212 protein-coding genes and 8 pseudogenes (1 of these 220 only partly in view) are annotated in these 230686 nt (G+C 32.0%); 102 read left to right on the forward strand and 118 right to left on the reverse strand.

Translation table 11 applies throughout. The features are described from left to right. Positions 1 to 180 precede the first annotated feature (180 nt). From ACY3JO_RS00550 to ACY3JO_RS00580, 7 genes and pseudogenes are all read left to right on the forward strand, one after another. Positions 181 to 948, forward strand: a complete 768-nt coding sequence (locus ACY3JO_RS00550; protein ID WP_463084877.1) for an extracellular solute-binding protein — start codon at positions 181 to 183, stop codon at positions 946 to 948. Positions 949 to 1007: 59 nt separating this feature from the next. Beyond that, on the forward strand, positions 1008 to 1487 hold the full coding sequence (locus ACY3JO_RS00555; protein ID WP_463084878.1) for a carbohydrate ABC transporter permease: 480 nt from the start codon (positions 1008 to 1010) through the stop codon (positions 1485 to 1487). Between the two features lie 22 nt (positions 1488 to 1509). After that, positions 1510 to 1755, forward strand: coding sequence for a carbohydrate ABC transporter permease (locus ACY3JO_RS00560; RefSeq protein ID WP_463084879.1), 246 nt, complete (start codon positions 1510 to 1512; stop codon positions 1753 to 1755). Between the two features lie 132 nt (positions 1756 to 1887). Next, a complete protein-coding gene (locus tag ACY3JO_RS00565; RefSeq protein WP_463084880.1) occupies positions 1888 to 2583 on the forward strand; it encodes a carbohydrate ABC transporter permease in 696 nt (231 codons plus the stop codon). Positions 2584 to 2734: 151 nt separating this feature from the next. Next, a complete protein-coding gene (locus ACY3JO_RS00570; RefSeq protein ID WP_463084881.1) occupies positions 2735 to 3049 on the forward strand; it encodes a family 4 glycosyl hydrolase in 315 nt (104 codons plus the stop codon). After that, positions 3016 to 3864, forward strand: a pseudogene (locus ACY3JO_RS00575) (family 4 glycosyl hydrolase). Before ACY3JO_RS00570 ends, ACY3JO_RS00575 begins: the two are co-directional and overlap by 34 nt. A gap of 220 nt (positions 3865 to 4084) precedes the next feature. After that, positions 4085 to 5311: pseudogene (locus ACY3JO_RS00580) on the forward strand (class II D-tagatose-bisphosphate aldolase non-catalytic subunit). 11 nt (positions 5312 to 5322) lie between these two features. Here the strand turns inward: ACY3JO_RS00580 and ACY3JO_RS00585 are convergent. From ACY3JO_RS00585 to ACY3JO_RS00595, 3 genes and pseudogenes are all read right to left on the reverse strand, one after another. After that, a pseudogene (locus tag ACY3JO_RS00585) lies at positions 5323 to 5505 on the reverse strand (carbohydrate kinase family protein); the annotation flags it as partial. An 87-nt stretch (positions 5506 to 5592) separates the two neighbouring features. Next, positions 5593 to 5775 (reverse strand): hypothetical protein, encoded by a 183-nt coding sequence (locus ACY3JO_RS00590; RefSeq protein WP_463084882.1) that lies wholly within the window; start codon positions 5773 to 5775, stop codon positions 5593 to 5595. 102 nt (positions 5776 to 5877) lie between these two features. Continuing rightward, entirely contained in the window at positions 5878 to 6183 is a 306-nt protein-coding gene (locus ACY3JO_RS00595) for a PfkB family carbohydrate kinase (RefSeq protein ID WP_463084883.1), read from the reverse strand. A 153-nt stretch (positions 6184 to 6336) separates the two neighbouring features. On the opposite strand from ACY3JO_RS00595, the gene ACY3JO_RS00600 reads away from it, so the two are divergent. From ACY3JO_RS00600 to hypE, 3 genes are read left to right on the forward strand one after another with little or no spacing between them, the layout of a single operon-like run. Continuing rightward, entirely contained in the window at positions 6337 to 6552 is a 216-nt protein-coding gene (locus ACY3JO_RS00600; protein ID WP_463084884.1) for a HypC/HybG/HupF family hydrogenase formation chaperone, read from the forward strand. A 1-nt stretch (position 6553) separates the two neighbouring features. Continuing rightward, positions 6554 to 7609, forward strand: a complete 1056-nt coding sequence (gene hypD, locus ACY3JO_RS00605; protein ID WP_463084885.1) for a hydrogenase formation protein HypD — start codon at positions 6554 to 6556, stop codon at positions 7607 to 7609. Beyond that, positions 7610 to 8608, forward strand: coding sequence for a hydrogenase expression/formation protein HypE (gene hypE, locus ACY3JO_RS00610; RefSeq protein ID WP_463084886.1), 999 nt, complete (start codon positions 7610 to 7612; stop codon positions 8606 to 8608). A 23-nt stretch (positions 8609 to 8631) separates the two neighbouring features. Here hypE and ACY3JO_RS00615 read toward each other — a convergent pair. From ACY3JO_RS00615 to ACY3JO_RS00635, 5 genes and pseudogenes are all read right to left on the reverse strand, one after another. Further along, positions 8632 to 10072 (reverse strand): annotated as a pseudogene (locus ACY3JO_RS00615) (DUF5605 domain-containing protein). Positions 10073 to 10090: 18 nt separating this feature from the next. Further along, positions 10091 to 10639: pseudogene (locus tag ACY3JO_RS00620) on the reverse strand (hypothetical protein). A gap of 153 nt (positions 10640 to 10792) precedes the next feature. Beyond that, complete coding sequence (locus ACY3JO_RS00625; protein ID WP_463084887.1) at positions 10793 to 11194, reverse strand: hypothetical protein; 402 nt, start codon at positions 11192 to 11194, stop codon at positions 10793 to 10795. A 346-nt stretch (positions 11195 to 11540) separates the two neighbouring features. After that, a complete protein-coding gene (locus tag ACY3JO_RS00630; protein ID WP_463084888.1) occupies positions 11541 to 12572 on the reverse strand; it encodes a LacI family DNA-binding transcriptional regulator in 1032 nt (343 codons plus the stop codon). A 116-nt stretch (positions 12573 to 12688) separates the two neighbouring features. Beyond that, positions 12689 to 13471 (reverse strand): FGGY-family carbohydrate kinase, encoded by a 783-nt coding sequence (locus ACY3JO_RS00635; protein WP_463084889.1) that lies wholly within the window; start codon positions 13469 to 13471, stop codon positions 12689 to 12691. Positions 13472 to 13796: 325 nt separating this feature from the next. Here ACY3JO_RS00635 and ACY3JO_RS00640 point away from each other — a divergent pair, with 325 nt between their 5' ends. Continuing rightward, a complete protein-coding gene (locus tag ACY3JO_RS00640) occupies positions 13797 to 14933 on the forward strand; it encodes a DUF362 domain-containing protein (RefSeq protein ID WP_463084890.1) in 1137 nt (378 codons plus the stop codon). Positions 14934 to 14937: 4 nt separating this feature from the next. Here the strand turns inward: ACY3JO_RS00640 and ACY3JO_RS00645 are convergent, their stop codons facing one another. From ACY3JO_RS00645 to ACY3JO_RS00655, 3 genes are read right to left on the reverse strand one after another with little or no spacing between them, the layout of a single operon-like run. Next, on the reverse strand, positions 14938 to 16008 hold the full coding sequence (locus tag ACY3JO_RS00645; RefSeq protein WP_463084891.1) for an ABC transporter permease: 1071 nt from the start codon (positions 16006 to 16008) through the stop codon (positions 14938 to 14940). Continuing rightward, on the reverse strand, positions 16005 to 17168 hold the full coding sequence (locus tag ACY3JO_RS00650) for an ABC transporter permease (protein WP_463084892.1): 1164 nt from the start codon (positions 17166 to 17168) through the stop codon (positions 16005 to 16007). The genes ACY3JO_RS00645 and ACY3JO_RS00650 overlap by 4 nt, the downstream gene beginning before the upstream one ends. Beyond that, positions 17165 to 18100, reverse strand: coding sequence for an ABC transporter ATP-binding protein (locus ACY3JO_RS00655; protein WP_463084893.1), 936 nt, complete (start codon positions 18098 to 18100; stop codon positions 17165 to 17167). The genes ACY3JO_RS00650 and ACY3JO_RS00655 overlap by 4 nt, the downstream gene beginning before the upstream one ends. A 160-nt stretch (positions 18101 to 18260) precedes the next feature. On the opposite strand from ACY3JO_RS00655, the gene ACY3JO_RS00660 reads away from it, so the two are divergent. Genes ACY3JO_RS00660 through ACY3JO_RS00670 form a run of 3 tightly spaced genes read left to right on the forward strand, consistent with a single transcriptional unit; the run spans position 18261 to position 21488 of the window. Next, the gene (locus tag ACY3JO_RS00660; protein WP_463084894.1) at positions 18261 to 19781 is read left to right on the forward strand and encodes a glycoside hydrolase family 43 protein; all 1521 of its coding nucleotides are present in this window, start codon (positions 18261 to 18263) and stop codon (positions 19779 to 19781) included. Positions 19782 to 19815: 34 nt separating this feature from the next. Continuing rightward, the gene (locus ACY3JO_RS00665) at positions 19816 to 21321 is read left to right on the forward strand and encodes a GH39 family glycosyl hydrolase (RefSeq protein WP_463084895.1); all 1506 of its coding nucleotides are present in this window, start codon (positions 19816 to 19818) and stop codon (positions 21319 to 21321) included. Positions 21322 to 21365: 44 nt separating this feature from the next. Continuing rightward, on the forward strand, positions 21366 to 21488 hold the full coding sequence (locus ACY3JO_RS00670) for a hypothetical protein (RefSeq protein WP_463084896.1): 123 nt from the start codon (positions 21366 to 21368) through the stop codon (positions 21486 to 21488). Positions 21489 to 21774: 286 nt separating this feature from the next. Here ACY3JO_RS00670 and ACY3JO_RS00675 read toward each other — a convergent pair whose 3' ends face one another. The 9 genes from ACY3JO_RS00675 to ACY3JO_RS00715 all read right to left on the reverse strand — a co-directional run bounded on the left by ACY3JO_RS00675 (position 21775) and on the right by ACY3JO_RS00715 (position 33010). After that, positions 21775 to 22260: a pseudouridine synthase gene (locus ACY3JO_RS00675; RefSeq protein ID WP_463084897.1), complete on the reverse strand. Its 486-nt coding sequence runs from the start codon at positions 22258 to 22260 to the stop codon at positions 21775 to 21777. Between the two features lie 53 nt (positions 22261 to 22313). Next, on the reverse strand, positions 22314 to 23975 hold the full coding sequence (locus ACY3JO_RS00680) for a glycoside hydrolase family 44 protein (protein ID WP_463084898.1): 1662 nt from the start codon (positions 23973 to 23975) through the stop codon (positions 22314 to 22316). 18 nt (positions 23976 to 23993) lie between these two features. After that, entirely contained in the window at positions 23994 to 24434 is a 441-nt protein-coding gene (locus tag ACY3JO_RS00685) for a hypothetical protein (protein ID WP_463084899.1), read from the reverse strand. A gap of 78 nt (positions 24435 to 24512) precedes the next feature. Further along, positions 24513 to 26735, reverse strand: coding sequence for an ABC transporter permease (locus ACY3JO_RS00690; protein ID WP_463084900.1), 2223 nt, complete (start codon positions 26733 to 26735; stop codon positions 24513 to 24515). Further along, positions 26735 to 27433 carry an ABC transporter ATP-binding protein gene (locus ACY3JO_RS00695; protein WP_463084901.1) on the reverse strand — a complete coding sequence of 233 codons (699 nt, stop codon included), beginning with the start codon at positions 27431 to 27433 and terminating at the stop codon, positions 26735 to 26737. Before ACY3JO_RS00695 ends, ACY3JO_RS00690 begins: the two co-directional genes overlap by 1 nt. 78 nt (positions 27434 to 27511) lie before the next feature. Further along, on the reverse strand, positions 27512 to 28147 hold the full coding sequence (locus tag ACY3JO_RS00700; protein WP_463084902.1) for a TetR/AcrR family transcriptional regulator: 636 nt from the start codon (positions 28145 to 28147) through the stop codon (positions 27512 to 27514). A gap of 45 nt (positions 28148 to 28192) precedes the next feature. Then, on the reverse strand, positions 28193 to 28798 hold the full coding sequence (locus ACY3JO_RS00705; protein ID WP_463084903.1) for a hypothetical protein: 606 nt from the start codon (positions 28796 to 28798) through the stop codon (positions 28193 to 28195). A 15-nt stretch (positions 28799 to 28813) separates the two neighbouring features. Further along, positions 28814 to 31177 (reverse strand): phosphoketolase family protein, encoded by a 2364-nt coding sequence (locus tag ACY3JO_RS00710; RefSeq protein WP_463084904.1) that lies wholly within the window; start codon positions 31175 to 31177, stop codon positions 28814 to 28816. Between the two features lie 27 nt (positions 31178 to 31204). Next, positions 31205 to 33010: a DUF2207 family protein gene (locus ACY3JO_RS00715; protein WP_463084905.1), complete on the reverse strand. Its 1806-nt coding sequence runs from the start codon at positions 33008 to 33010 to the stop codon at positions 31205 to 31207. Between the two features lie 213 nt (positions 33011 to 33223). On the opposite strand from ACY3JO_RS00715, the gene ACY3JO_RS00720 reads away from it, so the two are divergent. Next, positions 33224 to 34336, forward strand: coding sequence for a C45 family autoproteolytic acyltransferase/hydolase (locus ACY3JO_RS00720; protein ID WP_463084906.1), 1113 nt, complete (start codon positions 33224 to 33226; stop codon positions 34334 to 34336). Beyond that, a complete protein-coding gene (locus ACY3JO_RS00725) occupies positions 34333 to 34818 on the forward strand; it encodes a COG2426 family protein (RefSeq protein ID WP_463084907.1) in 486 nt (161 codons plus the stop codon). The genes ACY3JO_RS00720 and ACY3JO_RS00725 overlap by 4 nt, the downstream gene beginning before the upstream one ends. Here the strand turns inward: ACY3JO_RS00725 and ACY3JO_RS00730 are convergent. The 13 genes from ACY3JO_RS00730 to ACY3JO_RS00790 form a co-directional block, all read right to left on the reverse strand. Further along, positions 34791 to 36137 carry a hypothetical protein gene (locus ACY3JO_RS00730; protein ID WP_463084908.1) on the reverse strand — a complete coding sequence of 449 codons (1347 nt, stop codon included), beginning with the start codon at positions 36135 to 36137 and terminating at the stop codon, positions 34791 to 34793. The genes ACY3JO_RS00725 and ACY3JO_RS00730 overlap by 28 nt on opposite strands. Further along, positions 36134 to 38188: an efflux RND transporter permease subunit gene (locus tag ACY3JO_RS00735; protein ID WP_463084909.1), complete on the reverse strand. Its 2055-nt coding sequence runs from the start codon at positions 38186 to 38188 to the stop codon at positions 36134 to 36136. Before ACY3JO_RS00735 ends, ACY3JO_RS00730 begins: the two co-directional genes overlap by 4 nt. Further along, complete coding sequence (locus tag ACY3JO_RS00740) at positions 38185 to 38775, reverse strand: TetR/AcrR family transcriptional regulator (RefSeq protein ID WP_463084910.1); 591 nt, start codon at positions 38773 to 38775, stop codon at positions 38185 to 38187. The genes ACY3JO_RS00735 and ACY3JO_RS00740 overlap by 4 nt, the downstream gene beginning before the upstream one ends. A gap of 89 nt (positions 38776 to 38864) precedes the next feature. Beyond that, positions 38865 to 39746, reverse strand: coding sequence for an undecaprenyl-diphosphate phosphatase (locus ACY3JO_RS00745; protein ID WP_463084911.1), 882 nt, complete (start codon positions 39744 to 39746; stop codon positions 38865 to 38867). Between the two features lie 9 nt (positions 39747 to 39755). Further along, positions 39756 to 41117: a tRNA uridine-5-carboxymethylaminomethyl(34) synthesis GTPase MnmE gene (gene mnmE / locus ACY3JO_RS00750; protein ID WP_463084912.1), complete on the reverse strand. Its 1362-nt coding sequence runs from the start codon at positions 41115 to 41117 to the stop codon at positions 39756 to 39758. After that, on the reverse strand, positions 41114 to 41731 hold the full coding sequence (jag, locus tag ACY3JO_RS00755; RefSeq protein WP_463084913.1) for an RNA-binding cell elongation regulator Jag/EloR: 618 nt from the start codon (positions 41729 to 41731) through the stop codon (positions 41114 to 41116). The genes mnmE and jag overlap by 4 nt, the downstream gene beginning before the upstream one ends. A gap of 7 nt (positions 41732 to 41738) precedes the next feature. Beyond that, complete coding sequence (locus ACY3JO_RS00760; RefSeq protein ID WP_463084914.1) at positions 41739 to 42368, reverse strand: YidC/Oxa1 family membrane protein insertase; 630 nt, start codon at positions 42366 to 42368, stop codon at positions 41739 to 41741. Continuing rightward, positions 42369 to 42626 (reverse strand): membrane protein insertion efficiency factor YidD, encoded by a 258-nt coding sequence (gene yidD / locus ACY3JO_RS00765; RefSeq protein WP_463084915.1) that lies wholly within the window; start codon positions 42624 to 42626, stop codon positions 42369 to 42371. It lies immediately after the preceding gene. Beyond that, positions 42619 to 42978, reverse strand: a complete 360-nt coding sequence (gene rnpA, locus ACY3JO_RS00770; protein ID WP_463084916.1) for a ribonuclease P protein component — start codon at positions 42976 to 42978, stop codon at positions 42619 to 42621. The genes yidD and rnpA overlap by 8 nt, the downstream gene beginning before the upstream one ends. After that, positions 42979 to 43113, reverse strand: a complete 135-nt coding sequence (gene rpmH, locus ACY3JO_RS00775) for a 50S ribosomal protein L34 (RefSeq protein WP_012547104.1) — start codon at positions 43111 to 43113, stop codon at positions 42979 to 42981. 79 nt (positions 43114 to 43192) lie between these two features. Continuing rightward, positions 43193 to 44377, reverse strand: a complete 1185-nt coding sequence (locus ACY3JO_RS00780; RefSeq protein ID WP_463084917.1) for a nicotinate phosphoribosyltransferase — start codon at positions 44375 to 44377, stop codon at positions 43193 to 43195. Next, positions 44374 to 44922: a cysteine hydrolase family protein gene (locus tag ACY3JO_RS00785; RefSeq protein WP_463084918.1), complete on the reverse strand. Its 549-nt coding sequence runs from the start codon at positions 44920 to 44922 to the stop codon at positions 44374 to 44376. Before ACY3JO_RS00785 ends, ACY3JO_RS00780 begins: the two co-directional genes overlap by 4 nt. A 245-nt stretch (positions 44923 to 45167) precedes the next feature. Beyond that, positions 45168 to 45572, reverse strand: coding sequence for a secondary thiamine-phosphate synthase enzyme YjbQ (locus tag ACY3JO_RS00790; protein ID WP_463084919.1), 405 nt, complete (start codon positions 45570 to 45572; stop codon positions 45168 to 45170). Between the two features lie 102 nt (positions 45573 to 45674). Here ACY3JO_RS00790 and ACY3JO_RS00795 point away from each other — a divergent pair, with 102 nt between their 5' ends. Then, the gene (locus ACY3JO_RS00795; RefSeq protein WP_463084920.1) at positions 45675 to 47135 is read left to right on the forward strand and encodes an RtcB family protein; all 1461 of its coding nucleotides are present in this window, start codon (positions 45675 to 45677) and stop codon (positions 47133 to 47135) included. Between the two features lie 47 nt (positions 47136 to 47182). Here ACY3JO_RS00795 and ACY3JO_RS00800 read toward each other — a convergent pair whose 3' ends face one another. Then, positions 47183 to 48058: a PorV/PorQ family protein gene (locus ACY3JO_RS00800; protein ID WP_463084921.1), complete on the reverse strand. Its 876-nt coding sequence runs from the start codon at positions 48056 to 48058 to the stop codon at positions 47183 to 47185. A gap of 23 nt (positions 48059 to 48081) precedes the next feature. After that, positions 48082 to 51192 (reverse strand): Ig-like domain repeat protein, encoded by a 3111-nt coding sequence (locus ACY3JO_RS00805; protein WP_463084922.1) that lies wholly within the window; start codon positions 51190 to 51192, stop codon positions 48082 to 48084. 171 nt (positions 51193 to 51363) lie between these two features. Here ACY3JO_RS00805 and ACY3JO_RS00810 point away from each other — a divergent pair, with 171 nt between their 5' ends. Beyond that, positions 51364 to 51951 (forward strand): glycerol-3-phosphate responsive antiterminator, encoded by a 588-nt coding sequence (locus ACY3JO_RS00810; protein ID WP_463084923.1) that lies wholly within the window; start codon positions 51364 to 51366, stop codon positions 51949 to 51951. Here the strand turns inward: ACY3JO_RS00810 and ACY3JO_RS00815 are convergent. The 26 genes from ACY3JO_RS00815 to ACY3JO_RS00940 form a co-directional block, all read right to left on the reverse strand. After that, positions 51932 to 52156: a hypothetical protein gene (locus tag ACY3JO_RS00815; RefSeq protein ID WP_463084924.1), complete on the reverse strand. Its 225-nt coding sequence runs from the start codon at positions 52154 to 52156 to the stop codon at positions 51932 to 51934. The two genes, ACY3JO_RS00810 and ACY3JO_RS00815, sit on opposite strands and share 20 nt — an antisense overlap. 7 nt (positions 52157 to 52163) lie before the next feature. Then, complete coding sequence (locus tag ACY3JO_RS00820) at positions 52164 to 52376, reverse strand: FoF1 ATP synthase subunit delta/epsilon (protein ID WP_463084925.1); 213 nt, start codon at positions 52374 to 52376, stop codon at positions 52164 to 52166. A 2-nt stretch (positions 52377 to 52378) separates the two neighbouring features. After that, the gene (gene atpD / locus ACY3JO_RS00825) at positions 52379 to 53776 is read right to left on the reverse strand and encodes a F0F1 ATP synthase subunit beta (protein ID WP_463084926.1); all 1398 of its coding nucleotides are present in this window, start codon (positions 53774 to 53776) and stop codon (positions 52379 to 52381) included. Further along, entirely contained in the window at positions 53752 to 54651 is a 900-nt protein-coding gene (gene atpG, locus ACY3JO_RS00830; RefSeq protein WP_463084927.1) for an ATP synthase F1 subunit gamma, read from the reverse strand. Before atpG ends, atpD begins: the two co-directional genes overlap by 25 nt. Continuing rightward, on the reverse strand, positions 54623 to 56152 hold the full coding sequence (locus tag ACY3JO_RS00835; RefSeq protein ID WP_463084928.1) for a F0F1 ATP synthase subunit alpha: 1530 nt from the start codon (positions 56150 to 56152) through the stop codon (positions 54623 to 54625). Before ACY3JO_RS00835 ends, atpG begins: the two co-directional genes overlap by 29 nt. Then, positions 56149 to 56886, reverse strand: a complete 738-nt coding sequence (gene atpF / locus ACY3JO_RS00840; RefSeq protein WP_463084929.1) for a F0F1 ATP synthase subunit B — start codon at positions 56884 to 56886, stop codon at positions 56149 to 56151. The genes ACY3JO_RS00835 and atpF overlap by 4 nt, the downstream gene beginning before the upstream one ends. 17 nt (positions 56887 to 56903) lie before the next feature. Then, a complete protein-coding gene (locus ACY3JO_RS00845; protein ID WP_463084930.1) occupies positions 56904 to 57161 on the reverse strand; it encodes an ATP synthase subunit c family protein in 258 nt (85 codons plus the stop codon). Between the two features lie 14 nt (positions 57162 to 57175). Beyond that, the gene (gene atpB, locus ACY3JO_RS00850; RefSeq protein ID WP_463084931.1) at positions 57176 to 57838 is read right to left on the reverse strand and encodes a F0F1 ATP synthase subunit A; all 663 of its coding nucleotides are present in this window, start codon (positions 57836 to 57838) and stop codon (positions 57176 to 57178) included. Further along, positions 57822 to 58163, reverse strand: coding sequence for a hypothetical protein (locus ACY3JO_RS00855; protein ID WP_463084932.1), 342 nt, complete (start codon positions 58161 to 58163; stop codon positions 57822 to 57824). Before ACY3JO_RS00855 ends, atpB begins: the two co-directional genes overlap by 17 nt. Continuing rightward, entirely contained in the window at positions 58138 to 58344 is a 207-nt protein-coding gene (locus tag ACY3JO_RS00860; RefSeq protein WP_463082900.1) for an AtpZ/AtpI family protein, read from the reverse strand. Before ACY3JO_RS00860 ends, ACY3JO_RS00855 begins: the two co-directional genes overlap by 26 nt. Before the next feature lie 12 nt (positions 58345 to 58356). Next, positions 58357 to 58818, reverse strand: a complete 462-nt coding sequence (locus ACY3JO_RS00865; RefSeq protein WP_463084933.1) for a tRNA (cytidine(34)-2'-O)-methyltransferase — start codon at positions 58816 to 58818, stop codon at positions 58357 to 58359. Continuing rightward, the gene (locus tag ACY3JO_RS00870; RefSeq protein ID WP_463084934.1) at positions 58818 to 59270 is read right to left on the reverse strand and encodes a GatB/YqeY domain-containing protein; all 453 of its coding nucleotides are present in this window, start codon (positions 59268 to 59270) and stop codon (positions 58818 to 58820) included. The genes ACY3JO_RS00865 and ACY3JO_RS00870 overlap by 1 nt, the downstream gene beginning before the upstream one ends. A gap of 4 nt (positions 59271 to 59274) precedes the next feature. Next, positions 59275 to 60222, reverse strand: a complete 948-nt coding sequence (locus ACY3JO_RS00875; RefSeq protein WP_463084935.1) for an acetoin utilization protein AcuC — start codon at positions 60220 to 60222, stop codon at positions 59275 to 59277. Next, complete coding sequence (locus tag ACY3JO_RS00880; protein ID WP_463084936.1) at positions 60203 to 60799, reverse strand: IMPACT family protein; 597 nt, start codon at positions 60797 to 60799, stop codon at positions 60203 to 60205. Before ACY3JO_RS00880 ends, ACY3JO_RS00875 begins: the two co-directional genes overlap by 20 nt. After that, positions 60796 to 61752: a S1C family serine protease gene (locus ACY3JO_RS00885; protein WP_463084937.1), complete on the reverse strand. Its 957-nt coding sequence runs from the start codon at positions 61750 to 61752 to the stop codon at positions 60796 to 60798. The genes ACY3JO_RS00880 and ACY3JO_RS00885 overlap by 4 nt, the downstream gene beginning before the upstream one ends. After that, positions 61739 to 62659, reverse strand: a complete 921-nt coding sequence (locus tag ACY3JO_RS00890) for an alpha/beta hydrolase (protein ID WP_463084938.1) — start codon at positions 62657 to 62659, stop codon at positions 61739 to 61741. Before ACY3JO_RS00890 ends, ACY3JO_RS00885 begins: the two co-directional genes overlap by 14 nt. After that, positions 62649 to 63833 carry an NAD(P)/FAD-dependent oxidoreductase gene (locus ACY3JO_RS00895; protein WP_463084939.1) on the reverse strand — a complete coding sequence of 395 codons (1185 nt, stop codon included), beginning with the start codon at positions 63831 to 63833 and terminating at the stop codon, positions 62649 to 62651. The genes ACY3JO_RS00890 and ACY3JO_RS00895 overlap by 11 nt, the downstream gene beginning before the upstream one ends. 26 nt (positions 63834 to 63859) lie before the next feature. Next, the gene (rd, locus tag ACY3JO_RS00900; RefSeq protein ID WP_463084940.1) at positions 63860 to 64018 is read right to left on the reverse strand and encodes a rubredoxin; all 159 of its coding nucleotides are present in this window, start codon (positions 64016 to 64018) and stop codon (positions 63860 to 63862) included. Between the two features lie 68 nt (positions 64019 to 64086). Then, entirely contained in the window at positions 64087 to 66210 is a 2124-nt protein-coding gene (locus ACY3JO_RS00905) for an LPS-assembly protein LptD (RefSeq protein ID WP_463084941.1), read from the reverse strand. Beyond that, entirely contained in the window at positions 66189 to 67280 is a 1092-nt protein-coding gene (locus tag ACY3JO_RS00910) for an LptF/LptG family permease (protein WP_463084942.1), read from the reverse strand. Before ACY3JO_RS00910 ends, ACY3JO_RS00905 begins: the two co-directional genes overlap by 22 nt. Further along, the gene (lptC, locus tag ACY3JO_RS00915; protein WP_463084943.1) at positions 67277 to 67924 is read right to left on the reverse strand and encodes an LPS export ABC transporter periplasmic protein LptC; all 648 of its coding nucleotides are present in this window, start codon (positions 67922 to 67924) and stop codon (positions 67277 to 67279) included. Before lptC (ACY3JO_RS00915) ends, ACY3JO_RS00910 begins: the two co-directional genes overlap by 4 nt. A gap of 15 nt (positions 67925 to 67939) precedes the next feature. Further along, positions 67940 to 68485 carry an LPS export ABC transporter periplasmic protein LptC gene (lptC, locus tag ACY3JO_RS00920; RefSeq protein WP_463084944.1) on the reverse strand — a complete coding sequence of 182 codons (546 nt, stop codon included), beginning with the start codon at positions 68483 to 68485 and terminating at the stop codon, positions 67940 to 67942. Then, positions 68482 to 69924 (reverse strand): apolipoprotein N-acyltransferase, encoded by a 1443-nt coding sequence (gene lnt, locus ACY3JO_RS00925; protein ID WP_463084945.1) that lies wholly within the window; start codon positions 69922 to 69924, stop codon positions 68482 to 68484. The genes lptC (ACY3JO_RS00920) and lnt overlap by 4 nt, the downstream gene beginning before the upstream one ends. After that, a complete protein-coding gene (locus tag ACY3JO_RS00930) occupies positions 69912 to 70490 on the reverse strand; it encodes a hypothetical protein (protein ID WP_463084946.1) in 579 nt (192 codons plus the stop codon). The genes lnt and ACY3JO_RS00930 overlap by 13 nt, the downstream gene beginning before the upstream one ends. Positions 70491 to 70495: 5 nt before the next feature. Then, positions 70496 to 71731, reverse strand: coding sequence for a HAMP domain-containing sensor histidine kinase (locus tag ACY3JO_RS00935; RefSeq protein WP_463084947.1), 1236 nt, complete (start codon positions 71729 to 71731; stop codon positions 70496 to 70498). A 1-nt stretch (position 71732) separates the two neighbouring features. Then, positions 71733 to 72395 (reverse strand): response regulator transcription factor, encoded by a 663-nt coding sequence (locus tag ACY3JO_RS00940; RefSeq protein WP_463084948.1) that lies wholly within the window; start codon positions 72393 to 72395, stop codon positions 71733 to 71735. Between the two features lie 41 nt (positions 72396 to 72436). Between ACY3JO_RS00940 and ACY3JO_RS00945 the strand changes: the two genes are divergently transcribed. After that, the gene (locus tag ACY3JO_RS00945) at positions 72437 to 73333 is read left to right on the forward strand and encodes a glycosyltransferase family 2 protein (protein ID WP_463084949.1); all 897 of its coding nucleotides are present in this window, start codon (positions 72437 to 72439) and stop codon (positions 73331 to 73333) included. On the opposite strand, the gene ACY3JO_RS00950 is transcribed toward ACY3JO_RS00945, so the two are convergent. From ACY3JO_RS00950 to ACY3JO_RS01000, 11 genes are all read right to left on the reverse strand, one after another. After that, positions 73300 to 73473: a glycosyltransferase gene (locus ACY3JO_RS00950; protein WP_463084950.1), complete on the reverse strand. Its 174-nt coding sequence runs from the start codon at positions 73471 to 73473 to the stop codon at positions 73300 to 73302. The two genes, ACY3JO_RS00945 and ACY3JO_RS00950, sit on opposite strands and share 34 nt — an antisense overlap. After that, positions 73430 to 73594, reverse strand: a complete 165-nt coding sequence (locus ACY3JO_RS00955; protein ID WP_463084951.1) for a hypothetical protein — start codon at positions 73592 to 73594, stop codon at positions 73430 to 73432. The genes ACY3JO_RS00950 and ACY3JO_RS00955 overlap by 44 nt, the downstream gene beginning before the upstream one ends. Before the next feature lie 19 nt (positions 73595 to 73613). Then, a complete protein-coding gene (locus ACY3JO_RS00960; RefSeq protein WP_463084952.1) occupies positions 73614 to 73817 on the reverse strand; it encodes a hypothetical protein in 204 nt (67 codons plus the stop codon). 599 nt (positions 73818 to 74416) lie between these two features. Next, positions 74417 to 75775: an alpha-glucosidase/alpha-galactosidase gene (locus ACY3JO_RS00965; protein WP_463084953.1), complete on the reverse strand. Its 1359-nt coding sequence runs from the start codon at positions 75773 to 75775 to the stop codon at positions 74417 to 74419. A gap of 26 nt (positions 75776 to 75801) precedes the next feature. Next, on the reverse strand, positions 75802 to 76782 hold the full coding sequence (locus tag ACY3JO_RS00970; RefSeq protein WP_463084954.1) for an ABC transporter ATP-binding protein: 981 nt from the start codon (positions 76780 to 76782) through the stop codon (positions 75802 to 75804). Continuing rightward, positions 76779 to 77771 carry an ABC transporter ATP-binding protein gene (locus tag ACY3JO_RS00975; protein WP_463084955.1) on the reverse strand — a complete coding sequence of 331 codons (993 nt, stop codon included), beginning with the start codon at positions 77769 to 77771 and terminating at the stop codon, positions 76779 to 76781. Before ACY3JO_RS00975 ends, ACY3JO_RS00970 begins: the two co-directional genes overlap by 4 nt. After that, entirely contained in the window at positions 77771 to 78649 is an 879-nt protein-coding gene (locus tag ACY3JO_RS00980) for an ABC transporter permease (protein WP_463084956.1), read from the reverse strand. Before ACY3JO_RS00980 ends, ACY3JO_RS00975 begins: the two co-directional genes overlap by 1 nt. A gap of 17 nt (positions 78650 to 78666) precedes the next feature. Continuing rightward, positions 78667 to 79677, reverse strand: a complete 1011-nt coding sequence (locus tag ACY3JO_RS00985; protein WP_463084957.1) for an ABC transporter permease — start codon at positions 79675 to 79677, stop codon at positions 78667 to 78669. 75 nt (positions 79678 to 79752) lie between these two features. Further along, positions 79753 to 80454: an ABC transporter substrate-binding protein gene (locus tag ACY3JO_RS00990; protein ID WP_463084958.1), complete on the reverse strand. Its 702-nt coding sequence runs from the start codon at positions 80452 to 80454 to the stop codon at positions 79753 to 79755. Further along, complete coding sequence (locus ACY3JO_RS00995) at positions 80339 to 81616, reverse strand: ABC transporter substrate-binding protein (RefSeq protein WP_463084959.1); 1278 nt, start codon at positions 81614 to 81616, stop codon at positions 80339 to 80341. Before ACY3JO_RS00995 ends, ACY3JO_RS00990 begins: the two co-directional genes overlap by 116 nt. 206 nt (positions 81617 to 81822) lie before the next feature. Continuing rightward, the gene (locus ACY3JO_RS01000) at positions 81823 to 82815 is read right to left on the reverse strand and encodes a LacI family DNA-binding transcriptional regulator (RefSeq protein WP_463084960.1); all 993 of its coding nucleotides are present in this window, start codon (positions 82813 to 82815) and stop codon (positions 81823 to 81825) included. Positions 82816 to 82956: 141 nt separating this feature from the next. On the opposite strand from ACY3JO_RS01000, the gene ACY3JO_RS01005 reads away from it, so the two are divergent. Then, positions 82957 to 84177: a lipid-A-disaccharide synthase-related protein gene (locus ACY3JO_RS01005; protein WP_463084961.1), complete on the forward strand. Its 1221-nt coding sequence runs from the start codon at positions 82957 to 82959 to the stop codon at positions 84175 to 84177. A gap of 12 nt (positions 84178 to 84189) precedes the next feature. Next, on the forward strand, positions 84190 to 87219 hold the full coding sequence (locus ACY3JO_RS01010; RefSeq protein WP_463084962.1) for a glycosyl hydrolase: 3030 nt from the start codon (positions 84190 to 84192) through the stop codon (positions 87217 to 87219). Here the strand turns inward: ACY3JO_RS01010 and ACY3JO_RS01015 are convergent. After that, positions 87216 to 87965 (reverse strand): DUF4272 domain-containing protein, encoded by a 750-nt coding sequence (locus ACY3JO_RS01015; protein WP_463084963.1) that lies wholly within the window; start codon positions 87963 to 87965, stop codon positions 87216 to 87218. The genes ACY3JO_RS01010 and ACY3JO_RS01015 overlap by 4 nt on opposite strands. 189 nt (positions 87966 to 88154) lie before the next feature. Here ACY3JO_RS01015 and ACY3JO_RS01020 point away from each other — a divergent pair, with 189 nt between their 5' ends. The 3 genes from ACY3JO_RS01020 to hpt are packed head-to-tail and all read left to right on the forward strand — an operon-like array spanning position 88155 to position 90725. After that, positions 88155 to 89264, forward strand: a complete 1110-nt coding sequence (locus tag ACY3JO_RS01020; protein WP_463084964.1) for an iron-containing alcohol dehydrogenase family protein — start codon at positions 88155 to 88157, stop codon at positions 89262 to 89264. Between the two features lie 2 nt (positions 89265 to 89266). Further along, on the forward strand, positions 89267 to 90196 hold the full coding sequence (locus ACY3JO_RS01025; RefSeq protein ID WP_463084965.1) for a cytidylate kinase family protein: 930 nt from the start codon (positions 89267 to 89269) through the stop codon (positions 90194 to 90196). A gap of 4 nt (positions 90197 to 90200) precedes the next feature. Beyond that, positions 90201 to 90725, forward strand: coding sequence for a hypoxanthine phosphoribosyltransferase (hpt, locus tag ACY3JO_RS01030; protein WP_463084966.1), 525 nt, complete (start codon positions 90201 to 90203; stop codon positions 90723 to 90725). Here hpt and ACY3JO_RS01035 read toward each other — a convergent pair whose 3' ends face one another. The 8 genes from ACY3JO_RS01035 to ACY3JO_RS01070 form a co-directional block, all read right to left on the reverse strand. Then, positions 90726 to 91088 (reverse strand): PadR family transcriptional regulator, encoded by a 363-nt coding sequence (locus ACY3JO_RS01035; protein WP_463084967.1) that lies wholly within the window; start codon positions 91086 to 91088, stop codon positions 90726 to 90728. It lies immediately after the preceding gene. 108 nt (positions 91089 to 91196) lie between these two features. Continuing rightward, positions 91197 to 93533, reverse strand: coding sequence for a glycoside hydrolase family 31 protein (locus ACY3JO_RS01040; protein ID WP_463084968.1), 2337 nt, complete (start codon positions 93531 to 93533; stop codon positions 91197 to 91199). 25 nt (positions 93534 to 93558) lie between these two features. Continuing rightward, positions 93559 to 95616: a discoidin domain-containing protein gene (locus tag ACY3JO_RS01045; RefSeq protein ID WP_463084969.1), complete on the reverse strand. Its 2058-nt coding sequence runs from the start codon at positions 95614 to 95616 to the stop codon at positions 93559 to 93561. Positions 95617 to 95640: 24 nt separating this feature from the next. After that, on the reverse strand, positions 95641 to 96513 hold the full coding sequence (locus ACY3JO_RS01050; protein WP_463084970.1) for a carbohydrate ABC transporter permease: 873 nt from the start codon (positions 96511 to 96513) through the stop codon (positions 95641 to 95643). Positions 96514 to 96525: 12 nt separating this feature from the next. After that, positions 96526 to 97410, reverse strand: a complete 885-nt coding sequence (locus tag ACY3JO_RS01055) for a carbohydrate ABC transporter permease (protein ID WP_463084971.1) — start codon at positions 97408 to 97410, stop codon at positions 96526 to 96528. 56 nt (positions 97411 to 97466) lie between these two features. After that, positions 97467 to 98813, reverse strand: a complete 1347-nt coding sequence (locus tag ACY3JO_RS01060; protein WP_463085680.1) for an ABC transporter substrate-binding protein — start codon at positions 98811 to 98813, stop codon at positions 97467 to 97469. Positions 98814 to 98882: 69 nt separating this feature from the next. Then, complete coding sequence (locus ACY3JO_RS01065; RefSeq protein WP_463084972.1) at positions 98883 to 99401, reverse strand: hypothetical protein; 519 nt, start codon at positions 99399 to 99401, stop codon at positions 98883 to 98885. A gap of 232 nt (positions 99402 to 99633) precedes the next feature. Beyond that, entirely contained in the window at positions 99634 to 100668 is a 1035-nt protein-coding gene (locus ACY3JO_RS01070; protein ID WP_463084973.1) for a LacI family DNA-binding transcriptional regulator, read from the reverse strand. An 88-nt stretch (positions 100669 to 100756) separates the two neighbouring features. Between ACY3JO_RS01070 and ACY3JO_RS01075 the strand changes: the two genes are divergently transcribed. The 3 genes from ACY3JO_RS01075 to ACY3JO_RS01085 are packed head-to-tail and all read left to right on the forward strand — an operon-like array spanning position 100757 to position 105532. Further along, positions 100757 to 102016, forward strand: a complete 1260-nt coding sequence (locus tag ACY3JO_RS01075) for a M48 family metallopeptidase (RefSeq protein ID WP_463084974.1) — start codon at positions 100757 to 100759, stop codon at positions 102014 to 102016. Beyond that, on the forward strand, positions 101991 to 103568 hold the full coding sequence (locus ACY3JO_RS01080) for an NAD+ synthase (RefSeq protein ID WP_463084975.1): 1578 nt from the start codon (positions 101991 to 101993) through the stop codon (positions 103566 to 103568). The genes ACY3JO_RS01075 and ACY3JO_RS01080 overlap by 26 nt, the downstream gene beginning before the upstream one ends. A 44-nt stretch (positions 103569 to 103612) precedes the next feature. Continuing rightward, the gene (locus tag ACY3JO_RS01085) at positions 103613 to 105532 is read left to right on the forward strand and encodes a transketolase (protein WP_463084976.1); all 1920 of its coding nucleotides are present in this window, start codon (positions 103613 to 103615) and stop codon (positions 105530 to 105532) included. 45 nt (positions 105533 to 105577) lie between these two features. Here the strand turns inward: ACY3JO_RS01085 and ACY3JO_RS01090 are convergent, their stop codons facing one another. Continuing rightward, the gene (locus ACY3JO_RS01090; RefSeq protein ID WP_463084977.1) at positions 105578 to 106504 is read right to left on the reverse strand and encodes a hypothetical protein; all 927 of its coding nucleotides are present in this window, start codon (positions 106502 to 106504) and stop codon (positions 105578 to 105580) included. Between the two features lie 115 nt (positions 106505 to 106619). Between ACY3JO_RS01090 and ACY3JO_RS01095 the strand changes: the two genes are divergently transcribed. The 3 genes from ACY3JO_RS01095 to ACY3JO_RS01105 are packed head-to-tail and all read left to right on the forward strand — an operon-like array spanning position 106620 to position 110199. Then, positions 106620 to 107432, forward strand: coding sequence for a histidinol-phosphatase (locus ACY3JO_RS01095; RefSeq protein ID WP_463084978.1), 813 nt, complete (start codon positions 106620 to 106622; stop codon positions 107430 to 107432). 14 nt (positions 107433 to 107446) lie between these two features. Next, complete coding sequence (locus ACY3JO_RS01100) at positions 107447 to 108880, forward strand: TldD/PmbA family protein (protein WP_463084979.1); 1434 nt, start codon at positions 107447 to 107449, stop codon at positions 108878 to 108880. Continuing rightward, complete coding sequence (locus tag ACY3JO_RS01105) at positions 108880 to 110199, forward strand: TldD/PmbA family protein (RefSeq protein WP_463084980.1); 1320 nt, start codon at positions 108880 to 108882, stop codon at positions 110197 to 110199. Before ACY3JO_RS01100 ends, ACY3JO_RS01105 begins: the two co-directional genes overlap by 1 nt. A gap of 51 nt (positions 110200 to 110250) precedes the next feature. Here ACY3JO_RS01105 and ACY3JO_RS01110 read toward each other — a convergent pair whose 3' ends face one another. Together ACY3JO_RS01110 and ACY3JO_RS01115 are read right to left on the reverse strand one after the other, a co-directional pair. Next, positions 110251 to 110703, reverse strand: coding sequence for an Hsp20/alpha crystallin family protein (locus ACY3JO_RS01110; protein ID WP_463084981.1), 453 nt, complete (start codon positions 110701 to 110703; stop codon positions 110251 to 110253). Positions 110704 to 110848: 145 nt separating this feature from the next. After that, positions 110849 to 112039: an O-antigen ligase family protein gene (locus tag ACY3JO_RS01115; protein ID WP_463084982.1), complete on the reverse strand. Its 1191-nt coding sequence runs from the start codon at positions 112037 to 112039 to the stop codon at positions 110849 to 110851. Between the two features lie 223 nt (positions 112040 to 112262). Between ACY3JO_RS01115 and ACY3JO_RS01120 the strand changes: the two genes are divergently transcribed. Next, the gene (locus ACY3JO_RS01120) at positions 112263 to 113603 is read left to right on the forward strand and encodes a glutamine synthetase family protein (protein WP_463084983.1); all 1341 of its coding nucleotides are present in this window, start codon (positions 112263 to 112265) and stop codon (positions 113601 to 113603) included. Positions 113604 to 113642: 39 nt separating this feature from the next. Here ACY3JO_RS01120 and ACY3JO_RS01125 read toward each other — a convergent pair whose 3' ends face one another. Together ACY3JO_RS01125 and ACY3JO_RS01130 are read right to left on the reverse strand one after the other, a co-directional pair. Then, positions 113643 to 114404: a hypothetical protein gene (locus ACY3JO_RS01125; RefSeq protein WP_463084984.1), complete on the reverse strand. Its 762-nt coding sequence runs from the start codon at positions 114402 to 114404 to the stop codon at positions 113643 to 113645. A gap of 1 nt (position 114405) precedes the next feature. After that, positions 114406 to 115428 (reverse strand): hypothetical protein, encoded by a 1023-nt coding sequence (locus ACY3JO_RS01130; protein WP_463084985.1) that lies wholly within the window; start codon positions 115426 to 115428, stop codon positions 114406 to 114408. A 91-nt stretch (positions 115429 to 115519) separates the two neighbouring features. Here ACY3JO_RS01130 and ACY3JO_RS01135 point away from each other — a divergent pair, with 91 nt between their 5' ends. The 7 genes from ACY3JO_RS01135 (at position 115520) to ACY3JO_RS01165 (ending at position 122865) form a co-directional block, all read left to right on the forward strand. Continuing rightward, positions 115520 to 116050, forward strand: a complete 531-nt coding sequence (locus ACY3JO_RS01135) for a chromate transporter (RefSeq protein ID WP_463084986.1) — start codon at positions 115520 to 115522, stop codon at positions 116048 to 116050. Then, on the forward strand, positions 116029 to 116559 hold the full coding sequence (locus ACY3JO_RS01140) for a chromate transporter (protein ID WP_463084987.1): 531 nt from the start codon (positions 116029 to 116031) through the stop codon (positions 116557 to 116559). Before ACY3JO_RS01135 ends, ACY3JO_RS01140 begins: the two co-directional genes overlap by 22 nt. Before the next feature lie 91 nt (positions 116560 to 116650). Beyond that, on the forward strand, positions 116651 to 118126 hold the full coding sequence (locus tag ACY3JO_RS01145) for a tagaturonate epimerase family protein (protein ID WP_463084988.1): 1476 nt from the start codon (positions 116651 to 116653) through the stop codon (positions 118124 to 118126). Then, positions 118114 to 119121: a D-isomer specific 2-hydroxyacid dehydrogenase family protein gene (locus ACY3JO_RS01150; RefSeq protein ID WP_463084989.1), complete on the forward strand. Its 1008-nt coding sequence runs from the start codon at positions 118114 to 118116 to the stop codon at positions 119119 to 119121. The genes ACY3JO_RS01145 and ACY3JO_RS01150 overlap by 13 nt, the downstream gene beginning before the upstream one ends. After that, positions 119106 to 120608 carry a gluconokinase gene (locus tag ACY3JO_RS01155; RefSeq protein ID WP_463084990.1) on the forward strand — a complete coding sequence of 501 codons (1503 nt, stop codon included), beginning with the start codon at positions 119106 to 119108 and terminating at the stop codon, positions 120606 to 120608. Before ACY3JO_RS01150 ends, ACY3JO_RS01155 begins: the two co-directional genes overlap by 16 nt. A gap of 1 nt (position 120609) precedes the next feature. After that, the gene (gndA, locus tag ACY3JO_RS01160) at positions 120610 to 122022 is read left to right on the forward strand and encodes an NADP-dependent phosphogluconate dehydrogenase (protein WP_463084991.1); all 1413 of its coding nucleotides are present in this window, start codon (positions 120610 to 120612) and stop codon (positions 122020 to 122022) included. A 12-nt stretch (positions 122023 to 122034) separates the two neighbouring features. Next, the gene (locus ACY3JO_RS01165) at positions 122035 to 122865 is read left to right on the forward strand and encodes an SDR family oxidoreductase (protein WP_463084992.1); all 831 of its coding nucleotides are present in this window, start codon (positions 122035 to 122037) and stop codon (positions 122863 to 122865) included. 29 nt (positions 122866 to 122894) lie between these two features. Here ACY3JO_RS01165 and ACY3JO_RS01170 read toward each other — a convergent pair whose 3' ends face one another. Further along, the gene (locus ACY3JO_RS01170; RefSeq protein WP_463084993.1) at positions 122895 to 124331 is read right to left on the reverse strand and encodes a CehA/McbA family metallohydrolase; all 1437 of its coding nucleotides are present in this window, start codon (positions 124329 to 124331) and stop codon (positions 122895 to 122897) included. A gap of 87 nt (positions 124332 to 124418) precedes the next feature. On the opposite strand from ACY3JO_RS01170, the gene ACY3JO_RS01175 reads away from it, so the two are divergent. Together ACY3JO_RS01175 and ACY3JO_RS01180 are read left to right on the forward strand one after the other, a co-directional pair. Next, on the forward strand, positions 124419 to 125675 hold the full coding sequence (locus ACY3JO_RS01175) for an MFS transporter (RefSeq protein WP_463084994.1): 1257 nt from the start codon (positions 124419 to 124421) through the stop codon (positions 125673 to 125675). Beyond that, positions 125656 to 126624, forward strand: a complete 969-nt coding sequence (locus tag ACY3JO_RS01180; RefSeq protein ID WP_463084995.1) for a glycerophosphodiester phosphodiesterase — start codon at positions 125656 to 125658, stop codon at positions 126622 to 126624. Before ACY3JO_RS01175 ends, ACY3JO_RS01180 begins: the two co-directional genes overlap by 20 nt. A gap of 1 nt (position 126625) precedes the next feature. Here ACY3JO_RS01180 and ACY3JO_RS01185 read toward each other — a convergent pair whose 3' ends face one another. The 3 genes from ACY3JO_RS01185 to pstS all read right to left on the reverse strand — a co-directional run bounded on the left by ACY3JO_RS01185 (position 126626) and on the right by pstS (position 129007). Continuing rightward, positions 126626 to 127261, reverse strand: a complete 636-nt coding sequence (locus tag ACY3JO_RS01185; RefSeq protein ID WP_463084996.1) for an N-glycosylase/DNA lyase — start codon at positions 127259 to 127261, stop codon at positions 126626 to 126628. Continuing rightward, positions 127248 to 127904: a DNA/RNA nuclease SfsA gene (sfsA, locus tag ACY3JO_RS01190; protein WP_463084997.1), complete on the reverse strand. Its 657-nt coding sequence runs from the start codon at positions 127902 to 127904 to the stop codon at positions 127248 to 127250. Before sfsA ends, ACY3JO_RS01185 begins: the two co-directional genes overlap by 14 nt. A gap of 77 nt (positions 127905 to 127981) precedes the next feature. Beyond that, entirely contained in the window at positions 127982 to 129007 is a 1026-nt protein-coding gene (gene pstS / locus ACY3JO_RS01195) for a phosphate ABC transporter substrate-binding protein PstS (protein WP_463084998.1), read from the reverse strand. Between the two features lie 220 nt (positions 129008 to 129227). Here pstS and ACY3JO_RS01200 point away from each other — a divergent pair, with 220 nt between their 5' ends. Genes ACY3JO_RS01200 through ACY3JO_RS01220 form a run of 5 tightly spaced genes read left to right on the forward strand, consistent with a single transcriptional unit; the run spans position 129228 to position 133196 of the window. Beyond that, positions 129228 to 129533, forward strand: a complete 306-nt coding sequence (locus ACY3JO_RS01200; RefSeq protein ID WP_463084999.1) for a ferritin family protein — start codon at positions 129228 to 129230, stop codon at positions 129531 to 129533. Between the two features lie 35 nt (positions 129534 to 129568). Further along, on the forward strand, positions 129569 to 130345 hold the full coding sequence (locus ACY3JO_RS01205) for a ParA family protein (RefSeq protein ID WP_463085000.1): 777 nt from the start codon (positions 129569 to 129571) through the stop codon (positions 130343 to 130345). Then, positions 130335 to 131156 carry a ParB/RepB/Spo0J family partition protein gene (locus ACY3JO_RS01210; RefSeq protein WP_463085001.1) on the forward strand — a complete coding sequence of 274 codons (822 nt, stop codon included), beginning with the start codon at positions 130335 to 130337 and terminating at the stop codon, positions 131154 to 131156. The genes ACY3JO_RS01205 and ACY3JO_RS01210 overlap by 11 nt, the downstream gene beginning before the upstream one ends. A gap of 3 nt (positions 131157 to 131159) precedes the next feature. Next, a complete protein-coding gene (locus ACY3JO_RS01215) occupies positions 131160 to 132551 on the forward strand; it encodes an HD-GYP domain-containing protein (protein WP_463085002.1) in 1392 nt (463 codons plus the stop codon). Positions 132552 to 132554: 3 nt separating this feature from the next. After that, positions 132555 to 133196, forward strand: coding sequence for an HAD family hydrolase (locus tag ACY3JO_RS01220; RefSeq protein ID WP_463085003.1), 642 nt, complete (start codon positions 132555 to 132557; stop codon positions 133194 to 133196). On the opposite strand, the gene ACY3JO_RS01225 is transcribed toward ACY3JO_RS01220, so the two are convergent. After that, positions 133185 to 134339 (reverse strand): NADP-dependent isocitrate dehydrogenase, encoded by a 1155-nt coding sequence (locus tag ACY3JO_RS01225; protein WP_463085681.1) that lies wholly within the window; start codon positions 134337 to 134339, stop codon positions 133185 to 133187. The two genes, ACY3JO_RS01220 and ACY3JO_RS01225, sit on opposite strands and share 12 nt — an antisense overlap. Before the next feature lie 130 nt (positions 134340 to 134469). On the opposite strand from ACY3JO_RS01225, the gene ACY3JO_RS01230 reads away from it, so the two are divergent. The 9 genes from ACY3JO_RS01230 (at position 134470) to ACY3JO_RS01270 (ending at position 146343) form a co-directional block, all read left to right on the forward strand. Further along, on the forward strand, positions 134470 to 135930 hold the full coding sequence (locus ACY3JO_RS01230; protein WP_463085004.1) for a hypothetical protein: 1461 nt from the start codon (positions 134470 to 134472) through the stop codon (positions 135928 to 135930). 161 nt (positions 135931 to 136091) lie between these two features. Further along, the gene (locus ACY3JO_RS01235; protein ID WP_463085005.1) at positions 136092 to 137921 is read left to right on the forward strand and encodes an ABC transporter substrate-binding protein; all 1830 of its coding nucleotides are present in this window, start codon (positions 136092 to 136094) and stop codon (positions 137919 to 137921) included. Positions 137922 to 138069: 148 nt separating this feature from the next. After that, entirely contained in the window at positions 138070 to 139101 is a 1032-nt protein-coding gene (locus tag ACY3JO_RS01240) for an ABC transporter permease (RefSeq protein WP_463085006.1), read from the forward strand. A gap of 1 nt (position 139102) precedes the next feature. Continuing rightward, a complete protein-coding gene (locus ACY3JO_RS01245; protein ID WP_463085007.1) occupies positions 139103 to 139945 on the forward strand; it encodes an ABC transporter permease in 843 nt (280 codons plus the stop codon). Positions 139946 to 139950: 5 nt separating this feature from the next. Next, on the forward strand, positions 139951 to 140946 hold the full coding sequence (locus ACY3JO_RS01250) for an ABC transporter ATP-binding protein (protein ID WP_463085008.1): 996 nt from the start codon (positions 139951 to 139953) through the stop codon (positions 140944 to 140946). An 11-nt stretch (positions 140947 to 140957) separates the two neighbouring features. Next, positions 140958 to 141782, forward strand: a complete 825-nt coding sequence (locus ACY3JO_RS01255; RefSeq protein WP_463085009.1) for an ABC transporter ATP-binding protein — start codon at positions 140958 to 140960, stop codon at positions 141780 to 141782. A 155-nt stretch (positions 141783 to 141937) separates the two neighbouring features. Then, positions 141938 to 144187: a glycoside hydrolase family 3 C-terminal domain-containing protein gene (locus ACY3JO_RS01260; protein WP_463085010.1), complete on the forward strand. Its 2250-nt coding sequence runs from the start codon at positions 141938 to 141940 to the stop codon at positions 144185 to 144187. 31 nt (positions 144188 to 144218) lie between these two features. After that, positions 144219 to 144623 carry a hypothetical protein gene (locus ACY3JO_RS01265; protein WP_463085011.1) on the forward strand — a complete coding sequence of 135 codons (405 nt, stop codon included), beginning with the start codon at positions 144219 to 144221 and terminating at the stop codon, positions 144621 to 144623. Positions 144624 to 144636: 13 nt separating this feature from the next. Then, positions 144637 to 146343, forward strand: a complete 1707-nt coding sequence (locus ACY3JO_RS01270) for a beta-N-acetylhexosaminidase (protein ID WP_463085012.1) — start codon at positions 144637 to 144639, stop codon at positions 146341 to 146343. Here ACY3JO_RS01270 and nagA read toward each other — a convergent pair. The 3 genes from nagA to ACY3JO_RS01285 are packed head-to-tail and all read right to left on the reverse strand — an operon-like array spanning position 146340 to position 149805. After that, positions 146340 to 147491, reverse strand: coding sequence for an N-acetylglucosamine-6-phosphate deacetylase (gene nagA, locus ACY3JO_RS01275; protein ID WP_463085013.1), 1152 nt, complete (start codon positions 147489 to 147491; stop codon positions 146340 to 146342). The genes ACY3JO_RS01270 and nagA overlap by 4 nt on opposite strands. A gap of 1 nt (position 147492) precedes the next feature. Further along, a complete protein-coding gene (locus tag ACY3JO_RS01280) occupies positions 147493 to 148215 on the reverse strand; it encodes a sugar isomerase domain-containing protein (protein ID WP_463085014.1) in 723 nt (240 codons plus the stop codon). 33 nt (positions 148216 to 148248) lie between these two features. After that, positions 148249 to 149805, reverse strand: a complete 1557-nt coding sequence (locus ACY3JO_RS01285) for a helix-turn-helix domain-containing protein (protein WP_463085015.1) — start codon at positions 149803 to 149805, stop codon at positions 148249 to 148251. Positions 149806 to 150077: 272 nt separating this feature from the next. On the opposite strand from ACY3JO_RS01285, the gene ACY3JO_RS01290 reads away from it, so the two are divergent. Next, complete coding sequence (locus ACY3JO_RS01290; RefSeq protein ID WP_463085016.1) at positions 150078 to 150218, forward strand: hypothetical protein; 141 nt, start codon at positions 150078 to 150080, stop codon at positions 150216 to 150218. Positions 150219 to 150284: 66 nt separating this feature from the next. Then, positions 150285 to 152582, forward strand: a complete 2298-nt coding sequence (locus ACY3JO_RS01295; protein ID WP_463085017.1) for an HD domain-containing phosphohydrolase — start codon at positions 150285 to 150287, stop codon at positions 152580 to 152582. Here the strand turns inward: ACY3JO_RS01295 and ACY3JO_RS01300 are convergent. The 3 genes from ACY3JO_RS01300 to ACY3JO_RS01310 are packed head-to-tail and all read right to left on the reverse strand — an operon-like array spanning position 152525 to position 155774. Next, positions 152525 to 153832, reverse strand: coding sequence for a cyclic 2,3-diphosphoglycerate synthase (locus ACY3JO_RS01300; RefSeq protein ID WP_463085018.1), 1308 nt, complete (start codon positions 153830 to 153832; stop codon positions 152525 to 152527). The genes ACY3JO_RS01295 and ACY3JO_RS01300 overlap by 58 nt on opposite strands. A 16-nt stretch (positions 153833 to 153848) precedes the next feature. Continuing rightward, positions 153849 to 154919: an alanine/ornithine racemase family PLP-dependent enzyme gene (locus ACY3JO_RS01305; protein ID WP_463085019.1), complete on the reverse strand. Its 1071-nt coding sequence runs from the start codon at positions 154917 to 154919 to the stop codon at positions 153849 to 153851. Between the two features lie 3 nt (positions 154920 to 154922). Next, complete coding sequence (locus ACY3JO_RS01310) at positions 154923 to 155774, reverse strand: DMT family transporter (RefSeq protein ID WP_463085020.1); 852 nt, start codon at positions 155772 to 155774, stop codon at positions 154923 to 154925. A gap of 40 nt (positions 155775 to 155814) precedes the next feature. On the opposite strand from ACY3JO_RS01310, the gene ACY3JO_RS01315 reads away from it, so the two are divergent. The 7 genes from ACY3JO_RS01315 to ACY3JO_RS01345 all read left to right on the forward strand — a co-directional run bounded on the left by ACY3JO_RS01315 (position 155815) and on the right by ACY3JO_RS01345 (position 165511). Then, a complete protein-coding gene (locus ACY3JO_RS01315) occupies positions 155815 to 157323 on the forward strand; it encodes a hypothetical protein (protein ID WP_463085021.1) in 1509 nt (502 codons plus the stop codon). Between the two features lie 7 nt (positions 157324 to 157330). Beyond that, entirely contained in the window at positions 157331 to 158071 is a 741-nt protein-coding gene (locus ACY3JO_RS01320; protein WP_463085022.1) for a hypothetical protein, read from the forward strand. A 249-nt stretch (positions 158072 to 158320) separates the two neighbouring features. Continuing rightward, positions 158321 to 159316 (forward strand): hypothetical protein, encoded by a 996-nt coding sequence (locus ACY3JO_RS01325; protein ID WP_463085023.1) that lies wholly within the window; start codon positions 158321 to 158323, stop codon positions 159314 to 159316. 15 nt (positions 159317 to 159331) lie between these two features. After that, complete coding sequence (locus tag ACY3JO_RS01330; protein ID WP_463085024.1) at positions 159332 to 160306, forward strand: AAA family ATPase; 975 nt, start codon at positions 159332 to 159334, stop codon at positions 160304 to 160306. A 2-nt stretch (positions 160307 to 160308) separates the two neighbouring features. Next, positions 160309 to 161178 (forward strand): DUF58 domain-containing protein, encoded by an 870-nt coding sequence (locus tag ACY3JO_RS01335; protein WP_463085025.1) that lies wholly within the window; start codon positions 160309 to 160311, stop codon positions 161176 to 161178. After that, positions 161175 to 162848: a vWA domain-containing protein gene (locus ACY3JO_RS01340; RefSeq protein ID WP_463085026.1), complete on the forward strand. Its 1674-nt coding sequence runs from the start codon at positions 161175 to 161177 to the stop codon at positions 162846 to 162848. The genes ACY3JO_RS01335 and ACY3JO_RS01340 overlap by 4 nt, the downstream gene beginning before the upstream one ends. Next, entirely contained in the window at positions 162845 to 165511 is a 2667-nt protein-coding gene (locus ACY3JO_RS01345; RefSeq protein ID WP_463085027.1) for a VWA domain-containing protein, read from the forward strand. Before ACY3JO_RS01340 ends, ACY3JO_RS01345 begins: the two co-directional genes overlap by 4 nt. 2 nt (positions 165512 to 165513) lie before the next feature. On the opposite strand, the gene ACY3JO_RS01350 is transcribed toward ACY3JO_RS01345, so the two are convergent. The 4 genes from ACY3JO_RS01350 to ACY3JO_RS01365 all read right to left on the reverse strand — a co-directional run bounded on the left by ACY3JO_RS01350 (position 165514) and on the right by ACY3JO_RS01365 (position 168420). Then, positions 165514 to 166233 (reverse strand): SIMPL domain-containing protein, encoded by a 720-nt coding sequence (locus tag ACY3JO_RS01350; RefSeq protein ID WP_463085028.1) that lies wholly within the window; start codon positions 166231 to 166233, stop codon positions 165514 to 165516. Positions 166234 to 166339: 106 nt separating this feature from the next. Further along, complete coding sequence (locus ACY3JO_RS01355) at positions 166340 to 166483, reverse strand: hypothetical protein (RefSeq protein ID WP_463085029.1); 144 nt, start codon at positions 166481 to 166483, stop codon at positions 166340 to 166342. Next, the gene (locus ACY3JO_RS01360; protein WP_463085030.1) at positions 166480 to 167301 is read right to left on the reverse strand and encodes a hypothetical protein; all 822 of its coding nucleotides are present in this window, start codon (positions 167299 to 167301) and stop codon (positions 166480 to 166482) included. Before ACY3JO_RS01360 ends, ACY3JO_RS01355 begins: the two co-directional genes overlap by 4 nt. A gap of 15 nt (positions 167302 to 167316) precedes the next feature. Next, a complete protein-coding gene (locus tag ACY3JO_RS01365; RefSeq protein WP_463085031.1) occupies positions 167317 to 168420 on the reverse strand; it encodes a glycoside hydrolase family 172 protein in 1104 nt (367 codons plus the stop codon). A gap of 297 nt (positions 168421 to 168717) precedes the next feature. On the opposite strand from ACY3JO_RS01365, the gene ACY3JO_RS01370 reads away from it, so the two are divergent. Genes ACY3JO_RS01370 through hepT form a run of 3 tightly spaced genes read left to right on the forward strand, consistent with a single transcriptional unit; the run spans position 168718 to position 170657 of the window. Next, positions 168718 to 169782, forward strand: coding sequence for an alpha/beta hydrolase family protein (locus tag ACY3JO_RS01370; RefSeq protein WP_463085032.1), 1065 nt, complete (start codon positions 168718 to 168720; stop codon positions 169780 to 169782). Between the two features lie 34 nt (positions 169783 to 169816). After that, positions 169817 to 170245 carry a type VII toxin-antitoxin system MntA family adenylyltransferase antitoxin gene (mntA, locus tag ACY3JO_RS01375; protein WP_463085033.1) on the forward strand — a complete coding sequence of 143 codons (429 nt, stop codon included), beginning with the start codon at positions 169817 to 169819 and terminating at the stop codon, positions 170243 to 170245. Beyond that, positions 170235 to 170657, forward strand: a complete 423-nt coding sequence (gene hepT / locus ACY3JO_RS01380; RefSeq protein ID WP_463085034.1) for a type VII toxin-antitoxin system HepT family RNase toxin — start codon at positions 170235 to 170237, stop codon at positions 170655 to 170657. Before mntA ends, hepT begins: the two co-directional genes overlap by 11 nt. Positions 170658 to 170687: 30 nt before the next feature. Here the strand turns inward: hepT and ACY3JO_RS01385 are convergent, their stop codons facing one another. The 5 genes and pseudogenes from ACY3JO_RS01385 to ACY3JO_RS01405 all read right to left on the reverse strand — a co-directional run bounded on the left by ACY3JO_RS01385 (position 170688) and on the right by ACY3JO_RS01405 (position 174535). Next, positions 170688 to 171221, reverse strand: coding sequence for an FmdE family protein (locus ACY3JO_RS01385; protein WP_463085682.1), 534 nt, complete (start codon positions 171219 to 171221; stop codon positions 170688 to 170690). Positions 171222 to 171248: 27 nt separating this feature from the next. Continuing rightward, positions 171249 to 171632: pseudogene (gene tsaA / locus ACY3JO_RS01390) on the reverse strand (tRNA (N6-threonylcarbamoyladenosine(37)-N6)-methyltransferase TrmO); the annotation flags it as partial. Positions 171633 to 171644: 12 nt separating this feature from the next. Further along, positions 171645 to 172400, reverse strand: a complete 756-nt coding sequence (locus tag ACY3JO_RS01395; protein WP_463085035.1) for an ABC transporter ATP-binding protein — start codon at positions 172398 to 172400, stop codon at positions 171645 to 171647. Then, on the reverse strand, positions 172397 to 173419 hold the full coding sequence (locus ACY3JO_RS01400; protein WP_463085036.1) for a FecCD family ABC transporter permease: 1023 nt from the start codon (positions 173417 to 173419) through the stop codon (positions 172397 to 172399). The genes ACY3JO_RS01395 and ACY3JO_RS01400 overlap by 4 nt, the downstream gene beginning before the upstream one ends. A gap of 3 nt (positions 173420 to 173422) precedes the next feature. Continuing rightward, positions 173423 to 174535, reverse strand: coding sequence for an iron ABC transporter substrate-binding protein (locus ACY3JO_RS01405; RefSeq protein WP_463085037.1), 1113 nt, complete (start codon positions 174533 to 174535; stop codon positions 173423 to 173425). 142 nt (positions 174536 to 174677) lie between these two features. Here ACY3JO_RS01405 and ACY3JO_RS01410 point away from each other — a divergent pair, with 142 nt between their 5' ends. The 7 genes and pseudogenes from ACY3JO_RS01410 to ACY3JO_RS01440 all read left to right on the forward strand — a co-directional run bounded on the left by ACY3JO_RS01410 (position 174678) and on the right by ACY3JO_RS01440 (position 181162). Then, positions 174678 to 175013: a cupin domain-containing protein gene (locus ACY3JO_RS01410; RefSeq protein WP_463085038.1), complete on the forward strand. Its 336-nt coding sequence runs from the start codon at positions 174678 to 174680 to the stop codon at positions 175011 to 175013. Positions 175014 to 175025: 12 nt separating this feature from the next. Then, a pseudogene (locus ACY3JO_RS01415) lies at positions 175026 to 175476 on the forward strand (LexA family protein). Then, entirely contained in the window at positions 175473 to 176756 is a 1284-nt protein-coding gene (locus ACY3JO_RS01420) for a Y-family DNA polymerase (RefSeq protein ID WP_463085039.1), read from the forward strand. The pseudogene ACY3JO_RS01415 and the gene ACY3JO_RS01420 overlap by 4 nt, the downstream one beginning before the upstream one ends. A gap of 157 nt (positions 176757 to 176913) precedes the next feature. Further along, positions 176914 to 178458 carry a hypothetical protein gene (locus ACY3JO_RS01425; protein WP_463085040.1) on the forward strand — a complete coding sequence of 515 codons (1545 nt, stop codon included), beginning with the start codon at positions 176914 to 176916 and terminating at the stop codon, positions 178456 to 178458. Positions 178459 to 178528: 70 nt separating this feature from the next. Beyond that, a complete protein-coding gene (locus tag ACY3JO_RS01430; RefSeq protein ID WP_463085041.1) occupies positions 178529 to 179887 on the forward strand; it encodes a hypothetical protein in 1359 nt (452 codons plus the stop codon). Between the two features lie 16 nt (positions 179888 to 179903). After that, positions 179904 to 180566 (forward strand): hypothetical protein, encoded by a 663-nt coding sequence (locus ACY3JO_RS01435; protein WP_463085042.1) that lies wholly within the window; start codon positions 179904 to 179906, stop codon positions 180564 to 180566. Positions 180567 to 180613: 47 nt separating this feature from the next. Then, complete coding sequence (locus tag ACY3JO_RS01440) at positions 180614 to 181162, forward strand: DOMON domain-containing protein (RefSeq protein WP_463085043.1); 549 nt, start codon at positions 180614 to 180616, stop codon at positions 181160 to 181162. Between the two features lie 51 nt (positions 181163 to 181213). Here ACY3JO_RS01440 and ACY3JO_RS01445 read toward each other — a convergent pair whose 3' ends face one another. From ACY3JO_RS01445 to ACY3JO_RS01475, 7 genes are all read right to left on the reverse strand, one after another. After that, entirely contained in the window at positions 181214 to 182389 is a 1176-nt protein-coding gene (locus tag ACY3JO_RS01445) for a delta-60 repeat domain-containing protein (protein ID WP_463085044.1), read from the reverse strand. A gap of 149 nt (positions 182390 to 182538) precedes the next feature. Then, complete coding sequence (locus tag ACY3JO_RS01450) at positions 182539 to 185082, reverse strand: ATP-binding protein (protein WP_463085045.1); 2544 nt, start codon at positions 185080 to 185082, stop codon at positions 182539 to 182541. A 19-nt stretch (positions 185083 to 185101) separates the two neighbouring features. Then, complete coding sequence (locus ACY3JO_RS01455; RefSeq protein WP_463085046.1) at positions 185102 to 186340, reverse strand: hypothetical protein; 1239 nt, start codon at positions 186338 to 186340, stop codon at positions 185102 to 185104. Next, positions 186337 to 186597: a HepT-like ribonuclease domain-containing protein gene (locus ACY3JO_RS01460; protein ID WP_463085047.1), complete on the reverse strand. Its 261-nt coding sequence runs from the start codon at positions 186595 to 186597 to the stop codon at positions 186337 to 186339. Before ACY3JO_RS01460 ends, ACY3JO_RS01455 begins: the two co-directional genes overlap by 4 nt. 101 nt (positions 186598 to 186698) lie before the next feature. Further along, positions 186699 to 186884: a nucleotidyltransferase family protein gene (locus ACY3JO_RS01465; protein ID WP_463085048.1), complete on the reverse strand. Its 186-nt coding sequence runs from the start codon at positions 186882 to 186884 to the stop codon at positions 186699 to 186701. Then, positions 186881 to 188377: a DUF1156 domain-containing protein gene (locus ACY3JO_RS01470; RefSeq protein WP_463085049.1), complete on the reverse strand. Its 1497-nt coding sequence runs from the start codon at positions 188375 to 188377 to the stop codon at positions 186881 to 186883. Before ACY3JO_RS01470 ends, ACY3JO_RS01465 begins: the two co-directional genes overlap by 4 nt. A gap of 18 nt (positions 188378 to 188395) precedes the next feature. Beyond that, a complete protein-coding gene (locus ACY3JO_RS01475) occupies positions 188396 to 191716 on the reverse strand; it encodes a helicase-related protein (protein WP_463085050.1) in 3321 nt (1106 codons plus the stop codon). A 91-nt stretch (positions 191717 to 191807) separates the two neighbouring features. Here ACY3JO_RS01475 and ACY3JO_RS01480 point away from each other — a divergent pair, with 91 nt between their 5' ends. The 15 genes from ACY3JO_RS01480 (at position 191808) to ACY3JO_RS01550 (ending at position 211585) form a co-directional block, all read left to right on the forward strand. Beyond that, on the forward strand, positions 191808 to 192419 hold the full coding sequence (locus ACY3JO_RS01480) for a hypothetical protein (RefSeq protein ID WP_463085051.1): 612 nt from the start codon (positions 191808 to 191810) through the stop codon (positions 192417 to 192419). A 160-nt stretch (positions 192420 to 192579) separates the two neighbouring features. Continuing rightward, on the forward strand, positions 192580 to 194307 hold the full coding sequence (locus ACY3JO_RS01485) for a hypothetical protein (RefSeq protein ID WP_463085052.1): 1728 nt from the start codon (positions 192580 to 192582) through the stop codon (positions 194305 to 194307). A gap of 180 nt (positions 194308 to 194487) precedes the next feature. Continuing rightward, the gene (locus ACY3JO_RS01490) at positions 194488 to 195432 is read left to right on the forward strand and encodes a glycosyltransferase family 2 protein (protein ID WP_463085053.1); all 945 of its coding nucleotides are present in this window, start codon (positions 194488 to 194490) and stop codon (positions 195430 to 195432) included. Beyond that, positions 195425 to 197035, forward strand: a complete 1611-nt coding sequence (locus ACY3JO_RS01495; RefSeq protein ID WP_463085054.1) for a prenyltransferase/squalene oxidase repeat-containing protein — start codon at positions 195425 to 195427, stop codon at positions 197033 to 197035. The genes ACY3JO_RS01490 and ACY3JO_RS01495 overlap by 8 nt, the downstream gene beginning before the upstream one ends. Beyond that, the gene (locus tag ACY3JO_RS01500) at positions 197004 to 199286 is read left to right on the forward strand and encodes a lysylphosphatidylglycerol synthase domain-containing protein (protein ID WP_463085055.1); all 2283 of its coding nucleotides are present in this window, start codon (positions 197004 to 197006) and stop codon (positions 199284 to 199286) included. The genes ACY3JO_RS01495 and ACY3JO_RS01500 overlap by 32 nt, the downstream gene beginning before the upstream one ends. Positions 199287 to 199296: 10 nt before the next feature. Further along, positions 199297 to 200598 carry a UDP-glucose dehydrogenase family protein gene (locus ACY3JO_RS01505; RefSeq protein WP_463085056.1) on the forward strand — a complete coding sequence of 434 codons (1302 nt, stop codon included), beginning with the start codon at positions 199297 to 199299 and terminating at the stop codon, positions 200596 to 200598. Then, positions 200564 to 202135: an aminodeoxychorismate synthase component I gene (gene pabB / locus ACY3JO_RS01510; protein ID WP_463085057.1), complete on the forward strand. Its 1572-nt coding sequence runs from the start codon at positions 200564 to 200566 to the stop codon at positions 202133 to 202135. The genes ACY3JO_RS01505 and pabB overlap by 35 nt, the downstream gene beginning before the upstream one ends. Before the next feature lies 1 nt (position 202136). After that, positions 202137 to 202568, forward strand: a complete 432-nt coding sequence (locus ACY3JO_RS01515) for an aminotransferase class IV (RefSeq protein ID WP_463085058.1) — start codon at positions 202137 to 202139, stop codon at positions 202566 to 202568. 1029 nt (positions 202569 to 203597) lie between these two features. After that, complete coding sequence (locus ACY3JO_RS01520; RefSeq protein ID WP_463085059.1) at positions 203598 to 203993, forward strand: glycosyltransferase family 2 protein; 396 nt, start codon at positions 203598 to 203600, stop codon at positions 203991 to 203993. A 17-nt stretch (positions 203994 to 204010) separates the two neighbouring features. After that, entirely contained in the window at positions 204011 to 204868 is an 858-nt protein-coding gene (locus ACY3JO_RS01525; protein WP_463085683.1) for a glycosyltransferase family 2 protein, read from the forward strand. Beyond that, positions 204862 to 205752 carry a bactofilin family protein gene (locus ACY3JO_RS01530; protein WP_463085060.1) on the forward strand — a complete coding sequence of 297 codons (891 nt, stop codon included), beginning with the start codon at positions 204862 to 204864 and terminating at the stop codon, positions 205750 to 205752. Before ACY3JO_RS01525 ends, ACY3JO_RS01530 begins: the two co-directional genes overlap by 7 nt. Beyond that, positions 205749 to 207584, forward strand: coding sequence for a polysaccharide deacetylase family protein (locus ACY3JO_RS01535; protein ID WP_463085061.1), 1836 nt, complete (start codon positions 205749 to 205751; stop codon positions 207582 to 207584). The genes ACY3JO_RS01530 and ACY3JO_RS01535 overlap by 4 nt, the downstream gene beginning before the upstream one ends. Before the next feature lie 88 nt (positions 207585 to 207672). Continuing rightward, on the forward strand, positions 207673 to 209724 hold the full coding sequence (locus ACY3JO_RS01540) for a beta-galactosidase (protein ID WP_463085062.1): 2052 nt from the start codon (positions 207673 to 207675) through the stop codon (positions 209722 to 209724). Between the two features lie 54 nt (positions 209725 to 209778). After that, positions 209779 to 210609: a 5'-methylthioadenosine/S-adenosylhomocysteine nucleosidase family protein gene (locus tag ACY3JO_RS01545; RefSeq protein WP_463085063.1), complete on the forward strand. Its 831-nt coding sequence runs from the start codon at positions 209779 to 209781 to the stop codon at positions 210607 to 210609. Continuing rightward, positions 210578 to 211585, forward strand: coding sequence for a spore photoproduct lyase family protein (locus ACY3JO_RS01550; RefSeq protein WP_463085064.1), 1008 nt, complete (start codon positions 210578 to 210580; stop codon positions 211583 to 211585). The genes ACY3JO_RS01545 and ACY3JO_RS01550 overlap by 32 nt, the downstream gene beginning before the upstream one ends. Position 211586: 1 nt before the next feature. Here ACY3JO_RS01550 and ACY3JO_RS01555 read toward each other — a convergent pair whose 3' ends face one another. Beyond that, positions 211587 to 212723 carry a glycoside hydrolase family 18 protein gene (locus ACY3JO_RS01555; RefSeq protein ID WP_463085065.1) on the reverse strand — a complete coding sequence of 379 codons (1137 nt, stop codon included), beginning with the start codon at positions 212721 to 212723 and terminating at the stop codon, positions 211587 to 211589. A gap of 162 nt (positions 212724 to 212885) precedes the next feature. Between ACY3JO_RS01555 and ACY3JO_RS01560 the strand changes: the two genes are divergently transcribed. Next, entirely contained in the window at positions 212886 to 213794 is a 909-nt protein-coding gene (locus ACY3JO_RS01560) for a response regulator (RefSeq protein WP_463085066.1), read from the forward strand. Here the strand turns inward: ACY3JO_RS01560 and ACY3JO_RS01565 are convergent. After that, positions 213781 to 215091 carry an HD domain-containing phosphohydrolase gene (locus ACY3JO_RS01565; RefSeq protein WP_463085067.1) on the reverse strand — a complete coding sequence of 437 codons (1311 nt, stop codon included), beginning with the start codon at positions 215089 to 215091 and terminating at the stop codon, positions 213781 to 213783. The two genes, ACY3JO_RS01560 and ACY3JO_RS01565, sit on opposite strands and share 14 nt — an antisense overlap. 58 nt (positions 215092 to 215149) lie before the next feature. Between ACY3JO_RS01565 and ACY3JO_RS01570 the strand changes: the two genes are divergently transcribed. The 10 genes from ACY3JO_RS01570 (at position 215150) to ACY3JO_RS01615 (ending at position 225864) form a co-directional block, all read left to right on the forward strand. Next, on the forward strand, positions 215150 to 217540 hold the full coding sequence (locus tag ACY3JO_RS01570; protein WP_463085068.1) for a hypothetical protein: 2391 nt from the start codon (positions 215150 to 215152) through the stop codon (positions 217538 to 217540). Between the two features lie 70 nt (positions 217541 to 217610). Continuing rightward, positions 217611 to 219491 (forward strand): methionine--tRNA ligase, encoded by a 1881-nt coding sequence (metG, locus tag ACY3JO_RS01575; protein ID WP_463085069.1) that lies wholly within the window; start codon positions 217611 to 217613, stop codon positions 219489 to 219491. 1 nt (position 219492) lies between these two features. Next, entirely contained in the window at positions 219493 to 221040 is a 1548-nt protein-coding gene (gene dnaX / locus ACY3JO_RS01580; protein WP_463085070.1) for a DNA polymerase III subunit gamma/tau, read from the forward strand. 10 nt (positions 221041 to 221050) lie between these two features. Continuing rightward, the gene (locus ACY3JO_RS01585) at positions 221051 to 221368 is read left to right on the forward strand and encodes a YbaB/EbfC family nucleoid-associated protein (RefSeq protein ID WP_463085071.1); all 318 of its coding nucleotides are present in this window, start codon (positions 221051 to 221053) and stop codon (positions 221366 to 221368) included. A 2-nt stretch (positions 221369 to 221370) separates the two neighbouring features. Further along, positions 221371 to 221979 (forward strand): recombination mediator RecR, encoded by a 609-nt coding sequence (recR, locus tag ACY3JO_RS01590; protein WP_463085072.1) that lies wholly within the window; start codon positions 221371 to 221373, stop codon positions 221977 to 221979. Positions 221980 to 221995: 16 nt separating this feature from the next. Continuing rightward, positions 221996 to 222568: a 2-oxoacid:acceptor oxidoreductase family protein gene (locus ACY3JO_RS01595; protein ID WP_463085073.1), complete on the forward strand. Its 573-nt coding sequence runs from the start codon at positions 221996 to 221998 to the stop codon at positions 222566 to 222568. After that, positions 222565 to 222843 carry a 4Fe-4S binding protein gene (locus tag ACY3JO_RS01600; RefSeq protein WP_463085074.1) on the forward strand — a complete coding sequence of 93 codons (279 nt, stop codon included), beginning with the start codon at positions 222565 to 222567 and terminating at the stop codon, positions 222841 to 222843. The genes ACY3JO_RS01595 and ACY3JO_RS01600 overlap by 4 nt, the downstream gene beginning before the upstream one ends. Positions 222844 to 222856: 13 nt before the next feature. After that, a complete protein-coding gene (locus ACY3JO_RS01605) occupies positions 222857 to 224044 on the forward strand; it encodes a transketolase C-terminal domain-containing protein (RefSeq protein WP_463085075.1) in 1188 nt (395 codons plus the stop codon). A gap of 12 nt (positions 224045 to 224056) precedes the next feature. After that, the gene (locus tag ACY3JO_RS01610; RefSeq protein ID WP_463085076.1) at positions 224057 to 224992 is read left to right on the forward strand and encodes a thiamine pyrophosphate-dependent enzyme; all 936 of its coding nucleotides are present in this window, start codon (positions 224057 to 224059) and stop codon (positions 224990 to 224992) included. Between the two features lie 2 nt (positions 224993 to 224994). After that, positions 224995 to 225864, forward strand: coding sequence for a deoxyribonuclease IV (locus ACY3JO_RS01615; RefSeq protein ID WP_463085077.1), 870 nt, complete (start codon positions 224995 to 224997; stop codon positions 225862 to 225864). On the opposite strand, the gene ACY3JO_RS01620 is transcribed toward ACY3JO_RS01615, so the two are convergent. Further along, positions 225861 to 226847, reverse strand: a complete 987-nt coding sequence (locus ACY3JO_RS01620; protein ID WP_463085078.1) for an acetylxylan esterase — start codon at positions 226845 to 226847, stop codon at positions 225861 to 225863. The two genes, ACY3JO_RS01615 and ACY3JO_RS01620, sit on opposite strands and share 4 nt — an antisense overlap. Positions 226848 to 227115: 268 nt before the next feature. On the opposite strand from ACY3JO_RS01620, the pseudogene ACY3JO_RS01625 reads away from it, so the two are divergent. Continuing rightward, positions 227116 to 227726, forward strand: a pseudogene (locus tag ACY3JO_RS01625) (oxygen-binding di-iron domain-containing protein). A gap of 7 nt (positions 227727 to 227733) precedes the next feature. Then, positions 227734 to 227982, forward strand: coding sequence for a hypothetical protein (locus ACY3JO_RS01630; protein WP_463085079.1), 249 nt, complete (start codon positions 227734 to 227736; stop codon positions 227980 to 227982). A 180-nt stretch (positions 227983 to 228162) separates the two neighbouring features. Here ACY3JO_RS01630 and ACY3JO_RS01635 read toward each other — a convergent pair whose 3' ends face one another. Together ACY3JO_RS01635 and ACY3JO_RS01640 are read right to left on the reverse strand one after the other, a co-directional pair. Continuing rightward, positions 228163 to 228873: a potassium channel family protein gene (locus tag ACY3JO_RS01635; protein ID WP_463085080.1), complete on the reverse strand. Its 711-nt coding sequence runs from the start codon at positions 228871 to 228873 to the stop codon at positions 228163 to 228165. 3 nt (positions 228874 to 228876) lie between these two features. Next, complete coding sequence (locus tag ACY3JO_RS01640) at positions 228877 to 230235, reverse strand: TrkH family potassium uptake protein (protein WP_463085081.1); 1359 nt, start codon at positions 230233 to 230235, stop codon at positions 228877 to 228879. A 225-nt stretch (positions 230236 to 230460) separates the two neighbouring features. On the opposite strand from ACY3JO_RS01640, the gene purC reads away from it, so the two are divergent. Then, positions 230461 to 230686 carry the beginning of a phosphoribosylaminoimidazolesuccinocarboxamide synthase gene (gene purC, locus ACY3JO_RS01645; protein ID WP_463085082.1) on the forward strand. Its footprint extends 791 nt past the window's final position, so the window shows 226 of its 1017 coding nt (coding positions 1-226); its start codon is at positions 230461 to 230463; the stop codon falls past the right edge of the window.

Consider the following 230686-nt stretch of genomic DNA (forward strand, 5'->3'; position numbering starts at 1 on the left):
AGAGATAAAGTCATTCTCAATGCCTACCCATCTGGAATTCTTAAACTTCACGATGTAAATGGAAGATATTATTCCCTCTCAAGAGATTACGATACTATTGCTATATATTTTAACAAAAAAGCTTTTGATGAAGCTAAAATGAAATATCCAGATACTAACTAGACTTGGGGTGATGTGAAAATGGCTGCTGAAAAGTTAACTAAAAAGGATGCAAAGGGATCTGTATTAAGATATGGTGTTACTGCTCATGGCGGAGCATTAACTACATCTCAAGGATTTATATTTCCATTGATTTTCTCTCTTGATGGAACAATAATAGATAAAGATGGAAAAGCAGTTTTAGATTCCCCTCAAGCAGGAGAAGCAGTTTCTTTTGCAAAAGAATTAACTGAAAAGGGCTTTGCACCTGACCCCGGAGCTGTATCAGAAGATCTATTTATGTCTGGAAGAAGTGCTATGAATTTTGGTGGATCATGTATGCTTGGATATTATGCCCAAAATATCAAAGCCTTTAATTTTGGGATAGCCATGCTTCCAAAATCTAAATTGGGTAAGAGGGCTACTATATCAAATTCCTTAGGTAATGTGATTTGGAGCAAGACTAAAAATTTAGAAGCTGCTTGGACCTTTGTAAAGTGGTTGGCTGGAAAAGAAGCAGCTGAAATACTTGGAAAGACTGGAGCTGTAATCCCAGCCTATAAAGGTGCAGATAAGCTCTGGGTAGAAGGATTTAAGAAATTCGGAAAGGAAAAGGATGCTCAGGTATTTATTGATTCTGTAAAATTTACGAATCCATGGCCACAAGCAGAAGGAGGAAGCGAATGGTTTTCTAAGTGGGAAAGCTATTATCTCCAGGAAATTATAAGTGGAAGACTACCGGTAGAAGATGGTCTTAAACAAGCTGTACAAGAAATAAACGAGATCATAACTAAAGCAAGAGGTCAGTAAAATACAAAAAGTGGGGGAAGTTTTAACTTCCCCCCATATTTTATTTTAGGAGGTTTTTTATGAGGGAACTTGGAGGTATTAAGAGAAGTACGCAGGGATTATATTTTTTTCTTTTTGTCTCTCTTTCTTTAATATTTGCTCTATTAGCTTATTATATTCCCTTTGGTATATCCTTTAAACTTGCTCTTTCAAAATATGATGCTATATCCCCTCCAGAATTTGTTGGACTTGATAATTATAAAAAAATGCTCCAAGATAAAGTATTTTGGACCTCATTAAAAAATTCATTCTTATATACTTTATATGTGGTGCCTCCTGTTTTAATATTAAGTTTCCTTATCGCAGTTGGCCTTAATCAAAATACAAGATTTATAAGAATATTAAGACTATTTTATTTTATGCCTACAGTAACTTCCTCTGTAGCTATAAGCTTTGTATGGGTATGGTTTTACAACCCTGAGTATGGCCTCTTCAATACTTTACTTGGCTTTTTAGGATTTAAAAAATTTATTGGTTGTCAGATCCTAAGACAGCTTTAATTTCTTTAGCCTTAGCAGGTATATGGGGGGATTAAGCTACAACATAATTTTATTCTTAGCAGGACTTCAAAATATACCAAAAACATACTATGAGGCTGCAGAACTTGACGGAGCTTCTAAAAAAGATATCTTACTACATATCACCTTGCCTTTAATGACTCCTATCATATTTTTTGTACTTATTATGCAGATTATAGGTGCAGTACAGATGTTTGAAGGCGTATTTATTATGACCCGTGGTGGTCCGGTTATTCTACACACACCTTAGTATATTATATTTATAGAAATGGATTTAATTGGTTCCGAATGGGTTATGGCTCAGCTCTCTCTTGGGCTCTTTATTTCATTCTTCTTATCTTAACAATTATCCAATTCAAACTTCAAAAGAGGTGGGTTCATTATGAGTAAAAAAATCATATCATTAATTCTATTAATTGGAGCTATCATTATGTTTATTCCATACTGGTTTATGATAGCGGTATCCCTTATGACTATAGAGGAAGCATCCTCAGTTCCACCTCATTTTTTCCCACATAATCCTATTATTGATAACTATAAAGAAATATTTGTAGAATTAGATTTCGGTAGATATTTTTTAAACTCTCTCTTTGTAACCTTGTCCTTGGTATTTTTCCAAATATTTCTTTGTTCTATAGCAGATTATGCGTTTGCAAGACTTTATTTTCCATTTAAAAATGCTATTTTCCTAATATTTCTTTCAGTGATTATGCTACCTGGAATTGTACTCCTTATACCAAAATATATTATTTTAAGAAACTTAGGATTAGTAAACACCTTAACTGGAGTAATCCTTTTAGAAATATTTAGTGTATTTGGTATATTTCTTTATAGACAGCATTTTCTTTCTCTACCCATCGAAATGGAAGAGGCTGCAATTGTAGACGGTGCAAGTGTATGGAGAATACTATGGAATATTATGATGCCTTTGTCAAAACCTGTAACTTTGTCCTTTAGTCTTTTAGTATTTATAATATGGTTGGAATTTGTTCCTATGGCCTCTCATAGTTATTACTTCTCCAGAAAAGAGAACCATTCCAATAGCAATAGCCCTACTACAAGGTCAATATTTCAGTAATTGGGGAGTTATAATGGCAGGAGGCGTTATAGCATCGCTTCCACCAATCATTTTATTCTTATTTACTCAAAAGAGCTTCATAGAAGGAATAATCTTTAGTGGTCTTAAATAAATTTAAATTAGAGAGATGGTAAAAGGGGAGATGATAGAAATGAAAATATGTTTTATTGGAGCAGGTAGTGTAGTATTCACAAGAAATCTTCTGAAAGACTTAAGTTTATTTTCAGAATTTAAAGATTTAGAAGTCGCCTTAATGGATATAGATCCAGAAAGATTAGAAGTGGCAAAAAGAATAGCAGAAGAAACAAAAGCAACTAAAAGATTAAATTGGGATGTAAAAGGCTATTTGGAAATGAAGGATGCAATAAAAAGTTCAAGTTATATCATAAATACGGTACGAATAGGAGGAAAAGAGGCTACATATATATATATATGGATTTTGATATACCTGAAAAATATGGATTAAAACAAACTATTGGTGATACTCATGGTATTGGCGGAATAATGAGATTTCTAAGAACAGCACCATTCTTTAAAGAATTAATAAGAAATATTGAGGAATATGCCCCAAACTCATTACTTATCAATTTTACAAATCCTATGTCCATGAATCAGTGGTTCATAAATGAAATATCAAATATTAAAAATATAGGTTTGTGCCATTCAATACCATATACTATTGAACAATTAGCAAGTTACATTAATGTACCTGTAGAAGAAATAAACTATAAATTTGCTGGAATAAACCATATGGCATGGGTCTTAGTTTTTGAAAGAAAAGGTGAAAATTTATATCCCTACCTATTTAAAGTAATGGGGAAGAAAGAAATTTGAGAAAAAGATCCTGTAAGGTTTGAGATTCTAAAAAGATTTCATTATTTTGTAACTGAATCATCAGAGCATAATGCAGAATATTTCCCTTACTTTTTGAAAGATGAAGAATTAATTAAAAAACTAAATATTCCTATAAGAGAATACATAAGAAGAGTAGAAGAGAATGAAAAAGTATTTGAGACCTTTAAGAATTATTATTTAAGAAATGTAAAAGAAGAATGTGATTTAATAAAAAGATTTTATGGTGATGACAATACAGATACCTCTAAAGAATACGCTGTTCAGATTATTCATGCATATAAAACTAATGAGCCTAAACAAGTCTATGGTATAGTAAGAAATAGAGGAACTATAGAAAACTATCCATATGACTGTATGGTAGAAGTACCATGCTACGTAGATAGAAATGGCATATCTCCCCCCTATGTTGGTAAAATTCCAGCCTAACTTGCATCATTAAACCTATTACAAATAAACGTACAGAGATTAACAGTTAAGAGAGCATTAGAAAGAAATAAAGGCTATATTTACTATACTGCTCTCTTGGACCCAGTAGCCTCTTCTCTCTTACCTCCTGAAAAAATCCAAAAAATGGTAGATGAATTATTTGAAGCTCATAAAAAGTATTTAGGAGATATGTTTGACAATAAGTAGGGGGAATTAAAATATGTGGCTTAGCAAGGATTATCTAAGGAAAAAAGGAGTATATTCCATATGTACATCAAATTCTTTTTTCATAGAGACATCCTTAGAATATGCTGAAGAAAAAGATGATTATATACTAATTGAAGCTACCCCCCATCAAGTAAATCAACATGGGGGGTACTCAGGAATGACTCCTGAAGATTTTAAAAAATTTGTTCATAGACTGATAAAAGAAAAGAATATAAAGGAGGAAAGAGTTACCTTAGGAGGAGACCATTTAGGACCTCTACCTTGGCAAGGAGAAAAAGCCTCTTCAGCGATGAAAAAAGCAAAAGAACTTGTTAAACTATTTATTGAAAATGGATATAAAAAAATACATTTAGATTGTAGCATGCCTTTAGAAGATGATCCTCCCATATTAAATATGGAAACTATTGCAGAGAGAAAAAGAACTTTTAGAAGCAGCAGAAGAAGTTGCAGAAAGATTAAATTTTAAACCAGTATACGTGGTAGGAACAGATGTGCCAGTAGCCAGCGGAGGTGAAGAAGAAGGAATTACCTCAGTAGATGAATTTAAAAAATCAATTTCTTCCTTAAAAAATCCTTTCAGAATTTTCACCGTATATGGGATAGAATTATAGGGTTTGTAGTAATGTTAGGCATAGGTTTTGAGAATGATAAGGTTTTCGATTATGATAGAAAAAAAGTTCTAAATCTTTTAAATAAAGTTAGAGAAGAAAATTTATTTATTGAAGCCCATTCCACTGATTATCAAACTAAAACTCATCTAAGAGAGATGGTAGAAGATGGAATAAGAATTTTAAAAGTTGGCCCTGCTCTTACTGTGTCCTTCAGAAGAGCTATATTTCTTTTAAACTTAATTGAAAACGAATTGATACCAAAAGAAAAAAGATCAAATCTTAAAGAAACTGTTCTACGCGTAATGAAGGAGAATAATAAATATTGGTCTAAATATTACACAGAAGAAAATATTGATATGGATATTTTATATAGCCTATTGGACAGGATAAGATATTATTGGGAATTTCCTGAAATTAAAAAAGCCATTCAAATTTTATTAGAAAACCTTTCTGAAAATATAGATTTGCGAATTATTTATCAATATTTCTATGATGAGTATTACCTAATAAGAAAGAGAGTAATTAAAAATACAGCAATAGATATCATAAAATACGAAATTAAAAAGACCTTAGATGACTATCATTATGCAATTTATATAGTTCTTTAAAATTTCTCCATCTAACACTCCTCCATAGGTCCCTTCTTTGTTACGCTTAAAGCTCCAATCACATTTGCAAGTCTCAATGATTTATTTATATCATATCCTTGCAATATACTTGCTATAAATCCTGCATCAAAACAGTCACCAGCTCCCGCAGGATCAACCTCATCCACTGGATAAGGATCTACCTTATAATATTCCTCTCTATGATAAGTTTCTGCTCACTTTTTTCATTTCTTTATAATAATTGCCTCGACTCCAAATTTTCTTAATCCCCTCAAAGCATCTTATATATTCTGAGTATTGGTTATAGTCATAACTTCCTTCTCTCCAGACATTACTGTACTGGCTTTAGAAAGTATATTTTGAACTGTTTTTAAATATTCTGGGGATAAATCCAATTCAATCCTAATATTAGGATCGAAAAATATAATTTTTCTAAAAGAATAAGCTAAATCAACAGCTTTCATTATAGCATCCCTCATATTTTTACTTATCGCTAAAGAACATCCCATAATATGTAGATATTTTATATTTTTTATCAAATTCTCTGTAATATCTTCTGGAAAAATCTAACTTGCTGTTGAATGGGAAAGATGAAAAATAAATTTTCTTTCTCCATTTGAAAAATATGTAACAAAGGCTATACCAGTAATATATTCCTTAGTCCTTTTTATCAAAGGATCTTCTACACCATCATTTAATAATCTCCTATAAACCATTTCCCAAAAATCATCCTCTCCTATACACCCTATTATTCCTACCTTAAGGCCTAATCTTACTATCTGATCAATAAATATTGCAGGAGCACCACTTGGATAAGGTCCTAAAAATTCTCCAGGATATAAAAAATCCTGATCTATCCTGTTTGCCATCATCTCCACCAAAATCTCCCCTATTGTCAAACATCAAGTTCCATATTATCTATCCCCCTAATTTTAATATTTAATTATATCTCAATTTCCTCACAATACATGATATAAAATATGGTATAATCTTAAAGTGCAAAGAAATAATTTAGGAGGAAACATATGTGTCTCGGAGTACCATTAAAGGTAGTAGAAATTAGAGAAAATAATACCGCCCTTGTGGACATGGGAGGCCCTACTCTTGAGATCAGTACTATCTTTACTCCTGAGGTAAAAGTGGGAGATTACGTTTTAGTACATGCTGGTTTTTCTATTAGTATTCTCACAGAAGAAGAGGCTAAGGATATAGTCTCTGCCTTAGAAGAGATAGAGAAGTAAAGTGGATGTTAAGGAATTAGTTGAAAGAATAAAAAAGATATCCAAAAAAGAGATAAATATAATGGAATTTTGTGGCACCCATACTCATGAAATCTTTCGTTATGGAATTAGACAACTCTTACCTGAAAACATTCATCTTTTATCAGGACCTGGTTGTCCTGTATGTGTAACGTCAGAAGAAGATATTGATTACATAATAGATCTTGCCCAAAATTATGATTTGAGCATTATAACCTTTGGAGATTTAGTAAATGTACCAGGGAATAATGGCAGTCTAAACTATCTAAGAGCAAAAGGTAAAGAGGTAATCGTTGTGTATTCTCCTTTGGAATCTATAAATATAGCTAAACAAAATCCAAATAAAAAATATCTGCTTATAGGAATAGGTTTTGAAACTACAGCTCCAAACTTAGCTTTCACATTAATTAAAGCAAAAGAGGAAAATATTAAAAACCTATATTTTCTTTCATTACATAAATTAACCCCTCCTGCCATGAAAGCAATTTTAGATATGGGAGAAATAAAAATTGATGGGATTATTGGTCCTGGACATGTATCTACAATAATTGGTAGAAAGGGATGGGAAGGACTATTTAAGAATTATAAAATTCCTTTTGTAATAATGGGATTTAAACCTGAAGAGATACTATACGGACTTTATCATTTGGTAAAAATTATAGAAGAAGAAAAGCCAGCACTTATTAATGCCTATGAAAAAAGTGTAAAAGAGGATGGCAATAAAACTGCATTGGAATATATGTACAAGGTATTCAAAAAAGGAAGCTCCAGTTGGAGAGGCTTAGGAATCATAGAAGAAAGTGGACTTATTTTAAATGAGATATTTGAAGAGTTTGACATCCAAAAAATATATCCTCGAAGTTCAAAAACTATAAAATCAAATAGTTATTGTCGATGTGGGGAAGTTTTAAGAGGAGTAATAAAACCTATAGATTGTCCTCTCTTTGGGAAATCCTGTACACCTGAAAGCCCTAAAGGACCATGCATGGTATCCTCAGAGGGTACCTGCTCTGCTTATTACCTTTACGGAGGAGAATAAATGGAAGATATTATCCTTCTTAGCCATGGGAATGGTGGGGAAGCAACAAGGAAACTTATTGAAGAAGAGATATTGAAATATCTTGGAAATGAGATTTTAGAAGAACTCTTAGATTCTGCTCTTATAGATATAAAAGGAAAGGTTGCCTTTACTACAGATTCTTTTGTGGTATCACCTATCTTCTTTAAAGGGGGAGATATTGGAAAACTCTCTATATACGGTACCATAAATGATCTTTCAGTAATGGGCGCAAAACCTCTTTATATAAGTGTAGGATTTATCCTTGAAGAAGGACTAACTTTAAAGGATTTCAGAAAAATATTGGAATCTATGAGGTCTGCCATAGAAGAATGTAATGTTAAAGTAGTAACTGGTGATACGAAGGTGGTAGAAAAAGGTAAAGGAGATAAGATTTACATAAACACTACAGGAATTGGCATAATAGAAGATGGGATAAGCTGGCATGGTAGAAAAATAGAAGAAGGTGATATCGTAATCATAAATGGAGAGATTGGAGAACATGGATTATCCATAATGATGGAAAGATTGGGAATAAAAACTGAAGAAGTAAAATCTGACCTTGCTCCACTACATAACCTGACCCTTCCACTTTTAAAAATCAGTAGTGGAATAAAATTTATGAGAGATCCAACAAGAGGAGGAGTTGCTGGAGTATTAAATGAGATTGCCCAAAAATATAATGTGGAAATTGATATAGATGAGGAAAAAATACCTGTAAAACCATGGGTTAAAAATGCCAGTGAGATTCTCGGTATAGATCCCCTATATTCTGCTAATGAAGGAAAAGTAATTATCGTTGCAGATAAAAAAGAGGAGAAAAAAATCATGGAATTTCTGAGAAATCATCCTTTAGGACAAAAAGCACAGGTAATTGGAGAAATAAATGGTATGGGAAAAAGAGTGTACTTGAAAACTAAAATGGGGACAAAAAGGATAATAGATCCCCTTAAAAAGGACCTTTTACCAAGAATCTGCTAATATTGCTTAATACAATTAATTCACTATCTAAAATTTTCAATTCTTACTGCTATATAAGGTTTACCAGGAAGCTCTATCTTTACTTTACCTTCATATAGCTCCTTTAAAGAAGTTATTGTCATATTTCACGTATCAATTATGTCTATTTTATATTTTTGTCCTTGAGGCAAGTTAATTGTCCTTTCTGCTGGTCTTGCATTTCCAAAATACATTAAATAAAAATCTCCTTCTTTTCATCCACATATCACATCCCAGCTAGTCAAACTAGTTGGGTTTATTTCGTCCACCGGTGCTCCTTCAACTATCTTTTTTAAAAATTTTATTCTTTCAGGACTTTCGCCACGTAGTTCTCCTCCCTTTGCCCACCAAAGTATGTCTTCTGGGTGTAAATAAGTTTCACCATGAGTTACATACCCTCCTCTTACAACACCTTCCCAAAATCTGCGTACCAATTCTTCAGCAGTAAGATTGCCCCAGCCATACTCAATGTTGCCTTCGTATCCGCATTCATCTATTAATACGGGTTTTTTATACTGTTCTCGCCACTTACCTATGTCACCCAAGTAATGTGTCTGGACACTTAAGTGAGTAACCCAAGGTTTACTATGGTCATAAAAATTGACCATGTTATGAATAGATTTAAATGTTGATATGGATCAGACTCTTGTACAACCTTAAAATATCTATTCCAGTCAGTTATATTTTTTTATTCAAATGCATCATATTCATTAGCCAGTGACCACCACACATTTCTGAAAGCTGAAAGACGTGCTACAATATATCTTAAATATCTTTCATCATTTTCTCTTCCCATATTCGCAAATCCCCATCTATCATATGGATGAAAAAGAATTATGTCTGCTTCTATTCCAAGTTCCATGAGATCTTTAACTCTTTTCTCCAAATGTCTAAAAAATTGAGGATTAAACCTTGAAAAATCCCATCCTTTTTCTACACTGGCTTCAAAAGGATAATACAAAGGTTCATTATTGTTAAAAGGATAATGCTTTGGAAAAAACACACATGCGTATCTTATTGAAAGGAGATTTTTTAAGCGTTTCAAGAGTCTTTTCCTGTAAATACTCTGGTTGACGTATCCATGCATAACAAGTTGTTCCAAAAGGATGGTAAGGAGTACCATCTTCATAACAGAAATGATAATTATTCTTAATTCTTACAGGACCATGGGTTCCCAGTAGATGTTTTGACACATTCAAATTCACCTCTTTTATTATCAAGTTCGGGTCTGTTGCTTAGTGTTATATATTCCCATCTATCTTCGCTATCTGGCACAAATCTTATCTTATATATCCCTTCACCATCATAAAAACCATCAACTATTATCTCTCTGTAATTATGTTCAAAAATGGCTTGTAGTTTCACATCAACAAATGGATTACCGTTAACTGGACCTCGAAGATTTACTTCAAAAATTCCCCATTTCTCTACAATAAATTTATCCATATGTATTCCAATAACATCTTACTGATGGATATGTATATTCCACCCCAAATATTTACTAAGTGCTTCTTTTATTAATTTCGCAACTCTACCTCTTCCCATAGCAACATGATGTTCAAAACCATTTTCGCATATATATCTCATTAACTCTTACAAATTTGGCACATAAAATACTCCATGACCACCATACGTACTAAGAGGATCATCTGTAAATTCTCCTTATCCAACATACCCCTTTATTATACCTTGAGAATCATCTGTACTAATCCTTAAATAGGTCATATCACCCTTTGCTATCCTACCTTTAATACAACCAAAGCACCTTTCATACCCTAATGTAGCCCCAAGAAGTTCAAGAGTTCCTATAGTATGTTCTTTTCCTAAAAAACTTTTTGCAAAAGCAGAACAATGAAACGCTACACCTTTATTAATCGCATCCTCAGAATTATTATTCCAATCAACAAGCCCAGTAGGTATTCCAGTTGCATAGTACAAAATCAACATACTCAAAGCACCTGTGATATCAGTTTCGCAAGCAAAAGGAATTCCATTTTCGGTTAAAATACTCATAGGAAGACATAAGGCTACTCCATAATTATATTGTAAAGACTGCCAACATTGTATTGCTCCTGCTTTACAATTATGTAACTCTAAAAAGTATTCTATTGCTGTCAAAAGTTTAGCAGATTTTTCTAATTTTTCATTCTCTTCTTTTTTTATATTTCAGTAATTCTTTATTTTTTCAATATTATCTTTAACCTTAGAATTATCCAAATTCGATGAATTAGCATAAGCTATAACTTCGGATAAATCTACTGGAACAACATTTATCCCAAATCTTTGTAACAATTTTTCAGAATACCTTACAGTTCTAAAAGGAGCAGACCTTGTTCCTATCTGCAAAATATTTATATTTTTCAATCCATCTACTATATTGCAAATAGCATTAAATTGCCTCAAATCATCCTCAAACACACTATCTTCTACATCACAAGTATGCTTAGTAGTAGTAAACTTTATACCCAATTGATATAAATTATTACAAACAGAAATTTTTCCACAAAAAGCATCTCCTCTATTTTCTACTTGCATTTTATCTAAATGATCATTAAAAGCATGAATCAAAATAGGAACATTAAGCTCTGAAAGTTTATGGCTGTAGCAACAGCTGTTTCATCCCCAAAATTTGGTAAACTAACAATTATCCCTTTTATTTTATCTCTATTCTCTTTAAACAAATTTGAGCACTTGATCGCTCCATCTAAAGAATCTACTAATCCATTATTTGAATTTTCTAATGATAATATAATGTATTTAAACCTAATTCATCTAATTTTTTCAATAATCTTCTTCTGCCCTCAATTGATAATTCCGAATTAAAAAATGATCTTGAAGATACTATATACTCTAAAATATTTATTATCCATAATAGATAAACCTCCTCTTTTTAAACTTTTATTAATTGATCTTGTTAAGATTTAGAAATCTCTTTAACACTTTTCCTCTCTATAAGATCTGTCTTCACTTCTATTTTTACTCTTTCTTCGTACCTATGTATGATTCTATCTATTAATCTACTTACAGCAATTTTCCCCATTCTTTGCTTGTAAACTCTTAGAGTCGTTATAGGTGGTTCACATATCTCACAAAAAGGCATGTCATCGATACCAATAATAGAAACATCATCAGGTATTTTAATTCCATGCTCTTTTAATGCTTTTATCGCTCCAAAAGCAATAATATCATTCGCAGCAACAAAAGCTGTAGGAAGATTAGGTTTCCTTTTCATAATTTCATTCATATCACGATAAGATCCATCCAATGTTGGCTCCAAATTCAAAATATAATCTCTTTTTAATATAAAACCATATTGTTTGATTGCTTTTTCAAAACCTTCTCTTCTCTCCTCAAAGTTCTTAATCCATACTGAACTATCAAGATATCCAATTTCTCTATGACCCTTTTTAATCAAATAAACAGTTGCGTTATATATTGCTTCTGTATTAGAAATTATTACAAAATCCATTTTAGGATTTTCTAAATAACTGTCTAAGACAACAATTGGAAGATCTATATCCTCAAATACTGCTAAATCTTTAGAATACATTTCTGTTGCTAATAGAAGAATACCATCTACCGGAGTTTCTTTTATTAATTGTACCATTTTTGATACATCTACTGCTTGTTCGTTAATATAAGATATTAGCAAATTAAAACCTTCATCTCTCGCTTCTTGTTCTATTCCCTCTATTAAAGCAGAAAAGAAAGGCGTATCTCCAACTACCTTACCGTGTTTCTTATATACTATGAATCTTATATGTTTACTTAGCTCTCTAGTTTTCCTTAATGTATGCCTTTTATAATCATATCCGAGCTCTATCACCTTGTTAATTACCTTTTGCCTAGTTTCTTCGCTTACTCCTGGCTTATTATTAAGAACAAGAGAAACTGTAGCAGAAGAAACCCCTACTATCTTTGCGATATCCTTTATTCTTATTTTCATTTTAGTTACCCTCAATCTAATTTTAACGAAATTCATATATATTATCTCATTTTAGTTAATAATTACAAAATTACCTACTAAATAAAAGAACACTTTCAATAGCTTTTTTCCAACCTTCATACAATTTTTCTCTCTCTTTTTCTTCCATAACATTCATATATACTTTTTTCATGTTTTATTAAATTCAAAACTTCACTTTCACCATGCCAAATTTTTATACCTAAACCTGCTAACATCATCGAGCCAAGTGCGGAAACTTCTTCAAGCTTATTAACATACACAGGCACACCCAAAATATCAGCTTGAAATTGCATAAGAAATTCACTTTTAGTAGCTCCACCATCTGCTCTTAAACTTTTTATATCTATATTAAAAGCTTCCTTCATAGCCTCAATTACATCTCTTATTTGATATGTAATAGCTTCTTGAGCAGCTCGAACAATATGAGCCTTTTGAGTATTAACACTCATTCCTACTATTGCAGCTTTTGCTTTACTATTCCAATATGGAGAAGCCAAACCAGTAAAAGCAGGTACAAAATAAACACCTTCATTACTACTAAGTTGCTTAGCTAAATCAGAACAATCCTTTTCAGATTCAATAAGTTTTAAATTATCAACTAACCATTTCAATATAGCTCCTGAAAAATTTATGTTTCCTTCAATAACGTAATTTACCTTATCCTTTACACCCCATGCAATAGAAGTAGAAAGCTTATCTGAAATAACTATTTCATCTCCTGTATTCATCATTACAGAAGAACCCGTACCATATGTAGCTTTTATATCCCCACCTTTCCAACAGCCTTGACCAAATAAAGCTCCTTGTGAGTCTCCTATAACACCACATATAGGAACAGGTTTAGGAAATATTCCATTTTTAAGTTGTGAGATTTTCACAATTAAAAATTTTAATTTTATTTACTAAACAACTGAATTTATATTATGTAATATAAAATCTTTGATAAGACCATTGTACATTATTATAACTATTTTTCTAATATCCTACTCTTCCCTATTTTTAAAAATGTTTAGCTAAATTTTAATACAGTTTTAAGATAATGTTAAGTATCTTTTAAATAAATTTAATTTTTTTAATTAATATTTAGTCTTTTTTAAAAGTTTTAATTGAGTAATACTGACTTTACAGTAATCATCCTAAAAGATATAAAATTGATATAATATTTTAAGGCTAAATTATAAGAAAGGAGAAAGAGAGTAAATTATGGGCGTAAAAGTAGTAGTGTATGACGCAGATTATAATAAAGAAGAGTTAAAAGAAAAAATTTTAAAAGCTTTTGATTATTTTAATCTACCCGACTTTAAAGGAAAAAAGCTTCTTATTAAACCTAATCTTCTTATGGCCGTTCCTCCTGAAAAAGCCATTACAACCCATCCAAGTCTAATAGAATCTCTAATAGAAGTATTCAAAGAAAAAGGAGCAAAGGATATATTTGTTGGAGATACTCCTGGAAACACATCCACTAACATGGAGCATATATACAGTATAACAGGGATAAAAGAAGTAGCAGAAAGACAAGGAGTAAATCTCATCAATTTATATACCTATGGAATTATAAACATAAAAAGTGATATTGCAGGTGAAATACCAATAACTAAATTCATAAAAGAAGTAGATTATATAATAAATGTTCCTAAATTGAAAACCCATACTTTTATGTTAATGACATGTGCAATAAAAAACACATTTGGTCTTGTACCCGGCATGAATAAATCAAAAATGCATGCTATTGCAATAAATCCTGAGAAATTTGCCCATGTTTTGGTGGATATATTTAAAGAAGTAAATCCCTTAATAAATATTGTTGACGGAATTATAGGTATGGAAGGAGAAGGACCATCTGCAGGAAATCCAAGAAGGTTTAGAAAACTAATAATAGGTAATGACGCAGTTGCTGTGGACGTAGTTTCAAGTATTATTCTTGGTTATAATCCTCAAGAAATATTTACAAATGTGATTGCTAATAAGAAGGGACTTGGAGAGATAGATATTGATAAAATCGAGATTATTGGTGAAGAAAAAGACAAACTTTATAATCATGATGTGGCAAGAGTTAAAAACTTCTACTCCATAACAAAAAATTTACCATCTTTTATGGATAATATTGCTTCCTTTTTATTTAACAAACTAATAAGACAATATCCTGTTATTGATGATACCAAATGTATAAAATGCAGAATATGCGAGAATGGTTGTCCTAAGAAAGCTATATCATTAATAAATAATAAAATGGTTATAAATTACAGTAAATGTATATCTTGTTTTTGTTGTCATGAACTTTGCCCTCAAAAATCAATTAGACTTGAAAAAAGTTTATTAGCAAAACATATATTTAGATGATAAATTAATCTTCTTCCAAAGATAAAATTTTTCTTCCAAAAATGGAGATAAGAAGTACAAAAATCAAAACCATTATAGTAGATAAAGTATATATAAAACCTAAATTACCCTCTTCAACACCTACAGAGATTCTTAAAGCTTTACCTATATAATAAAGGGGCAAAAATTGAGCAAAAATTTTCAAATAATTAGGTAGAAAATCAAGAGGAAAATACACACCTGAAAAGAAAAGCATTATATTTACAAGTAAGTTCCCTACATTATTTGCAGTTTGTGGCTCTTTAAATAAAGCAGTTATTATAATACCTAATGCCATCATACCAAGAATTGAAGAGAATAAAGAAAATAAAAAGAGACCCCAAATGATTGAAAAGTTAAGATTAAAAATAATTTGGGCTACAAAAAGAACAAGTATACATGATAAAATACTTAAAATAACATTAGCAAATACCATACCTGATACAAATGATAAAGGGCTTATTGGAGTTACTGCAAATCTTTTTAATACCTTTCTTTTCCTATAATATCCAAAAAGAGCAATCATAGTAAATATAGATCCTGAAATAGAAAAGCTTAAAACTCCAGGAATGCTATATCCTAAGCCTGAAATACGAGTTTTACCAGGATCAATAAATTCTTCTTCAACTTTAACAATCCCTTCTCCCATACCTATCTCATGGAGTGCATAAACATTAGGAAAATTTTCTCCAATAGTTCTTAAGAATGGTTTCTGCTGAAAACTTGAAAAGTTGATTATTAAATTAAATTCATTTTTGTCAAATATCACACCCCCATCTATATACCCCTTTAATACCTGAGTCCTTAATTCTTCTTCATTATCTACTAATACAACTTTCATATCTCCTAACTCTTTTAATACTTGAATAAGACCCCTATTCTCTTTGATGACTCCTAAGGAGATATTATATTCTCCAGCACCTGTATTACTTCCACCAAAGACAAATCCAAATACAATTACAAAAATCAAAGGGAGAATAATCGTAAATAGAAAAGTAAAAGTATCTCTATAAAAACTTTTTATCCTATAAAATGCGATATTTATAAAAGCTCTCATGTCAATTCTAGGTCTTTATATTTTTTAATAGTTACTAAAAAAAAGACTAAAGTGTAAACTAAAGGAATCAAAATAGTCAAATAGATAGGGTATGGGGAGGGCATAATACCAAGTGTATCTCTTATACCTGATGCTAAATATGTAATAGGATTAATAATGACAATCCATTTTACAAACCACGGTACATCATTTACAGGAAAGTAAATCCCACCAAGAAATTGTAATGGAAAATTAAGAATCTGCCCTATCACATTAGCTGAATTGGTGTTTTTAGCTACCGCTGATATAAAAAATCCAAAGGTAGAAACGGTAAACATGGTAAGAGATACATAAAAGATAAAATAGAAAGAGAAAAGATTAACAGAACTTTTATAAATCACCTTTACCACAAAAGAGAGAACAAAAACTTGAAGAATAAAGAAATAAAAGCGCGATAGAAAATATGAGAGGAAAAAATTGAGAGGTGAAATTGGAGTCAACTGAAATCTTTTTAATATTTTACCTTCCTTATACCAGGAAAGTTCTTGCCCAATTCCAAACATTCCCGTAAAAAATATAGCAATTATAATCATTCCTGGAAATATGAAATCAACATATGAAAATCCCTTTTTGCTACCTAATATTTCGCTTTTCACCTTATACTCATGAACATTTGACATCCTTTTTACAAATTCTAAATTTATCCTATCTATAATACTTCTCACAACCATACTTGCAGATTGAGAAGAAAGACTATGCCTCAAGGTATAAACTTTAATTGGTGCTGGATTTACATCAGATCCAAACATTCTCATAGTGATATTAGAAAGCACAAGAGAATCAAATCCTTCGGGAATTTCTACTATAAGCTTTGTCTTACCCTTTTTCAAATCTTCAAGCAGTTTTTCTTCCACACTTATATTTTTAAATATCTTTAAATTGAATATTTTTTCTTCTCCTTTACTTAGCTTTTCAAATACGTTGTAAACAATATTTGAAAAATCTCCTGATTCATTTTTTACTAAATAAATATCAAAATTAACTCTCTTTACCTCATATAAAGATGAAAAAATAGTTATAAGAATCATCATTAAGATTGCTGGAAATGCGATACACCAAAAAATATAAGCTTTTTCCCTTATAGCAGATTTAAAAAAATAGATTGAATTTTTAATAATCATCGTTCTTCTCTAAGTTGTCTTCCCGTTAATGTTAAAAATACATCTTCTAAGTTTGGTTGTCTTATAATCTCATTTCTAACCTTTATATCCTTTTCTTTAGCTATTTTTAATAGGTTCTCAATAGCCTCTAAAACATTGTTTGTCTTAATCACAAGACGCTTATTCTTAGAATTAAATACATAATTCAATCCTATCTTATTTAAATCTTCTAAAAAGCTATGATTTTCTTCCACTTCCACCTCAATTACACTTTCCCCTCCTACACTTCTTATTAGATCTTCTGGAGTACCATCTGCTATTATTTTTCCATGATCCATAATACATACCCAATCAGCTAAAAATTCTGCTTCTTCCATATAATGTGTTGTAAGAACTATAGTTTTACCCTTTTTCTTTATATCCAAAAGAAGATCCCATACACTTCTTCTTGCTTGAGGATCAAGGCCAGTTGTTGGTTCATCTAAAAATAAAAGAAGAGGATCATTAATAATAGCAAGTCCTATAGCAAGTCTTTGTCTTTGACCACCCGAAAGTTTCTCCACATAACTTTTCTCTTTTTCTTTTAAACTAACAAAATCAAGTACATCATCTACCCTTAGTCCGCGCTTATAAAAACTTCTAAACATGGAAAGAGTTTCCCTTACAGTAAGATGAGAAATAAGATTAGTCTCCTGTAAAGAAACACCTATTAACTCTTTCTCTTCTCTACCAATTCTATCAACTTGTCTTCCAAATATAGTAATCTTGCCACTATCTGGCGTTCTTAAACCTTCAATTATTTCAAGTGTTGTCGTCTTTCCTGCCCCATTAGGCCCCAAAAGAGTAAAAATAGACCCCTGTTTTATCTTAAAGCTTACACCATCTACCGCTTTAACATTTCCATAACATTTTCTTAGATTTTCGACTTCTACAAGAAATTTATGGTTATTCATAAATATTATAGTAGAATAAACTTAAAAGAAAGTCAATTAAAATTATACATAAAAAGGGAAATTGATATGATTGTTAAAATATTAAAAAACAATATATTGACTTATGTCTCTCAATTATATTAAAATTTCTACTAAATATTTATAAAAGGGAATGGTTAAAATGTTTTTCACTGAGGGAAATATAAAAAGATTTTTTAGTACTATGCATACAATCGTTTTTATTATTATCTTCCTTTTATCATTAATTCCATTAAAGGCAGAAACAAACACTATTCCTGTTGGTAAAAAACCTAATAATGGAAACCCATTAATATCACACAAATTCGGGGCAGACCCAGCTGTTCTTGTACACAATGACAGAGTATACATTTACCTTACTAATGACATCTTGGAATATGATATTAATGGTAATGTAAAAGAAAATTCATATAGTAAAATTAAAAAGATCACTATTATATCATCAGATGATCTTATCAATTGGACTGATCATGGTGAAATTGAGGTGGCCGGATCTAATGGTATTGCTAAATGGGCAATGAATTCTTGGGCTCCTGCAGTAGTATGTAAAAAAATAAATGGTAAAGATAAATTTTTCCTTTATTTTTCAAATAATGCCAGTGGTATTGGTATCTTGACAGCAGAATCGCCAACTGGCCCTTGGATAGATCCTCTTGGAAGGGCTCTTATTTCTTGGTATATCCCCGGAGTAGTAGGAGTCATATGGTTATTTGATCCTGCTGTACTTTTAGATGATGATGGAAAAGCATATATGTATTTTGGTGGGGGAGTCCCAAAGGAAAAAGAAGAAATGCCTAACACAGCAAGAGTAATACAGCTTGGAAATGACATGATAAGTGTTATAGGAGAAGCAAAAGTAATACCAGCTCCCTTTATGTTTGAAGCCTCAGGAATTAATAAAATAAATGGTTTATATTATTACTCCTATTGTACAAATTTTTACACTGGACCAAAGCCTGCAGGAAGCCCTCCCACAGGAGCTATAGTATACATGACAAGTAAAAGCCCTATTGGACCCTGGGAATACCAAGGAGTAATATTGAAAAATCCAGGATATTTCTTTATTGTTGGTGGTAATAATCATCATCAGCTTTTTGAATTTAAAGGTAAATGGTATATCGCATATCATGCTCAGACCCTTGCGTTAGACATGGGAGTTGCAAAAGGCTATAGGTCACCTCATATAAATGAAGTAAAAATTGAAAATAGAAAGATTAAAGAAGTTTTAGCAGATTACAAGGGAGTGCCTCAAATAAAACCCTTTGATCCTTATAAAACTATTGAAGCAGAAACCTTCGCATGGTGTGCAGGAATTTCTACAAAGAAAGAAAATGCAAGCAACAATATGTGTTTAACAGATATAGATAATGGGGATTGGATCGCCATATCAAAAGTCGATTTTGGAAATATACCACCGAAGAAATTTGAAGCCATGGTTTCCAATATCAATGGGAGAAGTTATATAGAACTTAGATTAGACTCTATAGATAGTAAACCAATTTCTATTATAGAGATTACTCCAAAGAATAATAATTCATCAAAATGGATTAAAGTGGAAGCAGATATCAACAACATAACAGGTACTCACGATTTATATTTTGTCTTTAAAGGCGAAAAAGCAGTTAATTTGTTTGATATGGACACTTGGAGATTTGTAAGATAAAAGTAAATTTATAAACATTGGAGGTTAATAAATAATGACTCATATCAAAATTGAAAAAGACAAACAAATAGGAACCTTTCCTGACAATTGGAAATTTTGTGTTGGTAGTGGTCGGATAGGTCTTGCTCTTCAAAAAGAATATATTGATGCTCTATCTTATGTACAACAGCATATTGAATTTAAATATTTAAGAGCCCACGGACTTCTTCATGATGATGTGGGAATATATCGAGAAGACATAGTAGGAGATACTGTTCAACCCTTCTACAATTTTACATATATTGATAGAATTTATGACTCATTTTTGGAACTTGGTATACGTCCTTTTGTAGAAATAGGTTTCATGCCATCAAGACTTGCTTCTGGTACACAAACTATATTTTATTGGAAAGGGAATGTTACTCCTCCCAGTGATTATAATAAATGGGAAAAACTTATTAAAGCAGTAGTTAAACATTTTATAGATAGATATGGTGAAAAAGAGGTATCAAAGTGGCCCTTTGAAATATGGAACGAGCCCAATTTAAGTGGATTCTGGAAAGATGCTAATCAAGCTGAATATTTCAAATTATACGAGGTTACAGTAAAAGCTATTAAAGAGGTAGATGAAAATATAAAAGTTGGTGGACCAGCTATCTGTGGAGGTGGAGAACACTGGATAGATGACTTTCTAAATTTCTGCTATAAAAATAATGTACCAGTAGACTTTGTGACACGCCATTCATATACAGCAAAAACTCCAGAATATACACCACACTTTGCATATCATGATGTAAATCCTATTGAGTATATGATAAGGGAATTTAGAGAAGTAAGAAATCAAGTAAAAAATTCACCTTTTCCTAATTTACCCATTCATATAACGGAATACAATAGTTCTTATAATCCATTATGCCCTATACATGATACTCCCTTTAATGCTGCATACCTCGCGAGAGTTTTAAGTGAAGGTGGGGATTATGTGGATTCCTTCTCTTACTGGACATTTAGTGATGTCTTTGAAGAAGCAGATGTACCAAGATCAATTTTCCATGGTGGTTTTGGGCTTGTTGCATTTAATAATATTCCTAAACCTGTATTCCATATGTTTACATTTTTCAATGCAATGGGCAAAAAGATGTTATATAGAGATGAACATATTTTAGTAACTCAAAGAGAAAATGGCTCTATTGCTATCGTTACATGGAATGAAGTAATGAGTAGATATGCAGAACAAGAAAGAGAATATAGATTGGACATACCAGTAGACTTTGAAGACGTATTTGTAAAGCAAAAATTAATAGATGAGAATCATGGCAATCCATGGAAGACATGGATCGATATGGGTAGACCAAGATTTCCATCAAAGGAACAAATAAAAACCTTGAAAGAAGTAGCTCAACCTTACATTACTACATGGAGAATAAAGGCAAAAAATGGATACATAACACTTAATATAAAACTTGGGAAAAATGCAGTAGCCTTATATGAATTGTCAAAGATTAAAGATGAGACGCCTACATATATAGGACTTGATGATAGCAAGATACCAGGTTACTAATGGATATAGAGCCCTAAGAAAAAGTATTCCTAAAATATATATATATGGCATGTAGTAAAGAAGATTTTCTTCTTGAAGAAAATAGAAATCTTTATAACTTCTTAAAACAAGAAGGAATAGATGTAACCTATGTAGAAGATGAAGGTACTCACGATTGGCATTTCTAGAACAAATACATTTTTTAAAATAATTTTACATTTTTACAAACTTTTTTATTAAGTCTATCTCTTCTCTGGTTAGCTCTCTGTATTCGCCAAGGGCAAGATCTTCATCAAGCCTCAAAGGTCCTATTCTTACTCTTTTTAAATATATAACCTCATGTTTTAACTCAGATATTATATTTTTTAATTATGCGATATTTCCCCTCCGTTATAGTAATAAGTATTTCCGATTCTTCTGAAGAAGTTTTTAAAACTTCCACTTTGAAAGGTTTTGTTTTATACTTCTCCTTTTTTAAATATATTCCTTCTTTAAATATATTCCTTCCTTTTCATATCTTGAAAAATCCATATCTGATGCATCTCCCTCAACAATTACAAAGTATTCTTTTTCTATATTCCACTTAGGATGGGTAATTCTATGAGCCAGCTGTCCATCTGAAGTTATTATAAGAAGTCCTTCTGTATCAATATCAAGTCTTACTATAGGAAATAACTTATCAACTATCGGCTCAGAAGAAAATAGATCCATAACTGTTGGATTGTTTTCGTCATAGGTTGCAGTAATATATCCCTTGGGTTTATTAAGCATAAAGTAAAAATTTTCTTTATACTCTATCTCTTCATCTTCTATCTTTACAATATCCTTATTGGGATCAATGTGGTAAGAAGGATTTTCTATAATCTTTCCATTCACTTTAACAATTTCTGATTTTATGAGTTTCTGCACTTCTTTTCTACTTCCGAAACCTTGATTTACAAGAAATTTATCAAGTCTCATTCTTTCTTCTCCACAAAGGGGAAGAGAGAATGAACTTTCTTCCCCTAAAATTTTTAAAACACAAGATGATAAACAGTTAATTGAGGTATCTTTAATTCAAAATAGTTATTTTCAATATTTTCAATAGTACCTATTTTCTTAATTTCAGGAGATCTATAATCAAATCCATAAATAGTACAAGATGTATATGGATTATTTCCCTGAATCTTTATCTTAGCAATTCCTTCTTTATCCAAAGTTCTATTTATTAAAATAATATGCAATTTGTTTTTATTGTCTTTACAAATAGAAGCATATACTGGCATTTTTTCCACATCCGAAGTATCTGCTTTTACACATATATCCCCATATTTTGATCCCTTTCCATCATAGTTTAGATAGATGTTATAAGCAGAAGCAGCGTAGGTACCACTATCTGCCCATCTTGTAGCAAGATAAACACCATATTTACCAAAAATACCAAGTACATCCACAAGAGCAATTCCACCCGAAATATGATCTTTTCCACCATAATCAAATTCTGTAATAGCAAGCTTTGTTTCTGGATAATAAGTGTTTATATCCTCCTTTATCCTTGGAATGAGAGGAAGAAACTCAGGAAACCATTGATTAATCCAGCTATTCTCACCAGAAGTTATCTGCCCTTTCACAGAAGTTTTATAAGTGGGATCCCAGAGAGTTCTTGGAGCTTGCATCCTTGCTATAGATATATCTGCATCAGTTGCATTTTCACCATCAAAACATATTCTAACTCCCGAAGAAGATCTTGCCTCTGGATACCAATGAATAGACAAGACATCAAGAAGTCTCTTTCCGTATTGCTCAGAAGCCTCTCTCATTTTCTGCAGATAATAGCTTATAAACCATTTATGATTGCCTTTCACATCGTTCCAGTCTGGCGCATCTTGTAAACTATAAAATCCCATAAAGCCATAAGATTCATAACCAAAAACCAAAGCCTTTGGATCCATTTCTTTTACTACCTTTGCAAGCTCAATTGATTTTGTAATAAGCTCATTACATGTTACTTTTTGGGGATGAATCCTTGGATGAGTGGTATTCCAAAGATCTGGTTCATTGTCCAAAAGATATCCTTTTATACCTGTTTGGGAATCTGAATTTCCATATTTTGTTATAAGAAAATTTAGAAGCTCATCCATATAAACAGAATTATCATTAGTATCAGGATTTAAAGAAAGATTCGAGCCTTTTCTAAATATCACTTCAGCCCACCTTGAAGATGGTGCTGTCTCCTCTTCTGATACAGAACCATTAGCATCTTTTGCTACATATCCTGCCATCTGAAGAGTAATAAGACTTATTGCTCCCATATCTACGGACTTATCATGAAACTTAGTAAGTACTATGGCAGGCTTATTATAGTCACTTTGAGGAATCCCCATATGCCATGGTAAGTAATAATCACTACTATGATACCAGTCAGATCCAGCATTAGACATGTTAGTTTCCCAATTATATCCTGTGAGCCTATTTCCACCTATTCTTCTTGCAGTATGCTTAACCCCTTCTATATCCTGGTTTGCCCCATATATGTACGGACTTATTTCACCTATCTCCTGACTGGAATCTATAGTTATGTTACATTCAAAACTTCCCGTTGGCAAAATTATACCATCGTTAGAAGATGGTTTTTTTGCACAACCTGTAATAAAAAGAAGTAGAAGGATAATAAGGATTACTTTTAAATACTCCATATCCTATGTCCTCCTTTTTTAAAAGTAATACCTAAATCCTATTGCTCCATCCACATCTAAATTTGTTGCTGGTACAAGATTAAGGGTAGGTACTATCTCAAAAAAGAAATCTAAGGTTGTTCCTTTTGGTATAAAAACTATTCCTAAGGGAACTCTCACCCCTAAATTTGTATTATCCTTTGCAAGTATTCTTAATCCTATACCATAATAAAAAGGCATAGTACCTGATGTGGGTTTAAATATTCCATAATTATGGGTTACATAATCGGCTGAGATATGTAATATATTGGCATCTATACTCCAAGCAATACCAAAATCAAAAGCATTTACCTTATTTTGCCAAAGTCTCAAAGAGATTCCTGTTGGCTCACCAGCAATTATACCTACCCCAAAATTTCCTGCATAAGTCATTGAAAACAAGAAAATTAGTGTTAAAACAAATAAGATTAACCTTCTCACTATAACACCTCCCAAATTATATGAGATATATATTTAATGCCATTTATTATATCATACAGAAATGAGGTTCTTTAAATATTATTCTGTCTGTTCCTTTATTACAATTGCTGGTGAAATCTTTCCTATTCTTCTTCTACTTAAATATTTAGATAGTATAAAAGCGCCAAAAAGAATAATAAAAGTTAGCCCCATATCCTTAAATCCTGCATACATCTTCAATGAGAAGTCAAGGTCTCTCAAAGCCACATTAATTATATACTTAATGAACGAACTATATAAAGGAATGCCTATTAAAAATCCAATAAGAAAAGAAATATTATTAAATCCTAAAAACATGGTACTTAATTCTCCATCTCTAAAACCAAGTATCTTAAATATACTTAATGCCTTCCTATTTTCAGTAATAATAAGGGAAGAAAGTATAAAGATGATAATAAAGGCCATAAAGAAAGACACAATGTACATCATCTGCAATATCTGGTTCACACTTTCAGTAGAATCCTCAAAGGCTTTTATCAAATCTGATTTGCTCATGAATACAATTAATTCTTCCTTAGGGATATTTAATTTATCGATGGAATATAGCCCAATAAAAGCTCCATCTTCTAATCCAAAGATTTTATTAAATTCTTCAAGATTCATATAACCAGTATTTCCTACAAAAAGATCTACTATTTTTGAAATTTTAAGAGAATATCTTTTCCCATCAATTGTATTTATTACATTTATCACATCACCTTCTTTTAAATTTAGCTTATCAGCAAGGGCTTGTGAAATAACAAATCCTTCTAAATCTACCCTATTTCTCTTGTTATCTTTTAACACAATTAGTTGGGATTTCTTCTCTATTCCGTAAATTGTAATCCTTGTTTTTGTCCCTTCCTTATAAAAGGATAGCATATTGAATTTTTCAGAATTAGGATATCTATGATCTTTCTGATAGAAATTAAAAATATACATATAGTTATACTTGAAGGTATTTTGGAAAGTATCATAAACAAGATCCGAGAGAGATGATCCTGCAGTGATACCATACATTAATATAAGGGTCGAAAAGGCAACCCCAAAAATAACTACCATCTCCCTTGAGGGATGTAATAGAGTATGCTTTATCATTATTCTTAGTTTAAAAGATAATTTATCCAAAAAGCCAAAACTCATACGAAATCTTACTCTAAATGCTTTTTCTGTCTCTCCTTTTATTATCTCAACTACCCTTTTCTTTAAAAGATCTCTTATAGCTAAATACCCAGAAAGCCCCATAAAAATAACAGGAAGAAATATGCCCACAAAAAGATCTTTTAGAGGAAAGATCTTTTCTATAATTGGTACACTAATAAAGGATACATAAAATTTAACAAAATTATCTGAGTAAATATACCCTAATATTCCGCCTGGTAAAGCCCCAAAAAGCCATATAAAAAAAGGGAATAACATATATAACTTAGTAATTTCACCTTTACTATATCCAAGAGCATAAAGAGTACCTATCTCCTTATGCATAGAAGTAATTAATCTTCTCAAAACAATAAAAAGCAAAAAAGAAGATATTAAAAGAATAGTAAGAGCCATAACATAGGAAATAGGTTTTCCACTTTCTACCTTTTTCTCAGTAACAATAATTCTCCAATTTTCATCCTTTTCCTGAAAAGAGAGTAAATTATATTTTGAATTTATATCTGCCTTGAAAGAATCTATATCATTGATTTTACCTCTTACCATGTAATATCTATAAGCTACGCTGGAAATAAATTTTTTCATATCTTCCATATTCATTATTCCAACACCAAAATGAGACGGATCTGGTAAAATATCAGTTTCATTTTTCGTAATATAGATATAATCAGGGAGAGCCACATATCCAGAAATCTTAAAAGGTATTCCATTTATATTTACAGTATCCCCAATCTTCAAATTGTTATTTTGAGAAAAATTGGGATCAATAGCTACCTCTCCTAAACTTGGCATTTTACCTTCCAATATTAATGGATTATTTACCTTCTCAGTAATATTGAAGAATCTAATAGTTTTATCCTCATAATTGTAATCAAATGTAAACTTCTCTTCTATCTCCACATTATATTTTTTCTCAATACCTTCTATATCAATAGGGAATAAAGTAATAAAATGAAAATTTTCCTGTTTATATCTCTCAACAAAATTTTTGTAATTGATGTCTACATTTGTCATAGTTATGCTAAAAATGTTGTAGACAAAAGAGGCAAGAAAAACTAAAAGAATTATCCCTACAAAATGGGACTTATCTCTCCATATTATCCTTAATGGTATTTTATTAAGCATTACCAAACCACCTCCTTAGCAGATAGAGGAGATGGATTATCAATAAATTCAGTAAGCTCTCCGCTTCTTAATTTAATAATTTTGTGAGACATCTGAGCTATAGCGGTATTATGCGTGGCTATAATGATGGTAGTTCCATACTTTTTGTTAATATCTTCTAAAAGCTTCAAAACTTTCTTTGCATTTTCAAAATCAAGGGCTCCTGTAGGCTCATCACACAATATAATTTCCGGATTTTTTACTACAGCCCTTGCTATAGCAACCCTTTGTTGTTCTCCTCCTGATATTTCAAAAGGATATTTATCTCTATGTTCCCACATTTCCACTATCTCTAAAACTTCCTTAGGATCTAATCCATCTTCAGAAAGATACTTAGCAGAGAGTACATTTTCATAAACAGTAAGGGAATTTACAAGATTATAAAATTGAAAAACAAAGCCCAGTTTTCTTCTTCTATAATTTGTTAATGTCTTATCATCATATTTTGTTATATCTTCATCATCTACAATAATTTTCCCTTCATCAGGCTTATCTATCCCCCCAATTATGTTCAAAAAAGTAGTTTTTCCAGATCCTGAAGGACCAAGTATCACATAAAATTTACCTCTCTCTAATGACATACTAATGTCCTTAAGAGCATTTACTTTAAACCTTCCAACTTGGTAGACCTTAGAAACTTTTTCTACTTGAATAAACATTAAAAACCCTCCCCAAAAATCAAATTAAATTCTTTAAGTACAATTGTGACTCTTCAGTCATAAATTGTCAAGATACTTTTATCTTTTCTCTATCCCCTCTTTTAAAAGTTTAAGGTAATCATTTTCTATTTTTTTAACATAGTCCTTTGGAAGATCATATACATTTAATCCCCTCGATTTAGCCCTCTCAATAAAAAATCTTTTTAACCCCCATGATGAAGACTCAATAAAAATTAAAATTAATTCAGGAGAAATATCCCCTCTAATCAATCCTACCTTTTGATTTTTTACAATCAATTCGTAAAGAAAAGATTTAGTTTTAGTTTTTAAAAATTCTTGTATCTCTTCCTTGTACGGTGAGTCATCATAAAAAGCAGTTTTTTCAAGAAGCATGTATTCATAAGGATGTTCTTTAAGAAATTTCCAAGCATCATCAAAAGATCTTTCCACATATTCAAAAAGACTAATCTTTTCAAAATCATAGATGTTTACAACTTCTAACAACCTTCTTGTCGATTCTTCTATAACATAAAAATACATATCTTTTTTATTCTCAAAATATTGATACATACTTCCCTTTGCCACTTTACATTCTCTTGCCACATCTTCAATGTCTACCTTACTATAAGGCCTTGTGGCAAAATATTTTATAAGTGTGTCTGTTATTTTCTTTCTTTTTTCTTCAGGCAAATTAAAAAAAATCTTCCTTGGCACTACCTTTTCTCCCTATTTTTTAAAACTGCCTAAAATATCAAATTTTTACTTTACAGGAAGATAATTTATCTGTGATCCTACTACAATTTTTCCCTTTTCAATCATTAATACCGGTATAGTCTCTATCTTAATCATTTTAATACTGCCATCAGGCATACTCACTAAAACCATTGATTCAAAAGGTTTTGGGCCTGGGAAAGAGAAGGCAATTTGATAGATCTTAGATATATCAACCTCTCCTACTCTAACCTCCTTCCCAAGAATACTAAAAGCTACCACAAAAGCTACTCTTTCTACTTTAATATGAATCTTATTTTCATTTGCTAAATACTTTACCGAAACAACACCATAGGCAGGCGTAGTATAACTCACAGAAGGAAACTTTATAGATACGGAAACATCAGCCTCAAATCTTGCCTTGTTGTCATCTAAAATTATTCTTGGATTTTTAACAATCCAGGTATACTCCCTTTTAATCCCAGAAACATTAAAGCTCTCAGTTCTTTTTATCTCTCCAATTGCAGACAAAAATTTATTTAGAGTTTCTTGAGATATAACTATACTTGTATCAGCCTCATTCTGAGAAAAGGAGAAAACAGAGATCAAAGTAAGTATAAATATAGATAGTAAAATTATTTTTAAACTTTTCATTTTATTCCAACTCCTCTATTCTTCCTTGTCAACCCCATGATTGTATGCATATTCAAGGGCTTCTATCTGCATATTCTTCAATAAATCTTTGTAATAACCTCCTTTATTCTGCAAATCTTCTACCCTTTCAATAACATCCATGGCTATGCTATAACGATCTATCTGGTTCAATATAGCAAGTTGAAGGGGTGTGGTTATACCTCCTCTTCCTTTTAAGAAAGGTGCAAGATATCCAGCATCTATTCCTATTTTTCTGTTTTCCCTATATCCTCTCACATGAATATTTCTATGATTATTTCTCCTATAGGTTAACCTATGTATAAGCCATGGATAACCATGGAAGTTAAATATTATAGGTTTATCTTTTGTAAAGTAAGAATCAAACTCTTTATCTGTTAATCCATCTGGATGCTCTGTATTAGGTGTAAGAGTAAAAAGATTTACCACATTTACAAATCTTATCCTTAGATAAGGGAAAAATTCCTTCAAAAGTTTAACCGCATAGATAGCCTCTTTAGTTGGGATATCCCCACAACTTGCAACCACCACATGAGGATCTTCTTCTGGATGATTACTTGCAAAATCCCATATTCCAATACCTTTCATAGCATGTTTAAAGGCATCATCCATAGAAAGATATTGAGGATGTTTCTGTTTATCTATGACTATAATATTTATTCTATTAGTGGTTTGGAAACAATGCCATACAGTACAAAGTAATGTGTTGGCATCTGGGGGGAAGTATACTCTTACCACATTGGGCCACTTGTCCACAATAGATGTTATGAAACCAGGATCTTGGTGAGTAAAACCATTATGATCTTGCCTCCAAACTACAGAGGTTAATAATAGATTCAATGAAGATATAGGAGCTCTCCAAGGTACATCGGAAGAGATATCAAGCCATTTTCCAAATTGATTTACCATGGAGGAGATTATGGGGGCAAATCCCTCATATGTATTTAAAAATCCGTGTCTTCCAGTAAGAAGATACCCTTCAAGCCATCCCTCCAAGGTATGTTCTGAAAGCATCTCCATAGTTCTTCCAGAGGGTGTAAGATATCCTTCATCCTCGTCTTCAGGAAGAATCTTCCCCATAAAAACCTTTCCATATTCAAATACTGCATCTAATCTATTAGATTTTGTTTCGTCAGGTCCAAAGACTCTAAAATTATCTGGATTCAATCTTATAACTTCCTTTAAAAACACACCCAAAGGACGTGTATTTTCTGCCTTATCCTCAAAGGGTTTATTCAGCTCCTCTGCATAATCCTTAAGATTGGGAAGTTTTAATTCTTTTCTCAATAATCCACCATTAGCATATGGGTTAGCACTCATTCTTCTCTCTCCAGATGGGGCTATCTCCCTTAAATCTTCCCTAAGCTTACCATCAGGAGTAAATAATTTTTCAGGTTCATAACTCCTCAGCCAAGCCTCCAAAACCTTCAAACTTTCAGGATTTTCCTTTGCATCAGAAAAAGGAACTTGATGAGCTCTCCAATATCCCTCAATATAGTGATTTCCAACCTTTCTTGGAGCTGTCCAACCCTTTGGAGTCTTTAAAATAATCATAGGCCAGTAAGGTCTAAATGGCTTATTCTGAGATCTGGCTGTATCCCATATATTCAAGATTTTTTCTATACAAGAATCCATAGTCTTTGCCATCTTATCATGTACTTCAATAGAATCTTCTCCTTCCACAAGATATGGTTCATATCCATATCCTTTAAAAAGATTTAAAAGCTCTTCATTATCTATTCTCGCCAAAATAGTAGGATTATTTATCTTATATCCATTAAGAAGTAATACTGGGAGCACTGCTCCATCCTTAACAGGATTTAAAAATTTATTTGAATGCCAACTGGTGGCGAGAGGTCCGGTTTCTGCCTCACCATCACCTACTACAGTAATGGCAATAAGATCTTTATGATCAAAAACAGCGCCATAAGCATGAGATAAGCTATAACCAAGCTCTCCACCCTCTTGAATAGAGCCAGGAAGTTCTGGAGTACAATGGCTACCAAGACCTCCCGGAAATGAAAAGGCTTTAAAAAGATTTTTCATTCCCTCCTCATCTTGACTAAACTGAGAATAAAGTTCACTTATAGTTCCCTCTAAATATGCTGGTGCTATAACACCTGGTGCTCCATGCCCAGGACCTGCAATAAATATACAATTAAGATCATATTTTTTTATTACCCTATTACCGTGAACATATACAAAGGAAAGCCCAGGACTTGCCCCCCAATGTCCAAGTATCCTCTCCTTTATATGTTCAGGTTTTAATGCTTCTTTTAAAAGAGGATTATCCCGAAGATAAATCATTCCAGCTGAAATATAACAGCAAGCTCTCCAATACTCATTTAACTTTTCAATCATAATATTATCAACTCCTTTCTTAAATTTTTAATCTGCACCGCCACCACCTCCACCTCCCCCTCCGCCTCCACCCCCAGAAGAGGAGGAAGATGTAGAGGAAGCCACACTACTTGAAAAAGCATTACTAAAGGCTTCAAGGGATGAACTGAAGCTTTGAATAGAATCTGATAAACTCATTATACTTCCTGCATAAGCGGGAGCATACCATGTTATTTGATCTATAGGTACATTTAACATTTGCATTGCCTTCAATACCTGCTTAGCAACTCCTAACACAGTACCATAAACCAAATACTTCTCCCAAAGAACTAAAGAAGATGGCGGTCTTTCAGAGATAAGAGAAAAATCCTGGAGATATCTCTTAAAAGCTTTCCACCTTAAAGCGAGTAATTTCCCTTCAGGAGAGTATCTTTGAGCTGAATGCATAAAAATAAGAGAAATAACAATGTTTATTCCTGCTACAAACATTAATAGAAGTACACTCCAAGAGCGTAGTATAAAGGCCAATATCCCAAAAAAAACCTCTAATACAACCCACAAAACCATTAAATATAACAATTTTGTTTTTCCCTCATCAATTATCCATTTCTTCTCTTGAAAGACTACTTTTTCCACTTTCTTATCAAAATCATTTTTGAAACTAATTAGATTTTTTTTCTTTAAATCAGATATGTAAAATTCTTTACCAAACTCCTTAAATTTATTTAAAAGAAGTTTTAATTCTCCAGAAAGATCTTTCTCTACTTCTTTATCCATTATTATAATCTTGTAATCTCTATGCTTTATACCTAAAAATCCCTCTTTAATCTCCTCTTGGAATTTGAGATATCCTCTTCTTGCCAGTTCAAGAGTTGAAGCCACAATAGAATTAGGTGAAAGATTAGATGCCTGATTTAAAAGAGCATCCACCCATGCTGGAGGAACATCGGAGGGTGGTTCTTGTTCATAATCCCTTTCATATTGTACTTTTGGTTCTCTTCCATACTTAAAGTATATACGAAGAGGTAAAATAAAACCAAGAATTAAAAGTATTACTGACAATACACCAAAGACAATCGTTAAAATAGATTGTATAAGCTGTTTTCTTTCCTCTTCCTTTTGCCACCTTTCCTCTTCTTTAAGAATTAAATCTTTACCATTTTTAGCTATCAATTCTACTTTAAAAGGATCCAAATTTATCAAATAACTAACTGGAAATACTACTCTTACCTCTACCCATTGATGGGGTGGTATATTTCCGGCATATGCAATTATACCTTTGTAGTCTTTTCTAATTCCTATTTCTCCCTCTATCTTGGGATGGAGCCAATATTTTACATCATTTTTTGATTTAATCTCAGAAGATAAATTAACCTCTACCCACAAAGCTGGAAGCCTTAAATCCCAGTCCTCTCCCCATACTTTCCAATAAAACTCAGCCACATCATTATAGACTTTTAATGCATTAATCAATTTATAACTAACTACAAAAGTTTTTTTAGTATAATTTGCCCTATAAAACCAGCTAATCTTATATTCTTTGCTATTCTCAACTATATCAAAAGTACCTGAAATCCTCTCTGATGTTTCAGGATGATAGGTATAATTCTTTAGAGATCCCCCAACTATCTCACCTACGGATACATCTTTTAAACCATATTTCCCTTTTGGAATTGTAAGCCATGCTCTTGAGAAAGACCCTGAAAACTCATAGGTTAATTGATTTTTAACATCTATCTCTCCACTTGGCAAAATATTGTAATATACTCTTGCTTCCTCTATCCTATATTCTTTTCCATAAGCTATAGTAAAAAACAGGAGAAAGATAAAAAAGAACCTTAAAAATTTATTCATATTCCCTCCTAATATTAAACTTTAGGATAATTATAACATTAAACACATAAAATCTATCTTCCTTTCATTAAATATTCCCTTCAAGAAAGAGGAATATCCTGCATCATTTCTAATCCCTTTACCAACAAATTAGTAAGTGTAACTCCATCTTCTTAATTTTCCTTTTAAATCCTTTTCTTGAAAATTACATATTATATAAATTATAATTAAAACGTGAGTAAATCAAAGTTTTTTCCACAAAAAGGAAATATAAGGATAATAGAACTAAAAGGTAACTCTTATGAAATAGGCTATCAACATGGTATAGCTCTTAAAGACGAGATTCAATATTTTAATGACAACTTCGAGGATTTAATATGTCTTTTTCAAGGAAAGATAAAAGGAAAATTATTTTATAGATTAATGCTTAAAACTGCAAAAGATTTTGAGAAAAAGATACTTAATTGTTATCCTGAATCCAAGGAATTTTTTGAAGAAATGAAGGGAATTTCTGATGCCAGCCATGTACCCTATGAAAAAATTCTTCTTTTCAATCTAACCGATGAAATATCTACTTACTATATTGGTAAAAGCATGAGAAAAAGCTGTTCATCCTTTGTTTTTAGAAATAAAGATGGAAATTTAATTATAGGAAGAAATCTCGATTATGGGGTATTCATAGATGAACTTCCATTATGCACTACTATTTTTAAATATTACCCAGAAAAAGGAAATCCCTTTATAGCTATTTCTTGGCCTGCCCTTGTTGGGTCTTATACTGGTATATCAGACAATTTATTCGTTTCAATAAATGTATCCCAAAGTAAAAGAAAAGAGATGAGAGCCCCAGAATTTCTCCTAACCCGCAAAATAATTCAATATTCTAATAACTTAGATGATGCTTTAATAAATGCTCCATATACTTTTCAAGGATTAAATGTACTTGTCTCAGATAAAAATAATGCAGTTATTCTTGAAATAAGTCCAAAGATGAAAGGCATAAGGAATTTAGGGGATAATGGATTTTTAATAGCTACAAATCACTATCAGCATCCTGAAATGATATCAGAACAAGCACAAAAACTCGTTGAAAAAATGCCTATCCCCCTTAAAGATGGCTCTTATGTTCACCAGATAGATACAAGGGAAAGAGAGAAAATAATAAGGGAAAAAATAGAAAAAGTTAATAATATAGATGTGGAATACGCCAAAGAAATTCTTAAAAGTGTAAGTACAAGATTAACATTACAAAGTATTATTTATTTACCGAGAGAAAGAAAATTATTTATAGCCCAAAACATTAAATCTCCAGTAACTTATGGAACATGGGAGGAACTTAATATATGAACCTAAAATTAATAATAAAAGTTTTTCTTCTCTCAATAACACCCATTGGAGAATGCAGAGTTTCCATACCATATGGAATATATAATGGGCTTTCTCCTTGGGAAACCTTTTTAATAAGCTTTTTAGGAAATACATTAATGGGTATAGCAATATATTTTACTATTGATTTTATAAGCAGGGCTCTCCTTAGTAGAGAGCCCTTAAAAGGTTATTATGAAAGATTTTTAAAAAGTAAATTGAGAAAGCTAAAAATATATCCATCTGGCCTTGTTTTTTCATTGGTAATTTTTATAGGAATTCCTCTTCCTGGAACAGGAGCTTTTACTGGTGCCATATTAGCCAGAGTCTTAGGCCTAAATTTTAAAGAAGCCTTTTTTGCCATAACCTTAGGTGTTATATTTGCAAGTTGCATTGTATCAATGCTTACCCTATTTAGTAATATGATTTTTTTAGATCATTTTATTTCATTAAGTCTAAAATAGAACCTAACTACTGATTTTGCATTTGGAATCTGGCCCGCAAATACATAGTTTTCCAATCTCTTCTTCCAAGAATTTATTTTTTCTTCTCCTTTTTCCAAAAGAGAAAGGTTATCTCCAATTTTCTTCTTCATAGTTTTCAAATTTTTCTCTACTTCAACAAGTCCTAAAAGCTTTTTCCCCTCAATTTCTCCCCCATAAAGCATTAAACTTAACATGTTCTCTATATTTTGAATACCTTGCAAAGAAGTCCCAATTATGTCCATAACCTTTTTACTTTGAAAAGCAAGATCTCCAATAAAATCTCCAATGTTTTTTATATCATCTGAGAAACTATTAGTCTCTATCTCTTTCTTTAACTCTTCTGCCATCATCAATGCCCTTTTCCAATCTTCATCATTGCTACTTTCTGCTTTCCCTTTTATAAATCCATATAAATTATCAAAGCTTTTAGGATACTCTTTTAAATTTTTTGATATTAAATAGGCTTTATTTTGATTAGCCATAAGGGTAAAAGGCAGAGTAAGGTATTCTTGTGGAATAATTGGAGTATTTTTCTCTATAACTTCAAGGATTCCTTTAAGAATTTTTTGATGAGCTTTGTTAAGTAAAAGAAAGCCTTCAATTCCCTCATTAAGAGATTTAAGTTGCTCTTTCATTGATAAATCAACAGGAGGAAGGGATGGAAGTGCAGTGAAGGTAATAGCAGGTACCTTCAATTTTTTGCCTCTTAAAGAAAGCCTTAATTTTGCATCAGGAATAGGATATGTAAAACCTGTAAGCCTAACTGTTTTCCCCAATACCATTATCATAAAATCATTGGGATTCCTAAGCAAAAAATCATCAGCAGAAAACTCAGCAGACATTACCACTCTTAAAGGAATATCTTCATTAGGTTTCACATAAATCTCTATATCCAAATCTCCTGATTTTCCTAAAAAATCCCTCGGTTGTACTAATTTTCCATTATATTTATAAGTAATCTTAAAATCTAAAGGAACCTTTTTATTAACTTCTCCTGTTAAATATATATTCTTATTGTCAGAAGATTCTCCATAAATCACTATGTTACCCTTTTCTACCTTCATTTTTAGATCATTAGTGTGCAATTTTACATTTTTAATATATTTTCCATCTTTTATGATATTAAAATTTCCCTTTCCTTCTATACTAATCCAATTTACAAGATCTACCCTTTTAGCTTTACCATCAGCTCCAAGAAGGACAAAAATGGTTTCATCATTTTTAATTTCTAAAGAATGTCCCAAAGAAATACTAAAAATTATACCTATCAATATTAATGTGATAATTCCCCTTTTCATCTTTTCTCCTCCTTCCTTATAAAACCTAATTTATCAAGAAAAGAATCCAAAGTTACAAGGATAGGGACCACTAATAAGGTTACAAATAATACACTAATAATAGCTCCTCTACTTACAAGCATAGCTAAATTCTTTGCCATAAAAATATCAGAAAAAATACCTAAAGGAAAGGAGATAAAAAACATGGTTCCTGCACTAATTATGATACTATTTATACCTTCAAAGGCAAAATGGGCAGAGGCAATTCTATTAAACCCTTTTCTCTTTGCTTCCAAATATCTAGAGGTTAAAAGCACAGCATAATCTATAGTTGCTCCAAGTTGTATGGCTCCTATAAATAGATTAGAAGAGAAGAAGATAAAACCATATGTAAGGTAATCTATAAGAAGATTAATCGTTATAGCCATCTCTATAACAAGAACAAGAAGGATTGGAATAGGTAAGGAAAGAAAAGAAAGAGCTACAACCATAAAAATAGCTATTATAGATATAATATTCACATTATTTAAGTCATTAGTGGTTACATTTTTAAGGTCATAATTTAAAACAGGAATTCCTGTAAAAGTAACATTATATCTTTTTTCTATTTTTTCTCTCATTCTTTCTATAAAATCATAAGATTCTGGGGAACCATAGGAAAAATTTGCATCTAAGGATAGATAAGAAACTCCGTCCTTAAAGAAACTTTTCTTTACACTTTCTGGCACCATATAATCTGGCAGTAATGGATCTACCATTTCATAGTACCCCATGATACCTGTCACGTAAGTTTCTTTCTTTAATACTTTTATAATTTCTTGCCAATTATCTGGTGATTCTTTACCTATAACAAAAATGGTAGACTTTTTTTCAAATATGTTTTCTAACTTTCTTTGTCCTATCATGGAAGGTATATTTTCTGGAAGTCCTCTTAAAAGCTTATAATCTATAGGAAACTTAGGAATAACAAAAAGAGAAAAGGCACTAATAAGAAATATAACAAATATTACAGGCCTCCATCTTATTACAAAATTGAATAACTTTTCTCCAGGTATCCTTAAGACCCACCTCTTAGAACTTGACCATTTATGATGAAATTCATATAGGAGTACAGGAAGAATAGTAAGAGAAGAAATAAAAGATACCAATACACCTCTCGTCAAAATAAATCCAAGATCTTTACCGAGCCCAAATCTCATATAAGTCATAGCAAGAAAACCAGCCATTGTGGTAGCTGAACTTGCCACAATACTTGTGGCTGTAGTTCTAACCGCCTCCCATCCTGCTTCTTCCTTACTTTTTGTTTTTGATTCTTCCTCATACCTATGGTACAAAAATATGGCATAATCCATGGTAACACCAAGTTGTAAAATTCCCACAATCATCCTAGATATAAAACTTATCTCTTGCCCTAAAAGAGTAGAGATGGCAGTATTTATAAGAATAGAAAGAAAGATAGTATAGTAGATAAGAAGGGGTACATACATTGAGGGTACAAGAAAAAATAAGAATATTATGACCAATATACTACCAATAATAAGATAACGAATGGTTTCTCTTTGGGTTAAATCGCTTAAATCTTTAGCAATAACCGCATTACCTGTAAAATAGCTTCCTTTTGGAAGAATCAGATTTATCTCTTTTATTGCTGATTTTGTTAAAGGACTTTGGGAGGATTCTATAAACTCAACTTTCAAAAATGTATATCCATCTTTTATAAACTTATCTTTTATATCTTGATCCCAAAAATAATCAGGCAAAAAAATATCTTGAAAATCTGAAATCCATGAAACATTAGAGACTCCTTTTATTTGAGATATTTTTTTCTTTAAGGAATCCACCTCATAAGGATCATTAAAATGATGCAATATAAATGCTTCTTCGCCCAATTTAAAAGTATGACGCAGTTTATTTAAAGCATTAACTGAAGGAATATCCTTAGGAAGTAGAGAATAAATGTCATAGTTTACCTTAATATTTAAACTAAGATAAAAGGACAAAATAAATAATAACAACGATAAAATGGTTATAATCTTGGAATGTCTAAAACAAAAAAGATAAATCCTTTTCATAACTCTCCCTCCTCATAAATTCCCAAAATTCTTTTAGTAACCAGAAGTATGAAATCCATAATTCCTTTAACATAACTACTTTCAATTTCAAAATTTTCATGCAAAAGACCGTAAACTCCATAAAGTATAAATACTGCACATCTTTTGGAATCAAGCTGAGGATCTTTTTTTATTTTCTCAATAAGTTGAGAAAATGGCTCTACTAATTTATCCAATATTTCAAATGATATCTTAACTCTTAACGGAAAATATTGAGGACTATAATAGATCTTAGAAAAGGATCTTAAATCTTCAAAAGCCTTTATCACTGAGCTTACAATCTTATCGTATTTATCTCCTAAAGAGATTTTTTCATCTTTAAATATTTCTATAAGTCCCTTTATGTAATTATCCACATAATACTTTATTGCTTCCTCAAAAATCTCTTCTTTTGAAGAAAAGTAATAATAAAACATACCAGGAGAACCCTTAACTTCTCTCAATACATCCCTTATAGATGTTTTTTCATAGCCCTTTTTAAGAAAAAGACGAAGGGCAGTTTCAATAAGTTCTTTCTTTCTTATTTCAGGATCTTTACTTATTCTCATATTTATTCCCTATTATTGAACGAACGTCGTTCTGTTTATTATAAAAAAGATAAATTCTTTATGTCAATAAAATATGGACATAAAAAATATTAAATGGCCTCTTTTTTAGGTCTATGAAAATTCCAAAATATGTATATTACACCAGCTGTAAAAACTAAAATAGAAAGTATCTGTAAACTAAAAAAGGCTAATAGCAGAGAAAAGGTAAGAATAAATCTATAATATGAAAAAACCCTTAAAGATGATTTCTTTACATAATTTAAAAGAATATGAATACTGAAGATTCCTACAAAAAAAGATACTAATGCTCCGTATAAGATATATGTAAACTCTCCAGTTTGGTTGCCCTTAAAAAGGTTTATAAACTTAAAGAATACCGCCCCACCTATTAAAGGAAGGGACATATAAAAAGAAAATTTTGTAGCTTCATCTCTTCTTAATCCTACATACATTCCACCTGATATGGATGAACCAGACCTTGAAACTCCAGGAAAGAGGGCAAATACTTGCCAAATTCCAATAATTATAGCCTTTTTTATATCTAAATCTTTAAGTTCCAATGTCTTACTTTTATATCTTTCCAATAGGAGAAAGATAATACCAAAGGCTACCACTCCCGCCAAAATAATCCATATTGCAAAAGGATAAGTTTGAGGCTCTGAAATTTTCTCCACAAAAGGATCTAATAAAACCCCAAAAATACCAGCTGGAATAGTGGTAAGAATTATAAGTCCAAGAATTTTCCTTTTTTCCCCACCTTTAAATATGGCAATTAAAAACTCTATCCAATCTTTTATAAAATATAAAAATACCGCAAGAAAAGTACCAAGATGTAATCCCACATTAAAAGTTAGTCCAAAATCGGGTACCTTAAATAAACAGGGAATTAAAATTAAATGGGCGGTACTACTTATGGGTAAAAATTCTGTAATTCCTTGCACAATACCTAAAATTATTACCCAAAATTCCATAAAAACCTCCTATTTCCCTACACAAAAGTTTTCAAATATTTTATCCACAATATCTAAAGATACCTCCTCACCTAACATATTCCCCAATGATCTTTCAATATCATAAAGAAAAGACCCAAGTATATCAATAGCATTAAAATTTTTCAAAGTTTCTATTGACTCATCCATTAAATTATTTATTTTTTTTAGCTCTTCTTTGTGATATATATTTAGAAATAATCCATCTATAGATTCTTCTGCAATTATATATTCTCTAAGTTTCTCTTCTAATTTATCAATACCTATATTATTTTTAGCAGACACGTATACCCTTTCTATATTCTCAGGAAAAAAGGACAGATCAATTTTCAAAGGTAGGTCTATTTTATTGACAACTAATAAAACTTTCTTATTTTCATAACCCATTATCTCTTGAAAAAGATTCTTTTCCTCCTCAGTAATTTCAAGACTTCCATCAAGTACAAAAAGAATAATATTTGATTTTTCAAGGATCTTTTTAGTTTTTTCCATTCCCAATTTATCCAGTATATCACGGGGAATAGAAAGACCCGCAGTATCATAAATTTTTATAAGATAACCAGATAAATAAATCTCTCCTTCTATATAATCCCTTGTAGTACCTGGTATTGGTGTTACTATTGCCCTATCTTCCCTCATTAAAGAATTAAAAATGCTTGACTTTCCCACATTTGGCTTTCCTACTAATATAACTTTATAGCCTTCTTTAATTAAATCACCTTTCTCTCCCTTTAATAAAAGTTCCTCTACTTCTTTTTTAATCTCTTCCAATATTCTTATCCACTCTGAACTCTCCTTTTCTTCCACATCATCAGGAAAATCTATAGAGGCTTCCAATTGTACTCTTAAAAATTCTACTCTATCTTTTAATTCTCTTATCCTTTTAGAAGTGTCACCCTCTAATTTTGATAGAGCTATCCTTAATGACGCTTTACTTTCTGCCCTTATAATTTCATTTATGCTTTCTGCTTGGAGAAGATCAATCTTTCCATTTAAAAAGGCTCTCTTGGTAAATTCACCTTTTTCTGCTATTCGAGCACCTTCATTAATGATAATTTTTAAAACTTCTTCAAGAATAATAGGACTCCCATGGGTAAATATCTCCACCATATCCTCGCCTGTATAGGAATTTGGACCTTTGTAAACAGCTAAAAGTACCTCATCAATGAACTCATCATTATAGTAGATTCTCCCATAATGCAAAGTATGAGAAGGCACTTTTTCAAGATCCATCTCTTTGATAGGTAAAAAAATTTTCTTAGCAATTTCTATAGCCTTTGGTCCACTTATTCGGATTATCCCAATAGCACTATAACCAAGAGGGGTAGCTATAGCTGTGATTGTATCTTTCATTTTTCCTTAGGTGCTATAACCACATATCTTTCTGGATCTTCTCCTTCACTATATGTAATTACATCAGGATCATCTTGTAAAGTTAAGTGAATTATTCTTCTCTCTTTTGGTGTCATAGGTTTTAGTTTGTACTCTTTCTTTTCTTTTTTTACCTTAGCAGCTATCTTCTTTGCCAACTCTTCTAAATACTTTTCTCTTCTTTCTCTATAATGATCAATATCCAACGTAATAATATCAGTTATCTGCATTTTAGAGGCATAAAGACGGATTATATACTCTAAGGATGAAAGTGTTCTTCCTGCAGGACCAATTAATTCTCCTAAATTATCTCCCTCAATACTTATTTTTATATTTCCCTCTTCCTTTAATATCTTTATTTTAGCTTTAACATTTAACCTTTTTAAGATTTCCTTTATAAATTTCCTCAATATATCTTCAGGAATTTCTTTTATCCAAGCATATATGCGAAAAGGCCTTGCTCCTATCCCTAAAATTCCTTCTCTTCCATATTCAATAATTTTATAATCTATCTTATCAAGAGGAACCTCCAAAATCTCTTTAGCCTTGAGAAGAGCATCTTCCAAAGTCTTACCCTCTATTTCTATCTCCTTCATATCAGTATTAGACCTCCTTATGGAGCCTAAATACCATATATTGTTGTAATAATTGGAACAAACTGGATACAAGCCAATAAAGCATCACACCAGCAGGAACTTTATAAAGTAGAAACATTCCAGTAAAAAGCAGGGTTGTAAATATATTCATAATTTGTTGCTGTCTCTTTTGCTCTGGTGTTGAAGACAAGGAAGACAGTACCCCAGAAAAATAAGTTACAACAGCCATGATAATCAAAAGAAGATAGTCAGGTTTAGTAAGGTCAGTCATCCATAGAAAACTGGGGGTCACAGTATATTTATAATGTAACAACAATTGATATAAGGCAATAAGAATTGGAAATTGAATAAGAAGAGGCAAACATCCCATCATTGGATTAATTTTATACTGCTGATAAAGAATCATAATCTGCTTATTCATTTCTTGAGGATCATCTTTAAATTTCTCCTGAATCTTTTTTATCTCAGGCTGAATTTTTTGCTGAAGAAATATATTTCTTAATTGAGCATGAGTTAATGGATATAAAATAATTCTTACAAGAATCACCAAAAATATTATAGCAATCCCATAATTTCCAGTCCAACTATAAAAAAGCTCTAATAGATATCCCAATCCATTTGCTAAAGCATTTATCATTTATTTATTCCTCCTTTGCAATTTCAATTCTAATAATTCTTCTTTTGTGGGTACAGGGTCATAACCACCCGGATTAAAAGGATGGCACCTCAAAATTCTCTTTATAGCAAGAATACTACCCTCAAAAACTCCAAACCTTTCTATAGCTTCTAAGGCGTAGGAAGAACAGGTAGGATAAAAACGACAGGAAGAAGGTAAAAGGGGGGATATAAGTCTCTTATATATTTTTATAACTAAAATTAACAATTTCTTAAGCATCTTTTAAAATACCAGCTTTTTTCCACATATTCAATAGCATATCCTTAATTTTGTGATAATTAATATCTTCTATATTTTCTCCTGGCTTAACTATTACAAGAATCTCTGCATCATCACTTAAGTAAGGTCTATGAAGTCTATATACTTCTCTTATAAGTCTTTTTATTCTATTCCTTACTACTGCAGGCCCTACTCTTTTACTTACACTTATTCCTATTCTTCTTTTTTCTCCTCTTCTTATATAAACAACAAAATTCTTAGAGAGGAAATAATGTCTTCCCTCTCTTAAAATACGTAAAAAATCCTCTTGTTTTTTTAACCTTTCCTCTTTTGGAAATGAATAAAGTCTCAATTATACTGTTAATCTCTTTCTTCCCTTCGCTCTTCTTCTTTTTATAACTCTTCTACCACCAGGAGTTCTCATACGGGCAAGAAAACCATGGACTCTTTTTCTATGATGTTTTTTAGGCTGATAAGTCCTCTTCATTCCTTACCCTCTCCTTTTCTTTAAAAATTTCTGTATTTCTAGGAATACAAAGTAATACTAACAAAAAAGGCTTTTATCGTCAAGGTAAAAACTCGGGAATGTATTTCTTTCCTCCTTTTATAATCTTAAATTCCTCAGGTAAAGAACTGATATTGTTTAATATTCTCTTTCTAATATTATCTGTCTCTTCAAAGTCTCTTATGATCTTACCTTGAGATATAAGAGGTTTTAAAAGAGGCTTTTTACCAGGAAGTAATTCTGAAGTATGAAGTCTTACCGTATCATTAAAATTTTCACTTCTCTGAACCTGTTTTGCACCTGGCATATTACCCACTTTAGCAATTGGGTTCCCATCTACTTCTACAACTTTTAAGGCAAAATCTATAACTGGGGCATTAGCTACCCTTGTTCCAATTCCAAAAGCATCTACCAAGTCTCTGTATTTTTCCACTTCATATTCATCAAGCCCCCCACTCAAAAATATCTGAATATTATTATAACCTCTTCTTGCAAATTCCCATCTAATATCTTTTATAAGATAAGAAAAATCCTTGCTATCTATTCTTATACCTTGAAGCTTATCTTTCAAAGCTTCCAAAGCGTTTAATGCACCTATAGTAGGAGAACCATAGGTATCTACAAGGGCAATTCTTGGTATTTTAGGATCTACATATTGATCAAAAGCTGAAAAAGCTTCTTTTTCGTCTCCTATAATCAAAATTAATGCATGAGGCATAGTACCAACAGGATTTTTATAAATATACTTTGCCCCTAACACATTAGATACTCCATCAAATCCAGACACATATGTGGCATACTCTACTACTGGGGCTAAAAATGGATGTTGTCTTCTGGTCCCAAAACTATATATCTTTTTATTTCCTGCTGCAATTCTTACACGTGCTGATTTTGTTGCGATACCCGACATGAAACAAATAAACCCTAATATAGCCGTTTCATACCGGGCAAAATCTCTATATTTTCCCCTTATTTGAAGCACAGGCTCATAAGGGAAGAATATCTCTCCCTCTTCCATGGCATAAACATCCACTGGAAGACCTTCTAAAAGTTTCGCTACTTCATATATTCCAAGAACTATTCCAAACTGATAGTTTTCATCAGGAAAACTTTTTGTAAAAAGTTCCATCACTACTTGGGGATTTTTATTTAAGCCATCTAATACCTCTTCAGTCCTTAAAAAATAGGCATCAGTACATAAACCATTCTTTATTTCATCTGGTTTTGCAATCAAAAATTCTTTCAATTTATCTCCCTCCATTTTTCTATAAATTCTTGAGTTGTATATATCTTTGCATTATGTATTTCTTTCATATATTTTAAAGCTCTTTCATGCTCTTCGGGAACAAAAGATGCAGAAGCATCGGAAATAACGATCACATCAAAACCTCTAAAAAAGGCATCAGCAGAATTGTGAAGTACACATATATGGGTGCTTGTACCTGTAAGTATCACTGTATCCACATTATGTTTCTTTAAAATATCTTCAAGATCTGTTTTATAAAAACCGCTATAAACTTTTTTCTTTATTACATAATCTTGAGGAGAAGGAGCAAGTTCAGGTATTATTTCAGAACCCTTATCTCCTTCCATGGCATGTTTCCCCCATAAGGAAAGCTCTTTATCATCCCCAGAATGAGAATCCCTTAAATAGATAACAGGTATATTTTTCTCATGAGCCTTTTCAATAAGAAGCTTAATATTAGGAATTATCTCTTGAGCATATGGATTACCAAATTTTCCTGTAACAAAATCCACAACCATATCCACTATAATTAAAGCAGGACGCATCATACTCCCCCTTTCTATTTTCTTTGATTTCTATTATAACAATAACAATAAAAAATATAAATAAAGAAGGAAGGCCTCCATAGACCTTCCTTCAAGAATAATCTAAAAATTATAAAATTAAAATCCTATTTTTTCCCCTTCATGAAATACCAAATAAGAAGAATAATCACAATAACTATTAATACCCACCAATACCATGCCATCTTATCTTCCCCCCTTTCTATAAGTACAAACTGTAAATGATTTTATTCCTTTTCTTCCCATATGTCAACCCATACTTTTCTATATCTTGGTCCATCAAACTCAGCTAGAAAAACCCCTTGCCAAGTTCCAAGCTTAAGCTTTCCTTCCCTTACAAATAGAAAGGTGTTTGTCCCTACAATAGTACTCTTAATATGAGCAGGAGAATTTCCTTCAGCATGAGCATAGGGAATGTTAGAGGGAACTATCTTATCATAAGTAGATATAATATCTCTCACCACACTGGGATCATAATTTTCATTTATTAATATTCCTGCTGTAGTATGAGGGACAAAAATGAAACAAATTCCATTTTTTACATTACTTTTCTTTATAGTTTCTTCAATCTTATCTGTTATATCTACAAGAGCTACCTTTTGAGGAGTAGATACGGAGATTTCGTAAAACATAAGCTTGATTTCCTCCCTTCTTTTTATTTTTCATATCTTTTTCATTATAATAAATATTAGGAAGATTTAGAAATATAAAAGTTTTAGGAGGTGTGATAAAAAATGGGAAATGAATGGAAAGGAAAACTTATTAAGATAGATGATTATAGATATATGATACCTAAGGATTATAAGCCTTTTATGAGGGTACCAGGAATTATATTGGCTGATGAAAAATTAATGGAAGATATTGTTAAAGACCAATCTCCAGAACAGGTAGCCAATGTTGCATCTCTACCTGGCATACTAAAATACTCTTTAGCTATGCCGGATATCCATTGGGGATATGGATTTCCTATAGGTGGAGTGGCAGCTATGAAGAAAAAGGAAGGAGTTATTTCTCCAGGAGGTGTAGGATACGATATAAATTGCGGTGTAAGATTGATAAGAACTAATTTATCAAAAGAAGATGTTTTACCAAAGATACGAGAGTTGGTAGATGAGCTTTTTGATAAGATCCCAGCTGGTGTAGGCTCAGAAGGAGATCTGAGAGTAAAAGGTAAAGAACTTGATGAGGTACTTGAAAAAGGTGCTCAATGGGCTGTAAAACAGGGATATGGATGGAAAGAAGATTTAGAACATATCGAAGAAAGAGGAAGACTAACATATGCAGATCCAGATAAGGTATCCAAAAAAGCAAAGGAAAGAGGAGAGTATCAATTAGGGACTTTGGGCTCAGGAAACCACTTCTTGGAAATTCAAGTAGTTAGTAGAGTTTTTGAGCCAGAGATAGCAGATAAATTAGGAATCTTTTCAGATCAGATAGTAATTATGGTACATACAGGATCTCGTGGTCTTGGACATCAGGTAGCTGAAGATTATATCAGAGTAATGTCTAATGCCATGAGAAAATATGGCATTGAAGTACCAGATAAACAACTTGCTTGTGCTCCCTTTGATTCTCCTGAAGGTCAAGATTATTTCTCAGCCATGTCTTGTGCAGCCAACTTTGCTTGGGCAAATAGACAAATGATAACCCACTGGGTGAGAGAGGTATTTGAAAAAGTATTTAGGGAGGGAGCTGAATCCTTAGGAATGAGACTTATTTATGATGTGGCCCATAATATTGCCAAATTAGAGAAACACGATATTGATGGAAAAATAGAAGAGGTGGTGGTACATAGAAAAGGAGCTACAAGAGCCTTTCCAGCAGGACATCCTGACCTCACAGAAGATTACAAGGATATAGGTCAGCCGGTGATAATACCAGGAGATATGGGAAGATCTTCTTTTCTTCTTATAGGTCTTCCTAAGGCAATGGAACTATCCTTTGGATCTACTTGCCACGGAGCAGGAAGAACCCAAAGCAGAAGTAAGCTTTTAAAAAGTGGCTTAAGAGCATCAGATATTGAAAGGGAGCTACTTGAAAAAGGGATTATAGTAAAGGCAGCATCTAAGGCTTCTATAGTAGAAGAAGCATCAGAAGCTTACAAAAATGTAGTGGATGTGGTAAACGTAGTACATAATGTGGAAATCTCAAAAAGGGTTGCCCAAATGAAACCTTTGGCTGTAATCAAAGGATAAAATAAAAGGGGGAAGTTTTATATCCTTCCCCCTTTAAAATAGTTTCCTCAAAAGCTCATAGAAAGACCTACTCGATGGTAAAATCCACCCAAGTTTAAAGAGTATAAAAGAGCATAATCAATTACTATATTATCCTTTTTAAAACCAAGGCCAAAAGTCGGAGAATCTATATTCCATCCTAATCTCACATATATGATTTTCTTAAACAAATATTCCCCACCAACATGGAAACTTAAAGATGGGATATCAAAATTTCCAGATACTACTAAATTTTCTGATTGATATGAAAGCCCAACCTTGATATTTGGTGTTATTGGTTCATTGTAAGATTCTGTACCATCAGACCATGACACATTATTATAGAGATCATAAACTACCGCTCCAATTTTAACTTGAGGAGTAAGTTTAAATATTACCCCTAAATCTATGCCTAAACCTTCTGAATTATAAGGAGATGGTAAAACTGCCCACATTTTTTTAATACTCATTCCTACAGAAAGATTAGAAAACAAAACTTTACTTATAGAATAGGCTATCACATTCTCAGAATATGATACCCCTAATTCTTCATCTGGAGAAATCTTACTATAATATAATGCACTTGCCCACATTCCTTTATCAGGTACAGCAAAGGATATAATAGTACCTGTTATATTAGATCCACTAAAACCAAGGCTTTCAGGATTTAAACCCAAATAATTATAGGAGATAAAAAATTGAGAGTTATAAAGTCTCGCTATTGAGGCTGGATTATATGTAATCCCATTAATATCTCCTTCTATTGCTATAAAAGCACCTCCCATACCCATAGCCCTTGGACTCCATCCAAGAGAAGGTCCTTCAGAAAATCCTCCATAGGTTTGAGCATAAGATACAGAAGATAAAATTATTATAGCTAAAACAAGCAACACTATTTTTCGCATTTTATCTCTCCTCCTAAAAATTATCACTTAATTACAACAAATCCCTTAAACTTATATTTAACCGCCCCACTTGATTCTTTAATTGTAATCTTTACAAGATAATAGCCATTAGGCACTAATCTACCTAAATTGTCCTTACCATCCCATGTTACAGTATCTTGAACCTGCAAGCTATTAAAAGTCTTACTATATATGGCCTTGACCAATGTACCGTTCATACTATATATATCTATTTTTACCTCTGATATATTTCCAGATGAAGCCTGTAATTGGAAATCTATTCTAAGTACCCCCTTCTTAGGAGAAAAGATCGATGGTGTTACGATAACATCTCCAGAAGCAGTAGAAGAAGCCTCTAAATTTAAGTTAAATGTATAAGTATCATCTAAAAAGTTACCAGTATTATCTGTAACCCTTAAGATTACAGTATAAATGCCTTTAGTCCATGTATAAGAAGTAGTGTTTACAGTAAGGGTAGCAGTACGAGAATCTGAGGATATCTGATAAGTATATGTACCAACTTCCATTCCATAAGGATCTCTAAGCTTTATGTATGTCTTATTAATGTTAGTATCAATCCCAGTAGTATTATCTTTTACTAACACTGATACTTGAGGGGGTGGTAATACGAGTATAGCATTCTTTGTAGGATATGTACTTTCTACATAAGGTTTACTGGTATCTAATGTAAAGGAAGTATTGGTAGCTATATAATTTCCTGCCATATCATATAGAGTTATCGCCATATTATAAATTCCATCTTGAGTCAAAATATCAGATAGTATAGACGCTATAAGTAGATTCTTATCAGATAAATTAGGATCAAAATCTAAACGGAAATTACCTATAGGGGTAACTAAGTTTATACCAGATTTTGTAACATCAACACCTGTACCTGTATCTATATATTTTACTTCTATTTTTTCAACTTTTGATACATTGCCCGTTGGCGAAACTGAAATTATAACAGGACGACTCAAATCTATTGTAATTTTTGTGGTATTAAAGAAAGGATTCCCAAGAAGATCTGTAAGTCTTATAGTGAGATAATAATCCCCTTCTGTAAAATTATATCCTAAAGGTATCTTTAAGATTAGAGTTGCATTATTGGGAGTAGTATATGTATAGGTATATGTTCCTGCTATTTCAGGTCCAGCTATAATATCACCAGATGCTGAAGAAAGTCTCATAAAAGTTTTTACAGGAGATAAGTCTATTCCGACACCAGCATCCCCTACCGTTATTTGAATATCAGTAAAGGTATAGTTTAGAGTGGTAGAATTTAAAGAAGTATTAATAATATACGGTGGAGTTGTATCTAATAAGAAAGAAGTAGTAGTAAAAGTAGAATTTCCAGCTTTATCTACTAAATAAATGCCCATATTATAAATTCCATCAATCATATTCATAGATGAAGGTATATCAGCCACAGCCAATATAGATGTAGTTTTAGCTTTATTAAATAATAATTTTTGAGAAGCACCATTTGGATTAAAGAGCTCAATATGAGAACCTACGGGAGAATAAGGGTAATTATCCCAAAGATTTAAGCCTGACCCTTCATCCCTATAATTAATTTTTATCTCAGATGCCCCAATTATAGCACCCTTAGGCTCTACATCTATAAATTGAGGAGAAGAATTGTCTATAATAAAACTTGAAGTTACTAAACTTCCTTTATTTCCTCTTTTATCTATTGGTTCTACCTCTATAGTATAATATCCAGTTGTAAGAGTGCTGGTAAATGTCCAATAAATAGTATCATAACCATTGTTAGATTGTATTCCCCCTAAATATCTCCCAATATTATCTCTTACCCTTATTGTAGATTTTTCTAAATCTGGACCAACTCCTCCCCCATCATCTAAAACAGCAGAAACAATGGATATATTGCTTACCAAAGAACCTGAAGATGGATATATTGAGAGGACTTTAGGAGGAGTTACATCTTCTGGTACAACTATAATCTCTCCTAAGGTGATATTTGTTATTAAAGGTTTTAGAGGAACATTAATAACGGTAAGACTGACAGGATCTATGATGGAATAGCTTGCTTCTAAAATAACCTTATAATTTCCTGGGGGATTTCCCACAATCTTATAATACCAAGAGGTTGGGTCCTCTGGTTTCTCCTTAACAAGCTCTAAATCTTTTTCACCGTACCAATAAAAGGTTGCAGGACTTGTTACACTGTCGAAAGCCATAGTCCTTACTACATTGTTATTACTATCAACAGTAGATATTTTCACACTTGCTAAAGACGATGTAGAAGGCTTTATATCAAAGCTTATAGCTATACCACCTATGGTTATACTTTCTTGATCAAGATAAAAAGATGGATCTTTGTTAAATTCATTCCCATAGGTGTCTGTAAAAGGCTTAGTATATGTAGCCTTATAAAATTCTTTATTTGGATCCAACATAGAACCAAAAGGATTAGGTGTTCCTATAAGGTTAGAAACCTCCACATCAGGAATATCTAAGATCAATTTACTGGAGGCTGTATTAACATTCCCTGCATAATCAGTAGCAGTTATTGTATAAATAATTATTCCTTCATTAGCTAAGGAATTCCCAAAATAGCCATCCCATTCCACATTATATGTTTTAGGTACTGGACAAATTCTTCCATTCCAATCAGGTAATGTATAAGTTGTATTATTACTATCTCTAAGAGTAACTGTTACAGTAGCATATTCACTTATATAAAATGATATATTAACCATGTCTCTAAAACCATCTCCATCGGGAGAAAATGGATTAGGATATGCAGAAAGATTCTCAATAGATGGTTTTGTCTTGTCAGCCTTTACAGATGCAATAGGAGAAGTATATGTTGTCCCTGATACATTAGTTGCTACGACATAACTATATAAAAAACCATCTTTAGTATTTAAATCAGTGTATACATTAGAAGTTACAATAACATATGTATAAGATGGATATGGATTTCCATTACCTTCTATTCTATAAATTGTATAACTTGTAGCTCCAGAAATATTATTCCATCTTAATTCAATTCTTCCACTAGGAAGAGGTTTTGGATAACCAGATTGCCAAGTAATAGTTTGAGCTAAAGTATAACTAATAAGTAGAAATATAAAAAATGTTAAAAATAGAACTTTTTTATACATAAATCCCTCCCCTAATTATTCTCAATCTTAAGAATTTGTTGTTATTATATCACAAAAATTCTTATTATCCCCATTGAACTTTTTTAATTCTTTACAGTTCCTTGCTTTTTCTGATATAATAAAAGCAAGAGATTATAAGTTTTTTAAAAATCTTTGTAAGAGGGGAGAGAAATGGAAAAGAAAAAAATCAGCGTGAAGGAATTCCTAGATATCATTAAAGGAAGTCCTATTATTGCCGCTGTTAGAGAAGAGGAAAGACTTCCTCAAGCTCTTCAAAGTAAATCAAAGGTCTTATTTTTGTTAAAAACGAATGTCCTAACTTTACCCAATATTGTACAAGAGATAAAAGCTCATAATAAATTAGTATTTATCCATTTAGATTTATTAGAGGGTTTGGCACAAGACAAATATGCTTTAAGATATTTGGGAGATGTAGTAGGAATAGATGGGGTTATTACCACAAGATCCAATTTGATACAGCAAGCAAAAGCAGAAGATTTGATAGCCATACAAAGATTCTTTGTACTTGATTCTTCCGCCTTAGCCACCGGTGTAAAGATCATGCAAACAGCAGAACCTGATCTTGTAGAAATCCTTCCTGGAATCATCTTTATTCATTTAGGAGAAGAGCTAAAAAGTCAGATTCCATATCCATTAATCGCAGGAGGATTAATAAGAACCCCAGAGGAAGCAAAGGAAATTCTTGCAGCAGGAGCAACAGCCATATCTACAACTTCTTTCACTTTGTGGAATCTTTAATCTCTAAGAATAATTGGAGAGCTCTTTTCTTATAAGAGTTTAAAAGAAGAGCATATTTCATCTTTTCTCGTATTTCTTTATCTTGGGTTTCTTTTAGTTTTTCTCTTAGCTCTTTTTCTTCCTTTTCTAAATTATGAAAATCAATATTCTCTATTATCTCTGCATTATCGGTAATAACATATGCCTTATCTCCAATAAACTCCATAAATCCTTTACCTACTACCTACAAAATAAGAAGATCCTTTATCAGTTTTTGCAATAAGAATTCCAGGAACAATTCTTGCCAATGTATTTACATGTCTTGGTAAGATTCCAATCATGCCATCCTCTACTGGTACAATAATTGAATTTACAAATCCCCTATATATTACTTTTACTGGTGTTACAATTTCTAAATATACTTCCTTCTTAACATCTTCTTTCATGGCTAATACATGAGAGCACCATGCTCTTCAGCTTTTTTCTTAGCATCTTCTAGAGTACCAACCATATAGAAAGCATCTTCAGGGAGATCATCCACCTCTCCTTCCACAATAGCCTTAAAACCTTCAATAGTCTTCACTCTTGGCACGTAGACCCCAGGTATATTTGTATAATGGGCTGCAACAAAAAGAGGCTGAGATAAGAAAAGTTGTACTTTTCTTGCTCTATTTACTATAATTCTATCCTCTTCAGAAAGTTCTTCCACTCCCAATATGGAAATAATATCTTTAAGACTTTCATAATGTTGTAATATCTCTACTACTTTTCTTGCCACCTCTGCATGCTCATATCCTACAAACTTTGGCTCTAATATTTGAGAAGAAGAAGCAAGAGGATCCACTGCAGGATAAATACCCATTTCTGCAATACTTCTTGAAAGGACAAGGGTAGAATCAAGATGAGAAAAGATAGTAGCAGGAGCTGGATCACTTAAATCATCTGCAGGAACATAAACTGCTTGGACAGCTGTAATAGAGCCAGTGTCTGTAGATAAAATTCTTTCTTCCACTTCACCAAGCTCTGTAATAAGAGTAGGTTGGTAACCTACAGCAGAAGGGATTCTCCCTAACATTGAAGAAACTTCAGCCCCAGCTTGAACATAACGGAAAATATTGTCCATAAGGAGTAGTACATCTTTACCTAAATAATCTCTAAAATATTCAGCAATAGTTAGAGCAGTGAGAGGTACTCTCATTCTAACTCCAGGAGGTTCATTCATCTGCCCAAAAACAAGAGCTGCCTTAGACAAAACCCCTGATTCCTTCATCTCTAACCACAATTCATTCCCTTCACGAGATCTTTCTCCTATACCTGCAAAAACTGATATCCCACCATGAGCTACTGCTACGTTATGTATTAATTCCATAATTAAAACTGTCTTTCCAACCCCAGCACCCCCAAAAAGTCCTATTTTACCACCTTTGGGGAAGGGTGTAAGTAAATCTATCGCCTTTATTCCTGTTTCAAGGATAGCATAGGAGGGTTGTACTCTTCTAAACTCAGAGACTGACTTTATTATAGACGATAATTCTCCTTCAATCTTATCTCCCCCATCTATTGGCTCACCAAAAACATTAACCACTCTTCCTAAAACATTTTCTCCTACTGGTACTCTTATGGGATGAAAGGTCCTTTTTACCATAAGACCTCTACTTATACCTTCTGTAGAACCTAAAGCTACTGTTCTTACTTTTCCTTCACCTAAAAGAATTCTTGTTTCAAGAATAAGCTTTTCCTTCTTGACCGGGTTCTCTACTTCCAGAGCTTCATATATGCTGGGTAGATCATATTGGAAATAAACATCAACAACAGGACCATTTACAGCCACAACTTTTCCTTCCAAATCATTTCACCTCTTTTTTCTAAAGTTTCCATACTGGAAGTTATATCTAAAAGCTCTCTGGTAATTTGCGTTTGTCTGACTTGGTTTAGCTGAAATAACAATTTTGAGTATACCTTTTGTGCATTCTCATGTGCTCTTTTCATGGCAAATCTTCTAAAAGCTTGTTCACTGGCTGCTGAATCAAGAACTATCTGGTGAATTTGAGTCTCTATTATGTCATTAAGAAGAGGATCTAATATGGAAGATAAGGAAGGTAAAAATATAAAAAATTCTTCTTTTTTATTTTTCAAATTTATAGGAATCATAGGAAGAATTCTATGTACTTTAACCTCTTGTCTCACAATATTTATAAAATCAAAATGAATAACATAAAGCTCATCTATCTCTTCTTCAAGAAAATCATTAATAAGTTCTCTTGAAAGAACCTGAGCATGGGAGAAGGATGTATCCTCTAAAAATTTTAAATAGGTTTTCTTAATATTTAGCTTTTTCTGAGAAAGATACCTTTTAGCATAAGACCCAATTACATAAAAGTTTAAGTTTTGAGGCTTTTTATTATTTAAAAATTTTTCCAATGCATCTATAATTTGTAAATTATAACTTCCACAAAATCCAAGATCAGAAGTAACAACTAAGATTCCTGTTTTGAATATAGGTCTTTCTTTTATAAAAGGATGATTTAAATACTCATCAGGAATTCTAACAACCATCTCCTCTAATATCCTGTAAAGCTCTTCTGTATAAGGCTTCAATCTTAAAGCTTTATCCTGTAGAGCCCTAATTTTTACCATACTTAGGGTTTCCATAGAATGGATAATATGAGTTATATTTTGTATGGTCTTTACTTTACGCCTGAGTTGTTGTAAGGTTGGCATATTCTTTTTGAAATTCCTGAAATGTAGTATGAAGTTGATAAATTATTTGATCTGATAATTCTAATCGCTGTCCCAGTAAAAACAATAGAGACGAAGCCTTAAGTTTTAGATAAGCAATATATTTAACTACTACATCCTTAACTTTTTCTACAGGATAAGAGTCCAGAAATCCGCCATTAGCAAGATAAAAGGTTATAATTTGTTCTTCTATTGGCTGTACCTCATGAGCACCTTGTTTAAGAATTTCCTCAATTCTTTTCCCTCTTTCTATCTTTTTCTGAGTAGCCATATCAAGTTCTGTACCAAATTCAAGGAACATTGCATATTCCCTATATTGAGCAAGATCAAGTCTTAATCTTCCAGCAACCTGTCTCATTCCTCTTGGTTGAGCAGAACCACCTACCCTTGATACCGAAAGTCCCACATTTATGGCAGGACGAATTCCTGAATTAAATAAAGATGTATCAAGATAGATTTGTCCATCAGTTATAGATATGAGATTTGTAGGAATATAAGTTGCAATTTCTCCTGCTAAGGTTTCTGCAATTGGTAAAGCAGTAAGAGCTCCTCCACCTAATCTTTTATTTAATTTGGCAGCTCTCTCTAAAAGATGAGCATGAAGATAGAAAATATCCCCAGGATAAGCCTCTCTTCCAGGTGTTCTTCTTAATAGTAATGCTATTTCTCTGTAAGTATTAGCATGTTTTGTAAGATCATCATAAACTACAAGTACCTTTTCCCCTTGATGCATAAAATACTCACCCATGGCACATCCTGCCATAGGAGCAATATATCTTAATGCGGGTGCTTCATCAGGAAAGGTTGCTATTACTATAGTATGGGAAAGAGAATCATATTCTCTCAGAGTTTGCACAAGCCTTGCAATATTTGTCCTTTTTTGAGCAATAGCTACATAAATACAGATGGTGCCATAATTCTTTTGATTTATAATAGTATCAATAGCAATTGTAGTTTTTCCAGTCTGTCTATCTCCTAATATTAGTTCTCTTTGCCCATGTCCAATAGGAATTAAAGCATCTATCGTTCTTATACCTGTATATAAAGGCTCTTTTACAGGCTCTCTATCAAAAATACTTGGCGCTTCCCTATCCACAGGCATATATGTCTCAGGAAAAATAGGTCCACCCTCATCTAATGGATCTCCAAGAGGATCTATTACTCTTCCCAAATATCCCCTACCAACTGGGACTTGTAATATTTTACCAGTGGAGTATACTATATCTCCCTCTTTTACATATTCGTCTTTTCCAAAAAGAACTATTCCAACTGTATTTTCTTTCAAACTAAGGACAAGACCTTCAACCCCAGATTCAAAGACTACCATCTCTCCTACAAAAGCTGAGTTCAAAAGCGTAGCCTGTACTACTCCATCTCCCACACTTTTTACATAACCAATATTAGATATTCTTGGAGAAAAATCATATTCTTTTAATTTTTCTTCAATTCTTTCTATAGGAAAGCGTAATATTTCATCTCTCATATATTCTCAACCTCTTTTAGGGATTCATAAATTTGTGAAAGATGATACTCTAAGGAATTATCAATAAGAAATTCTCCTATCAATAATTTAAAACCAAGACCTATATTAGGATCTACCTCAAAAGAAAGTTTATAACCCCCTGGAAGAATTGACCTCAATTTTTCTTCAATCTGAGCTTTCAAAGAGGGTTTAACATTATCCGAAGAAATAAATTTAACCTCCTTCAAATTGTTTGGTATTATCTGAGAAATTACTAAATTCATATCATTAACAAATCTAATAATAAGGAGTTCTTCCGTACCTTCTGGTAAGAATCTTCTAAAGAATTCCTTTATAATAATCTTGGATAGATCCAAAATCTCTTTTTTAGCCATCTCTAAGGCTCTTTTTCTTTCTGCTATCGATATTTCATGAGCTCTTATAATAATTCTCTCTGCTTCCTCTTCTGCCTTCTGTAATATATCTCTCTTCATCTTCTCAGCAGTATCCACTGCCTCTTGGATAATTTTAGATGCCTCTTCTCTTGCACGAGAAAGCTGTTCTTCCCTTTGTTTTTTCAATTCTTCTGCCTCTTTTAATTTAGTCTCTGCCTCTAAAATTGCACTTTCTATCTTTTGTCTTCTTTCATTCATTATCCTAATGATAGAACCTAAAAGATATCTCTTAACTAACCAGGCAAGAGCAAGTAGGTTTACAATAGTAGATATTATAGTGAGAGGACTAAATGAAAACATATTCTTCCCTTCTTAATTCATGAGATTTTTCCCAAAAGAGGATTTGCAAAAAGAAGTATAAGAGCTACAGTTAATGTAAATATCATAATAGTCTCAATAAAGGCAAGGGCAAAAAGAAGCATACGGTTAATTTGATCAGCAGCCTCTGGTTGTCGAGCCACACTTTCAAAAGCACTTGCAGCTGCATTTCCCTGAGCCTTTGTAGCATTCATACCTACTAAAGCCACAGAAAAACCTGCTGTAACAATAGAAACAATAATTACCCATACGATCATATTCTTTACCTCCTTTACTCTTCTAATGCTGCTGCAAGATATGCAGCGCTAAGGCTTGTAAATATAAAAGCTTGAATAAATCCCATAAACATATTCAAGGCCATAATAGGTACAGGAACAATCAAAGGTGCAAGAATGGTGATTATTCCAAGAACAATATGTTCACCCGAGATATTTCCAAAAAGTCGCAGTGCAAGAGATACAGGGCGAGTTATCTGCTCAAGGATATTTATAGGAAGAAATAGGATAGAAGGTGAGATAAAACTCTTAAAATATTCTATTCCCTTCTCTTTAAAGGCTGCATATTGAATATACAAAATAGTACCTATAGCAAGACCTGCTGTTACATTAATATCGGATGTAGGAGAAGTAAAACCCGGTATAAAGCCAGACCAATTTGATATTAGGATAAATAAAAAAAGAGTCCCAAAAAAAGCAAGGTGTCTATCTGCTATATACTCAGGTAAAAAACCAGTAATGTATCTTTTGAACATTTCAACAAGAGTTTCAACGATATTTTCCTTAGTGGTAAGCTCTTCTCTGGGTTTATAACTAAACCAAAATAAAAGAGCAAGAACTATTAGAGATACAATCTGTAGGGATATGAAAGTGTTAGTAATAGGTATACCAAAGATCTCTCCTATAATCCGAGGTCCTATCTCAGGCCCTTTTTCCATCCTCATTCCTCCATGTTATTATCATCATATATCCTTGCCCTATTAAATAGCCAATTAAAAATAATATAATTCCTACAAAGCCAGCTCTCAAACTTAATAAAAAAGCCAAAATCAAAACCCCATATCTTTTTATTATACTTCTATTATATCCTGCTATCCCATACCTTTTTAAATCATAAGCTAACCAACAAAAAGTAATTATACTACTACATAATCCAAAAATCAAAAAGGATATGGGAGGATATAAAAAGAATAAAACAAGTCCTATCAGTACTCCTATAAAGGCAATCTTCAAATATTTACCGTAGAAATCTAAAGATATCACGGAAACCCACCCATATTCCAAGAACTGTAAATCCTAAAAGAAAAACGGGTGATGTACCAAAAACTTTATCTAAATAATATCCTATAAAGATGCTAACCAATAAAGAACCAAGAAGCCCTGTTCCAAGGGCAAAAGTAAAATTAAATATCTCCCAAATGTTTTTAGGTTTCTTTTTATTCATTTATTTTAAAAATCAAAATCTTTTTATCTGTCTCAACGCCTCATAAACCACTATAGCTACCGAATTTGATAAATTTAAAGATCTAACTGGCCCAAACATGGGTATAGTTATTGAATTCTCCCAATATTTATTGACAATATCCTCTGGAATTCCTTCATCTTCAGATCCGAATATCAGATAATCTCCTTCTCTATACTCTACTTCAGTATAAAATTTATAGGCAGGAAATTCAACCAAGAAAAACCTTCCCTTTTTATTCTTCTCATAAAAATCTTCCCAACTCTTGTAAGTTTCGTAATCAAGATAACTCCAGTAATCAAGACCTGCCCTTTTTAAATATTTATCTGTCAAGGAAAACCCAAGCTTACCAACTAAATGAAGCTTAGAATTAGTTGCCACACATAACCTTCCAATATTACCAGTATTATAAGGAATCTGTGGTTCTATAAGTACTACATGGAGATTATGCTTCATTAACCTTTGAGAAGTTCCTCTACTATCTTTCTTATCCTTTCCCCTTCAGCCAATCCCTTTAACCCAGACATTGCTTCTTTCATAACCTTTCCCATATCTTTGATATTAGTAGCTCCAACTTTCTCTATTATTTCCTTAATCTTTATCCTTAATTCCTCATCTGAGAGCTCTGCTAGTACATATTCTTCTAAAATCTTTAATTCCTTCTCTTCTTTTTCAGCAAGGTCAAGCCTCCCACCCTGCTTATACATTTCAATAGCTTCTCTTCTTTTTTTAAGCTCCTTCTTAATTACCTCTAACACTTCTCCATCATCTAATTCTTTACCCTTTTCTCTTAACTCAATTTCTCTATATTTAATTGCAGATCTTAAAGTACTTAAAACTTCTGCCCTAAAATTATCTTTGTTTTTTAGAGCAGTCATATAATCTTTCGTGATCTTTTCATAGAGCATTATTTTAATCCTCCTTCTCCAGTATTTCTATAATTTTAATCCAACCTCTTTTTGTATTTTCAGGGTTGTAACCACCACCGCCAAGTATCAATAGTTTTCCATTACACACCATATTTGAAAGATCTATTACTTCTTTTATAAATCTCCCATAACCTTCCACACTGTAATTTAAATGGGTAATTGGATCACCTGAAAGTCCATCTACTCCAGCTTGTAGAATTACAAAATCAACTTTAATTTCCCAAGCAAAATTTTTAATCTCTTCTAAAGCAAGTAAAAGCTCATCATCAGAAGCTCCAGGAAGCAAAGGAATATTCAACTTAGTACCAAAAGCATTCCCTTTTCCTCTCTCATTTCTTTTTCCTGTACCTGGATAGAGAAATCTACCATCCTCATGGACATCTGCAATGTATAGATGAGGATCCTCCACGTACTCGTAAAAAACCCCATCCCCATGATGGGCATCAATATCTATATAAAGAATATCTTGAATGTTATAATTTCTTCTCAAATACTCAATACCCACTCCAATATCATTGAATATACAAAAACCCGCAGCAGTATTTCTTCTTGCATGATGCAAACCTGCCATAGGTACAAAAACTCTTTTATATTTTCCATCCATTATGAGATCTATACCTTTTAAGGAAGAACCTACTACATAAGAGGCTGCCTCATAACAACCTAAAAAGGCAGGTGTATCTCCATAATCCAAATAACCCTCTCCTGTCTTTGATTTCTCAATCACAAAATCTACATATTCTTTTGTTTGAAAAAGCAGTAAATCATCATAGGAACTTATTTGGGGAGTTTCTCTTTTTATAAAAGTATCTCTTCTTTCTAATTCTTCCTTAAAAGATTCCAATCTTCTTCTATTCATAGGATGAGGTTCTGGAAAGGAATAGAGTAAAGATTCTTCTCCCCAGATAAAACTACTCTCTGTATTCTTCAATTTCTACCCCCCTTTTAGAAATATATTCTCTAAATTCCTCCTTTAAAGATATAGGTACCTTTACTTCCAAAACCACATCTTCACCAAAATTCTCATCTATCTCACAGGAAAAATTTTTAATAAGTTCCCTCTTTATATTAGGGAAATCTTTATATGTAGCCTTAATTCTATAGTTGACAGTAACTATCTTTTCTACAATTTTAGCCTTTTCTATGGTTTTCTCCATTGTAAAATGGTAAGCATCAATAAGTCCTCTTACACCCAATTTAATCCCACCAAAATATCTCACCACAATACCTATTATATTATATAAATCTTTTTCTCTTAAGGCATTCAATATAGGAATTCCTGCTGTACCAGTAGGTTCTCCACCATCAGAAAAGTACTCATCTCCCGTTACCTTCCTATAAGCATAACAATAATGGGTAGCATTTTTGTAGTTTTCTTTCACCTCTTTTAATATATCAGAGGGATTTGTTTCCAACGGTTTTATTATGCCTATGAAAAGAGATCTTTGAATTTTTACTTCAAAGGTTTCTTCATTTTCAATTGTTAGATATTTTTCTACAAAACTCATTCGCTTCCAAGTATTATCTCCAAATCCCTTATCTTTTCATTTCTTATAACCTTGAATATAACCTTACTGTTTGGCGGTGTATGACTCAAAAATCTATGTAAATCATCAATATTGTTTATTAATTCATTACCAGCCATAATTATTATATCACCACTTAATAAATTTCCCTTTTGAGCAGGGCTTGATGGAGCTACTCTTATAATATATACTCCACCTTCTTGCTTCAAATTTAACATATCCCTGAATTTTCTTGGGATTATTACACTTTGACCTATAATACCAAGATAACTTCTTCTTATCCTACCCTCCGTTATAAGAAGACTAGCTACCCATTTTGCTGTATTGATAGGAATAGCAAAACATATTCCTTGAGCACCCTGTATTATTGCTGTATTCACTCCTATAACTTTTCCATATATATCCACTAATGGCCCTCCAGAACTTCCAGGATTAAGGGCTGCATCTGTTTGGATAATATTTTCCATAAGATGCCCACTATAACTTCTTAATGATCTCCCTAAAGCACTTATTACCCCACTGGTAACACTATGCCCAAATCCTAAGGGATTACCTATGGCAAGAACAATCTGTCCTACCTTTAAAGCATCAGAATCCCCCAATTCCAAATAAGGAAGATCTTTTTCGGGGATCTTAAGCACTGAAAGATCTGTTTGAGGATCTTCTCCCACAAGCTCTGCATTATATGATCTTCTATCCGAAAGAGTTATCTGAATTTTTGTGGCTTGACGAGTAACATGGCTATTAGTAAGGATATATCCATTAGAAGTAAAGATAAAACCAGAGGCAAAGCCTTTAATCTCTTGAGGGCCAAAAAAGAATGGGATAAAAGTACTTTGACTTAGATCAATATTAACAACAGCAGGACTTACCTTTTCTACTACCCTTACCAAAGCATTAGAGTATGCTTCTAAAAATTTTTCATAGTCTTCCATCTTTTGAACCCCCTAAAATCCAATGATAAATCTTCCCTATACTTTTCTCTAAAACATCAAAATGATCTGTCTCCTGAAGTATTACAAAAGTAATGTTATTCCTTTTATATTTTTCTGCTATTTCAAATAATTCTTCCCTATTATAAAATTCATCCCTATCTCCCACCACCACAAGGGTAGGAACATACAGAGTTTCCCATATCTTTTTAACAGAATCTGGAAAGGCAGATTTAAAAAAGGCTAAAGAGTAATTATTAACTAAAAGTTTATCCTCCACACCCTCAGGAAGATCCCATGAAATAATCCTAAAATGAGGGAATAAAAAAGATAAGAATTGAAATATCTTGGTAGTATTCTTTATTTTCAAAATATTATTACTATTAGTAGAGATCTTTTCTACTGGTAATCCACCAGATATTAGAATCAAACCTGCAGGATTTAAATTATACTCCATAAAGTATTTTAGGGTCAAAGCTGCTCCCATACTATGGCCACCCAGGTAAACTGGTAAACCGGGATTTTCTATTCTTACAATCTCATAAAATCTATACATATCTTCTGAAAGAGATTTAAAATCAGGGGAATCTCCTCTTCTTCCTTCCGACCTTCCATGCCCTCTTATATCAGGAAGATAAACCTTTATCCCTAAATCAGCCAAGGCTTTTGCAAAAGGAAGGTAATACTTACCATAAACAGAAATACCATGAATAAATATCAAAGTTGCCTCTGAATTATCCGTTTTTACTATTCTATATGCAATAGAAGTGCCATCATAGGATTTAAAATATAATACATCATCATCCATATTTTTTATTCTTTTAGCAAACTCTTGAAAATCTAAAGACAAACCACAACAAAAAAAAACTAATAAAAGGAATAATAAAATACCAAGTAATTTAGTCCTCATACAGTAACTTTTCCTTATCCTCAACGATCTCTTGATTCTTTATTAGACTCACAATTTTGTTAACATATTTCCTTTTATCCCCAAGAAGAATAGCTCCAACAAGCTTATCATCCTTAAATATTAGTTTTCTATAAAAACCTTCTTTATTTTTATTAACCTTTATTTCATAACCTTCTCCTTCTGGATTAATCTCTCCAATAGAAGTAAAATCTATTCCTGTAACTTTCAAGGAATTAAGAGGAATAGTGCCTTTATATTCTACTTTTCTTCCCATTATATTTTCTACAGCTACCCTGGCTTGCTCCAAACATGCTGGAATAATGCCATAAATTTTTCCTTGATGTTCTACACAGTCGCCCACAGCAAAAATTCCTTCCACACTTGTCTCCATATAGTCATTTACAACTATTCCTTTATTTACAACTATTCCCGAATTTTTTGCAAATTCCACATTGGGTATAATACCAGCAGAAATTATAAGTAGATCCCCATTTATTATTCTGCCATCTTCTAATTCAATCCCTACAAATTTTCCATCATTTTCTAATACTTTCTTTGCCTTTACTCCAAGATAAAAGTTAAAACCAAATTTAGATTGAATAATATTTTGAAGTACTTTACTACCTTCATCATCAAGCTGTCTGGGTAAAAGTCTTGGGAAAAACTCTAATCCAATAATTCTTAGACCTCTTTGATATAAAGCCCTTCCTGTCTCCAGCCCTAAAAAGCCACAACCTAAAAGTATTGCTGCTTCTTTTCTCTTCATATAGGAAAGAATATTTAAGGCATCATCTAATGTTCTAAGAGTAAAAACACCCTCTACATTTATGTTTTCAAGAGGAGGTATTTGAGGTCCTGCTCCTGAAGCAATAAGTAGTTTATCATAATTGTATTTTCCTTTATTCGTTTCAACTTCTTTTTTAGCAATATCTATTCTTAATACTTTCTCCCCCAATATTACATTAATCTTTTTACTTTTGTACCAGTCGTCAGTATAAAAGAAAATTTCCTCTTTTTTAATATTTCCTGCTAAAAATTCTATAAGTTGTGGCCTTGCATAATAGGGATATTTTTCTTCAGAAATAACAATTACTTCAGATTCTTTATCCCTTTCTCTTATTAATTCTGCTGAAGTTATTCCTGAAACCCCGTTACCAATAATAAAATATTTCATATACTATAACTTAAATATACTATAACTTATACTGGTTTGAACATACTTTTATCCGCACCACAAACAGGACATACCCAATCATCTGGAATCTCTTCAAAAGGTGTTCCTGGTGGAATATTTCCATCAGGGTCTCCTTCCTCTGGATCATAAATGTACCCACATACTACACATCTATATTTTGTCATAAACTTAACCCCCTTATTAAAATTTATTTTCAGTTTTAAATTATATCAAAAAACTACAAGTATTTCTATTAAAAACTTGGTAACAAGGTAAATCCCTCAGGTCTACCCATAAGTTCCAATCCTTTTGTAGGAAAAGCCTTAAGATATATGCTAAATTGGAAACTTTGAGTAGCAAAATAATATGTAGCTTTCATATTAAAACAGTGAAGATCCTTCTCTAAGGAGAGAGAATAAAAGGTATTCCCTAAGTTAGGTAGATAATAACCTAAAAGACTAAGTTTAACAGCATAATGCCAATCTCCGGTTATATTAATTCCTACCTTATAATCCACCCTCTTAATTACGTTAGCATTTAAATCATATAGACTACCAAAAGAAAAATAAAAGTTTGGATTCTGAAAACTACCTTGGATAAAAAGAGGCGTGAATGTTTGAGTATTCCAAAGATAAGACGTCTTAGCAGAAAAGGTTGCTGTTTTTCCCATTTTTAGCATTCCTAAAATAGATAAAGATGTGGGTGTATTATTGATAAAATTATAGCCTTGCTGTAAGGATATATTTATATTGGGATTTCCAATAGTAGCTTGGGCACTTATATTGTTAATATTCGTTAAATAATCGAAATAGAAAGGAGTATTTCCAGAATCTCCAGTTGCAATATCTTTTCCTATCCATTGAAAATTATAATTTAGAGTTCCTGAAATTAAAGATGAAAGTCTATAGCTATAACTTATATTTCCAAATAAAAGATAACGTGCATCTTGAGTACCATAGAACTCCTGCTTAAATCCAAGACTGGAAGAGATATTTCCTGTAGAAAATGATAACTTGGGAGATAAAGTTAAAGAAAATCCCATTTTCCATGTATTGATAGTAAAAGGAATACCTGGCTCAATATAATTTCCAAAAAGTAATTCCAGCCTTGATGGAATACTTGCAAGAGATAATTTTCTACTATAATAAAATTCTGGTACCTTCTTTAATAATAAATCTGTAGTATTAGTCCATCTTTCATTGGCATATATATAAAATCTTTGAAAAGTATCATTGTAATCAAGGTTAATATTTCCCTGCAAATCCTCTTGTCTACCTCCTAAAGTATAAGAAAGATTGTTATATCTTATATTGGACTGCAATTTTAGATTTTTGTTGAAATTGATAGTAGTATCAATATTTACCTTTTTATTGTTAAGGTTAGGATTAGTATTCCAAGTACCAAGTATGTTAGTTCTTAATATTCCAGAGGTATAGGTTAAATTAACTGAGTTTTGCAAGGAATAATTACCAGAGTAAGGATAAGAAAAATATATAGAATTAAAATTTAAGGAAAGAGAAGAAAGAGCGTATTTACCAGTAATATTAAGTCTTAATTCATCGATATTGAGATTATAATTATAAAGGTAGTGGGCCTCTATATTTCCAGAAAGATTTGGAAAACTATATTTTTGAGATAGAGAGAATTTAAACCCTTGATTTTGAGATATAAGGAAAGTAAGAACACCAGGAATTCCCCAAAGATTATATGTAAAAGGATATGTAAGATATAATCCAAGAGTAGAATCATAACCGATCTGAGGAAATGGAGACTGCTCCTTGGTGAGAGAAATCACATAATAGGGAACATAAAAAATTGGTAGATAAAAAGCAGGACATGGAAATCTCAAAAAGAAAATCACATTAATAAAAACTATCCTATCATTAGGATAATATTCAATTTGAGATGCAGAAAGGAAATAATGAGGGTTTTCATAAGAACAAGTAGTAAAAGCACCTTTCTTAAGGGATATATCTCCCTTCTTCCATATTAAATCTTCCCCTTTTATATACACCTTTTCCTGAGATTCAAGTACCTTATATTTTAATTTCACATTTTTTATATTAGCTTTCTCTTCCTTATAAAAGTACTCTATACTTTCTGCCCAAAACTCTCCCTCTCTATCTTTAAAATAAACATTACCTTCTGCTATAAATAAGGCTTCTTTTATACTACCCTCTAATCTGTCTGACTTTATTAATAAATCTTTTCCGGAAAACTCCACATTACCTTCCGCCTTAAAAAATTGGGTTTCCCAATTAAAAGATATTTTTTCTGCCTTTATTTTCCAAGGGGTCTCAGCAAAAGCTATATGTAGGATAAAATATAGTATTATCGTAATAAAAACTAATCTTTTTACCATTTTCTTATCTTCCATATAAATACTCCCAAACTGATACTTCCTAAGGTAATATTAGGTAACCATGCAGAGATAAAAGGAGAAAAAATAGCATGCTCTCCTAAGGATCGAGCGATAATATTGAAACCATAATAAAAGAAGGCAATAATAATACTAAAGGCAGTTCCCCAAAGTCTTCCTCCCCTTCCTGTAATAAGGATTACACTAAATCCAAGGAGAGCAAATATAGGTAATGCAACACTTTGAGAGACTCTTAGATAATCCTCTACAAGATAAGATCTGGCAGATATTCCCGATTTTCTACAAACTTCAATCCTTTTCTTAAGTTCATTAGTAGGCATCTCTTGAGGAGTTCTATCTCTATAAAAGATTAACATAAAATCTTGAGGAAGATTTATCTTAAATTCCTCAAAATTTCCCTCCCATGCTACAAAGGAATCCTCTCCTAAATAATGTACTATGCCACTTTTTAATATAAGTGAATCTCTATCCCAAATAGCCTCCTTTGCAGTGTAAATAACAGGAAATTTATCGGAATTTGAGGTATCAAATACAAGTACATCTTCCATTTTATTACTCTTTTCTATTATTTTTTTAACGTAATAATATCTTCCCTCTTCATCATGAAAAAAAACATTTTCATCCTTTACAGGAGCAGGATTTAAAAAAAAGTATTTTTGAATCAATTTATTAGCACGAAAATTAGATTCTGGAATAAGAGAATAAGTAAAAAACCAAAGAATTATGGAAAGTAATAGGGAAAACAAAAGGGGTACAATTGTCAGAGAATAAAAATAAATTCCACTACATCTCATGGCAAATATTTCGCCATCTCTCATAAGCCTTCCAAAGGAAAAAATTATAGCGAAAAGAAGAGACACAGGAATTACAAATACCAACAATGATGGAATCTTATAGTAAAGAAGTTTCAATACAACTTCTAAACTGACCCTTCTTAAAATAATAAAATCAGAAAACTCATAAAGTATTTGGATTAGCATTACTAGTATAAATCCAAATATTCCCAAGAAGAAGGGGCCCAATAATTCACTTAATACATACTTGTGATAAGTTTTTATTCTTGTCATTCTTTTACGTAAAAGGTAGTATCTATATTGCCTTCTGCCTCAACTCTCTTATCCTTTACATATACTATAAGCTTTTTACAATTTATTTCATTCTTATCACTATCCAACATCTTTACATTATCTAAAAAGGTATAAACCTCTTTATCAATATCAAAGTCTGCACTACTTGCAGTTACTATAAGATCTTCTCTCTCTATTCTTACGCTTCCAGTTAAACTTCCTGTTTTATTCTTTAAAGAGTAAACTATTCCCTGAGAAAAAAGTTTTGTAATTTCTATTTTCTCTCCACTTTTTCTCTGCAAAACTACATTTACATTTTTCTTTAACTCCAAGATCTCCTTTTTAAGATCTACCTTTAAATCCTCCCCAACAATTGATAACTCTTTTTGTGTAATACTTACTTTTCCTGGAGCTTCCACAATACTGGTATCTTGATTATAAAGTATTATTGTGCTTGTAATCTTTGTCTCATCCTCTTGTCCAGGTTTATATATAACAGTAACATTTCCCTCTGCTCGAGTCACCTTTTTTCCAAAATCATATGATATTTTCTGGGCAGAAATCTTAATAGGAGTTTTAGTTTGTGAAAAACCAATTACTATGATTAACACAAAGATTAAAAAAAATCCAATTATCTTTTTCATGTTTTTCCTCCCCTCTTAATATAATACTTCTATCATTACATTACCTTCAAAATCAGCTTTTCCTTCCTTAGAATCAAATCTAAAAATATCTGCCTCGGCCTTAAACTCTCCTTTCTTCTCAAATCTTACCCTTCCCATTGTACTAACAAATTCCCCTGTATCAAAATACCATACCCCTTCTCTTGCCTCACCCACATAACCATCTTCAGTTTCAAAATATAATCTATCTGGTATTTTCATTATCTTTTTATTCCTATCTACTTCTGCCTTTTCTGTTTTTATATACAAAGACAATTTATTATCTCTATATACCTTACCATCTATATTCCCCTCAAAGAGAAATTTTCTATAACTTAAATCAATACTTAAATTATCAGCTGAGATCTCCCAACTCAAATTTCCCTTATCTCTACCCTTCAAATGTACCTTTTTTGCATAAATACCAGGCTTCTCATAATTAGAAGATACTTCTTCTTTTTGTGGAGGAAAAAGATAGTAACTTCCTCCCCAAGCGATAAGAACCACCAATATCAATACACTAAAGAAAATTGTCCGTCTCATTCTTTAATCAATTTTATCAAAAGAAATATTAAAAATCCCAAAAATATAGGCATATCCCCCCAAAAAGTATAAAGAGAAAAGCTCCCTTTTGGAACTTCTCCATAAATAGCAACTTTTTCCCCTTCTTTTGTTTCTTTTATAATCCTACCATAAGGATCAGCGAAAAATGTAATCCCCGTATTTGCTACCTGAACTATAGGCCTCCTATTTTCTACTCCTCTAAGAAGAGATTGATTCTTATGCTGATAGACTGCTGGTGTCCCTTGAAACCAGCCATCATTAGTTATAACCACAATTATATCACTATGTCTTTGAGAAAGTATTCTTGATGGATCTGAGAATAAAGATTCAAAACATATAAGTACACCTATTTTCTTCCCATCAATAGATAAAGAATAAAAACCATGACCACTACTATAATTTCCAATAAGTCCTTTAAAATACTCTGGAATTACATAATTGAAAGGAAAGGGGACTTCCTCAACAAAAGGTACAAGTTGTACCTTCCTATGCATCTCATATCTTCCATCCTTTGTTATGAGATATGCAGAATTATAAATATTTCTTCCCTTCATCTCCAAGGATCCTAAAAGAAGATTAGTATTTTTAAACTCTGCAAGCTCTCTCAACTCCTTGAGATATATGGGAGAATGATTTAAATAGCAAAAAAGTACACTCTCTGCCCATACCACCAAATCCAAATTATCAGGAAGATTTAATGTTAGATCTTTATGAACCTGGAATTGATCATAAATATTGGTATAAAAATATTTGGAAAAGCTATCATAACTTCCTTGTACCGCTCCCACATTCATAAATGAATTGTAATCCCCTCTGCCTATAAAAATTCCTACAATAAATAGAGAGATAAAAACCAAAATAAAAGAAATCTTTCTCTTAAAATCCAATTCCCTAAATCTTGCTATTAAAGTATTTACTAAAACGACTAAAAAAACTAAACCTAATTCGCCAAATATACTTGCCCATTGAAGAAGAGGATAAATATGAACTAAAGGCTCCCCAAATGATCCCCAATTAAAGGCAAGAGGTCCATGGGATCTTATCCATTGTATAAATACCATAAAAAAGGCTGGAAAAAATATAGAATTCTCTTTTCTTTTTACACCCCAAAGAAAAATTCCATAGTATAGAGAAAGATAAATAATAAGAAGAAGATACACAAATATAGAGAGACTTATACTTGTAAAATGAGATACTAAGCTTGGTATCCAATAAAAGTTAACACTATTATAGCCAATTCCATATAAAAAACCTAAGATAAAAGCTTTCTTTTGAGTAATTTCTGGAAGAAGAGAAAAAAGAGGTATAAGGGTAAAAAAGATAAGAAATGAGAAATTAAAGGGAGGAAAGGAAAGAATATAAAAGAGTATAGATATAAAAAGATATACAAAAATTCTGAACTTGTTTACTCTAACCATACTTTTATATAACTTACTTGATCAGAAAAATATTCATCATATAATATTTTTCCACTGATAGGATTGATTAAATCTATATCTATATCTTCCTGTGGAACACTCCATAGAGGATCAGCTAAACGTTGCATATATGATGGGCTTCCTAATATTTTGTATAAATATACCTTCATATAAAGCTTACTTAGAGATCCTCCAAAAACAATCAATGGAATTTGAAAAATCAAAGTAGTTTTATCCTCTGAAATCTCACCTTTAAGTTGAGCATGTACCAAAGAAAATAGCTGAAGGGTTGACAGATCTCCATTTTTCCCCCACTTGAAGTTAACTGTATTTACTTCTACATCACACCAAATAAAGTATTGCCATGTGTTTCTATCATCACTTACATATCCATCCTTATTAAATGGTATGATAAGGGCATAGTAATTACTATCATCATATAAAATTATAGAATTGTAAAATTCTATCTGTATATTTAAAAATCCCTTTGGTCTTATAGTAACAGTACGTGCGCATCCTGATAAGAATAACAACATAATAAATAGAAGAACAAAAATCCTTTTCATAAATGCTACTTTCTCCTCTTTATATAGAATATACTTCCCTCTCCCTCTTTACTCTTCACCTCTATCTCAAGACTTGCCAAATCTGAGAGCTTTTTGGCAAGAAAAAGGCCAAGTCCGTATCCCTTACTACTTCTTGACTTGTCCAATTTATAAAATCTTTCAAAAATCTTAGAAATCTCTTCTTCAGGAATACCTTTTCCATAATCTCTTACGAAAAATTTACCATCATTATAACCTATATCAATTATTTTTTTATCAAGAGAATTTTTAATTCCATTCTCAATAAAAATTCCCAGAATAATTTCAAGAACCTTTTTAGGAAAAACCACCTCTTCCTTTCTATCAAAAACTATATTAAATTCATATTCCGGATAAACTCTGGAGTATTTTTCTCTGATCTCCTCAAGGAATTCTTCCCCAGAAAATCTATCCAAACTTATATTTTCTGAGACCCTTGCAGTTTCTAAAAGTGCCTCCACCATATTTACCATATCTTGAGTTGTTTCCTCTAATATATTTAATGACTCCTCAAGAATTTTTTTATCTTCTTTTCCCCACCTTTTTAACATTTTTATATACCCCAGAATAGAAGTAAGAGGAGTCTTCAATTCATGAGAAACATCCGAAGAAAATTCTTCCTCTCGTTTATAAACCCTTTCTATTCTTTCAAGCATCATATTCAATGTATTCACAAGCTCCCAAAGTTCATCCTTTGTTTTTGTAAACTTTATCCTATCTTGCCTTCTTATATCCACATTCTTTGCTTCTTTTATTATTCTCCTTATGGGAGATAAAAACCTATTGGACATGAAATAACCAATAGCCATAGAGGGAATTATGGAAAGCAAAGCAAAAAGTATGAAATTTCTTTTTAATCTATCAAGGGCATATATGGTAGATGTAATATCCTTACCAATAAGATATTCATCCCTTTTCACTATGAGTACATAGTATCCATCATTAGTTCTATAAATACCTTCTTCTTCCACTTTACCTAAACTAAAAGGATCTTGGATCACCATTCCATCTTGGGCAATATAATAGGAAGAAATTCTTCCCATTCCTCTTCCAATCATAAATCCTCTTCCATAGGAAAAGCCAAAAAAACTTTTATAGAGATCTTTTTTATGCTCATCCATAATGGTATTTTTAGAATTCTCATAAAAAATTAACGAAAAAAGAGACATAAAAATTACTATTACAAAAGTATAAGTTAGAGTGATCTTCCAAGCTATTTTCATATTAATCTTCCCTAAAGGAATATCCAATTCCTCTTATGGTTTTTATATATTTACCTTTATCCCCCAATTTCTTTCTAAGATAATTTATGTATACCTCTACTAAATTTTTTCTCTCATCATCATAATCTCCCCATACATATGACAAAATCCTATCCTTAGAAAGAACTATCCCAGCATTTCTCATTAAAAGATACAGAAGAGAAAATTCAGTCTTAGATAATTCAATCTCTTTTTCATCAACTAAAACTCTATACTCTAATGGGAAGATTGAAATACCATATTTTTCAATTATTTCTTTCTTCTTTTCCTTTCTCCTGGAGACAGCCTGTATTCTTGCTAAAAGCTCTTCTATACTAAAAGGTTTCACCACATAATCATCCACCCCCAAATTAAAAGACTCAACCTTATCCTTTACTTCGTGAAGAGCGGTAAGCATTATAATACCCATATCAGGATATTTATCCCTCAATCTTTTTGCCACTTCTTTTCCAGATATTACAGGCAACATTATATCAAGAATTACCACATCTGGCTTAAATTCTTCTGCTTCTATTAGGGCATCATAACCATCAAAGACTACCTTTACCTCATGTCCTTCATGAGTAAGCTCAAGGTTTAACAGATTTGCTATTTTCTTATCATCCTCTACAACAAGAATACGCATAGTTTAAGTATATCACAAAAATCTGATATAATTAGAAAATTATGGATATAAGTGTGATTATGCCAACATATAATAGAAAAAATCTATTAGAGATCACTCTTCCTCAAATTCTTAATCAAGATTTTGAAGGGGAATATGAGGTTATCATCTCTGATGATGGGTCTTCTGATAATACTAGTGAGCTGCTCAATAACTTTCAAAAAATGTATCCTAACTTGAAATATATAAAGAGTAAGGAAAGAAAAGGACCAGCTCATGCAAGAAATATGGCACTTAATATCTCTCAAGGTAAGCTTATAGCATTTATAGATAGTGATATATATGTTAAGAAGGATTTTCTTAAAAATCACTATTATATCCAAAAAGAAAATAACTTTAATATAATAGTACAAGGACCTGTGATAACCACATATAACTGGAAAGAACCGTGGGCAGAAAAATTCAAGTTAAGAGATATTTCATCCGCCTTTTTTGCTACGGGAAATGTAAGTGTTTCAAAAAAGCTTATATCTATCACGGGATTTTTTGATGAAAATTTTACCTTTTATGGTTGGGAGGATTTAGAATTAGGGATAAGACTTAAGAAACTGGGAGTAAAACTGGTAAAATCAGAAAAAGTTATTGTTTGGCATCTTAGTATTCCCCCTGATCTTACTAATTTACCCTATTTATTAAATAAAGAGAGAGAAAGGGCAAGATCAGCTATTTATTTTTACAATAAACATCCTACTTTAGAAGTTAAGATGATGATACAGATGGGGAGAATTTATAAAATAGGAAACTTTATTCAAAGATTCTTTGGATTAATAAATGAAAAGAATATAGAAAAGTGGTTTAATTTTGCAGAAAAGAAAGGATACCATACATTATCCCAAATTTTCCTTTCAGGAGTATTGAATAAGGTCTATTTAGAAGAATTGGACAAAATTTCCTCATAAACTGCTTTTGTCCCTTTAGCCATCTTTGTAGAAGTAAATTCATTAATGAATTTTTCATATCCATTTTGAGCTAACTCATATCTTAGATTTTTCTTCTCAATAAGAGTTACAATTGAATAAGATCCCATCAATACCATCACTTATAACCTCTTGGTATTTTGTCTTTGTTAATCGAGCAGTAGTCCCTATAATAAACCCATCCACCTTAATAGGTAAATTTTTCCCTTCAGCACTTTCTGAGATTCCATTATGAATAACCACGACTATATCAGCCCACCTATTAAAAAAACAGAAAGAGAATAGTTAAGAGAAGAGAATATTGAATTTCCCTATAAGGTATATTGTTTCTTTCTAACATTGGTATTCCTTTTCCCCGAGTAGCTGTTACAAAAAATTCAAATTCATTCCTTAAAGCTTTAATAAGCTCCATTACATGGGTTTCTGTAAGTGACCACATAGTACCATCAAAAAACTGATGCCCCATATTTCTTGTAAACCCACTCAGAATAGCCCAATAGAGATAATCTATATCTCTTAAATATGCCTTTATCCCTCGATAAAAAAAATTGAAAGACAAGCAAAGAAAAAGACATAAAACCTAATACACCAGTTTCTGCAAGAAGGTTCAATGGAAGATTATGAGCAAAAGATATGTTACTTCAACCGTTCAAGGTAATCTATAACAAGGGTATAACTTACTAAAAGCATCTTCCATACAGACTTCCATATATAGATTCTTTGTTTTTTTGAATCTGAATATGGATCAACTCTTGTCAAAAAAAGAAAAACAAATTGTCCTTACTATACTCATATAGAAGACATGTCTTTTAACCTTTTTATCCCCTAAATTATCTCCTTTGACATACTAAGGATAAGACCGGTTATAAGAATAATCGAAGCAAACATCTTCAATTGTACTAAGGGGATATCAGTAGCTAAAACAGTACCTAAGCTATAAATAGCAGTACTAAAAAAGTTAATAATGAAAATTTCTTAAAAGAAGAAAATAAAGAGGATAGAAAAAAGAGATGAGATAGATTATAACACAATTTTATAAAAAGGGGGATAAAAATCCCCCTTTTTCTATTTGTAGTGTTTATTCATCTCCTCATTCCAAGGTTGTGAGAGAAGAGTTTCAACAAGATTCTTCCCTTGTTCAAAACTTTGAGTTCTTAGGTCATCCATAACCATAAGAAGAAGACTCTTTCTATCTCCTTCACGAAAAGCTTGAAGTATTCTTTCCATTCTTAACCATCTTGGTATTAATACATAAAGCATTAAACGGGATGGGATTTTCTCAATCTTTTCTCTTTCAATTCCATTCTTATCTACATATACTGGTATCTCCACAATTACATCATCAGGGATACCAGGAATAGCTCCATTGTTTGGTACATTAATAACCAATCTTCTTCTGTTATTGTTTACTATTGCATCTACAAAAGGTATTATAGATTCCATACTTTCTTCCATTGGTAATTCTTTTACTACTGATACATTAGGATCTCTTGCCAATCTCTCCATCTGCTGCAATCTAAGCTTTAATCCATAAAGATACATAGTCCATCCTATTTCGGAATCTGGACCTCCTGCAGGATACCATTTTTTCTTCTCATTCAAACTTGTATGGAACCACCAAGGTGAAACACTTCTTGGAGTATCTCCAATAGGGAATAAACCATAAAGTCTATACATCTCTACACTTGCAGGAGAAAGTTGGGTATATTCCCAAGGAGATATCACATAATCATAAGAATTCCAAAGCTTTGGGGCTTCTTCCTCTATCCATTTATCTATTAAGGGATAGGCATCTTGCCCCTTATACTTAAATTTCGTCAAAAAGATGCAATGATTAAACCCTGCTACTTGCTCTTCTATATCCTTAGGATCCAAACCTAAAGCTTTTACCAAATGGAAAAGTTCTAAATATCCATGACAAAAACCAACCACCTTAAGGCCAGACTCCCTTAAAGCTAAATTTGTACTCTCAAAAACAGGATTAGAAACCTGCATATACCATGCATTAGGAGCCAATTTTTCTACATCCTTGACCAAATCTCTTACAAATTTTAGTTGTTCATAGGCAGCGAATCCCCCATAGTAATCACTTACCTTATCATCCACTCCCCTGTAGTAACCTAAACTTTCAGCAATTTCTCTTTCCTTTTCCATATTATGATATCCACCTATTTTTACTGTATTTATTACAAAATCAGCTCCATTTAATGCTTTCTTTCTATTTGTGGTCTTTTCAAGTTTTAAATCGGTACCAGCCTCTTTTCTATACTTATCAGCTAAGGAATAAACAAGATCAAGCCTATCCTCATTAATATCCATAAAGGTTACTGTGCTTCCAGAAAGATCTTTGTAGTAATTAAGATCTTGAATAAGCTTCATAGAAAAGGCTACACTACCAGCACCAATAATAGCTATTTTTACCATAAAACTACCTCCTTAATTTAAATTTTTTAAGAAATATATTTATGACACATTACCCAACGATCATCTATAAAAATCTTTTTAGGCTCTTCTCTAAAACATATATCTTTTGCATCATTACAACGATCTGAAAATTTACAACCAAGTTTAGAAAATTCTTTAACCTCTTGTGCAGAAAGTTTTATATCAACTTCCCAACGTTTATCTATGTCCGGCTCTGGCACAGACTCAATTAGGAGCTTGGTATAAGGATGTAGAGGATTAAGCATAACCTTCTCTACAAGTCCCATTTCCACAATATTTCCTCTATACATAATGGCAATCCTATCACTTATATAATAGGCAGTAGTCAAATCATGGGTTATATATAATACTGAAACACCATATTTTTCCTTAAGTTCTTTGAATAGATTAACTATGGACATCCTTAAAGAAGCATCAACCATAGAAACTGGCTCATCCGCCACAAGCAAAGACGGAGTTGTTATAAGTGCTCTCGCAATAGAAACTCTTTGAAGCTGTCCTCCAGAAAGTTCATGAGGATATCTTTTTTCTATCTCTTTTAGATTTAAGCCTACTGCTTGTAATCTCATATCAACAATATCCATCGCTTCTTGTCTATTTTTAGCAAGACCAAAATTGATGGCTGTATTAAAAAGATAAGAATCTACCCTTTTTAAAGGATTAAAAGCTTCAAAAGGATTTTGAAATATGGGCTGTACTTCTTTCATAAATTTAAGTTTATTTTTTCTAGAATTTAAATCAGTTACTCTTTCCCCCTTATAATATATTTCTCCAGAAGTTGGTTCAATTAAACCTAATATCATACGAGCTAAGGTGGTTTTTCCAGATCCTGTCTCCCCAGCAATAGTCAGTATTTCAGGCTTATTTAAAGGTAAAGAAAAACTTTCTTTATTCACTACTATTAATTTTACCCCTAAAAATCTTCCCCCAATTACAAATATCTTGGTTAAATCTTTAACATATAACAAAAAATCTTGTTCCATCATGTTTTATCAACCTCCTTGCGGTGAAGAAAACAAGCTACTTTATGTCCACTCTCTACCTCTACTAAGTCTGGCACTATCTCTTTACATTCCTTCATTGCATAAGGACAACGAGGATGAAATCTACAACCAGATGGAGGATCTAAAAGAGATGGAGGAGCTCCTGGGACACTCTTTTTCAAGGTTTTATCACCTATCTTAGGAAGGGATTCAATAAGATATTTAGTGTATGGATGTAGAGGATTCTTAAAAATATCTTTTACGCTACCTATTTCTACTAACTTTCCTGCATACATAATAATTATTCTGTCAGCCATATTAGCATGAACTCCCATATCATGAGTTACCATAATTAATGTATTCTTAAATTCCGATTGAATCCTTTTTAAAAGTTGGATCACTCCTCTTTGTACTACTACATCTAAGGCTGTAGTTGCTTCATCAGCTATAATCACCTTAGGCTTAAGTATAGTACTTAAAGCTATAGTAACTCTCTGTCGCATACCACCTGAAAGTTGATGAGGAAATGAATTCAGAACTTCTAAAGGAAGACCCAAACTCTTAAAATGATCTCCCACCATATTTCTAATTACATCACTATTTGTGATGTTAAGATGTACCTTTATTACATCTTCAAAAGTATTTATAATTTTTCGTGTTGGATTTAGTACACTCATTGAGCCTTGAGGTACATAGGAAAAAACCCTCCATTTTAATTCTTTTAAAACATTAATATCCTTTAATATATCTATTTCTCTACCATTATATTTATAATATATCCCCCCTCCAATCACGCTTAAGGGAGGTTTAATAAGCCCAATAAGGGTTTTCAATAGAGTACTTTTACCACATCCAGACTCTCCAGCTATTCCCAAAATCTCATTCTCCATAACCTGAAAAGACACGTTATCAACTGCCCTAACTTTTCTCTCAATACCATATAAGGAAGTAATATAATAAGCCTTTAAATTTTCCACTTTTAAAGCATACATTAGGCTTCTTGCCCTCCTTCTTTCATCCTTATTCTTTGAATTCTGGTTCGTGGATCAAGATAATTACTAATACTCACCGATAGAGTATAAAGAGCTATGAAAAGAAGTATAGCTAAAATTACAGGGGGAAAAATCCACCACCATATTCCTCTTAGAAGAGCTTGATATTGTAATGCCCAGTAAATAATCGTCCCTATAGTAGGAGTTTCCAAACTTGAAAGCCCAAAAATAGCAAGAGTAGTTTCCATTCCAATTGCCCATAAAATTGTGTTTATAAAGTTAGCCATTACCCATGGTATAACAAAAGGAAGATGCTCTGTCATAATAATCTGAAAAGTACTCATTCCTGAGAAATTTGCTGTATATGTAAATTCTCTTTCTCTAAGACCTAATACAATAGCTCTTACCTGTCTTCCTCCCCAGGGCCAGGAGAATAAGGAAAGCATAAAGGCAATTAGAATAAGACTGACATCCTGTTTTATTATTGAGGATATAAGAATAAGAATAGGTAGACTGGGAATAACAATAAAACTATCATTTACAGACATTAGAAATCTATCAAGACCTCCACCTCTGTAACCAGAAAGAAGTCCTACAAAGGTACCAATCACAATTGATATTACTGCAGTAAGAGACCCAAGGAATACAGAATTTCTTATAGCATGTGTTAAATTCCAGAATATATCTTGCCCCATAGAATTTGTACCCAATAGATAATGAAAAGAGGGAGGCTGATTTTTAGGAACAACATTCCATAATTTTGGATCATAAGGGGAGACAAAAGAAAGTAAAGCTAAAAAAATTAACAAACATATAACTGTAAAACCAAAGGCAAACTTTTTATCACTCCTATATAAATCTCTTATTACCAATAACATAACTATAGCTTTCCTCCTTACCTGTAACGTACACGAGGATCAAAGAGAGGATATAATAAGTCAACTAAAAGGGCTGCAGTGGCTATTCCTACAATAGAAAGTACAGCTATTCCCATAATTAAATTAAAATCACCGTTATTAATTGCCATATAAAGAAGTTGTCCTAATCCAGGATATGAGAAAACTGTCTCTGTAATCAAAGATCCACTAAAAACACCACCTATTTGTAAGGCTAAATTTGTTATCTGAGGAAGCAAACCATTCCTCATAACATATTGAAACAGTATTTTCCTTGATGGAATCCCCATTACTTCAGCATATGTTACAAAATCTTCAGCTACAATAGTAGATGTTAAAGATCTCATACTCAGAAACCACCAACCAATACCTATTAGGATAAGAGATAATGCTGGTAAAGTAGCATGCTTAATTACGTTAAATATAAATTCTAAAGATAAAGATGGTGTAAGACCTATGCTGTATCCTCCTACCATTGGAAAAATAGGAAAAATATAGGCAAAAAGAATTAAAAGTACCAAAGACATTATATAATAGGGAATTGGATAAATTGACATGGCAATTATAGACATTAGCTTTGACCATTTCTTATCAGCATAATATCCTGCTATTCCACCAAGAATATTACCTATTATCCATGAAAGGATAGCAACAACAACTAAAAGACCTGAAGTCCAGGGTAAAGAATTTGCAATTATAGAAATTACAGGTGTTGGAAATATTGATAAGGAAGGCCCAAAATCTCCCTTAAATAACCTTTTCCAAAACCCTAAATATTGCTCCCATATACTCCCCTTCAATCCGTATAACTCCATCATAGTATCCTTCAATTTCTCTATTGCAGAAGGATCAAGATATTGAGCACCGTAAGATGTCATCCTATTAAGAACTGTTACTACAGGGTCCAAAGGAGTAAATCTTGGAACTAAAAAAACCACAGTTACACCTATAAATATAACAGCAAAATACTGAATTAATCTTGGAATAATATACCTTTTTAATAAATTCATTTTTAAAGTTTCTCCCTCCCTAAAATAGGGTTTCCCCCTCTAAACGAGGGAGAAACCCCAAATTTTGTACATTACTTACTTTCTGCCAGTTGGCTTTATTTGTGGTAAGATAAACTTAAATTGACCCCACCACCATACAGGTGCCATATAAGAATTGTCTGATGTTGGGAAGTTAGTCCAATAGTAATGATCCTGTGAATTAAACTTCAAATTGATTATAAAGACTGGTGCTGGCATTTCTTCTACATAAAGCTTCAATATATCACTTACTATAGCCTTTGCCTTTTGAGATTCTGGCTGTAAGTTTACTAACTCATTAAGGAGTTTATCTAACTTAGCATTCTTCCACCTAATCTGGTTCCCTGCAGTAGCTACCTGCCCTGTTGGTTTATAGAATCTAGAATGGTAACCTTGTACAAAGGTGTAGAAATCAGTTGCTGGTACTTCCCAGTAAGAACCAACTTCAAAATCTCCAAGGTTCCACTTATTCCAGAATGGTCCTGCCTCTACTGTCTCTACATTTACATCTATACCAAACTTTCTCCACTGATCAGCTACTGCAAAAGCAAGTCTTGTAGCATGTATTTCAAAATTAGCAGGAGCAGTAATAGTTATCTTCCAAGGAGTTCCATCGGGTAAGTACCATTTTCCTCCAACTTTCTTAAATCCATTCTTTACTAAGAGTTTTTCTGCCACATCTGGAGCATATTTCCACCAACCAATACCAAAGATTTCTCTTGGATTGCCTGTTACTGTATAACCTCTTCTTCTTCGCATAATCTACAATCCTATCTGGCACTGTTGGATCCCAGGGTTTAAATCCATCCTCTAAAGTAAAATTCTTTAACCAATCTTCCAGAATTAAATAGTACTCTTTTAATAGGGATTCTGTTGCACATATCCATAAAGGATTGACCCTTGCGATCCCATCAAATCCAGATGTTACTACGTCAACTATATCTGTAGCTAATGTTAAAGCCCATCTTACATCCTTGTTATTGAATGGTAGCTTTTCTAAATTCATAGCCATTATTCTTGCCCTTACATCATCCATCCAAGCCCATGGAAAATCTTTATACCATACCCTTGAATAGGGGTTGCTTTTTCTTAGAATCTCCCAAGATTCAGGAGTTAAGTCAAATATAAGATCTAATTGATGTTGAGCTTGTGCCATTACCTTCTTTTCATCAGGACCATCGTAAATAAAAAGTACATATTTAGGCTGTGGCATACCATATGTCTGACCTACACTGGTCCTTCTCCAATCAACTCTTCTTTCAAATAACCACCAATATCCTTGAGGATCGTATTGCTTCAAAACATAGGGTCCTAAAGAAATAGGTGGGTTAAATTCAAACTTTAAAGGATCTGCTACTTTTTCAAACACGTGTTTAGGCATAATATAACAGGTAGCATAGACAATAGAGGTAAAGAGATAATGAAAAGCCGGTACTGACTCTTTTAGTTCAAACACTACAGTGTAATTATCTTTCTTATAGACCTTAGATACATATCTATTGAAGGCATCACTATAAGACATTCCAGGATGTTTCATAAGATAATCTACAGTAAATACAACGTCATCAGCAGTGAAAGGCTTTCCATCACTCCAATATATTCCTTTTCTCAAATTAACTGTCATTTTTCTAAAATTATTTTCATATATTGGTCCAGATTGAGCTAAAGCATTGATTACTTTACCTGTTTGTGGATCTAAGTACCAAAGACCATCAAATAACATCTGTTGAGCCCCATTACCTACTGATACTCCTGGCTTCCAGAAATTAAAATCTTTTGGATTAGCTAATCTTCCATGTAAGGCATCCACTATAAGTGTTTCATGACGAGGAACCTTAGGAAGCACTTGAGAAAACGTAACAGTTTGACCTACTAGAGAAAGCATCAGAATGAATAATATTATAATTGAAAGCTTTTTCATTTAATCTTATCCCCCTTTCCAAATATTTTTTAAACAGAACCCTCAGAATTATAGTCTAAACCAAAATTACCTTTTCATCACCTCCCTAATTTAATTAATTTTTATTTGTGTAATCGCTTTTACAGAATGAAAAATATCATAAAATAAAAAATAAGTCAAGGGCCATATAAAAAATTAGAATGATAAAAATATCTTCAATTTAAAGCTTAAGACGTCAATCTAATAATAAGCTCTAAAGGAAGCTCTAAATGGGTGAAAGAGTTTTCAATCCCCAATAATAAATCAAGGAGTATCTTTGCCCCCACTTCTCCCATTTCAGTCATTGGTTGTTTTACTGTGGAAAGACCTAAATATCTGGCATCCGATATGTCATCAAAACCAATTATAGCTACATCTTCAGGTATCTTTATTCCTTCCTCTAAAAGTGCTCTCATCAATCCTATGGCTTGAATATCTGACGCACAGAAAACAGCATCAAAGGGAATTCCTCGACTAATTAAAGTTTTACCTGCTCTATATCCTTTCTCCAAGGAAAATCCAGTTTGAATATGGAGTAGAGGATTAAAAGGAATTCTAGCCTCCTTTAATGCTTCTAATAAGCCTTCATATCTTCTATAACTTGCCATAAACCCCAAAGGATCATTTATCACACCACTAACAAAGGCTATATTTCTTCTACCTGTAGCAATAAGATATCTTACAGCCATATAAGCTCCCTTTTTATTATCAACGTATACACTGGAAAACTCAGGATGATAACTATCAATGAGGACTACAGGCTTTTGAGCATTTTTTAAGATCTTAGCCTCATCCTTTTTAATATCAAAAGAAACTACAATTAGCCCATCACATCTATTAAAAAGCTCAGGAGAAAAAATTTTCTCTCTATCTTCTATCCTCTCAATATTATATAGATGAATAGAATAATCGGTTTTAGATATTACATTATTTATACCCCTTAAAACCTCTACAAAGAATTCCCTTGTAAAAAATGGAACTACAATAGAAATAACATTGGTTTTTAAAGACTTTTTTGCCAAACTTCTTGCCACCAAATTAGGAGAATATCCTAATTTCTTTATCGCATCTAATACCTTCTTTTTTGTCTCTTCATTTACTCTTGGAGAATTATTAAGCACTCTTGACACTGTTGCTATACTAACTCCAGCCTCTTTTGCCACATCTTTTATTGTTACCATTAATACACTCCCCTTTCTATTTATTGCCCTTTCTATTTATTGTCTTAATATTTATTTTACCAAATATTATATATTTGTAAACGTTTACTTGAGTAAAAATAAAATTGACATATTGTTTTTCATAGACTTAAAATCTAAAACATGAGGGTTTTATTTATTAGTAATGGCTATGGAGAAGATTACGTAGCAGTCAATATCATAAAAGAGTTAAGAGAAATAGACAGTTCAATAGAAATAGAAGCCCTGCCAATTGTAGGGGAAGGATTTTTATATAAAAAAAATGAAATACCCCTTTTAGGACCTCATAAAAAATTACCATCAGGTGGATTTATAACTAATCTAAAAATTTTATATAAAGATTTAAAAGAAGGATTATTGAATCTTCATCGGAAACAGTGGAAAGAAATTAAAAAGTGGTCTAAAAAAAATGGATATATAATAGCAGTAGGCGATATCATACCCCTCTTTTTAGCAAGATTATCCCAAAAAAATTTTTTCTTCGTAAGCATTCAGAAATCAGTATATTACACATTAAAAGATGATAAAAGGGTAAATATACAAAAACTTTCCAAGAATAAAGCAATGGAAATTGCCATAAGAACTTATCTGTTGGAATATTTTCTTATGAGATCAGAAAATCTTTTAAAGGTTTTTCCCCGTGATCTTCTCTCTCACTTAATTCTGGAAAAAACAGGAATAAACTCCGAATATTTAGGAAATCCTATGATGGATGGCTTAGAACCTGAAAACAAAATACCTATTAATAATTTCTACAATTATATAAAAATTCTTATTCTTCCAGGATCTAAAATACCAGAAGCTTATTATAATTTTCAGCTCCTTACTGAAGGTATATTAAATCTTTTAAAATCAGGAGCAGATGAAAAATTTCTTTTTCTTACTGCTATATCTCCTAATATTACCATAAAGGAATTAGAAAACATTTTGTTTTCCAAAAATTTTATAAAGTACATAGAAACCAAAGATTATATACTTTTTAAAAATAAAAGTCATGTACTAATTCTTACCCATGCCTTCTCTGATTGTATTCATCATGCCCAGATAGGACTTTGCATGGCAGGAACAGCAACAGAACAGTTTGTAGGTCTTGGTAAACCAGCCATTTCCATATTTGGTAAAGGTCCTCAATTTACTAAAAAGTTTGCTCTTTTACAGAAGAGGCTCTTAGGTGATTCTCTTTTTTTAGCCAAAAATGCAGAAGAAATTCCTAAAATATTCTCCATGATATACAATAACAGTGAACTTTTAGAGAAGATATCCATAAATGGAAGGAAAAGAATGGGTGAAAAAGGAGCTTCCAAAAGGATAGCAGAAAAGATTTATCAAATTATTAAAGTTTAAAGGGGGAGGAAAATGGAAGAGATAAAAAAGAATTTTAAAAATCCTGGAAAAATATATAGGGCAGTACCTTTTTGGTCATGGAATGATAAGCTTAATGCTCAAGAACTAATAAACCAAATAAAAGATTTTAAAGAAAAAGGTATTGGTGGATTCTTCATGCATTCAAGGGTAGGTTTAGAGACTGAATATATGGGAGAAGAATGGTTAGATTTAGTAGAAAAGGTAGTAAAAAATTCCAAGGTGATAGATATAGATCCATGGCTTTATGATGAAGATAGATGGCCTTCTGGCTTTGCAGGAGGTAAGGTTGCAGAAAAAATTGGAGATGAAGGAAGGGCTAAAATTCTTACTTTAAAAATATTGAAAGATGCAAAAGAACTTAGTGGAAAAGAATTGGCTATTTACAAAGGGAAAATAGAAAGTGAAAACATAAAGAGTATAGAAAGGGTAAATAAAATCGAGAATTTGAGACTTTATGAAGGTGAAAACATTTTAGCATTATATAGAATCGTTGCTGAAAAATCTGATTGGTATAATGGTGATGCACCATCAGATAATCTAAATCCTAAAAGTGTGAAAACATTTATACAAGTTACCCATGAAATATATTACGAAAGACTAAAGGAAAATTTTGGAAAACAAGTTAAGGGTATATTTACCGATGAACCCAATATATATCCTTTTCTCTGGGGAGGAAATGTAGAATATTATGCATTACCTTGGACTGATATATTTCCTGAATATTTTAAAGAAAAAAGAGGATATGACTTTTTTGATATAGCCCCCTTTGTATTCTTTTCAGGAGAAAAGTCCATAAAGGCAAGATATGACTATTGGAGAACCATTTCAGAGCTTTTCTTGGAAAGTTACACTAAAAATATCTATAATTGGTGTAAAGAGCATAATATATTATTTACTGGGCATTATTTAGAAGAAGATAATTTCCCTCATGTAATATTATGTAGTGGATCTATAATGCCTCATTACGAATTCATGGATATTCCAGGAATAGATATATTAACCGAGGTAAGATATGAATATCTTACAGCAAAACAAGCAACCAGTGTTGCAAATCAATTAGGGAAAAGCAGAGTTATTTCCGAAACCTATGGATGTACTGGATGGGAATTTACCTTTGAAGGACAAAAACATGTGGCAGACTGGCAATATGCTCTTGGAGTAAATATGAGATGCCAACATCTTTTCTTGTATTCTCTTAGAGGTTGTAGAAAAAGAGACTATCCACCCTCTTTCAATCACAACCCTTCTTGGAAGTATCATCCTCTCATGGAAGATTATTTTGCAAGACTTTCCTATATTCTAACCTTAGGTAAACCTGTAAGGGATATTCTTCTTATCCATCCTATTGAAAGTAGTTGGTGTGAATTTAATGGAAGAGATAAATCTGTACCCCAAGAAAGAGGAGAAGAATTTAAAGAGATTATAAATGCCCTTTTAGGAATTCATTATGATTTTGATTTGGGAGATGAAAAGATTATTGAAAAATATGGGAAAATAGATAAGGAGAGAAAAGAATTTGTAGTAGGAGAAGCCAAATATATATTAGTAATAGTGCCACCAGTAATTACCCTAAGAAAAAGTACCCTTTCCTTACTTTTAGAATTTCTAAATAATGATGGGAAAGTAATTATTATGGAGCCATTACCAGAATATGTGGAAGGAGAAAAAGGGAAAGAAGAATTAGAAAAACTTTTTGATCATCCAAATGTAATAAGAGTAAAGGGAAAAAAAGAACTTACAGAAAATATTAAAAATATAATTCCAAGAAGAATATCCATAAGAGATGCTGTAGGGCAAGAAGTAGAACAGTTTCTATATATGGAGAGAAATTATGATGGTAAAAAGATTTTCTTTATAGTAAATAATGATAGGGAAAGATCCTATAATGTGGATCTATATTTAGAGGGAAAAGGAAGAATAGAAGAATGGGATCTCCTTACAGGAGAGATAAAAGATGTATTTTCAATAGAAACTGAAGGATATCAACATATTCGTACTACTTTTGCTCCCTCAGAATCTAAATTATACATATTATACAAAGGAGAATACAAGAAAATAGAAAGACCAAAGAAAATAAAAGGGACCATCTTTATAGAACCTACCTTTGAGGTTAAAAGATTAGACCCTAATGTACTTACTATAGATACTGCTCAATACAAATTAGATGGAGAATGGTCTGAAGAGACACCTATCTGGATTATTCAGAGAAAAATTAGAGATACTCTTGGAATGATAAACATCGATCTAAATGGTGGAATTCAAAGATGGAAATGGGTTAATATACCTCATCCTAATGATAATACTAAGATTGAATTAAAAATGAGATTTAATATAAAGGATCTGCCAGAGAAAGACTTATATCTTTTAACAGAAAATATAAATGAAATGATCAGCTTAAAGCTAAATAATAAAGAGATACCTATAATAGATGGAGGATGGTTTATAGATAGATCTTTAAGAAAGATTCCATTAAAAAAGGAATTTAAGATAGGAGAAAATATTATAGAGATACTCTTGAACTATAGAAATTCAACAGAGCTTGAAGATTTCTATATTATAGGAGATTTTGCTGTAAATATAGATAGAGAAATAATTAAAGAAAACAATAGAATCACTTTAGGAGATTGGGTTTTTCAAGGATATCCCCACTATGCAGGAAGCCTTATATACAAACAAATATTACCTTTCCATAAAGATCCTAATGAAAAATATATGTTAACTATTGAGGATTTTTCTGCAGGAGTTATTAAAGTAAATCTAAATGGAGAAACAGTAGGATTTATCCCATGGAGATTTTACAAATTAGATATCACTGATTACTTACGAAACGGTAATAATTTATTAGAATTAGAAGTAGTAGGTAGCTTAAGGAATATGCTTGGTCCTCTTCATAATAGAGCAAAGAAAATCCAATTTGTAAATGCCCTCTCTTTTAGGCCAGAGGGTAAAGAATATACAAAATCATATGTATTCCATTCTTATGGATTATTCTCACCAGTAAAAATAGAGGTGATAGGTTAATATTCCTTTCTTTCGTCCCAACTTTTATAGCTACCACATAGCCAATTAAGAGTTAAAAACCTCTCAAGAATAATTTCTGAGAGAAATAGGTAATCTTCGCCAGTAATACTATAAAAGGGTTTTCCTTGTACTGGAAAATCATCTTCTATAGTATAAGAGATAGCACCAGAAGAAAGAGCTTTTTCTACTAATAACTTTATAGCATCTTTATATGATTTTCCTTCTTCTAATTTATAATTTTCCTTTTCCATTCTCCCAAGCTTCCATCTAAAATACCATATCTCAGCTATATCTCTTTCCTTTATTAGCTCTTTAAATGGTCTTAACTTAACTTTCTCTAAAAATTCCTCTCCGCTTTTTAATACTGGAATCACATCTATCACATCACTTAATTTAAAACCTATATCATAAGGGGGAAGTTTATCAATAAGAGATAAAGCCCAGAAAAGTACACCTAAGGATTCCAGATAGGTAAAGGAAAGTAAGGTTTCATTTTCATCCCATTTTCCTATATCTTTTCCAAGAAGCATTCTTTCTTGTTCTGTAAAAGAATTTTTTAAATTTTCCTCTTCAATCCATTTATCTACTTCTTGGAAAAAATTACTTTCAATATTGAAAATTTCTTTATCAGGGGAAGAAAGATAGATTGCCTCTGCCTGTGATCTCAGAAACAAAACAGAAAGACAAAGAGCTCTATTTATAACTTCTCTTTCAGTAGGTGGATTTAAGTAAATCTCTTCTTCCACTTTTTACACCTTATAAGTCATAAAAAATATAAGGGCATAAAAAAAGGTAACAAAAGTTAAAATTAAGCTAAGTAATAATATAATTCCCCCAAACTTATCTTTTATTTTCTCCATTTTAATCATCTCCTTTACATTTCATTAGAGTATATTATAATAAATAAAGGTTGCAAATTAAAAGAGGAGGGAAAGGTGATTCATTCTTTAGATTTACCTCAAAGAATAATTTATGGAAATGGCTCAATAGAATCTCTTGGCACAGAGCTTAAAAAAATTGGAGAAAAATTTCTACTTCTTACTGGAGAACACTCTCTTAAAAAAAGCGGAGTCTTAGATAAGATTTTAGAAGATATTAAAAAGCATAAGTTAAATGTAATCCTTATTACAGGAATTCCTCCAGAACCATCCTTAGAAATTGTACGTCAACTCTGCGATAATATTGTAGGTAACAACTTTGATGGAATCATTGGAATTGGTGGCGGTAGTGTAATGGACATGGCTAAAATCATTGCTTTCAGAATAAAAACAAAAGCTAATCTTTTAGAATATAAGGGCAAGGAAATAGAAGAAGCACTTCCTATTATAGCGATACCTACCACAGCTGGAACAGGTAGTGAAGCCACAAAATTTGCAGTAATTACCGATAAAGAGAAAAAGGATAAATTTATTCTTCTGGGAAAAGCTTTAATTCCTACCCTTTCTATAATAGACCCTGAACTTACCTTTACCATGTCTCCCCTTGTAACTGCCTCTACAGGAATAGATGCCTTTTCTCATGCCCTTGAATCTTATCTTTCTAGAAACTCTACTTGCATGATAGAATGCTATTCAAGATCAGCTTTGGTGGATATATATAACTTTTTACCTAAATCAGTTCTTGAAAATTCCACATATGCCAAGGAAAGAATGGCTTATGCTGCCTTTTGGGCTGGTATTGCTATAAACAATACAAAAACCACTTTAGTACATGCTATGTCAAGACCTCTGGGAGGAATCTATAATATACCCCATGGAATAGCAAATGGAATTTTACTTCCTTCTTATTTAAGATTTAATGCCCCTTTTATTCCTGATGAAAAATTAAAGTTTCTAAAGAATCTTTTTAATGGAGATCCTGCTGAAAAGATGGAAGACTTTCTCAAAACCCTCAATCTACCAACCAGAATTAATCAAGTTACCTCTCAACCTCTTGATTTAGAACTTCTTGTAAAGAGGACATTAGAAGCAAAATTTAATGTAGAAAATAATCTTAGGCCCGTTAGGGAGGAAGATATATATTATCTTTTCCAAGAAGTAATGTAGAAATGTTAAAAATAAGGCTCATAACCATATCAAGAGATTTCGGTACAGATATAGATGAGATCATAAATAAAATATCAAAGAAATTTAATGGGGAAATTTTAGACCGTAGAAGAATTCATGAAGAATTAGCCCTTGAAGGTTTTAATATACAAGAATTTGAGAATAAAGAGAAAGAACTGGAAAAGGGAATTAGAGATCCTAATTTCATAGAAACCTACAAAGAACAAGTAAGAATGATTGTTAAAAAGTATATAGAAGAGGATTATATCATTTTTTTATTAGGAAGAGGGGGCCAATTTCTCTTTAAAGACGAAAATTATTCCTTTCATATTAACGTTATCGCACCCTTAGGCTATAGAATAAAATTCTTAACTAATAAATTTCTCCTTTCTGAGGAAAAAGCCTTAGAACTAATAAAAGAAAAAGACTTTTCAAGAGAGATTTTCTATAAAACATTATTTTTAAACAGTTGGAAAGACCCATCTTTATACCATTTAACTATTGACAGATCTTTTTTTACTGTAGAGGAGATAGAATCTATCATTGAAAAGGTAATAGAAAGGCAAGAATCAAAAATATATACTCCGAAACAGCTATCTCTTCCCCAAAAGCCTAAATTTGCTAACAAAACCGAAGAAGAATTTGCAAAGATACTAACCTTTTATCAAATAAGATGGGAATACGAACCAAGAACATTTCCATTAGAATGGGACAATGATGGGAATGTAATAGAATCCTTTACCCCAGATTTTTATTTACCCGATTTTGATCTATATATTGAACTCACATTACAGAGACCAAGGGTTATGGGAGAAAAACTAAAAAAAATAAAAAAACTAAAAAATTTATATCCAGATATAAAAATAAAATTATTCTACGGTAAAGAATACGAAAAACTTTTATCAAAATATGGAATTAAAGGAATAAGATAGAAATATGGAAAAAATAGGAAAAACACTTTTTACAAAAGAAGATATTGAGAAAAGAATAAAAGAATTAGGAGAAGAAATAAGCATAGATTATAAAGACAAAGATCTTATACTTGCCTGCGTCTTAAAAGGAGCAATATATTTTACCGTTGATCTTACAAGAAATATTAAAATACCATTTGTTTTAGACTTTATCTCCATATTAAGCTATGGTTCATCTATGAATAATCAAGGAATTGTCAGAATTACTAAGGAATTAGATATAAATATAATGGGTAAAGATGTGATAATAATAGAGGATATTGTAGATACTGGATTAACTTTATCTTATTTAATAAGAAATCTTCAAACAAGAAACCCAAATTCTATAAAAGTATGCACCCTCCTTGATTGTCCAGGAAGAAGAATAATAGATATAGAGGTAGATTATAAAGGTTTTGAAATACCAAATTATTACGTTATAGGATATGGGCTTGATTATAAAGAAAAATATAGAAATCTACCATATATAGCCATATTAGAAGAATTTTAATTAAAGCCTTGAGGCAAGATCTAAAAACTTATCTATATAATCCTTCATACCTTCTACATGCTTAATAATCTCTTCCCTAAGCTTCTCTCCCTCATCCGTTAGACGATATACCTTCTTAGCAGGGCCCGTTCCTTCCATGCTCCATCTACCAATAATAATACCTTCTTCTTCCAACTCCCTTAAAATTCTATAACCTCTTCCCATTCCACCTATACCTGGCGTAACAATACCTGGGAAAGCCTCGGTAAGACTTGAGATGAGTTCATATCCGTGGAGCTCTCTATCTGATAAAGAAATTATTATCCAAGCCCTCAACCAGAATGTAGGAGAAAGACCTGTTGATCTTACATTGCATCTTTTCATGCTTCATCCCTCCATATATTCTATATCTACTTTTAATATATATACCATTTAAATATTTGTCAAGTAAGGAAAGAAGACTAAAAATCCTCTTCTCTCCTTACCAGTCTTCTAAATTTTTATACTTACATCTTTCCCATTATCTTCTATATCATATATCTTATTAAAGTATCTTATTCTAAAATAATCTCTCTCTGAATTGTATCCCTTATGAAGATAAACAATCTTTATTTCATTGTTCTTTAAAGAAAATTCAATAAGATTATATTCGCCCCCTTCATAATTCCATGAAATTCCATCATCTTCATAATATAAAAATTCTCCTTCTCCAGGATATACTAATAGATTTAAATACTTTTGATCTTTCTCTCCTACATAATTTTGTACATCCCACATGGGAATAATACTTCCTCCTCTTACAAACATAGGAATCATATTAAGAGGAGCTTTTACAGTAATATATTCCCTTCCTTTATATTCTTTAAAATTCCAAAAATCGTACCATGTTCCCTCTGGCAGATATACTGATCTTGAAACACAACCTTCTCTATAGATAGGAGCAACTAAAATGTTAGAACCCAAAAGAAATTCATCTTCATAATAGATAGCTTCATTATCATCTGGAAATTCCAAAACCAGCGCTCTTAAAGGAGGAATTCCCTTTTCCTTTGCCTCCCAGAACAAAGAATATATATATGGGATAAGCTGATATCTTAATCTTATATATTTTTTAGCTATTTCTTCTATTTCATCACCAAAAGCCCAAGGCTCTTGAGGTCTTGTATTTAACTCTGAATGATTCCTAAAAAAGGGATAAAAAATACCAACTTGAATCCATCTTGCAAAAAGCTCAGGATTACAATCAAGACCAAAACCTCCCACGTCTGCACCAATAAATGGAACTCCTGATATTCCCAAGTTCTGTAGCATAGGAAGGCTAATATAAAGATGTTCCCACCAGCTTTTATTATCTCCTGTCCATACTGCAGAATATTTCTGCACCCCTGAAAATCCAGCCCTGGTAATTATTAAAGGACGAGAATTAGGTCTTTCTTTTTTATACCCCTCAAAACTTGCTTTTGCCATAAGTAAGCCGTATACATTATGAATCTCATCATGGGAAAATTCTTTTTCATTCCCATGTAATACATCACGAGGAAAAGTTTTTTCATAGAAAAACTCATCTGAATGATCCGAGAATATTCCCCAAAAAGTATTGTTCTTTTCAAATGATTTAGAAAAACTATCTATAGGATGGGGAAAGGATGAGGGTTCATTCATATCATTCCAGAAACCAGAAATTCCTAATTCAATAAGCCTCTTCTGTTTTTCTCCCCACCATTTCCTCACATCTTCTCTTGCAAAATCTGGAAAAGCACATTCTCCAGGCCATACATATCCAATATATATCTCTCCAGTAGACCTTCTACAAAAATAATCCTTTTCAATTCCTTCTCTATAAATCTCAAAATCTATATCCTTTTTTACTCCGGGATCTACAATAGTAACCACTTTGAACCCCATGATACTCAATTCCTCAATCATTTGGTCCATATTGGGAAATTTTGATTCATCAACTTTAAAGACTCTAAATCCATCCATATAATCTATATCCAAATAAAGCACATCACAGGGAATATTTTTTTCTCTAAAAGTTTTTGCAATTTCCACTAATTTATCCCTATTTTCATATCCCCACTTTGATTGTTGGTAACCAAGAGCCCATAAGGGAGGCATATAATATCTCCCTGTAAGATAGGTATATTTTTCTATAACTTCCTTGGGTGAGGGTCCATATATAAAGTAATAATCCAATTCTCCATTATCCGCATAAAAATAAAAATATTCTTGATTTTTCTCTCCAAAATCAAAGTAAGTTCTAAAAGTATTATCAAAAAAAATACCGTAAGAGAAAAATTCATTCCAAGCTAAAAAGAAGGGATGGGATTGATAAAGAGGGTCCTTACCTGGATAATGATGAGAGTCATCAGTATTCCAATTTACAAATCTTTTTCCCTTTTTGTTCAATCCTCCCATCTTCTCACCAAAACCTAAAAAGGCTTTTTCCTTATTAAATTTTTTATACGAAAAAACCTTATCTTTAAATCTTGCATAACCTAAATTTTCATAATCAGAATGTATAAGTTTGTCTTTTAAATCATAGATTTTTAGATTAAAAGGATTTTTATCTATTAAAATTTTTAATTTTTCTGTAAAAATCCATATAAAATCTCCATCTTCTTTTACTTTATAATCCTTTCTTGGTAATTCTCTTTCAATAGAGAAAGAGTAATTGTGTTCCCATCTCTTATCCTTAGAGAAATGAAACCTAATGATATCATTGTCTATTATCTGAATTTTTAAATCTTCATTTTCTCCAATTAATAATAATTCTTTCTCTCTTTTATACGACAATATTTTCCCCAATGTTTTCAACTTTTTTTCCATATATTTTGCTCCTTTCCTTTAAATATTATTGACTCATAGGCTCATCAGAATATATTTCTAATTCACCAATCTGACCTCCAGTAGCCCCCGTATTGGCATAGAAAATAATCTGAATAAATCTAACTTCTACAGGCTTATCTAATTTTATATCCACAATATTGCTTGTAAGAGGATCAAATGTATAATCTGCTTTTGGTACAAGAACTTTATATTCTTCTCCATCAAGACTATATCTAATTTCTAAGGTTTGAATTCTTTTACTCCATATTCTGTCAGGATTTAAAGCAATTCTTATAGTATGAATTTTATAAATATTTTCTAAATCTACCTTTATTATATTAGGATAAGAATTCGCTTTACCCTCCCAATAACTCTTTATCTTTCCATCATTAGCATATCTTTCTCTATAGACATCTTGATATCCATTAGATTCAATAGGTTTTTTCAATGCTACATTTTCTCCCGAGGGTTTCTCAGGAACTATAGGCTGAAAGATTTTAAAATTCTCTGGTATCTGAGCTTCTTTTTGATCAGGAGTTTTTACAATTTGAAGATTTTCAGACTTAACATTCTGTAAAGAATTTACTACTTTAGGATCATATTTTTTCAAGGATAACTTGGGAAAATCTTTATCCATACTTATATTAATATTTTTTACAAAAGGATTTATTTTAAATTTACCATCCGAAAGATTTCCTATTTTCTTACCAAGAATCTCAAGATTCTTTACATACACATTTTCTACAGTGTGTTTTTCATCATAACCAATTATCCTTGATGGAGGAAAAATTCCCCTCAATACCTTTACATTCTCAATATACACATTTCTTATATTACCTCTTTCCTTAGTAGTCGACCACTGACTCGCCAATACCGCTAAATCTATTAACTGGTTATTTTCTCCAGCATCTCCTTGTCCCATAAAAGCATTTTCTACTATTATATTTTCATAATAAATATTTTTTACTAATGCATCATCACTATTATGGATACTTATAACAGGTTTGTGAAAATTATATAATACTGTGATATTTCTAAAACTTATATCTGATATAATAGCATTATCCTTCTTTCCCTTATTTGTTTCATATCCTATCTCCATAGACTGAGCAAGATCAGTCCAAATCTGAATGCAATTAAAGTTAATAAATTTCGAATCTCCTGCATAGTTTTTTACGACCAGACTGTCATCCCAACTTCTTACAAAACAATCAGATACATTTATATTTCTAGAGGACTGTATTGTAATTCCATCACCATTCTGTCTTGCAGTCATTATTTTTACATTTTTTACAATAGTATTCTCACATTCATAAAGATTCAAAGCCCAAGCATTAGGATTTGTTATTATTATTCCCTCTATAGTTATTCCCTTACTATTTCTTAAATTTATTGGTACTCTTGCTGTTTCTCCCGGAGTAAGCCAGCTTTTCCATATACTTCCATCTATTATCCCTCTTCCCCTTATAGTTACATTATTAAGAAATATGCCATGAATAGTAGTATGAAGTACCGCCCCACCTGATATATAAATAGTTTGGCCACTCTGAAGTGGTATATCCTCTATAATCCATTCACCAGGTCCAACAAATATTACGTTGGGATCATTTTTGTCTGGCATATTATCCTCTATTGGATTAGCAAAAATATGAAGAGCCCTATCTGGAGAGTTATTGAAAACAACTGTATAAAATCCAGGTTCTTCAATATAAAATGCTAATTTATTATTATTTATAACGGGAGTTATGTTATAAACAGAAGGAAGTACTATAGCTGATTTAATTCCTTTATTGAGATATATTTCTATCTTTATTCTTCCTCCTGAAAAATCAAAATAACACATAGGAGTTGATGAAAGAGATATCTCTTGATTTCCCAACCACCTTCTATGGGGATTCACAGGAATATCATATACAAATACATCCCTTCCCCCAACTTTAACCTTAATATCTGGAGCTGACCTCATAGTCTTTGGAGCCTCATATATTACAAGTTTTACATCAGAAACCTGTCCATAATTCAATCCAAATCCCAAAAATAAGATAAAGAAAATAATTGTTAATAATAAATTCTTCCCTCTCATGTTTTTAATCCTCCTTTTTTATAACTATCCTTTTATTCCCCCTCTTGTGATACCCTCCATCATATACTTTTGAAAAAAAGCAAAAAACAAAATTGGAGGAATAATAGAAAAGGTTACAGCTCTTATAATATCCACATCAGTGGCAACACTTGTTCTAAACTGAAAGAGTCTTACCATAACTGTTTCTTTCCCTGTATTATTGAGAAGAAGATAAGGTAAAAGAAAATCGGACCATGTATTGGTAACTGTAAAAATTGTAACTACCGTATTTATGGAATAACTTAATGGAAAAACTATTTTAAAGAATATAGTCCATTCATTACATCCATCTATTCGTGCAGCTTCGATAATAGACTGGGGAATAGAGTCAAAGAAATTTTTATAAAGAATCACAAAGAAAGCATTTGCTCCTGCAGAAAGCCATAAAGGGATAAATGTACCTTGCAATCCCAATTTAACAATATTAAGAAACAAAGGAACAATACTTGTGGTAGTTGGAATCATTAAACTCCATAAAAGGAGAAAATAAATAAGCTTATACCCACGAGGTCTAATTTTAGATAAAGCATATCCCAAAAGTCCATTACTTATGATGGAAAAAAATATGCTACCAATAACGACCACAAAAGAATTTATATAGAATTTTCCAAAATTTAAAAGTTTCCAAGTCTCAATAAACTTTCTAATATCATAAGATCTAGGAAATATTCTTGGTTCATTTACAAACTCAGGTAAAGTCTTGAAACCAGAAAGAAATGTCCACACTATGGGAAAAATAGCTATTACTACAACAAATAAGGCAAAAAGAAAGATTAAAAAATATATAAATTTTACATATGGTTTATTAAAATCAAAACTTCTTATTATTCCATAATTCTTTTTGAATAAGTTAATCATTTATAACCTCCACTACATTTCATTCTCTTTTACTATTTTGTTATAAACGGTAGTAAGAATAACAAGAATAATAGCGATAATAACTGAGATAGCTGCAGCTTTAGGATAGTCAAATTTTTCAAAGGCATATTTATAAACAAGTAGCATTAAAGAGATAGATGCATTATTAGGTCCACCATTTGTAAGAACTAAAGGTTCATATAATACTTGAAAAACAAATATGATCTGAAGAATCAACAATATCCTTGCTAAATTATAAATTTGTGGAAAAGTAATATATCTTAATCTTGCCCAAAGGCTAGCCCCATCAATAGTAGCTGCCTCATAAAGTTCTGAATCTATACCTTGAAGGGCAGCAAGATATATCAAAGTAGTAGCTCCCGCAGATCGCCATGTCATGAAGAAAACTATTAAAGGAATAACAAGATGAGACTTAGTAAGCCAAGCCTGAGGTGGAATACCAAAATTCCCAAGAATTATATTGAGAAGTCCAGTTTTTCCTGCTCTATATATGTAAAGCCACATTATAGCTACAGCAAGGCCAGGTATCACATTAGGCAAATATATAGAGAGTCTAAAAAATCCTTTAAAATGAATAATCTCATTTATTGCAATTGCCAGAATAATAGGTACTATAAAACCGATAATTAAAGACCAGAAAGTATAAAAAAAGGTATTAAAGAAAGCAGCCTTAAAATCAGGATGTTGAAAAACCTCTACATAATTTTGAAAACCCATAAATTTTTCTAACCTTATTCCTTGTGCTTTAAAAAAAGACATAAATATACTTGCTAAAAGAGGTTCCCAAATGAAGAAAGTAAAAAGCAAAATAGTTGGAAGCATTATACCCCAGCCTACTACATCTCTTTTATATTTTTTAAAGAATCCTTGTATCATCAAAAATCCTCCCAAAAGGATAAATTAAAAGGGGCACCTAAAGGTGCCCCATATGTTTACTTCTTATTTACATACATATCCAGCATTTTTTGAAGATTATTATTAGCAATATTAAGAAGTTTTTTTACATCTGCATTCTTATCAGTGAGTACAGCCTGAAGTACTTTTGTAAGTTCTGCGTACATATCTTGAGTTAAATAGGGTTCTTCTGGTCTTAAAACTCCCTTCTGTTTTATCCAATTGTAATAATCGTTATAAAGTCTCATATCTACATTTCTATATTGCTTCACAATCTCTTCTTGAGCCTTAAGCCAATCTTGAGCTATCCAGGCAGGAAAGGAAGGTATGACAGGTACTCCATTTTTCACCCTATTTTCTGCATCAGCCTTCATACCTGCTAATGATTCAGGAGTTACAACTGGAGCCTTTCCCATAATCTCTAAGAAATTTAATGCGGCCATTACTTCATCAGAAGATGCCTTGGTACTAAACATATAGGGGGTACCGCCCATTAGAGAATAACGATATCCTTTAGGTCCTGCAGGAACAGGGACTATGGCTAATTTATCTAAAGGCATACCATATATCTGCGTAGGTTGATTTACTGCATCTTGTGCTCCTAAATACATAGCAGCTCTACCTGTAGCAATAGCCTCAAAACCAGTACCCCAATCTTCACTGGTAGGATCATCAGTTAATACATCATATTTCCATTTAAGATCCTTTACAAAATTCATAGCTGTTATTACTTCTGGAGAATTTAAGTTGGCATACCATTTTCCATTTTTCTGTATCTCTAACTTTGCCCCAAAATTCCATGCTATCTGAGTAAAATGCCAACCTCCCGCATTATCCTTTGCAAGAAGGCATAGTCCTGCTCTACTAGTTTTTTCTTTGATCGTTCTTGCTACCTTTACAAGTTCATCCCAAGTCTTAGGATATTTGGGAATGCCATCAGGATTTATCAATCCGGCTTTTTCAAAAAGATCTAAGTTAAGATACATTCCTAAAGCATAAGCATCCCTTGGAACCCCATATATTCTACCATCCTTAGATAAAATCTCTTTTACTGATGGGTTTATTAACTTATCCCACTCTTTTTTCTTTAACTCGTTTGTAATATCTTTAACAAATTTTCCTGCTATTAATTTTTGTGGTTCTGTAAACCATGTTTCAAAAATTGTAGGAAGATTTCCTGATTCAGCAAGAGGTACAAAGGTGTCAGGAGAATATTTATAAGTAGCAGGAACTACTTCTACATTGGGATATTTTTTTTCAAATTCTTTCTTCCATTTTTCAAACATCTCTATATCGCTTCTTAATGTGGGCTCTGGCCATATACCAAGCCTTAGTCTGATCTTTTTTTGAGCTAAGATCTGGTTATTATTAAAGGAAAATATCATCAAGAAAATCAAAACAAATATTAAAAATTTTTTATTCAAAATTCTCACCTCTCTAAAAAAATCTTACCTCTACTTCTTATACTTACTCGGATCATTAGTGAGAATAATAGACAGTACATAAATCTTTGCCTTATTAGCAGTTGCCTTATTTAGTGCAAAATCTGGCTCTGCCTTTGTACCATCTCCCCAATTCTTAAGTCCATGAGCCTTTAAATCTATAATATAAGTAGTAAAATTGATGCTTAGCGTTATTCCCCAATTAGTAAAAGTCTTCTTAAGGTTTCCTAAGGTCATAACTATATTTTGCGCATCTTTAGGATCGTCCGCTTTAATGGTTATTACCGCATATCTATAATCCTCAGCTTCCATAAAATCATCCTTAAAATTAAGTGTCATCCAAGCATTGGGAATACTGGAATCAAAAATTAAAACTCCATCCTTTATAGTATAGGCTGGTCCATAAGGTCCCCAATAACCCTCTCCATCTTGTCCTGTAAATTTAGTGGCAACTATAAACTCATCTTCTGCAAAAGAGAAAACTAAAGTTAAAATAAAAATTAGTAAACCAACTATTAAAAACTTTTTCATTTTTAAAATACCTCCTTTAATGAAGTATTTAGGAATGCTTATCATATATAAGTTTAACGTTAAACTTAATTATATAAACAACCCCCCTTCTATTTGTACATCTTTATTACTTTAACGTTAAACCATAAAAAGTTTAAAAATTTTTAAAAAGACATTCAAGAAGAGAAAATACATAAAAAGCTCAATATTATTCTAAAACAAATACAATATTCTCAATAAATCAAAGAATTTTTTATCTTTTCTTTAAATATCTAACGCTCTCTCTTTCTACTATCTTAACTGGAAGTATGACTTTCTTATTTTCTAATGGAATCCCTTCAATATAGTCAATCAACATTCTTGCAGCAATCATACCCTTCATCTCTACATCCTGATGAACAGTAGTAAGTCTTGGAGTAGTAAGTAAACTTATCTCCAGATCATCAAATCCTACTATTGATATATCATCTGGTATTCTTACCCCTATCTCTATAAGTCCACTCATAATACCTGCTGCCATTATATCTGCAGTAGCAAATATAGCAGTAATATCCCTCCTTTTAGATAGTTCCCTTCCTAAAGAAATACACTCTTCAATACGTGTACCATGTTCATACACATTTTCTTTTCTAAAGGGAATATTGTGTTCCTCTAAAGCCTTTTTGTAACCTTTTAATCTCTCCTCTAAAACTCCTTTAGGTTTTATTTTAGGTGATACAAAAATAATATTTTTATGTCCCTTATCAATCAAATATTTAGTAGCAAGATAGCCACCCTTAAAATCTTCTAACCCAACTTTTATAAAGGATTCATCATCCACATAACTATCAATAAGCACTACTGGAATCTCTGAAGTCTTTAAAGCAGAATAAAATTCGTCCTCAAAGATTCCAGTTATGATAACTCCTTCCAAATTCCAAGTTCTTAAAAGGGTAATAAGTTCGTTCTTCTTATTAACCGTTCTTAACATTATAAAATAACCTCTTCGACTAAGCTCTTTCTCAACCCCACCTAAAAATGTTGTATGAAAAGGATCTTGAATAAAGCTTCCCCTTTCTGTTGGTATAAGACAATTTATTACCCCAACAATCTTAGAATTTCTTTTTACTAAAGATCGAGCAAGCATATTAGGTATATAACCTTTCTCTTCAATAATCCTTTGAATCTTTTTTACTGTTTCCATTGATACATGTTGATAATTTCCATGAATTACATTGGATACGGTGGTAGGACTTACATTAGCCTCCTTTGCTATATCTTTTATAGTGATTACCCTCTTTATTTTCATAGGAAGACTCTCCTTACTAACATATTTTTATCTTTTATTATATAATATAACTTTAAAAGATTTTTTTTAATTGGAGGTGGGATCAAGCATGTTTTTAGGAGTCTTTCTTTTAGTTTTATTTTTAAAAGAGATATTAGGCTTTTATTTAGACATAAGAAATCTAAAATATGCTCTTTTTCATAAAGAAGTTCCTGAAATATTTAAGGATATTATTACAGATGAAGACTTCAAAAAATCACAAATTTATTTGAAAGATAGGGTTATATTCAATTTATGGTCTAAAACCTTTGACTTTATCTTTACCCTAATATTCATTTTCCTTCTTTATCCATATATTGAAAAAATTGTTTCATCTATTACCTCTTCCTTTATTCTTCAAGGCCTTTTATTTTTTGGAATATTCGGTCTCATAAATCTTATTATTTCTATACCTTTTGATTTATATTACATCTTTGTAATAGAAAACAAGTACGGATTTAATACTATGACACCTAAGATTTTTCTTCTTGACCTTATCAAATCAATTATCCTTTCTATAATTCTTGGTACACCTATACTCTCTTTACTTTTTTACATTATTAAATCAGATCCCAATTTTTGGTGGAAATTTGCCTTAGTAATAATATTATTTGAAATTATAATGGTATATATCTACCCCATATTAATTGCACCTATTTTCAATAAATTTACCCCCTTGGAAGATGAGGATTTGAGAAAAAAGATTATAGAGCTTGTAGGAAGAGTAGGATTTAATGTAAAGCAAGTCTTCGTAATGGATGCATCAAAGAGAACGAGAAAACAAAATGCTTATTTTACAGGTATTGGAAAATCCAAAAGAGTAGTACTTTATGATACATTACTCTCATATCCTCAAGAGGAAATTCTTGCTATTTTTGCCCACGAATTGGGTCATTATAAAAAGAGGCATATTACTATTCTAATGCTTTCTTCAATAATATTTTATGTTTTCTATATCTATATAACTTTTATTTTCTTTAAATCTGCTCCCATAAATAAATACTTTGGTGTACAGAAGGAATTTACGCTCCTTACCTATGCCTTTATCTTTGTTTCATCTTTATTTTACTTTTTAAATCCGTTAGTAAATTCTTTATCAAGAAAAATGGAATACACAGCCGATAGGTTTTCTGCAGAACTTCTTAGAACTTCCTACCCCCTGATAAATGCCTTAAAAAGATTAGTGAAGGAAAATCTTTCAAATCTTTATCCTGATCCACTATATAGGACTTGGTATTACTCTCATCCAACCCCTTCAGAAAGAATCTACCATTTATTAACCTTAGAAAAGGAGGTACAAAAAGATGAAAATAACAATAGCCCAAATTAACCCCACCATTGGAGATGTTGAGGGAAATCTTAATAAAATAGAATTAACCATAGAGAAGGGGATTAAAGATAATTCCGATTTAATTATATTTCCAGAAATGTCCATATTAGGTTATCCACCCTTTGATTTATTAAATAGGAAAGATATAAAAGAAAAGATAGAAAATAGCATAGAAAAAATCCTAAGAAAAAATTATCCAATAGGTATTTTAATAGGCTCTCCTTATTATACCTCTCATGGCATTTATAATAGTGCCTACTTATTTTATAAAAATACTTTAAAAAGAGTTGATAAATTCCTTTTCACAAAAGATCCACTACTCCAAAATCTTTATTTTCAATGTGGTAAATCAGATTTTATAGAGTTTAATAATCATAAAACAGGCATCTTTATAGGGGACGATCTTTTACAGTGTGATGATACAACGCCTTTACAAGAATATCTCTATCAAGTCGATCTAATTATTATAATTTCCTCTTCTTTTTATTATTTAGGAAAAAGAAAGGAAAAAATTGAAAAGACAAGAAATATAGCAAGAAACTTCAATAAAAAGATTATATATGTAAACCAAGTAGGGGGAAATGGAGAATTAATCTTTGAAGGTGGTAGTTTTATAATTTCAGAAAAAGGAGATTTGATTTTTGAAGGCAAAAATTTTGAAGAAGATATAACAACCATAAAGTTGGAAAACCTATCGGTAACTTCTTATAAAAAAGAAGACATTTCTTTTATATACAATGGTTTAATTTTAGGAGTAAGAGATTACTTTAGAAAATCTGGTTTTGAAAAAGCTGTAATTGGACTTTCAGGAGGGATAGATTCTGCAGTTGTAGCTTGTATTGCCAAGGAAGCCCTAAGTCAGGAAAAAGTATTAGGAATAAGTATGCCTTCCATATATTCTTCAAAAGAAAGCATTGAAGATGCTAAGGAAATTTCAAAAAATCTAAACATAAACTTTAGGATTTTATCCATAAAAGACATATTTTACTCATACCTAAAAGAATTAAATCCCTCTCCATCTCCCGTTATGGATGTAGCAGAAGAAAACCTACAATCCCGTATAAGAGGAAATCTACTAATGTTCATATCAAATAGAGAAAATTATATTGTACTTGCAACAGGAAATAGATCCGAAGCTCTTACAGGTTATTGTACCCTTTATGGAGATACAGCAGGAAGTCTAGAGGTTATCGGTGATATCTATAAAACTACAGTATATAAATTGGCAGAATATATAAATAGGGAAAGAGAAATTATACCCAAAAATATTATTACGAAAGCACCATCTGCAGAATTACATCCAAATCAAAAGGATGAAGATTCTCTTCCACCCTATTCCATATTAGATCCTATCCTTACTGCATATGTAGATGAGAACAAATCAGAAGAAGAAATTATAAATTTAGGATTTCCTAAAAATATAGTAAGAAATGTTATAGAAAAAGTGGAAAAAAGTGAATATAAGAGAAGGCAAATCCCACCAGTATTGAGAATTAGATCCAAAAATCCTTTAAGAGAAAGGGTCTTACCCTTAGTTTATAAAATAATATGATATAATTCTTTAGATTTTAACTAAAAAAGGAGGTGCTAATTTTAATGAAAAGAAATCGTTTTACCGAACCCCAAATGGATGAGAAAGATCTACAATACTTAAAACAATTAGCCCACAAATGTAGAGGCGACATACTAAAAATGACCACATTAGCTGGATCTGGTCATCCTGGAGGTTCCATGTCATCCATTGAAATGTATTTAACTCTTTACTATTTTGCAAATGTAGATCCTCAAAATCCAAAGAATCCTGACAGAGATAGAATTATTATCAGTCATGGTCATACCTCTCCAGGAGTATATTCAGCCTTAGGTAATCTTGGTTTTTTTAATATAGATGAGGCTATTGCTTATTTTAGGCTTGCTGGAAGTATATTTGAAGGACATGTGGAAAGATATGTACCAGGAGTAGAATGGAGCACAGGTAATTTAGGACAAGGACTTTCTGCTGGTTGTGGAATGGCACTTTCTGCAAAACTTCTTAAAAAAGATTTCCATGTATTTGTAGTAATGGGAGACGGAGAACAACAAAAGGGACAAATATCCGAGGCCAGAAGATTTGCTAAAAAATATAATCTATCAAATTTAACAGTCTTAATTGACTATAACAAGCTACAGCTTTCAGGATCATTATCTGAAATCATGCCTCAAAATATAAAAGAAAACTACCTCTCCGATGGATGGGAAGTAATAGAGGTAGATGGACACGATCTACAAGCTTTATACAAAACTATAAGACAAGCTATATATGACGAAAAACCAACTGCCATATTAGCTCATACAGTTATGGGTAAAGGTGTTTCCTTTATGGAGAATAAATTTGAATTTCATGGAAGAGCTTTAAAACCAGATGAATACAAGAAAGCCATTGAAGAACTCGGAATAGAAGATGATCTTGAAAAATATAAAGCTATGAGGGAAAACTTCAAACCAAAAGATAAACACATTGTTGAGCCATATTCTATTAATATTGATACTGGTACACCTATCACCTATGATAAGGATGCAAAGATCGATAACAGAGGAGCCTTTGGAAAAGCATTGGCAGATCTTGCCAAATTAAACATTGGTAAAGAAGGAAAGACACCTATTGCAGTAGTTGATTGTGATCTTATGGAATCGGTAAGAACACACGAATTTGGAAAAATTGCTCCAGAAAACTTCTTTGAGACAGGTATACAAGAACATAATGCAGCTACCCTCTCAGGAGCTCTTTCATCTCAAGGAGTTATAACCTTCTTTGCAGACTTTGGAGTCTTTGGAGTTGATGAGACTTATAATCAGCATCGCTTAAACGATATTAACTATACAAATTTGAAAGTTATAGTAACCCATTGTGGACTCGATGTAGGAGAAGATGGAAAAACCCATCAATGTATAGATTATATTGGTACATTTAGAAATCTCTTTGGCTTTAAAATTATAATTCCAGCAGATGGTAATCAAACAGATAGGGTAATAAGATACGTGGCAAGAGAATTTGGAAACTTCTTAGTAGCTATGGGAAGATCTGTAACACCTATAATTACTGATGAGGAAGGAAATCCTCTATATGGTGGGAATTATGAATTTATATATGGAAAGATGGAAAAGATAAGAGATGGAGATAAAGCGTCAATCATAGCTTGTGGACCTATGGTTTTTAGAGCAGTACAAGCATGGGAAAAATTAAAGGAAAAAGGAGTCAAAGTTAAAGTTTTTAACTTCACATCTCCAAAGGAGATAGATTGGAAAGCCTTAGAAGAAGCAGCTAAAACAGGCTTTGTAATCACCTATGAGGATCACAATGTAAATACTGGAATTGGAAGTATCATTGCAGAAGCCCTCTTAGAAGGAGGCTTCAAGATAAAATTTAGAAAATTTGGAGTAAAAGAATATGGACTATCTGGAAAACCAGATGCTCTTTACAAGATGCAAGGATTAGATTTAGATTCTGTGGTTGAAACCATACTAAAAGAAATATAAGAAAATATAAGGGGGGAAAATTCCCCCCCCTATTTTATCCTTAAATTAATCTCTTCTAAATATATTTTCTTCTGTTGGGGGCCAAAGTACATTTTCTTCTTGTAATAAATTAAAAGTGTAAAGCTCTAAGTTCTCTGCAACTCTTTCTTCCCTCTCTCTTATTGCCCTTAGAAGTCTTGCATAAACCCTTTCTATCTCTTTTGCAAGGAAATAAAGTTCCTCATTAGATTCTATTTTACAATTCCAGGTCTTTCTATCAAATTTAATACTTAATGGCCCTTGATAACTCTCCAATGGAATAAGCATAAGTTCTGCAGTATTTTGTCCCCATTTTTCTGCCAAAGTTCTTGCTATAGCAGAAAGTAATTTTTCTGAAAACTCTATAATCTTCTTTCTGGCTTCCTCTTCCCAAAGATCTAAATAGTCTTTAACTTCAATAGTATCAAGAGAATAGACGCTTATAAATCCATAAGGAGGTAAAATTACAGGAGGTGGATTTGTAGGCTTCCCTTTTTTAAATATCCAAAACTTAATTTCTTCTGCACTTCGGTATAAAACCACACCACTAAATTCCCTATTTTGTAGAGCAGAGAAAAATTTTGTAGGAATTATAGTATTAGCATCCAGATCTATATATAGAGGATTTCCCACATATATAGCAGAAAGAACAAGTATAAGAACTTTATCGGTAGGGTAATAGGTAATTTTACCAAATCCCTGTTGAATCTGCCTCATAACAAAATCTACTGCCTCTATTCCATCCATAGCTTTATTGTTTTGTACCTTTGCAAAAAATGCCTTTCCTTCATAAACAAAAATTGCTCCTTTGTACTCCTCATCAGTATAAAGAATTACTCCTGTTGAGTTTTCCTTTCTCAACTTTTTAATAAATCTCTCCGCATTTAATAAAGCAGCAGGAAGGTTCTCAAACTCAGGCTTTACTCTTTCCAAAAGATACATAAACTCTTTCATAGTTTTCCCCCACCTAAATTAAAAAAAATCCCTAATGAAAGTTTAGCATATATTGTTATAAAATAAAAGATGTTATGTAAAAATAAAAAAAGATTGGAGGTAATAAGATTAAAAAATGATGATCGACTACCACATGCATCTCGAAAGAGGACCTTTTGATGAAAATTGGTGGTTAAAATTTTGGGAAGAAGAGAAAAAGAAAAATATACAGGAAATAGGTATAACAGAACATGGCCATAGATTTAAAGAATTTAGACCTGTTTATGATCACATTCCTATTACTGCTCCATGGTGTGATAGTAACTTAGAAGAATACCGAGAGTTTACCACTTTTTTAAAAGAGAAATACAAGATCAAGGTAGGAGTTGAGATGGATTACTTCCCTGAAAAAGAAAAAGAGATAAAAGAACTTCTTGAAGAATATAATTTTTTTGATTATGTGTTAGGATCTGTACATTTTATTGATCACGGTTTTGGATTTGATATAGATCCCAACGATCCAAGATGGACCGAAAATGATATGGAAGAAATTTTTGAGGATTATTTCGATAAAGTAGAAAAGATGATAAAAAGTAATCTTTATGACATAATTGCCCATTTAGATCTTGTAAAACTTTGGGGTGGAAGAAATCCTAAGAATATCTCATCTATATATGAAAGGATTTCAAAAGTAATTATAAGTTCTCAAATGTCATTAGAACTAAATACTGCTGGATGGAGAAAACCAGTCAAAGAATTGTATCCATCCCCTGAATTTTTAAAAATTATATCTTCATATAATATACCTCTAACCTTCGGAGCTGATGCCCATACCCCAGAAGATGCAGGAAGAGATATAGAAAAAGCTTACCAGATTGCAAAAGATTTAGGTTTTAAAAAAATATCTATCTTTGAGAAAAGGAAAAAAATTTTAATAGATCTACGATGAAAGGAGTGAGAAATTTGATTGAAACTGGGAAAGAAATATTAAATTACCTTTCTCGTCTCGGCGTAGATTACGCAGATGTAAGAATTGTAAAAAGACTCAGAGAGGAGATTGAAGTTAAAAACGGAATTTTAGAAACAGCAGTAAAAAACGAAACCTACGGATATGGGATCAGAGTACTCTATAATGGAGCATGGGGGTTTGCATCTTCCTTTGACTTCTCCCAATACAAGAAAATAGCAGAAAAAGCCCTAATAATAGCCAAAGCAAGTGCTAAAACCAATAAAAAAAGGGTAACTTTAGCTCCTGCAGAAATCATAAAGGCTAAATGGAGTAATAGCTACCAAATAGATCCATTTTTAGTACCTTTTGAAAAAAAATTGGATCTACTTTTCACAGCTGATAAAATTATGAGAGAAGTTAAAGGCATCACCCTTACAGAATCTTCTCTATCATTTTTTAGAGAAGATAAAGTTTTCTTAAGTAGCGAAGGAACAGAAATAGAGCAGAGTATATTAGAAAGTGGTGGTGGAATTACTGCCTATGCAATTGAAGGAAGCGACATACAAAGAAGATCCCATCCTAATTCTTTTGGAGGTGATTTTAGAAAAGGGGGATGGGAATTTATTGAAGATTTGGATCTGGTTGGACATGCAGAAAAAATAGCAAAAGAAGCAGTTAGTCTCCTTTCCGCCGAACCCTTACCCGAAATGGTAACTACTCTTATTTTAGATGGAACACAATTAGCTTTACAGGTACATGAATCTTGTGGACACCCAACAGAACTTGATAGAGTATTAGGGATGGAAGCAAGTTTTGCAGGAACAAGCTTTTTAACCTTAGACAAAAGAGGCAACTTCCAATATGGATCAGAGATTGTAAATATTGTAGCTGATGCTACTCATCCTTATGGTCTGGGAAGCTTTGGATATGATGATGAAGGAATACCTGCCCAAAGAAGTTATTTAGTAAAAGATGGTATTTTTGTAGGATACTTAACTTCAAGAGAAACGGCAACCATATTAGGAGAAAAATCAAACGGTACTATGAGAGCAGATGGATGGAATAGAATTCCTATTATAAGAATGACAAATATTAATCTTCTTCCCGGAAATATACCTTTTGAGGACTTAATAGCCTCCACAGAAGAAGGAGTTTACATGGCAGTAAATAAAAATTGGTCAATTGATGATAAAAGATTAAATTTCCATTTTGGATGCGAGATAGCTTACGAAATAAAAGATGGAGAGATAGGTAAGATTTATAAAAATCCATATTATACAGGTATTACCTATGAATTTTGGAGAAGTTGTGATGCTATAGCTGATGAAAAATCTTGGAGAGTTTGGGGAGTACCAAATTGTGGAAAGGGAGAACCTATACAAGTAGCCAGAGTTGGACATGGTGTATCTCCTGCAAGATTTCGTAAAGTAAAGGTAGGTGGTAAATAATGTGGGGAGAAGATAGAGCATTAAGTTTTCTTAAAGATTTAATTAAAAAGCTACCCTATGAAAGAAAAGAAGTATGTTTACATATAAATTCCCAAGAATTAACAAGATATGCAAATAATATTATCCATCAAAATGTAGCTGAAGAAAATTTAAACCTATATATAAGAGTAGGTGAGGGAAGCAAAAAGGTCGCTATATCTACCAGTAATTTAGAAGAAAAAAGTTTAGAAAATCTTATCAAAGATTTGGATACTTTACTAGAAAGTCAACCCGATACAGAAGAATTATATTTGCCAGATCCAGAGCCTATCCCAAGTTATGAGAAAAAGACTTTTGATCCCTCACCAGAAAAAAGAGCAGACATTATTAAAAAATTCATAGACAAAGCTGAAAAACATAATTTAAATACCTTTGGAGCAATATCAGAAGAAATAGGAGAAATAGCAGTTGTAAACTCAAAAGGTTTAGAATCATATGGTACTTACGCCTATTCTCATGGTAAGGTTATGTATATGGGGGATGGATCTGGATACCAAGAAGAAATAGGGAAAGATGTAGATAGTATGGACTATGAATCCCTATCAGAAATAGCCCTTCAAAAATGTATAGATAGCAAAAATCCTCAAGAAATAGATCCAGGAATTTATACTGTAATCCTTGAGCCTTTAGCAGTAGGGGAAATCTTAGAACAAATAGCCTATTTTGGTTTTTCAGCTAAAGCAGTTCAAGAAAAAAGATCCTTTATATCATTATATCAAGGACAAAAAATATTTAAAGATTATATAACTATCTATGATAATGGCTATGATCCTAACGGAATAATATTTCCTATAGATTTTGAGGGAGTGCCTAAAAAACACGTAGACCTTATTAAAAATGGTATAGTAATGGGACCTGTATATGATACTGCAACCGCAGTAAAAGAAGGAAAGAACTCTACAGGACATGCCCTTCCTCCACCATCTACCTATCCCTTACCTTTTAATCTTTTCTTTGTTGCAGGAGAAAAACCATTAAACAAAATTATATCTGAAACAGAAAAAGGAATACTCGTTACAAGATTTCATTATGTCAATGCCTTCTTAGATCCTATTAGAGTTTTAGCAACTGGGATGACAAGAGATGGTACATTTCTTATAGAGAATGGAAAAATTACAAAACCCCTTAAAAATTTAAGATTTACACAAAGTTTTATTGAAGTCCTTAGTAATGTAGAAGAGATCTCAAAAGAAACCTATTTAGTACCCAATATAGGTTTTGCAAGAGTACCTGCAATTAAGGTTTTAGAATTTAATTTTACTGGAAAAACAGAATTTTAAAAAAAATATAGGGGAGAGATTTTCTCTCTCCCCTCACTAATGCCTTATTAGTTACTTTTCTTCTTTAATCTTAATTTTTATTCCTTCAATCTTTTCAGGTTTAGCCTTTGGTAATGTCAAGGTAAGTACTCCGTTCTTATATACAGCCTCGCTCTTATCAGGTACTACAGGCTTTGGTAGATCTATTCTTCTATAAATCCTTCCAAGTCTTCTTTCCTTTCTATAGAAGTTCTCCTTCTTTACTTCTTCCTCTTCTTTAGTTTCTCCCTGGATAACTACACTGTCTTCTGTTACACTAATATCTACATCCTCTGGTTTGAATCCAGGGAGCTCGACTTTTAATACTATATTTTCATCAGTTTCATACATATCTATAGCTGGGGTAAAGCTCCCTCTCCTTTCCTCAACAATTCCTGGTTCTCCAAAGAATTCGGAGAACAATCTATCCATTTCTCTTTGAAGATGTCTTATTTCCTCAAAGGGATCCCAATATCTTCTTAACATAGCCTCACCTCCTCATCAGATTTTGATATATATTAATTTTTTCTATATATATTATATACCCATAAAAATTTTTGTCAAGGGAGCCTGAAGACCATAGGGTAAAAAGAAGATATAGAAAGGAGAGGTGGTATTTTAGAAAATCCTATTACTTATGGCTATAAATATGATAGTTTTGTAATATCCCTATTAAAAAAGGAATATGTATAGAGAATAAATCATCAACAAACACATGTCCAAAATATGCCATTAATATAGATAAGATTATTCTCTTCTCGAAGTTAAAATCCCTTTTTATTCCCTTATAAATTTGTCTAAATAGCCAAAAGAAGAAAAAGAAACTCCCTATTATTCCCCATCCAGTAATAAAATAAAAATATATATTATGAGTGGTTACTGCATGTCTTAGAATTTCTAAAATTTCCTTTTCAACGTTAGGATCATCTTTTAAAGCATACTTAGGAAAATAATATACAAAACATCCAGGCCCTACACCAAACCATAAATTATCCCTAACCATTCTTATTATCCCTTTATATATGTATAGTCTTTCATAGATAGAACTTTCGCTCCCTTTTGAAAAGACATGCGAAAACCTATACTTAAGATTTGGTATAAAAAGGTTAAATCCCATAAAAATTATCAAAAGAATAATCAAAAATATATACCAGTATTTCTTAAGAAAATAAAAAAATTCTCTGGAAAAAAACAAAAACAAAAAAGCAAATAAAAGCCCTAAAAAGGCTCCTCTTGTTTGGGTAATAAAAAGTCCTAAGAAACAAAACAATAAATAAACAAGAGTTTTCAATTTAAAGCCCTCTTTTATTAAAATTCCTAATCCTGCCATAATGCCAAATTCAAGAAGTAAGGAAAGCCCTTGCATACCTACCCCTAAAACTAGTCCCCTACTAAAATTCCCATCTATAACCCCAAAATTACCAATGTAGATAGAAATTTTAAATACATAAGATAAAGTTAAGACTAAACCCAAGAAAGAACTGCCCTTAAAAATAGAATCTATAACTTTTTGGGAATATAATATCCTATATTTGCCTAACATATAAAACCAAAGAAATATAATAGGTATAAAGGAGACTAATAAGGCTTCTAATTTTCTCTCCGAGATTAATGAGCTAACAAATCCTGATAGAATAAATCCTAAAATAAAAACCTTATCCAATTTATCAGAAAAGATATTTCTCAATGCTTCTTTGACCTTTAAACCTATGGATAAATATATGGCATATGGTAATTGAAAAATATAACTAAAGGTAGATAAGATCAACCCCCAAATCTCAAGATTAACATTATTTAATTTACTACTAAATTTTTTCTCCATAACATAACTTTATACATCAACCTACCAATTTTTTCAAGAATTTTACTTAAAAAGCATTTCTTTACTGTATATCATACTAAAGATCAAACATTGACATATTTTTGATAATAATTACAAGAATTTTAAAATTCTATTAACTATTAGAAGGGGTGGTATGTGATATTATTCATATATAAATATGTATGAAGGAATTTTGATAAACAAATCTTAAAGGAGGGAAAAAATGACAAACAGCTTTCCTAAAACTAAAGAAGAAGTTTTAAAGTATATCAAAGACAACGACATTTATTTTGTGGAGATTTGGTTTGCAGATGTATTGGGATATCTTAAAAGTTTCACTATAACAGCCCACGAACTTGAGAAAGCCTTTGAAGAAGGATTGGGATTTGATGGCTCATCTGTTAGAGGATATACAAGAATTGATGAAAGTGATATGATTGCTTTTCCAGAACCAGAAACTTTCACCATTCTTCCTTGGAGACAAAAAGAAATAAAAGTGGCAAGAATGTTTGCTACAATAGTTGAACCAAACGGAAAACCCTTTGATGGAGATCCAAGAAATGTTCTCAAAAAGATGTTAAATAAAGCCAAAAATATGGGATATAAATTCTATGTTGGACCTGAATTAGAATTCTTCTATTTCAAATCTCCAAACCCACCCCTTGAGGTGTTAGATTGGGGTGGATATTTCGATCTAATACCAAGGGATGAAGCTGTAGATCTGAGAAATCAAACCGTTAAGATGCTGGAAGAAATGGGAATTACAGTTGAATTTAATCACCATGAAGTTGCCCCTTCCCAACATGAAATAGACTTTAGGTATGCAGAAGCTTTAACCATGGCAGATATAGTTATGACCGCAAGATTAGCAATAAAGGAAGTGGCTTATTTAAATGGTGTATATGCTACCTTTATGCCAAAACCTCTTTTTGGACAGAATGGCTCAGGTATGCATGTCCATATGAGCTTATTCAAAGATGAAAGAAATGCCTTCTTTGATCCAAATGATAAATATCATTTATCATCAATCGCAAAACATTTTATTGCTGGCCTTTTAAAACATGCAAAAGAAATCACACTAATTACTAACCAATGGGTGAATTCCTATAAAAGGTTAGTGCCTGGCTATGAAGCACCAGTTTATATTTCCTGGGCTATGAGAAATAGGTCTGATCTTATTAGAGTTCCTATGTATAAACCTGGAAAGGAAGAAGCTACAAGAATTGAATATAGAGCTCCTGATCCAGCTTGCAATCCTTATCTTGCCTTTGCTGTAATGTTAGCTGCAGGGCTTGAAGGTATAGAGAAGAAATATCCTCTTCCAGATCCTGTAGAAGAGAATGTGTATCATATGACAGAAGAGGAAAGAAGAAAAAGAGGAATAGAGAATCTTCCAGGAAGTTTAATTGAAGCCATAGAGATTACTGAAAAGAGTGAACTTGTAAGAAATGCTTTAGGAGATCATGTATTTACAAACTTTATAGAGAATAAGAAGATGGAATGGGATAATTACAGAAGACAAGTAACTACTTATGAGTTAGAAACATATCTACCAATACTATAAAAAGGAGGGAGATTTCTCCCTCCTTTATTATATTTATAATCATGCCTCATGAAGTACTCCCTCCTTTACTATGGAGTAAGCGATAACCATATAAACTCCTAAATAGATTATCCTATCTATTTTAAAAAGTTCATAGGATCCAAGTATATACGAAAATATTAAATTAGATATGGAAAGAAGGGCAATACTTAATGTTAAAAGGTAATAATTTTTAGCGATCTCTCCACCCCAGAAATTAGTAGTAATAGTTAGAAAGAGAATCATAAAAACAACAAGTAGCATATAGTCTCCTATCAAAAACAATGTATTAATAATTTTATCTTCGAGAAGCATAGTGCTATTAAGTAGAGTAGGTAATATACCTACCTGCAAAATCAAGATAAAGAGGAGAATAGCATTAATTACAAGAAGAAAATTCTCGTTAAAACTCAATCTTACCCTTAAAGAACTGCTTAGGAATATAATAAAAAGTAAAAGGGCAACAAAATTTAGTATAAATGACAAAAGCTTTAACATTTGAGTATTTTCAAACTTAAAAATTATATCGAGAAAATCACTTAAAAGATAGATAAAAAAACCTAAAAGGATAAAAAGCCAACCAAGCCATAATTTTTGTTTCCTATCAATTTTAAAGAAGAAGATCAAAGCCACGACAAAAGCTAAAAATTCCACAAGAAGATAAATTATTTTATAAATATTTTCAGGAATATTAATGTTAAATAAGGGAATTGTTGAAAAGATAATGACAAGAAGAAGCCCTATAAAGAACAAAATCTCTACCAGTCTCACTTTGTCTTCCATATCACCCTCCTACCCTCTCAAGATTTTCAGGATTTAAATATGAAAACACTTGAGACATTTCTGGACTACTCTTTATACTTTCATAAAACTCTTTATAAACATCTATATATTTCTGATCTGACATTTTCTTCCCCCAAAGTTTTGAAACCTCTGAATTTATATTTTTTATTAATATTGCAAAATTACTAACCAATTCATACCAGCTCACATTGGGGTTATTACTTAGTAAAAATTCACCATTATCTATATTTAAAATATCTTTCAACAATCCCCCATTTTCATTATATATCTTCCCTATAATTTTCCTTATCTTTTCAGGATAAATTCCAATTCCTGTATAGGCTCTGACCAAATAATTTAGAAAGGAAGTAAGAATTTCAGCTATAAATTCTGTATTTCTCTCAATCTCACCAAATCTTAAAGATGGAAATTTTAAATCTTCAAAATCTTTTAGAGAAACAATATGAAGCATCAAAAATCCTGATTTACTGTTTAAATAATTTATGAGATTTATCTTATCTTCATCTTGACGCATCTTACCATCTTTCTCTGAATAATATCCTAAATATTTTCCATCATAAAAGAGAAAGTGAAGTTTTTCAGTATTAAAATCTAAAAAGATATGCCCTATTTGCCCCCTTTCCATAAGTTTCTCTATCATACCCATAGAATCAAATATCTTAGCCTCACCACTTAAAACAGGATTAATAAATAATCTAATAAGTAGGCTTTTTATGATTTCATCTTCAAGAACATATAAAGATATAGAGGAAACCCTCATCATGGCATCAGTAACGAAAGTTTCAATAGCTTCATCATCTTGAACCAAAATTGTACTATCAGTAAAGGTAAATGCCTTTCGAGGATCACCATCCGTAATAAGTATTTGGGTAGTAATATCTCCAACCTTTCCCTCTAATACTCCATTAAACTTTTCCATATGAATCCATGCTACAAGTTCCTTCACATTAATTAGAGCAGAAGGTGTATCCTCATATATAGGCTTACCCTTTGGAAATTTCATTTCTATGCCCCCTTAAATTAAGGATTTTAACGCTTTCTTAATCTTTTTTTATTTTACCACATAATAAAATTATGTATTATAATATTTATCCATGAAAATTACAGATCTTTTTTTTATATTCTTAAAAATTGGATGGTTAACCTTAGGCGGGGGATATGTAATGATCCCCCTATTCTTAGAGGAGATTGTTAAAAAGAGAAAATATATGGATGAAGAAGAATTTATAAAAACCCTTACCTTAGCCCAACTTTTTCCAGGTCCTATAGCCTTCAATCTTGCTGTCTCTGTAGGATATAAATTAGGAAAAATAAAAGGAGCTATTATATCTGCCTTAGCTGTAGTTATACCATCCTTCGTATCTATTCTTGTCATAGCCATCTTCTTTTTAAATTTTCAAAAATTAAAAATAGTACAAGGATTCTTTTATGGTCTAAGACCTGCTATTGCTTCTGCTATGGTCCTTGCAGTATTCGAAATTTTTAAAAAAAGAAAATGGAATACTCTTAGCCTTCTTTCTCTTCTTTTTCTATCATTAATTTTGATTGTATTTAAAATCAATCCTATTTATATAATCATTCCATCTCTTATAGTAATAATCTTATGGGTATACTTCAAGAGTTAGCAAAAGTCTTTTTTAAAATAGGTCTTTTTGGTTTTGGGGGTGGATATGCTATCATCGCCCTAATAAGGCATTTAGTTGTGGAAGAGACAAAATGGCTTACTAACCTTCAATTCATAGATGTGGTTGCCATATCTCAAGTAACACCAGGTCCTCTTGCCCTAAATTCAGCAACTTTTATAGGTTATAAAATGGGGGGAATATTAGGTAGCTTAGCAGCAACTTTTAGCTCTGTATTAGCCCCCTTTATCTTAGTATATCTGACATCTTATTTTGTCCATAATATTGGAAAAGAAAAGGTAGATCTATATCTTTCTCTCCTCTCACCTCTCACCTTTGCCCTTATTATGTCTGGGACTTACAGTATATTAAAAGACTCTATATCTGATCCTTTTAGCTTACTTCTATTTTTTATCTCATTATTTTTAGGTTATAAGGCAAAATGGAGTTTAATAAGAATATTGCTCGTTTCTGGAATTATAGGTGAAATCTTTTATTTATTCTTTAAATAGATTTATTGTATAGTACGTAAAAATATGGTAGAATTTAATCAAAATGTAGCTTATTTTTTAATAATTATGAAAAAATTGGAGGGCATATAAAATGACAACCAACCTTTTAGAAGATTTTTTAAAATCTCTTTCAATCATTGTATACCCATCCTCTTTAAGAAGAATTAATGAAAGTTTTTATATTTTTGTAGCAAAAACAAACAAGGAAAAAAGGATTGGATTTTTGACAGACTCTAATTCTTTCTACCTACAAGATCCTTATTTTCCTGAGAATAAAAAGATAGAAGAACTTAACCTTTATGTAAATCTATACCCATTGAATTTTGACAATTACAAAAAAATTAATAATTTTATAAAGATATCTCCTTCCATATGTAAAAGAAAAACTTCCTTTGGTACTGGAGATAGATTAGGATTAGTAACCTCAGCTCAAATTTCTGCCCTAAAAGAATATAATCTTTTCCCTATAGTTGCCCAACAGTCTCCTAGAGAACTTATCAAAACCCATAGAGATTTTAAAGATGTACTGCTTAAAAGTGTATTAGGAATTTTGGAAGCAAATTATCAAGGAGAATATGGTGCAGATGCAGATCACATAAAAGATGAAAAATATCTTTTAGAAGCAATAGATGCTGGGTACACTATGTATACCTTAGATATAAGTGATCTGATACAAAAAATATCCTCCCTTTCTCAAAAAGAATTAAAAGAAAAATTTGAAAAAATATCAGGTACCTCAAAAAAGATAATTGAAAAGTATGCTGGTAGAAAAGTAAAGATCTCGGAAGACCAATACTTTGAACTTTCTTATGATGAACTTTGCAAATCTGCCATAATTTACGAAAATACTATGCCCTTTGTAGATATGGTTTATGATATTCTAAGAAGTAAATTACCTGAATTTGATATAGAGGTTTCCATTGATGAAGGAGAAAGGGATACCACTCCAGAAGATCATGTATTTGTGGTTGAATACCTCCATCAAAAGGGAATTGACTTTAAGAGTCTTGCCCCCAAATTTCCAGGAGAATTTCAAAAAGGAATTGATTACCAAGGCAATATAAAAGAGTTTGAAGAATCTCTTGTAAAACATTATACATTAGCTAAAAATCTGGAAGGATATAGATTAAGTCTACATTCAGGAAGCGATAAATTCAGTATTTATAAGATCTTTTATAAAATTACTCAGGGAGGTTTCCATATCAAGACATCAGGTACCAGTTGGCTTGAGGCAGTTAAAGTAATAGCAAAACTTGATCCCGATTTATTCTTAGAGCTATACAACATATCTCTTGAAAATTTGGAGGAAAGCAAAAAAGCCTATAAAGTAGATATTAAGAAGGAAGATTTCCCAAAGGAAATAAAAGAAGATCTATTAGCTTTTCTTTCCAAAAAAGAAGTAAGACAGCTTTTCCATATATCATATGGCATTCTCTTGGACGAGAAGAGGGAAGATATATATTCCATATTAGATAAATATGAGGAAGATCATTATAAATTTGTATATGAAAATATAAAAAGACATCTTCAGGAACTTTTTGAGGAGGAAAAAAAATGTACAAAGTAGCCATCGTTAATTCAAGTAGTTTTGGTAAATATTTTCCTGAACATATAGAAAGACTCAAAAAAATAGGTAACATAGAAAGATTCACCCTTCCTGGCAATATGCATGGTAAGGAATTAGCAGAAAAACTTATGGGATTTAATATTATTATAGCAAGTGTGACCCCATTTTATGATAGAGAATTCTTTGAATATAAAGATGAAACCCTACTTATAACGCGCCATGGTATAGGTTATAACAACATTGATATAAAAACTGCTACAGAGAAGGGAGTAATCGTAACTAAAGTACCAGGAGTAGTAGAAAGAGAAGCTGTAGCAGAAACAGCTATTGCCTTATTAATGGCGGTAATGAGGAAAATAAGAGAAGCATCTCTAAAAGCCAGAGAAGGTAAATGGGAAGAAAGGGCCAACTTTATAGGTTGGGAAATTAAAGATAAAACTGTAGGAATTATAGGATATGGAAATATTGGAAGTAGGGTAGGAGAAATCCTTAAAAATGGTTTTAATGCAAAAGTAATAGCTTATGATCCCAATATCCCAGATGAAAAATTAAAACAAATGGGGGTAGAGCCAGCATCCCTTGAAGAATTATTAAGTAGATCAGATATTATCTCCCTTAATGCCTCTTTAAATGAAAAAAGTAGGTATATGATATCAGAGAAAGAATTTAACATGATGAAAAATGGAGTAATCATAGTAAATACAGCAAGAGGAGAATTAATGGATGAAGAAGCATTGATTAAAGCTATAAAATCAGGAAAAGTTGCAGGAGTAGGCTTGGATGTAATGAAGGATGAACCACCAGATCCTCAAAATCCTCTCTTACATATGGATAATGTGTTAGTAACACCCCATATTTCTGCATATACTTATGAGTGCTTAAAAGGTATGGGAGACAAAGTAGTTTCAGATGTAGAAAAAATAGTCAATAAAGAAATTCCTGATGAAATCATAAATAAAGATGTATTGGAGAAATTGCCATGGAGAAAGATTTAGTTTTAGCCGTAGATTTAGGAACTACAAATATAAAAAGTGGAATTATTGATAAGGAAGGTAGAATTTTAGCCCTTATACAAAAAGAATTACCTTTAGAAAAGGATGCTTTGGGAAAGGCAGAGCATAATCCAGAGACCATATTTAATATATTTGTAGAAGTGGTGAGAAAAATAGTAAAAGGTTTTGAAGAAAGAATTAGTATCTTAATAACATCTTCCTATATGTTTGGTCTTTTACCACTTAATAAAAACAAAAAGCCTCTCACAGGAATAATAACTCTCCTTGATACCCGATCCAGAGAAATTTTTGATGACCTTTTAAAAGAAGTAGATTTTAAGGAGATATATAAAAGGACTGGTTGTCCCCCTCTTCTTTATTATCCATTTGTAAGAATATATTGGCTAAAAAAGAAACATAGGGAAATTTTTGATTCTGCTAAATATTATTTAGGTTCTAAATCATTTCTCATATATAAACTCTTAGGAGAGGCATATACAGAACCAAGTATAGATTCCTCAACTCAGCTTCTAAATATTCATACCCTAAATTGGGATCCTTATGTCTTAGATTTTTTAGGTATAAAAGAGGAAAACCTTCCTACTGTAGTTCCAGGAGATAAAATATTAGGGAAACTTCCCAAAGAGACCTTAGATCTTCTTGGTCTAAAAGGTGATGTATTTTTAGGAGTAGGACTTTATGATGGTGGTGCTGTAGGTACAGGTATAGGCGCATTAGCTGGAGATGGAATAGGAATAATAAATATTGGTACTACCGCCATGTTTAGAGTACCATATCATAATGCTATCTTTGATAATCCAGAAAAAATGAGAATACAAGTACCTTATTTATTTGATAATAAGTGGTTTCCAGGCGGAGGAATAAACAATGCAGGAATTATTCTAAAATGGTTTAGAGATAATATGTTTAATATGAGTTATGAGGAACAAACTAATATGACAAAATATGTTGATTCTGATGACCTCTTCTTCCTTCCTTATCTTACAGGAGAAAGAAATCCAGACATAGGAAGCATAGCCTCAGGTGTTTTATTTGGACTTCGTCCCCATCACAATAAAGCCCATGTAATAAAGGCAGGTATGGAAGGAGTATCCTATATTATAAGAATGCTATATGAAACCTTAAAAGAATTAGAAATAGAGATAAAAGAAGTAAGGGCTGGTGGGGGTGGAGCAAGATCAGACACCTGGATGCAGACTCTTTCAAATATAATGGGTATGGATGTAGCTGTAGCAGATACCGATGAACCTGCTCTTTTAGGTTCAGCTATCTTAGGTTTCACAATGATAGGAGAATATCCTTCATATAGATCAGCTACTGAAAAAATGGTAAGAATCAAAAAGATTTATAAGCCAGAGGAAGAAAAGATTGAATATTATAAGAAAAGATTTGACTTTTTTATATATCTTACGAAAAATTTAAAAGAAGCCTTTTCAATCCATACTCAATTAAAAAAGGGAGGTTCTTAAAATGAAAAGTTTTGTGGGGCTTATAGGGCTTGCTGTAATGGGACAAAACCTTGCTTTAAACATAGCAAGAAAGGGATATAGTGTGGCTGTTTATAACAGAACACCCGAGAAAACAGAGGAACTTTTAAAAAATAGAGTAAAAGATGAAAAAATTACTCCATATTATGACATAAAAAGTTTTGTAGAAGGATTAGAAAAACCAAGAAAAATAATTCTTATGGTAAAGGCAGGAAAACCAGTAGATGATGTTATAAATGAACTTCTCCATTATTTAGAACCAGGAGACCTTATTATAGATGGAGGTAACTCTTACTTCAAAGATACCTCAAGAAGACTCCAAGAATTAAAAGAAAAAAACATTCTATTTTTAGGTATGGGGGTTTCAGGAGGAGAGTATGGCGCTCTGCATGGTCCTTCTTTAATGCCTGGTGGGACTAAAGAGGCCTATAGTTTAGTAGAGGAAATGCTTCTCAAAATAGCAGCAAAGACTGAAGATGGTCCATGCTGTACATATGTAGGACATGATTCAGCAGGCCATTTTGTAAAAATGGTCCATAATGGAATTGAATATGCAATTATGCAGATCATTTCTGAAGTATACGATATCATGAGAAAAGGATTAAAGATGACATCAGAAGAAATAGGTGACCTTTTTGAGGAATGGAATAAAGGAGAACTTAACTCATTTCTTATGGAAATCTCCTATAAGATCATGAGATACAAAGATCCAGAAACAGGAAAACCCTTGGTTGAGCTTATACTGGACAAAGCTGAGCAAAAAGGTACTGGAAAATGGACAGCTCAAACTGCTTTAGATTTAGGTATACCAACCCCAACCTTAAATCTTGCTGTAGAAGGAAGAATCATCTCTCATTTTAAAGAACTTAGAATAAAACTATCTCAAATAGCCTATAAAGAAATGGATAATATAAATTTAAATAAAACAGAGGTTATAAAAGATTTAGAAAAAACCTTACTTTTTGGAATATTTATATCCTTTTCTCAAGGTCTTTGGCTAATTGACGAAGCCTCAAAAACCTTTGGATACGAAATAGATCTATCTGAGGTGCTTAGAATATGGAAGGGTGGCTGTATAATTAGAGCAAAGATCTTAAATTTCTTAAGGGAAATAATAAAAGAAAATCCCGCTAATGCAAATCTATTACTATCTCCTTTGGCTATTGATTTTATAAAAGATAAAACTTCCTCAGTAAAAAGAATATCTCAAATTGGAAGATCTCTATCTATTCCTCTTCTTACTCTAAATTCTACTCTTGACTACTATTATGCTTTATCTTCTGAGAATCTTCCTGCTAACTTTATTCAAGCTCAACGAGATTTCTTCGGAGCCCATACCTATGAACGAACAGATAGAGAAGGCATCTTCCATACTGAATGGGAAAAATTAGAATAGGAGGTGAATAAAATGGGTTATGTGGAAGAGCTTTTCAATATAAAAGATAAAGTAGCCTTTTTTACAGGTGGGGGAGGTATATTAGCCTCTGCCATATCTGAGGGTTTAGGAAAAGCAGGAGCTAAAATTGTACTCACAGATATCAATGAACAAGCTCTTATGAATCAGGTAGAGAAATTAAGAAGTATGGGAATTACTGCAGAAGGATACATAATGAATGCCTTAGATAAAAAGAATGTGGAGGAAGTAGCCCAAAAGGTAAAAAGCGCCTTTGGAAGAGTAGATATTCTTCTTAATGCTGCAGGAGGAAATATACCAGAAGCAGTTACATCTGATAAGGTAACTTTTTGGGATCTTCCAGTAGAATCAATACAAAAAGTTGTAAACATAAACCTATTTGCAGGAGCTATAATTCCAAGTCAAGTCTTTGGCAAGATGATGTTAGAAAATCCAGATGGTGGGGTAATTATAAACTTTGCTTCCATGTCCTCTTTTAGACCTCTTACAAGGGTAGTAGGATATTCAGCTGCAAAAGCGGCAGTTGCAAACTTTACTCAGTGGCTTGCAGTATATGTAGCAAAAGAATTTTCTCCTAAGATCAGAGTTAATGCTATTGCCCCAGGCTTCCTTATTACAAATCAAAACAGATATTTACTTCTAAATGAAGATGGATCTTTAACTCCCCGTGGAAAAGCAGTAATAGATCATACACCAATGGGAAGATTTGGAGAGCCTGAAGAACTAATTGGCACAATTATTTGGCTTGCTTCTCCAGCCAGTTCCTTTATAACAGGTGCAATAATCCCAATTGATGGTGGATTCAACGCCTTTTCAGGCGTATAAAAAAGAGAGGAGCAAAGGCGCTCCTCTCTTTACATTAAATATATAGGGTTTGTAAAGGCAAGAAGTTTATTTCCCTGCCAAAATTCTAAATACACATAACCTTTACCCTCAAATCTTATTTGAAAAGCTCCTTTCTTTGTTTTAGGTATTTTAATAAATTCTTCTCCGTTGTATATAATCTTCACATCAGCTTCCTCTTCACAAGAGTATTTCAAAATTATATCATCATCCATTCTTAAAGTTTCACCTATATTTTTATCATTTATATAGAATTCTACTTTAGGTCCAGAAGTAACATATACTTTACCTTCTCTTACACTCCTTATAATATTTTCAAGGGTAAGACTATCTACATAAACATAATTTACAGGAATATCATCTCTTATATCTTCTATTTTATGCATATCAGAACTTCCAATAGCTGTAACTTTATATCCATCTTTTAGAATCCTTCTCCATTCTTTTATTCCCTCAGTTATTTCAAATTTTCTAAGACTAAAGGTACCTGTCCATACCTCCATGGCATCCACGTAATCATAATCTATAGATATTTCACATCTACAACCAGGACATATGGGATAAGATAGAGTAAAGGGATGGGCAATACAGAATATTCCCTCTTGATAATGTACCTTCTCAGCTAATCTTCTTATCCCCACATCAGGATTTACAAGATCCCAAGGGATATAATCATAGATTCCAAGACCTAAAAAATGTCCCCAAAAGGTAGTAAACTCAATACCTCCAAATATAGGGTATCCTTCGTCATCTATAGTGTGATATCCCGAAATTTTATTATGATCAGTTAAGAAAATGAAATCCAATCCTCTTTTAATGCTAAATTTAACAAGCTCTTCTATAGAAAGAGCTCCATCACTATGGTTAGAATGAAGATGAAAATCACCTTTTACCCAACCCTCTTTACTTTCCCATTCACGCAAAACAGAAGTATAAGGAAGAATAGGATCAGCTATTTTTGTAGTGTTCTCCCTATTCAAAAAGACTACTATATTTAATATACATCTTTTTAAAATCTGCTTTACTTCTAATATTAATTTCCACTCTCCTGGGGAAATCTTACCTGTAACACAACCAAGGGTACTTTCCTCTACTCCTATCTTAATTGGAATACCCTTCGTAAATCTATTATCACCTGTACCTCTAAATTTCCCCTCCGAATCAATAATCCTCAAATTAACTATGTTCTTTAAAGGAGAAAACTCTCTCCATATTTTTTCTAAAATCTGATTATTCTTTACATCTAATGGTTCAAATCCTTGTGATACATATTTCTTAAGAGCATCAATAATGAGCCTTTTAGATTCCTCATAGGATATACTTTCTGGTTCTAAAATTCCTTTTATTACAATCTCTCTTATTCCATCAGGGATTTCTATATCTATAGGGATAAGCTTCTTAGAGTCTTCAGGATAAAGCTCTATATTAAAATGAAATTCATTACTCATATCCTCATATATCCCCCTTTATGAATGGTATTATAACTTAAATATTTTTATGTTAAAATACTTCATATGAGAGAGGAGAGATAGCTAATGAGTAATAAAAATGTGAGTTACTTTAAAATTTTCCTTCTTGGTTTTGGATTCCTATCCATTTCTCTCCTATGGGCTATTTATAACTCTGACATTCCCATCATACTTCAGAAAACTTATAAGCTTTCAAGCTTTGTTGTAGGATGGGTAATGAATCTTGATAATATCCTTGCTATCTTACTTATACCATTAATAGGAGCATTATCCGATAGAACCGTTACTAAAATTGGTAAAAGGATGCCATATATTATAAGCTCTCTTCCATTAGGAGCTATATTATTTGCCCTAATTCCTTGGATTCCTCTTATATGGGGAATAAATACTCCTTCTTTACTTCTGTCTATCCTTGTAATTTTCTTAATGAATATTGCACAAGGAATAGGAAGAGGTCCTGTAATATCTTTAATGCCTGATCTGGTTCCTCCTGAGGAAAGATCTCCTGCCAATGGGATTATAAATTTTATGGGGGGATTAGGAGCTCTTATTGCCTATTTTTTTGTTGGAAGGATATCAGCTGAAAATCGCTCCTTAGGTTTCCTTATCGTTGGAATTATACAGATTATAGCTGTTTTAATCTTATTTATCTTTGTAAAAGAGCATAAAGATTCCATAGTTTTAAAATCTTCAGAAAAGGTCTCCTGGAATGAATCTTTTAAAAACCTTCTAAATATAAGGGATAAAAATCTTATATTTTTACTAATAGCCATTTTATTCTGGTTTATAAGTTTTAATGCAATAGAAACCTTCTATTCTGTGTATATGGCATTAGAATCTGGTCTTGACCCATCTGTAGGAGAAACCCTTGCCAAAACAAATTTGGGAATTTTATCCTTATCCTTTATGATATTTTCCATTCCATCAGGTTTCATTGGCAAAAAGATTGGTAGAAAAAAGGCTATTCTTTTGGGGATATTGGGTATGATTGTAACCTTAATGGGGCTTATTATTTTAAAAAACATGAATATAATAAGATATTTCTTTATAATTGGAGGAATATCTTGGGCATTAATAAATATAAACTCTCTACCTATGGTTTTAGATTTTGCTTCTTTACAACTTCAAGGTACTTATACCGGTTTTTATTATTTTTCTTCCCAACTTGCCAGTATTATTTCTCCTCCATCAGCTGGCTTTTTAGCGGATATATTTAAAACGCGATTTATCATATTTCCTTTTTCTGCCTTTTTTGCCATACTTGCCCTAATCTCAATCTTAGAAGTAAAGGAGAAAAAAACAGATGTTAATTTTAGGACATAGGGGTTGCGCATATTATCCAGAAAATACTATGAAGTCTTTTGAAGAAGCCTTAAAAATGGCGGACGGTATAGAACTTGATGTACAAAAAACAGAAGATGGAATTCTTGTAATCTCTCATGATGAAAATCTTAAAAGGCTTACAGGAATAGATCTAAACATAAGAAGAACAAAATTTGAAAACTTAAAAAGGATAAATATTCAAGGGGAAAATATACCAACCCTATCAGAGGTCTTAGATCTTGTTAAAAGTAAAAACAAATTTGTAGATATAGAAGTAAAAAACCCTGAGGATTTTATAGATACATACAAAATGGTTAAGAATTTTTCCTTAGAAAATTATGTGATATCCTCTTTTTGGCACAAGGGACTTTACGCTTTAAGGCTTCAAGAAAATGCAAAAATAGGACTTCTTTATGTCCACGAACCAAGATCTGAAGAGTTAGAGAAGTATTTCCAAATTGCAGATTTTCTAAAACCAAATTACAACTATGTTACAGATGATTATAGGACTTATTTTAAAGCTACCATATCTTGGACTGTAAATGATGTGGAAAAAGCAAAATATTTTAAAGAACGAGATACCTTCGCTATCATAACGGATTTTCCTGACAAAATTTTAGAAGGTATCAAAGGAGGGAAAGATATAGTGTTTAATAGTCCTTATTTATCCTATTTTCTTCAAATGATTGATAAGGATAGTGTCAAAAAAGGAAATAATTTAATAAGTTTTGAAGCAGTTAACTATATCATTCCCCTACATATAGATGAACTAAGTATAGAAGGTGGAAATATAAAGATAAATAAAGAGATACCTTTTATATGGAATATAGGAGAAAGGGTTAATTTTGAGATAGAAACAACGGAAGAAAATCCAAAGATAAAGATTCGGGTAAGAGAAGTAGGAGAATTAATCTTTACTTTAAAAGATATAAGAAATTTCTTAGTATAGATTATTTATCTACTCTCCCTTTTAATAGGTACCATATATAGAGATCTAATTCTCCTGAGACTTTATTTAGTAAAAGGGATAGCTCTTTAAATTCTGCCTCTATTTCTTCGTACCTTTTTTCTGTCCAAGCTTTTGGAATCTCCCTGATTATTCCTTCATTAAAAAGAAACCTCAAAATGTGTTTGTCAAGAATGGCCACATCCAACTTGCCAATATTTCTTAAAAAATGGCTTGCTTCTTTCCAACCTATCCCTTTTGCCTCTTTTACCAAAATATTTCTTGCTTCTTTCTCAGGTAGATTAAAAAGGTCCCTTAAGCTTCCAATAAGCTTACGATTTTCCACAATAAATCGAGCTCTTATTAAAGGATATCTATGGCCTACTTCTTTTAACTTCTCTGCTAACTCATCTTCTGAAAGTCTTGCAAAGTTTATTTTTCCTATATAATTTTGGGCCTTTATACCTCCTTGAGCAGACCAATTGGCAGTAAGTACACAAAAGGAAAGCTCTGAAAAAAGATCAAGTTCAGTTCCATATTTTCCTAAATTTTCAAATTCCCTTATTCTTTTCTCTACAAGAGGATAAGCCTCTTCTTCTATACTTTTTATCTTTTCTACTGCTGATTTATACTTCCACATCTATAAATTCCTTAAAACTTATCTCATCAAGATCTATATTACAAGTAAAGGCAAAAAATATTCCTCCTCTTTCCTTTAAAAGTCTCGCTGATAGAAAGAAACTCATATCAAGATCTTTATTTGGTTTTACTAACTTAGCATCTTCCCTTTGTACCACAAACACAACCCATTTTTCAAAAATCCAATCTGCCATATATTCCAAATGCCTTGCACCTCTTACAGTTGGTGCATCTGGGAATAATCCTATATGATCTTTTACTAATGTAACTGATTTTACCTCTACAAGTATTTTATTATTTATTAGAAAATCATATCTTTTACCATGATATGTAAACTCTTTTCTTAATTCCTTGACCTTTACAGGAAATCTATATAGATTTTCTTCAAATAGACGATTGGCTAAGGACGCATTTAAAGAAACAAGATTTCCACTCTCCACCCCAAGAATAGTCTCAAAAGATGTTTTTCTTTTTTCTCCTTCTTTCTTAGTTATATAAACCACCGATGAAGGATAAATTATATTTTCTAGTCTACCAGGATTGGGAAGATATGAAACTATTTCCTTTCCATCATACTTTATAAATAACCTGAATCTCTTTTCTCTTCTTATAACTTCCGCTGATTCTAAAGGAGGAAGTCTCATATTAATGAATTATAACATAAAAGGGAGAAAGGAATATGTTTCCTTTCTCCCAAAATAGAACAGGTTATTATTTATATTTACTTCAAAAGATCTACTATTTTTTTGCCCTGATAGGTTAAAAGATCCAATTTCTTAAGGGCTAATTTCTTCACATTATCGGGAAGAGGTACATATAAGAGTTCCTCAGCATATTTGTCTCCCTTTTCATATGCCCATCTAACAAATTTTACAAGAGCTTTTCCTTTTTCTAAATCTTTCTGTTCCTTGGGTATCAATAAGAAAGTATAACCTGTAATAGGATAGCTATTTCTTCCAGGAGCATCTACTATATATACTGCAAAATCATCTGGTATCTTAAAGAAGGCTGCTGAACTCTTTATAGTCTCAAAAGTTGCATCTACCACATTACCAAATTTATTTCTTATTTTGGCATAAGGAAGATTATTTTGCTTTGCATAAGCAAGCTCTACATATCCAATAGTCCCTATAGTATTTTTAACAACCCCTGCCACTCCTTCGTTACCTTTTCCACCTATTCCTACAGGCCAGTTAACAGATGTACCCGCTCCAACTTTTTCCTTCCACTCCGAACTCACAGCAGAAAGAAAGTTGGTAAAAACAGCAGTTGTACCACTACCATCAGATCTTCTTGCCACAATAATAGGCATATTGGGAAGATTTAAATCTTTATTTACCGCTTTTATTTTAAGATCATTCCAATTCTTTACTTTTCCAAGATATATATCTGCTATGAGATCTCTTGTGAGTACTAAGTTATTTATATTAGGTAAATTATAGATCATTACAACAGCACCTATAACAGTAGGTATCATTATTAAACCACTTTCTTCCTGATCCTTTCCAGAAAGAGGTGCATCTGTTGCCCCAAAATCTACTGTTCTTGCCTTTATTTGCTGAATACCCGCCCCACTTCCTACAGATTGATAATTTATTTTGATGCCTGTTTCCTTCTCAAACTCATAAAACCAACGAGAATAAAGAGGATAGGGAAAAGTTGCTCCCGCACCATTTATAAGAATACTTTGACCTAAGGATATAGAAGAAAGAAAAAGTAAAAACACTAAAATGAGAACCTTTCTCATGAATTTCCCTCCCTTTTTAGAATTAATATTCCTAAAAGAAATCTTATTTTTAACTAATTTCACCTCCCCTTCCAATTATTTCCATTATAGATTCTATTTTTTATAATTTAAAGTCTATTTAATCTTCAATTAAATTTATACAAGAAAAGGTTAAATAACTGTTAAAGATAATTTGTGTTATAATATAATAAATAAAAATTTTTTGAAAGGGAGAGCAAAAATGCCAGAATTTGGTACACCATTTTCAGTATTAGGATCAGAAAGAAAAATCACAAAAGAAGAACTCATCAGAGCTATAAGATTATTTATTGCTGCAGAGTATGAAGCCATCCAACTATACGAAATAATCGCAGAAGCTACTGATGATTCTCTTGCTAAAAAGGTCCTTTACGATATAGCCAACGAAGAAAAAGTTCATGCGGGTGAATTTTTAAGACTTTTGAAAGAATTATATAAAGAGGAAATGGAGTTCTACAAAAAAGGCGAAGAAGAAGTAGAAGAGATGATAAAAGAGGTAAAAGGATAAAAATGTTTCACGTGAAACATTTTTGAGGGGATAGAATGGGGAAGATTATATCTGTGGCCAATCAAAAAGGAGGAGTAGGTAAAACTACTACAGTTATAAATTTAGGATATGCATTAGGAGAAATGGGGAAAAAAGTACTTATTGTGGATGGAGATCCTCAAGGAAATGCTACCAGTGGGATTTCCCCATTAAAGGACAAAAAACCCAATCTATATTCAGCCCTTATAGAGGAGGTACCTATAGAAAAAGTTATATATCCATTAAGGGATGGGAAAAATCCTATAAGAGAAAACCTATTTCTAATACCTTCTAATATAGATCTGGCAGGAGCAGAGGTTGAACTGGTCTCAATGTTATTTAGGGAATTAAAATTAAAAGAGTTATTAAAAAAAATCTTAGATAATTTTGATTTTATTATTATAGATTCACCTCCATCTCTTGGTCTTCTTACAGTTAATGCCTTAGTTGCTTCAGATTTTGTATTAATACCCCTTCAATGTGAATATTATGCCTTAGAAGGGATATCCCAACTTTTAAAGACTATAAATATAATCAAGAAAAACCTAAATCAAGATTTAGATATATTAGGTGTACTTCTTACCATGTACTCAAGAACTACCCTTGCTCAACAGGTAGTAGAAGAAGCTCATAATTATTTCAAAGAAAAAGTATTTAAAACCCTTATACCAAGAAATGTTCGTTTAAGTGAAGCACCAAGTTATTCCCTTTCCATATTTGAATATGATCCTGATTCTACCGGAGCAGAAGCATACAAAGAATTAGCCAAAGAGGTGGTAGAACGTGTCTCTTAAAAAGAAGGGCTTAGGAAGAGGCTTGGAAGCACTTCTTGGTGAAAATGAAAAGGAAGTAATAGAATTTGTTCCCATAGATAAAATTATTCCAAATCCAAAACAACCAAGAGAGACCCTTAACCCTGAGACACTACAAGAATTAATAGACTCAATAAAAAATGTAGGACTTTTACAGCCTATTCTTGTAAGGCCCAAGGATGATTTATATGAAATCATAGCAGGTGAGAGAAGATACCATGCTGCAAAAGTAGCAGGTCTAAAAGAAATACCTGTAATCATAAAAGATATTGATGACCAAACAGCTTGGGACATTGCTCTTACAGAAAATCTTCAAAGAGAAGATTTAAATCCTATTGAAAAAGCAAAAGCCTTCCAATACTATATAGAAACCTTTAATGTGACCCAAGAAGAATTAGCAGAGAGATTAGCAATTAGTAGGTCTGAGGTAGCAAACTTTATCAGGCTTTTACAGCTTCCTCCAGAAATCCAAGAAGAGGTAAGAAGAGGAAATCTTACCTATGGTCATGCAAGAACTCTTCTTGGTGTAGATGACCCTTACTTTCAAAAACTTCTTGCCCAAAAGGTTATAAAGGAAAAGCTTTCAGTAAGAGAAACAGAAGATTTGGTAAAAAAGAAAAAGGTAAAAGAAAATATAGATCTTCCAGAAATAAGATCCATAGAAGAAAAACTACAAAGGCATTTAGGTACTAAGGTTAAGATACAACCTAAATCCCCCAATAAAGGGAAAATTACTATAGAATATAAAAGTATGGAAGAGTTAGAAAATATTATTAGATTATTTCTGGAGTAGAATATGAAAAAACTAAATGGAAAGATTTTTGAAAATTTAATACTTGATACATTAAAGGAGTTTATAATTCTCTTGGATGAAAAACTAAAGATTCTTTTTGTCAATTCTTCGGCAGCAGAATCCTTAAAACTTGAAAAAGAAGAGATAATAGGTAAACATTGTTATAAATTATGGCATCAAAGGAAAGAACCCTGTATTAATTGTCCAGTAGTAAGAGCAATGAAGAAGAGAGAACCTGCTGAAGGAGAAGTGGTAACTCCCGATGGAAGATACTGGTATATAAAAGGATATCCCGTATTAGAAAATCAAGATATAGTAGGTGCTGTAGAGATAGTTCAAGAAATAACAGAGAAAAAGAGAATGGAAAAAGAAATTCAATATTTAACCTTTCATGACAAGCTTACAGGCCTTTATAATAGAGCCTTTTTTGAAGAAGAATTAAAAAGATTAGATACAAAAAGACAGCTTCCTATAAGCATATTAATGGGGGATTTAAATGGATTAAAATTAGTAAATGATGCCTTTGGACACGAAAAGGGTGATGAACTTTTAATAAGTATCGCGGAAGTTTTAAGAAAATCGTGTAGAAAAGAGGATATTATTGCCAGATGGGGTGGAGATGAATTTGTAATAATCTTTCCTAAGACCCCTAAAGAAATAGCAGAAAAAATATGTGATAGAATAAAGCAAAACTGTGAAGAATATAATAAAAATAATGATCAAACCCCTATACCTTTAAGTATCGCTTTAGGATATGCTACAAAGGAATTAGAGAATGACAAAATAGATGAAATATTAAAAATGGCCGAAGATAGAATGTATAGAAATAAATTAATAGAAGGAAAAGGATTTAGAGATACAGTCCTTCAAACATTAAAGGAATTACTTTGGGCAAATTCTTACGAAAGTAAGGTACATGAAGAAAGAATAAAGGAATTGGCCACAAGAATGTCTGATATACTGTATCTTTCTGATATAGAAAGAGAAGATTTATTACTTCTTTCCCATTTTCATGATATAGGAGAAATTACCATACCCTCTGAAATCTTAAAAAAGAATACATCCCTTACTAAGGAAGAATTTAAAAAGATAAAAACCCACCCGGAGGTAGGATATAGAATAGCAGAAGCATCATATGAATTAACAAAAATTGCAGAATATATTCTAACACATCATGAATGGTGGAATGGTAAAGGATATCCAAGGGGATTAAAAAGAGAAGAAATTCCCCTTGTATCAAGAATTTTTTCAATAATTGATGCCTACGAAGTAATGACTTCGGGAAGACCATATAATAAAGCAAAGACAAAAGAAGAGGCAATAGAAGAGCTAAAAAAATGCGCAGGATCCCAATTTGATCCAAATTTAGTAGAAGTATTTTTTACAATTATATAAACCATGGAACTTAAAGGGATAATTTGGGATTGGGATGGTACATTAGTAGACTCCTATACAGCTTGTATTGTAACCACAAAAAAGATTTTTTCCCTTTTTGGTATAGATATAAAAGAAGAAGAATATAGAAAAAACTTTTCTCCCAATTGGTATGAAATATATGAAAATCATGGTTTACCAAAAGAATATTGGGAAAAAGTAGATGAGCTTTGGAAAAAATATTTTGACTATTCCTTGGTTAGATGGAGAGAGAAGGCAGAAGAAATTCTTAATTTCTTAAAAGGTTTTGGCCTTAAATTGGGAGTGGTAACTGCGAGCACAAAAAAAGATATTGAATTGGAAACCCCCTATTTACATCCTGAAAGATTTATAGATGAATGGATTTTTTGGGAAGATTCAGAAAAACCTAAACCAGATCCTATGCCCTTAAAGAAGATGTTACTAAAGATGAACTTATCTCCTTATGAGATTATATATATAGGAGATGCCCCTCAAGATATTTTAATGGGAAAAAAACTTAAGGTATTAACTATTGGAGTTTACTCTCCATTTGTCCCTCCAGAAAGGTTAGAAGAGGCATCTCCCAATTTTATTTTTAAAGATCTAAATGATATCTTACATTTTTTTAAGGATTTACTTCTCTAATAATTTCTTTAAATTCTTCTTAACACTATTTATAAAAGTTTCCGTATCTACATATTTATCAACAGGCGGTACTGCAAGAGGTTGAAGATCCTTTGTCATTATTCCACTTTCAATAGTCATAATCACTGCCTTTTCAAGCTTATCAGCAAATTCTATCACATCACTATCCCCATCTAATTCTCCCCTTTTTCTTATACCTCCAGTCCATGCAAAGATAGAAGCAGTTGGATTAGTAGATGTCTTATTACCTTTCAAATACTCATAATAATGTCTTCTTACAGTTCCATGGGCAGCTTCATATTCATATTCTCCAGAGGGAGATACTAAAACTGATGTCATTAATCCGAGACTTCCAAAACCTGCAGCGACCATATCAGACATTACATCACCCTCATAGTTCATACAAGCCCACAAAATTCCACCTTCACTTTTTATTATCTGGGCTACTGCATCATCAATAAGAAAATATTTATAACTTATACCATTGTCTTCAAAATCTTTCTTTCTTTTTTCTACCTCATCTCTAAATATTTCCTTAAAAAAACCATGATAAATTTTTGATATAGTATCTTTTGCGGAAAACCATAGATCAACTTTTTCACTTAAGGCATAGTTTATACACGATTTTGCAAAACTTCTAACAGACTTCTCTGTATTATGCATAACCATAAATACACCTTTTCCATCAAAATTATGAACCGAAAAGTTTTTGTTTTCAGAGTTTTTTAAATTTACCTCCAAAGAAACATTACCCTCCACTTTGCATTCAAAGGCGTTATAGATATCTCCATATGCATGTCTCCCAATAATAATAGGCTTTTTCCATGTTCTAACAAAAGGTGGAATATTCTTTACAACAATAGGTTTCCTAAAAACAGTACCATCTAAATATGCTCTTATTGTGGCATTAGGACTTTTCCAAGCTTTTTTTAGATTATACTCTTTTACTCTTTCCTCATCAGGAGTAATAGTGGCACATTTCACCCCTACCTTATATTCTTTTATCGCCTTAGCGGATTCCAAAGTTACCATATCATCTGTCCTATCACGATTTTCAATTCCTAAATCAAAATAGATTATAGGTATATCAAGATAAGGAAATATAAGCTCTTCTTTTATCCATTTCCACATAACTCTTGCCATTTCATCTCCATCAAGTTCTACAATTGGATTTTTTACTTTTATCACTTTATCATTACCTCCTTAAAAATAATCTCTTGAAGGATTATAATATTATAAATAATATAAGAGGGAAGGGAAAGGAAGCAAGTACATGTGGTGGTTTAAAAAACCATATCTTATTCTCATAGATGAAATCACATATATCTCAACCTTAGACCACAATAAAGTAGTGGAAATTGCCAATAACAAAAATCATATTTACAACATTTTGGAAGAAGAATTCACAAGATCTGGATGTAAAGTTATTTATTGGAAGAAAGATTTAAATTTACAACCCATTAATTCTAATTATGCAGTAATAATTAATCCAGTTTACCTAAGCCTAAATGAAAAAGTAGAAAAGGTACTTAAAAATAATATAGAGGATACAAACCTATTAAGGGAGGAACTTCCAGAGGTTGAACCACTGGCTGTAAAAATTGGTAAAAAAATATGTGAAAAACTACAAATTTATCCAGAGCTTCATCCCAATTTTATAAATATGATTTTTGTGGAAGATAATATAGACATCCACCATATTAAATCCTCTACAAAGGTACTTTTTATAAGATTTCTTATGGCCAAATTAGGAGCCTTTAAAAATATAATAGTTCCATTAAAGGAGAGCAAAATAAAGGATAACAAAATTATATTAGGAACCTTAGAAGGGGGACATCCATCCCTTTCTTTAAATGAACTTGCCAAAAGACTTATGGTTTTTGGTTCATGTAAAGAGGTGGGTGGTTGGAAAGAAATAGAAAACATGGAAATTCCTAAGGAAGTATGGCAAAGATCAACGGTTTTAAATAGTATGATAGAACTTGGTAAATTCTTAGGAGAAAAAGGATTACTTTCTTCTCCAGTAGAGATAAAAAATCTACTAAAGGATGAGAAATTATATAAATTTATCACCAGATTAGTAAATTACTCAAGGCAATCAGAAGGGGCCTTTATGGCTTATGAGCCTAATATATATAATGGTGTTTTTGCAGTGACATGTTCTGGAAAATATGGCACCATAAAGAGCAATCTTACCCCAAAAGATATATCTCTTGTCCTGCCAATTGAGGATGGAAAAGTTGGTGTCTTTAAAAAGGAAGGAGAAGAAGTATTAGGACCTTCCGTAGAAGCGGAAGAATTTGTTATACCATTATGGGAACATAATAAAAAGATAAAAATCAAAAAGTTAGAAAATGGCTATTCCTATGACGAAGATGGAAAAAAAGTACCTCCTATAAGAGGAATCGTCCATCTTCACAGAGGATATGAGATCTATTCTTTTAATGATGAATTTATAGAAGTACCAGTAGATATAGAAAATTATCCTCCAGTTGGATGTGGAGTAGATCTTATGCAAGAAATGAGTAGATATGCCATTAATAAAGCAGTAGAAATGTGGGAAAATAAAAACAGAAGACCTTGTTTAGCTTTTTTTAATGTGCCTAATCATGGTACCAATATATTTATATTTTGGAAAGATGTAAATGGTGTTATCCCTGAAAATCCTTTTTATTTTCTTATAAAACATATCTCAGAAAATAAAATAAGTTTCAGAGAAGTACCCCAGTTTTAATTTTAGTATTTTTTTACAATTTTTTGTTAAAATATTTTAATAATTTCAAAATGAAATTACCCCCTTTACAAAATTGTTTCTATATGATATTATTTTTACCACAAAGGGACCTTAGAGCATGGTCCAAGATATAATTTACCCCAAAAATAGGAGGTGTAAAGATGAGGGGTAAGGTTTTAGGGGTGCTTTTAGCAGTTTTACTTTTGACTCTCTTACTTGTACCTTCTACCTTAGGTCAAGTTTCTTTACCACGTAATGAGACATTATATACTGTTGGAGCTCTTTGGTCAGCCACCACCTGGAGCTTATATGCACCATCTGCAACTTATGGAACAGAACATTTCATGTATTTACCACTCTTCATCTACAGCAACATGAAAGATGGATGGTTACCAGTTATTGCTGAGTCTTTCACAGCAGTAAATAAAAGCACATTAAGAATAAAGATTAGAGACGTTGCAAAATGGAGCGATGGTACACCAATTACTGCTCAAGATGTGGAATTCACATTCAATTGTACAAAAGAGGTTGGATTTGGCCCTGGCAATGGTTGGTGGGACTACATTAAATCTGTTAAAGCAGTAGATAATAAGACTGTAGAATTCGTAATGAGACCAGATGCTCAAAACTATGCATCCTTCTTAGGATATGCATTAACAACAAGAATTGTTCCAAAACATGTGTATGAGCCTTTCTTAAAGAAAGGAGCACAAGCTGTAAAAGACTTCCAAAATGATGATCCAGAAAAACAAGTAGTATCAGGACCATATAAACTCTTCTACACCGATCCTAATATCGTTGTATACGGAAGAATTGATGATTGGTGGGGCAAATCTATATTTGGACTTCCTGTACCTAAATACATTGCTAACGTGATTTATAGAGATAATGCAGTAGCAAACTTAGACTTTGAGAGAGGAAATGCTGATTGGGCAGGAACATTTATACCAGATGTAAGCTCTCTCTGGAAAACTAAGAAACTCCCAATTGGAACATGGTTCAAAGAGAAACCATACTTCATGGCAGATGGTCTTGATCTACTATACATAAGCTACTACAACCCACTCCTTAAAGATCCTGCAGTAAGAAAAGCCATTGCATACTCTATTCCATACAAAGAAATGCTTGATAAAGCATACTTTGGCTATGGTAATCAGGCTCATCCATCCATGGTAATAGATGACTTTGAAGCATATAGTGAATACATTGACCATGCATATGCAAAATATTACTGGGGTTCAGCAGATGGTAAACCCAAGACTGATCTCAAGAAAGCAAACGAAATTCTTGATAAAGCTGGATACAAGAAAGGGAAAGATGGAATTAGAATTAGCCCAGATGGAAAGAGAATGGGAACCTTCACTATTCAAGTTCCTAATGGTTGGACCGACTGGATGATGATGTGTGAAATGATGGCAGCAAATATGAGAGCAATCGGACTTGATGTAAAGACTGAATTCCCAGACTTCTCAGTATGGTGGACAAGATGGACACAAGGTACCTTTGACTTCATCCTTGGTTGGTCTGCAGGACCTGGATTTGATCATCCTTGGAACGTCTACAGAATAGTACTTGATCCAGCTCTCTATAAACCATTTGGTCAAGATCAATATGGTAACTTCGAAAGATATAATAATCCAGAGGTTGGTAAACTCTTAAATAAGATTGCTGCAACATTAGATCCAAAGGTTAAGAAAACATTATTCTATCAGATACAAAGAATTATATACAGAGATCTTCCCGCCATACCACTCTTCTACGGCGCTCACTGGTATGAATACAACGAAACAGTATGGACAGGATGGCCTAATGCAGAAAAACCATGGTGGTTCCCTGCTGCTCCATGGAGTGGATATGCTCTTCCTGTCCTCTTTGGTATTGCACCAAAAGGACAAACACCAAAAGTTCCTGCATGGGTAGAATTCAAGGCAAAAGGTGGTTTATTGATATCAACAAACGACATACTTAACGCCTTAGCAAAAGCTAAGTAATAATAGGAAAACAAAATGGATCATGCTCTAAGGTCCTAAAGGGTTAATAATGAAAACATATCCCCCCGGATTAGGTTCCGGGGGGTATATTTTGATTAAAAAAATGTAATAGGGAAACACAACAATATAAAAGGAGGCTTATAAATAAATGCCAAAGTCAGCCTTAAAACCTTTTTTAAAATACATAGGAAGAAGGCTTTTCTTCTTAGTCTTAACATACTTCGTTGCCATAACCATAATCTTCATACTACCAAGGGCAATTCCTGGAAATCCTCTTGCCACCCTACTTCAACGTATAGCTGTACAAGGGGCAGCTAATCCAGAAACTGTATCAAATGTTCATAAAGCACTTATGGAAGAATTTGATATAGACAAACCCATAATAGTACAATATTTAAGATTTATAGGAAGACTTTTTACAGGAAATCTTGGAACATCAATTCATTATTATCCTAAAAAATGTCTTGATGTGTTAGCACCTTTTATTCCCTGGACTTTATTCTTACTTATACCAGCCACCCTTACAGCCTGGATAATTGGAAATACCTTAGGAGCAGTGGCTGGAAATAAAAGAGGTACTTGGATAGATAACATAGTTCTAAACTCTTCCCTTATCATTAGTCAGATACCATATTATTGGTTAGGTATGTTACTTATTTATACTTTTGCAGTTAAACTAAACATATTTCCAAACCAAGGAGGATATTCTCAAGGAATAATCCCAAGTTTAAATATTAAATTTATATTGGATGTCCTTTATCACTACATACTACCTTTCCTTTCTATAGTAATTGCAGCTATAGGTGGATGGGCAATTGGTACAAGACTTCTTGTTATTTACGAGCTTGACGCTGATTATACTGTTTTTGCTATAAACTTAGGAATGAGAGATTCTACAGTTTTCAAATACGTTTTCAGAAATATACTCTTACCCCAAATAACAGGTCTTGCTTTAAACTTGGGATCTGCTCTTGGCGGTGCTTTAATCACAGAGCTAATTTTTAATTATCCTGGTACTGGATATATTCTATTTAGGGCATTAAGTACCTTAGATTATCCATTGATACAGGCCATATTTGTAATCTTAATAGTTGCTGTTTACTTAGCCAACTTTATTGTTGATTTTGTTTATGCCATTGTAGATCCAAGAATAAGATTAGGACAAGGAGAGGGAAGCTAAAATGTGGAAACAGATGATAAGACCTTTATTTAAAAGTCCCAAATTCATTGTTGGATTAACTATATTTTTATTAATAGTTCTTATGGCTCTAATAGGCCCAATTATCTATCCCAAAGATCCCACTTCCTTTGCAGGAATGCCAGAACAACCACCAAGTAAAGAGTATCCCTTAGGAACAGACACATACGGTGGAGACCTATTAGCAAAACTTCTAAATGGTACTAGATCTTCCCTATATATTGGATTCTTAGTTGCTATTATCTCAATGATCATAGGTTTATTAGTTGGAATCTTTTCAGCTATGAAAGGTGGAATTGTAGATGATCTTTTAATGTCTTTTACAAATATTGTACTAACCATACCAAGCATTCTTCTTGCCATATTAATTGCAAGTTACTTAAGAATTAGAAGCTTAGAGATCATAGCAGTAATTTTAGGAATTCTTACATGGCCATGGTTTGCAAGAGCAATTAGAGCTCAGCTTATGAGTTTGATAAATAGAGAATACGTATATCTTTCAAGGCTTGCTGGATACGGAGATTTTAAACTTGCAATTGAAGACCTAATTCCTGCAATAGCCACATACACCTTTATGGCTTTTATTCTATTTATTAATGGTGGCATCTTAGGAGAAGCAGGTTTAAGCCTTATAGGATTAGGGCCAACTAAGGGTGTAACACTTGGAGTTGTACTACAGTGGGCTGTACTTATGGAAGCAGTAAGAAGAGGATTATGGTGGTGGTTTATTCCTCCAGGTTTAGTCATTGTTCTTCTTACATCCTCTTTATTAATAATAACCACAGCAATGGATGAAGTATTTAATCCAAAGCTGAGAGAGAGGTGATAGAAATGAAAGGAACATTGATAATAAGCTTAGATAACGTAAAAGCTTACTATGCAAGAGGAGAATATTATGTAAAGGCAGTAGATGGATTAACATTAAATGTCTATAAAGGAGAAACAGTAGGAATTGTAGGGGAAAGTGGTTCTGGAAAAACTACTCTTTCTAATGTTATGATAATGAATATCAAAAAACCATTAACCTTTATAGATGGAAAGGTAACACTCAATGTTGGAGCAAACTTCCTTGAGTTAAATAATATGCCAAGACAGGAGCTACAAAAAATTATATGGGGAAGAGAAACTTCCATCATTCCTCAATCTGCAATGAATGCTCTAATGCCCACAAAAAAGATTAGAGACTTCATATCCGATTTAGTTAAAGATCATTTTGAAAGAGCTTTAAATGAGGAAGAAATCATTGAAAGGGCTAAACAAAGATTTACAGATGTAGGAATAAGCCCCAATGATATATATAGATATCCTTTTGAACTTTCTGGTGGTATGAGACAAAGAGCAGTAATAGCTATTGCTACTCTCTTAAATCCAAGACTCCTTATATGTGATGAGCCTACATCTGCCCTTGATGTGGCCAATCAAAAATTAGTATTGAAAACCCTTGAACAATTAAGAGTAAGAGAAATCGTAGAGTCTATAGTATTTATAACCCATGATATTGCTACTGTAAGACAGATTGCAACAAGAATGGTGGTTATGTATGCTGGAAAAATTGTGGAAAATAGTCCTACTGATGATATAATAAAAGAACCTCTACATCCTTACACAAAGGGTCTACTTATGTCAGTTGTTACCCCAGAGCCAGAAGTAAAGAAACGTGGTATATCCTTTATTCCAGGTACCCCCCCAGATCTTGCTAATCCACCTATTGGTTGTAGATTTCACATCAGATGTCCGTATAAAATGCCAATATGTGAAAAAGAAGAGCCCCCTCTTATAAAGATAGATACAAATAGAGAAGTAGCATGTTTTCTATTTAATAAATGAGGTGAGATAAAATGGCACTTTTAGAAGTTAAGAATTTAAATAAAATATATGAAGTGGGTCTTTTTGTAAGAAGACATATACATGCAGTAAAAGGTATTAATTTTACAGTAGAAAAAGGAGAAATAGTATCTCTTGTAGGAGAAAGCGGTTCTGGAAAAACTACTACTGCAAAGATGATACTAAGGCTTGAGAAACCAACCTCTGGAGATATTATTGTAGATGGTATAAATGTTTGGAAAGATATAAAGACAGTGGAAGACAAGAAAAACTATTATAAAAAAGTACATGCAGTATTCCAAGACCCCTTTGCCAGTTATAATCAATTTTATCCTATTGATAGAATACTACATCAAGCCTTGAGTTTAATAGGTATAGATCCTAAAAATGAAAGATCTAAAGATCTAATTGAAGAAGCATTAGTACATGTAGGTTTAGAGCCCAAAAACATTCTTGGAAAATATCCTCACCAGCTTTCAGGAGGAGAAAAACAAAGAATAATGATTGCAAGATGCTGGCTTTTAAGACCCTCATTAATTATAGCTGATGAACCTGTATCCATGATTGATGCATCTACTCGTGGGGGTATAATAAAACTTTTTGAAAGATTAAGAGATGAAACAGGAACTTCTATTATATTTATTACCCATGATATGGGACTTGCTTATTATATATCAAATAGAATCTTCATAATGTACAAGGGTGAAATAGTAGAAGAAGGCACACCTGATGAAATAATCTCATCTCCAAAACACGATTATACAAAGAACCTAATTGGAAGTATACCAACCCTATACAAGAAGTGGGAAGATATTGGAGAACTGGAAAAAAGAGCATAGGGGAGAGAAAGTCTCTCCCCTTTTATTTTTTATTAATATTTTCCACATTACCTAATCTCCCTTGTATAAAATTACCTGTTAATTATTTTATTAGTACCAATGTGAAATTTTCATGATATACTACAAACATATAATTTGTTAAGGAGGTATATTAAATGGAGAGGGATATAAAAAAACTTATCTCACAGATGACTCTTGAAGAAAAAGCTTCTTTATGCTCCGGTCTTGATTTCTGGCACACAAAACCCATCGAAAGACTTGGCATACCATCAATAAGAATGTCTGATGGTCCCCATGGACTTAGAAAAGAAGAGACCATGTTCAGCAAGACTGTACCTGCCACCTGTTTTCCACCAGCATCATGCCTTTCTGCCTCTTGGGATAGGGATCTAATTGAGAGAGTAGGAAAAGCTATTGGAGAAGAATGCCAGGCAGAAAACGTACAAATTCTACTTGGACCTGGAGTAAACATAAAAAGATCTCCCCTTTGTGGAAGAAACTTTGAATACTATTCTGAAGACCCTCTTCTCTCATCTGAGATGGCCAAACACTTTATAAAAGGAGTACAAAGTGAAGGAGTAGGAACATCTATAAAACACTTTACAGCTAACAACCAAGAACATAGAAGACTTACAGTAAGTGCAGAGATAGATGAAAGAACATTAAGAGAGATATACTTAGCCAGTTTTGAGAAAGCAGTAAAAGAGGCAAAACCATGGACAGTAATGTGCTCTTACAACCGAGTAAATGGAGTATATGCCTCTGAAAATGAATTTCTTTTAACAAAGGTATTAAGAGAAGAATGGGGATTTGAAGGATTTGTAGTATCAGACTGGGGAGCTGTAAATGACAGAGTAAAAGGACTATCAGCAGGACTTGATTTACAGATGCCTTGTGATGGGGGTTGGGGAGACAAAAAGATCATAGAAGCAGTAAAGAAAGGAGAAATAAAAGAAGAGCTTTTAGACAAAGCAGTAGAAAGAATACTAAACATTGTCTTCAAGGCTATAGATAATAAAAAAGAGAATGCCACATATGACAAAGAAGCCCATCACAGAATAGCAAGAGAAATAGCAAGAGAATGTTTTGTCCTTCTTAAGAACGAAGAAAAGATCTTACCATTAAAGAAAGAAGGAAGGATAGGTTTAATAGGAGCCTTTGCAAGGAAACCTCAAATACAAGGAGGAGGAAGTGCTCATGTAAATCCAACCATGGTAGATGACGCAGTAGAAGAGATCAAAAAGCTTGTAGAAGAAAAAGCAGAGATACTTTATGCAGATGGATACAAGATAGAGACTGATGAAGTAGATGAGAACCTCATGGAAGAAGCAAAAGAGGTAGCAAAGAAATCAGATGTAGTAATAATCTTTGCAGGACTTCCTGAAAGATATGAATCGGAAGGATTTGACAGGCCTCACATGAAGATGCCCGAGAATCACAACAGATTAATAGAGGAAATAGCAAAGATAAACGAAAATGTAGTAGTAGTACTCAGCAATGGAGCACCAGTAGAGATGCCATGGGTAGATAAGGTAAAGGCAATACTTGAGACATACAGAGGAGGACAAGCCTGGGGAGGAGCAGTGGCAGATGTAATTTTTGGGGTTGTAAGTCCATCAGGAAAGCTACCTGAAACCTTCCCAAAGAAACTAAGTGACAATCCATCCTATCTCTTTTTCCCAGGGGAAGGAGACAGATCAGAATATAGAGAAGGAATCTTTGTAGGATACAGATACTATGACAAGAAGGAGATGGAAGTACTCTTTCCCTTTGGACATGGCCTTTCTTATACCACCTTTGAATATTCAGATCTGATTTTAGACAAGAAAGAGATGACTGATAAAGAGATATTGAAGGTAAGGGTAAAGGTAAAGAATACAGGAGAGATGAAAGGTAAAGAGATAGTACAGCTTTATGTAAGGGATGTAAAAAGTAGTGTAATAAGGCCAGATAAAGAACTAAAAGGATTTGTAAAGGTAGAGCTTGAGCCAAAGGAAGAAAAAGAGGTTACTTTTGAGCTTGATAAGAGGGCCTTTGCCTACTATAACGTAGAGATAAAGGATTGGTATGTAGAGACAGGAGAGTTTGAGATACTAATAGGAAGATCATCCAGGGATATAGTACTCAAGGATAAAGTATTTGTGAAATCTACAAAACAAATTAAGAGAAATTATCATATTAATTCTACCATTGGTGATATCTTAGATGATCCTGTGGCAAGCGTAAAATTTCAAAATATACTTAAACAATTTGTAAGTCTTTTCCCACAATTCTCAACAGAAGAAAGTATAATGAACTTTGCAGAGATGATGAAATATACACCGTTAAGAGGTCTCATACATTTTGGTGGAGGCAAATTCACAGAAGAAATGTTAAATGATTTACTGAAAGAACTTAATTCTTAAAATCTTAATTAAAATAAAAGGGAGATAAAACATGGAGATAAAAGGAAGACCAGCCACTATATGGCTTTCCCTTCCTTCAGATCTACTTATAGGAGAAAGCACCTTAGAGATAAAAGAAGATCTTCTTATAGAGAAAAGAAAAGTATTTTTTGAAGAAAGATATACCTGTATATTATTATCTGAAATAGAAGGTATTGAGATTACACAAAAAGGGGATAAAATCTTTTCTTTTCTCTTTCTTGCCTTTTTGGTAGGAAGACTCTACTTTCTTTCTTTCATATCTTTTCTAATTTACCTATTATGGAGACCCACTTTTCTTATTGTTCATGGTAAAAACTTACAGATAGGAATATCTATAAATCAAAAAGATATTGAACCTTATGTGGAATTTGCTAACAACTTAATTGAGAAAGTAAAAGAATACAAAAAGCATTGAGGGGGATTTTAATATGATTATTCATATAGTACCAGAACCCCAAAAATTAGAGTTTAAAGAAAGATGGTTTGAGTTTGATGGATTTGAAAATTTTCCTGAATTCCTCTCAAAGGAGTTTAAAATACCAAAAGGAAGTTGGAAGATTAAAAAAATAGAAAAAAGTGGGACAGGCATCAACATTAAAGATAAAGAAGTAGAAATATGGGGAGATACAAATATATGCTTTGCCACTTTGATCCAGCTAGTAATACAAAACAAAAATCAATTACCAGAAATATATGTGGAAGAAGATTTTAAATTTAAATTTCGAGGTTATCATCTTGATATAGCAAGAGGCGGTGTACCTTTACTTCAGGAATTCAAAAGAATTTTAAGACTACTATATTTACTAAAATACAATTTCTTTGCCATATACTTTGAAGATCTTTTCCCTTGGAAAAACTTCCCCCAAATAGGAGCTCTAAGAGGAAGACTTGCTGAAGAAGAATTGAGGGAAATTATAGACTATGGTGAGAACTTAGGAATAGAGGTTTTTCCATCCTTAGAGCTTTGTGGACATATGGAAAATATTCTTACTCTACCTGAATTTATGAAATACAGTGAATGGCATAGACCTGAAGAAGGTTGCTTAGATGTTTCAAACGAAGAAGCCAGAAATTTCACCTATAAACTTCTTTCCGAAGTAATAGAATTCTTTCCATCCCAATATATCCATATTGGTGGAGATGAAACATGGGCTCTTGGAAGAGGAAGAAGTCTCGATAAAACAGGTATATTTCAAGGACCTGAACTTTTTGAGATGCATCATAAGAATCTAATCCATCAAGTGAAGGAAAGTGGAAAGACACCAATGGTATGGGGAGACATGCTCACGGGAATGTATTTGAGAGAGGAAGAAAAGGAAAAATGGAAGATAGTTCTTGAAAGTAATATATGGGATGAAACAGTTATTGCTAATTGGGATTATACACATCTCTCTGAAGAACATTTTGAGAATAAGATAAATATGTTTGGCAAAAGAAAAGAAAAAGAGATAGCATCTCCTGGGGTTTCCAACTGGGGAAGGTTTTATCCGAACTTTGATATTGCTTTAACTAATATTACAAATTTCTTAAGACAAGCCAAAAAAGAAAACCTTCCAGGATTTCTTCTTACAGCATGGGGAGATGATGGGGCAGAGTGCCTATATTCATATTTAGATCCTTTAATACTTGCTACTATGGAGATTGCAGAAGGAAAGGAAAATTGGGAAGAAAAATACAAGGCTCTATTTAAAGAAAAAGATGAATTAATAGCAATAAGAAAATTATTAGGACAAAATTCAGTAGCAGAAACTATAAAACATGTATTTCTTGGAGATTCTTTGTACAGATATAACACAGAATTCAAAACTGAATTGAAAAGCACTGGAGATTTTTGGGCAGATTACTATTTAGGCGTATCATCCCTTTTATCTAATAAAGATCAACTTATAAAAATATATAACAATGTATTAAATAAAATGGAATCTATAGCTTTACCAGAAGATCTTTCCCTTATGAAGGATATGCTAAAAATAGCCATCAATAGACTTAATGGCAATCTAAGTTTTTCTGAATATATAGCCTTTGGGAAAAAATACGCATATCTTTGGCTTTCTGAAAGGAAGAAAGCAAACTTAGAAAAGGTCATTATAAAAGTATATGGAGCAGGAGGTAGAGCAGATCTTAATACATACTAAAGAACATTGTAAACAATATGACCTTCTACCATAGTAAGTTTTACATTAAAAGATTCATCCAATACAGTAAGATCTGCATCCTTTGATACTTCAAGGCTTCCCTTTCTTCCATCTATACCTATCACCTTAGCGGGAGAAAGGGAAGCCATATAAACAGCATCTACCAAATTTACAATTTCTTTTTCTACCATATTTTTAACTGCTTTATTCATGGTAAGGGTACTACCAGCTAATGAACCTGACTCAAGTGTCGCCTTTCCATCCCTCACTAAAACCCTTTGTCCTGCCAAACTGTATTCTCCATTAGAAAGCCCAGCAGCCATAATTGCATCAGTTATTAAAACTACTTTATCCCTGGGTTTTATCTTTGTTACCAATTTAAGTATATAATCCGAAAGATGATATCCATCAGCTATTATCTCCACTGACAATCTATCATCTACTAAGGCAACCCCTATAATCCCAGGCTCACGGTGATGAAGAGGCCTCATACCATTAAAAAGATGGGTAACATGAGAGAGTCCCAAACTTATAGCCCTCTCCACGTCTTGAGAAAGAGCAGAGGTATGTCCAGCTGATGTTATTACTCTTTTTTTTGATAGATATGAAATAAGATCCAAAGCTCCTTCTATTTCAGGGGCTAATGTGATAAGCCTTACATGGGAAGAAAGAAGCTCATTAAGATTATTTAAATCCGGTTTCAAAATATAATCTTCTCTCTGAGCCCCTTTATAATCAGGATTTAAAAAAGGTCCCTCTAAATGGATTCCTATAAATTTCGTTCCTTTTATGACATTAGATAAGATATACTTTTCTATCTCATAAATTGCCTTTTTCATTTCAGGAAGAGAAGAAGTAGCAAGAGTAGGAAGGCAAGAAGTTACCCCTTTTGATGCAAGAAAATAAGAAATTTCCTTCATATCATTAAAGGAAGAATTAAGAAAATCTCTTCCGTGAGATCCATGAATATGAATATCAATAAATCCTGGTGATATAAAGAAATCTTCTAAATAAAAAACCTCACTATCTTTGTCTACTTCCTTTCTTTCTCCCACATAAGAAATCTTATCCTCCTCAATTTCAACCATTCCTTTTTGTAAAATCCTATCCTTCAATATAACCTTTCCAATAAAAACTCTCTTTTTCATGTTAAAACTCCTTTATTTTATCTTTATAGATTTTAATAAGCTTCTGATTGATATCATTCTCCTTACTATTAGTACTACATCTAAATAAAGGAGGAATAATATCCATTCTCTCTAAAATACAGGCAGTCTCATAAAATATCTCATGTAAAATGATAGAGGAAATAACAGTAGATATGGGTGAAGTCTTTATCTTTTTATCTTTCTCTAAAGATAGAAGAAGATCATCAGAAGGTCCTGGTATAAAAATTACAAGATCACATATATCTTTTAAATTTTTCTTTGAAGAATGTTTAAAAGGGATATTAGAATTTTCCTTGTTTATAAGACCTATTGTATAAACTTCTCTTTTTTTTGCCTCCAATGCAGAATCAATAGCAATCAAATCTCTACCAGTGTAGGATATAACATATAGAATATCCTCAGAAGATAATTTATGATTATTTATTAATACCCTTCCATATTCTTCAATTCTTTCTAAAAAATTGTCTTTTAATATCCCATCCATATAAGAAGTGGAAAAATCCCATATAGAATTAATACATGCAAAAACTCCTGTCCTAAAGAAAAACTCTAAGGATATAATATTATAATGCCCAAAACCAAGTATATGTATAATGCCACCATTTTTTATAGATTCTGCTGTTTTTATAGCTGACTTTTCAATGGATTCCTTTTCCTTTTTTATCTCCTCAAGAAGTAAGGATAAAGTATCTATATATTTCATATTATCACCCTCTTTATAAAAGAGGATACTCTATTATAACACTATTTTATCAAGGATATTTACTAATCGTTTTCTTTCTGATTTCTTATCCAAGGAATAGACAGAAAGTAAAGTAGAAAGAGGTTTTAATCTAAATTCTTGAATAAAATTTTTTAATATACTCTTAGAAAACGAAACACCCCATTTTCTATCATATCTTACACAATTTCTTATAAATTCATCAATTAAGATTCTATCTTTTTCATTAAGATTTAAATAGTAATTTATAAACTTATCCCTTTTCTTCAAAGGCAATATATTAAAAAATTTAACTGCAAGGTCTTTTCTTCCTTCCAAAAGAGGATGAGATTTTCCAATAATCTTGTTTGTAAACCACATTATAAACATATTTTTTTCAGCCTTTTGAATAAAAAGATCTACATCATTTATAAAAAGATTATAAAGTTCTTTTAAATTAAAATTACCTTTATAATCGTCCCTCTTAATTAAACTCGTATAAGTACTTATAAAAAGAATTTTCTTTTTTTCTTTTGAAATCTCCTTTAGCTTCTTTTTATTTTGTAGAAACTCCTTAGTTATCTTTAACTTTACATACTCATTTACAATGGGATATGGATCATTCATATAATCCACTTTTAAATCTATCCTTTCAAGTATATTTCTTATAGTCTCTGATCTTACCTTAAAAGTCCAACCTTTTAACATTCTCGAGAGATTAGGTCTGCTAATCCCTAAAATTTCTGAAATCTCATGTAATTTCTTGTCCTTTCCTATTTTTATTAAATATTCTCTTAGTTCTTTTGTATTTTCATAGCTTGATATATCAAAGTTAACCCTCTTGATACCACAAAAATTAAATAAACTCTTATAATGTTCCTTTGTTCCCCATCTACCCTTTTCAGGAAGATTATCATACAAAAGACAAATTATTTCCGTTGTTTCCCATATATCTTCATCTCTTAGAATCTTTTGTATCTCAAACAAAGTGTCAAGAATATAAAATCTTGCTTCTATATCCTCTCTAAAATAGCCCAAATAATAACAGGCCTTTTTAGAGATATTTAGGGAAAGATAAGGATGTATATCTTTAAGATACCAAGAAGCATTATTAAGATTAGATAAAACTCCAGTAGGATGGGGAATTTTTAAAGCAGTTTTTGCTCCTTCAAAATATAGCCTTATTGCTGATCTTATATTATTCTCCATTGCTTTCATATTTGCCCTATTCCAAAGAATAAAAACATAAGTAGATGGATCTTTTAGATATTCTTTACTCCAAAAACGTATCTTAGCAGATCTTCCCTCATAGGACTTTTTTAGATAGTAATCATATAGGATAGGCGCAATTATCTTTCTGGCAAGAACGGGAATTTTAGAAAAATTTTTTCTAATATCCTCTAATATAACTTCAGCATTTTTGTCTTTAAGAAATCTAAGAAAATTAACTTTATCTGAAAGCAAAATATAATATAGGGTTAAATTATCCTTGGAAAGTTTCAGGGCTTTTTCCACATATTTTAGAGCCAGTTCATAATCCTGAGACCACTTATATCTCTGAGCAACAAAATAATAATACCACTCCTTTGGCAATTTTTCCTCTAATATAAGATTTAAAAAGGGTTTGGAAAAATTACCATATTTAAATAAAATATAAGAGATAGTATGTATCTTTTTATACATATTTTTGTTTTATTATATCAAAAAGTAATATTAGATACAGCAATATTAAAAATAAGAAAAAGCATAGAAACATAAATCTTAAAATATAGGAAATATCTTGATCTTTATTAATGGTATATTTGATTGTCAAATAAAAAGATGTATTCTTAAAACAGATGTTATCTTATAAGGAGGATCTGTTTATGAAGAAAATAATAGCCATCTTGATAATATTAATAATATCATTATTTAACATCATTTTTGCTGATCCAGCACCAGGCGAAAACCAAACCTATAGTTCTAAACCACCTGTAGAGGTTGTAGTAAATCTTTCTAATAAATAAGCTAAGAAATCATTCAGAAGGGGGAGGGGGACCCTTGCGGAGGGGGTCCTTTTTTTGGCCTCTTAAATGAGAAAAATTCTAATTATAAACATTATTATACTTCTATTTATCTTTTTTCCTGCAAAAGGTGAAAACACAAATATTCTTACCTTTGCAGGAGATTATAACTTTCCTCCTATTGAATATACGGACTCCCAGGGAATTCCTCAAGGATTTGCAGTAGATATTATAAAAGAGTTGGAAAAAAGGATTAATAAAAAGATCAATATAGTACTTGTACCATGGAATGAAGTATTAGAACTTCTGGATAAAAAAGAGATTGATGGCATAGAGTTCATGAGGGTAACCGCTGAAAGAAAAAGAAAATATGATTTTATCACATATTTAGAAAGCTTTAGTGTAATAATAATACCCTCTGATTCACTCATACAAAGCTTTAGTGATCTTAAAAATAAAAAAGTCGCAGTTTTAAAGGAAGATGTAGCTCATATATTTTTAAAGGATATAACAGAGACCATTCCTTTCCAAAATTCTGAACTTGTCCTTCAAGCTTTAATAGAAAGAAAAGCAGAGGCTGGAGTGCTTAATTACTATGTGGCAAGATATTTAATAAACAAAAATAACTGGAACGATCAACTTAAAATACTCCAAGATAAACTCTTTTCAAGTTTTTCAGGTATTGCCCTTCCTAAAGGAAGCCCTTATTATTCTGAGATTAAAAAAGGTATATCAGAAATACTAAATAGTACCTATTACAGAACCCTTTTAACTAAATGGTTTGGAGAAGAGGTATTACTAAGGTTAGAATATAAGAAGAAAGAGGCAGTATCTCAAGCCTTAGTTTTTACGATTACCATAATTATTCTTATATTAATCGGCCTTTTAGGAAGCAGAGAATATCTGAAGAGGGAAGTAGAAAAGAGAACTCGAGAGATAAACTTAGCATACACTTTTATAAAAGAAATCTCCCAAAAGGGATTAGAAGATATAGAAAAGATATACTTTGAAAAATTAAAAGAGCTTTTTCCAAATTCACGAATCAAATATTGCATAAGGAAAAACAGAGAATTCTTTCTTACCTACTCCTATCCTCAAGAAAAAGGATATTCATTAACAATTGAAGACATAGAAAATATGGAAGGCTATAGAAGATATTTTACAGTAGAGAATAATATTTATTCTGTATTAATAATTGAAGAAAATATCTCTTATCCTATTACTTACTTCAATCTTTTGTCAGAAGAATTTCAAAATACATTAACAAGGTTATATATAAAAGAGAAGATAGATAGGGAAAAAGAGATAAACGAAATTATAAATCTACTTTCTAAAAAAGAAGAGGAAAATATCCTTTTAGAAAACCTTTTAAAAAGAATCTTATATATTCTTAAAGCTGATGCAGGATCAATAATGATTTATGATAAAGAAAATAAAATATTGAAAATTAAAGTTGGGATAAATATACCTCATGAGGTAATAAAGAATACTGTTTTAAAAGAAGGAGAGGGAATAGCGGGATGGGTTTTAGAGCATAGAGAACCTTTAATATTAGAAGATGTATACAAAGATAAAAGATTTAAAATTATAGAACCACGTTTTGAAATCAAATCCTCTATATGCTATCCATTAATCCACAAGGATGAACCAGTTGGGGTAATAAATATAAGTAGCCTAAGAGAAAATAGAATTTTCAATCAAGATGATCTTTTAACCACAGAAAAGTTTGCACCACTAATCTCTGCCTATATTTATAATGAAGAGATAGAAAAAAAGATCTTTAAACTTCATCATGAAACATTGATCACCATTGTAGAGATGATAGATGCAAGAGATCCTTATACAGGTGGACATTCAAAAGAAGTAGGAGACATAGCAGTAAATTTTGGTAAAAGTTTACTTCTTAATGAGGAAGATCTGAGAAGATTAGGGTATTCTGCCTATCTTCATGATATCGGAAAGATAAAAGTGCCAGATTTTATTCTGAAAAAACCTGGAAAACTTTCTGATGAGGAATATATGATAATGAAAATGCATCCTGTATGGGGTGAAGAACTATTACAACATATATCTGTCTTTAGAGACATAGGTAAAATAATCAGACATCATCATGAAAGATGGGATGGAAAGGGCTATCCTGATGGTCTGTCAAGTAATGATATCCCATTTTTAACAAAAATCATCACATTGGCAGATAGCTTTCAAGCTATGACTGCCTTTAGACCATATAAAAGAAAATTAACCATTGATGAAGCTATTCAAGAGATAAAAAGGTGCAAAGGTACCCAATTTGATCCAGAGCTTGCAGATCACTTTATAGAATTTATTATCAATTCTTTTAATGTTGGTACTCCTGCCTCCTCGTAATGATAATAAATCCTTATAGTTTTATGCTTTATATTTATCACATTTCTAAGATCTACAGGAGTTCCTATAATCACATAATCACAATCTACCTTATTAATAGTTTCCTCTAGCTCCTTTAACTGTTCCTTACTGTAACCTAAAGCTGGAAGTACCTTATCTATATGCTTATATTTATCATAAGCTTCTTTTATACTACCTATAGCATAAGGTCTTGGATCTATTAATATGGCTCCCTTTTCTTTTGCATAGATATACCCTGCTCCAAAGGGCATCTCTCCATGGGTTACAGTAGGTCCATCTTCTATCACCAATACTCTCTTTCTTTTAATATCTTCTTCCCTCTCAGATATTATGGGGGATTTTGCCAAAACAATCTTTGCCGTCTTATTTCTCTTTCTCACATTCTCAATTACCTTATTAATATTCTCAGAAGGAGCAGTATCTACCTTATTTATCACTATAACATCTGCAAGATATACATTAATCTCCCCCGGAAAGTAAGATAATTCATGTCCCACTCTAAAGGGATCAACTACAGTGATAAAAAGATCAGGCTTATAAAAGGGAAAGTCATTATTCCCTCCATCCCAAACTATTATATCTGCTTCCTTTTCTATTTCCTTTAATATCTCTTTATAATCTACTCCTGCATATAAAATAGCCCCCTCTTTAATATGGGGCTCGTATTCCTCCCTCTCCTCTATAGTACATTCATATTTATCCAAATCCTCTAATTTTTCAAATCTTTGTGTTTTCTGTTTTAAAAGATCACCATAAGGCATAGGATGTCTTACCACTACCACTTTAAATCCCCTTTCTCTTAAAATCTTAACAACATATCTTGATGTCTGACTCTTTCCTGAACCTGTTCTTACAGCACATATGGCTATAACTGGCTTTTTACTTTTTAACATGGTCTCTGTTCCAAGAATTTTAAAATCTGCAGAAAGAGATAATACAAGACTTGCTCTCTGCATTACATACTCATGAGATACATCACTATATGAAAAAACTACTTCATCCACATTATATTCCTTAATGATTTCTTCCAATCTATTCTCACTAACAATAGGAATACCATTAGGATAAAGTTCTCCAGCAAGCTCAGGTGGATATATTCTTCCTTCTATACCAGGAATCTGGGTAGCAGTAAAAGCTACTACCTCATAATCTGGATTATCCTTAAAACAGACGTTAAAATTATGAAAGTCTCTCCCACCTGCCCCCATAATAATAACTCTTCTTCTCATAAAAACACCCCCAAATTTAATCTTTATACATCTTCTTCACAAAAGGAGATGTAAAGGCTTGAAGAAGAGCAGAATAATTTAAAGAAAAGCTTAAATTATCGCCCACCTTAAAATCGTAATCTCCTATATCTACTACTGTATAATCTGATGTAGCTCCTAGAACTTCAATACCTGGAATTTCAGGAATAATTCCCTGAGGATCAATATCTTGTCTTCCAAAATTCAAAAGAGCTCTTCTCCTTATCCCTTTATCCACAAAGGAAGGCTTATGGCCAAAGGCATCCTCATTTATAATTCCCCAAGGTATCGATGGCTTTTCCTTTATCTCCAAAATCTCCCCTATAAACCTAAAGGTATCAAGACGAGCCCCTGGAATAGGATTTCTAAAAGCAGTGTCCTTCCCCAGCATAATTCCTTCGCCAATTCTCAGATGATTTATTTTTTTAGGAATTTTCTCTTCAAAAAGAAGAGGAATACTACTGGAATTTCCAGCAGATATAAGAGGCAAATTTATAGAAAAAGTTTTTTCAATTTTTTCTACTAAATCTATAAATTCCCAATAAGTCTCTACAGTAGGTACTACCCCACCAAAACATGTAAAATTGGTACCAAAGCCATAGAGTTCTAGATTCTTCATCCTAAGAACTTCCTTTACCACCATTATCAGTTCATCTTTTTTCCATATTCCTTCTCTAATATCCCCCATCTCTACCATAATTATTACCTTATGCCTTTTTCCTAATCTTTCTGAAGCTTCCTCTAAAGCCCTTAAAGTCATAATCTCTGAATTTAAAGAAACATCTGCATACTTTACCTCTTCTTCCACTTGAGAAAAGCAAGGAAGCCTAATAAGAGTATACTCTATATCTACCTCTTCCCTCATTCTTTTTATGCTCTCAATCCGAGAATCAGAAAGTCCTCTTACCCCAGCCTTTACAAGAATATCTGCTATTTTAGGATCCCCTAAGGAGACCTTTGTAACTCCATCTATATATATTCCAATTTCCCTTCCTTTTTCTACAATTAATTTGGCATTATGATAAATAGCCTTCAAATTAACCTCTAAAAGAGGTGAACATATATTCATAACCTACCTCCAATTCAAAATCCATGCCCCCAAAATCATTATTATAACCCCTATTATTCTCTTTCTTATATCTTCTTTAAAGACATTTTTTGCAAGAAACAAAGTGACCAACATACTCAACATAGAAATGGGTTCAGCAATACTTACATCTATACTTCTGAAAGCAATAAGAAGAAACATATAAGAATAAGCATTAATACCTGCAGCTATAGTTACCAATAAAGTCTTTTCTTTTAAGAGCTTAAATACTTCTTTTACTTCTTTTCTAAGAAGTATATAAAAAAACTGATATATACTAATAACAAAATACAAGAAGAAGCAATAAAAAAGAGGATCTATTTTACCAACTACAAATCCATCAATGGTCCTTCCTATGGCAATAAGAAAAGAACTTCCCATCATAAAAAGGGTATCCTTTCTTTTAAAAAGCCCATAGAGAGATTTATATAGATTTTCTTGGCGATTTAAAAAGGAAGCTCCATATACTAATAAAGAAAGTCCTACAATCTTTGATATGGTAAAAGGCTCCCTTAAAAATATACTGGTAAGAATAAGAAGAAAGAAAACATTGAAATTATATAATGGACCAACAAGAGAAGCTTCACCAATGGAAAGTGATTCAACGTATAACACAAAGGAGATGGAATATATGAATCCACTAAGGATGCCATATTTAAAAGTAGATAAATCAAAAGAAGGATTGATAATGGCGAAGGGAAGCAAAAATAAAACCGCAATACCAAAAAATAAAAAAGATGTAACTATACTATTATTATCTGTTCCCACCTTTTTAACTACAATTTTTTCATAACCTAAAAGAATAATTCTTCCAAGCAAAAATATATAGGCCATCATAATGAATATTTTACTATAAGATTGTATAATTTAAAGTAGAATGAGAGAAAAGGATTTAATAAAACTAATCGTATTAACTATATTTATATTTAATATCTTATATGCCCAAGATATCAATATAGATTTTTCCTTGGGTATAAATTCTGAATTGAGAATTTATAGATTCCTCCCCCTATTTGTTGAGATCTATAACGAAGGAAATAAGGTAAAACTGACTTTAGAGATAGTATATATTCAAGGACTTCGCTATGCTGGATACTGTGAATCCACATACAAGAAAGAAGTAGAAGTACCACCTCTTTCTCAAAAAAGGTTTGAATTTCTCCTTCCCCCAATAGACTTCCGCTATCCTGTAAGAGTCAGAGTTTTAAAAGATAATAAGATTATCAAAGAAGAGAAAATAGATTTTTCATTAGAAAGAATAACCTTACCCCTTGTATTAATAATAGGAAGAGAAATACCAAAGATAGATTTCTTTGAAAAAGCAAGAACAGTAAGAGTATATGATGAGAAGCTTTTACCTATCAATTATAAAGCTTATGATAACTACGATTTAATAATTATAGATAGGAATTTATTTAACTCCTTTTCAAACCCCATAAAAAATTCCTTACTAATGGCAAAGATCTTTACAAAAAGGATTTACTTTATGGATGAAATAAAAGGTTTCAAAAAACTTACGGAAATTACTCCTTCCTCAATAAGTATCTCCCATAATACCATTCTTTATACTCCAGATCCTTCCACCTTACAAGGACAAAAATTTCTATACCCTGATAGATGGCTGATTCTTATTTATCTATCCATGTACTTCTTTCTTATCTTTCTTTGGATAAGATTTCTTTTTCAGAAAAGACACTCTTTTATCTCTTTCTTATTCATAATAATCTTTTCATCATTAATAGGTTTTGGGATAAACCAATCCTTTACAAAGGATGCCATAGCCTATGGAGAAAAATATCTAATTTTTCTTGATAAAAATACTTATGTTGCAGAAAACCTTATCCATATACCTCTTTTTTCTCCCTTCAAAAGAGATATCACTATAGAATATCCCCCCAATATATTTCTTCTCTATAATGCCTACTATCAGCCTCAAAAAAACAAAACTACTCTATTGGTAGATATCAATAATCAAAAAGCTAATTTATCCTTGGAAAGAAATAGAATATACTTTTTAGAAGGCATATCTTATCATTTTATACCCATAGATATTAAAATTAAGGAGTTAAATGATAGATATATATTGGAGATCTCCAACAATTCTCCTATAAATATAAAAGATTGTGTATTTAAGCATGGAGATAAAGAAAATTATGTGGGAAATATTCCCAAAAATACATATAAAGAGTTCATTATCTGGAAAAGTGGATTAAAAGAGCCTTCTCTTTTAAATGAACTCCTAAAAAAATATAGGATAATGCCTCCCCTTGGAGATGAAATAATAATTTGGGGAAGAATAGATGAGCCTCTGAACCAGGTAAAGATTTTAAATATCAAAACCCAAAAAAGTATAGATGGGATTATTATAATCCCTATAGAAGGATGAGAAAAATATGAGAATATGGTGGTTTATTGATTTCAAAGCAAAAATCTCTGATAAGAAATACCTAAGGATTATATATATTTATTTCTCTATCATAACCCTAATTACTATTATGATTTGGCCCTCTAAATCCTTTGATATAAATAAGTACTTTATAACAGATCTTTTTCTCATATTTTCCATTACTCATTTTATATTCATAACCTACCTTTCATCCCTTACCTTCTCAGGAAATCTTATTGCAGAAAAAGAATTCAAGATTATAAACCTTGCTCGCTTTTCACCATTCAAAATAAGAGAAATAGTAAGGGGAAGATTTTTATCTAACTTACTTTATCTTATTTTTATTCTTCTTATCCTTCTTCCATTTAATTTAATGATAAGTTTCTCTGTAGAATTTTCAAAAATAATTGTTCTTAACTTTCTTCTTCTTGTAGACTCCCTTCCTATTATGGGATTAGGAATTCTCTGGTCAACCTTTTCCAACTCATCTATAAACTGGCTTCTCCACTGGACCACCTATATCCTATTTATAATTTTTCCCTTTCTTTTCCCATCAACCTTCTTTTTATTTCCTTTAAATAATATCCTATGGCTTGTAAAGGCGGAAAATATACTATATTTAAAGGTAAATTTTCATCCTTCAAGAGACCTTCCTATTGTTATAATTTTTTACTTAATTATTTTTTTAATCTCTATACTTATCGCTGAAAAAAGGTTAAAATATTATCAAGGAGTTGATAAAAGATGAGATTTTTTTGATAACATAGAAAAACTTATTAATAAAGTAAATTCCTACTACCTTCTCGATATCCTTTTTGTTTCTATATTGATTTTTTTAAACACTATTCTTATTTTTAACTTTCTTTCTGTGAAAACAAACTTTTTTATACTTTTTCTTCCACTCCCTATAATCTACTTATATTTTATAAAAAAGAAGAAACCTAATTATTACCAGATAATCCTACAAACAGATAAACATTTCTCCTTAGATGAAGAATTGATAACTTTTTGGGAATACAAAGATTATGATGACCCATACGGACTTATGAAAAGATTAAGAAAAAGATTGGAAGAAAAGCTTTCTAAAATAGACTTATCAAAGGCTTACAAATTTAAACCCTCTCCTCTTTTAAAAATTCTATCTCTTACCTTTGTATTTCTTTTAATGCTAAATCTTATAACCTCTAAGGATATACCAAAAAGTATTCCTCATATATTGGAAAACAAAGAAAATCAGGAAAGTAAAGTCAGTAGAATACCTGAAGAAAAGTTAGCTCTTAACGAAGAAATTTCCAATAAGAATATTCCAAAAGAAAAGATATCTCAAGAAGAGTTTGACAGAGAGAAGTTAAAAGAAATGGAAAAACCAAAATCCTTAGAAGAATTTCTATCCCAATATAACTTGGATAAAAATACCCTCAAAAAAGAAAATAAAAAGGCTGAAAACCAAAAAGAAGAAAGGAAGGAAGCATCAAGTAAAAATAATAGTCAGGAAAATGGGGAGGAAGGAAAAGAGCAGAATATAAGTAATCTTCCTTCTATAGGGGCGGGAAGATCCTTTGCTTATGCTAATCCTTATGAACCCAAGGAAAAAAATATTCCTCAAGAAGAAAAAGCTCTTAATGAAGAAATAAAGGGTAGTGAAACTTCATCAGCTCAAGAAAGAACATTACAAGCACCTACAGAGAGGGGGAAAGAAGTAGATAAAAACGCAAAATCGGGAAACTTACCAGGTACAGAAGAAAGGCCAGATAAACTTGGTCAAGAAACTCAAAGAAAAGTCTTTACAGGAGAGAAGATATATGTACCACCATCTCAATCTGAAGAACTGGGCAAAAATTATCTATTTCAAGCACCAACCTTAGAAGGAAGAAGACTTTCTCAAGATAAAAACCTATCTTTTAATCCTTCTTATGCTAAGGAGAAAGCAGTATCCTCAAGAATTCTCCCTTTAGAATTTAAAGAGATTTTAAAAACTTATTTTTCTCAGTAAAGGAGGTTTAACAAATTGACTTTATCAATACAAGATTTTACAGCTGTGGTAGATAGAATTAAAAAGGAGATAAGTAAAGTAATCGTTGGATATGATGAAATTATTAATTTCACTATTATATCTCTTCTCTCAGGAGGACATGTACTTTTAGAGGGTGTACCTGGCATTGGAAAGACCTTACTTGTAAGAACTTTAAGTGAAATTTTAGATTTGAAATTTTCCCGTATCCAATTTACTCCAGATCTTATGCCTGCAGATATTACTGGTACCAATATCATATTAGAGGATGAAAATGGTAGAAAATATTTTAAATTCCAAGAAGGACCAATATTTGCTAATATCATATTAGCAGATGAAATAAACAGAGCAACACCTAAAACCCAATCTGCCCTATTAGAAGCAATGCAAGAAGGAAGCGTTACTTCCGGAGGAGTAATATACAGCCTTCCAAAACCATTCTTTGTAATGGCAACTCAAAACCCTATTGAGATGGAAGGAACTTATCCATTACCCGAAGCCCAACTTGATAGATTCTTCTTTAAACTTATTCTTACTCCTCCATCCCAGGAAGAACTTTTAGAGATTATTGAAAGAACTACAAATGTAGAGACACCTAAGGTTAATAAAGTGGCTGATGGGGAAACCATAGAAGAGTTAAAGAAAATTGTAAGAAGTGTACTTATACCAATGGCTGTGAAAGAATATACTGTAAAGGTTGTACTGGCTACCCATCCGGAAAGCCTATACGCTACAGAAAAGGTGAAAAAATATGTAAAATACGGAGCAAGTCCAAGAGGAGCCCAGGCTCTGATTCTTGGAGGAAAGGCTTTAGCCCTAATAGAAGGTAGATCAAATGTAAGCTTTAAAAATATTAAAAAGGTGGCAATTCCTGCCCTAAGACACAGAATAATATTAAGTTTTGAAGGAGAAGCTGAAGGAATAACCACAGATGAAATAATAGAAGACATATTAGAGAAGGTGAAAGAATAACTATGGAAATATTAGATACGGAATTCTTAGAAAAAATAGAGAAATTAAGATTAGCAGTTAAAAAGATCAGGATAATTAGCAATGTGGGAGAAAGGAAAAGTCCCAAAACAGGAAAAGGAACAGAATTTTCTGATTATCGAACCTATCAAATAGGAGATGAACTTAGATATTTAGATTGGAATATATACGCTCGTTTTGAAAAATTTCTTGTAAAACTCTTTGAAGAAGAGGAAGATTTAGAAGTACATATTCTACTTGATAGCTCCTTATCTATGGACTTTGGAATACCAACCAAATTCTTTTATGGAAAAAAATTAGCCTTAGCCTTCAGCTATCTAAGCCTCTCTTCTTGGGAAAAAGTTACCTTTACCTACTTCCAAGATGATATAAAAGGAATCATTCCCTTAGAGAGGAAAAGAGAGAATATATTTAAATTATTAGATCAACTTAATAAATTAAAGGCGAAAGGAAAAACAAACTTAAATGAAGCTATAAAAAAATATGTCTCATCTCTTAAAAGAAAGGCTATTTTAATGATAATATCAGATTTTCTTTCACCCTATAAAGATGGAATCTTGTATGCAAGATACAAAAAACTTCCAGTATATTTAATTCATGTAATCTCAGAGGAAGAGATATCTCCTCCCTATGAAGGAAACCTCCAGCTAATTGATAGTGAGACCAATGAAATAATCAATCTATATTTGGATAAGACCCTAATAGAGAATTACAAAAAGACCTTAGATAATTTCCTAAAAGATATAGAAAGCTTCTCTTTAAAAACCAATGTGGAATATATGAGAACATTCACTGCTATACCAGTAGAAGATCTACTTCTTAGATACTTAAGGATGGGAGGATGGCTTAAATGAATATAAAATTTCTTAATCCATCCTTCCTATTCCTATTATTTTTAGAAGCTATCATTATAATCCTTTACTTAATAAAACCAAAAAGATTAAAGATAAAAGTACCAAGTATAATACTTTGGGAAAAGATCATTGAAGAAAAAAATTTAGGAAGATGGTTTAAGAAACTTCCTAAAAATCTACTTTTACTTTTTCAGCTTCTTATCCTCTTTTTCCTTGTATTGTCCCTATCAAAACCTATACTTAGTTTTCCCAGCATAGGATCAAAACCCACAATAATCATCTTAGATTCCTCTGCCAGTATGGCATCAAGGGATATATTACCATCCCGTTTTCAAGAAGCAAAATCAGAGATTATAAAACTTATCAAAAGAAATCCCTCCTCCATAAAGATGATCATAGCAAAGGATAAACCAAAAATTATTTTAAATAAGAATAGAAGGGAAATAGAAAAGGAATTAGAGAAAGAAAAAGTTTTTCTTGGAGAAGGAAATTTAGATGAAAGTATTAGAAGAGCAGAAAGTATATCCAAAGGAATATCTCATGAAATTCATATCTTTACTGATGGAAGCGATCCTATCTCTATCCCAAAAGATTCTATAAACCAATATTTTTTACATATTATTGGAAGAGAAAGCTTTAATATAGGGATATTAGATGGAAGAATATTTCCAAAAAATGAACATATATATGAGATATTTTTAAAAATTGGGAATTTTTCACAAAAACCTCAAGAATTTAATTTAGGGATAATACAAAACAATAATAAATTAAAGGAAGAAAAAATAAGAATAGAACCCAAGGAAATAAAAGTAGTAAAAAGTGAGATTACCAAGGCTACAGGAAAAATAGTAGGAGAAATAGATGTGAGAGATTACCTTGAAGAAGATAATAAAGCCTTCTTTTATATACCAACTTTTTCTCCAAAGGTTTTGCTTGTCACCCTCGGAAATCCATTCTTAGAGAAAGCATTAAGATCAATACCTAATCTAAAAATCGACGTTAAAAGAGATTTTATAAATGTAGACCTAAAAAATTATAACTTTTACATCTTTGATGGATTAATCCCTTATAGAGATATATCTGGAAATTTTCTATTTATAGGTGGATATCCAGGAATTAACCAACAGAATATAGAAAAGATAGGAAAAGTTAAGATACTAAGCTGGGAAGATCATCCTATCACAAGATTTTTACAACTTTATGGAATAGGTATTGATAATGCCTATACTTTTAAAGATGAAAACTTAAAACCCCTTATATCTACTGATAAGGGACCAGTAGCCTATATTTATGAAAAAGGCAATTCAAAAGGTATAGTATTGTCCTTTGACTTATTATCCTCATCTCTTATATATAGTGATTCATTCCCCATCTTCATATACAACTTATTAAGATATTATCTTTCTTATGATCCTCAAAAAAGATGCGATAACTATATGGATTCTCCAGGATTTAAAGAATATAATGGATACCTTTATGCTGTAAACATATTTTCACAAAAAGAATCAGATATATCTAATAAAATAAATATGGAAACAAAAAAGGAAGAAAGTAAAAAGGAAGAAAAAGGCTTTATACAAATAGATCTCTCCAAACCTTTAATATTCTTAGTCTTTCTTCTTCTTATAATGGAGATTTACTTTTATCAAGGAGGAAAATACTATTCATGATATCCTTTGAAAATCCCATCTTTTTAATATTTATCCCTATAATATATATAATTATTAAAAGATACGGAAAAAGATCTCTATTAAGATCCTTAGAAATATTGCTTATCATCTTTGCGCTATCAGGTTTTCAGATTATATCTTTTTCTGATAGAACAAATGTATTTTTACTTTTAGATCAATCTGCCAGTATACCATCTTGGGAAAAAGAAAAGGCAATAAATTTCATAAAAGAATCCATAAAATACAAAAAATCCTATGATAGAGTAGGCTTGGTGTCCTTTGCTGGTGATACCAATGTGGAACACGATCTTTCAGAGAACATAGATATATCCTCACTTACTGGGATAAAGAATCCATATTTTACAAACATAGAAGAGGCAGTAAATACTGTGCTTGGATTAAAAAGCAAAAATACACCAGCAAGAATTATACTACTGAGTGATTTACAGGAAAATGCAGGAAATATAGAAAATATTCTCAGTAAATTAAAAGAGGAAAAATTACAGATTGATATCTTTCCTCTTAATACATCTTTCTATAAAGAGATAGGAATAGAAAAGATTCAAAATCCGGAAATGATACATTTAGGACAGGTTTTTCCTGTAACAATAAGAATTAAAAGTTATGGAGTAAAAAACGCCAAATTAAGAATAAGATTTGAAGGAAATCTATATACTTATGAGCTAAAGGATCTTAAAGAAGATAATATATTTTCCTTCTCATTAACCTCCCAGAAAACAGGTTTAAAAGAGATAGAAGCTGAAATCTTATCCTCAGATGATACCTACAAAGAAAATAATTTTTACTCTTCCTATGTATATGTGCAAGGCAAACCCAAGATTCTTTATCTTGTAGGTAAGGACTTTTCCCCTATCTTTCCTCAAGCTCTTATTAATCAAGGTTGGGAAATAGATTTTGATTATCCTAAATATGGAAAAATACTAATGATTGATAACTATCAAGCAGTAATAATAGATAATGTGCCAACCAGTGATATTTCTTTGGATAAAATGGACCTTATAAAAAGATATGTAACAGAAAAAGGAGGTACATTACTTATACTTGGAGGAGACAAAAGTTTTTCTGCTGGAAACTATCATGGAACTCCTTTGGAAGACATTCTTCCTGTTACATTGAAGCCAGAACAGATTCTTAAAAAAAGCAACGTAGCTATTGTAATAGTACTTGATGCTTCTGGGAGTATGGGGAGCTACTCAGGAGGAGAAACAAAAATAGAACTTGCCAAAGAATCATCCCAACTTGTAATAGACCTTTTAGAAGAAAAAGACTATTTTGGCCTTATTGCCTTTGATCACTCCTACCAATGGATTGTACCTTTAGGACCTCTTTCAGATAAAGAAAAGGCATCCTCCCTTATATATAAGATATCCCCAGGGGGAGGTACAGCTTTATATCCTCCGTTAAAATCCGCAGGAGAAGCACTGCAACACGTACCCTTAAAGAGTAAACATATTATAGCTATCACTGATGGCCAGACCGAAGGAGGAGATTTTTATAATCTGGTAAGAGAGCTTGCCAGAAATAACATCACGGTTTCCACTATAGGAATAGGAGAAGATGCAAATATTCCACTATTAAAAGATATAGCCAACTGGGGAAATGGAAGATTTTATCATACATGGAATATTAGAAATCTTCCCCAACTTCTTCTCTCTGAAACTAAAGCATTATTAAGATCCAATATAGTAGAAAAAAGATTTGTACCTCAGGCAAATATGGAGGAAAAGGAAGAGTTTCCCCCTATTGAAGGATATGTATTAACCTCCTCAAGATATCCTTACCCAGTCTTATTATCATCTCCTGAAGGAGATCCCATCTTAGCAAAAGGCCAGTTCGGTTTAGGACAGGTCATGGCTTTTACATCTGCTTTAAAACCCTATTGGGGAAGAGGATGGCTTTCATGGGATAAGTTAGGAAGCTTTTTTAGTCAGATGTTAAGAGAATCTATTCCTCATCAGATTTCAGAGGTTCAGATAAGCATAAGGGAAGAAAGAGGAAAGGGAATTATAAACTTAATCTATACTGATAAAAAGGGAAATTATATAAACTTTGTGGATTTAAAATATAAAGTTATTGATATAGAAGGAAGAGAATTCTCAGGAAATATGATACAAAAATCAGCAGGAAATTATGAGGGCACCTTCCCTATTGATAGATTAGGAAAATATCAAATTTCTATTTATGAAAAAGAAAAAATTATTACGAAGGTTCCATGGATGTTTGGAAACTCTCCTGAATTTTCTTCAAAAAAATTCAATAATAATTTAGCCCAAAAAATTCTTTCTTTTACATCTGGAAAGATCCTTTTAAATCCATCAGAAGTATTTCGTAGAATATCCTACAAAGATGCAGAAAGAAAAAATCTTCTTCCCATATTACTTATAATCTCCCTTATACTTTTCCTTTTAGAACTTTTCCTTAGAAGATTAAAAGAGATAAAAGAGATAATCTTAAACTTCCTTGGAAAAGTAAAAATAATAGAAGATCAGGAATGGTATAAAGAAGTAGAAAAGAAGATATTAGAAGAATTCAAAGGGAGTCCATCTCCATCCATGTTAGAAACAATATCCTTGGAGATGAGAGCCCGTATGTTTATAGCCCATCTCAAAGAAGAAGAGAGAAGGAAAAAAGAGAAAAAGTAAAACTACTTAAGGTAAAAGGTAGCAACTACTGCCACCATAACTTCTTTTTCAATTGTTGAGGTATTGTAAGTCCCATAATCGCTTATCTCTGTAGAGTTTGGAGCCAAAACTTGTACAGCTCCCATATGTACAGATCTAATTGGACCTACTTTTTGTCCAGTACTTTCTGCAATCTTTCCAGCCCTATTTTTAGAATCCTGCATTGCCTCAGAAAGAAGATTAATTCTTAACTCTGGAAGTTTAGAATAATAATACTCTAAGGACTGGGTTGAAAAGGCTACACCTTTATCAGTTAACTCTTGAAAATTCTTAGCAAGCTCTGTCACCTTTTGAATATCGTTAGATTGTACTTCTACCGTTTGTCTTAAAATGGAATCCCTTGAATATTGCCTATCACTATAAAGCCAAGGTTGTTCAAGGTATACTGGAGATACGATAACAGTATTTGTATCTATGCCATTCTTCTTCAAAAATTCTAAAACCAAATTTAAATCTCTACTCATCTGTTGATATCCTTTATTAAGTGAATTAGCAGGTACAGTTCTTGTAAAAACACCTACCCATTTCACTATATCTGATGTGACCCTTTTTCTTGCAGAACCTGCAACCGTTAAAGTATTATCTAAAGACCTTATCCTAAAAAAGGTACAGGATAAAATAGAAGCACTTATGATTATACTTATTCCCAATATTAATGCCCACAAAATATTATTATTCTTCATCCCGCTTCCCCCTAATAAAAAATTTTATCTATTATAGTAGTCCTTATCTTCATAATTTTCTCCCATCATATACTCATCATTAAATCACCTTCTAGGAAATATCCTATCATGTACTTGAGCTTCCATATACCCTAATTTCTCTTCCTGGTACAGCCTCTACTCCCACACTATATCCAACTTTTATACTATTATATCTTTTAAATCTAAGATTGGCGAAAAAAGTAAATTTTATAATAATTTCATCACTCACTCTTTTTCATCTTTTTCCAAGGTTATAAAAGACAAAAACTCCTTAGTCAGGCTCTTAATCTTTTCCACTAATATATAGATAAAATAAAGAATACTTATAATATTCGAATGAAAGGTACTATTATTAAAGTAATTTCTTAATCCTGAAACAAGAAACCATAAACCAGGAATTAAAATAAAAATGGAGTATAAAAGACTATAGACCTTAAAAATTGCCAGAACATTCTTTTCAGCAGTAATTATTTTTAGCCTTAACCAAGGTATAAAAAACATTAAAAAACCAGAAAATAAAAGGGCAAGAGAAAAGATATATCCTTCCTTTGATATTAAAAAAATTATGGAGCTGATCTTTCCATCCCCACCTTTTAGATTTAGCAAAATAAAGATGATGTATGGCATTATAGCCAATAATGACATTTTAAAAGACTTAGGATAGGAGAAAAAATGTATACCAAAAAAGATATAAAGAGCAATAAGAAACCATTGGGTATACCATCCAAGATTTGTCTCACTTAGTGAAAAACCATAAAAGATTATGGTGCTCTCTATAAGCATTAATAAATAATTAGAAATAGCAGTGTATAAATTGTATTCTTTATATTTTAAAAACTCAAGATGAACCGGTGTGTAAACTATACCTCCAATAAAAGATGCTAAAAACAAAATAATAAATAAAACAGAAAGTTCTTCTTCCTTGTCTCCGTAATTTATATAAAAATAAATACTTATGAATAAAAATAAGATGGAAGAAAGAACCATAAAAGTTATAAATATTCTGTTAATAAAGGATTTTCTATGCTTATTCCCTTTCAGGGACATTTTAAACTCCCAAAATTAATCTGAGAAAGGTATCCTTAATATAGGATCAAGAATCTTAGGAAAAGGTAAATGAGGTTCAGTTTGATACCAAAAGGCGGTAGATGAATAATCATCATATCTATTATTGTTGTGTCCCTTTTCTATGGTTACCCTTATGGATTTCTCAAAATAAACTGGATCCTCTATATGAAACCTGTAAAGGGTAATATAACCTTTCCAATTATTCTCCCCTGGTAATATCAATCCATGGTAAGGAGCAGAATATTTTTGAGTGGGACACCAGGCCATATTAAAATAATCTTCAGTACCTGTCCCGTGCAGTGATGGTGGCCATTTTTCTCCATCTATAAATATCATATCATCTCCTTCTCCATACCAATTAAATAAATCTACTTCTCTTCTATTATGTATATATAAAAAGCATCCCACATAATGGCCTTTCCCCTCCGCCTCTAATATTACATAATTATTCTCTCCACTCCTATTTTCACCCCCAAATTGAAAAACATCATTCATGATAAAACCTGAGCTTATACCAAATGTAGATTCTGGTCCTGAAATTATCTCCTTTACTATATCTTCTTCGCTTCTGCCTTTTACAATCTCTCTTCTCCATTGGGAATGAAAATATAATGTATTCTCTGGAAATTCTGGCCACAATTCATAATCAATATAAAAATATACAGTTAAATCTTGAGAAAAATTCTGATTTTCTATAGAAATTAAAGCTCTCTTTTTAAAGGGCATAGGAAACCAAAAGTTGAAACCCTTACCATTTTCTGGACTCATCTGTATTGGTAAGGAAACAAAATTCTCAGTCCTACAATGGCCACCTCCAAAAAAGTCTCCTATAGGGACTTCAACACTTGGATTTTCCTCATTATCCCACCACATTCTTAAAACTCCTAATCTCAAAAAATGCTTCTCATTGGATCTAAGGGTCATCCATATATGAACTATTGCCCCTGGACCTTCTATATCTGCTAAAACCTTACTTTCTCCTGCCTTTATCTGTATAAAATCTTTATTTCCCCCACTTTTATCATAGCTTGATACTCTCCTTCTCTTAATATCCCTCTGAAACATCAGAGATCTTAAAGATGTATATGCATATTCCATATTCATCCCCCTAAATTCTTTAAATTTATTAAGATAGTTTACCATATAGATAAACAGGGTAGAAGATTAAAAAATGATTGGAGAATTAGGTAATTTTGACTAACCTATAATTGGCGCCACCCCAAATATACAAATAATATGATTTTGGATAAATAATAATTAGGTAATAGCAGATTAAATGCTTTATACTAATACCTATGTCCATACCTATTTGAAATCATCTAAATTCTTGACTTTACATAAAAAATTATACTAGTATTCTTACATAAAATTGGAATATTTTCAGAGGAGGTAAAAATGAAAATATTAATGAAAATTATGATTATATTGTTTTTAATTTCTCTTATACTTTTTCTCGTCTTCGGAATAGGAACAGCAATTTCAATGGCTAATTTCTTTAAGAGGGACACACCAAAGGATGATAAAGTTGATACTGTTATAAAAAATTACCCTAATTTAACCTATGAAAGTGTGCAATTTAAGTCGAACAAAGGTCAAATTTTAAAGGGATATATCTACTGGAAGAAAGATGATAAGGCAAAGAAAGGAATAATAGTGATTTCTCATGGGTTTGATCAGTCTCATATTGATTATATAGACGAAATAAATTATTTTACAAATAGAGGATATTATGTTATGGGATTTGATAATACTGGCTGTGGTGAAAGCAAAGGAGAATCTAAAATTGGCATTCCTCAAGCAGTTATTGATCTTGATTATGCATTAAAATTTATTGAAGAGAAAGATGATTTTAAAAATACTCCTATATTGCTTTTTGGGCTTAGCTGGGGTGGTTATGCTGTCTGCACATTACTATCAAATCCCCATAGGATTGCAGGTATAGTTTCATGTGCTGGGTTCAATTCTCCGCATGAAATGATAAAAAGTTTTTTAATAGATTCTTATGGATTAGTAGGAAGAATCATTTCCTTCTATACAAATTTATTTGACAGAATAAGATTTGGGAAATTTGCAAGCATAACCGCAATTGATGGAATAAAGAAAAGTGCGATACCTATTTTGATTATGCATAGTAAAGATGATGACAATGTGAAATTAAAGGTTAGTATATACGAAGCATGCAAAATATTAAATAAACCAAATGTTACCTTAAAACTATACGATAATAAAGGGCATATTGTTTATTTGTCAGACAATGCTATAAGATACTATAAACAAAAAAACGAAGAATTTGAGGAATTAGCAAGAAAATATGGTGGCTATAAGAAAATACCTAAGGATGTGATAGATAAGTTTAAAAAAAGTATTGACCGCAAATTACTAAATGAAATTGATCAAGATGTAATGAACCAGATTATCAAATTTTTTGATAAAGCAGTAGAATTGAGCAAGAGTATTTAATTTATTTCCTTTTTAATTCATGTTAAACTATAATATGAGACTGGGGAATAAACCTATTCCAGAAAATATAATGGAGTTAGTTCGAAAAGCTCAAAAGATTCTTGAAGAGAATCCCGAGGTAATCTTTGCTTATCTTTTTGGAGGATTAGCAAAGGGTAGAATTTCACCAATAAGTGATGTGGATATAGCAGTATATCTTAAAAATAAGAAAGCTGTATTTGATATAAAATTAGAGTTTTTAACTATCTTATCTGAGGTATTAAATACAGAAGAAATTGATTTAGTAGTATTAAATACTGCTCCTTTACCTTTAAAAGCAAGAATTATACAGAGTAAAAAAGTATTGGTAGATAAAGATCCAAATTTTAGATATTTCTTTGAATCTTTAACTTTAAGAGAATATTTTGACTTCTCTATTAAAGAGAAGTCAATTCTTTATAGGAGATTTGGTATTGGTAGATAGAGAGCTGATTTTAAGAAAATTATCAGAAATTGAAGAGCATCTTCAAGAGTTAGAAGAATTCAAAGATATATCCATTGAGAATTATGAGAAAGATTGGAAAACTCAAAGAATTGTAGAGAGAACTCTTCAAATTCTTATAGAAATTTGCATAGACATAGCTAATCATATAATTTCTGATGAAAAATGGAGAGTTCCTTCAAGCTATAGCGAAATCTTTAAAATTCTCTATGAACACAATGTTATTGATAGTACACTTTTTAAAAATTTAGAAAAAATGACCAAATTCGGAAATATCATAGTTCATAACTATGATAAAATCTCTCCTGAGATTATGGTTAATATCCTTAGGAAAGATTTAATAGACTTTATAAAATTCAAAGATAGTATAATTTTTTGGCTCTCTAATAAGTAATGTCTTTAGCAAGGCAAATGCACTCTACTTTTATCCATCTAAGTTACTTAAGTCCTCAAAACAATCTAAACAAACCATTTTTCCTTCTTTTATCCTTATATTTCTTTCGCTTGTTATCTCCCCACATATATCACATTTTACAGATGGGTATATCCTTGCCCTTTTGGGCATTGTATCCTTTGGAGGTTTAAAATCAAAAAGATCCTCTAAGGGAGATTTAAGAATATACCTCGTCCATTCATCTCTGTCTTCTCCTTTTTTACCTCCTTTAAAGACAATTCTTATTCCCTCATTGGTATCCCTTCTAAAAAAGGTAAATGCCTGTTTTCCTCTATCCTTAAAGATAAGATTTCCTTTACCAAAGGTACATCCAATTATGTATTGAATGGCATCTACGCCACAAGCATTATTCTCCGTTATACATACCACCTCTTCATCTTCTGAAAAAGTCAAATTAAGCTTTTTAATAGCAGATTCTACTGCTCTATAACCTATAGCAAGTCCAGGACATGAATGCCCATGAAATGATACACATTCATCCCAGAGAAAATCATTAAAAAAGATTTTTCTTCTTGGCCTTTTTATGGCATCAAGATCATATATATAAGGTTTAATATCTAAAAGAGGACTTTTATCCAAGGCATCTAAACCTTTAACCCAAATTTTATTATCTTCTATCCTTACAATATCTACTACACAAAATGCAATAGGATTAGGCCTTGAAGGAGATCTGGTAGCAAAAACTCCTTTTTCTTCAGGTCCCCATGGAGTTACTGTTTTTAGTACATCCCTTCTTGCCCTATCACACCAGTATAAAACTATAATATGTTCAAAATCTTGAAGATTCTGAATTGCATTTATATATTCAGGAAATATCTCAATAACAGATTCTTCTAAAGGATTTGCCCATCTCCCTTGAAAAGGTCCCTTTTCTTTATACGGACTATGAATTATTCCAATAGGCTTTAATTCCATAAGAATCCCTCCTTACCACATAGGTATTACTATAGGAATATCTCTTACCTTTTCTAAAATCACAGGTATTCCATAAACCTCTTTAATTACTTCCTCATTAACCGAATTTATATCTCCATATGAAAATATAGTACCGTTTTTTAAAAATATGAATTTATCTGAAAATCTAAAGGCCAGATTTAAATCATGAAGCACTATAATAGCCAACATATCTTGAGTTTTAACATGTTCTCTCACTATACTGAGCACCTCTACCTGATTCTTTAAATCCAAATTATTTGTTGGTTCATCCAGGAGTAAAACTTTAGGTTCTTGAGCAAGAGCTCTTGCAATGATAACCTTTTGAAGCTCTCCCCCTGATATCTCATTAATATTTCTCAAGGCCAAATCTTCTAAATTTAATCTTTTTATTATATTCATTACAACTTCTATATCTTTTTGACTTACATCCCATTTAATATAAGGTCGCCTTCCTAAAAGGATAGCATCAAACACTGTCAAGTTTGTATAATCATATTTTTGAGAAACATAACCCATAATCTTTGCAAGATCCCTTCTTTTTATACTACTCAAATCCTTCTTGTCTAAAAATATAGTCCCTTCCTTAGGCTTTAAAATTCTGTTTATACACTTTAAAAGGGTAGATTTTCCTGCCCCATTATTCCCTAAAATACATAGAATCTCTCCCTTTTCTACTTTAAAAGATACATTTTTAAGAACAGGTATACTTTTATAACTAAATCCCATATTCTCAATCTCCAGAATCATCTTCTATACCTCTTAGAAAGAAGATATAAAAAGAAAGGAGCACCAAGGAAAGAAGTAATAGCACCAACAGGAAGAACAATTGGTGATATAATAGTTCTTGCCAGAGTGTCAGAAAGAAGAAGTAAAAACCCTCCAGCAATACTGGAAGCTGGAATTAAAAATCTATAATCACTTCCCAAAAATCTTCTCATTATATGGGGGGCAATTAAGCCAATAAATCCAATAACCCCACAAGAAGCAGTAATCACAGCAGAGATAAAAGAGGAAAGAAGCATGCTAATAATTCTTTCCCATTCCACATTTATGCCTAAGCTTTTTGCAGTCTCTTCTCCACTTTCCAAAGTATTATAATCCCATCTTTTATACATAAAATATATAAAGCTAAGAAATACAGAAATAGTCATTATAGTAAGCTCTCTCCAAGAGATTCTCCCTAAATCTCCAAAGGTCCAAAAAACCACAGTAGCTATTTTCACTTCATCAGCAAAATACTGCAAAATTGTAGTTAGAGCAGAGAAAAGAGACCCCAAAGCAACACCAGAAAGCACCATAGCTTCAGGAGTTACCCTATAGTTTAGGGAAAGAATAATAATAACAAAAGTTGCTAACATAGAGCCCAAAAAGGCAAAGATATGAACAAGATAAGGCATATTTTTACTTATCATAGTTATTGCCAAAGTAGCACCAAAAGCAGCCCCTTGAGATCTTCCCAAGGTAAAAGGAGAAGCCAAAGGATTTCTCAATATATTTTGGGAGATGCATCCTGCTAAAGAAAGGCCTATTCCAGCCACAACAGCCCCAATAATCCTTGGTATCCTTATATCCCAAATTATAATTCTTAACCTTTCATCTCCCATTCCCAGAAGAGTCCTTATCACATCCTTAAGAGAGATATCATAGGACCCCGCATTAAGGGCATAAAAGGAAATAAAAAGCATCCCAAAAGCTATAAAAAGAATTATCCATATCTTTCTATTTATGTATAACTTATATTCTTGAATTAAATCTTTTCTCTCCATATTTTACTCTTCCAGATTTACTTTTCTAAATCCGCCATATGCTTTTTCTATTTCTTTATAAATATTTCTTCCTCTATCTCCAAAGAAGAAAGTGTATATCTCATTTGCCTTTTCAACAGGATCTATATCCTTAAATTCCTTAGGATAAACCACCTTTGCAATATAATACATATCACAAAGAGCGGTATCAATATTGGTATTGTAATTGTTATATGGCAAGATACCATATATGTTTTGTTTTCTATATGCCTTTAAAGCTTTATAAAAATCAGGATTTTTACTAAAATCCTCTTTAACTAAATATAGATTTCCAAGGTCTACAAAGATAATATCAGGATCCCACAAAAGAAGTCTCTCCTTCTCAATAAAAATACTTCCCTTCTTACCAATAGAATCAGCCACATTCTTTATGTAAAGAGGAGTAAAAAGAGGGAAAAAACCCTGTGTACTCTCGATACCTCTTGCCCCCTTAAATCCTAAAGCCCCCACATAAACACTTGGCCTGTTCTTATCACTAATATACTTTGTCCTTAATGTAAAACTTCTTTGAATATTTTTTATAAAGGAGATAAGAGCCTTTGCCCTTGGCTCTTTATCTAAAATCTTGCCTATAATCTCTATGGATTTGAATAAATCCTCTTCAAAGGTCCCCAGGGTTCCATAACTTAATACTACTACAGGAATTTTTGTCCTATTCTGAAGTTTATCTGCTCCATCTCTATCTAAAAGCTGAATTGCAAAAATTACATCAGGATTTATAGAGATTATCTTTTCAGGATCAGGAGATGTATCAGGTCCTCCTTGCCCTATTATAGGAAGCCTTTCAATAATGTCATTAAAGGCCATATTATAACTACGTCCTATAATATATTTTTTATCTATATTCTCTACCCCCACAATACGGTTAAACTGATCCACATAACTTACTAACCTTAAAGCTCCAGGCCCAATGGCAACTACTCTTTTTACAGGTTTATTTATCTCTACCTTTCTTCCTAAAAGATCTGTAATTTCTATCTTTGATTTACCTTGGGAAAAGGTGAAATCAATAAGAAAAAATGCTAATAAAATCAGTAAAGTAATATATTTCATAAAACATAGTTTCTTCCTTGCCATCTTTACCTCCTCCATTTTAAGTAGCACTTTTTTGAAAAATTATAACACAAAAACAGACAATCTTAAACAAAAAGACCTATAAAAAATATCAAAAGCTAAGTTATAATTGATATAAAGATTAGGAAAGAGGAGGAAGATAATAGTGGAGAAGGTAAATGAGAAGGAGAAAGAATTCAGGTTTGGAGATTGGGGTCCAAAATATTTAATGAGAGGACCTAAATTAGAATGGGGGATATTAAAAATAATGCCCGGAAAAGAATTAGGAGCTCATTATCATAAGGAAGTGGAAGAAATATTTTACGTCTTATCGGGAAAGGCAGAAATGATTGTAGATGAAAATAAATTTGAAATAACCTTAGGAGATGCTGTAAGGATTGAACCAAATGAAGAACACAACATTATCAATCCATCAGAAGATTTTCTTGCAGTATTTATAAAGGTACCATATATTCCAGAAGATAAATATACAAAACAATAAAGTAGGATTATTATGTCCATCAAAAAAGGAGAAAATATTGAAGCAATTTATAAATATAAAAAGGATAAAAAAGTAAAACTTCCCTTATTCATATCAAAAGTTCCCGCAGGATTCCCTTCACCAGCAGAAGACTATATAGAAAAATATTTAAATCTTAACAAACTCCTCGTAAAACATACATCTGCTACCTTTTTTTGTCAAAGTCTCTGGAAACTCTATGATAAATGCAGGAATTCATGATAGAGATATCCTAATCGTAGACAGAGCTTTAGAACCCCAAAATAACAATATAGTCATTGCAGTAATAGATGGAGAACTTACTGTAAAAAGATTGATTATAAAAAACAAAAACATGATATATCTTTACTCTGAAAACTCTAACTATAAACCTATAGAAGTGGGAAGTGAAGAAAGCAATCTGATAATCTGGGGCGTTGCTACCTACGTTATTCACAAACTATGAAACACAAAAATGTATTCTTCATTATAGATTGTGATTCCTTTTATGCCTCCTGTGAAATAATATTTAACCCAAAAACTTGGGGAAAACCTATAGTAGTACTTTCTAATAACGATGGATGTGTAATCTCAAGATCCCAAGAGGCAAAAGATATTGGTATTGAAATGGGAATTCCTATTTTCAAATGCGAAGATCTAATAAAAAAATATGACGTTCAAGTCTTCTCAGCCAATTTCACCTTATATGGAGATATTTCAAGAAGAATAATGAACACTTTATCATTATTTTCGCCAGACATAGAAATATACTCAATAGATGAAGCCTTTTTAATGTTTCCATATGAAGAAAACAAAGATTATACATCTATAGGAAAAGAAATAAGAAAAACCATACTAAAATGGATAGGAATCCCCGTCAGCATAGGAATAGGTCCTACAAAGGTCTTAGCCAAAATAGCCCTTAAAATTGCTAAAAAAGATAAGAATGAAAAAGTATTTAATTTTCTTGATATCAAAGATACAGATGAAATATTAAAAAATTTTCCTATAGAAGACATATGGGGAATTGGTAAAAGGTATGCAGAATTTTTAAAAAGTAAAGGAATAGACACTGTCTATAAATTAAAAAATCTTCCTGACAGTTTCATCAGAAAATTCCTTACTATAACAGGATTAAGACTTGTATGGGAATTAAGAGGCATATCTTGTATTCCCTTTGAAGATATGCCACCTGCAAAAAAATCTATTATTACATCTAGATCTTTTGGAAATGATATTGAAAATATTGAAGATTTAGAAATAGCCATATCAAATTTCATCACCATATCCTCGGAAAAGCTAAGAAGACAAAAAGCTCTTGCAAACCTTATACAAGTATTCTTACTTTCAAATCCTTTTAAGGATACACCTCAGTATTTCAAAGAGATTACTATACCCTTGGAAAGACCTACAGCCAATACTATGGAATTGATTAACTATGCCCTTTTAGGATTAAGAAAAATATATAAAGAGGGGATAAAATATAAAAAGGAAGGAGTTATATTAATGGGACTTACTCAAGAAAAAGAGATACAATTAAACTTTTTCTATACTCCATACCCCACAAGCAGAGATGAAGACCTCATGAAGGCATTAGATGAGATAAACCAAAAATATGGAAGAAATACAATCTTTCCTGCTATAAATGGTATTCCTTATGAAAATAAAAAATGGAAGATGAGGCAGAGAAGAAAATCAAGAAAATTTACCACATCTTGGAACGAGCTTCCCATTGTCAAAGCGTAAAAGGTTTAAGTAATCCCAGAAATGTGATACAGATCACTTTCAAAAAATCTTTTTTTGATTTAATATAATATATAAAGAGTTATGATTTATAAATCACTCTATAAATAAGTCTTATAAATCATCAACTCTTTAATACTTCAATATGAGAGGGATTAAGATGAAAAAATGCATCCTTTTATTCCTATTAATCTTTTCCATTATTTTCTTCTCCTCTTCAGCCCAGAGCCCACAAATAGTCGCACCAAAATATGGAGTATTATTTGCAAGAGATGGTCAGACTATAAGCTATAACTTCATATTCCCAGATATCCCAGTTGTCTTAACATCAGCCCAGGTAAATGGAAGAGCGGTATCAAGCTGTGCTGTGGATGTTGAAAAAGATAAGTTTAAGATATCTCTAAGAGATGATGCAGGAAATCCTGTACCTTCTGCATGGGTTCAGTGGATTGTATTTATGCCTAATCCATCTCTTAAAATGGTAGGTGGAATAATAGTTGCAAGCCATGGACAAAGAATTTCCTTTAATCTTCCCGCATCTCCAGTAATCGTTACAAATGCTCAAAAGGAAGGAAATGCATTAATTTCTGGAACAATAAATAACTCTCCCACTGGATTTGACCTTTATCTTGTCGATAGCAATAGAAATCCAGTGCAGAATGCATGGGTCCTTTGGGGTGCCATTATCCCAGATGAAAAACTAAATGGATTTAAGGGAGAAGTAAAATTACTCGGCAATGGTGCAAATATCAGCTTCTCACCACCTTTTTCACAAGACCCTGCCTATGTATTATCTGCACAGCCTAGAGTAATTGCTGGGGCTGTAAATAACAGAAATGATGGCTTTTTACTTTCACTTATAAATCATGATGGTACACCTGCCCAAAATGTGTGGGTACAATGGCTTGGTTTTGCTGGACTTACTTCTACAACTCAAATTACTACTTCTCAATTAAGCTATACAGAAACTGGAAGTGGTTATGGTCCCGATATTTCATTAGGTCAGTATGCCTATACTATGGATAATGGATATTTAAAAGCATGGGTATATGCATATGCACAATTACCAAAAAGTGATGTTACATCCCATTTAAGAGTGCTTACTTATAAAAAAATTCAAATTAATGCTCCAGATAACAATTTTTACAATTGTTATCTAAGTATGACTGTAGATGTTAAGGGATTAATTGCAAAAATTGACTATGCCATCCCCTTAGGTGCAAGTGATACTCAATATTTAGGTAAAGTTGGTGTAGGAATAGTAGAATGGCCACAACCATATAATTTCCAAAACAAACCTGGATATTCTGCAATAGTATGGCAAAAAGCTTCACGAGATTGGTTAGAATTCTTACAATCCACATTTTACACCATATATGGAGGTGGAGTTGGTTATTTTGTACCAGGTTATGATGCATTAGTAACTCTTTTACAAGTAGCTAATCAATCTATAAAAGCAGCAGAATGTGTAAATGGAACGTACAGAGTTGATTTTAGAAATATACGTCTAAAAGGAAACACCACCTACTGCATATATGCGTATATAGAAGGAAAGGCAAGAGCAGTTTGTTTAGGTGCTGCAGAATCTGTCTGCGAAGTAGATTTTTATCATCATTCTCCATATATTGCAGAATCTCAAAATAATGATCCTCTTGGAGGAAGAGGGGTAAAAATCTTGAGCTATAATATCACTTTTAAACCTTAGTTAAGAAAGTAATTCTCTTATATTCCCTGGGAATAATTATGAGGAATTTTTATAAAAAGGGGGTAAGAACTTGAAAAATAGATTTAATTTCCTTCATATTTTCCTAATTATCACAATTCTCCTAACTATTACTATTGGAAAAAATTTTTCTGAATCAACCTTTGCTGGAATAACCTATCCTTATCAAGCTGGAATTTTTTGTCATGATGGAGATTATGTAAGATTTTACTGTGATGCAAATAAAAATAACTATTTCTCTTATATGACCTCAAAATCAAACTCCTGTTATATTGAGTTCTATACATATAATGAACAAACTCAACAAGCTAAAGGAGAGGGCAGTGTCGTAAAATTAACTCCGAATCAATATGTCCCATACACAAACTTGAATAATTGCAATTTCAATAATTTTAATATTCCCTCCAAATATTACGGAAAAATAATTGAGATTCATTTTGTAGAAAACAGATCTGTAGGGGGAGTTAGCTGTCCCGAAAATGATCTGATTATAAAACTGCCCCATATGGCAGAAGTAAGAAAATGGCAAAAAGTAGAATCTCCTGTCTGGTGCGACTTAGATACCTATGGATTATATTCAGAAAATGATTGGAAAAACTATGCTAATAGTGTGGCAGATATAAGACTAAATAAGGGCATAGAAACTGTCTTTGGCTATAATGGAATATTTCAATCCATTAAAAAGATAAATTCAAATGAGGTATATAAAAATGTAGCATTAAACAGTATTCTTTCTGGGATAGCTGACGCCTATCTTCCCTCTTCTTTTTTAGATCTTTCAAAGGATTGGATAATTAATAACTCAATAGAACTTGCAAGTATTATCTATAAGACCCAAAAAACAGTTTTAGGAGAATTAGGAGCAGCTTATGGAGATGTCCTAAGTGCTGGTTTCATGGCAGCACAATACATACAATGGACCCAAAGAATATTATGGGAAAAAGTGCCATTATCTATACAAAATGCTCAAGAAGCAAAATCTACTATTGAAAATTACCAAAACATAGCCAATTTATTATATTCTGTTTCTTACTCAAAGTATCAAAACCTCATAAATCTAATAAATCAAGAAAAAAATGCAAGACTACAAGGAAATAAATTATCATTGCTAAATGCTCTAAATGAACAAGAAGGTATCTATTATAAAGCTGGCTTTTATAACCACTCAAAATTCTTAAACGATAATATAAGTGATAGTGAAGGCTTACCTTTGTTCCACATCGCTCTCAAAACCTATAGAATAGCCAAAAAAGAATCAAGTAGAACTGATGTACCGAAGGAGTATAAAAATGCTTGGAATGAAATAAAACTACTCTCCCAAAAATTAACCAATATATACTTTGATCTTTTCATATTGACCGATTGGGTGTTAATCACAGAAAAGGATAAATATCTTCTTAAAAATTTATAATAAAAAGGAGGATAAAATGAAAAAATTTAAATTTATTTTATCCTTAATTCTTATAATTTTTTTAACCATAGGCTTTTCAATTGCCCAGGAAGAAAATGAAGAAATTATCACAGAAGAGGAAATTGAAGGTTTGGAGCTAATTCAAAAAGGCAATTTTAATGAACTTACACCTTGGGAAACTATGTTAATAAATATAAAAGAGACTAATTACTATGAAGCACAAATATATGTTGACTACTTTATGTGGGTAAGAAAAAATTCAGAAGCCGATGGAGGATTTGTAGGAATAAAACAGTCCTTAGGAAACTTTGATTTAAAAGATAAGAAAAGTTTAAAATTATCCTTTGACATATTAATTTCCCTTCAAGAATTAAGTTCCGATGGATGGGTTGGTGGAGAATATCCAGCCCAAGTTATATTAATATTTGTAAACGAAAATAATGAAGAATATATATACAAGAAATGTTTCATATTGAAAGGAAGCACAATAAACTATCCAGAAAATAACGTAACAGAAATTGAAAGTGGAGATTTTTATCATTTTGAGACAGATCTAATGGAAGAATCTGAAACTTATAACAGTATAATATCCCATCCATATTTAAAAGAGATAATTATCGGTGGAAGCGGTTGGGATTTTGTAGGGGCAGTTGATAACGTATCATTAATGGTAAAATAAGATATTAATAAGATATTAAAAATTATTAACTACAAGGAGGTGGTAAAATGAAAAAACTATGGAAATTAGCTTTAATTACCTTAACTATTTTTACAATAATTTATGCTCAACAAACCCCAAAAATAGATGGAAAGCTTTCTCCTGATGAATACAATAACTATGTTAATCTTTCCAATGGTGATTTTAGAATGTTTTGGAGGATTGTTAGAGATGAAGTCTATATCTTAATGATTGGAAGAACAAAGGGTTATGTTGCCCTTGGAATTGCTCCTACTGTAAAGGCTGGAAATGCAGATTATATAATAGGTTACGTAACTGACAAAGAAGTAAAAGTATTGGATTATTTTGCTCCTGAAAAACATGTAGCTCACACCTTGGATGAGAAACTTGGAGGAAAAAACAATATATTAGAATTTGCAGGTTATGAAGATAATGAATATACCTATATTGAATTTAAAAGAAAGCTTATAACAGGAGACAAATATGATAAAGAATTTCCAAAATCTGGGAAATTACTTATCGTTTGGGCTTTGGGAAGCTCTGATGATCCAAGCTCTATGCATATGAAAAGAGGATATGGCGAATTAAACTACTAAAATAAAAATACTAAGGGGGCTAAAAGCCCCCTTAACTGCAATTTCAAACTACTAAGGATTAGCTCCCGTATTTCCATCCTTATCAAGCTTTAACACATAAAAATTATATGCATTTGGTCCAAAAGACGCTGTACCACCTGCCACTATATATCCACCATCGGGTGTAGTCTTTATACAACTTGCTTCATCATTTAAAGATCCCCCATATTTTTTATCCCATTCTTTTATACCATTACTATTAACTTTTACCACATATGCATCTTTAAGGCCTTCCTGAGAGTAAGTCTCTCCTGCCAAAACAAATCCCCCATCATTAGTTTTTACTATGGAATAAGCTTTATCATTGTTATCTCCTCCAATTTTTCTTCCCCAAGATATATTCCCATTTCCTGATACTTCCAATAAATAGATATCATAGTCTCTCCCTACTTTTGAATTACTATATCCGCAAACAACATATTTTCCTGCCTCTACCTCTACCACATCAAAGGCTCTTTCATCCCCTGATTCGCCATAAGTTAAATCCCATTCTTCTTCTCCATCTTCCTTAAGCTTCAATATATATAAATCATAGTTGTTACTACCTTTATCTACATGTCCAACAACAATAAACCCTCCATCGCTGGTAGTCTTTATACTTTTTGCATACTCAGGTTGAGTACTACCATAAGTCTTTGACCATATTACATCTCCTTGGCTATTAAGCCTTAAAATATAGAAATCACTACCTCCAGCTCCAAAGGAAGTAGTATATCCTGCCACTATATAACCATCACTTAACTTAGCTATACTGGTTGCAACATCCGAATTAGCTCCCCCAAAAGTTTTTATCCAATCTGTATTCCCATCTTGTTTGAGCTTTAAAACGTAAAAATCAGCATATCCCTCTCCCATAGAATAGGTCTCTCCTACACCTATATATGATCCATCCTCCAATTGTAAAATAGAGCTAATTGTTTCATCAGCTGAACCACCATAATATTTTTCCCATAACTTATTTCCATTTGCATCAAGCTTAAGAATATAAGCATCACTATCTTCTGCCCCATAAGATAATGTCTTTCCCGCAACAATATATCCACCATCCTTTGTTGTATCTACCGAAAAAGCCAAATCATAACCATCACCACCATATACCTTTTGCCAAACAACTGGTTTAACCTGTGAAATACATCCAGAAATAAACAAAAGAATTAGAAAAAGAAGTAAAAAGCTCTTATACTTCATAAAAAATCCCCCCTTATTATAAATTAAAAAGAGTAAAAGAGAAGTAGTATTAAAAAAGTGTTATAAGTGAGTTCACTAAATTTTATAAATTTACTTCTCTTTTAACTAATAATAAAAATAGTATAATAAGAAAGAAAAAAATTCAATATTCACTCTTTTTCTTCTTTTATCACTATCGCTTTTGCTTGTTCTAACCCTTCTTTTATTTTTTCATAATTGCTATCTGAAATAGTACCATCTTCTAATTTTATATCAATAATAATATCTACCTTCTCAAAATCTTTACTCAAACTATTTAATGTTCTCATAATTTCAGCAAAATGTCCCTTTTCTCTTATATTAATAACCAAAGAAAACTTCTTATAATTTTTAACCTTAGTTTCGGAAGCAGAACTTAATATCTCAGAGGATGAATTCCCCATCATTATACCCGTCTCAGGTGTGGGCAAATAAAGTCCCTCTTCTTTTACTTGAGACATCGTTGACTCTTTGATTTCTTTATCTTGCTTTTCTTTTGTTAGTACCTCATCATCCTCAAAAGTTGGTTCCTCATACATTTTTTCCTCTCTTTTTATGTAAAACATACCTTTTTTTACTCCTTCTATTATTGTATCCTTTAATACATCTTCCTTCAAAAGAATTGGATTTCCGGGAGTTCTATAAAAGGACTCTAATAGATTTTTAGTATAAACTTCTTCCTTAAGATAACGATCTTCTATATACTTAGGTGTCATCTTTTCTAAAATGATATCTTTACTTATTAAAAACTCAAGAATCTCCCTGTCCAACTTATCTTTACCTATGGTTGCTAAACCTAAATCATGAGTTGTTTTTCCATCAGGAAGGTGTAATTTTCTATAATATTTTCTTAGCTCTTCATATTCTTTTTCCTTTAAACTTTCAAGCTTTCTCCCTATTTCCTTTCTTCGCTTTTCATCAAGCTTTAGATTCATATCTTTATATATCTTCTCATATGCTAACTTGGTTTTTATGTAGTTATGAAAAGAAACCTCATAACTTTCATCAGGATATAGAAATATCAAAGTATTTCTATATCCTCTTGGAGTTTCTCCCACTTTTTCCAAAAATTCCTTAAATTTATTCACATCTGTATCTTTTGTAATTACAATCTTTATATCTTTATTATCAGGAATATCTCGTGGAAATTGAGGAAATATATAGAAAGATATACGCTTATCCTTGGAAATTGAACTTTCTATAATTTTTCTCTCCTCTTCATATATCTCATGAGAAGTTATATTTTCCTTAGTAAGCACAACCATACGATTTAAATTAGGCTCATTGGTAAAATAAAGACCATCATCAGAAAGGAAAAATAATTTTTCTCTTAATTTATTTACCACATCATCTATTACACTACTTTGAATTTCTGGAATAGATGTATATATCTTTAATTCTTTAATATTTATTCCCTTATAAGTAGAATCCTTTTTCCCTGAAAATGAGGTCATAAAAATACATGTTGCCACCTTAGTACCTAATTTATATGGGCTATAAGATGGTCCCATCTCTGTATCTACCTTCTTAGCTCCTGATGAGTCTAAGGTTATATCATTGGCTATAACGCTATCATACTCACTCCCAATATGCTCCAAAAGATCTCTTCTAATCTTATCATTTTTCAAATTAAAATCTCCAAGTCCAATAAAAGAAATCTTCTCATCCTTCAAATCATAAAGTACTTGAGAAAGGAGCTTCAAAACTCCTCTTGTTCTTTGGAAGAGAGGAAATGAACCCCATTTTGTATAAAGTGTCTCTATAACTTCAGGCTTAAAGGGATAACTATTTAAAAACTTTCTCCTATAACTTTCCAAATCTTCCTTTTTGCTAAAAAGATTTTCCCTTTCCAAATAATCCACATACTCATTTACAACTATTTTTGCCTTATCCTCATCTATCCACTGAAAAAGTCTTTTCCTTATCACACTACTTATCTCTTCCTCAGCTATAGGAGTAAAAATCTCTTGCACCCTTCCAAAGATCTTTGATATTCTCTGAAAAATTTCTTCTCCATTTTCTCCATATTGCTCCATATTACTTGATGGGAGAGTAACCACAAGCATAGATCTGCCTGAGGATGCAACTGCTTGAGTTAATTCTTGGAAAAAGACAAGAGTTTGCTCTAATAAAGTAGTTTTTCCTACATTTATCCCTGCAGATTTTACACAATAAAGAAGAATTTCATCCATAAGAACAAGCACAGGTTCATTTTTACGAAGAATTTCAATAAGCTTTTCCTTCCCGCAAGATGTATCACCTTTTGTTATCTCTACTTTTCCTGTAAGCTGTCTTTCCATCTCTTCCCATAATCTTACCTCTTTTACATCAAAAGCTGTACCATCTAATATTACTACCTTTGCTCCCCATTCTCTCGCTTTATGATATAAGGCAATCAAACTATGGGTTTTTCCTCCTCCAAAAGGTGTTTGAAGCTGGATAGTTGAATTTCCACCATTCCCTTTTAATCTTTCTTCCACTACTTTAATGAGTTCATTAAGTCCACGAGTCATATGGGTTTTTTGAAAAAAGATAACAGGATCAACATATTCAAGAGGTTCTTCTCCTTTATACACTCTCCAAAGGTCTGCAGCATATACATCTAAGGTAAATTTTCCCTCTAATATATCTTGATGAGGTTTTGCAATTTGCACAAAAGGAATTAAAGAACTCATCAACATCCACCTCTTTTCTTTAACTTTCAAATCCTAATTGCTCTATATTTTTCTCTTCATCTCTCTTATAGTTTTCCTTACCCGCCAAGAAGCCATCAAGAAGCTTTTTTTCTTTGCTATCATTGGGTAATGTCTCTGAAATTGCCTGAGCAACTATATAGAAATATTCTTTATCAGCAAAACCTTTTCTCTTTAATGCAGACTTTATTAAATCCCTCTTACCTTCACTATAATAATTTAATACTAAATGAAGCACATCTATCAGCTCATCTGATTCTTCTATCTCACTTATCTTTCTTTCATGAGGTCCTAATACCCTTATAAACTCCTTATCCTTTTTTATGAATCCCTTATTCCATTCCTTCTCAATATCAATTCCTACACTTTGGGCAAGTTTCCTTGCAGAATCAAATTCTACCTTACTTTCCCCATAGGTCCATCGCCATAGGATATAAAAACGTGTAAGAGGCGACAAATAAGCTGAAATTCCATCATGCAATATCTTATGAATGGTATAATCAGTAACAACTTCTCTTACATACTCTAACAATCTCTCTGCCCTTATCTCATCTCCACTAATATCCATCACCTTTTCATATTTTCCGAAAACCTCTATAGCAGATCCTATGGCAGATATAAAATAATCTGCCCCACTTACGCCTTCTTTCCAAAGATGCTCCAATTTATTATATACATATTTTTTAATCTCCTCCTTTACTTCATGAAACCAACCTATACCCTCTTTTTTTGCCTTTCTCGCCACTATATATATGGAGGATGCAAGGGATGCTGTTTCTCTTGCATTAATCCTTGTCTTCATCTCAGTATCTATAGGCCAAGAGGCAGAGGGTACAAGACCAGAATCTAAAAGAGAGTTTATCAAGGTCTCCCAACCTGAAGTAGATTTATGGGTGTATACTATTACGCATATTCCATTGGGCTTTAATACCCTATATATCTCTTGAAAAGCCCTTTTAAGATTTTCCTCAAAAAACTTCTTTGTATTAGCTGAACCACCATGTCTAACAGGATTTGCTACTATCTCTTTACTCTTAGGTGTCAAAGGGGTTAAAAATAAATCTGGATATAAATCTCCTATACTTCTTTTTAACCATACATAGAAAAAGTCAGAAAGTTCAGCATAATTTACGTTATCGTAATAGGGTGGATCAGTAAAAACAGCATCAAAAAAATTATCAGGATAGGGAAGTTCTGTGGCAGAAGCTTGAATAACCTTGGGAATCAAGAGTTTTTTCATTCTTTTCCCTCCAAAAGTTTAACATAAATTTTTTCAAAGGACGATTTCAGGGACGGTAGTTCTTCTTTTATGATTTTCCAGATTATTTCATAATCCACACCATGGTAGAATTGTATGATCTTATCTCTTGTCTTTGCCAGAAAGCTCCATGGAATTTCATCAAATCTATCTCTTAATTCCCTGGGAAGTTGCTTTACAGCTTCGCCTATAATCTCAATCTTTCTAATTACTGCACTTGGAGAAGATTTCCGTTTCATACCCTTTCGACCTCTTTTAATATATCACTTTTAATTTCCTCTCTAAGAAGCTTTTCCCTTACAAGATCAACCTCACAACCAAGAATTTTTTCAGGTTCATTTCACAACTCAAAAAATTTAAGTCCAATTGGTCTCTCAATTTCAATAAGAATATCTACATCGCTTGTTTCTTTTTGCTCACTCCTTGCATAAGAACCAAATACTCCAAGTATAACCACACCGTATTTTTCCCTTATCTTCTCTTTGTGCTCACTGAGAATCTTTTTAATCTCCTCTAAGCTCTTCATCCTTCCAACTCTAATTCTACAGGTGGAATTTGAGAAAGATGAGAGAGAACCTTTAAAATATTATATTCTAATATATTATTATAAGAATAACTCCTTTCTGAAAATACATTTGCTTCAATATAATCCCAATTCATAGGTAAAGCTTGTCTTAAAAAAGTAGTTGCTATTTTTTCCCATGTTCCATCCCAATGGCATAAGACTGAATTTATATCAGCTAATCTGCTTGAAACTAACCCCAAATAACTTACCACTGCTTTTGCATATTCTTCATCATATCCCTCTTCAATCATCTTTTTATATGCAAGCCTAACCTTTTCTGTAAAGGTAATCAATGCCAGCTTTTGGCGAGAGTTAAAAAGATCACCCCACTTCTTAAAACCATACCCCCTGCCAGCAACTGTATTCGGATCCTTTGTATTCATCTCCTCATCTGGCACAGGGTCAATTCCCCATTCTTCCATTAATTTACTTCTTTTTTCTTCTAAGTATTTTTCCGCGGATTTAAAAATTACCATATCTTTTTCTGTTGCCAATCTATATGTTTTTCCTTCACCTTTACCACTATGTAGGACTACTGCTATCATTCTCTGACCAGATTTTCTATTTTGAAATAACTTTCTTGTAGTATCACCATCTATGGTAGATCCACATACAGGGCATACCGGTATAGCCTTTGAGACAGTACCCTTTTCAGGATTAAAATCCTTTGGTATTTCTTCGTAGCCATCACCCACAATCTTAAATTTAACCTCTTTCCCTTCCACATACGGATATAGAGAGATCTTTTTCTTATCTGTCTTGGAAAGCCAAAATTGCTTTATTAATGGAATTTCAGCACCACATAAAGGGTTTTGACAAGGAATAGTCCTTGCCCAAATATATCCCACAGGAGTTTTCCCATCTTCATCTTCTGGGTAAAATCTTCCTATCTCCTTTTTTGCCTCATTAAGTACCCACTCCCCCCACTTTTTCACATCTTCAAGAAGATGATTTATCTCAATCTCTTCTTCAAAAAGGCCATTATTTACCTTTATCTTCCTCTTTCCATATTTTTGAGGATACTCCAAGGTACATTTTAATATTAAAGTTGCCACAGGATTATATTCACTGGCATATACTTCGCACCCAATCCTATAAGCTTCTAAGGGGATAGATCCACCTCCTGAGAAGGGATCAAGAACCTTTGGTGGAACTCCATTATTTGCAGAAATTATTTCCTCTCTTGCCCTTTCTATATAATGTTTATTAAGAGAATTTTCCCATTTAGAAAAATTTATGATAAATTGTCTTATGTCTGCCTCTTTTACAGGATCATTGGGATATGGGATTAAGGCAGAATAAGAGGTAACACGTGAGCTTGCTAAGGGACGCCTTGCCCACCAAATATGCAAAGTTGATATATGACCTTGTCTAATACTTTTTTCCTTTGAGGATTCTTTACTTACCTCTTTAATAGGGAATGTTACCTCAATAAATCTTTTATCTTCCTTCATTACTCATAACTCCTTTCCTCAACCAATTATTCTTATTCCCTTTTCCTTCCACTCCTCAGGACTTACCATATATCTAACGACTTCTATTTTCTCCTCAGGCTTTATAGTGGCAGAAGGATTTTTGATAATATAAAGCTCGGGTGATTTTCCACAATTCACTACCACATAAAGATAATACTTTTCGCCAAATCTTTTTGCCATGAACCACTCATTTGGAGTAAGGGCTACCGCTCCTTCATCAACCCTTGCCTTTACCTCAATATATCTTACCCCATTTTCCCCTCTTGATTTTATATCATATCCTAAATTTTCCTTTGATACATCTTCAGGAATCCTTCCTTCTTTCCTCTCATAATCCATAGCTACTTCCATCCCTACTCTCTCTATCTCTTCATCGCTTACCATCTCATCTTTACTTTTTCCAGAGATTACACGTATGATAGTAAGAATTTTTGGCTTAGTATAGGACAAAGATGTCTCTTGCTCAATTTCCTTTTCTAAATTATTCTTCGCTTCTTGATATTTTTTCTTTTGCTCTTCCTTATTACTAATGACAATATCAACCCTCTCTCCCTTTGCTTTTCTATCTTCATACTCCATAATTTCATTATCAAGTTCCGTAATAATATCATTTAAAGATTTAAGTCCATATTTTCTTTTTATTTCTGCTTGTCTTAGACGCTCCTCTAAAAGTTCATTTTTATATTTTTCTATGAGATTTAGGGAAAAATTTATTATTTTCTTTTCATCAAAAGTTATATTTTCATCAACTTTTTCAGCAGGAGTAAATTCCCATATTATCTTAGGATTTACCTCTCTTATTTCCTTTCCATCATCATATAAAGCAAAAATTCTTTTTCCAGCAATACCTTTTGCATCCCTTACCTCTCCTTCCACAAAGTATATAATTCCATTATATCTTCCATCTGGATCTAAAAAGGTAGCTCCTCTCCTCAATTCCTTTTCTCCCTGTTTCATCACCCAAGAAAGGACAGCTTCAAAAAGAGGATGACCAAAAGAAACAAATTCGGCATTCTCTCTTGATGCTGTCTTTTTATCAAAGGTTATCTTACTATAGCTTGTCATAATTGTTCCGTATGCATTCTTAAAATTATCATCATTATTAAACTTTCTTAACTCATAAGGTACAGAATCCACTGATAAAATACCATCTTTCTTTACTGATATTTTTCCTCCTGCTTTTTCAAAGGCATTTCTGAAAAATCCCTCTACATATTCAGGCACAAGCCTTTGTTCTTCAGCAAGCTCAGTCATCTCTTTTATAGCTGTAAAATCAATATTTCTTACAGCAAGAGATTCGGCAAGTACTTCTTCTTTTATCCTTTTAAGCTCTTCATCATCTCCTATAATCTCTATCTCTTTATATATATCTTCTATGCTCTTAACCTTAACTATAGCATCAATAACCAATTGATAAAGATTCTTTCCAGCAAAGATATCTCCAATCACATCATATACCCTATCACTTCCCAATTTGCTCTTGATTTCTTCCAATTTATCTAATAGCTTACCTAATATCTTACCTTCTATAGTGTCTCCAGATACCATATTAAATATATATACATCTCTATTTTGACCAAATCGGTGAATTCTACCCATTCTTTGTTCCAGTCGAATAGGAGTCCAAGGAATGTCATAGTTGATCATTATATTACAAAATTGTAGATTAATACCTTCACCTGCTGCTTCTGTTGCCACCATTATTTGGGTTTCATTTTTAAATTTCTTTTCCTGTTCTATCCTTTCCTCAAGTTTCATTCCACCATGTATAAAATTTACCTTATAACCCCATCCCGATATTTTCTTCACCAAATATTCCAAAGTATCTTTTGCTTCTGTAAATATTAATATCTTTTCTGGGCCACCTGTTTCTTTTATCTTCCTAAATCCTTCTTCTATAGCTTCTTTAAGTTCCCTAATCTTTACTTCCTCGCCTCTTTCATATATTTCTTTTGCCATATTCATTAATTTCTCAATACTTCTTACCTCTTCCCTTAACTCTTCCTTTGTCCTTGAAAAGGTTAATGTTTCCCATTTCTTTTCCTCTTCCCATCTCTTTTCCTCCTCCATATCATCCAGCTCTTCTATATTTTCTACACCTAAAGAAGGTTCTTCTTGCTTACCTTCACCAACTAATAATTCCTCTAATTTTCTCTTTCTTCTTTCTAAGGATTTATATAAAGCATAAGCACTTGATGCCATTCTCCTTTGAAGTACTAAAAGGGCAAATCCCACATTTCTTTTATTATCATTACCTGTTTGTTTATTATATTCCTCTTTTACATACCTTATCAGCTCGTTATAAAGTTCCTTTTCCTTATCTGAAAGTTCAAACCTAACTGTTATGGAATACCTATTAGTAAATATGGGTTTATTATTAAAATCTCTTAACTGTTCTTTTAACCTTCTTATAAAAAGCGGGTTATCATTGTTCTTCAAAGATTCTTCTAAAATTTCTTTACTGGAAAAATATCCTGGCCTAAGTAGGTCTAATAATAATCTAAAATTTTCAGGATCTCCTTTATGAGGTGTTGCACTCAAAAAGAGTAAATGAGGAGAGATTTTTGATAATACTTCGCCCAACCTATATCTTTGAGTTTTCTTAGTCTTATCATTATATCTATATGCAGCCATCTTATGGGCTTCGTCTACAATTATAAGGTCCCATGTGGAATAACGCAAGGCTGATAAAATATCATCTTGCTTTGCAAAATCAATAGATGTAATAACTTGATTCTTCCTATTAAAAGGATTGTCTCCATATGTAGAATCAAAGGTTGATCTATCTATCACCTCAAATATTTCATCAAATTTTTCCTTTAACTCTCTTCTCCATTGATCTTTTAAATGCCCTGGTATTACTACTAATATTCTATTTATTATTCTCCTAAGTTTTAATTCCTTTATCAATAATCCAGCCATAATAGTTTTTCCAGCCCCAGGGTCATCAGCAATAAGAAATCTTATCCTTGTTTGTTTCAAAATATTTCTATATACTGCATCAAGCTGAAAGGGAAGAGGTTCAATCTTTGAAACATTTACAGCTAAGAAGGGCTCAAAAAGATCTGCATATTTAAATCTTATAGCCTGAAGATTCAATTTAACAAACTTGGGATTTCCAGAAAAATCCCATATATTAGAAATTTTATTTATATCTTTTAAATCTGACTTAGGAATTATAGTCTCTACAGATAGAGATGATTTTATACCTCTTCCTAAAATACTAATCCTCTCATCAAGATATTCCACATCAATAACTTCTACAGGTTCATCCCAATATCTTCCTTCTATTATATCCCCCTTTTTTATCTCATCCATGGATTGTAAACCCTTCCTTTTAACTTGTTTTTTATTTTATTATAATAATATTCGGTAAAAACTTAAAGGATCTATCAAAATCGTTTTAAAAATGAAAAAAATATATTTTCTCACATTATTTTTCATAGGAATTTTAATAATCTTTACATGGATCTTTACCCATAAAGATGATATCTTTATTTTTAAAAACAACAAGGGCCCCTTTTCTGCTAAGGAGCCTATTTTAGAAAATTTAAGGTTTACCTCTAAGAAGGAAGAACTTTTAAAAAAATTTGGAAATCCAATTAATACGAAAAGAGAGTATTGGGCAACCTATGGAGATTACATAGAATACCTCTATTATCCATGGGGATCTTTCTGGCTTGCACCAGCTCAAAATAATAATGATTTAGAAAGGTACATATTCTGTGTAGAGATTATTAAAAGAGGAGTAAAGGGGCCAAGAGGAATTCAAGTTGGGGATAGTTATAAAAAGGTGCTAAATAGATTTAGATATAACCCTACAAAAATAAATGATAAAGAGTATCTTTATTACTTTCCAAAAATTGAGAATGGCATATTATACGAAAAATTTGGAATTATAAATTATAACAAAAAAGAGATAGAAAGCATATTTTATCAAGATTCCTTATATTGCAATGTGGAATTCAAAATAGAAAAAGGGAAAGTTATAAAAATTAAAGCTTATCTTCATGAATTTTGATAATTTACTTTTACAATTACCCATGTGATCTATATCACTTACTTTATTTCCAAAAATATTTTAAAATATTATAAAAAGATATAGGGGGATCAAAATATCAGATCAAGACATATGTTGATCCTTCTTTAACTTTTAATAAGAAATAATTAAGGAGGAAAAGATGAAAAAAGTATTTCTCATTATCACCCTTTTCTGGCTTATTCTCTCAATTAGTGCGGTGAGTGCCCAAAACTTTAATGTACCACAAGTTCCTCAAAATATTCCCAAAATATCAGTAAAACTTACTACACCAGTAGTACTTGATGCCAAAAGTTCCAAAATTATCATCATTAAGAAACCACCTATTACTTTTAAACCCTTTGATTATAACTTTTTTAAGATTCAAAAAAGTCAGATAATCACATTATCAAATGGGAAAAAGATTACTGGTGAGGATTTTTTAAAAGAGATCAATGAGATTGAGAAAACATTAAACTCTTATGGGTACTCTTTAAGAGACCCTGAAGAAGAAATTCTAATACAACGCATAGTAATACCAAAACAAAATTTTGAGCTCCAAAGAAAAATATTTAAAGAGATAGTCCCATATACTCCAGAAACAAAGGAAGAACCTCAGAAAGAATTTAAAAATTTAAATTGGGAAAGAATTTGGGAATTACCCTTGGGAAATGAGGACTTTAACGTTAAGGTAGGGACTGGGCTAAAACTTGTAGGAGAAGAGAAGAAGGTTTCTTCAAATGCCTTTGCATATGCCACAGTAGGACTTTTGGGTAAAAATGCAGAATTAATTAAAGTGGAAACCGATATAGGTGCTGGAGAAAATAACACCTCCCATAAAGGCTATACAAGAGTCTATATACTGGGAGAAAAAAAGATTGAAGAATCTTTTAAGACAAATGTGAAATATAGGGATAAATCTGAATATAATGTAGATTGGAGCTTTCCAATAACCTGTCCTGTTGGTCCTTTTAATGTATCTGGATCTTTTGGACTAAGAGGCAAAATAGGTATAGAATTAGGAGCGGAATTAGATCCTCTATATTGTAATGGTTTCATTTCTTCCTATATGGATACCAGTGCTTATGCAGAGATAGGATTAAACTATAAAGTTGCCAGCGCAGGTGTAGGTGGAGAATTAACCTTACTAAAAGATAAACTCAATGTAAATGGTAATTTAAACTTAGTATTACAAAATCCAGTTTATAACTCTTATTTCCAAATTTCTACAAAAGGTGAAAATGAACTAAATGCTTTGTCTGGAAATTTATATTTCTTTGTTCAAATAGACTACCTTGTAGGCAAAAAGAAGTTTAAAGCAGAGATCTATGAATGGGATGGATTCAAATACTCTACAAAACTTTTTGAATATAATTCAAAAGAACCAACCTATAAAGACAAAGAACTATGGTTATCCCTAAAAGAGATAAGGGGATTAACCCCCTATAGTGCAAGAAATGAAGATTTAAAAATAAAATCTAATTTTTTCCGTGTAATAGTAGATGTGGGAGCCCAAACTTATAGTAAGGAATTCATAGATTTAGATAAAAATGGGATTTTATCTTCCAGATCCTCTATATGGCAGATTAAAATACCTTTAAGTAGTCAAAATCCTCAAGTATCCATCAAGATTACAGTTCAACAAATTTACTCCTTAGGAGATCTAAATAACTTAATTTCTAATTTAGATCTTTCAAAGGGTCCAGCAAAAGAAATTAATATTATTGTAGATACCATTAATAATACCTTTACAGGTACCGTAAATGGTAAAGTTGATGAAGAAAAAACCACCATAGGCGATACAAGTTATTGGGGTGAAAGGTATCACCAACTTACCTTTACTCTTTCCTCAGGAATTAAATTTGAGCAAGCTCCAGATAAGGGAAAATAAAATCTAAAACTCTTAGGGGGGTTAATAAATACCCCCCTAAATCTTTTAATTCACTCGATAATTCTCCAAGAACATAGGGAAGGGTTAAAAAGAAAGTATCTTTACGTATGGAGGAGAAGTTTTTGAATAAAAACAAAATTTATTTAGCATACTCCCTCAATATTTAGTATAATTAAATACATGGGAGTAGTGGATATATCTTTTGTAATACCTTTAAAAGATGAAGAAAGCACATTAAAGGAGCTATATAAGGGTATCGTTGAGAATACCACCCCTTTAAATCTATCCTTTGAAATTATCTTTATTGATGATGGAAGTACAGACAACTCTTACAAAGTTTTGAGAGAGCTTCACAAAGAAGATAATAGATTAAAAATAATAAAACTCAGAAGAAACTTTGGAAAGGCTTCTGCATTATCAGCTGGTTTTCAAAAAGCAAAAGGTAATATCATTATTACCATGGATGCAGATCTTCAAGACGACCCAAGAGAAATTCCCAGATTCATTGAAAAGATAAAAGAAGGTTACGACTTAGTATCAGGTTGGAAAAAGGAAAGAAAAGACCCTATCACAAAAACCTTACCCTCCAAGATCTTTAATAAACTGGCAAGCCTTCTTTCTGGTGTTAATATACATGATTTTAATTGTGGATACAAAGCCTACCGAAGAGAGGTTATTGAAAATTTAGAAATTTATGGAGAACTATATAGATATATTCCTGCATTAGCCTATAGCAAAGGATTCCGTGTTACAGAGATTCCTGTAACCCACCACGAAAGAAAATATGGAAAATCAAAATATGGATGGGAAAGAATAATTAAGGGATTCTTAGATTTGATAACCGTCATATTCCTAACAAGATTCCTTAGAAGACCTATGCACTTTTTTGGAGGTACTGGAATATTGTTTTTCTCATCTGGTTTCTTAACAAATCTATATTTAGTAATATACAAATTTGTAACAGGAGAAAAAATAGGTACACGACCTCTACTAACTCTTGGTGTATTATTAATGATTGTGGGTATACAATTCCTATCCATAGGACTTATAGGTGAGATGTTAAGCCATCTCACCCATGGAAGAAAAAAGGAATATCTAATTTTAGAGGAAATAGGCTTTGAATAGTATATATTTAAGAAAGCTTCTTCCTGAAATTCCCAGACTTTTGGGACTTTTGGACAAGAATTTCCATAGTCCAACTTTTGGGTGCTTTGATAGGAATTTCTGGCATTATAATATTACTGATTTTGCTTGTGCAAGATTTCAAGAAGCAGTATTAACATTAGCCCTTTTATATAATTTAGATAATCCTGAAAATGTCTACTTCCAAGACAACAAGATCCTATCTTTTATTAAAGGTGGAATAGACTTTTGGTGCAAAATACAAAAGAGTGATGGATCTTTTGATGAATGGTATCCTAATGAACATAGCTTTGTGGCTACAGCATTTTCTACCTATGCTATATCAGAAACTTTAATTATCTTAAAAGAGAAATTAGATATGGATAAAGCAATAAAGCATTTAAAAAAGGCAGGAGAATTCTTATTATCCCATGAAGACTTTTCAGCCACCAATCAAGTAGCAGGAAGTATTATATCCTTGTACAATATTTATCTATTAACATCTGATGAAAGATTTAAAAAAGGAGCATTAATAAAATTAAAAAAATTAGAGGAGATGCAAAAAAAGGAAGGATGGTTTCCAGAATATCAAGGGCCTGATATAGGATATCTTTCCTTAGCCATTGACTATCTTTCCAAATATCATGAGAAGACAAGGAATGAAAAAGTACAACACATGATAATAAAAGCCATTAATTTCCTAGTTTACTTCTCCCATCCTGACCTTTCTTTTGGAGGTGAATATGCTTCCAGAAATACCAAATATATAATCCCATCTGGAATAGAATACTCTGCAAAATGGAATGATTCTGCAAGAAAAATCTTATATTCTTTGAGAAAAGCCTTACAAGAAGAAAAAAGCATTGGTCCCTTTAACCTAGATGATAGATATCTTGCTTATATAGGTTATACTTATATTCAAGCTCACCAAAATCTCTATGATGGAGAATTAAAAAATCCTATTTATGAAGAAAAATTCTCACAATATTTTCCAGAAAGCGGTATATTTATAGAGAGCAATGAAAATTTCTATATTATAGGAAATCTAAAAAAGCAAGGGGTCCTTAGAATAGATTTTAAAAAAACAAACCTCTCCCTGAAAGATAGCGGTCCTATAGTATATACAAAGGGCAAAATTTACTCGCCTTTTCTAAACCCAAAATCTTCAATATCTACTCAAGACGGTTATATCTCAGAAGGACCTCTCTTAGAGATACCTTTCAACAAAATGACCCCTTTAAAAAACATACTTTTAAGATTATTCCAGATAACCCTTGGGAGGAACAAAAAAATAAGTTTTTTCGTCAAAAATCTATTAAGAGGAATGCTTATATCATACAAAAAAAGGGGTCCAATTTTTCATAAGAGAAAAATAAAGGTAATGGAAGATAAAGTTATCATTGAAGAAGAAATAAGTTCACATTACAGAATAGATAAAATAGGAATTGGAGTAGAAAATCCATACATATTCATACCATCCTCAAGATATTTCCAGATACAAGAATTGAAAGATTATTTTAGTTATCATATATTAGAAGTGAATAATAAATTTATTAAAATAACAAGAGAGTACGATGGAGAAGGGAAAGAAAAATTTACTTATTAACATTTTAAAGTTAATAATAACTATCCTTGTTTTTTACTTTATATTTAAGAAAGTACCTACAAAGGAAATAATAAAATCCCTTGTTTACATAAACATAAAACCTTTATTTTTAGCTGTGGTTTTGGGTTTTCTATTTACCTTCTTTAAGATAATCAAATGGCACCTTCTCTTAAAAGAAGTATCTAAAGAAAGTTCCCTTTTAAAATCTGGGGAAAGCTATTTTATAGGTATGAGTATAGGTCTTATAACTCCAGGAAGAGTAGGAGAGGTAGCAAGGATAGGAAATATTGACAAAGAAAAAAGGATGGAAGGATTAATCTTAGTCATACTTGATAAAGCCTTCGACCTTTTAGCAGTTTTAATCCTTGCATTAGCAGGTTTTTATATATTCTTTGGAGAATTTATTTCCTTTCTTTTAGGAATCTTTATTCTTTTCTCTCTATTTGTGATTTTTTATCAAAGAGCAATAAAAAACATAAATAACATATTTCCCTTTAACAAATTTCCAGGTTTTATCCAAGAATTTTTAAAAATAAAAAGGAAAACTCTAATTATAAACTTTCTCCTTTCTCTATTATCCTACACTATCGTATTAGTAGAAGTATACTTTTTAGCAAACTCCTTTGAAAGGTTTTCCTTTTTATCCACCTTTATTGGCTACCCCATAGTTATGCTTGTCAACCTTATCCCTATTACAATTGGGGGATTAGGTATTAGAGAAGGAACAGCAGTCTTTATATTAGGAAGATTAGGCCTTTCTCTTATAGCTTCCTTTAATAGTGCCTTTTTATTGTTCTTAATAAATACCGCACTTCCTGCTATTATAGGATTGGTAGCATTAAATAGAGATATGAGAAAAAGTAGTCTAATTCCTATAATTACCATCATAGGATTCCTATTAAGATTTTATAAAATAACAGAAAGGAGTATTTGGCTTGATGAAGCTATAACTGCCCAAGTATCCTACAGTGGAATCTTGGGAATTATCCTCAATAGATCACAGACAGGAATTCATCCACCATTCTATTTTATACTTGTCTATTTTTGGACAAGCATATTTGGTGATTCAGAATTAGCTTTAAGATCTCTTCCTATGATTTTTGGAGTTTTAAGTATTCCTCTTTTATATAAATTAGTTAAGAAGCTCTATGATGAAACTACAGCCCTAATTTCTTCTCTCATTTTTGCCCTATCTCCCTTTTTAATCTATTTTTCCCAAGAGGCAAGAATGTATCCATTATTTACTTTCTTAGTCCTCCTATCTCTAAACTATACCTATGATTTAATCAATAAAGAATTTAATAAGAAAAATCTTATTAAACTCTTAATAATAAACTCTCTTTTACTTTATACTCACTTTTTCTCAAGTCTTCTGATAATAGCCGAAAATATTTATATGTTCATATACCAAAGAAAAAATCTTAAGAATCTTAAAAATTGGATTATCACACAGTTCATAATATTACTCTTCTTTTCTCCATGGCTTTACGTAATCTTCGCAAGAAATACTCCAGAAGTATATCAAGGAGCCCAAAAACTTTCTCTTTATACTATTGGTATCTCCTTCTATCAAGCCTTTTTTGGATTTGCAAGAAGCTTCCTTGAAAGACTAAACTTACAATATCCATTATTTATCATATTTTGGGGGCTAATAATTTTGGGATTATTATTTCCTTATGAAAACAAAAAAGGTTTTTTATTAAATATTTTGTACTTTTTCATACCTTTCATAACCTTAATTATTATCTCTTCCTTTGGAAAAAGCTTTTATAGTAGTAGATATCTTTCTCCTTTTATGCCTGCCCTTTTTATCCTTATAGCAAGAGGAATTAAAAAATTTAAGTATTACCCCATAATCACACTAATAATATTATTTATCATTGGAACATATTCCCTTTTAAATATATCCTACTATCAGCGTATAAGCTACTTAAATCGTCCATGGAGAGACGTGGTAAAGTATATCCATGAGAATTCTCAAGAAGATCACATAGTACTAATTAGCGAGCATTTTTATTATAGACCATTTGAATACTACAATAGAGGAAGACTTCCATATATACCTGTAAGCCCAGACTTTTTCTCTCCCGAAAATATAGAACAAAAAATAAAGAATTATAGAAAGATTGTCCTTATTTTATCCGATATAAATCCAAGAACTTTAAAAATAAAAGAATGGCTTGATAATAAATTTGAACTCAAAAACAAGACAGATTTTTATAAAGTAGTAATATTCATATACGAAAGTTAGGAGGAAAAGAATGAAAAATATAGGAATTATAGGGACTGGATATATTGGCCTTGTGACAGCATTAGGTCTTGCAGAAGTAGGAAATAGAGTAATATGTTTAGATATAGATGAGGAGAAAATCAATCTTTTGAAGAAAGGCATTTCTCCCATTCATGAAGAGGGAATAGAAGAACTTCTAAATAAAAATACAAAAGAAAAAAGAATTTTCTTTACTACTAATTTTGAAGAAACGATAGAAAACTCAGAAATTATCTTTATATGCGTGAATACTCCTTCCAAGAACGATGGAGAAGTTGATCTATCTCAAGTAATATCTTCCGCAAAATCCATAAGCAAATTTTTAAAGAATAGAAAGATAATAGCTATAAAAAGCACAATTCCGATAGGAACATTATCAAAAATAAGAGAGATTTTTAGCAAAGAGGGTAAAAAAGAAGGAGATGATTATGAATTAGCAATAGTACCTGAATTTCTGAGAGAAGGAAAAGCGGTTTATGACTTTTTCAATCCTTCGAGAATAGTTATTGGGGCAGAAAAGGATTATGTAATTAACTCTTTAAAAGAATTATTTTTTCCCTTTCAAGCTCCAATGGTAATAACTACTCCTATAACTGCAATCCTAATTAAATATGCCTCCAATGCTTTCCTTGCCATGAGAGTATCTTTCATCAATGAGATAGCCAATATATGTGAGAAATTCTCCGTAGATGTCTTTGAGGTTATAGAAGGAATGAAATATGATAAAAGAATAGGGGGAGAACACTTAAGCCCAGGAATTGGATTTGGAGGCCCTTGTCTAAGTAAAGATCTGATGGGACTTATTAAGATGGCAGAAAAAAATGGCTATGAACCTGATTTCTTAAGAGCAATATTAGAAAAGAATGAACATCAAGTAAGGTATATAGTTTATAAAGTAAAAGAACAACTTTCTGATCTCTTATATGATTTTACCATCTCCATATGGGGGCTTACCTTTAAAGCAGGCACCAATGATGTAAGAAATTCTCTTGCTATAAAAATAATAAATCTATTAAAGAATGATGGAGCAAACATAAAAGCTTATGATCCTTATGGCATGGAAGAGGCAAAAAAACTGATAAAAGATGTGGAATACTGTAACGATATATATGAAGCATCAGAAGATTCAGATTTGTTACTAATTCTTACTGCATGGGATGAGTTTAAAAAAGCAGATTTCTTAAAGTTAAAAGGCCTTATGAGAAAACCCATTATCATTGATGGAGTAAATGTATTAGATCCTAAAGAAGCTAAAAAATATGGATTCATATATAAAGGTGTTGGAAGAGAGTAAAAAATTTCAAACTCTAAGGTCAAGAGAGAAAATCTATAAAGAATTGGAAGATATTGTAAAAAAAGTCATCCTTACCCAGAAAGAGTTTGCCATATATGAAACATTAAAAATTGACGAAGACAATTTTCTTTCCTATATTTTTATCTCACCAAAAGAAAAATTAGTACTAACAAAACCACAAGATAAAGATATAAGAGAATTTTTTGAACGATTAGAAAAAAAACTTAATGAAGGTCTTTATCTTGCAGGATTTTTATCCTATGAACTTGGATATTTTTTAGATTATAAGGACAATATGGATTATAATCTTGAATTCCCATTAGCCTTTTTTTACGCTTATGAAAGACCAATCATCTATAATCATAAGATCGGGGTTTTTGAAGAAGGAATTGATTTGGTAAGTAACCTTTCTACTATAAATCTCAATAAAGAAAATTTAAGATTTAAATTAACTAATCTACGTCTTAATACTTCCAAGAAAGAATACGTAGAAAATATAGGAAGAATAAAGGATTACATCTTTTCCGGTGATACTTATCAGATTAACTACACAATAAAGTTAAAGTTTGAATTTATAGGTTCAATTTTAGGATTATATAATAAATTAAAACAAACCCAAAGTGTCTCCTATTGTGCTTTCATTAAAACAAAGAATTTTTCTATAATATCCTTCTCTCCAGAACTATTCTTTAGAAAAACTGGAGATATTGTTATTGTTAAACCAATGAAGGGAACAATTTCTCGGGGTAAAGATATCTATGAAGATAAAATTCAGGCCCATAAATTACAAAAAAGTATCAAAGACCGTGCAGAAAATATAATGATAGTTGATCTTTTAAGAAATGACTTAGGAAAGATCTCTTTATTGGGTGAAGTAAAAGCTAAAAAACTTCTTGAAATAGAAAAATATAAAACCTTATTTCAGATGACTTCTACCATAGAAGCGAGAATAAAACCAAATATCAATTTATACACATTATTTCATTCCTTATTTCCTTCAGGTTCTGTAACTGGTGCACCTAAAATTAGAAGTATGCAAATAATAAAAGAAGTGGAAATAGAACCAAGGTATGTTTATACGGGTTCTGTGGGATTTATAAAACCAAACCACGACGCAGTATTCAATGTGGCAATAAGAACTTTGTTGATAGACAAAAATGGAAAAGGTGAGTTAGGAATAGGAAGTGGTATAGTAGCAGATTCTGATCCTCAAAAAGAATATGATGAATGCAAACTTAAGTATAAGTTTTTGGTAACAAAAGCTCCAAAGTTTAGATTAATTGAAACAATTTTGTACTGTGCTAACTTTAATAATGAGATTAAAAATTTTTATGATTTGAATCTAAATATAACAAAAGAGAATTTTGAACAAGGATATTTTCTCTTAACATACCATTTAGAAAGACTTAAAAATTCAGCTTTATATTTCGATTTCCAATTTGATGAAGACCAAATTTTAGATAAGTTATATCAGGTTAAGAAAAAATCTAACAGAACAATCATACAGAATAAGACTATTACTTTCAAAAAATGGTGATGTGGAAATACAAAAAATTGTATATGATATGAAAAACTTTTGTTCTAAAAATATGGAAAAGATTACCCTCTCAAAAACCCTGATAGATAAAAACAATGTTTTCTTGTATCATAAAACCACTAACCGTAGGATTTATAATAGAGAATATAAAAAATACTCAGAAAAATTTTTTGATGTTTTATTTGTTAACAAGAATGGTGAGGTTACAGAGACATCACGGGCAAATATTTTTATTAAAATAGGAAATCATTATTATACACCCCCAAAATCCTCAGGATTACTAAATGGTATATTTAAAAGATTTTTAATGAAACAAAATAATGAGAAAATTAAAGAGAAAAAGATAAATGTAGAAGAAGTTTTTAAAGCAGAAAAATTATTCATTACAAATGCTGTTTTCGGAATAAAAGAGGTGGAAATATACAAAACCTAATTTAAATGTATCCTATGGAAAAATATATAAAAATAATTAAAGAAGAGACATTTATTCCTATTAGTTAAAAAATGATAAGTGTTTAAGAGAAAGCTATCCTGAGAAGATAGAAACAAAAGATAAAGAGATTATCAATCAAAATATTGCTCTTGATTTTCTTTATGTTCCCAAAAGAATTTGTTTAGGTAATTAAATAAATCTAAATATATTACTTGCAATAATTTATAAATCATTATATAATCCCAAAAGGCTAAGTTTCAAAAAACATAAACATATATGAAAAGAGGCAGCTTTATTCAATATCATAGATCATATAGAAAATTCAATTACTCAATAAAGAGCATTTTCTTTGGTTTGACACTCATAGTTTTACATTTTGAAATATTCCTATTATCCTTCTATCCACAAATAACCCTTTTTTTATGTGTGAATTTACTAAGAAATTTCTTCCTCCTATTCAGGATATAAATATAGTAACAAGCGAAAATAATATCTTCAAAAATGTGTACATTTTAGATATGGAAGGGAAATATCCCCCCTTAATTTTCTCCTTTTTACATTACTTCTATCTATATTTGGCATTATAAGTTCAAATTTTATTAAAGCTAAACCGATTCAATTATGGATTATATTTGTTTTTCTATTGATTTTAATATCTTCTATCTTTTTTATCCTTTTTCCCTCAAGATTCCCATATAACATTAAAACTTTCTCTGAACTATACATAAACACCCAAATTGATATCTGGCTTACTGTACCGATAATAATGGGTACAGCATTAGTCCCAATTCCCCATAATCTCCTAACTAAATTTATAGTCATTATTATCACTTTTATATATTCTATTATCTTTGGAGTTATAAGATATACCTTCTTTATACAGATTCTTTTGAAATTTACCTATCTTTTTTTCTTGCCTCTTTACTTTACTCTCTGTCCTATTATAGATTTTATTTATATTGTTAGATCCTACTCCTTATATACGGGGATAATAGCAAATAAATTACAGAAAAGTAAAGAAAAATGGAAATGGGTATACTAATACTAAAGGTATATTTAATCTTTTTAGTGTCAATAATCACCTTATATTCTATAAGACATTTCTTATTTACCCTAAATAGAGCCTTTGGGGAACAAAGGCTCGGATACCATGATATAATAGATTCTGATTTACCTTCAGTAAGTGTGCTTATTCCTATGCATAATGAAGAAAAAGTAGCAGAAAATATCTTAAAGGCACTTCTTAATACAGATTATCCAAAAGATAAATTAGAGATAATACCTATAGATGACAATTACACTGATAGAACAAAAGAGATCTTAGAAAATTACCATAGCAAACATCCCCATATTATTAAACCTTTTTACAGAGATGCCTCTAAAAAAGAGGAAAATCTCCACCCCTCAATGATGCATTACAGATAGCAAATAGAGAAACAATTATTGTTTTTGATGCAGATTATATTCCACCTAAAGGAATAATAAGAGATCTTGCTTTAGCCTTCTTAGATCCTGAGGTGAGGGTAGTTATGGGAAGGGTAATCCCTTTAAATATCTCAAGAAACCTTCTAACAAGATCGTTTGATCTTGAACGAATTGGTGGATACCAAGTAGATCAACAAGCAAGATATAATCTAAAACTTATCCCTCAATATAGAGGAACAGTTGGTGGTTTCAGAAAAGAATTAATTTTAAAATTGGGAGGATTTAACCCTAAAATTCTTGCTGAAGATACAGAACTCACAATAAAAGCATATATAAACGGAGTAAAGGTTTGTTATATGAATAGGGCTGAATGTTATGAAGAAGCACCAGAAACATGGCATGTAAGAGCAAAACAAATAAGAAGGTGGTCAAGAGGTCATAATCAAGTTATGTTTAGATATCTAATACCTCTTATTAAATCCCCTTATTTATCTTTAAGGAAAAAGATAGATGGAGTTTTTCTACTCTGTGTATACTTAGTGTCTGCCTTATTTCTCTTAGGATTAATAGATTCTATTATTCTCTTTTTCTTAGGAGAAATGCAGATCTTAAGTAGCAGTTTTTTTATATTCCTTGCTGCATATAATTCCTGTGGTAATTTTGCTCCCTTTTATGAAATTGGGTTAGGAGCCATTCTTGATGGGGTTACCTATAGAATATTCCTATTACCTCTACTTCTTTTTAATTTCTTCTTCAACATGTGGTATTCATCTTTAGGTTTTTTTGATGCCTTAATAGACTTAATCACAAAAAGAGATCCTACTTGGCATAAAACGGAAAGATTTAGAAATGGGGAAGAGATAAATTGTTGCTGATAACATTTATATTCATCATACTTATTATAATTCCTTTTATACCAAGCATAAAGGAGTATATAAGTCCGAGGGATATTCTCCCATTAGAGATTAACTTCTATTATTCAAAAAATCCAAGATACTTTTCAGAATCCTTTAAAAAGAAACTGAATGAAAAAATAAAGATTGAAGATATACAAAAAGCCCTTGAAAAAACAAAAACTTTAGAATTCAATGAAGAAGAAGTAAAAGTTGAGCATACCGCATTTATAGAGTCTCATACCGAAGTGGACAAAATTCTATATACACTTGGTAATTTAACCTCAAAGGAAAATGTAACTTTCAAAAAAGAAGTTTATACAAAAGGTAATGCATATATAGGTGCTAATAATCAAATACGAGCAATGGCATGTGAAGGTGAAATTCACTTAGGTAAAAACACAAAGATAATAAGATGGCTCGACTCAGAAAAAGACATATATGTAAATGAAGGCTGCGATTTAGGTGTAAGCACTACATCAAAGGGCAAGATTAAAATAGAGAAAAATTGTAAATTTAAAAGGATTTATGCTAAAGAGATTTATACCCATTCCTCTTTTAAAGAAAAGGAAGAAGATAAAGAAGCCTATATAAAAGGAAACATAAAGACCTATAGTAATCTTATTATAAAAGGGAATATTGAAATTGATGGAAATATATTTGGAGAAAAGGATATCTTTATAGGAGAAAATGTACATATAAAGGGAAATGTCTTCTCTCAAGGAAAGGTGTTTTTAGAAGATAAAGTCAAGATTGGAGAAGAAGGAAAAACAATATCTACAATAGCTAAAAAGGGAATATATATTAAAGGAAGGATAAAAGTGTATGGTTTTATGATGACCGAAGGTGAGGGAACTATAAATTGAGAAAATACATTTACTTTTTACTGATTGGCTTCCTAATTATATCTTTTCTTTCCTTTTTCCCTAAAAATTTTTTAGAGCTCTATTCAATAAATAAAAAAGATTTTGAAGTACTAATTTTATACAGCAATTCTTTAAAAGATTATCCATACATAATGGATGCATATAAAAAAGTTTTAGAAGAGGAAGGCGTAATCTATAGAGAAGTTAATATTTTTAATCTAATTACCTTAAAACCTGAAAATATTCTAAAATTCAAAAATACAATCATATTTCCTGACGGAATAAATCAGTATCTTCCAAAAGAGGCAAAAGGTTGGATAGAGAAGTACTTAGAGATGGGGGGGGGTAATGTATTTTTAGCATATGATGTGGGAATAAAAAATATTAAAAACGCGTATCTCGATGAAGGATTATTTTCAAAAATCTTAGGCATAAACTATATCACCTATAAAAAGTATAAAGATAATTGTTTTACTATTGGTCATCTCCATATTGAAAATAAAACAAATCAAGATTTTTTAGAAATCCCTTACTGGAAACTAACAAATGGACATCTTTTAGGAGGCTATTCTTATGGAGAATTAGATTATCCTATATCAAGGGTTGATCTAAAGGAAAGCTTTAATAATGAGGATATTTATGCCTATGTAATATCAAAGGATGGTAAAAAATATCCAGGAATTATAATAAAAAATTATGGACAAGGTAAATTAATTTACACAAACCTTCCCTTGGGATATCTTAAGGCCTATGCTGATGATTTTCCTCTTAGAACATTACTTAGAGTTTTTCTCTTCAAGATATCAAAAATTCCTTATTTAGTGAATTCTCCTTATGGAAAGGGAGGCATTGTAATAAATTGGCATGTAGATTCTAATATTGATTGGAAAAGTATCCCCTATATGCTACAAAATAAATATTTAAGAAAAGGTATTGAATATTCTATTCATATTACAGCTGGAGATTTTAGGGACAAGCCGGCAGATATTTTAGGATTTGATGCATGTGGAAAGGGAAGGGAATATGTAAAAAAATTAATTCCCTTTGGAATTATAGGATCTCATGGGGAATGGGCTCATAATTTCTTCTCCAATACTATAATAAAGGGTGTATTTGGAGAAAAGGAAATTTATGAATACATATCAAAAAATAACAAATGCTTGGAAAGCATAACAGAATACAAAATTACAGAATACTCTGCTCCTAATGGTGTTCATCTCCAACCTGTAAATACTAAGGTTTTAGAAAAACTTGGAATGATATGTTATTATTATACAGGAGATAATGGATCCTCACCTAATCGAACATTCATCAATCGTAAATTAGTTTCCAATAAGGTCATTGCCTTCCCTATTTCTTCCCTTGAAAAATACGCCTCCTTTTTAGAGATTAAAAATGGAGGAATTAAAGAGGAAGAAGCAAAAAATTGGCTTTTTTCTCTAGTAGATTACGCGATTAGAAATCGCTCTATAAGACTTATATATTCTCATCCTTATGATATTCCACTATATCCTCATGCATTAAAAGATTTCTTGGATTATGTAGAAAATTTACAGAATATGGGAATCATACATATAAAACCCATGTGCTATTATGCTAATTTTCTATTAAGATTTTTAAATACGAAATATAATATAAACTTCTCAAATAGCAAAATAACCTTATCAAATAACAAAAAGTTATCTGGAATAACCCTGGCTCTACCCAAAAACTACATAGTAAAAGACCTTCCCTCCGGAATTATTTTAAATGATGATAAAGATTACCAATATTTAATAATAACCGATAAATACACAGATAAAAAATTAACCATCCCATTTTCTTCAAAATAAATAATCCATCTTTACTTAATTATAAAAGTCAGTGTATTATTGAATAAAAAAGCTGTAAAAAAATAAATAGTGTGGGAGGTAGTCTTTTATGATAAATCCTAAGTTGCCCTACATATGGTATGGGGGAGATTATAATCCTGAACAATGGGACAAGGAAGTATGGAAAGAAGATGTAAGACTTTTCAAATTAGCCCACATCAACATTGCTACAGTGAACGTCTTTTCTTGGGTTCTTTTACAACCCTCAGAAGATACCTATGATTTCTCAATGCTGGATGAGATCATAGATAATCTCTGGAAAAACGGAATCTACATCTGTCTTGCCACATCCACTGCCTCTCAGCCTCACTGGATGTCAGTAAAATATCCAGAGATTCTCCCCGTAGATATAAATGGAGATAAGAGAGTTCATGGAGGAAGAGTAAATTTTTGTCCAAATAGCAAAATATATCGTCATTTTGCAGGGAAACTTGTAGAAAAATTAGCAGAAAGGTATGCTAATCATCCTGCCGTTTTAGTATGGCATGTAGCCAATGAATACGGGACCTACTGTTACTGTGAAAACTGTATAAAGGAGTTTAGAGATTGGCTAAAAAGAAAATATGGTACGTTAGAAGAGTTAAATAAAAGATGGTATACTACCTTCTGGAGCCAAACAATTTATGATTGGAATGAGATTACAGCCCCCACATTAAGAAGTGTAATGTTCCACCACTGGTGGACAGGAAAACTTACTACTGTAGCTCAAGGGATGGTACTTGATTATTATAGATTCATGTCAGAAAGTATCTTAGAGTGCTATCTAAATGAATACAATATAATAAAAAAATACAATCCTAATATACCTATAACCACAAATCTCATGGGGACCTTCAAACCCCTCAACTATTTTAAATGGGCTAAATATATGGATGTGGTTTCATGGGACAGTTATCCTTACCTAACTGATGATTATATTAGTATTGCTTTTAGACACTCTCTTATGAGAGGCCTAAAACAAGGAGAACCCTTCATGCTTATGGAACAAACCCCCAGTCAAACAAACTGGCAGCCCTATTGTTATATTAAAAGGCCAAAGGTTATGAGACTTCAAAGCTACCAAGCAGTCGCCCAAGGTGCAGATACAGTCATGTTCTTCCAATTAAGGCAATCAAGAGGAGGACCTGAAAAATTCCATGGAGCTGTTATCTCCCATACAGGACATGAAAATACAAGGGTCTTCCAAGAAGTTAAACAGTTGGGAGAAGAATTGGAAAATTTAGGTGATGCAATTTTAGGGAGTAAGGTAAGATCTCAAACAGCAGTTATTTTTGATTGGGAGAACTGGTGGGCTCTTGAAAACTCTCAGGGTCCCAGTACAGCAATTAATTATGTGGTAGGTGTAGAAAGTTACTTCAGAGCTCTCTTTGAAAATCTTATGGGTGTAGATGTAATAGGAATAGAAGACAATCTGGAAAAGTATAAAGTAGTAGTAGCCCCCCTTCTTTACATGATAAGGAAAGAGACAGCAGAGAAAATGAAAGAATATGTTAAGAAAGGTGGAATTTTCATAACCACCACATTAAGTGGATTAGTAGATGAAAATGATCTGGTATATCTGGGTGGATATCCCGCCCCATTAAGAGATCTTCTTGGAATATGGGTAGAGGAATTTGATGCCTTACCACCTGAGATGAAGAATGAGATTCAAATAACAGATGAATTTAAAAAGGAATTTTCAAAGGAGACCTATGAATGCAACTTAGTATTTGATGTAATCCATTTAGAAAAAGACACAGTAAAGGCTATAGGTGTATACACCAAGGACTATTATAAAGGTCAACCAGTGATCACTGTAAATAAATATGGAGATGGATATGCTTATTATATAGGATCCTTTGCATCTCATGAATTTTTAAAAGACCTAATAAAATATATATCTAAAACCCACAAAATAGAGCCATTATTCAAAGATGTACCTTATGGGGTTGAAATTACTCAAAGGATAAAAAATAACAAAGTATTTACCTTTGTATTAAATCATACAGAAGAAGCAAAAAGAATAAATATTGGAAATAGGAAAAAGGACCTTATATCTGGAAAAATATATGAAGGAGAAGTAGAGATACCTCCAAGAGAAGTACTAATCCTTGAGGAATAAAAAATATATAGGGAGGGAGAAGATTATTTCTTCTTCTCCATGAAAGACTAAATCATGATATTTTTTATTATTGCCTTTTACCCTGAAGCAAAACCATTAATAGAACATTTTAAGCTTCAAAAGATTTTATCCTCTAAATTTGAAGTTTTTTTCAACAACCAGATCTTTCTTATTCTAACAAGGGAAGGAATTATAAGATCTTCCATAGGTACCACATATCTTTTGACAAAATTTTCTGCCCAAGAAAAGGATATAGCCATAAATTTAGGAATATGTGGAGCAAAAAATAGAAGATTTCAAAAAGGTGATATTATTTTATGCCATAAAATCATAAATCATTACTCTAAAAGGGCCTATTATCCAGATATTATCATAAATCATGATATGAAGGAAGGCATCCTTGAAAGCTTCATGACACCTGTAAAGAAAGATATGGAAGAGGAAATAGAAGGGGACATTGTAGATATGGAAGGTGCTGGATTTTTTGAGTCTGCATCCTTCTTTTTGCCCCCTCATAATATCCATTGTATAAAAATTGTCTATGACTTCTTAGATTACGAAAAAGTTAAAAAGGAAGAAATCTCTAATCTTATTTATAATCATATCCCTAAGATAGAAAGATTTATTTACTCTTTATCGGAATTAAACAAATTTGAAAAATTACCATTTGAAGAGGAGAATATAAAGAATATTTTAGAAAAGCTAAAGAACAGCCTAAATCTTACCTTCTCAATGACTCATGAATTGGAGAAATATTTAAAGGGCTATATAATAAGAAAAGGTAATATCCCTAAGGAGATCTTTGATTTTCTTAATATAAAAGTTGCTTCAAAAAAGGAGAGGAACGAATACTTTGAAAGAATTAAAAAGCTTCTCTACCCTTAGACCCTTTTCCCATATATATGTGGAAAAAGAGGTTTTATTTCATCCTATAACACAAAAAATCCTAAATAGATTTCCCCAATCAATAATTATAGAGATTGATAACTATAAAGAAGTATTTTCAAGATCAAATCAAAATTATAGAATTCAAGAGCTAAGCAGAAAATTAATATTGGCAAAGAAGAGAAAGGAATTTCTATATCCAGGCCCTCCTTTATGTCCCAATTTTGGACAATATTATTTTTACTATACAACCTTAATCCTTAATTGCATCTTTAGCTGTGGTTATTGTTTTTTAAAAGGGATGTATCCTTCAGCCCATATAGTAGTATTTGTAAACATAGAGGATTACTTTAAAGAAATAGACAAAATTTTAAAAGATCATCCCCTATATCTTTCCATATCCTACAATACCGATCTTTTAGCTTTTGAAAAAATAGTTCCCTTCTTTAGCATGTTTTTAAATTATGCGGAGAATAAGAAGGATTTAATTATTGAAGTAAGGACTAAATCAGCAGAATATAAAATATGGGAAAAAATAAAACAAAAGGACAACATAATTTTATCCTGGACATTGCTCCCTGATGAGATCATTAAAAAGTATGAAAAGACACCCCCTTTAGATCTTAAAATAAGGGCTATAAAAAGGGCTATAGACTACAATTGGACAGTAAGACTAAATTTTGATCCCCTTATTTATGTGGAAGATTATAAAGAGATATATCAAAGTTTTGTACAAAGAATATTTCAAGAAATTGATCCATCTAAGATATATGATGTATCCATAGGAGTTTTTAGAATCCCAAAAGATTATTTCAAAAGGATGAAAAAAATCTTTATAAATGAGGTCACCCTCTTCCCTTACGAAGAGGGTGACAACGCCTATACCTATCCTCACGACCTAAAAAGGGAACTTATTAACTTCTTAACCGAGAAGGTATCTTTATATATTCCGAAGGAAAAAATCTTTATCATCTAAATTATCTCTTAGAAGATATATATTCTAAAAGCTCTCCTTTCATATCATGAGCATATTCCCAAGCAAAAATTCCGCCAAGTTTATATCTCTTTACATAATCTATAACATAATCTAATGCTTCCTTATCCATATATGTAATAAAGGTATCTCCATCAAAGAGATATGGAGCCTTAGCCACATCATCCCAATATCTTTTAAATTTTCCATTATTTATAAGCTCCTTTATCTTATCCCAAGAAATAGCATCTATACTCTCTTCATATGGTTGGAATAATCCATTATTTTCATTTTTAACTCCCTTCCAGCCTCTTCCATAGAAAGGTACTCCTACCCATATCTTTTCCGATGGTACCACATTTAAGTAAAGCTTTACCGCTTGATCAGTACTCCATCCTCCCCAAGCAGGATCCTTTGGGTTGTTATAAAGATTTGCATGATGGCCTGTAGTAGAGCTCCAAGCTCCATAATAGTCGTAACTCATGATCTTCAAATGATCTACTATCTTAGAGACTGCCACCACATCATTTTTCTGAAGGAACCAGGGAGAGGCAGGTACTGCAACAGATAAAACATAATTTTTTCCAGTAATTTCTGAAAGATTTGAAAGCATATCTCTTAATTCCTTAAGTAAAATCACATAATTTTCTCTATCTTCTGGCCTTGTCTTTATAGGAAGTTCCCAATCTGGACCTACAGGATATTCCCAATCAATATCAATACCGTCAAAATCATAATCCAAGATCATTTTCTTAGCATTAGCACAAAACTCAGCTCTTAATTTCGGATCATTGGCCATATCTGAAAACCCTTCTGCACCCCATCCACCTACCGAAATTATTACCTTTAAATCTTTATATTTTTCCTTTAATTTCTTTACCTCTGATTTTAAATCAAAACCCAGCTCCACATCAGGTATAAATATTTCAGATCCATTTCTTATCAATCCAAAGGCAATATTTAACTTATAAACCCTCTTAAGGTTTAAATCGTCTCCCTTCCAATATATTCCCTTACTTATCTCCTCTTCTGTATCCCCCAAGGGCCAAGTTCTAATATATGTTCCCAGCAAAAAATCTTCACTTCTTGAAAAAGAAGAATTAAAAAAAGTAAGATAAAAAATATCATAGATACTAAACAAATTAATCTTCTCATTTAGAATCCCCCCTTAACAATTTTTAAATTAATTATATAATTTTTTAGTGGATATAGTCAACTATATTAACTAAATACAATCTACAAAAAACTGTTGAAATTTTAAAGCGCATTTTATTAAAATAAAAAAAAAAAAAAAAAAAAATATATGGAAGAGAAAGATATATTAATAGTAGAAGATTCGCCAGCTCAAGCAGAATATCTAAGAAGAATTCTTAGTAAATATGGGTATTCTTCTTTTGTTGCTTTAAACGGAAAAGAGGCTTTAGAGATCCTAAGGGAACACATTCCAAAAGCCATAATTTCTGATGTGATAATGCCAGAACTCAATGGCTATCAACTTTGCCAATTAGTAAGACAAGATGAAAGGATAAAAGATATAATTTTTATTCTCCTTACCTCTCTTTCTAATCCAAAAGATATAGTAGAAGGGATAAAGGTAGGAGCAGATGGGTTTATAGTAAAGCCTTATGAGGAAAACTATCTCATTTATACCCTTCAATATCTATTATCTTTAAAAGAATTAAGAAAAGCTGGAATAATTGAAACATCTATAGAGTTTATTCTTTTTGGTAAAAGATACCGCCTAAATACATCTCAAATCCAAATATTAAATTTACTTTTATCAGTCTATGAGAAAAAATATGAAGAAAGTTTAGAAATAAAAGAGCTTAAAAACACTATAGATAAATTAAGCAAAGAGATTACTAAGATAAAAGAGCAAGAAAGTGAATATGATCTTCTTATTGAAGGAATTCCTGCTCCTATTATAGTAATTAGAAAAGATAATGAAGAGGTTATATCAGCTAACTCTTATGCATTATTCTTTTTCAATATGAAAAAAGAAGAGATTATAGGAAAAAAAATTACTGATATTTTATCCTTATCTCCTTTTTATTTATCAAAATTTAAAGCCCTACTTATTCAAAATCATGAAAACAAAAGCTTCAACATAAAAGGAAAATTACCATCAATAGAAGAGGAATTTGAAATTATCGCCACCTATATAACTTATAGAGAAATACCTTCTTTACAGCTTGTTATTAAGAAAGGTTAAAACCCTTTTCTCTAAATAGATTTATACAAATATCTACCACTTCTTCATAATACTTTATACCTTTCCCCTTCTCTATCTCAGCAAGGACTGTATCAATACCAAGAGGAGGACGATAAGGCCTGTGAGATGACATAGCCTCTACCACATCTGCCACTGCTACTATACCTACCTCCAAGCTTATATCCCCATTCTTCAACCCATCAGGATAACCTGTACCATCGAGCCTTTCGTGATGATGATACACAATATCCAAAACCTCTAAAGGAAAATCTATATTTTTTAGGATGTCATATCCCTTTAAAGGATGAGTCTTTACAATCTCAAACTCAATAGGAGTAAGTTTTCCTGGTTTATTTAATATCTCCCCTGGAATTGCAATCTTACCAATATCATGAAGTAAATCCCCTATGTAAATTGCATCTATTTTATCCTTGGAGAACTTCATCTCTTGGGCTATTCTTTTAGAAAGCTCTGCAACCCTTCTTTGATGGTTGGCTGTATAAGGATCTTTGTGCTCTATAATTGAAGATAGGGTTTTTATTATCTGTTGGGAATAATGTTCCAATTTAGAAACTAAACTTTTTAGCTCTTTTTGAAGACGCTTTTGTTCCGTTATATCTACGATATACGCAATTAACCTCTTCTCTTCAAAAATAGAAATTATGCATCTTAAAGTCTTAATTTCATAATTTGGATCAATAAACTCCAATTCAAAATCTAACTTTTTACCTCCATTATATAATTTAATGATTTCTCTTTTTATAATATCAAGGTTTTGAGGAGTAAAATAATTAAATAAATTTTCCTTAAAATTTTCTAATGAAAAATCCACACATTCCCTTTTAAAAGCATTATTTTCCTTAATAGGTTTTATCCTATGTATTAATTCAAATATGGCGTCAGGATATGCAATAAAATAAGTCTCAAGATTCTCTCCTATAACCCTTCTTAAAGTTTTTAGATAATCCACAAGATCTCCAATATCAAGCTCAACAATAGGGATAGGTGATTCTTGAAAGACTAAAAGATTTTCTTCACAAATCTCTTTTATCTTTTCAACCTCATAGATTATATAAATAGAAAGATTCTCCTTTGTAAGAGGAAACACATGATAATGTATAATTTTTTTATTTTGATTCTTGGTTAAAAGCTTATCTATCTTTAATATATCTTCAACATCTACCCCATTCAATTCTTCCTTAGAATAACCAGAAAGCCTCTCAAAACTCTTATTACAATCAAGAATCTTTCCATCCAAATCTGTTATTAAAATGGAAAAATCAAAATCATCCCTCATCAAAAAGCTCCTTTTCCCTATATATCCCAATTATATCATAGTATAATAATATCAAATTATGAAAAGGATAACTTTTTTTGTAACTTTTATTATCATATTCTTCAATATATCTTATCCTCAAAGTATAGACCTTAGAGGAAATATGAATTTAAATCTTTATTACTCTTACTTTTTAGGAGATAACTCCCTAAATTATTTTTCAGATCTCAAAGAAGGTTTTTATCTCAACCAAAACTCTCAATTTTCATTAAACTATTTCCTACCAAATCTATCCCTATCTTTTAATTATCAATCATATCCTGTAGAAAAAATAAACCTTTCCATAGACACCTATAAGGTTCTTCTATATTTCAGTAATAATTTATCTTTATCACTATCTCCCCTAACCCTTCACAATAAAATCCTTAATGGAATATATGCGAGCTACAAAAACGATAAGTCAAATATATTTTTTGTAGTATCCCAGATTGAGAGCAAAAAGAAAATAGCTAAAATATATGGCAATAATTCAGAAGGTCCCTATTTCATAGGGGACTTCTTTCTTGTACCAAATAGAGAAAGGATCTTTTTAAATGGAAAAGTCTTGGAAAGAGATACAGATTATATTATAGACTACACCTATGGAATTTTATATTTTAGCTTCCTTATATCCCAAGAGGACGAATTACTTATAGAATATGAGGTTTCAGGATTTAAAGAGATATATACCCTTTTTGGATTTAGTCTATCTTATAGTCCTATTGGTATAAATTTTATAAACCTACAAGATACGGGTACTAAAACTAATAGAAGATTTTTAGAAGGGAATATTATATTTAAAAATAATTTTCAATCCTTAGAAATAAGAAGATCTTTTTCCTTCTTAGACGAGATTTATTCTGGATATGCAGATTATATAAAATATTCGTTAACACTTCCAATATTGAATATAAATTTTGAATACCTATTTGGAGATAAAAATTATCCATATATACCTCAAGTATTAGGAAACCTAAATCTTATTTCAGGAGAAAAAATCTATTCTTTTAATTTAAAATTCAATCCCTCCCTTATAGATTTTCTTTTTAAATTCTCTAAAGGAAAAGATGGAGAAAAGATTATAAGTAATGCAAAATGGAATATATACTCTTCTAATATCCTTTTATCTTATAAAAAGGAAAATAACAATGTTACCAATGGAATATTTTTTACATATACAAAAGCCTTCCTAAATCTTGGATATCAAAAAGAAATCTCCCAAAGCTATATATCTGATACCTATTCTTATAGTTTTCAACCAAAAACACATAATGCCCAATTTTATATATCTATATCTAAGAAAAATATAAATTCATCTGGCTCTATTTTAGAGGAAAATCAGCAAAATACAGGAATCACCATATTAAGTAGATCATGGGAGATTGGTTTTGGAGAAAATTACAAGGAAAATATAAATTTAAACCCTTCTTCTCCAATAAATATTACCCAAAGTTTTATCACTGATGGATACAGTTCAACTTTTGAGCTCAATTATGTACCTGTTCAAGATATCTCTATTTACATAAATAATGTATATGTAGAAAATAATGGGACCTTTACCTATTATTTACCAGATGGTACTTATGAAACCTATACCATAAGCTACACCATAGAGGAAAATCTATTAGATATATTATTTGAGGATGAAAAAGGGAAAAATCCTCCACCCTCTGGGCTCACCATAACTATAAATTATAAAGCCTACATTCCTCTCAAAAGTATTACAAAAACTGATACTTTTAGCCTAAAGCTAAAATTCCCAAACCTTTCTCTCTCTTTGTCTTATCAAAAAATCCTAAAAGATCTAAAGGAAGATAAAGTACTTTCACTTTCTACTTACGGCATGATTCTTCCTTCCCTTTGGATAAATATTACAGGAAATACTTACCTTGGGAGAACAAAAAATAATATTTCTCTAAATGCTACTTATTATTTCAATCCTTCCTCCATATATTTTGGCCTATATTACAATGAAATAGAAGATAGAAGGATATTATCATCAAATATTAATTTGAAACTTTCCCTTACACCTTACGAAGCCAATTTAGGCATAGACTACTGCAGAAATGACTATTCTAACAACTATTTCCAAAATATAGGTTATAATCTAAACCTAAAAAGAAAATTTAATACATGGGAATTAAAGGGGAATATATCTCAAAACTGGAAATCAGCATCCTATAACCTTGGCCTTTATAGAACAAATCTCCAAAGTCTATCTATATCCTTTAATTATTTTGAAGGAAAGAATGAATTTTTACTTTCCCATGAAGGTTATAGTAATTCTGCCAATAAATATACTCTCTCCTTTTCCTATTCTCCTTTTAAGCTAAAAGATAATATTTTTTACATAAAATATGTATATAATATATTAAATGACCAATTTCTTTCTATTTATCAGATAGGTGTAAAAGGTTCTATAAATTTTTAAAATTTGACATACATTTTTGTAAGTAGTATTATTATCAAGGAATTTATAGGAATGAAAGGAGCGAAAGACCTTGAAAAAGAACAAATTCTATATTACAACTCCCATATATTATTCAAATTCTGAACCCCATATTGGGACTGTATATACTACAATCGTTGCAGATACCTTTGCCCGATTTTATAGGCTAAAAGATTATGATGTATTTTTCCTAACAGGTCTTGATGAGCATGGCCAAAAATTAGCAAGAACCGCCCAAGAAAAAGGCTATTCTCCTCAAGAATATGTAGATATGATGGCTCAGAAGTTTTTAGATACATGGAAAAAAATTGGAATAACAAATGATGATTTTATAAGAACAACCCAGAAAAGACATGAAGAAGTGGTACAAAAGGTCTTTCAAAAGCTATATGAAAATAGATATCTCTACAAAGGTACCTATGCAGGATGGTATTGCACCCCCTGTGAAACATTCTATCAAAAAGAGGAACTCCATGATGGTAACTGTCCAAATTGTGGAAGACCTGTGGAATTTTTAGAAGAAGAAACCTACTATTTTAAATTATCTGAGTTTGGTCCCGCTCTCTTAAAATACATTGAGGAACATCCAGAATTTGTTTACCCTGAATCAAGGAAAAATGAAGTAATAAGCTTTATAAAGAGTGGATTGAAAGATATAAGTGCTACAAGAACTACGGTAAAATGGGGAATACCTGTACCCTTTGATCCAAAGCATACAGTATATGTATGGTTCGATGCGCTAGTAAATTATATAAGTTCCCTTGGGTACTTAAGTGATGATGATACAAAATTTAGAAGATATTGGCCTGCAGATGTGCATCTTATAGGTAAAGACATCTTAAGATTCCATGCCATTATATGGCCTGCCATCCTTATGGCTCTAAATATTCCATTACCAAAAACTGTCCTTGCCCATGGATTCTGGACCATAAAGGGTGGAAAAATATCAAAATCAAAAGGAAATAAGGTAGATCCTCACGAATTGATAAATATTTACGGGGTAGATGCCTTAAGATACTTTCTACTTAGAGAAGTCCCATTAGGATTAGATGGAGAATATAGTGATGAAGCTTTCCACAGAAGATATACTTCAGATCTTGCCAATGATCTTGGAAATCTTTTAAATAGGGTGCTTACAGTAGCAGAAAAATATAGTGAAGGGAAAGTGCCAAATCCCTCAGAAATGAAAGAGGAAGATAAAGCCTTATGGGAAAAAACAGAAGAGATGGCAAAAAGGGTGGAAGAGGATATGGAAAAATTCAATCCCTCATCTGCCCTTGGTAGTATTTGGGAAGTTATTCAAGATGCCAATAGATACATAGATCAACAAGCTCCTTGGAATTTAACATCCGATAAAGAAAGATTAAATACAGTAATCTATACCCTTTTAGAAGCTTTGAGAAGAATATCTATCCTACTTTATGCCTTTATACCTGACTCAGCTGTCAAAATACAAGAGCAGTTAGGATATCAAGATCCACAATTCTCTTGGGACCTTATCAAGGATGTTAAGATTCCAGTAGGACAGAAATTAAACAAGGGTAAAATCCTATTCCCAAGGGTAGAAAGAAAGGAAAAGGAAGAGAAAGAAGAAGTTAAAGAAGAACCAAAGATCACCATTGAAGAATTCAAAAAGATAGATCTCAGAGTAGCCAAAGTATTATCAGCAAGAAAGGTTGAAAATAGTGATAAATTGCTTCTTTTGGAGATTGATTTAGGTGACGAAAAAAGACAAATAGTAGCAGGGATTGCAGAACATTATAAACCTGAAGATATAGTAGAAAGGGAAATCATTGTGGTGTATAATCTACAGCCGGCTAAAATAAGAGGATATGAATCTCAAGGTATGCTTCTTGCAGCCAAAGATTCAAAGGGTCGCCTTGCTATATTGACTCCTGAAAAGGAGGTAGACCCAGGATCGAAGGTGAGTTAAGATGCCATTAGCATTATACAGAAAATATAGGCCCCAAACCTTTGAAGAGGTTGTAGGCCAAGAGTATATAGTAACAACATTACAAAACAGCCTTAAGTACAACCATATAGGTCATGCTTACCTTTTCGCAGGTCCAAGAGGTACAGGAAAGACCACTGTTGCAAGAATCTTAGCAAAATCTCTTAATTGTGCAGAGGGTCCAACACCAACCCCATGTTTAAAGTGTGCCTCTTGCGTGGAAATTGCAGAAGGAAGAAGCATAGATGTAATTGAAATAGATGCTGCCTCTAATCGTGGAATAGATGAGATAAGGGATATCAGAGAGAAAGCAAGACTCTTACCTGTAAGGGATAGATATAAGGTATATATCATAGACGAAGTCCACATGTTAACAAATGAAGCCTTCAATGCCCTATTAAAGATATTGGAAGAGCCTCCAGAACATGTGGTATTTATCATGGCAACCACTGAACCTCAAAAGGTACCTTTAACTATTCTTTCCCGATGCCAAAGATTTGACTTTAGAAGATTAACAAGGGATGAGATAGTAAAACAATTGGCAAAAATTGCAGAGAAAGAAGGGGCTAAAATAACAGAAGGAGCATTAAAACTCATTGCCTTACAAGCTCAAGGCTCCTTAAGAGATTCAATAAGTCTTCTTGAACAGCTCTTGGTATATGGAGATCAAGAGATCAATGAAGAACTTGCAAGAAACCTTCTTGGCCTTCCCACCTATGAATTTACTTATACTTTTGCAAAGGCCCTAGGAGAATATAACTTAGCAGAAGGATACAGTCTTCTCCAACAGATATTTCAGATGGGTAAAAACCCTCAACAATTTGTAAGGGATCTTTTACAGCATTTTAGAAATTTACTTCTTCTTAAGGCAGATCCAAGGGTTGGAAATCTTCTCTCCCTTACTCAGGAAGAATATGACGAACTTATAGAGGAAACAAAACTATATACTATAAAAAGATTACAAGAAATAATTGATCAGCTTCTTATCTTAGAAAATAGACTTAGAGACCTTACCAACGCTCCCTTAGTTATGGAAATGCTTCTAATCCCTCTCTTCATAAAACCAGAAGGTGGAGAAGTAATTTTAGAAGCACCATTAGAGAAAGAAGAAAAGAAGGTAGAAGTTAAAAGCCAAGAACCAGTAAAAGAAGAAAAGAAATCAGAAGAAAAAGGTATAAATATAGAGGTTATCAAGGATAAATGGACAACTGTATTGGAAAGGGTAAAGAAGAAAAAAGTATCCTTAGAGGCCATGCTTAGAGAGGCAAGAATTGTAGGAATTGATGAAGAAGGAAGATTAGTTCTTGGCCTTCCCAAGACATTATCATTCCTTAAAGAGAGATTAGAAGAAAGACCAAATAGAAGTGTGGTAGAAGAAAAAATAAGAGAGGTTTATGGGGTACAGATCCCAGTAAAATTTATTATGATGGAGGATGATCTAATTTTAGATAATCCAAAAATCTCAAAGAAAGAAGATAAATTATCCACTGATGAGATAAAAAATTTCTTCAAAGGCAAAATCTTAGAATAGGAGGGATAAAGTGAAAGGAAATCCATTTGAAGCCATGAAACAACTTAAGAAGATACAGGAAAAAATGGCAAAAATTGATCAAGAACTTGAACAGACCTTAGTTGAAGGTACAGCAGGCGGCGGAGTAGTGAAAATAGTGATAACTGCGAAGGAGGAAGTAAAAGAAGTAAAAATAGATCCCGAAGTAGTTAATAAAGAGGAGGTAGATGTATTGGAGGATCTCATCTCAGCTGCTTTAAGAGATGCCCTTACAAAGGCAAAAGAGAAGGCAGCTGAAAAAATGGGAAGTCTCACTGATGGACTTCCTTTTCCTCCTGGACTTTTCTAAATATGCCTGAAAAAAGCTTATTTGAACAGCTCATTGATGAGCTAAAAAAGATACCTGGAATTGGGCCTAAGTCAGCTCAAAGGATAGCCTTTTACCTTATAAAACAACCCCAAGAGAATGTAGAGCATTTAGCAAACACCATCTTAAAGGTAAAAAAACAAACAAAATATTGCTCCATATGTTATAACCTCACCGAAAAAGATCCATGTGAAATATGCTCCAACCCTGATAGAGAACAATCTATTATCTGTGTAGTTGCAGACCCAAAAGATGTATGGGCCATAGAAAAGACATCCCATTTTGAGGGAGTCTACCATGTCCTTGGAGGACTTATTTCTCCCCTTGATGGAGTATTTCCTGAAGATCTAAGAATAAAAGAGCTAATAGAAAGGGTTGAAAAGGGGAATATTGAGGAGGTAATGCTTGCCACCGACTCTACTCCAGAAGGAGAAGCAACTGCCCTTTATATAGCTCGTCTTTTAATCCCCTTAAAAGTAAAAGTTACTCGTCTTGCCCACGGTCTTCCTGCTGGCACAGAACTTGACTTTGCCGATGAAATCACCTTAATCCATGCCATAGATGGAAGACAAGAACTAAAAATAAATTTTTGAAGAAGGAGGTTGAAGTATGAAGGATATGTTAGAAGTTCGCTGGCATGCCAGAGCAGGGCAAGGAGCAAAGACCGCTTCTTATCTCCTTGCTGAAACTGCCATGGAGGCAGGAAAATTTATTCAAGCCTTTCCAGAATATGGGCCAGAAAGAACAGGAGCACCTATGAAGGCTTATACAAGAATAAGCGATAAACCTATAAGAATCCATAGTCAAGTATATAATCCAGACATAGTGGTGATCCTTGATAAAAGCCTTATAGGGAAGGTAAATGTATTAGAAGGAGTACCTTCCGATGGAATCATCATCGTAAATACTACTCAAGATCCGAAGGAGGTTAGAAAAGAGCTTGGAATCTCAGATAGGAAAATCTATACCGTAGATGCTACTGGTATAGCTCTCCAAACCATAGGAAGGCCAATACCAAATACCCCAATGCTTGGAGCCCTTATAAGAGTAGCTCCAATAATTTCCTTAGAAGAAGTACTCAATCAATTGAAAAAGAAATTTGAAGGTAAATTTAAGCCCGAGGTTATTGAGGGTAACCTTCAAGCTATAAAAAGAGCTTACGAGGAGGTAAAAGGAGAATGAAACTTCCAGGATGGAAAGAATTAGTTAATTTAGGTCCAATTCTTCCAGCATCTACTTCTAAAGAGTATAAAACGGGAGATTGGAGAACCTTTAAACCAGAAATAGATTACAGTAAATGTACCACATGTATGTTTTGCTGGCTTTTCTGCCCTGATTCTGCTGTGAAATTTGATGGACAAAAAGTATATATTGATTACGATTATTGCAAAGGTTGTGGAGTCTGTGCAGCAGAATGTCCTGTAAAAGCTATAACCATGAAAGAAGAAGAAAAGTAAAGGAGGGAAGAAGATGAAAACCCAAGTTAGAAAAATTGCTATAGAGGGAAATGAGGCGGCAGCATTAGCTTTTAAACAAGTAAATCCTGACGTAGTAGCTGCTTATCCTATAACTCCATCTACCGAGGTGGTACAAAAATTTTCTGAATATGTGGCAAATGGAGAAGTAGACACAGAATTTGTACCTGTAGAAAGCGAACATAGCGCTATGAGTGCTTGTATTGGAGCATCCGCTGCTGGAGCAAGAGTTATGACATCTACAGCATCTCAGGGTTTAGCCCTTATGTGGGAGATGCTTTATATAGCAGCATCCTTAAGGCTACCTATCATAATGACAGTTGCAAACAGAGCTTTATCTGCTCCTATCAACATTCATGGAGATCACAGCGATGCTATGGGAGCAAGAGATTCCGGATGGATACAAATCTTCTCTGAAAATGTACAAGAAATATATGACAATATATTCCAAGCAGTAAAGATTGCAGAAAATGAAAATGTAAGATTACCTGTAATGGTAGGATATGATGGATTCATAACAAGCCATTCAGTAGAAACTATTGAGCTTCTTGATGATGATGTAGTAAGAAATTTTGTTGGAAAATATAGACCAAGATATACTTTACTTGATGTGGATAATCCTATCTCTGTTGGACCCCTTGCCCTTACTGACTCCTACTTTGAGTTTAAAGTAGCCCAAGCCTATGCCATTGAAAATTCTCTCCCCATTATTAAACAGGTAGGAAAAGAATATGGAGATCTCACAGGAAGATATTATGACGTAATTGAAAAGTATAAGATGGACAGAGCAGAATATGTAATAGTAGCCATGAGTTCTACAGTAGGCACAGCAAGAGAAGTGGTAGATAGCCTTAGAGAGAAAGGGCTTCCTGTAGGACTCCTTAAAATAAGAGTTTTTAGGCCATTTCCCACCGAGGATATTGTAAATGCATTAAAGGATGTAAAAGTAGTAGGAATTCTTGATAGAAGCATGGTACCAGGATCCTTTGGAGGACCTCTCTATCATGAGATCACATCTGCCATGTATCATTTCGATAAGAGACCATTAGCCCAAGCCTATGTATATGGTCTTGGTGGAAGAGATATCACAACAAACCATATAGAAAAGGTATTTGAAGAGCTTATGGATATAGGTAAGAAGGGTAAGCCAAATCCTCTTACCTATATCGGAGTAAGAGAATAGGAGGTGCTAAAAATGGCAATAAATCTTAGAGAATTAGCATTAAAAGAAGAGAGATTAGTAAGTGGACATAGATTATGTGCAGGTTGTGGTGCTAGCATTATTGTAAGAATGGTATTAAATGCCATAGACGAACCAGTGGTAGTAGCAAACGCTACAGGATGTCTTGAAGTAGCAACCACTATATTCCCATTTACATCTTGGAATGTACCATGGATCCACAGCGCCTTTGAAAATTCTGCTGCTACTATATCAGGAGTTGAGGCAGCATATAGAGCTTTAAAGAAAAAGGAGGAAATAAATAGAGAGATAAGATTTTTAAGCTTCTCAGGTGATGGTGGTACCTATGATATTGGTCTCCAAGCCCTTTCTGGTGCCATTGAAAGAGGACATAGAGCTGTATATATATGCTACAACAATGAAGCTTACATGAATACAGGTATACAAAGATCTAGTGCAACCCCAAGAGGAGCCTTTACCACAACCTCTCCAGCTGGAAGGGTTATTCCTGGTAAACCCCAAAAGAGAAAAAATCTTACTGAAATGATGGTAGCTAATGGTGCAAGATATGTGGCACAAGCCTCCCCAAGCCACTGGAGAGATTTGATGGAAAAAGTAAGAAAGGCTGTAAATACAGATGGTCCTGCCTTCTTAAACATATACTCCACATGTCCCAGAGGATGGAGAACACCAGATAATTCTGCTATAAGCATATCAAGACTTGCGGTAGAAACTGGAGCTTGGTTCCTTTATGAAGTAGAAGATGGAAAATACAAAATAAATTACAAACCTGCAAAAGGATTTAAACCCATTGAAGAATATATCAAGGCGCAAGGAAGATTTGCCCATCTTTTAAAGCCAGAAAACGCCCACATATTGGAAGCCATTAAAAAGGATCTAGAAGAAGAATGGAATAGACTCCTCAGACTTGAGGAAGTTACAAATAAATAGTCATGGATAAGAATAGGCACCTCTCCTATAGGAGAGGTGCCATCCCTATAAAAAAGAATATAGATTATAAACTGGGAGTACATCTATTCCGAGGCGATAGATCTATTTTTGAAGATATAAAACTATTAAAGATAAATACCGCTCAAATATTTTCTGGAAATCCAAGAAGCTACAGACCTAATAACGAAAAACTTCCCACCTTTCCTTTTTCAAGCATATTCATCCATGCACCCTATGTAGTTAATATAGCATCCTCCGATGAAAAAGTATGGAATCTATCTATAAAAAAGGTAAAAGAAGAATTAAAAATTGCCGAAGAAATGGAATGGGAAGGAGTAGTAATACATGCAGGAAGCAGTAAAAAAATGGGAAAAGAAGTAGCTAAAAAAAATTTCTTAAAAGCCTTAGAAAAAATTTTTGAAACTGATGGATTTAAAAGGGCAAAACTTATTATGGAAAATAGTGCAGGAGAAGGAGACGGCTGGGGATCTACAATAGAAGATCTAATCTCTGTATATGAAGAATTTCTCGACATTTATTTCTGTCTTGATACATGTCATCTTTTTGCAGCTGGATATAATCTCAAAAATGAGAGAGTATGTAGAGAAACCTTTTATAATTTCTTTGAAAAGATACCCCAAGAAAAATTAGTTTTAATCCATATAAATGATTCCTATTTTCCCCTTGGATCAAAAAGGGACCAGCATGCTCATATAGGAAAAGGTGCCATGGGAGTTACAGCTTTTCAAAATCTCTTAAAAATTGAAACCATAAGAAGAATTCCTTTAATACTTGAAACTCCCAAGGATTCTCCCATGGCAGACCTTTATAATTTACATATAATAAGAAAAATACTTGAAAATTCTGACTAACCTATCAAATATTTCTTCACAAATTTCATCTTCTCATAAGTATGGAAGGTACCTCCACCCTCATGTCCATTAAAAGGATAAATCTTAATATCCTTTTCTCCTCTGTAGTGATTATAGGCTGCAAAAACAGTAGATGGAGGACATATCATATCCATGAGACCTACAGAAAAGAGAGCTTTAGCCTTTGCCCTTGCTGAAAAATTCACCCCATCAAAATAGGAAAGAGTTTTAAAAACCTGCTCTTCATGATCTCTATGAGTCTTCAAATATTGCACTATCTCTTGATATGGATATCCATCGGTAATTTCTACAGCCCTTCTATAATGGCACAAGAAAGGAACATCAGGCATAGCAATCTTTAGATCTATACCTATATAGGTAGAAAGTCCAACAACAGCAAGAGTTATACCTCCTCCTTGACTTCCTCCTGTAATACCAACCCTATTTTTATCTACCTGAGGAAAGGATAGTAAAGTTTCCACTGCCCTTACCGCATCTGTAAAAACCCTTCTATAATAATATTTCTTTGGGTCCAAAATACCCCTTGTCATAAATCCAGGATATTCTGGATAAAAGGGTGCATCATCATAATCAGGAGTATCTCCAGGACTCCATGAACTTCCCTGTCCTCTTGTATCCATTACTAAGTGAGCAACTCCCATATTAGCCCACAAAAGAAAATCATAAGCAAAACTCCTTCCACCGCCATATCCAATATATTCCACAATCCCAGGAAGATTATCCTTTCTGTCCTTTGGAACAATAAGCCATGCCTTTATCCTCTGTCCCTTATAACCAGAAAAAGTAACATCATAGGTCTCCACCAATTTAAGTCCAAAATCTACCTTCTCAAAAACAGGATCCAAAGGATATTTTCTTGATTCTTCAAGGGTCTCTTTCCAAAAATCATCAAAATCTTTAGGCTCTTCCCTTTCAGGTAAATATTTCCAAAGCTCTGAAAGTGGTAGATCAAAAAGTGTCATAAAACACCTCCTCTTTAAGTTTTTGAAAATAATTATACTATCTTATAAGAAAGATGATAATAGAGCTTTTTAAAACATGTAATCTAAATTCTATCTACAAAGAATCTTTCCTTTGTTTTTTTTCTTAAAGGAGGGAAGTAAAATGGCATATATTAGAACTATTAGAACATATGAGATATAAGAAGGATTATACCTTATTAAAAACCCATATCTTTTCTTCAATTTTAACAGCTATCTTTTATCATGTTCTGTGGATCAAAATAATAAAGTGAACATCCTTTTTGACCCTCTTCCTTTAAGATGTTTTAAAGATTTTGTAAAAACTGTTAATGACCTAATAGGAATAGAAAACATTGATATTATTTATACAAACCATCAAGATCCAGATCTTACCCCTTTTGTTCCTGATTTTCTTGACCTCTACAAAAAAGCCTTCTATCTTACTTCTCAAGATACATGGAGACTTACAAGTGGATATAATATTGATCCAGATAGTTTTCAACCCATCGAAATAATTCACAATAGAAAATTAAAGTTTAGCAAAGATAGTGATGATTGTCTTCAATTTATTCCTACCCCTTTTGTCACTTTAGAGGTGCTTATGCATTATATTATCCTAAACTAAAGGTCCTTTTTACAGGAGACCTTCTCGGAGGAGCATCTACAAAAAAATCTGAAGGAATATATGCGGATAAAGATTCATGGTTTGGTATTAAGCTTTTCCATGAAGTTTACATGCCCACAAAGGAAGCCTTAAGACTTACCATAGATCAAATTGGAAGATTAGATCCTATTCCCGAACTTATTCTCCCTCAACATGGAGATATCATAAAGGGAGATTTTAGTTATAGAGTTTTTAAAGAGATTAAACAAGATTGATGTTGGATTGGATTATATAAATAAAGAGGAAAGAGAAAAAGAACTTTATATAAGAGTCTTTAATGAAATACTGGACTACGCAAAGAGTAAATATGGAGAAAAGGCAGTGATAGAGAAATTGAATAATATAAGCATTCAAATGTACAACTATCCTAAGACCATTAAGATAGAAAATGGAGTAATCTCTGAGGTTTATATACCTTCCAACCACTGCTTTTGTATTTATATATTATTTCTTCTGCCAAGATCTTCCTGAAAAAGAAAAAGAAGATATAAGACTTCAAGCTATTGCAACATTTAAAAAATATGATTTAGAGGTGCTAGAAGAATTATCACAAAAAAGGAACATCCCTTATTTGCAATATCAGAAAATTTTTAAATTAATAAGAAGATAAAAATAGAAAAGCCCTCCACATAAAATTGGAGGGTTTCTTATTTATACTTTTTGTACTTTCTGTAAAAAGGCACTCATATCTTCAAAAGTACCAATAATATATAGAATATCTCCTCTATAAATTTTTTCCAATGGACTAATATTACTTATAACATTACCTCCCCTTTGAATAGCCAAAATTGATAAATTATATTTTCGCCTCAATTCCAATTCCTCTATTGTTTTTCCTATAATTGATTCTGGTGGCTCTATCTCAAAAATTTTAACATTAGCTGAAAACTCCATATAATCAATAACATTTGGAGCTACTAATCTTTGAGCAAGTCTCACTCCCATATCCCTCTCTGGATATACAATAAAATTCACACCAATTTTCTCAAGAATCTTTTCATGTGGCTCACTTATAGCCCTTGCAATTACAAATTGCACACCAAGTTCTTTAACCAAAAGAGCTGTAAGTACACTTGATTCCACATCATGAGCTATAGCAACTATGGCTACATCTACATTTTGTACTCCAGCCTCTCTTAAAGCATTAATATTTGTAGAGTCCAAAACCCTTGCAAAAGAGACATAATCTTTGATTTCCTCAACCTTGCCTTCATCTTTATCAATAGCTATTACAGAATATCCCATTCTTTCAAGGGTTAAAGCCACTGATACTCCAAACCTTCCTAAACCTATCACTGCAAAACTCGTGAGTTTTGCCTTATCAAGACCTGCCTTTTTTAGACTATAAGCTAAAGATTTCATAAATTATCCTATACTCACCTCCTCAGTTGGGTACTCAATATGAGATCTCTTTGATACAGGAACCAAAATTGCCATACCTGCAGTAACAGTACCAATTCTTCCTAAAAACATGGTAATAATAATAACCAATTTAGCAAAATGAGAAAGATAAGGAGTTATACCTGTAGAAAGCCCCACAGTACCAAAAGCAGATACTACTTCAAATAGGATGGAAAGAGGAGGAAACCGCTCTGTTATAAGAAGAATAAACCATCCTAAAATTACAAGAGTAATGGACAGTAAAAATACAGTATAAGCTCTTTTCACATTATCCCAAGTAATAGTTCTATCTTTAAAACGTACATTTTTTCTTTCTAAAAGTACCGCTACTACACTTAACCAAAGAACTAAAAAAGTTACCGTCTTTATACCGCCTCCTGTTCCTCCCGGAGATGCACCAATAAACATAAGTATTATTAAAACAAGAAGAGTAGAAGGATAGAGCTTTCCAATATCCAAAGTACTAAAACCGGCTGTTCTTGAAGTAACAGACTGAAAAAAGGACGCTAAAAACTTCGACCATAGATTTAAAGGCTTCAATGTCATTGGATTATTATATTCAAGCATAAAAATAAAAATGGTACCTATAATAATTAAAAATACTGTTATGCTAATTGCCATCTTACTATGCAGAGAAAGATGAAGCTTACTCTTAGTAAATTTTTGGATTAAATCATAAATGACAATAAAACCAATACCTCCAATTACAATAAGAGAGGTTATTGTAAAAACTAAATGAGAATTAGAAACATAACCTGTAAAACTTCTGAAACCCCCAATAACATCAAAACCCGCATTACAAAAAGCAGAAACGGAATGAAATATGGCAAATTTTAAGCTCTTTAAAAAAGGATAATCTTTTATAAAAACAAAAAACAAAGAAAGAGCTCCCATTCCCTCAACAATTAAAACAGTGATTAATACACTTTTTAAAAAGGAAACAATCCCTTTTAAAGATGTGGTATTTAATGAATATTGCAAATACAATCTTTCCTTAAATTGTATCCTCCTATTTAGAAGCAACATCATACCTGTAGAAATAACAGCATAGCTTAATCCACCAATCTGTATCAAAAGAAGTATTACCATATGCCCAAAATGAGACCAGTATGTACCTGTATCCACAACTACAAGCCCTGTCACACAAGTAGCAGATGTGGCTGTGAAAAGGGCAGTAAGAAAATCAGTAAACTTACCTTCTGCAGAAGAGAAAGGTAACATTAAAAGTAATGTACCTGTAAGAATTACTAATCCAAAACTTAAAATCAAAAATAAAGCAGGATTTAAACCTCTTTTTTTAGAAGATATCTCACCATCAATCATAAAAAACTAAGTAAAAATACACCTCTTTTCATTTCAAATAAAACTTTTCTTAACATCTAAGTATTCTATATCTAAAGCATCTATGAGTCAAATTTACAAAATTAAAAACCAATTGTAACATACTCGCCATAAGGTCTTATATATTTAATACATTTTTAATTGAAGCTCACAGGTTTAATAATTTAAAATAAAATAGAACATCCATTTAAGAGAGGTATAAAAAATATGGGAAGTGTAAAGGATCTAATAATTTTAGAGAATCCAACTGAAAACACCTTCGGTAGAGGAAGATTTGTCTTTTCCGATAGATATTCTGTATTTGATTATGGAGAAATGCCAGACCTGATAGAAGATAAAGGTAAAGCTATATGCATAGTTACATCTTTCTTTTTTGAAAAATTAGAAAACCTGGGAATTAAAACCCATTATATAGGAGTAGTAGAAGAGGATA

This window comes from Dictyoglomus sp. LHC4, from assembly GCF_055181355.1.

Coding starts and splice junctions, on each gene's coding strand:
- ACY3JO_RS00550 (WP_463084877.1), top strand. CDS start 181: ATGGCTGCTGAAAAGTTAACTAAAAAGGATGCAAAGGGATCTGTATTA.
- ACY3JO_RS00555 (WP_463084878.1), top strand. CDS start 1,008: ATGAGGGAACTTGGAGGTATTAAGAGAAGTACGCAGGGATTATATTTT.
- ACY3JO_RS00560 (WP_463084879.1), top strand. CDS start 1,510: ATGGGGGGATTAAGCTACAACATAATTTTATTCTTAGCAGGACTTCAA.
- ACY3JO_RS00565 (WP_463084880.1), top strand. CDS start 1,888: ATGAGTAAAAAAATCATATCATTAATTCTATTAATTGGAGCTATCATT.
- ACY3JO_RS00570 (WP_463084881.1), top strand. CDS start 2,735: ATGAAAATATGTTTTATTGGAGCAGGTAGTGTAGTATTCACAAGAAAT.
- ACY3JO_RS00590 (WP_463084882.1), bottom strand. CDS start 5,775: ATGAAAGCTGTTGATTTAGCTTATTCTTTTAGAAAAATTATATTTTTC.
- ACY3JO_RS00595 (WP_463084883.1), bottom strand. CDS start 6,183: ATGATGGCAAACAGGATAGATCAGGATTTTTTATATCCTGGAGAATTT.
- ACY3JO_RS00600 (WP_463084884.1), top strand. CDS start 6,337: ATGTGTCTCGGAGTACCATTAAAGGTAGTAGAAATTAGAGAAAATAAT.
- hypE (WP_463084886.1), top strand. CDS start 7,610: ATGGAAGATATTATCCTTCTTAGCCATGGGAATGGTGGGGAAGCAACA.
- ACY3JO_RS00630 (WP_463084888.1), bottom strand. CDS start 12,572: ATGAAAATAAGAATAAAGGATATCGCAAAGATAGTAGGGGTTTCTTCT.
- ACY3JO_RS00640 (WP_463084890.1), top strand. CDS start 13,797: ATGGGCGTAAAAGTAGTAGTGTATGACGCAGATTATAATAAAGAAGAG.
- ACY3JO_RS00645 (WP_463084891.1), bottom strand. CDS start 16,008: ATGAGAGCTTTTATAAATATCGCATTTTATAGGATAAAAAGTTTTTAT.
- ACY3JO_RS00650 (WP_463084892.1), bottom strand. CDS start 17,168: ATGATTATTAAAAATTCAATCTATTTTTTTAAATCTGCTATAAGGGAA.
- ACY3JO_RS00655 (WP_463084893.1), bottom strand. CDS start 18,100: ATGAATAACCATAAATTTCTTGTAGAAGTCGAAAATCTAAGAAAATGT.
- ACY3JO_RS00660 (WP_463084894.1), top strand. CDS start 18,261: ATGTTTTTCACTGAGGGAAATATAAAAAGATTTTTTAGTACTATGCAT.
- ACY3JO_RS00665 (WP_463084895.1), top strand. CDS start 19,816: ATGACTCATATCAAAATTGAAAAAGACAAACAAATAGGAACCTTTCCT.
- ACY3JO_RS00670 (WP_463084896.1), top strand. CDS start 21,366: ATGGCATGTAGTAAAGAAGATTTTCTTCTTGAAGAAAATAGAAATCTT.
- ACY3JO_RS00675 (WP_463084897.1), bottom strand. CDS start 22,260: ATGAGACTTGATAAATTTCTTGTAAATCAAGGTTTCGGAAGTAGAAAA.
- ACY3JO_RS00680 (WP_463084898.1), bottom strand. CDS start 23,975: ATGGAGTATTTAAAAGTAATCCTTATTATCCTTCTACTTCTTTTTATT.
- ACY3JO_RS00690 (WP_463084900.1), bottom strand. CDS start 26,735: ATGCTTAATAAAATACCATTAAGGATAATATGGAGAGATAAGTCCCAT.
- ACY3JO_RS00695 (WP_463084901.1), bottom strand. CDS start 27,433: ATGTTTATTCAAGTAGAAAAAGTTTCTAAGGTCTACCAAGTTGGAAGG.
- ACY3JO_RS00705 (WP_463084903.1), bottom strand. CDS start 28,798: ATGAAAAGTTTAAAAATAATTTTACTATCTATATTTATACTTACTTTG.
- ACY3JO_RS00710 (WP_463084904.1), bottom strand. CDS start 31,177: ATGATTGAAAAGTTAAATGAGTATTGGAGAGCTTGCTGTTATATTTCA.
- ACY3JO_RS00715 (WP_463084905.1), bottom strand. CDS start 33,010: ATGAATAAATTTTTAAGGTTCTTTTTTATCTTTCTCCTGTTTTTTACT.
- ACY3JO_RS00725 (WP_463084907.1), top strand. CDS start 34,333: ATGAACCTAAAATTAATAATAAAAGTTTTTCTTCTCTCAATAACACCC.
- ACY3JO_RS00730 (WP_463084908.1), bottom strand. CDS start 36,137: ATGAAAAGGGGAATTATCACATTAATATTGATAGGTATAATTTTTAGT.
- ACY3JO_RS00735 (WP_463084909.1), bottom strand. CDS start 38,188: ATGAAAAGGATTTATCTTTTTTGTTTTAGACATTCCAAGATTATAACC.
- ACY3JO_RS00740 (WP_463084910.1), bottom strand. CDS start 38,775: ATGAGAATAAGTAAAGATCCTGAAATAAGAAAGAAAGAACTTATTGAA.
- ACY3JO_RS00745 (WP_463084911.1), bottom strand. CDS start 39,746: ATGGAATTTTGGGTAATAATTTTAGGTATTGTGCAAGGAATTACAGAA.
- mnmE (WP_463084912.1), bottom strand. CDS start 41,117: ATGAAAGATACAATCACAGCTATAGCTACCCCTCTTGGTTATAGTGCT.
- jag (WP_463084913.1), bottom strand. CDS start 41,731: ATGAAGGAGATAGAAATAGAGGGTAAGACTTTGGAAGATGCTCTTCTC.
- ACY3JO_RS00760 (WP_463084914.1), bottom strand. CDS start 42,368: ATGATAAATGCTTTAGCAAATGGATTGGGATATCTATTAGAGCTTTTT.
- yidD (WP_463084915.1), bottom strand. CDS start 42,626: ATGCTTAAGAAATTGTTAATTTTAGTTATAAAAATATATAAGAGACTT.
- rpmH (WP_012547104.1), bottom strand. CDS start 43,113: ATGAAGAGGACTTATCAGCCTAAAAAACATCATAGAAAAAGAGTCCAT.
- ACY3JO_RS00785 (WP_463084918.1), bottom strand. CDS start 44,922: ATGCGTCCTGCTTTAATTATAGTGGATATGGTTGTGGATTTTGTTACA.
- ACY3JO_RS00790 (WP_463084919.1), bottom strand. CDS start 45,572: ATGTTTTACGAAATCTCCGTATCTACTCCTCAAAAGGTAGCTCTTGTA.
- ACY3JO_RS00795 (WP_463084920.1), top strand. CDS start 45,675: ATGGGAAATGAATGGAAAGGAAAACTTATTAAGATAGATGATTATAGA.
- ACY3JO_RS00800 (WP_463084921.1), bottom strand. CDS start 48,058: ATGCGAAAAATAGTGTTGCTTGTTTTAGCTATAATAATTTTATCTTCT.
- ACY3JO_RS00805 (WP_463084922.1), bottom strand. CDS start 51,192: ATGTATAAAAAAGTTCTATTTTTAACATTTTTTATATTTCTACTTATT.
- ACY3JO_RS00810 (WP_463084923.1), top strand. CDS start 51,364: ATGGAAAAGAAAAAAATCAGCGTGAAGGAATTCCTAGATATCATTAAA.
- ACY3JO_RS00815 (WP_463084924.1), bottom strand. CDS start 52,156: ATGGAGTTTATTGGAGATAAGGCATATGTTATTACCGATAATGCAGAG.
- ACY3JO_RS00820 (WP_463084925.1), bottom strand. CDS start 52,376: ATGAAAGAAGATGTTAAGAAGGAAGTATATTTAGAAATTGTAACACCA.
- atpG (WP_463084927.1), bottom strand. CDS start 54,651: ATGCCAACCTTACAACAACTCAGGCGTAAAGTAAAGACCATACAAAAT.
- ACY3JO_RS00835 (WP_463084928.1), bottom strand. CDS start 56,152: ATGAGAGATGAAATATTACGCTTTCCTATAGAAAGAATTGAAGAAAAA.
- atpF (WP_463084929.1), bottom strand. CDS start 56,886: ATGTTTTCATTTAGTCCTCTCACTATAATATCTACTATTGTAAACCTA.
- ACY3JO_RS00845 (WP_463084930.1), bottom strand. CDS start 57,161: ATGATCGTATGGGTAATTATTGTTTCTATTGTTACAGCAGGTTTTTCT.
- atpB (WP_463084931.1), bottom strand. CDS start 57,838: ATGGAAAAAGGGCCTGAGATAGGACCTCGGATTATAGGAGAGATCTTT.
- ACY3JO_RS00860 (WP_463082900.1), bottom strand. CDS start 58,344: ATGAATAAAAAGAAACCTAAAAACATTTGGGAGATATTTAATTTTACT.
- ACY3JO_RS00865 (WP_463084933.1), bottom strand. CDS start 58,818: ATGAAGCATAATCTCCATGTAGTACTTATAGAACCACAGATTCCTTAT.
- ACY3JO_RS00870 (WP_463084934.1), bottom strand. CDS start 59,270: ATGCTCTATGAAAAGATCACGAAAGATTATATGACTGCTCTAAAAAAC.
- ACY3JO_RS00880 (WP_463084936.1), bottom strand. CDS start 60,799: ATGAGTTTTGTAGAAAAATATCTAACAATTGAAAATGAAGAAACCTTT.
- ACY3JO_RS00885 (WP_463084937.1), bottom strand. CDS start 61,752: ATGGAAGACTATGAAAAATTTTTAGAAGCATACTCTAATGCTTTGGTA.
- ACY3JO_RS00890 (WP_463084938.1), bottom strand. CDS start 62,659: ATGAGGACTAAATTACTTGGTATTTTATTATTCCTTTTATTAGTTTTT.
- ACY3JO_RS00895 (WP_463084939.1), bottom strand. CDS start 63,833: ATGAAATATTTTATTATTGGTAACGGGGTTTCAGGAATAACTTCAGCA.
- rd (WP_463084940.1), bottom strand. CDS start 64,018: ATGACAAAATATAGATGTGTAGTATGTGGGTACATTTATGATCCAGAG.
- ACY3JO_RS00905 (WP_463084941.1), bottom strand. CDS start 66,210: ATGGAAGATAAGAAAATGGTAAAAAGATTAGTTTTTATTACGATAATA.
- ACY3JO_RS00910 (WP_463084942.1), bottom strand. CDS start 67,280: ATGACAAGAATAAAAACTTATCACAAGTATGTATTAAGTGAATTATTG.
- lptC (WP_463084943.1), bottom strand. CDS start 67,924: ATGAAAAAGATAATTGGATTTTTTTTAATCTTTGTGTTAATCATAGTA.
- lptC (WP_463084944.1), bottom strand. CDS start 68,485: ATGAGACGGACAATTTTCTTTAGTGTATTGATATTGGTGGTTCTTATC.
- lnt (WP_463084945.1), bottom strand. CDS start 69,924: ATGGTTAGAGTAAACAAGTTCAGAATTTTTGTATATCTTTTTATATCT.
- ACY3JO_RS00930 (WP_463084946.1), bottom strand. CDS start 70,490: ATGAAAAGGATTTTTGTTCTTCTATTTATTATGTTGTTATTCTTATCA.
- ACY3JO_RS00935 (WP_463084947.1), bottom strand. CDS start 71,731: ATGAAAATAGCTTGGAAGATCACTCTAACTTATACTTTTGTAATAGTA.
- ACY3JO_RS00940 (WP_463084948.1), bottom strand. CDS start 72,395: ATGCGTATTCTTGTTGTAGAGGATGATAAGAAAATAGCAAATCTGTTA.
- ACY3JO_RS00945 (WP_463084949.1), top strand. CDS start 72,437: ATGGATATAAGTGTGATTATGCCAACATATAATAGAAAAAATCTATTA.
- ACY3JO_RS00960 (WP_463084952.1), bottom strand. CDS start 73,817: ATGGGGCATCAGTTTTTTGATGGTACTATGTGGTCACTTACAGAAACC.
- ACY3JO_RS00965 (WP_463084953.1), bottom strand. CDS start 75,775: ATGGTAAAAATAGCTATTATTGGTGCTGGTAGTGTAGCCTTTTCTATG.
- ACY3JO_RS00970 (WP_463084954.1), bottom strand. CDS start 76,782: ATGATGGAACAAGATTTTTTGTTATATGTTAAAGATTTAACCAAGATA.
- ACY3JO_RS00975 (WP_463084955.1), bottom strand. CDS start 77,771: ATGTATGCTTTAAAAGTGGAAAATTTAAAGGCTTATTATATTACTTCC.
- ACY3JO_RS00980 (WP_463084956.1), bottom strand. CDS start 78,649: ATGTTATTGGTAATAAGAGATTTATATAGGAGTGATAAAAAGTTTGCC.
- ACY3JO_RS00985 (WP_463084957.1), bottom strand. CDS start 79,677: ATGAATTTATTAAAAAGGTATATTATTCCAAGATTAATTCAGTATTTT.
- ACY3JO_RS00990 (WP_463084958.1), bottom strand. CDS start 80,454: ATGCGAAGAAGAAGAGGTTATACAGTAACAGGCAATCCAAGAGAAATC.
- ACY3JO_RS00995 (WP_463084959.1), bottom strand. CDS start 81,616: ATGAAAAAGCTTTCAATTATAATATTATTCATTCTGATGCTTTCTCTA.
- ACY3JO_RS01000 (WP_463084960.1), bottom strand. CDS start 82,815: ATGGTAACAATAAAAGATGTGGCAAAAGAGGCTGGAGTTAGTATAGCA.
- ACY3JO_RS01005 (WP_463084961.1), top strand. CDS start 82,957: ATGAGGGTTTTATTTATTAGTAATGGCTATGGAGAAGATTACGTAGCA.
- ACY3JO_RS01010 (WP_463084962.1), top strand. CDS start 84,190: ATGGAAGAGATAAAAAAGAATTTTAAAAATCCTGGAAAAATATATAGG.
- ACY3JO_RS01025 (WP_463084965.1), top strand. CDS start 89,267: ATGTTAAAAATAAGGCTCATAACCATATCAAGAGATTTCGGTACAGAT.
- hpt (WP_463084966.1), top strand. CDS start 90,201: ATGGAAAAAATAGGAAAAACACTTTTTACAAAAGAAGATATTGAGAAA.
- ACY3JO_RS01035 (WP_463084967.1), bottom strand. CDS start 91,088: ATGAAAAGATGCAATGTAAGATCAACAGGTCTTTCTCCTACATTCTGG.
- ACY3JO_RS01040 (WP_463084968.1), bottom strand. CDS start 93,533: ATGGAAAAAAAGTTGAAAACATTGGGGAAAATATTGTCGTATAAAAGA.
- ACY3JO_RS01045 (WP_463084969.1), bottom strand. CDS start 95,616: ATGAGAGGGAAGAATTTATTATTAACAATTATTTTCTTTATCTTATTT.
- ACY3JO_RS01050 (WP_463084970.1), bottom strand. CDS start 96,513: ATGATTAACTTATTCAAAAAGAATTATGGAATAATAAGAAGTTTTGAT.
- ACY3JO_RS01055 (WP_463084971.1), bottom strand. CDS start 97,410: ATGATACAAGGATTCTTTAAAAAATATAAAAGAGATGTAGTAGGCTGG.
- ACY3JO_RS01060 (WP_463085680.1), bottom strand. CDS start 98,813: ATGATATTTTCCTTTAATAATAACCAGATCTTAGCTCAAAAAAAGATC.
- ACY3JO_RS01065 (WP_463084972.1), bottom strand. CDS start 99,401: ATGAAAAAGTTTTTAATAGTTGGTTTACTAATTTTTATTTTAACTTTA.
- ACY3JO_RS01070 (WP_463084973.1), bottom strand. CDS start 100,668: ATGAAAATAAAGAGGGTAATCACTATAAAAGATATAGCAAAGGAGGCT.
- ACY3JO_RS01075 (WP_463084974.1), top strand. CDS start 100,757: ATGTTTTTAGGAGTCTTTCTTTTAGTTTTATTTTTAAAAGAGATATTA.
- ACY3JO_RS01080 (WP_463084975.1), top strand. CDS start 101,991: ATGAAAATAACAATAGCCCAAATTAACCCCACCATTGGAGATGTTGAG.
- ACY3JO_RS01085 (WP_463084976.1), top strand. CDS start 103,613: ATGAAAAGAAATCGTTTTACCGAACCCCAAATGGATGAGAAAGATCTA.
- ACY3JO_RS01090 (WP_463084977.1), bottom strand. CDS start 106,504: ATGAAAGAGTTTATGTATCTTTTGGAAAGAGTAAAGCCTGAGTTTGAG.
- ACY3JO_RS01095 (WP_463084978.1), top strand. CDS start 106,620: ATGATGATCGACTACCACATGCATCTCGAAAGAGGACCTTTTGATGAA.
- ACY3JO_RS01105 (WP_463084980.1), top strand. CDS start 108,880: ATGTGGGGAGAAGATAGAGCATTAAGTTTTCTTAAAGATTTAATTAAA.
- ACY3JO_RS01110 (WP_463084981.1), bottom strand. CDS start 110,703: ATGTTAAGAAGATATTGGGATCCCTTTGAGGAAATAAGACATCTTCAA.
- ACY3JO_RS01115 (WP_463084982.1), bottom strand. CDS start 112,039: ATGGAGAAAAAATTTAGTAGTAAATTAAATAATGTTAATCTTGAGATT.
- ACY3JO_RS01120 (WP_463084983.1), top strand. CDS start 112,263: ATGACAAACAGCTTTCCTAAAACTAAAGAAGAAGTTTTAAAGTATATC.
- ACY3JO_RS01125 (WP_463084984.1), bottom strand. CDS start 114,404: ATGGAAGACAAAGTGAGACTGGTAGAGATTTTGTTCTTTATAGGGCTT.
- ACY3JO_RS01130 (WP_463084985.1), bottom strand. CDS start 115,428: ATGAAATTTCCAAAGGGTAAGCCTATATATGAGGATACACCTTCTGCT.
- ACY3JO_RS01135 (WP_463084986.1), top strand. CDS start 115,520: ATGAAAATTACAGATCTTTTTTTTATATTCTTAAAAATTGGATGGTTA.
- ACY3JO_RS01140 (WP_463084987.1), top strand. CDS start 116,029: ATGGGTATACTTCAAGAGTTAGCAAAAGTCTTTTTTAAAATAGGTCTT.
- ACY3JO_RS01145 (WP_463084988.1), top strand. CDS start 116,651: ATGACAACCAACCTTTTAGAAGATTTTTTAAAATCTCTTTCAATCATT.
- ACY3JO_RS01150 (WP_463084989.1), top strand. CDS start 118,114: ATGTACAAAGTAGCCATCGTTAATTCAAGTAGTTTTGGTAAATATTTT.
- ACY3JO_RS01155 (WP_463084990.1), top strand. CDS start 119,106: ATGGAGAAAGATTTAGTTTTAGCCGTAGATTTAGGAACTACAAATATA.
- gndA (WP_463084991.1), top strand. CDS start 120,610: ATGAAAAGTTTTGTGGGGCTTATAGGGCTTGCTGTAATGGGACAAAAC.
- ACY3JO_RS01165 (WP_463084992.1), top strand. CDS start 122,035: ATGGGTTATGTGGAAGAGCTTTTCAATATAAAAGATAAAGTAGCCTTT.
- ACY3JO_RS01170 (WP_463084993.1), bottom strand. CDS start 124,331: ATGAGTAATGAATTTCATTTTAATATAGAGCTTTATCCTGAAGACTCT.
- ACY3JO_RS01175 (WP_463084994.1), top strand. CDS start 124,419: ATGAGTAATAAAAATGTGAGTTACTTTAAAATTTTCCTTCTTGGTTTT.
- ACY3JO_RS01180 (WP_463084995.1), top strand. CDS start 125,656: ATGTTAATTTTAGGACATAGGGGTTGCGCATATTATCCAGAAAATACT.
- ACY3JO_RS01185 (WP_463084996.1), bottom strand. CDS start 127,261: ATGTGGAAGTATAAATCAGCAGTAGAAAAGATAAAAAGTATAGAAGAA.
- sfsA (WP_463084997.1), bottom strand. CDS start 127,904: ATGAGACTTCCTCCTTTAGAATCAGCGGAAGTTATAAGAAGAGAAAAG.
- pstS (WP_463084998.1), bottom strand. CDS start 129,007: ATGAGAAAGGTTCTCATTTTAGTGTTTTTACTTTTTCTTTCTTCTATA.
- ACY3JO_RS01200 (WP_463084999.1), top strand. CDS start 129,228: ATGCCAGAATTTGGTACACCATTTTCAGTATTAGGATCAGAAAGAAAA.
- ACY3JO_RS01205 (WP_463085000.1), top strand. CDS start 129,569: ATGGGGAAGATTATATCTGTGGCCAATCAAAAAGGAGGAGTAGGTAAA.
- ACY3JO_RS01215 (WP_463085002.1), top strand. CDS start 131,160: ATGAAAAAACTAAATGGAAAGATTTTTGAAAATTTAATACTTGATACA.
- ACY3JO_RS01220 (WP_463085003.1), top strand. CDS start 132,555: ATGGAACTTAAAGGGATAATTTGGGATTGGGATGGTACATTAGTAGAC.
- ACY3JO_RS01225 (WP_463085681.1), bottom strand. CDS start 134,339: ATGGCAAGAGTTATGTGGAAATGGATAAAAGAAGAGCTTATATTTCCT.
- ACY3JO_RS01230 (WP_463085004.1), top strand. CDS start 134,470: ATGTGGTGGTTTAAAAAACCATATCTTATTCTCATAGATGAAATCACA.
- ACY3JO_RS01235 (WP_463085005.1), top strand. CDS start 136,092: ATGAGGGGTAAGGTTTTAGGGGTGCTTTTAGCAGTTTTACTTTTGACT.
- ACY3JO_RS01240 (WP_463085006.1), top strand. CDS start 138,070: ATGCCAAAGTCAGCCTTAAAACCTTTTTTAAAATACATAGGAAGAAGG.
- ACY3JO_RS01245 (WP_463085007.1), top strand. CDS start 139,103: ATGTGGAAACAGATGATAAGACCTTTATTTAAAAGTCCCAAATTCATT.
- ACY3JO_RS01250 (WP_463085008.1), top strand. CDS start 139,951: ATGAAAGGAACATTGATAATAAGCTTAGATAACGTAAAAGCTTACTAT.
- ACY3JO_RS01255 (WP_463085009.1), top strand. CDS start 140,958: ATGGCACTTTTAGAAGTTAAGAATTTAAATAAAATATATGAAGTGGGT.
- ACY3JO_RS01260 (WP_463085010.1), top strand. CDS start 141,938: ATGGAGAGGGATATAAAAAAACTTATCTCACAGATGACTCTTGAAGAA.
- ACY3JO_RS01265 (WP_463085011.1), top strand. CDS start 144,219: ATGGAGATAAAAGGAAGACCAGCCACTATATGGCTTTCCCTTCCTTCA.
- ACY3JO_RS01270 (WP_463085012.1), top strand. CDS start 144,637: ATGATTATTCATATAGTACCAGAACCCCAAAAATTAGAGTTTAAAGAA.
- nagA (WP_463085013.1), bottom strand. CDS start 147,491: ATGAAAAAGAGAGTTTTTATTGGAAAGGTTATATTGAAGGATAGGATT.
- ACY3JO_RS01280 (WP_463085014.1), bottom strand. CDS start 148,215: ATGAAATATATAGATACTTTATCCTTACTTCTTGAGGAGATAAAAAAG.
- ACY3JO_RS01290 (WP_463085016.1), top strand. CDS start 150,078: ATGAAGAAAATAATAGCCATCTTGATAATATTAATAATATCATTATTT.
- ACY3JO_RS01295 (WP_463085017.1), top strand. CDS start 150,285: ATGAGAAAAATTCTAATTATAAACATTATTATACTTCTATTTATCTTT.
- ACY3JO_RS01300 (WP_463085018.1), bottom strand. CDS start 153,832: ATGAGAAGAAGAGTTATTATTATGGGGGCAGGTGGGAGAGACTTTCAT.
- ACY3JO_RS01305 (WP_463085019.1), bottom strand. CDS start 154,919: ATGAATATATGTTCACCTCTTTTAGAGGTTAATTTGAAGGCTATTTAT.
- ACY3JO_RS01310 (WP_463085020.1), bottom strand. CDS start 155,774: ATGATGGCCTATATATTTTTGCTTGGAAGAATTATTCTTTTAGGTTAT.
- ACY3JO_RS01315 (WP_463085021.1), top strand. CDS start 155,815: ATGAGAGAAAAGGATTTAATAAAACTAATCGTATTAACTATATTTATA.
- ACY3JO_RS01320 (WP_463085022.1), top strand. CDS start 157,331: ATGAGAATATGGTGGTTTATTGATTTCAAAGCAAAAATCTCTGATAAG.
- ACY3JO_RS01335 (WP_463085025.1), top strand. CDS start 160,309: ATGGAAATATTAGATACGGAATTCTTAGAAAAAATAGAGAAATTAAGA.
- ACY3JO_RS01340 (WP_463085026.1), top strand. CDS start 161,175: ATGAATATAAAATTTCTTAATCCATCCTTCCTATTCCTATTATTTTTA.
- ACY3JO_RS01345 (WP_463085027.1), top strand. CDS start 162,845: ATGATATCCTTTGAAAATCCCATCTTTTTAATATTTATCCCTATAATA.
- ACY3JO_RS01350 (WP_463085028.1), bottom strand. CDS start 166,233: ATGAAGAATAATAATATTTTGTGGGCATTAATATTGGGAATAAGTATA.
- ACY3JO_RS01360 (WP_463085030.1), bottom strand. CDS start 167,301: ATGTCCCTGAAAGGGAATAAGCATAGAAAATCCTTTATTAACAGAATA.
- ACY3JO_RS01365 (WP_463085031.1), bottom strand. CDS start 168,420: ATGGAATATGCATATACATCTTTAAGATCTCTGATGTTTCAGAGGGAT.
- ACY3JO_RS01370 (WP_463085032.1), top strand. CDS start 168,718: ATGAAAATATTAATGAAAATTATGATTATATTGTTTTTAATTTCTCTT.
- mntA (WP_463085033.1), top strand. CDS start 169,817: ATGAGACTGGGGAATAAACCTATTCCAGAAAATATAATGGAGTTAGTT.
- ACY3JO_RS01395 (WP_463085035.1), bottom strand. CDS start 172,400: ATGATTCTGGAGATTGAGAATATGGGATTTAGTTATAAAAGTATACCT.
- ACY3JO_RS01400 (WP_463085036.1), bottom strand. CDS start 173,419: ATGGAGAGAAAAGATTTAATTCAAGAATATAAGTTATACATAAATAGA.
- ACY3JO_RS01405 (WP_463085037.1), bottom strand. CDS start 174,535: ATGGCAAGGAAGAAACTATGTTTTATGAAATATATTACTTTACTGATT.
- ACY3JO_RS01420 (WP_463085039.1), top strand. CDS start 175,473: ATGAAACACAAAAATGTATTCTTCATTATAGATTGTGATTCCTTTTAT.
- ACY3JO_RS01425 (WP_463085040.1), top strand. CDS start 176,914: ATGAAAAAATGCATCCTTTTATTCCTATTAATCTTTTCCATTATTTTC.
- ACY3JO_RS01435 (WP_463085042.1), top strand. CDS start 179,904: ATGAAAAAATTTAAATTTATTTTATCCTTAATTCTTATAATTTTTTTA.
- ACY3JO_RS01440 (WP_463085043.1), top strand. CDS start 180,614: ATGAAAAAACTATGGAAATTAGCTTTAATTACCTTAACTATTTTTACA.
- ACY3JO_RS01445 (WP_463085044.1), bottom strand. CDS start 182,389: ATGAAGTATAAGAGCTTTTTACTTCTTTTTCTAATTCTTTTGTTTATT.
- ACY3JO_RS01450 (WP_463085045.1), bottom strand. CDS start 185,082: ATGAGTTCTTTAATTCCTTTTGTGCAAATTGCAAAACCTCATCAAGAT.
- ACY3JO_RS01455 (WP_463085046.1), bottom strand. CDS start 186,340: ATGAAAAAACTCTTGATTCCCAAGGTTATTCAAGCTTCTGCCACAGAA.
- ACY3JO_RS01460 (WP_463085047.1), bottom strand. CDS start 186,597: ATGAAACGGAAATCTTCTCCAAGTGCAGTAATTAGAAAGATTGAGATT.
- ACY3JO_RS01465 (WP_463085048.1), bottom strand. CDS start 186,884: ATGAAGAGCTTAGAGGAGATTAAAAAGATTCTCAGTGAGCACAAAGAG.
- ACY3JO_RS01470 (WP_463085049.1), bottom strand. CDS start 188,377: ATGAAGGAAGATAAAAGATTTATTGAGGTAACATTCCCTATTAAAGAG.
- ACY3JO_RS01475 (WP_463085050.1), bottom strand. CDS start 191,716: ATGGATGAGATAAAAAAGGGGGATATAATAGAAGGAAGATATTGGGAT.
- ACY3JO_RS01480 (WP_463085051.1), top strand. CDS start 191,808: ATGAAAAAAATATATTTTCTCACATTATTTTTCATAGGAATTTTAATA.
- ACY3JO_RS01485 (WP_463085052.1), top strand. CDS start 192,580: ATGAAAAAAGTATTTCTCATTATCACCCTTTTCTGGCTTATTCTCTCA.
- ACY3JO_RS01490 (WP_463085053.1), top strand. CDS start 194,488: ATGGGAGTAGTGGATATATCTTTTGTAATACCTTTAAAAGATGAAGAA.
- ACY3JO_RS01500 (WP_463085055.1), top strand. CDS start 197,004: ATGGAGAAGGGAAAGAAAAATTTACTTATTAACATTTTAAAGTTAATA.
- ACY3JO_RS01505 (WP_463085056.1), top strand. CDS start 199,297: ATGAAAAATATAGGAATTATAGGGACTGGATATATTGGCCTTGTGACA.
- pabB (WP_463085057.1), top strand. CDS start 200,564: ATGGATTCATATATAAAGGTGTTGGAAGAGAGTAAAAAATTTCAAACT.
- ACY3JO_RS01520 (WP_463085059.1), top strand. CDS start 203,598: ATGGGTATACTAATACTAAAGGTATATTTAATCTTTTTAGTGTCAATA.
- ACY3JO_RS01540 (WP_463085062.1), top strand. CDS start 207,673: ATGATAAATCCTAAGTTGCCCTACATATGGTATGGGGGAGATTATAAT.
- ACY3JO_RS01545 (WP_463085063.1), top strand. CDS start 209,779: ATGATATTTTTTATTATTGCCTTTTACCCTGAAGCAAAACCATTAATA.
- ACY3JO_RS01560 (WP_463085066.1), top strand. CDS start 212,886: ATGGAAGAGAAAGATATATTAATAGTAGAAGATTCGCCAGCTCAAGCA.
- ACY3JO_RS01565 (WP_463085067.1), bottom strand. CDS start 215,091: ATGAGGGATGATTTTGATTTTTCCATTTTAATAACAGATTTGGATGGA.
- ACY3JO_RS01570 (WP_463085068.1), top strand. CDS start 215,150: ATGAAAAGGATAACTTTTTTTGTAACTTTTATTATCATATTCTTCAAT.
- dnaX (WP_463085070.1), top strand. CDS start 219,493: ATGCCATTAGCATTATACAGAAAATATAGGCCCCAAACCTTTGAAGAG.
- recR (WP_463085072.1), top strand. CDS start 221,371: ATGCCTGAAAAAAGCTTATTTGAACAGCTCATTGATGAGCTAAAAAAG.
- ACY3JO_RS01595 (WP_463085073.1), top strand. CDS start 221,996: ATGAAGGATATGTTAGAAGTTCGCTGGCATGCCAGAGCAGGGCAAGGA.
- ACY3JO_RS01600 (WP_463085074.1), top strand. CDS start 222,565: ATGAAACTTCCAGGATGGAAAGAATTAGTTAATTTAGGTCCAATTCTT.
- ACY3JO_RS01605 (WP_463085075.1), top strand. CDS start 222,857: ATGAAAACCCAAGTTAGAAAAATTGCTATAGAGGGAAATGAGGCGGCA.
- ACY3JO_RS01610 (WP_463085076.1), top strand. CDS start 224,057: ATGGCAATAAATCTTAGAGAATTAGCATTAAAAGAAGAGAGATTAGTA.
- ACY3JO_RS01615 (WP_463085077.1), top strand. CDS start 224,995: ATGGATAAGAATAGGCACCTCTCCTATAGGAGAGGTGCCATCCCTATA.
- ACY3JO_RS01620 (WP_463085078.1), bottom strand. CDS start 226,847: ATGACACTTTTTGATCTACCACTTTCAGAGCTTTGGAAATATTTACCT.
- ACY3JO_RS01635 (WP_463085080.1), bottom strand. CDS start 228,873: ATGAAATCTTTAGCTTATAGTCTAAAAAAGGCAGGTCTTGATAAGGCA.
- ACY3JO_RS01640 (WP_463085081.1), bottom strand. CDS start 230,235: ATGATTGATGGTGAGATATCTTCTAAAAAAAGAGGTTTAAATCCTGCT.